Below are 225,911 nucleotides of genomic sequence, written 5' to 3' on the forward strand. Positions count from 1 at the left end.
CTTTGCGCCTGCCTCATGCTCGGTCAGGATGCCGATGATCTGCTCGTCCGTGAATCTCGTTCGCTTCATTGTCCGTCCTCAGGTTGGGTCGGACTCTAATCGACGGTGGAGGAAAAATCCCATGGCAGGTCAATGGTCGGAATGGCGTTGCAGGTTGATCAGCAGCCAGTTCGAGGCCTTGTGCGCCGCATTCCACGAATGGCGCGGTTTGACATGTTCGTATTTGCCGTCGCCCAGATGTTTGCGGGTCAGGCCGTAATGTTCGATATAATTGACCAGTTCCAGCTGCCAAATCGCGACCCCGGCCTGCACCAGGAACAGACCCAGACCCAGCCAGCCGCCCAGCAGCGCCGCAAGCGACAGCATCGCGGCTTGAAGCGCCCAGTAGCGCCAGAACGGGTTGCTGCGGTCAGTCCAGGGCTTGCCCTTACGGGCCAGCATCGCCTTTTCCGCGCCGAAGGCCGAGCGCCAGCATTGGCGCAGGACACGCGGATAAAAGCGGTGAAACCCTTCATTGTAGCGCGCCGTCACCGGATCACGCGGCGTGCCGATATAGCGGTGATGCACCAACAGATGCTCTGATCGGAAATGCGAATAAAGCACCATGGCCAGCAACAGATCGCCCAGCCAACGTTCCCACCGGGCCTTTTGATGCATCAGCTCGTGGCTGTAATTGATGCCGACCGTGCCGGTCATCACGCCGACCCCGAAAAACAACGCAACCTTCTCGCCGCCCGACAGGTGGTCTGTGCTTGTAGCGTACCAGATCAGCGCAAACAGCGAAGTGAACTGCAACGGCACCCAGATCAGTGTGACGAGGCGATACCAGAACAGGTCAGCGTCGGAAGTATCCGGATCGGCGTTCTGGGTGTTCAACCCAAAGGCCACATCCAGCGCAGAAAACAGAAACCAAGACGACACGGGCGGCAGGATCAGCCACCAGCCGCCTTGCGTTGCGCCCAGCCAGACCATCGGGATCAGCGCCAGCGAAAGCCAGAACGGCAGCGCGCGGCCGATCCTTGCCACCTCGGATGCTGGGAGTGTTGTCTGATCGGTCATGCCATGCCCCTTGTCGCGCCAAGTCTAGCGTCTGGGTGCGGCCCGGCAAAGGCCCGGATCAGGCATCTTTCGCAAGGTCAAACGCCTTGCGCATGACCGTCGGCAGGTCCGTGGGCCTGAAGTCGGGCGATTCAACAAATGTGCCGCGTAAGGGTGCCCGATCCATCGGCACAAGCGCCGTCTTGACCGTTAGGCGAAGGTGAAAATGCGTGAAAGTGTGGCGCGCCTCGGCTGGCACCTCACGCCATTCGGCGCGAATCGGCGGGTCCTCTTGCGGGGTCTCGCCCCAATCCGAACCGGGCCAGCCCAGCATTCCGCCCAGCAGCCCCTTGTCCGGCCGCCGTTCCAGCAGCCACGCGCCATCGACGCGGCGGGCAAGGTAAGCGATGCCCAGCCGGGTCGGCTTGCGCTTTTTGGGCAGCTTTTTGGGCAGTTCCGCTGCGGTGCCTGCCTCCCACGCGGCGCAGGCCGTTCGCCAGGGGCAAATCCCGCAGGCAGGTTTGCGCGGGGTACAGATCGTGGCCCCCAGATCCATCACCGCCTGCGCATAATCGCCGGGCCGGTCCTGCGGTGTCAGTGCCGTGGCCATCTGGGTCAGGATCGGTTTGGCCGTCGGCAGCGGCGTGTGTTCATCGTGCAGCCGCGCCATCACGCGCTCGACATTCCCGTCCACCACGGTTTCGGGCAGGTCAAATGCAATCGCGGAGACGGCCGCCGCCGTGTATGGTCCGATGCCAGGAAGGGACAGCAGCCCTTCGCGGGTATCGGGAAACACGCCTGCGTGATCTTCCGCGACGGCGCGCGCGCATTTCAGCAGGTTTCGCGCGCGCGCGTAATAGCCAAGCCCCGCCCAAGCGGCCATGACAGCTGCATCCTCGGCAGCCGCCAGATCGGTGACCGTGGGCCAGCGCGAGGTAAACGCCTCATAGTAGGATTTTACAGCCGCGACAGTGGTTTGTTGCAACATCACCTCGGACAGCCAGATGCGGTAGGGGTCGGGGCGAATGCCTGCACGCCGATCAGCCGGGCTGATGCGCCAAGGCATCCGCCGCGCGTTGCGGTCGTACCAATCAAGCAGGTCTTGCACCGGGGCGGGATCACGCAAACTTTAGCCTCCTTCAGGGCAGCGGAACAGATCGGGGCTGGTATGCGCCGCACGGCCCACTACAATAGCGACGAGGCAAGGGATTCAAGGCATGAGCCAACGCAACACCAGCACTTACGGATTCGCGCGCACATCGTCCTTGTTGCGCAGCCGGATCAGCAAGGCCAGCGAAAGCCGCGGTTTTGCGCAATCGCGTGTGCTGACCCATTGGGCCGAGATCGCCGGCGAAGACGTCGCGGCGATGTCCCGTCCGGTCGAGATCAGCTATGGCCGTAGCGGCATGGGGGCCACCTTGACGCTGTTGACCACCGGTGCCCAGGCACCGATGCTGGAAATGCAGAAGGAAACCATTCGGGGACGGGTCAACGCGGTCTACGGCTTCAATGCGATCGCGCGAATCCGGATCACGCAAACGGCGGCCACCGGCTTTGCCGACGGTCAGGTGCAATTCACCCATGCAGCCAGAGCCACCCCAAAGGTGCCCGATCCGACCATCACCCGCGCCGCCGCAGAGACTGCGGACGGTGTTGCTGACGAGGGGCTGCGCGCCGCTCTCGAACGGCTAGGACAGAATGTTCTGTCCCGGCCCAAACGCTAAAACACCAAACTGGAGGTCACGTATGACCCGCATTCTTTCCACCGCAGCCGCTGCGCTGTTTCTTGCAACCGCCGGGCTTGTCGCCGTTCTGCCCGCAACGACACGCGCGCAGACAGCGGCCGAAGACCCCCAGATCGAGATTGTCGAAATGGTGCAGGGTGCCGAGGACGCGCCGGTGACCGTGATGGAATACGCGTCTTTCACCTGCCCGCATTGCGCCAACTTTCACGAGGGGCCGTATAAGCAGCTTAAGGCGGATTATATTGATACCGGCAAGGTCAAGTTCGTCTTCCGCGAGGTCTATTTCGACAAATACGGCGTCTGGGCGTCGATGATCGCGCGTTGCGCGGGGCCAGAGAAATTCTTCGGCATCACCGAACTGATGTTCAAGGGCCAGAGCGAATGGGCCCGTGCGGGCGGCGATGGGGCCATTGCCGGAGAGCTGCGCAAGATTGGATTGCTGGCTGGCATTGAAAATGATGCACTTGACGCCTGCCTGAACGATGCAGGCAAGTTGCGTGCGCTGGTCGCATGGTATCAGGAAAACGCAACCGCCGATGATGTAAGCTCGACGCCCACGCTGTTCATCAATGGTGAAAAGCACCCCAATATGAACTACGCAGAGCTGTCGGCCCTGCTGGACAAAGCACTGTCGGAATGAACGTTTCGGCCCCAAACGGGCCGCTGGCCGGTCTGAAGGTCATCGAACTCGCCCGTATTCTGGCCGGCCCCTGGGCCGGTCAGACGCTTGCGGATCTGGGTGCCGACGTCACCAAGGTCGAGGCTGCGGCTGGCGATGACACGCGCGCCTGGGGCCCGCCCTTTATCGACCGCGAAGGCGAGCGGACGGCGGCCTATTTCCATGCCTGCAACCGCGGCAAATCCTCTGTCGTGATTGATATTGCAAGCGCCGATGGTCAGGCGGAACTGCGCGCTTTGGTCAAGGATGCCGACATCCTGATCGAGAATTTCAAGGTCGGCGGGCTGGCGAAATACGGGCTGGATTATGCCAGTCTGGTAAAGGTCAATCCCGGCCTTATCTATTGTTCGATCACCGGTTTCGGCCAGGACGGCCCCTATGCGCATCGGGCGGGCTACGACTATATCATTCAGGGCATGTCCGGGCTGATGTCGATCACCGGCGACCCCGATGGGCAGCCGCAGCGCGCAGGCGTAGCGATCACCGATCTGTTCACCGGGCTGTATTCGGTCACCGGTATTCTGGCGGCGCTGCACCAGCGCGGCCAGACCGGCAAGGGCCAGCATATCGACATGGCGCTGCTGGATTGCGCCGTCGCTGCCACCGCGAATCAGGCGATGAACTATCTGGCGACGGGTACGCCGCCGGGGCGTATCGGCAATCTTCATCCCAATCTGACGCCCTATCAGGTGTTTGACTGCTCGGATGGCCATATCATCATCGCGACCGGCAATGACGCGCAATACCGCAGGCTTTGTGCGGCCTTGGGGCTGGAGGCATTGGCCGAAGACCCCGCCTACCTGACCAACGCGGACCGCGTGCAAAACCGCGAGGAACTGACCCGGCACCTGACCGAAGCGACGCGCCGTTTCGACAAGCTGTCCCTGCTGGCGGCCTGCGAAGCACAGGGCATACCGGCCGGCCCGATCAACGACATGGCCGAGGTCATGGCCGACCCCCAGATCCAGTCCCGAGGCATGCAGATCGCACCCGAGGGCATCCCCGGCATCCGCTCGCCCTTCCGCTTCTCGGATGCCGATCTGGCACTGGATCGGGCGTCGCCAAAGCTGGGCAAGCCCTGAAGGGCGGACTGCCTGTTTTACGTAAGCCGTCCCCTTCGTCAGGAAAGGGCAAGGGACCGTCACAAGCGTGGGATCATAGTCGCGGCCACGACGATGCAGGACGCGTTACCGCCGGAAATCCGGGCAAAGTCAGCGACTAAAGATGCGTCTGCGCGAATTGCCGGTCCGGAGTTTCCAGATGCGGCGTCGCGTTGAACTGGGTCAGCGCAAGGCCGGTGGATAGCGGCTGCCACGCATGCAGCGACGTGTTCTTGATGGCCAGACAGGCATGCGAAAACGCCGCCATATCCAGCCGCATTGTCACCCGCATCGCCATGCCGATCAGTCCGCCCGAGGTCACGACAATGGCCCGGCCGTCTCCTGCGGAGATCTCGTGCAGCGCTTCACCGACGCGGTTTTCGAAATTGTCAAAGCTCTCCGGCGCGCCCTTCAGCATGCCATCTTTCCACGCCCCGAAAAGCTGTGGCAGGTGGTCGATGAACCCTTCGCGGTCCTCTGGCACCGTTTGACCGTGCTGTTCGGCAAATAACTGCGCCATGGTGAAATATTCCAGCTCGTTCAGGCGCGGATCGCGGACCGTTTCCGCGACACAATCAGGGTCGATGCCCTTGTTGGTCTCGACATGCCGCGTCAGCGTCCCGGTATAGCTGCGCGCAAATCGCTCGCCCGTTCCACGCAGATGCGCTCCCAGCCACCGGGCCTGCTGCCAGCCAAGATCGCTTAGCCGATCATAGTTGCGTTCGTCGCGGGCGGCGGTGTTGGCCTGACCGTGCCGGATCAGAATGACATGCGACATGTGAGTGCTCCGTTTCCTTGGGCTGACGCAATAGGGGAGCGTCGCGCGGAAGGGAAGGGTGGCAAAGGATTCCAGTTTCCATTTGCGTCCCTGCGGTCCGCCGGTGTTATGTCACACTCAGCAATCCGACATGTCGGCTGTGGGTTGCGCTGTCAGTCCGGTGTCGGAACGCGTCCATAAGGAAAGTGCCATGAAACAGGATGTAACGCTTCTGGATGGCTCTATCGGGCAAGAGCTGGTCATCCGTTCGGCAGAGCCGCCAACACCATTATGGTCGACCTCTGTCATGGTCGAGCATCCGCAGCTTCTGCGAGAATTGCACGATGCGTATTTTAATGCCGGTGCCACGGTAGCGACCACCAATAGCTACCCGGTCGTGGCCGACCGTCTGCGCGCGGCGGGGATTGAGGATCAGTTGGACGCCCTGCTGCATCTTGCGGCGGGGGCGGCTGTTTCGGCGCGCGATGCGCATGGGGCAGGGCGCGTGGCGGGTGCCCTGGGGCCGCTGGCCGCGTCCTACCGTCCGGATCTGTGCCCGCCTGCGTCAGAGGCAGCGAAGGCATACCGCCCCACCGTCGCGGGACTTGCGCCTTTCGTGGATCTGTTCATCGCCGAGACCATGTCCTCGGTCGATCAGGCCGATGGCGCGCTGCGCGCGATTGCCCGCAGCGGCAAGCCCGCTTGGCTTGCGCTGAGCGTGATGGATGAGGACGGCACCCGCCTGCGCTCTGGCGAGCAATTGGAAGAGGTGGCACCGATTGTCGCCCGTCACGCCCCGCAGGCCGTGTTGATCAACTGCACACGGCCTGAATCCGTGGCCCCCGCGCTGGAGATCCTGCGCAGGTTCGGCACGCCGTTCGGTGCCTTTGCCAACGGGTTTGTGCGGATCACGGAGGCGTTCCTGCAAGACCGTCCGACAGTGGACGTGCTTCAGGACCGCGTGGATCTGACTCCCGCCGCCTATGCCGATTTTGCCATGGGCTGGGTCGATCAGGGCGCCAGTATTGTCGGCGGCTGTTGCGAGGTTGGCCCTGCCCATATCGCAGAGCTGGCCATGCGGCTGCGTACCGCAGGTCACCGCATCGTTTGACTGAAAAATTATAATGCCCCATGCATTTTTGATACGCTGACGCATTGGGGGCAGGACACAGGTTGTGAGGACGCAGGCGAACAGCGGCGTTATGCCGTGGGCTGTTGATGGTGCCGCTGGACGCTGCGCAACATGCGCAGTAAGCACGCTGTCATGGCCAGCGATTACACCCCCCCGACCGATCCGCTAAATATCCTGCATGAAGACCACCAGATCGTAGTGGCCGACAAGCCAGCGGGCCTGCTGTCTGTGCCGGGCAAGGGCGAACATCTTGCCGACTGCCTGCTCACCCGGTTGCAAGAGGCCTTTCCCCAGACGCTGTTGGTGCATCGGCTGGATCGTGACACCTCGGGGGTCATGGTATTTGCGCTGACCCCGCATGCGCAACGCCATCTTGGGCTGCAATTCGAGAAGCGTCAGACGAAAAAGACCTATCTTGCCCGCGTCGCCGGGCGGCTGGAGCCGAAAACCGGTACGGTCGACCTGCCCATTGGCGTTGACTGGCCAAACCGTCCGCGCCAGATGATCGACCATGAAAACGGGCGCAATGCGCTGACCGATTGGCGTGTGATACGGGCGGATGATAGCGAAAGCCGCGTCCACCTGATGCCCAAGACCGGGCGGAGTCACCAGTTGCGGGTGCATATGCTGTCACTCGGCCACGCGATTCTCGGCGATCCGCTTTATGCCGCTGACAGCGTTGCAGAGCATCCCCGGATGATGCTGCATTCTGAAGAATTGCGCCTGCGTCATCCCGAGGGCGGCATCGGCATGAAATTCCGCAGCCCGGCACCATTTTAGGGACAGCCGTAGCGCGTTTCCGCTGTTGAAATGCCCTCAGGACGTCGCCGAGCCGGAGTGGGGCATAGCCCCACCCCGGCACGCCAGTCGACTATTCGGCGGCGTCGTTGGACCAGCCACCGACGGCTTTGACCTCCAGGAAATCCTCGATCCCCCAGACGCCGCCTTCGCGGCCATTGCCGGATTGCTTCATGCCGCCAAAGGGCGCGCCGGCACCCCGGCTCTGACCGTTCATCTCGACCATGCCGGACCGAAGCTGTCGCGCCAGACGGTTGGCGCGTGCGCCATCCTGCGTCTGGACATAGTTGGTCAGCCCGTAAGGCGTATCATTCGCAAGACGAACCGCGTCCTCTTCCGTCTCGAACTTCATCATCGACAGGACCGGCCCGAAGATCTCTTCACGGGCGATGGTCATGTCCGGCGTTACGTCGGCAAAGACCGTGGGGCGCACGAAAAAGCCGCGGTTCATGCCATCGGGCCGCCCCGGCCCACCTGCAACCAGCCGCGCGCCTTCGTCAATGCCCTTCTGGATCAGATCCTGGATCTTGCCGAACTGGGTCTCGTTCACGACAGGCCCGATATGGCGACCCTCTTCCGATGCAGGCCCCACGGTGACTTTGTTGGTAACCTCTGTTGCGGTTTCGACAGCGCGATCATAGGCGGACGCCTCGACCATCATCCGGCTGGGTGCGTTACAGCTTTGCCCGGTATTGTTCATCATGTGCAACACGCCGCGCTTCACGGCGGTTTCATCGGCGTCGGCGAAAATCAGGTTGGCGCCCTTGCCCCCCAGTTCCAGATGCGCGCGCTTGAGCGTATCGGCAGCGGATTTGGAAATCAGCTTGCCCGCACGGGTCGAGCCGGTGAAGCTGACCATGTCCACATCCTCATGCGCCGAAAGCTGAGAGCCCACGCCCGCGCCATCGCCATTCACAAGGTTGAACACGCCTGCCGGGAAACCGGCTGCATCCACCATCTCGGCAAACAGCAGCGCGTTCAGCGGGCTTTCCTCGGACGGCTTCAGCACCATCGTGCATCCCGCAACAGCCGCTGCGATCACCTTCAGCGTGACCTGGTTCATCGGCCAGTTCCACGGGGTGATCAGCGCTGCCACGCCCACCGGTTCATAGATGATACGATCGTTCGGCGATTGGTCGTTGAGCTTGCGGACGAAATCGAATTCCTTCGCGGCCCGGATGAAATTCTGGGTGTGGAAGGTTCCGGCACCGACCTGTTGGCTGCGCGCCATGTCAATTGGTGCGCCCATCTCGACGCTCATGGCCTGTGCCATTTCTTCCGCACGGTCGTTGTAGATCTCCAGCAGCTTCTCGACCAGCGCGATACGCTGCGCGGGGTCGGTTGCCATCCAAGCAGGAAACGCGGCTTTGGCAGCGGCGACAGCGGCATTGGTGTCAGCCTGTCCGCCCAGCGAGATCACCGCGCAGGGTTCTTCGGTCGTGGGGTTGATGACCTGATGATCGCGACCCTCTTTCGGATCCACCCATTCACCGTTGATGTAGAATTGTCTTTTCTCGATCATTGCTTGACCTCCTGAGTTTCCGCGGCACTCTGTCACTGCAAGACATAACCCGCAAGCGACCGGTTTTAACCCGGCTGCGGATAAATATATCATTGTTACAACGTTTCGCCTTCATACTCGCAAAGGAGTTTCCTCATGGGCTTGCGCATCAACGATACAGTACCTGATTTCACAGCAGAAACCGATCACGGAACGATTCAGTTCCATGACTGGATCGGTGACAACTGGGCAATCCTGTTCAGTCATCCCAAGGATTTCACCCCGGTCTGCACGACAGAGTTCGGTGCGGTTGCCCAGCTTTCCGACGAATGGGAAAAGCGCGGCACCAAGGTGATCGGCGTGTCTGTCGATAGCGTCGAAGAGCATAAGGGCTGGAAAAAGGATATCGAGAAGGTCGCGGGTACCAGCGCCGGTTTTCCGATCATCGCCGATGACGGGCTGGAAGTGTCCAAAGCCTTCGACATGCTGCCCGCCGAGGCCTATATGCCCGATGGCCGCACCCCGAATGACAGCGCCACCGTGCGCGCCGTCTTTATCATCGGGCCGGACAAGAAGCTGAAACTGTCGATGACCTACCCGATGAATGTGGGGCGCAACTTTGCTGAAGTGCTGCGCGCACTGGACGGGTTGCAGACGGCGGCCAAGCATACGATCGCGACCCCGGCCAACTGGAATGTCGGCGATGACGTGGTCATCCCCACCAGTTTCGACGAGGCTGCCGCGAAAGAGAAGTTCGGAGAGTTCAAGACCGTCCTTCCCTATCTGCGCATGGCCAAGACACCCGGCTGACCCAAATGTGACCTGATCGGTCCGGAGCGGGCACTGATGTCCGCTCCGGGCTTTTTTTGTGTTGTGATTATGGCATTGCCCTGATTCTATCCTCCGACCCATCAGGCATAGACGGAGGAACGGAATGACACGCGACAGCATGCAGCTTGGCGATGCGACGATCGCACCGGGAACGCGCCAGACGGTGGATCTGCCGGTCAGCGTGTTGTCGGATCACACGCCGGTCAATATGTCAGCGCATGTCATTCACGGCCGAAAGGATGGTCCGGTGATGTTCGTGTCGGCGCTGGTACATGGGGACGAGGTGATCGGTGCCGAGATCGTGCGCCGCCTGTTGCGCGCGGCCCCGGTGCAACGGCTGTCCGGTACGCTGATCGCTGTGCCGATCGTGAACGCATTCGGGTTCATTTCGCAATCGCGCTATCTGCCCGACCGTCGCGACCTGAACCGGTCCTTTCCGGGCCATTCCGAAGGATCGCTGGCCGCGCGATTGGCGCATCTGTTCCTGACGGAAATCGTTCAGCGCTGCGATGTCGGGATAGATCTGCATTCTGCCGCTGTGGGGCGCACCAATCTGCCACAGATCCGCCTGACGCCCGGCAATGACCGGCTGCGCGAATTGGGCGAGGCGTTTGCCGCCCCGGTCACCATGACATCGAAACTGCGAGACGGCTCGCTGCGGCAAGAGGCCGAGGCGCTTGGCGTTGACGTGTTGCTATACGAGGCGGGCGAAGGCCTGCGTTTTGACGAATATGCCGCGCGGGCAGGAGTGTCCGGCATCCTGCGGGTCATGCACAAGCTTGGCATGGTCGGGGCAAAAGGTGTGCCCCGTGCACGACGCCAGCCCGTCTATTGCGAGCGGTCAAGCTGGTCACGGGCACCTATGGGCGGTTTGCTGCGGACTTTGAAAGCCAGTGGAGACTATGTAGAAGAGGGCGCGGTTCTGGGTCTGATCTCTGATCCGTTCGGCGAGGCCGAGACCGAAGTGATCGCCGACGCGCCGGGCATCGTGATCGGCCGAACCAACCTGCCGATTGTCAACGAGGGTGATGCGCTGTTTCACATCGGATTGGCGAAGAAGATCGCCCATGCCGAAGCCGCGTCGCAAGGCATTGCCGAGACGATGGACGCAGCACCGCTGTTTGATGAGGACGAAATCATCTGAGAAACCACCCGTCTGGCGCTATGATTTGCGCCCGGCTGCGGTTCTGTAGATGTGTTTGGCCCCGGCGTGCCTTCCGGGACCAATGGCGCGCCCTTCCCTTGGGTGGAAGATTGCACCGGTATCTTGCTGAGTGTTGGGAGACAACATGGCAGCATTTTCGAACACGAGTTCTGCCCCAACGTTGCGATGATTTGGTTAGCAAAGGGTTAGCAAGCCGCGTCCCTCGACGCAAAAAAGGCCCCGGTTTTTCGACCGGGGCCTTTCGTGTCACTTAAACGGAGCGGCTTCAGCCGTCGGCGTTTTCGCTCTTTTTCTCTTCGGCGACTTCTTCGCCGGTTTCCTGATCGACCATCTTCATCGCCAGACGCACCTTGCCGCGATCGTCAAAGCCCAACAGCTTGACGAACACTTCCTGGCCTTCTTTCAGAACGTCCGAAGGATGGTTCAGGCGACGGTTCTCGATCTGGCTGACATGCACAAGGCCGTCACGCTTGCCGAAGAAGTTCACGAAGGCGCCGAAATCAACGATCTTCACGACCTTGCCCTTGTAGACCTTGCCCTCTTCCGGCTCCGCCACGATCGAATGGATCATGTCATAGGCCTTCTGGATGGCCTCGCCGTTGGGCGATGCGATCTTGATGATGCCGTCGTCGTTGATATCGACCTTGGCACCCGACAGTTCGACTATCTCGCGGATCACCTTACCGCCGGACCCGATCACTTCACGGATCTTGTCGGTGGGGATCTGCATCGTCTCAATACGCGGCGCGTGGACAGAGAATTCCGCAGCACCGGTCAGCGCCTTGGACATCTCGCCCAGAATGTGCATCCGGCCGTCCTTGGCTTGCGCCAGGGCTTTCTGCATGATCTCGGGCGTGATGCCCGCAACCTTGATGTCCATCTGCAGCGACGTGATGCCGTTTTCCGTACCCGCAACCTTGAAGTCCATGTCACCGAGGTGATCTTCGTCGCCAAGGATGTCGGTCAGGATCGCGTAAGAGCCGTCATCCTCAAGGATCAGACCCATCGCAACACCGGCAACAGCCGATTTCAGCGGAACACCCGCATCCATCATCGACAGCGAACCGCCGCAGACCGATGCCATGGAACTGGAGCCGTTGGATTCGGTGATCTCTGACACGATACGGATCGTGTAAGGGAAATCCGTCGCGGCAGGCAGAACCGCCTGAAGCGCGCGCCATGCCAGCTTACCATGACCGATCTCACGGCGGCCCGGTCCGGATACGCGGCCCACTTCGCCCACCGAGTAGGGGGGGAAGTTGTAATGCAGCATGAAGTTGGATTTGTAGGTGCCATGCAGCGCGTCGATCATCTGTTCGTCGTCGCCGGTGCCCAGCGTGGTCACGACCAAGCCCTGAGTTTCACCACGGGTGAACAGGGCAGAGCCATGCGTCCGGGGCAAGAAGCCGGTTTCGCTGACAATCGGGCGGACCGTGTCCAGTGCGCGACCGTCGATGCGCTTGCCTGTCTTGACGACATCGCCGCGCAGAACCGACGCTTCCAGCTTTTTCAGCGCGGAACCGAGGTTCGCATCCTCAAGCTGTTCTTCGGTCAGGGCCGCCTTGATCGCGTCCTTGGCATCGGCAACGGCTGTGGTGCGTTCCTGCTTGTCGGTGATCGCGTAAGCGGCCCGGATCTTGTCCTCGCCCGCCGCCTTGATCGCAGCATAAAGGTCCGAGTAATCGGGTGCCTGGAAGTCGAACGGCTCTTTTGCGGCTTCTTCGGCAAGGCTGACGATCAGGTCGACCACCGGCTGGATCTGCTCATGTGCGAAAGTGACGGCGCCCAGCATTTCCTCTTCGGACAGCTCGTAGGCTTCCGATTCCACCATCATCACCGCGTCTTTGGTGCCGGCAACAATCAGGTCGAGCCGCTGCTCTGGGTTGTTGCGCAGGTTCTGCATGTCCTCGACTTCGGGGTTGAGGATATAATCGCCATCCACATAACCCACGCGGCAGCCGGCAATCGGGCCCATGAAGGGCGCGCCGGAAATGGTCAGCGCAGCAGAGGCCGCGATCATGGCAACCACATCGGGATCGTTGACCAGATCGTGGCTGAGCACGGTGCACATCACCAGAACTTCATGCTTGAAGCCCGGAACGAAAAGCGGACGGATCGGACGGTCGATCAGGCGCGCGGTCAGCGTTTCCTTTTCGGTCGGACGCGCTTCGCGCTTGAAGAAGCCGCCGGGCACTTTACCCGCAGCGTAGTATTTTTCCTGGTAATGCACGGTCAGCGGAAAGAAGTCCTGACCGGGCTTGGGCGCCTTCGCGAAGGTGACGTTGGCCATCACGCTTGTTTCGCCCAAAGTGGCGATGACCGAGCCATCCGCCTGACGGGCAACCTTGCCCGTTTCCAGTGTCAGCGTTTCCTCGCCCCACTGCATTGATTTCGTCGTTACATTAAACATATATCGTTTCCTGTAGGGAGCACTCCCGGCCCTCCGGGTCTCCCGATTGCATAGCGGCCCCATTGCCGCCGACCCCATCATCATCGCATGCGCCAGGGTCAGGGCGTCACGTCTCAGATGCGCGGGCCATACATCAAGCGGGGCTTGATGGGAAGAGTTCATCGAAAGAGAGGCTTCAAAGGACCGTGTGTCAGGCGCAGTGTGACAAGGATCGGGGCGGCATTGCCAACTATACTTGTCCGCTGGCTGGTTTCATGCGGTCGTGATATGAGCGTGTAAAACTCGCAGTCAGAAGGTCCTGTACTCGTTTGATCCAGCGCAAGCTTCTGTCGTGCTTTGCCAAGGCATGTGATTGGTAAACAAAAAAGGAGAGCGATTCCATGTTCACCAACATTCTGGTCGCCGTGGATGGTTCGGAACATTCCCAACGCGCGGTCCGCTATGCAAGTGACATTGCCGAAAAATACAAGGCATCGCTGCACATCGTGCATGCGCCCCAGATTGAGATCAAGACCCTGTCTCTCGGCAGCGGGTCGCTGGGGGTCTTGCCAACGCATGAGCGTATTGAAGCGCTTGGCAAGCCAGTTATGGAAAAGGCGCAGGCTTGGGCCAAAGACGCCGGGCACGAAGCGGACGCGACCAGTATCCTGACGGGTGACACGACCGAGTCCATCCTCGGTTACGCCGAGCAGAACGGCGTGGACCTGATCGTCTCGGGAAGCCGTGGTCTAGGAAACCTCCGCGGCCTTCTACAGGGCAGTATCTCGCAGAAGCTAACTGCGCATTCGTCCTGTCCCGTTCTGACGGTCAGATAAATGATCTTGTGCAGATTTCGGAACGGCGGTCGAATGAGGTTTCGGTCGCCATTTTGATGTCACGCGTGACTTTCGGAGGTCGTTCTCAGGCAAACGCCCGCGCGGCGGCGGGCGTTTCCAATAGCAAATCCAGATTACGTCCGCTCGGCGAGGTGCCGACGAGGGCGTGGCTTAGCGGCGGATGCCCAGACGCTTGATAAGATCCTGATAGCGAGCCTCGTCGTTGGCCTTGAGGTAGTCCAGCAACTTGCGGCGCTGAGCAACCATCATCAGAAGGCCACGACGCGAGTGGTTATCCTTCTTGTGGGTCTTGAAGTGCTCGGTCAGCGTAGTGATACGCGAGGTCAGAATGGCAACCTGTACTTCGGGCGAACCGGTATCGCCTTCCTTGGTCGCGTATTCTTTCATCAGGCGTGTTTTTTCTTCAGCAGTGATCGACATCGGGGTCTCCTTTAGGGTTTGTGTGAATGGCGCGAGCCGGGATGTCGTCCAGCAAGGCCCGTGGAGCAGTTTCGCCCAGACAGATGCCGGGGCGAATGCGCGCGTATAGGGCAGATCGAAAAGGATGGAAAGAGAAAACGCGTGGCTTTTCCAGTACCGTGACAGGCGGCTGGTCTAAGGGCCGAACAAGCTGTTGGCGCTTGCCTCTGACATAAGGACGACTTGATTGACCGAAGGGGCGTCGTCACTGTTCATCCGGGCCACGACCACGCCGTTGACGGTCAGATTGACCTGCGAGGCATCCTTTTCATCCGGTTCGATCTGTATGTCTGGATCGACATCCGCCGCGTCGTCACCGTAAAGCACGACCAGCATGTCCTCGGCCGGGTCAAAATCCATCAGTTGGGCAGCGTCCTGACCGGTTTCTATCTGAGAGAAGTAGAAGCTGTCCGCGCCTTCGCCGCCGCTTGCGATGTCATCAGCCCCAGCGCGTATATGATCGTCGCCATCCCCGCCGTTCAGATAATCACGCTGGTCGTCCCGTCCGTCGAGCGTATCGTCGCCCCATCCGCCAAACAGGGTATCTTCGCCTTCGCCGCCGGTGATTCGATCGTCGTCATGTCGTCCGTGCAGCGCGTCGTTGCCGCTGCCGCCGTCAAGCGTATCATTGCCAAGGCCGCCATTTACCGAATCGGCACCCTGTTCGCCGAATATGATGTCGGCACCGTCATTTCCGTAAAGATCGTCCGCCCCGGTGCCGCCATGCAGCACGTCGTTCTCGTCGCCGCCATAAAGCGTATCGTCGCCGTCACCGCCGTTCAGCGTATCATCGCCGCCTTCCCCGCGTATCTGATCCTCGCCATCGGTGCCGTCTATCATGTGGTGCCCAGCGAAACCGTTCATCATTCGGTCTGCGTCATTGCCATCGATAACGTTGGCGTCGGCGGAACCTTCGTTGGCATAAGCTGCGGGTTCCGTGCGAATGAACTGATCGAGGGTTGAAGTACCATCAGTCGAAGGTTCGATAGCGTCCGTGCCGTCCTTGTTGACAACGACTGAAAGCGCATCCGCGCCGTCGGGTCTGGTAGCCTCTTCCTCATCATCTTTGCCTTCAGGAGGTTCCTGGTCGGTCAAACCGTCATCCGAAACCAGAACGACGGAACCAAGCACCATCATCCCCATCAAACCCGCCAACATAAGCATGACACACCCCGTAAATACCCGCTGACATGATTTCGCTGAGTGTCGAAGATTTCAACGCCCACTCTATAAGCAGGTAAATAGCGCGTTTAGGTATTGGTCATCTGCCAGATTTGCGGGTGAACCGTTTGGGGGGTGTGAGGTGGTTCGTCCATGTCGGGGACACTTCGAGGCCCGTTGGAGAAACGCGACATGCGCGCGCGTTTCATTGGTGGTCATGGTGGAGGGCGTGGATGGGACTGGCCGGATTTCTTTGAGATCGGCTTGTCAGGCCTCGGGAAATGGAAAGCGCTCGGTCGCGCTGCTGATATAAAGAGGATGGCCAGCTGACCCGTCCTTGTTCAGTTTCAAACAGTTGAGCGGCTTTCCGGTTTTTTTGAGCGCGTCCAGCGTCTTCCCGACGATTGGCACGAAGCGCTTATGTAGTTTTCCGTAGGCCAGCAGAACTTCCTCGGCATCCTCCACTTCCCGAAGAATGGCCGCAAGATTTTCTTGGCTGCACGCCAGTTCAGGGTCGTGTGGAACGTTCTTGGGCTCGGTGGCGCGCCAGTCCAACATGTTGGTCTTCACATATCGGGTGAAGCCCCACCGTCTGGCGAAGCCAACCTCCCTGTCACAGGTCGGGTCCGAAACCTCGGCCGTGGCGACAGAGGGATTTTGGCCGACGAACATGATGGTCCGCGGCTTTGTGCCCTCTGGCGTCCAGTCGCGGGTCAAGACCTGTCGGTACCGACCACATGGAGAGTAGGTCGCGCCACCGATCACACCGTCCGGAAGATTGATTCGAACCTTGCCGCCGGGATCGTGCAGCATGTGCGCCTCGTCGCCGAGATGCTTTTTCTTCAATTTTGTCATTCTTTCCTCCGATGAAGGAAACAGTCAGTAGCACAGGGGTTTCGTTTCATGTCCATGAAATTCATGGAAGAAACCACATTTTGGTGCGTGAAATGCTTCGCCCTTCGCCGGCGGGGGGGCTATCACAAAAACAAGTTGGCCGTCATCGGCACTCCACGTCCGCGAGAGGGCACGCCGTCAGAATAAAGCGCCACTGACCGGCCGCCCGCAATATCGTGTTCACGGCGCAACATGGGTCAAGACCTGACCTGCCGGGCTGATAAACACAAGCCGGAACGCGGTGTGATGCTCAGCGGACAAAAACGCGGCTCGGGTGCAGCTCGCCTGATTTGTAGCGGCCCACGGCAACGGCTTCACCGTCCATCGCCGCCCAGCATTCGTCGCCATATTCCACGCCGCTGGCCAACACCAAAGCCGGGTTGCCGTTGCGCAGACGCGCGGCGGATTCGGCGGGGCAGGTCACACAGGGCAGATCAACCAGACCCACCTCTAATGGGCGCAAATGCGCGTCAAGCGCGGGATCTTGCGCCAGTTTTTCGACCTCGTCCATTGTCAGCGCGCCGTCCAGATCAAAGGGGCCTGACCACAGCCTGCGCAGGCTGACGACATGGCCGTGGCATCCAAGGGCCGCCCCCAGATCGCGCGCGATCGAACGCACATAACCGCCCTTGCCGCAGGTCATTTCAAGCACCGCAGTATCGGCATCCGGACGGTCGGTCAGGAGCAGTTCCTCGACCCAAAGCGGACGGGCCTCGATCTCCATCTCTTCGCCGTCGCGGGCGCGCTTGTAAGCGCGTTCACCGTCGATCTTGACGGCGGAGAATTGCGGCGGCACCTGCATGATATCGCCGACAAAACCGCTCAACGCGTCCTTGATGTCGTCGTCCGTGGGGCGGGCATCGCTTTGCGCGATCACTTCGCCCTCGGCGTCATCGGTGTTGGTGGATTGGCCCAGCCGGACAGTGAACTCATAGGCCTTGAGCGCGTCGGTGATATACGGCACCGTTTTGGTTGCCTCGCCAAGCGCCACTGCCAGCAGCCCGGTTGCTTCGGGGTCCAGCGTGCCGGCATGTCCGGCTTTCTTGGCCTGCATCGCCCAGCGAACCTTGTTGACCACGGCGGTCGAGGTCAGCCCGGCGGGTTTGTCGATCACCAGCCAGCCGGAAATATCGCGTCCCTTGCGTTTGCGTGCCATAGGATCCTCAAGCTGTGTGGACAGGAAACGCGGGCCTAGCGGATGCCCGCTGCGGCGTCAATTCCGTTCAACCACGCCGATGATGGGCCCCAACCGCCAGCCAAAATCGCTGCGGTTCAGTTGCCGTGAATACATCCGCGAAATGTTGCCATCCAGAAACAGCGCGTTGGGCACATCCAGCACATCCCGGAACAGCAGGCCGAATTCGTGAAAGGTCACGGCGTTGTTGGAGATTGCAAACACGACGCGCTTGCCGTCAGGCCCGGTGCCGACACCGTTGCGGATATAGCGCGAGGTGCTGTCGGGCAGAAAGCGCGGGTGCAACTCGCCGTCGATCACCAGCATCGGGCCGGATTGCGTGGCAAATCGACACTCCGGGGCGCTGTCCACATAGTCCAGCGTTTCGAACACGTCGGCACGACCGTCGCGGATGCAGAACACGCCGTTGGGCAGAAGGCCAAAATTGCCGGGGCCTGCATTGGGAACCACGCGCATCTGTTCTTGCCCGTTTTCGACATAATGGCCGACGGGCGAACGGTCGTCATGGTACATGCCACCATTCATTGCAAAGCCAAGCGTCGCGCCCTCTTTGGCCAAAGCGTCGGAGATGGCGGAGAAATGCCCGTAGAGCGACCCATCGTCTGCATTGAGAAACAAACGGATCTCATCATTCGACACGTCCGCCTCGCAGATCGTATAGTCATTGCCTTCGTGAGACAGGTCGCGACAATCAAGGGCCAGTGCCGGACCGGCGATCAGCCAGGTAAACAGTGCTGCAAGGATTCCGCGCTTAGTCTTCGACATCGCGACGCACGTCGTCCTGCGAGAACAGCCTGCGCGTGTCATCCATCCGGTCGAATGTCTCGTCCAGACGGAACCGAAGCTCTGGCGCGTATTTCAACGTCAACTTCTTGGAAACGGCGCGTCGCAGCTCGCCCTGATTGCGTTTCAGCAGGTCCAGCACCACGTCCTGCCCCTTGCCGCCAAGCGGCAGCACATACGCCGTGGCCACCTTCAGATCCGGCGAGGTGCGCACCTCGCCCACCGTGATTGACATGCGATTGAGGTCGGGATCGTGGATATCGCCACGGGCCAGCACATCCGACAGGGTGCGCCGGATCAACTCGCCGACGCGAAGTTGCCTTTGGGATGGGCCAGCGCCCTCGGAGAAACGGTTCTTTGCCATGACTGGCCACATAGGCCTTTCGAGGGGCTTTGCCAAGCGGTCGCAGCTTCGATATGCAGGCGCAAAGCGAAGGAGAGCTGATGATGACGGACCTGCCGGGAATTGTGGTGACAGGGGCCTCTGGCCGCATGGGGCAGATGCTGATCCGGATGATCGGCGACAGCGACAAGATGCAGTTGACGGGCGCGTTGGAGCGACCCGGCCATGACTGGGTCGGTCGTGACGTGGGCGAAGCGATGGGCAGTGCGGCGGTCGGCGTGCTGGTCGAGGATGATCCGCTGGAGGCGTTTGCCCGCGCACAGGCGGTGGTGGATTTCACCTCGCCCGCCGCGACGGTGGAATTTGCGGGACTCGCCGCGCAGGCCCGTGCGGTGCATGTGATCGGCACAACCGGCTTGGCCCCCGAGGATCTGGAAGCGATCAAACACGCCGCCCACCACGCGGTGATCGTGCGGGCCGGCAATATGAGCCTTGGCGTCAATCTTCTGGTGCAGTTGACGAAACGGGTCGCCGCCGCGCTGGACGAAGAGTTCGACATCGAAGTGGTGGAGGCGCATCACAACCGCAAGGTCGATGCCCCTTCCGGCACGGCCCTGATGCTGGGCGAGGCCGCGGCCGAGGGCCGAGGCGTGTCGCTGAAGGATGTCTCTGATCGGGGTCGAGACGGCATTACCGGCGCGCGCAAGAAAGGCGATATCGGGTTTTCGGCGATCCGGGGCGGGGATGTGGTGGGCGAACATGACGTGATCTTTGCCGGGCCGGGTGAACGGCTGGTGTTGCGTCATCTCGCGTCAGACCGGTCCCTTTTTGCCCGTGGCGCGCTGCGTGCGGCGCTGTGGGGACAGGACAAGACGCCTGGTGAATATGACATGATCGATGTGCTGGGCCTGAACGACTGACGGTTGGGCGCGATGTGTTTGTGTCGCCGCGGTCCTGATGCGCGCTGCGTGTCGGGCGACGATGCGCGTATGAGCCTGTGGGCCAAGTCAAAGGAACGATGCGGTTGAGCCGTTAAGATCCATTTCACCAACGGGCCAAGGGTCGTCTGGCCGGCTGGCTTCATTATCGCCGCGATAAGGCGCACTCAGAAATCGACCGCCAGACCCTTGTTCTCCCAGTCGCCGTAGCGCACGGGTTCAGGCCCGTCTCTGCCGCCAAGTTCCTTGGGACGTGAGTTGCCGCTTGCTTCCGCCGCCTTGCGACGTTCCTCTGCCTCTGCCAATGCGCGCAGCGCGGCAGGGGGCAGGTCGGTCTGTTGGGACTCGGTCATTGCATATGTTCCCTTGTGGTCTGCCCCCTGATATACGCCCGCTTCGTCCGGGAGCAACCCCGGCCCTTGCCCGGAGAAAAGCCATGACCCAGCCCCCAAAACCGATGAGCGCGCGTCGTATGGCCTTGCGTCTGATCGAACAGGTGTTGGAGCACCGCAACCTTTTATCCGAAGCGACCCAAGGGCCAGCTTGGCAGGCAATGACCCCGCAGGACCGCGCTACCGCGCAGCGACTGGCGCTAGAAGTGTTGCGCGGGCTCGAACGTGCCGACCGCCTGTTGAAGCCGCATTTGCGCAAGGCACCGCCGGTTTTCGTGCAAAACGTCCTGCGGCTTGCCGTGGTGGAACTGTGCATGGGCGGCGCTGCGCATGGGGTGGTCAACGAAGCGGTGACGCTGGTGGGAGGCAATCCCAAAACGCGGCACATGAAAGGGCTGGTCAACGCGGTGCTGCGCAAACTGGTCGACAAGGCACCGGAAGAATGGGCCATTCTGCGTGTGCCGCGCCTGCCGAAATGGCTGCGCGGGCCACTGGTGGCGGCCTGGGGGGGCGAGGCGGTGCTGGCCATGGAGGCGGCGCATTTCGCGGGGGCCCCGCTGGATCTGACTGCAAAAGGCGACCCGCAGGTACTGGCCCAGGCGACCGGTGCCACTGTCCTGCCCACCGGATCGGTCAGGTTGGCGTCAGGCGGGCAGGTCTCGGCCTTGCCGGGCTATGATGCAGGCGATTTCTGGGTGCAGGATGCCGCAGCTGCCTTGCCCGCGCGCTTGCTGAGCGCGCAGCCGGGCGAGGCGGTTCTGGACATGTGCGCGGCACCGGGCGGCAAGACCATGCAACTGGCCGCGACCGGGGCGTCCGTGACGGCGTTGGATGCGTCGGAAACGCGGATGGGCCGGGTGCGCCAGAACCTTGCGCGCACGGGCTTGGACGCCACGATCGTTGTCGGGGACGGGCTGGAACACGCGGGCCGCTACGATGCCATCCTGCTGGACGCGCCTTGTTCTGCGACCGGCACCATTCGGCGCCACCCCGACCTGCCATATGCCCGCGAAGGCGACGATATTGGTGCGTTGATCGCGCTGCAATCGGCGCTGCTGGACCATGCCATCGGACTACTGAAGCCCAATGGACGGCTGGTTTTCTGCACATGTTCGCTGATTCCCGATGAGGGCGAATGCCAGATCGAAGAGGCGCTTTCCCGCCATTCCGGTCTGAAAACCATCAAACCGGAATTGTCCGGTATCGACCCCGATTGGATAACAGAAGAAGGAGGGCTGCGGCTGCGGCCCGATTATTGGTCCGAACAGGGCGGTATGGACGGGTTCTACATGGCGCTTCTGACACGCGTCTGAATCGCGCAAATTTGCCCTGCATTCCAAGGTGACTTCGCGTCGGTTCACGGCTAGACTTCGCCCGGAAAGCGGCACGGTAGAGGCCGCCACGAAATTGAGCGCAGGGCGATCAATGGCCGACCCCGAAAGCTGGTCAGCGCGGCGGACGCGTTGGATGAACCGATTGCACGCGCGTCTGAGCGCGCGCGCCGCAGCAGCCACGGCATTTTCCCAAAAACCAGAGCCTCGGACCATCGGAAGCTATGCCAAGGGACGTCAGTTGATCGCGGGGAACCTGCAATTCGGTGGTCATCTGCTAGAGGCCAAGGGCGCAATGCTCTGGGATCTCGACCCGCCCGATGCCGCCTTCGAGGAAGAGATCCACGGCTTCGTCTGGCTGGATGATCTGGCGGCGGTGGGCGATCCGGCAGCACGAGAGCTTGCGCAGCGTTGGCTTTGGGGCTGGATTGTGCGCTTCGGGCGCGGAAAAGGGCCGGGCTGGGTGCCGGAGCTGACGGGCCGAAGGTTGATTCGCTGGACCCATCACGCGCTGTTCCTGCTACGCGGGGCCGAGGGCCTACAATCGCAACAGTTTTACCAAAGCCTAGCGCATCAAAGCAACTTTCTGGGCCGCCGCTGGCAGGCCGCGCCCTCCGGCGTGGCGCGGTTCGAGGCGCTGACCGGGCTGCTTTATGCCGGTCTGGCGCTGGACGGCATGGGGCGCTACGTGCTGCCGGCCCGATCTGCGCTTGGAACCGAATGCCGCAGTCAGGTTGATGCGCAGGGCGGGATTCCGACCCGCAACCCTGAAGAGTTGCTAGAAGTCTTCACCTTGCTGACCTGGGCAAGTGCTGCATTGGATGAGTGTGGCAAGGTGCCCGAAGCGCCGCATCTGGATGCGATTGATCGCATTGCGCCGACGCTGCGCACCTTGCGCCACGCAGATGGCGGGCTTGCGCGGTTTCATGGCGGTGGGCGCGGCCTTGACGGGCGGCTGGATCAGGCGCTGGCGATGTCGGGTGCCAAAAACCGGCACGCGGACGGGCTGGCGATGGGCTATGCACGACTGTCAGCCGGACGCACCAGCGTGATTGTTGATGCCGCAGCGCCACCTTCGGGGACCGCTTCGCTCAAGGCGCATGCATCCACCCTCGCGTTCGAGCTGACCTCGGGACGCCGTCCGCTGATCGTCAATTGCGGGTCTGGTGCAGTCTTTGGCGAGGATTGGCGGCGGGCCGGACGCGCCACCCCGTCGCATAGCACGCTGACGCTGGACGGCTATTCCAGCGCGCGGTTGGGCAAGGCGGGAAAGATCGGCGCGGCGCGGCTTGAGGCGTTGGCGGACATCCCGCGCGACGTGCCGATCCAGATCACGCACGCCCCCGATGGCATCCGGTTCGAGGGCGGGCATGACGGCTATCGCCGGACCCACGGGCTGACCCATGCCCGCACGCTGGAGCTGACCTTTGATGGAAGCGGACTTGTCGGCGAAGACCTGTTGATCGCCTTGGACGAGACAGACGAACGGCAATTTGACAGGCGATTGAGTGCGGCGAAGACCATAGGCATCCCGTTCAAGCTGCGCTTCCACCTGCATCCCGAGGTCGACAGCGCCGTTGATCTGGGGGGATCTGCCGTGTCGCTGGCGTTGCGATCGGGCGAAGTCTGGGTGTTTCGGCATGAAGGAAGCGCGGAATTGGCGCTTGAGGCGTCGGTTTATCTGGAAAAAGGTCGCCTGAGGCCCCGCGCGACGAAACAGATCGTTTTAACTGGCCGAAGCATGGGGTATGCGACGCGCATCCGATGGTCGCTGGCCAAACCGCAGGACACCAAAGTCGCGATTCGCGATCTTGCCCGCGACGACATCGAGGTATCGACCTGAAGCTGACCTGGGACCGCTGACATATGACCGAACACGCCACCACCCTTGCCCCCGATACTGCCCCTGTGCAACGCGCATTGATCTCCGTTTCCGACAAGACCGGCCTTGTGGATCTGGCCCGTGCGTTGGCGACACGCGGCGTGGAACTGCTATCCACCGGCGGCAGCGCCAAGGCGATCCGCGATGCCGGGATCGCGGTGCGCGACGTGGCCGAGGTGACGGGCTTCCCCGAGATGATGGATGGCCGGGTCAAGACGTTGCACCCGATGGTGCATGGTGGCCTTCTGGCGCTACGCGACAACGCGGATCATGTGTCCGCGATGGATGAACACGGCATCGGCGCGATCGATCTGCTGGTGGTGAACCTCTATCCGTTCGAGGAAACCGTCGCCAAGGGTGCCGATTATGACACCTGCATCGAGAATATCGACATTGGCGGCCCTGCAATGATCCGTGCAGCGGCGAAGAATCACGGTTTTGTCACCACGGTCGTGGATGTCGAGGATTACGACGCGCTTCTGGCCGAACTCGATGCCAATGACGGCCAGACCACCTATGCGTTCCGCCAGAAGATGGCCCAGATCGCCTATGCCCGCACGGGTGCCTATGACGCGGCCGTGTCCACCTGGATGGCCGATGCGCTGGGCGAGGCAGCACCGCGCCGCAGGGTCTTTGCCGGAACGCTCGCGCAGACGCTGCGCTACGGCGAAAACCCGCACCAGTCGGCAGCGTTCTACAAGGATGGCGCGAACCGGCCCGGTGTGTCCACGGCCACGCAACATCAGGGCAAGGAACTGTCCTATAACAACATCAACGACACCGATGCGGCGTTCGAGCTGGTGTCAGAGTTTCTGCCGGGTGATGGTCCAGCTTGCGCGATCATCAAACATGCCAACCCTTGCGGCGTGGCGCGCGGCGAGACACTGAAAGACGCGTATCAGCGCGCCTTCGATTGTGACCGCACATCGGCTTTTGGTGGGATCATCGCGCTCAACGGCGTTTTGGATGGTGACACGGCCGAGGTGATTTCAGAGATCTTTACCGAAGTGGTGATCGCCCCCGGTGCCGATCAGGCCGCGCGCGACATTTTTGCCAAGAAGAAGAACCTGCGTCTGTTGACCACCGACGGGCTGTCGAACCCGGCGCTTGGCGGCCTGACATACCGGCAGGTCTCCGGTGGGATGCTGGTACAGGATCGCGACAACGGTGCGATTGCGCTGGATGACCTGAAAGTGGTGACACAAAAGGCCCCGACAGATGCCCAGCTTGCCGACCTTCTGTTCGCTTGGAAAGTCGCCAAACACGTCAAATCCAACGCCATTGTCTATGTCAAGGACGGCGCGACGGTCGGCGTCGGTGCAGGCCAGATGAGCCGCGTTGACAGTACGCGCATCGCGGCGCGTAAATCGCTGGATATGGCCGAGGTTTTGGGGCTGTCCGCGCCGCTGACGCAAGGCTCTGTCGTGGCGTCGGACGCGTTTTTCCCCTTCCCCGACGGTCTGCTGACCGCGGCAGAGGCGGGTGCCGTGGCGGTCATTCAGCCCGGCGGGTCGATGCGCGATGACGACGTGATCAAAGCTGCGGATGAGGCGGGCCTCGCGATGGTGTTCACCGGCATGCGGCATTTCCGACATTGACGGGGTGCCGCGCATATCTGGCCAAACGAAAGGCGATGGCATGAAACTGGTGTTCTGGGCGGGGTTCTGGACATTCCTGCTGGATCAGGCAACCAAGTGGCTGGTCGTGCATGTGCTGAACCTGCGTACGCTGGGCGAGATCGACGTGCTTCCGCCGTTGCTCAATTTTCGCATGGCGTGGAATCGGGGCGTCAACTTTGGCCTCTTTCAGGGCGACAGCGATGCAGGCCGGTGGCTTTTGATCGGCGTGGCCGTGGCGATCGTCCTGTTCGTGCTGGTCTGGATCTGGCGCGACCCGCCGGCAAAATGGGGCAAAATCGCGGCCGGCATGCTGATCGGCGGCGCGCTTGGCAATGTCGTCGACAGGGTGCTGTATGGTGCCGTTGCGGATTTCCTGAACATGAGCTGTTGCGGGATCGAAAATCCGTTTGCCTTCAACGTGGCGGATGTCGCGATCTTTGCGGGGGCTTTGGGGCTGGTGCTGTTTCCGGGAACACGCAAGCCCTCGGGCAAGTCTGGAAACAACACAGGCAACACAAGACGAAAAAACGCCCCGTGACCTTGGGCAAGCAATCGGATATGGCTGGCATAATGACGATCAGGAGGGTGGCGATGACAGGGCCGCGCATTTGGGTGATGCTGGGAACGATGGCGGCGCTGACCGCCTGTGGCGGCTATGAACGTGACATAACCCTGCACGATCTGCGGACCAATCGGGGCACGCCCGAGGAATTCGCGATCGAGCCGAAAAAGCCTTTGCTCGCGCCTGAAAGCGTTGCGGCGCTGCCCACCCCTACACCCGGCGGTGCAAATCGTACCGATCAGACACCCAAACAGGATGCGGTGGCGGCACTGGGCGGCAACCCGTCGCGCCTGACCCCGACCGCAGGCGTACCCGCCGGTGACGGTGCGCTGGTCAACCATGCCAGCCGGTTGGGCCGCGATGGGAATGTCCGCGCCGACCTTGCGACCGAGGATCTGGAATTCCGAAAGCGCAAATCGCTGTTTTCCTGGAGGCTCTTCAAGGAAGACGAATATGACCGCGCCTATCGTCGCGAGTCTTTGGATCCCTACGGCACGCTGAACGCGTCTCGTCGGGCGGGCGCACGCACACCCACGGCCCCGCCAGCGGGCCGCTGAGGCAAATCCCGCCTGTCACAATGACGTGGCCCGGCTTGAAACCGGGCGCGATATGCGTAGCTTCCAGTCAAACCGATGGAGGAATTGCATGCGCATTGCCGTTATGGGGGCCGCCCTGGCCCTGATGCTGGCCACGGGGCTTGCCCAGGCTGACACCGTGCCGACGCCGCAGGACGATGTGACCACGTTCGCGCTGGACAACGGCATGGAGGTTGTGGTGATCGAAGATCACCGCGCGCCGGTCGTCGTCAACATGGTGTGGTACAAGGCCGGATCAGCGGATGAACCCGAGGGGGCCTCGGGTGTGGCGCATTTTCTTGAACATCTGCTGTTCAAAGGCACCGACACGCTGGACCCCGGTGAGTTTTCGCGCACCGTCGCGCGCAATGGCGGGTCCGACAACGCCTTCACCAGCTATGACTACACCGCGTATTTTCAACGCGTTGCCGCCGACCGGCTGGATCTGATGATGCAGATGGAGGCTGACCGGATGGTCAATCTTCGGCTCGACGAAAAGGACATCCTGACCGAGCGTGAAGTGATTATCGAAGAACGCAACCAGCGGACCGAGAATGATCCCGGCGCACTGTTTGGCGAACAACGCAATGCCGCGCTTTACATGAACCATCGCTACGGTGTGCCGATCATCGGCTGGCGGCACGAGATGGTGACGCTCGATCTTGATGATGCGCTAAGCTATTACCGGAAAAACTATGCGCCCAACAATGCCATTCTGGTGGTGGCCGGAGATGTGAAGCCCGAAGATGTGCGCAGCATGGCTGAGCAGCATTTCGGCGTTCTGCCTCCCAATCCCGAACTGACGGATCGCGCCCGGCCCGACGAGCCGCCGCAAAGGGCAGAGCGGCGTCTGACCTACCGGGATGCCCGCGTTGCCCAGCCCTATGTCAGCCGAGTATATCTGGCACCGTCGCGTAATCATGACGATCAGAAAACCGCCGCAGCACTGGTGCTGCTGTCGGAAATCCTTGGCGGCGGACAGACGTCGAAACTGGTGCGCGCGTTGACCTTTGACAGCCAGACCGCCGTCTGGGCGGGTGCGTTCTACGATGCGACGCGTCTTGACGAAAGCAGCTTCGGCATTGCTGTCGTGCCCAGCGAGGGCGTCTCGCTGCAAGAGGCAGAAGACGCGATGGATCGCGTGATCGCGGAGTTCCTGGCCGAAGGCGTCGACGCGGCTCAGCTTGACCGCATCAAGATGCAGTTGCGTTCGCAGGCGATCTATTCGCGTGACAATGTCGAACGTCTGGCCAACCGCTACGGACAAGCCTTGGCAACCGGTCTGACGGTCGAGGATGTGCAGGCCTGGCCGGACATTCTGCAAGCCGTCACCGGGGAAGAGATCGTTGCGGCAGCCCGTGACGTGTTTGACCGTAATCAGGCCGTTACCGGCTGGCTGACCACACACGAGGAGGTCACGCAATGAAGTTTGTAGCAACCCTGCTGACATCGCTTTTGCTGGCCTTTCCGGCATGGGCAGAGATCGATATTCAGGAAATCGCCACCCCCGGCGGATTTGACGCCTGGCTGGTCGAGGAACAGGACATTCCGTTTGTTGCGCTGGAATTGCGCTTCAAAGGTGGCGCATCGCTGGACCGCGACGGCAAGCGCGGCGCGACCAATCTGATGATGGCACTGCTGGAGGAAGGTGCGGGCGACATGGACGCGCGCGCCTTTGCTGAACGCACCGAAGAGCTTGCCGCGCGGTTCAGCTATAACGCCTATGACGACGCGGTGTCGGTTTCGGCCAAGTTCCTGACCGAGAACCGTGACGAGGCCGTGGCCCTGCTGCGCGAAACGCTGGTCAACCCGCGGTTTGACGACGATGCCATCGAACGCGTGCGCGCGCAGGTCGAATCGAGCATCCGGTCCGACCTGAAGGATCCCAACAGCATTGTCAGCGCCGCCTTTGACGCAGCGGCGTTTGGCGATCATCCATATGGCTCATCGGCTGACGGCACGCTGGACAGCGTGGCCGGCCTGACGCGTGACGATCTGACGGCGGCCCACAAGGGGGTGATACGCCGCGATAACGTCTTTATCGGCGCGGCAGGCGACATCTCGGCCGAAGAGTTGTCAACGCTGATCGACGATCTGCTGGGCGATCTGCCGGAGACAGGTTGGGACATGCCCGCCCCGGCGGATTACGCGCTTGAGGGCGGTATCAATGTCGTGCCGTTCGAGACGCCTCAATCGGTCGCTCTGTTCGGCCACGAAGGCATCGAACGCGACGACCCGGATTTTTTCGCCGCCTATGTGATGAACGTGATCCTGGGCGGGGGTGGCTTTGAGAGCCGCCTGATGGACGAGGTGCGCGAGAAACGCGGCCTGACCTACGGCGTCTATTCCTACCTCGTGCCCAAGGATTACGCCGCGCTGTATCTGGGCCGCGTTGCCAGCGCCAACAACCGTATCGCCGAGGCTATTTCGGTGATCCGCGACGAATGGTCAAAGCTGGCTGCGGACGGTGCCACTCAGGAAGAGCTGGATCAGGCCAAGACCTATCTGACCGGTGCCTATCCCCTGCGCTTTGACGGCAACGGCCCGATCGCGGATATTCTGGTTGGCATGCAGATGGACGGACTGCCCACGGAATATGTGGTCAATCGCAACGCAAAGGTCGAGGCCGTGACGCTGGAGGACGTGCAACGCGTCGCCAAACGCCTGCTGCGCCCCGAGGATCTGCACTTCACCGTCGTGGGTCAGCCCGAAGGTCTGGACCTGCCGGGGCAGTAGCAAAAGCATCGAGACGCCGGACAATCGTCAAATCTTGGCAACAAAAAAGGCGCGTCGGAAACCCGGCGCGCCTTTTCGTTTTCAGCTCTGCTTGCGGCTCAGATCAATTCAGCAAGCCCGCGTGGCGCAGACCGTAATCGACCAGTTCCTTGGTGCCGTCTGTCAGTGGCACCAGCGGCGAGCGGACATCGTCGCTGCACAGGCCGAGACGCGACATGGCGTATTTCACACCGCAGACGCCGGGTTCGGTGAAGATGGCGCTATGCAGCGGCATCAGGCGGTCCTGGATGGTCAGCGCTTTGGCATAGTCGCCGGCCAGGGTTGCCTCTTGCAGTTCGGCGCAAAGACGTGGTGCCACATTGCCGGTGACGGTAATGCAACCAACGCCGCCCTGAGCATTGAACCCGTGCGCGGTTCCGTCCTCGCCCGAGATCTGGATGAAGTCCGTTCCGCAGGTGATCCGCTGGGCGCAGACCCGCGCCAGATCGCCAGTGGCGTCTTTCACCCCGACAATGCGCGGCAGCTTTGCCAGCAGACCCATCGTTACCGGGCTCATGTCCACGGCGGACCGGCCGGGGATGTTGTAGATGATGATCGGCAGCTCGCAGGCGTCATGCAGCGCGGTGAAATGCGCGATCAGCCCTTCTTGGGTCGGTCTGTTATAATAGGGCGTCACCACAAGCGCCGCGTTGGCACCAACCGATTCGGCATGCTGCATGAAACGCAGCGATTCGGACGTGTTGTTCGATCCGGCCCCGGCGATCACCGGAATGCGCCCGGCAGAGGCTTCGACCACGGCTTCGACCACGGCCATATGTTCGGCATGGCTCAGCGTCGGGCTTTCGCCTGTCGTGCCCACGGGAACAAGCCCGTGGCTGCCCTCATCCACATGCCAATCCACAAGTTTCTTGAGCGTCACCATATCCACTGCGCCGTCCTTGAACGGCGTGACCAGGGCAGGCATAGACCCCTTGAACATGACACGCTCCTTTTTCTGTTTCACTGTCGTCATCATTGACGGGTTCGGGATGGCGTTCTGCCGGGAATGTGAGTTGCAGGTCCGGCGAGCCACGCTATCCTGTTGCAGGTCTATCTATTTTCGGCAGGGAAATTGCAAGATCATGTGGCGCATTCTCCTGACAGTCGTGGCTTGTATGTGTGTGTCCTTGCCAGCCTTGGCGCAAACGCCGGGCGCTGCGCGGCCTTTGCAAGGGGCGCTGGACGCGATGCGCGCTGGCAACTGGGCGCAGGCGCGCATCACCGCGCGGGGCGAGGGTCAGCAGGCCGTGGATGTCATCAACTGGATGAATCTGCGGGCTGGCAATGGCAGCGCCTCCGAAGTGCAGGACTTCCTGAAACGCAACGCCGATTGGCCGGGCCTGCCCTATCTACGCATGAAAAGCGAAGAGGCGATGGCCGACGCGAGCGATGCCGAGGTGCTGGCTTTCTTCGCCGATGATCTGCCGCAAACCGGCTCTGGCGCGCTTACTCTGGCGCGCGCGCTTGAAGCGAACGCAGAGCAGGGGGCCGCAGAGGCGGATATCGTCATGGCGTGGCGCACGCTGGCGCTGTCGCAAAGCGAGCATTTGACCTTTCTGGCGCAGTATGGCGACATCCTGAAACCGCACCACGTCGCCCGCATGGATATGGCCCTGTGGAAAGGTTGGGACGGAACGGCAAAAATGATGCGCGGCCTGGTCAGCGAGGATCGCCGCGCGCTCGCAGATGCGCGCATGGCGCTTTATGCGCTGGGGCCGGCCGTCGATACGCTGATTGAGCGCGTGCCGCAGGCGTTGCAGAATGATCCGGGTCTTGCACATGCGCGGTTTGACTGGCGGGCCCGCAAGGGGCGTGACGATGCCGCGATAGAGTTGCTGTTGCAACGCTCTGTCAGTGCCGCCTCGCTGGGCGAGCCTTGGGCCTGGGCGAATCGCCGTCGCCTTCTGGCACGCGGATTGATGCGCAAGGGGGACTGGGAAACGGCTTACGAGGTGGCCTCCAGCCATCATCTGACCGAGGGCAGCGCTTATGCAGAGCTTGAGTGGATTGCGGGCTACACCGCGTTGAAACGCGAACGGCCAAGCGTGGCCGTGCAGCATTTCCAACATTTGCAATCGGGTGTCGATACGCCGATCTCGCTGGGGCGCGCAGGCTATTGGCTGGGCCGTGCCTTCGAGGCGGCCGGCGACGCCGCCGCCGCGCAAAGCGCCTATGCCGAGGGCGCGAAGTATCAGACCAGCTTTTACGGATTGCTTGCGGCGGAACGCGGTAACGTGCCGTTCAATGCCGCCCTGACTGGCGGCGATCTGCCGGAATGGCGGGGGGCGGAATTCACCCAAAGCTCTGTGTTCAAGGCAGCGGTGTTGCTGCTCGCGGCAGGCGAGGATGATCTGGGCGAGCGTTTCCTGACCCATCTTGCCGAAACCCAACCGCCCGAGGCTATCGCGCAGATGGGCGCAATGATGGAAGAGCTGAACCGCCCTCATATTCAGGTCATGCTGGGCAAACGCGCCGCGCAATACGGGATCGAGGTTCCGCGCCCCTATTACGCGCTGCACGATCTGGTGAAGGGCGACTATCCTGTGCCGAAAGAGATTGTGCTGGCTATTGCGCGTCGGGAAAGCGAGTTCGATCCCAAGGTGGTCAGCGGCGCTGGCGCGCGCGGGTTGATGCAGGTGATGCCCGCTACGGCGCAGGCCGTAGCCTCGCGGCTCGGGATTGCGCATCAGACGGAAATGCTGACCCGGAACTGGAAACACAACGCCACGCTCGGGGCGGAATATCTTGCATGGATGTCGCGCCGGTTTGACGCCAACCCGGTGATGATGGCGGCAAGCTACAACGCGGGGCCGGGGCGTCCGACGCGCTGGATGGCCGAATATGGCGATCCGCGCAAAGGCGATATCGACGTGATCGATTGGATCGAGATGATCCCTTTCGACGAGACCCGCAACTACGTGATGCGCGTCACCGAAAGCTTGCCGGCCTACCGCGCGCGCTTGGGCAAGGACCCGCATCCGGTGCCGTTCAGCAAGGAACTTGTCGGCTCAACCCTTCCGGCGCGCCCGCCAGAGGGTGAATAGCCCCGCCGCCACGATGATCGCCGCGCCGATGGCCACGTTGGGACGGATGGTCTCGGCAAAAAGAACCACGCCGATTGTTGAGGCAAAGACCAGTTGCAGATAGGCGAAGGGCTGGACCGCGCTGGCCTCTGCGACCTCGTAGGTCTTGATCAGCAACCAGTGGCCGGCCACGCCTGTCAGACACAAAGCACCCATCCAGATCCAGTCTGGTCCGGTCATCGGCTCCCAGAACCAAATGCCTGCGAGCGTCATGGCAAACGCCCCTGTCGTGCCGGTCCAGAAAAAGCTGGTCGCCGCCGTATCCGCCCGCGCCACATAGCGCGTCAGCAACCCGTAAAGCGCGAACATCGACGCCGCAGCCAGCGGGATCAGCGCGAGGGGAGAGAAGACCCCAAAGCCCGGTTCGAGAATGATCATCACCCCGACAAAGCCGATGCCGATCGCCGTCCAGCGCCGCCAGCCAACGGATTCGCCCAATACCGGCCCGGACAGCGCCGCCACCAGCAGTGGATAGCAGGCAAAAACCGCATGGCTTTCGACAAGGCCAAGATAGGTGAAGGCCGCGACCATGACGCAGATCTCTGCGGCCAGCAGGAACCCGCGAAATCCCTGCACCAGCGGTTGCGTCGTCGCGGCAGCTGCGCGCAGCCCGCCTGCCTGACGGGCGGCAATGGTCATCACGAAAGCCGCGAAGAACCAGTAGCGGATCATCACCACCATGATGACGTTATATTCGCTCGCCAGATGCTGAGAGATCCCGTCCTGCACCGCGAAGACAAGCGTGGTGGCGACCATGAACCAGATGCCAAGGGATGTGTCGTTGCGGGTCATGGGGCTTTCCGTGCGGTGGTCATATGTCTCTTGCGGCCGTATCCCGGCACGCGCGTCGTCACAAGCCCCGCCGCGTTCAGCGCCCGCCGCACGGCCCCCGCCGCCGAATAGGTCGCCGCCGTTCCGCCCGGTTTGGTATGCGCGGCAACCTCTGCTAACAGGGCAGGCTCCCATAGTTGCGGATTCTTCGCGGGTGAGAACCCATCCAGAAACCATGCATCTGCCAGACCGTCATGGGTGGGCAGGGTTTCGCGGGCATCGCCCTCGACCATGCGAAAGGCCAGATCAGGCAGATCAATCGCGCGTGCATTCGCCTGCCAGAACGGTGCCAGTTCGGCCGCAATGCCTTTCAGTTCCGGGAAACCTGCCTGTGCGCGGGTCATGTCGGCACCGCTTAACGGGAAGGCCTCGAATGTGGTGAAATGCAGCCTGCCTTGGATTTTGGTCTGCCGCCAGAGCGCCAGCGCCGCCAAAAGGTTCAACCCGGTGCCAAAGCCAAGCTCCATGATGTGGAACCCGTCCCGAAAGCGTTCCGGCAGGCGGTTGCCGGCCAGAAAGACATGCCGGGTCTCGGCCAGCCCGTCCTCCAGCGAGTAATAGGGGTCGTCAAACCGCAAGGACACGGGAATGTCGCCTGCGCGCCAGTCCAGAATGTCGCGTTGCGTGATCTTCGGGTCGTCGCTCTGGCTCTGCATGGGTTCCTGCCCTAAGACATCGCTATAGCGACACCAATCAGAAGGGGTGTGAATTGACAATGGTCGATGTCACCGTGCGCGGTGCGGGGATCTTCGGATTGGCCTGCGCCTGGGTCTGCGCGAAACGCGGTGCGCGGGTTCGCGTGGTAGATCCGCATGGCGTAGGTGCCGGGGCCAGTGGTGGCATTGTTGGCGCGTTGGCACCGCATGTGCCGGAAAACTGGAACGACAAGAAGGCGTTTCAGTTCGAGAGCCTGCGCATGTCGGGGCCGTTCTGGGCCGATGTCGCGGAAGTCGGCGGTGGCGATCCCGGCTATGCGCGCACCGGCCGCTTACAACCCGTCGTGGACGCGGCGGCGCTGGTTCTGGCGCGGGCACGGGCGGCGGGGGCTGCGGATCTGTGGCAGGGCTTTGCCGATTGGTCTGTCGAGCGCTCTGCGGATGACTGGGCACCGGCCTCGGCCAGTGGCTGGGTGATCCGCGATACGCTGAGCGCGCGTCTGCATCCGCGCCGTGCCTGCGATGCCTTGGCCCGTGCCCTGACCGCGAAGGGGGCGGATATAGTCAGGGACGCCGCCGATGAGGGTGTGGTCCTGTGGGCCACCGGCTGGCAGGGGCTGGAGGCCATGTCAGAGGCGTTGGGCCGCAGGGTGGGCAATGGTGTCAAAGGGCAGGCGCTGCTGTTGCGATATGATGCGCGGGACGCGCCGCAACTGTTCGCGGACGGGCTGCATATCGTGCCGCATGCCGATGGCACGGTGGCCGTGGGGTCGACGTCAGAGCGCGAATTCGCCGATCCGACGTCAGTGGATGTGCAGTGCGATGCCTTGCTGGAGCGGGCACGAGAGGCGCTGCCAATGCTGAAGGATGCCGAGGTCCTGGAACGCTGGGCGGGGGTGCGGCCGCGGGCGCGGTCCCGTGCGCCGATGCTGGGACGGCATCCGCTGGCAAAAGGTGCCTACATCGCAAATGGCGGTTTCAAGATCGGCTTTGGCATGACGCCCAAGGTGGCGGAAGTGATGGCCGATTTGATGCTGGAGGAGCGCGACGGCATTCCAGAAGGATTTCGGGTCAAGGCGTCCGTAAAGGATTAGTGGGCCCATGCGTGTAAAAGGGGACGGGAGCGAGGGGCCAGCCCCTCGCTCCCCGGAGTGTTTTTGCCAATGAGAACCGGCATGGGTCAGGTTTGCGCGGCGGCGATGCGGCTGATGCCTTCGGGGATGAGGTCCGCCTGGATGGAGGAATAGCCCAAGCGGCAAAAATTCGTGGGGGCATCCGCGCCGACAAAGAAGGGCTGGCCGGGTTCGATCAGGACGTCGCGGAGGCGCAGCGTTTCAGCGAGTTGCGCGGTATCAAGGCCATCGGCGAGTTTGACCCAGACGCTTGAGCCGCCATGTGTGCTTTGTCCTGCGACGGTCAGGCCGTGTCGGGTGAGTTCGGTTTCCATCACCTGACGTCTTGTATGGAGCGCCTTGGCGGTGCGCTTGATCAGGGCGTCGTAATGGCCAAGTCGCAGGAAATAGGCGGCGGTGCGCTGCATGTGTCCCGGCGGATGGCGCAGCACCGAGGCGCGCAGGGCACGCGCCTCGCGGATGAACTCGGCAGATCCGACGAGATAGCCCAGGCGCAGCCCCGGAAACAGCGATTTGGAGAAGCTGCCTGCGTAGATCACCCGCCCGTCGGTATCGAGCGATTTCAGCGCGGGGCTGGGCGGTGCGAGGTAGGCGGTTTCGAATTCGTAATCGTCCTCGACGATCAGTGCATCAAGGTCACGGGCACGGGCAAGAAGCGCGCGGCGTCGGTCCAGCGGCATGGTGACGGAGGTCGGGCAATGGTGGCTGGGCGTGGTAAAGATCACATCCGCACCCTGTGGGATCGCGTCCGGGGGCAGGCCTTTCGTGTCGACGGGAACGGGTGCCAAGCGGCAGCGCGACAGGGTCAGGATATCGCGCAGGGCAGGATAGCAGGGGGTCTCTATCGCCGCGGTCCGGCGCGGGTTCAACAGCACCTGCGTGGTCAGCCAAAGGGCGTTCTGCGCGCCCATCGTCACAAGGATTTCGTCCGGTTTGGCGATGATGCCGCGCCGGGGCAGGGTGTGGCGGGCGATGAATTCGATCAGCTCGGGGTCGTCCTGATCGTAGTAATCCGTGGTCAGCGCCTGGAAATTTGGCACCCCAAGCGCCTGAATGGCGCAGAGGCGCCAGTTGGCGTGGTCGAATAGCGTGGGATCGGCCTGCCCGTAGATGAACGGGTAACGGTAGCGGGCCCAATCCGACGGTCTGCGCGGCGTCACCCCGCCTGAAAACCGCTGCCCGATGGCGCGCGACCAGTCGACAGTTTCATGCCGTTTCTGCGGCGCGGAAAACGCGGGCGGCTCTGGTGCGCTGTCGGAGACGTAATAACCCGACCGGCCGCGCGAGGTGAGATAGTCGTTGGCCTGAAGTTCCGTGTAGGAGAGCGTCACGGTGATGCGGCTGACGCCCAGATGACGGGCAAGCGCGCGGGTCGAGGGCAGGCGTTCGCCGCGCTGAAACCGACCCGACAGGATGCCCTCGGCCACCATCTGCTGGATCTGCGCCTGCAAGGTGCCTTGTGCGTCAGGCGTAAGGAAAAAGGTTTCAACGGGGATGGCCATGGGCGTCAGGATAGGCTGGCGCTATGGCGGTTGCAATCTGGACTTATCGCAATGGATTGGTCGCGCCTGCGGCCGGGTGGGCGGCCGCAGCCAGAGGTTTCAGCCGAAAACCTTGGTCAGCGCGTTGTCCACAGCATCGGTGATCTGGTCGATATCATCGGGCGTGGCGATCAACGCAGGCGAGAAGCACAACACGTTGTTGAACCCCGGCACCGAACGGTTCATCGCCCCGATGATGACGCCTTGGGCATTGCAGGCTGCGACCACCGCGCCGACCTGTTTTTCGGTCACCGGTTCCTTGCTGCTGCGATCCGCGACCAGCTCGGCCCCAAGAAACAGCCCCTTGCCGCGGACATCGCCAATCACCCGGTGCTTTTCCATCAGCGCCTGAAGGTTGCCCAGCATCCGGTCCCCCATGGCCACGGTGTTGTCGAGCAGGTTCTCGTCCTCGATGATGCGCATGTTTTCCAGTGCGGCGGCCGGGCCGGCGGTGCAGCCACCGAAGGTCGAGATGTCGCGGAAATAGTTCAGCGGATCGTCAACGTCATCCTTGAACATCTCGAACACGCGTTCGGTGGTCACGCAGCACCCGATTGCGGCATAGCCCGAGGCGACGCCCTTGGCCATGGTCACGAAGTCCGGCTCGATCCCGTAATGCTGGTAGCCGAACCATGTGCCGGTGCGCCCGAGGCCGCAGACGACCTCGTCGATATGCAGTAGGATGTCATATTTGCGGCAGATCTCCTGCACCTTTTGCCAGTAACCTTCGGGCGGGACGATCACGCCGCCGCCGGCAGTCACCGGTTCAAGGCAAAGCCCGCCGACCGTGTCGGGGCCTTCGCGCAGGATCACCTCTTCGATCGCCTCGGCGGCGCGCTCTCCGTAGTTTTCGACATCCCATTGCGCGCGGTATTCCAGACAATGCGGGACGCGGATGAAATCAGGGGCAAGTGGCCCGTAATGTTCGACGCGCTGATCCTGGCCGCCCGCCGACATCGTGCCGATGGTGCCGCCGTGATAATCGCGGTCGCGATACAGGATCTTGGTCTTCTTGCCGCCATAGCGCTTATGCGCGATCTGGCGGATCATCTTGAAGGCCTTCTCATTCGCCTCGGAGCCAGAGTTGGCGTAGTAGATCCGGCTCATTCCCGGCATCTTCTCCATCAGCTTTTCGGCGAAGATCGCACTTGGTATGGATCCTGCGGCACCGGAGAAAAAGTTGAGCTTGATCAACTGGTCACGCACAGCGTTGGCGATGCTCTCGCGGCCATACCCTACGTTTACGGTCCAGACCCCGCCGGACACCGCGTCGAGATGTTCCTTGCCGTGCTGGTCCCAGACCCGCATGCCCTTGCCCTCGACAATGATCCGCGGATCCGTTGTCTCGAAGCCTTTGTGCTGAATCAGATGATGCCAGACATGCGCCTTGTCGGCAGCCACGACATGGCTGAGATCATTGTCTTTATACGTTCCGTCCATAGCGATTTTCATCCTTTCCTGACCGCGCGCGGTCAGGGCGCTGAGGTCAGACTGAAGCATCATGTTCTGAGTATATCAAATGCCTCAAAACACATCAGCGCTAGGTCCAGAATAAGCATGTATATAATGCCAGAGGGCGTGGGTGCTGGGTGAAATGAATGTATCCACGGCATTTTGCACGGCTTCAGGTTGCGACAGCCGAAATTGGGCCAAGTTTCAGACCACCAGATTGCCGAAAAGTGCCGCCGTATTTTCGGACATCTGCCAAGAGGTCGTCGTCGCGACAGGACTGCTGATGCAGAAAAAGGGGCGGTGATGAGGATCAAGGTTGCCTCCGGAGGTCTGCTGACTGATATTGCGCCGACGAGGATTATTCCTATCGGTGTGATTGGATTTTGGATTGGCATTTTGATGCGCAAGGCGGAACGTATCCTCGTGCCGTAGAGAGGAAAGGGCTGAGCCAGTGGATCAAAACATAGAGAGCTTTCTGACCGACCTGTTCGAGGCGGCTGTAGATGCCGCCGATCCGATGCGGGCACTTGGCCGGGCTTTGCCAGAGCGGCCATCGGGCAAGACTGTGGTGATCGGCGCTGGCAAGGGGGCCGCGCAACTCGCGCAGGCGTTTGAGCAGCTTTGGGAGGGGCCGCTGGAAGGCGTTGTCGTTACGCGTTACGGGTATAGTGCGCCTTGCAAGTATATCCGCGTCATGGAGGCCGCGCATCCTGTTCCCGACGAGGCAGGGCTGGCGGCGACCAAAGCCCTTTTCGATGCGGTCGAGGGGTTGGGGCCAGACGATCTGGTGGTTGCGCTGGTGTGCGGCGGCGGGTCGTCCTTGTTGCCCTGTCCGGCAGAGGGGCTGACCTTCGAAGACGAGATTGCGCTGAACGAATGTTTGCTCGCCTCCGGCGCGCCGATCGGTGTGATGAACATGATCCGCAAGCAGATCAGCGGCATCAAGGGCGGGCGGTTGGCTTTGGCCGCGCATCCCGCTCGGGTGGTGACGCTGGTCGTGTCGGATGTGCCGGGGGACGATCCGGCGCAGGTGGCCTCTGGCCCCACCGTCCCGGACCGCACCACGCGAGAGGCCGCAAAGGCCGCGGCGCGCACCTACGGGATTGAGCTGCCACCGAAAATCGCGGCCTTTCTGGACGGGGGTACGAACCTGCCGCCATTGCCGGACGATCCCGGATTTGATGGCAATGATGTGCGCGTGGTCGCGTCGGCGGCGCTGTCACTGGAGGCCGCTGAGAAGGCGGCCCGCGCAGCCGGCGTCGAGGCGGTGATCCTGTCCGACGCCATCGAAGGCGAAGCGCGCGAGATTGCCCGGATGCATGCCGCGATGGCGCGGGAATGCGTGGCCAAGGCCCGGCCCTTTCCGCCCCCTGTCGTGCTGCTGTCGGGCGGTGAGACGACCGTGACCCTGCGCGCCAAGGGACGTGGCGGGCGCAACACCGAATTCCTGCTGTCCTTTGCGCTGTGCATTGACGGGCAGACCGGCATATCGGCGCTGGCAGCGGATACCGATGGCATTGACGGGTCAGAGGACAATGCAGGTGCCTTTGCCGATGGCGATACGGCGGCGTCCATTCGCAAGGCAGGTGCCGATCCGGCAGAGATGCTGTCGAAAAATGACGCATGGGGGGCGTTCGACGCGGCAGGCACGCTTTTCGTGCCCGGCCCGACAGGCACCAATGTCAATGATTTCCGCGCAATCCTGATCGGCGCGCTGCCTTAGCGCATCAGCCCCTTCCGATCACGACAGCACCGGCGCGGCGAACCCTATTGCGGGTTCGCCTCAGAGGACATTCCGTCCAGCCATGCCAGCAGGTTCTGTGTCACGCCAGAAAGCCAGACACGCAAGGCGTCGATCTGGCCGACATAGGCATTCACGGCGTCGCTCAGGCCCGGCACGGCGTCCTTGATCTGCGGTGCCATCACATAAATCCCGATCAGGACGACCATCAGCAGCAGCATGGAGAAGAAGCCGCGTGCAAAGCCCGATCCGCCGTCTTTCAGCGTGCCTTGCGGGGTTTCCAGCGCGTGGGCGTCGGACCCCGCGCGCAGGGTAGAGTTGATCTCTTCAATATCCGGCAGCGCGGCGTTGCGCGTTCCGGCAGCGCCAACACCGGCAGCCGTGGTTCCGGCGGCGATTTCCACACCGGCATCCTGATTGCGAATCCGCGCCATGCGTTCACGCGCGATGCGTGCCCGCCTGCTGGCGGCATCATCATGCTGGGCAGCTTCAAGCCCCAGTTCCTGCTGGCTTTCCAGACCTTCGGCAGAGCGGACGCGCGCTTCGCGTTCGGCTTCTTCGCGCAGCAGATCCGCGACACCCGGATCAAGACTGCGGCGGGGCGGTTGCGGCGGCGCGGCCTTGTCGACCTCTTCGGCCTCATCCTCGAACTCATCGGCCCATGTGTCCGGGCTTAGCGTTGCCGGGTCTACGGCCTCTGGCGTACCAGCCGCGTCACCTGATGGGGCGTCCGTCTCCACCTCGGCGTCAGCCGGTTTCGGCGCGGGCTGCGCTTCGTCAGACAGGACCGGGTCATCCGATGAATCGGCCTGAAACCATGTGTGTCCGCAGTCCGAGCATTGCACATCGCGCCCGCTCTCCGGGATCACCTCGGCCGGTACTTCGTATTGCGCGCCGCAATTTGGGCATATAAGCCGCATCGTCCCCCCAGTCTTGCCTGCTCGTTCCTTTACGGACCCTTGAACTTGCATCATAAGGCCGCCAATGCCCTTGGAAAAGGCCGAATTGGCCGCGAGACGCATTGAAACCGTTTCGATGCTCGGGCACAACAAGGCGTTTCGGGGCGAGCCGTGAAAGAGAGTATATTTTGATCGAGCTGGAGAACGTGGCCTACAGCTATGGTGGGGGCGAGTTGTTTTCGGATATCTCGCTGAAGCTGTCGCATGGATCGTTCCATTTCCTGACGGGGCCGTCGGGCGCGGGCAAGACCACCTTTCTGAAACTGTGCTACGGCGCACTGGTCCCGACCGCGGGGCGTGTCGGCCTGTTCGGTGCTGATCTGCATGACATGAGCCGCGATGACGTCGCCCATTGTCGCCGCCGTATCGGCGTTGTCCATCAGGATTGCCAGTTTCTGGATCATTTGCCTGTGGCGGAAAACGTTGCCCTGCCACTGACCGTGTCCGGGCAGGACAAGCCGACCGAACTGGTCAACCTCAAGGAATTGATGTCCTGGGTCGGTATCACCTCGCGTGCGGGTGCCTTGCCGCCGGAACTGTCGGGCGGCGAGCGTCAGCGCGTGGCGCTGGCGCGGGCGCTGATCATGTCGCCGGATGTGATTCTGGCGGACGAGCCCACGGGCAATGTCGATTGGGAAATGTCCCAGCGGTTGATGCGTCTGCTGATAGAGCTGAATCGCATGGGCAAGACGGTGGTGATCGCCACCCATGACCTTGGCCTGATCCGCGCCACAAAAGCGCATGTCCAAAGCCGGGTTCTGCGGATCAGCGACCGGCGGATGCATTTGGCGGGGGCGGATCTGTGAAGCAATATCTTTCCGTGCTGAAGCGGGTTTTCACCCGCGACGCCGCCGCCGACCGGGTGGTTCCGCCCACCGGGATCACCGCAAGGCTGACACTGTTCTCCGCCGGGGCGATGGCGTTTCTCGCGGTGTTTGCGCTGGCACTGTCACTGGCCGCTGGCCGGTTGGCGGATCGGTGGGGCGAAGACCTTGCGCGCTCGTCCACCATCCGCATTTCCGCCCCGGCAGATCAATTGCCCGCCCAGACCGCCGCCGCGTTGCGCGTGCTGGAGGAAACGCCGGGCATTGCCAGTGTCCGCGCGCTTGATGCCGAGGAACAGCGCGCCCTGCTGGAGCCTTGGTTCGGCCCCGATCTGCCGGTCGAGACGCTGCCCATCCCGCAACTGATCGAGGTGGTAGAGGCCGATGTCGGCCTTGATGCCGAAGGATTGCGCCTGCGCCTGTCGGCAGAGGTGCCCGGTGCCGTGCTGGACGATCACACAAGGTGGCGGCGTCCGATGATCGCGGCGGCGTCGCGGCTGCGGTTGATGGGCTGGGTCTGCATTCTTCTGCTGGTCGGCGCCGTGGCGGCGATGATCACGCTGGCCGCGAATGCGGCGCTGGCGGCGAATGCGCGCGTGATTTCGGTTCTGCGGCTGGTCGGCGCGACGGATGACTATATCGCTGATGCCTTCGTGCGGCGCTTTACCCTGCGCGCCTTATTGGGCGCGGGCCTTGGCACGCTAGCAGGTCTGCTGGCGATTATGGCACTGCCGGGTGTGGGAGAGACCGGTGGCATCCTGACCGGGCTGGGCTTTCAGGGCTGGCATTGGATCCTGCCGCTTCTTGTGCCGCCGCTTGCCGCCGCTGTGGCGTTTCTGGCCACTCAGATCGCCGCCCGCCGCGTCCTGACGGAGCTTGCCTGACATGTCCTACGCAATCCAATGGCTGCGCTCCTTGTTTTTCGTGGTGCAGATGTATCTGATGATGGCGGTGCTGGCGGTGTTCTTCACCCCTTGGGCCATTTTCGACCGCAGCGGGGCCTATGCGGGTGTACGGACCTATTGCCGCTGGGTGCGCTGGACAGCTGGCTGGATGTGCGGCTTGCGCAGCGAAGTGCGCGGCATCGTGCCTACAGACGAGGTGCTGGTCGCCTCGAAACATCAAAGCTTCTTCGACATCATCATCATCGTCAGCGTGCTACCGAAGCCCAAGTTCATCATGAAAGCGTCGTTGCGCCGCGCACCGATCCTTGGCTGGTATGCCAAGCGCATCGGCTGCATCGCCGTTGATCGTGGCAAGCGTGCCGAGGCGATGCGCCAGATGATCCGCGACGTGACCCGTGGCGACGCCCCCGCTGGCCAGCTTATCATCTATCCGCAAGGAACGCGTGTCGCGCCGGACGCCACCAAGCCCTATAAGATCGGCACCGCCGTCCTGTACCGCGAAACCGGGCAGGATTGCGTGCCCGCCGCAACCAATGTCGGCGTGTTCTGGCCGCGCACCGGTATTTACCGCAAACCAGGTCTGGCCGTGGTCGAGTTTCTGGAGCCGATACGCGCAGGATTGAACAATAGCAGCTTCATGGCGCAGCTTGAAGATGTGGTTGAAAGCCGATCGATCGCGCTGATGGCGGAGGCTGGGTTTGACGCGCGTCCTGTTGAAAAAAGAGCCGACTGAGACGCTCTAAGCCAGGTTGGGGGCTGCATCGTTGCGCAAGCGCGCGCCGATTGAGGATACTCGTGCCGCGTTTGGGGCACGGGGTTGCGTGACCGGCAATGCCTCTGAAATTTGCCGGGACGCAGGAAATGACGCCCCGGCGAAAGATCACATATGGATCGCACCGTCACCGCAGGCGAGCGCGGCCTCGCGCACGGCTTCGGAGAAGGTCGGGTGGGCGTGACAGGTCATCGCCAGATCCTCGGCGCTGGCACCGAACTCCATCGCGACGCAGACCTCATGGATCAGATCGCCGGCCGCCGGGCCGATGATATGCGCGCCAAGGATACGGTCCGTTTCCTTGTCGGCGATCAGCTTGACGAAACCGTCAGCCGCGAACATCGCCTTCGCCCGACCATTGCCCATGAAAGAGAATTTTCCGACCTTGTAGGCACGGCCGCTTTCCTTGACCTGTTCTTCGGTCTGGCCAACGGTGGCGACCTCGGGGTGGGTGTAGACCACGCCGGGGATCACACCATAGTTCACATGGCCATGCTTGCCCGCGATGGTTTCCGCAGCCGCCATGCCCTCATCCTCGGCCTTATGCGCCAGCATCGGGCCTGCGATGGCATCGCCGATGGCGTAGATGCCCTTGACGTTGGTCTGCCAGTGATCGTCGGTCTTGATCTGACCACGATCCGTCATTTCGACGCCGAGAGCGTCCAGTCCAAGGCCGTCCGTGTAAGGCTTGCGTCCGGTTGCCACGAGGACGACATCGGCGTCCAGAACCTCTTCGCTGTCGTCTTTCTTCAGCTTGTAGGTGACCTTGGCCTTGGTCTTGGTCGTCTCGACGCCCTGCACGGCGGCACCAAGGATGAAATTCAGCCCCTGCTTGGCAAGGATCTTCTGGAATTGCTTCTGCACCTCGCGGTCCATGCCGGGGGTGATCGCATCCAGATATTCGACAACCGTCACCTCGGTGCCGAGACGCGCATAGACCGAGCCCATCTCCAGCCCGATGACACCCGCGCCGATCACGACCATCTTCTTGGGGATTTTTGCCAGTTCGAGCGCGCCGGTGGAGGTCACGACGATTTTTTCGTCCACCTCGACACCCGGCAGGCTGCTGGCCTCGGAGCCGGTGGCGATGATGATGTTCTTGGCGTCATGGACCTCATCGCCGACCTTGACCTTGCCCGCCTCGGGGATGGAGCCCCACCCCTTCAGCCAGTCGACCTTGTTCTTCTTGAACAGGAATTCGATGCCTTTGGTATTCTGGCCGATCACTTCGTCCTTGTAGGAAATCATCTGCTTCCAGTCGACGGAGGGGGATTTTCCCTTCAGGCCCATCTTGGCAAAATTATGCTCTGCCTCATGCAACTGATGTGTGGCGTGCAAGAGCGCCTTGGACGGGATGCAGCCGACGTTCAGGCAGGTGCCGCCCAGGGTTTCACGCCCTTCGACGCAGGCGGTTTTCAGGCCCAGCTGTGCCGCGCGGATCGCCGCGACATAGCCACCGGGACCGGAGCCGATGATGATGACATCATAATTCGCCATGGGAATTTCCTTTCTTATGAGGGGGGAAGGGGGCGCTGCCCCCCATCGCCTTGCGGCGCCTCCCCCCGGAGTATTTTCGCCAAGAAGAAGGGTGGGGCCGGGTGTTGTGTTCGGCGGGGTGGCGGTATTGTTTCATAGCAGGGTCAATACAAGCATGAGGGTTGTGGCCACAAAACCGATGAACCAGATCAGCGAACGCCAAGGGGACCACCCGAACAGATAGGCGGGGATATAGAGAAGGCGGGCGCAGAGGTAGGTCAGCGCGCAGAGGGCGGTGAGCTTGCCACCCTTGTCGGCATAGGTGACGACCAGGCAGGCGATGGAGAAGAGGATCAGCCCTTCGAAATGGTTGTTCATCGCCCGCTGCGCGCGGCCCGCGAAGCCGGTGAGTTGGCGTGGCTCGTCGCGCGGCGAGGCCGCGTATTTGCGGCCGACCTGCTTTTGGGCGCTGATCGAGTAGATCAGGAAGTGCACGACCTGAAGCAGGGCGGCGAGGGTGAGGGCGGTGAGTTCTGGGGTCATCCCGATGCCTTTCTAGCGGCCCCATGGGGCGCTTTGAATTAACGACCTGCGTTGCGGCGTGGCGCTTACGGAAGTTCGATGCCTCTTGATCCTTGCTGGAGCCGCACGGAGCCCTGCGAACCGGAGTGGGGCGGGATTTAATCCCGCCCCACCGATTACAAATCCATCAACAACCGCCGCGGATCCTCCAGCGCTTCCTTGACGCGCACAAGGAAGGTCACGGCGCCTTTGCCGTCAACGATGCGGTGATCGTAGCTGAGCGCCAGATACATCATCGGGCGGATCTTGATCTCGCCATTGACGACCATCGGGCGGTCCTGGATCTTGTGCATGCCGAGGATACCCGATTGCGGCGGGTTCAGGATCGGCGAGGACATGAGCGAGCCGTAGACACCGCCGTTGGAGATTGTGAACGTGCCGCCCTGCATCTCTGCCATGGACAGCTTGCCGTCACGGGCGCGCTTGCCCTTTTCGCCGATGGCCTTCTCGATCTCGGCAAAGGACATCTGGTCGGCATCCCGGATCACCGGGACCACCAGACCCTGCGGGGTGCCGGCCGCAATGCCCATATGCACGAAGTTCTTGTAGACGATGTCGGTGCCATCAATCTCTGCGTTGACTTCGGGAACCTCTTTTAGCGCGTGACAGCAGGCCTTGGTGAAGAAAGACATGAAGCCCAACTTGACGCCGTGCTTTTTCTCGAACAACTCCTTGTATTCCTTCCGCAACGCCATGGTTTCGGTCATGTCCACCTCGTTATAGGTGGTCAGGATGGCGGCGGCGTTCTGCGCGTCCTTGAGGCGGCGGGCAATGGTCTGGCGCAGGCGCGTCATCTTCACGCGTTCTTCGCGCGACGCATCGTCGGCGGAAACGGGGGCACGCGGGGCGGGCGCGGTCGCCGCAGGCGCCGGGGCCGATGCCGCAGCAGCCACAGCCTTTGCCACGTCCTCCTTCATCACCCGGCCGTCCCGGCCAGAGCCGCTGACCTGGTCGCGGCCGATGCCCGCTTCGGCCATGGCCTTCTTGGCAGAGGGCGCGTCCTCGACATCCTTGCCACCTTTGCTGGCAGCTTCCTCTTTTGCGGGGGCTTCTTCAGAGGATGCCGCCGCGCCTGCGCTGTCGCCGATCACGGCCAGCTTGGCAGAGGCATCGACGGTGGTGCCTTCTGGTGCCACGATTTCCGACAACACACCGGCGGCTGGAGAAGGCACCTCGACGGAGACCTTGTCTGTTTCCAACTCGCAGAGCATTTCGTCCTGCGCGACACTGTCTCCGACCTTCTTGAACCAGGTCGAAACCGTCGCCTCGGACACAGACTCGCCCAGCGTGGGAACCATGACGTCAACAGACTTGCCGCCGCTTTTGGGGGCCTCGGCGGCCTTTTCCGCTTTTTCGGAAGGGCGTTCCTCAGGGGTCTCGGGGCCAGCTTCACCAGCCTCGGCGATATTGGCCAATAGCGCGTCAACGCCAACGGTCTCGCCCTCTTGTGCGACAATATCGGCCAGCTTGCCAGCAACGGGCGAGGGCACTTCGACGGTCACCTTGTCGGTTTCCAGCTCGCACAGCATTTCATCAACGGTCACTGTGTCGCCGGGTTTCTTGAACCAGGTTGCGACGGTGGCCTCTGTCACGGATTCGCCCAAGGTAGGGACGCGTACTTCGGTCGTCATCGGTTATTTCCCTTCAATGGTCAGCGCCTGATCGACGAGCGCTTCTTGTTGTGCTTTGTGCTGGCTTGCCAGACCTGTCGCGGGCGAGGCCGTGGCCGAACGGCCTGCATAGACCGGGCGCAGATGCTTGGCCTTGATCCGGCCCAGCACCCATTCGATATTGGGTTCGATGAAGTTCCAGCCGCCCTGGTTCTTGGGCTCTTCCTGGCACCAGACCATCTCGGCCCCCTTGAAGCGTTCAAGCTCCTTCACAAGGCTGATCGCCGGGAAGGGATAGAACTGTTCGATCCGCAACAAGTAGATGTCGTCGATGCCGCGGGCGTCGCGCTCTTCCAGAAGGTCGAAGTACACCTTGCCGGAACACATCACCACGCGCTTGATCTTGTCGTCGGCCACCAGTTGGGTGTCCGAATTGCCCTTCTCGGCATCGTCCCACAGCACCCGGTGAAAGCTCGACCCGGTGATGAAATCTTCTCTGGTCGAGACTGCCAACTTGTGGCGCAGCAGCGATTTGGGCGTCATCAGGATCAGCGGCTTGCGGAAACTGCGATGCAACTGGCGGCGCAGGATGTGGAAATAGTTGGCCGGTGTCGTGCAGTTGGCCACGATCCAGTTGTCCTGTCCGCACATCGTCAGAAACCGTTCCAGCCGGGCGGAAGAGTGTTCCGGCCCCTGACCTTCATAGCCATGCGGCAACAGGCAAACGAGGCCCGACATGCGCAGCCATTTGGATTCGCCTGAACTGATGAACTGGTCGAACATGATCTGCGCGCCATTGGCAAAATCGCCGAACTGTGCCTCCCACAGGGTCAGCGCGTTGGGTTCGGACAATGAATAACCGTATTCGAAACCCAGCACCGCATATTCCGACAACATCGAATCGATGGCGTCGAAATGTGCCTGCCCTTCGCGGACATGGTTCAGCGGATAGTAACGCTCTTCGGTTTCCTGGTTCACCAGCCCGGAATGGCGCTGGCTGAACGTGCCGCGCGTGCTGTCCTGACCCGACAGGCGCACCGGGTAGCCCTCGGTCAGCAACGAGCCAAAGGCCAGCGCCTCGCCGGTTGCCCAGTCGAACCCTTTGCCGGTCTTGAACATCTCGGCCTTGGAGTCCAGCAAGCGTCCCACGGTCTTGTGCAGCGGAAACCCCTCGGGCGCGGAGGTCAGAGCCTTGCCGACGTCGTCAAAGGTCTCTTCCTTGATCGCCGTTTTCCCGCGCTGGTATTTGCCCTCTTTATGCTTGTCGAGATGCGACCAGCGACCGTCCAGCCAGTCGGCCTTGTTGGGTCGGTATTCCTTGCCTGCCTCGAACTCTTCGTTCAGCTTGGCCTGGAAGGCGGCCTTCATATCCTCGATTTCGCCCTCGGGGATCAGTCCATCCTTGACCAGCCGTTCCGTATACAGGCTGAGCGTGGTCTTGTGGCCTTTGATCTTCTTGTACATCAAGGGGTTGGTAAACATCGGCTCGTCGCCTTCGTTATGTCCGAAGCGGCGATAACAGATGATGTCAAGCACCACATCCTTGTGGAATTTCTGGCGGAACTCCGTGGCCACCTTGGCGGCGTGAACCACGGCCTCCGGGTCGTCGCCGTTGACGTGGAAGATCGGTGCCTCGACCACCAGCGCGTTGTCGGTGGGGTAGGGGCTGGAGCGGCTGAAATGCGGCGCGGTGGTGAAGCCGATCTGGTTGTTCACCACGATATGCATCGTGCCGCCGGTGCGGTGTCCGCGCAGGCCTGACAGAGCGAAACATTCCGCCACCACGCCTTGCCCGGCAAAGGCCGCATCGCCGTGCAGCAACACCGGCAGAACCGTTTTGCGGTCAGTGTCTTTCAACTGATCCTGCTTGGCGCGGGCCTTGCCCAGAACGACCGGGTTCACCGCCTCCAGATGGCTGGGGTTGGCGGTCAGCGACAGGTGTACATTGTTGCCGTCAAATTCGCGGTCGGAACTGGCGCCGAGGTGATATTTCACGTCGCCCGACCCGTCGACATCCTCGGGCTTGAAGCTGCCGCCCTGGAATTCGTTGAAGATTGCACGGTAGGGCTTGCCCATCACGTTCGCCAGAACCGACAGACGCCCGCGGTGAGGCATCCCGATAACGATGTCCTGTACCCCAAGCGCACCGCCGCGCTTGATGATCTGCTCCATCGCCGGGATCAGAGACTCGCCGCCGTCCAGACCGAAGCGCTTGGTTCCCATGTATTTGACATGCAGGAATTTCTCAAACCCCTCGGCCTCGACCATCTTGTTCAGGATCGCCCTGCGGCCTTCACGCGTGAACTCGGTCTCCTTGCCGAAGCCCTCGATGCGTTCCTTCAGCCAGGCGGATTGTTCGGGATCGGAAATATGCATGTATTGCAGCGCGAAAGTGCCGCAATAGGTGCGTTTCACGATCTCCAGAATCTGCCGGAGCGACGCGATCTGAAGTCCCAGCACGTTGTCGATAAAGATCGGGCGGTCCATGTCCGCCTCGGTGAAGCCATAGGTCTTTGCATCAAGCTCGGGATGCGGGGTCTCGTCCCGGATGTCCAGAGGATCAAGGTCGGCGGCCAGATGTCCGCGAATCCGATAGGCGCGAATGATCATCAGTGCGCGAATGCTGTCGAGCACAGCGCGCTTGATCGCATCATCCGAAACCGCAACGCCGGTCTCTTCGGCCTTGGCTTTGATCTTGTCGCCCGCGCCTTTCAGCTCGGTCGTTTCGGGCCATTCGCCGGTCAGTGCCGATGTCAGGTCGTCGCCAGGTAGTGGCGGCCAGTCAGCACGCGCCCAGGACGGACCGGCCGCATCGGCCTTGATGCTCAGGTCATCGTCCCCCAACTGTCGGAAGAACGCCTGCCATGCCTCGTCGACCGCGGAGGGATCGTTGGCATAGCGGGCATACATCTGTTCGAGGTATTCCGCATTGTGTCCCTGCATGAAGCTGGAAGCGTGGAAAAGGTCGTTCGGGCTTTGGTCGGTCACTGGAGGTCCTCCAACCTTGTTATTGAAAGCAGCCAGAAAGAGGATCGCCTGCGATCCGCTGTCTAGCGGCTTTGGCTTTTGGCGGTCACGCGCCCCGGGCTTGACCCGGGGCCTCGTGGTTGTCTTGGTGCCCATGAAGGGCGAGGTCCCGGGTCAAGCCCGGGACCGGTATCCCTACCCCTTGCTGATCGCTTCCAGCACGGCTTCGCCCAGCGTGGCGGGGCTGTCGGCGACGACGATACCAGCGGCTTTCATCGCTTCGATCTTGTCCTCGGCACCACCCTTGCCACCGGCGACAATAGCACCTGCGTGGCCCATGCGGCGGCCCGGAGGTGCTGTGCGGCCGGCAATGAAGCCAGCGGTTGGCTTCCAGCGGCCTTTCTTGCGTTCATCGGCGAGGAACTGCGCGGCATCCTCTTCGGCCGACCCGCCGATTTCACCGATCATGATGATCGACTGGGTTTCGTCATCCGCCAGGAACATTTCCAGCACGTCGATATGCTCTGTCCCCTTAATGGGGTCGCCGCCGATACCCACGGCGGTGGACTGGCCCAGACCCGCATCGGCGGTCTGTTTGACGGCCTCATAGGTCAGCGTGCCAGAGCGTGACACAACCCCGACGCTGCCGCGTTTGTGGATGTGGCCCGGCATGATGCCGATCTTGCAGGCATCGGGTGTGATGACACCGGGGCAGTTCGGCCCGATCAAGCGGCTTTTGGACCCTTCCAGCGCGCGTTTGACACGCATCATGTCCAGTACCGGGATGCCTTCGGTGATGCAGACGATCAGCTCCATCTCGGCGTCGATCGCCTCGAGGATCGAGTCCGCAGCGAAGGGCGGCGGCACATAGATGACGGACGCGTTCGCCTCTGTCACCTGCCTGGCCTCATGGACCGAGTTGAACACCGGCAGGTCCAGATGCGTCTGCCCCCCTTTGCCGGGGGTCACGCCGCCGACCATCTTGGTGCCATAGGCAATTGCCTGTTCAGTGTGGAATGTGCCCTGCGAGCCGGTGAGGCCCTGACAGATTACCTTGGTATTTTCGTCTACGAGGACTGCCATGTTTTTGGCTCCTATCCTTGAAATTCTGCATTGGCGGTATGCCAACAAGTGAAGCAAAAGGCGGCTAGTGTAGCGGCACGCAAAACCCATACCTGAATTTCAAGCGCATAAGGGTGCTGCTGAATTTTCTCCTGGCTACCCCAGCCAAAACGGTCAGCAATTTCACGTCGCCATTGCAACAAGCTGCTTTCATGGCTTGTTCTTTTCTTGGTTTCGGCTCCAAGCAGGAGCAAAACCAAGAAGATGAACAGCGCGAAACCTACAGCCGCGAGTGCGACGTAATTGACCATCTTATCCCTTCACCGCCTTCACGATCTTCTCGGCACCGTCGCTCAGGTTATCAGCGGCGATGACGTTCAGGCCGGAGCTGTTGATGATTTCCTTGCCCTTTTCGACATTGGTGCCTTCAAGGCGCACAACCAGCGGCACCTGAAGGCCCACTTCTTTCACGGCTGCCACGACGCCCTCTGCGATGACGTCGCAGCGCATGATGCCGCCGAAGATGTTCACCAGAATGCCTTTGACCTGCGGGTCAGAGGTGATGATCTTGAACGCCTCGGTCACCTTTTCCTTCGTGGCACCGCCACCAACGTCCAGGAAGTTGGCAGGCTCGGCACCGTACAGCTTGATGATGTCCATCGTCGCCATCGCCAGACCTGCACCGTTGACCATGCAGCCGATCTCGCCATCCAGCGCGATATAGTTGAGATCATATTTCGAGGCTTCGAGTTCCTTGGAATCTTCCTCGGTCGTGTCGCGCAGTTCGGCAATATCGGCGTGGCGGTAAACCGCGTTGCCGTCAAAGCTGACCTTGGCGTCCAGAACCTTCAGATCGCCGCTATCGGTGACGATCAGCGGGTTGATCTCCAGCATCTCCATGTCTTTTTCGATGAACGCCTTGTACAGCAGCCCCATCAGGCCGACACATTGCTTGACCTGCTTGCCGGACAGACCCAGCGCAAATGCGATGCGGCGTCCGTGAAACGCCTGATAGCCGGCGGCCGGATCAACGCTGAAGGACAGGATCTTTTCGGGGGTCGAGGCTGCGACCTCTTCGATGTCCATGCCGCCCTCGGTCGAGCAGACAAAGGACACGCGGCTGGTCTGGCGATCCACCAGAAGCGCCAGGTAAAGTTCCGTCTCGATGCCGGAACCGTCTTCGATATAGATGCGGTTGACCTGCTTGCCCGCCGGGCCGGTCTGATGCGTGACCAGCGTGCGGCCCAGCATACGCTTGGCCTCGTCGGCGGCCTCTTCGACCGACTTGGTCAGGCGGACACCGCCCTTTTCACCGGCGTCAGCCTCTTTGAAAGAGCCCTTGCCGCGGCCGCCCGCGTGGATCTGCGCCTTGACCACCCAAAGTGGGCCGTCCATTTCGCCGGCCGCCGATTTCGCTTCCTCGGCGCGCAGTACAACGCGGCCGTCCGAAACCGGAGCCCCGTAGCTGCGCAAAAGCGCCTTCGCCTGATATTCGTGGATGTTCATTGATAAACTGTCCCGTCTTGCTGCGATTACCCTGTTAGTGGCACAAGCTTTCACAGCTATTAAGTGCTTTTTGCTGGAAAGTGAGCATTTGCTACTGATTTGACGCGTTTGTGATCACAGTCTCGAATGGTGTGATCACAAAGCGTCGATCAAGGCTAATATGGTAGCGAGAACACCAGATCAGAATCATCCGCATGGCCTCCGTCATTTGTTGAATGCCGCTTCCCGTCAGGATTTGATGCGATCTCAGCGTGGCGCAGCAACTGTGCGGTGTCAAATGCTGCAACACGCGGATCAAAACGTTGGCCGACAGCATTTATTTGCGGCAGCGGAACAACGCCATGATCGCAAATCAACCGGCACCATACGACGTCCGGCGATAGGCATTCGCAGCCTGCGATGCCGGTTCTGATGATCTGTCTGTTGCTGTTTGCGTGCCAAAACGCATTGCTCTGCCAAACCTTTGTCAACGTCACAGAGTCGCATGGAATCTCGTAGGGTTTTCAACCAGCCAAACGCTTTGACGACCCGCACGCGATGCGGCCCGCAGCATGGCGGGATTTGTTGGTTCTCATGTCAGGATATGGGGATTCTGGCGCGGCATATCGCAGCCAAATGGTGCGAACCTGCCAGAAACTGAACCGTCGGCGAAGCATGTTCGCCGACGGTCTATTCAAATCGGCTCAGGCGAGCGAGGGGTCGATTTCCTTGCAGGCTTTGACAAGCCCCTTCACCGCGTTGACGGAGTTGTCGAACATTGCCTGTTCGTCCTTCGTCAGCTTGATGTCGATGATTTTCTCGATCCCGTCCGCACCAATCACGGTTGGCACGCCGACGTAGAACCCGTTCAGGCCAAATTCGCCGTCACAATAGGCCGCACAGGGCAGGACGCGCTTCTGGTCTTTCAGATAGGCTTCGGCCATTTCGATGGCGCTGGTGGCCGGCGCGTAGAAGGCCGAACCGGTCTTCAGCAGGCCGACGATCTCGGCACCGCCATCGCGGGTGCGCTGGATGATCGCGTCCAGCTTTTCCTGCGTGGTCCAGCCCATGCTGACCAGATCGGGCAGCGGAATGCCTGCAACGGTGGAATAGCGCGCAAGCGGCACCATCGTATCGCCGTGGCCACCCAGCACAAAGGCCGACACGTCGCGCATCGACACACCGAATTCGAGGCTGAGGAAATGGCGGAAGCGTGCCGAATCCAGAACGCCAGCCATGCCGACGACCTTGTTATGCGGCATGCCCGAAAATTCGCGCAGCGCCCAGACCATCGCATCCAGCGGATTGGTGATGCAGATCACGAACGCGTCGGGTGCATTGGCGGCGATGCCTTCACCGACGGATTTCATCACTTTGAGGTTGATGCCCAGCAGGTCGTCGCGGCTCATGCCGGGTTTGCGCGCGACACCGGCGGTGACGATGCAGACGTCTGCGCCGGCGATGTCCTCGTAGGACTGCGTGCCCGACATTGCCGCGTCAAAACCCTCGGAAGGGCCGGATTCGGCGATGTCGAGCGCTTTGCCCTCGGGCGTGCCTTCGGCGATGTCGAACATAACGACGTCGCCCAGTTCCTTGAGTGCAGCGAGGTGAGCAAGCGTGCCACCGATCTGTCCCGCGCCGATCAGCGCGATCTTGGGTCTGGCCATGGAAGGTCTCTCCGGTCCGTTGAAATTCTGCCGCTTGGCCTAGAACTTTCGGACCGGGCTGGCAAGAGTGCGGCAATGGCGCATGATTTAGCTGAAATGCCGTGTTCGCGTGAATGACGCCAATTAAGCCAATCACAATTGAGAGTTATGCCCACAAGACGGACGGCATTCAGCCCATGATTAATCTGCTGGCTGCCTTGTTTCGACCGATACGAACCGCTCAAACATGCCTCCAAACTGCTGAGTTATGCCTTATCGATGCGTACACGATGCTGCGTAACCCCGATTTTTCTGCGACGCGGCGAAAATAGCCTTGCACTTATCGGCAAAAAATGCCCCATTCTGCGCAACATTCTTTCGCCAGGAGACTCAGATGGACATGCGTGCCCGCCCCTACCGTTCGGTACTCTATATCCCCGGTTCAAAGGGCCGGGCGCTGGACAAGGCTCGCAGCTTACCGGTCGACGCGATCATCATGGATCTCGAAGACGCCGTATCCGTCGATGAGAAACCCAATGCCCGGGCCACTCTGGCGGCAGCGCTTGCCGAAGGCGGTTATGGCGCTCGCATGCGGATCGTCCGGATCAACGGTCTGGACACAGAATGGGGCGAGGACGATGCGCGCGCCGCCAATGAGATGGAGTGCGACGCGGTTCTGCTGCCCAAGGTCGAAACCACCGAACAGCTCGACGCGCTGGCCGCCCTGACTGACAAGCCGCTTTGGGCGATGATGGAAACGCCCAAAGGCATGCTGAACGCCGCTGCAATCGCCGCCCATCCGAAACTTGCGGGCATGGTGCTGGGCACCAATGATCTGGCGAAGGAACTACAAAGCCGCTTCCGTCCCGACCGTTTGCCGATGGCCACCTCGCTTGGCCTGTGCCTGCTGGCGGCCAAGGCTCATGGCGCGATCATCGTCGATGGCGTCTATAATGCCTTCAAGGACGAGGACGGGTTGCGCGCCGAATGCAAACAGGGCCGCGACATGGGCTTTGACGGCAAGACGCTGATTCATCCGGCACAGATAGACATCGCCAATGCCGCGTTTGCCCCGACGGACGCGGAAACAGACCTCGCCCGCCGCCAGATTGCCGCCTTTGAAGAGGCGCATGCCGAAGGGCAGGGGGTGGCCGTGGTGGATGGCCGGATCGTCGAGAACCTGCACATCGTCACCGCCCGCGAAATCCTTGCGAAAGCGGATGCAATCGGCGCGCTGAACGGCTAGCAATAGGCCAACGCAGCTGACGAAAGGGCTACGCATGGCACTTCTTATTCTTGGCGTCCTGCTTTGGGCCGCCGCGCATTTCTTCAAACGCGCCGCACCCGATCTGCGCGCCAGCCTTGGTGACAAGGGCAAGGGGATGGTTGCCCTTGCTCTCGCCCTGTCGGTTGTTCTGATGGTGGTGGGGTATCGCATGGCCGATGGCGCGGTCTTCTGGGGCCGTCACCCGGCCACGGTGGGCATCAACAACCTGCTGGTGCTGGTCGCCATCTTCATGCTGAGTCCCGCGCCCAAAAAGGGCAAACTCCTCGCCGGGATGCGCCACCCGATGCTGACCGGCTTTGCCCTTTGGGCGGCGGCGCATCTGCTGGTCAATGGCGACGTGCCGTCCTTCATCCTGTTCGGCGGTCTGCTGGTCTGGGCCTTGGCCGAGATGATCGTCATCAACCGGGCAGAGCCCGCATGGACCCCGCGCACCCCCGGCCCGATCTCGAAGGACCTCATCTTCCTTGGGGCCAGCATCGTGCTGCTGGGGGTGATCGGCTACATTCACGGCCTTCTGGGCTACCCCGTATTTGGATAACGCCATGAAACTCTATCGCTTTCTGACCGCTGACGACACGTCCGCCTTTTGCCACAAGGTCACCGCCGCCCTGAACAAGGGCTGGGCGCTGCACGGCGATCCCACCTACGCCTTCGACGCGGCCAACGGCGTCATGCGCTGCGGACAGGCCGTGGTGAAGGACGCGGACGGCACCTACAGCCCCGACACCAAGCTGGGAGAGCATTGATGGTCAAGACCAATCCAGGATGGTTTTTCGAGGATTACACGCTGGGGCAGGTGATCAATCATGCGGTGCCGCGCACTGTCGGTCCGGGCGAACGCGCGCTGTACCATGCGCTGTATCCGGCGCGCCACGCGCTGTATTCCTCGGATCAATTCGCGCGCGCCAGCGGCCTGCCGCAAAGCCCGTTGGACGATCTGGCGGCTTTTCATGTGGTGTTCGGCAAGACCGTACCGGACGTGTCGCTGAACGCGGTGGCCAATCTTGGCTATGCCGAGGGCCGTTGGCTGAAGCCGGTTTATCCCGGCGATACCCTCCGCTCCACCTCCGAAGTGATCGGACTGAAGCAGAACTCCAACGGCAAGACCGGGGTGGTCTGGGTCCGCACCCGCGGGCTGAACCAGAATGACGAAGCGGTCATTTCCTTCGTCCGCTGGGTCATGGTGCGAAAGCGCGACGTGGATGCGCCCGCACCCGAAACCCTCGTGCCGGATCTCAAACCGGCGCTTGACGCCGCCGATCTGACAATTCCGGACGGGCTGGATTTCAGCGACTATGATCTGACCCTGGCAGGCGAACCGCACCGGATGGCCGATTACGAGATTGGCGAACAGATCGACCATGTCGATGGCGTGACGATAGAAGAGGCCGAACACATGATGGCCACGCGCCTGTGGCAGAACACCGCCAAGGTGCATTTCGATGCCACCAATCGCGAGGACGGCAAGCGGTTGATCTATGGCGGGCATATTATCTCGATGGCCCGCACGCTCAGCTTCAACGGGCTGGCTAATGCGCAGATGATCGCCGGGCTGAACGGCGGGGCGCATGCCAATCCCTGTTTTGCAGGCGATACCGTCCGAGCCTGGTCCGAGGTGCTGGACAAGGCACAAACCGTGGCTCCGGGTGTTGGGGCGATCCGTTTGCGACTGGTCGCAACGCGCGGCGGTGCGCCTTTCGTGTTGAAGGGTGAGGACGGAAAATACCTGCCGCATGTCCTGCTTGATCTCGATTATTGGGCGCTGATGCCGGTCTGAGACAAGCGAACCGTGCAGGTGCAGAATCATCCGGGGCGCGTAGCGTATCGGACCGCCCCTGTTAGCGCCAAAACTGTGATCACACCCGTCGATAGTGTGATCACAAAGTCTTCACAATCCGCCTGATGCGCCAAAAAACCGCGTCTCGCATGGCGCTTGACGGGTGACACTGGCGCAAAAAAAGGTATCAACGGTGCAAGGGAACCGAAAGGACTTGCACCATGGCCGAGTTTAAACAGGGTGATCGCCCACTTTCGCCATTCATGTTCGGGGCGTATTATCGCCCGCAAATGACATCGATGTCCTCGATCATGGTCCGTATCACAGGGATCGCGTCGCTGGGCACCGCGTTTCTGCTGGTACTTTGGCTGCTGACAGCGGCCACATCCGAAACGGCCTTTGCCAAAGTGGACTGGTTTTTGACCAGCTTCATCGGCGATGTGATCCTGCTGCTGGCAACATGGGCCATCTGGTATCATGTGCTGGGCCGCCTGCGTCATGTGATCTGGGATCTGGGCTACGGCCTTGAGATCGGCATCGCCGAGAAAATGGGCATGGCCATGTTCATCGGTGCCACTGTCCTTACGCTTCTGACCGCCATCATCGTCTAAGGAGACATCGCATGCGCTATATCACCGATCGCAAACGCGCGCAGGGCCTTGGCTCCGGACGCAGCGGCACGCATCATCACTGGCACATGCTGGTCAGCTCCATTTGTCTGGTCATCCTTGTGCCGCTTTTCGTGTTTACCTTCGGATCGGGTCTGAGCCGTGACTACGCAGATGTGCTGGCATTCTTCTCGCGCCCCTTTCCCGCAATCGTCACCGGGTTGATGTTGATCGTCGGCATTAATCACTTCATGAACGAGACCCGCGAAGCGATCGAGGATTACATGCACGGCGTCGCAGAGCGGTTGGCAACGGTTGCCGTCTCCGCCTTCGGCTACACATTGATTGCGGCAGGGCTGTTCGCCCTCGTGAAACTCGCCCTGTAACCGCGCCCCCAAGGACAAGAAAAAATGACAGCAGCATACGAATACGAGACGCATGAATATGACGTCGTGGTCGTGGGGGCGGGCGGTGCTGGCCTTCGCGCGACGCTTGGCATGGCCGAACAGGGGTTGCGCACCGCCTGTGTGACCAAGGTTTTCCCGACCCGCTCGCACACGGTTGCGGCACAGGGCGGCATCGCCGCGTCGCTGTCGAACATGGGGCCGGACCACTGGCAATGGCACATGTATGACACCGTCAAGGGGTCGGACTGGCTGGGCGATACGGATGCGATGGAATACCTCGCCCGCGAAGCCCCCAAGGCCGTGTACGAGCTTGAACATTACGGCGTGCCCTTCAGCCGCACCGAAGAGGGCAAGATCTACCAGCGCCCCTTTGGCGGCCACACCACCGAATTTGGCGAAGGCCCCGCCGTGCAGCGCACCTGCGCCGCCGCCGACCGGACCGGCCACGCCATCCTGCACACGCTCTATGGTCAGTCGCTGAAAAACAACGCTGAATTCTACATCGAGTATTTCGCGATTGACCTTATCATGTCCGAGGACGGGCAGTGTCAGGGTGTGGTCTGCTGGAAGCTTGATGACGGCACCATGCATGTCTTCAACGCCAAGATGGTCGTGCTGGCCACCGGCGGTTATGGCCGTGCCTATTTCTCTGCAACCTCTGCGCATACCTGCACCGGCGACGGCGGCGGCATGGTGGCGCGCGCGGGCCTGCCGCTTCAGGATATGGAGTTCGTGCAGTTCCACCCCACCGGTATCTACGGGTCTGGCTGTCTGATCACCGAAGGCGCGCGCGGCGAGGGCGGCTACCTGACCAACTCCGAAGGCGAACGGTTCATGGAGCGGTATGCGCCACAGTATAAAGACCTCGCCCCGCGCGACTATGTCTCACGCTCCATGACGATGGAGATCCGCGAAGGGCGCGGCGTCGGCAAGGACAGCGATCACATCCACCTCAACCTGTCGCACCTTCCCAAGGAAGCGCTGGCCGAGCGCCTGCCGGGGATTTCGGAAAGCGCGCGTATTTTTGCGGGCGTCGATGTCACCAAGGAACCGATCCCGGTTATTCCGACGGTGCATTACAACATGGGCGGCATTCCCACCAACTATTGGGGTGAGGTGCTGAACCCCACCGCCGAGGACGCAAACGCCGTCGTGCCGGGCCTGATGGCCGTGGGCGAGGCGGGCTGCGCCTCTGTGCATGGTGCCAACCGTCTGGGCTCGAACTCGCTGATCGACCTCGTGGTCTTTGGCCGCGCCGCCGCCATCCGCGCGGGCAAGGTGGTGGACCACGAGTCCGCCAATCCGGTGCTGAACAAAGCCACGATTGACAAGGCGTTTGACCGCTTTGACGGGCTGCGCAACGCGGATGGCGGCACACCCACGGCAGAGCTGCGGCTGGGGATGCAGAAAACCATGCAGGCCGATGCCGCCGTGTTCCGTACCGCCAAGACCATGGCCGAGGGCGTCGAGAAGATGACCGCCATCGCCGCAAAGCTGGACGATCTGAAAGTCACCGACCGCAGCCTTGTGTGGAACTCCGACCTGATGGAGACGCTGGAACTGACCAACCTGATGCCCAACGCGCTGGCCACCATCGTCGGCGCCGAGGCGCGCAAGGAATCCCGCGGTGCCCATGCGCATGAAGATTTCAGCAAGCGTGATGACGAAAACTGGCGCGTGCACACGATCAGCCGGGTGGATGGCAACAAGGTCGACCTCAGCCACCGCCCCGTTGTGACCGACCCGCTGACCACCGAGGACGAAGGGGGCATCGCACTTAAGCGGATCGCGCCCAAGGCCCGGACGTTCTGATGCGCTTGGCCGGTCTCCTTGGCATGGCCGTTGCGCTTTCCGGCTGCGCCGTCGCGAATGACGTGGCGGATCAGCTTGCTCGGGACCGGGCGAAATCGGTCGTCAACTCTGTCGTCGCGCGCAACCTTCCGGGCGTCGATGCCGCGCCGGTGACGGACTGTGTCATTGATGCGGCCTCGGCGTCTGAAATCATCTCCATCGCGGGCGATTCCGTCACCGGTGTCACCGAAACCACCGCCTCCAAGGTGCTGGACATCGCGCAACGCCCGCAAGCGGTCGAATGCATCGCCTCGGTCGCCATAAGCGGCCTGCTGCGATGAGTTGCGGGTTGACCGGGGCACAGACATATTCCGCGCGGGCGCTGATCGCCCGCCGCTTCATCCACGAACGGCCCACCGGGGCCCTTGTTCATTGCACGGGGTAGAGACATGGTACAACTGACACTTCCCAAGAACAGCCGCATCAAGACGGGCAAGACATGGCCCAAACCTTCCGGTGCCGCCAATGCCCGCAAGGTGCAGATCTACCGCTGGAGCCCGGAAGACGGCGACAATCCCCGGCTGGACACCTATTTCGTCGATCTCGACGATTGCGGGCCAATGGTTCTGGACGTGCTGATCAAGATCAAGAACGAGATTGACCCCACGCTGACCTTCCGCCGGTCCTGCCGCGAAGGCATCTGTGGCTCCTGCGCGATGAATATCGACGGGATCAACACCTTGGCCTGCATCTACGGGCTGGACGAGATCAAGGGCGACATCAAGATCTACCCGCTGCCGCATATGGAAGTGGTCAAGGATCTGATCCCAGACCTCACGCATTTCTATGCCCAGCATGCCAGCATCATGCCCTGGCTGGAAACCAAGACCAACCGGCCCCAGAAAGAATGGCGCCAGTCGATCGACGACCGCAAGAAGCTGGACGGTCTGTATGAATGCGTCATGTGCGCGTCCTGCTCGACGGCCTGCCCGTCCTACTGGTGGAACTCCGATCGCTACCTTGGTCCGGCAGCGTTGCTGCACGCCTACCGCTGGATCATCGACAGCCGCGACGAGGCCACGGGCGAGCGTCTGGACGAGTTGGAAGACCCGTTCAAGCTGTATCGCTGCCACACCATCATGAACTGCACCAAGACCTGCCCCAAGGGTCTGAACCCTGCAAAGGCGATTGCCGAAATCAAGAAAATGATGGTCGAACGCGCCGTTTGACCCGAAAGCGACAGCCCGCCGCAACGCGGGCTGTGGCGCTGACGGATTGAGGCAGCCTGCCTTGCGTGGGGCACGCGGTTTCCCTTGTGCCTGGGCGCCGCAAAGACGCGCTATGCGCTTAAAGTCCGAAATTTTATCAGAAAACGGGGGCCGCCTTGCAGCCAAGGCATGGCGGGGCTGTCTTTTTGGCCGATGCGCTTCGATAGCCGAATGCGCATATACCATGGCATGGGAGAGAATGAGTAAGGCATAGAGGCACACATGTCACAAACAGCAAACACCCCGACACGCAGCGCACAAGACGCGCTAAAGCACCTTGAGCAATCGCTGGCCTATTATTCCCCTGAACCGCAGACCGAGACCCAGCCTGCGGCACGGGCCCAACCAAAGCCTGCCCATGACGCTTTCGCGGCACGACTGGCGTCATGGTTTTCGGACTACAAGGCTGCCTGACCCGTTGCCTTGATCCGGCGCGCCGCCTAAGTCCTGTACCAGGAGGTCAGGTTGTGGCGGGCGCATACAAAACACACGGAAGGCGACGACAGGCATGGTGATCGTACTCGGCCTGATCGTCGCATTCATCCTCGTGGCGCTGTTTTCCAATCGCGCGACACGGGGCTGCCGGTGGCGGGAATATCCCGGAGAGGACCACAGCGTCTGGCGCTGCGCATTCTGCGGAGAGCAGACCACCGGCGCGCGTGGCAAACCGCCGAAAATCTGTTTGCGCCCGCGTGGCTGAGCAGCGCTTGCCGGATGTGGCCGATGTCGGAGCGAGGGGCCAGCCCCTCGCGCTCCCCGGAGTATTTTTGCCAAGAAGAAGTTGGAACGGGACGGCGCGATAGTGTGCGGGGTCTGTCTGTTATAGATTGCCTGGCAAGGATGGTGAGTCTTGTTCCGGAGGCCGAAATGTCGAAAATACCTGAAGATGCCGCAGAGCGCCGCGCCATTGCGCCGGTCATCTGCTATCCGGTCGAGACGCTGCCTGCGCCCGATCTGGGGCTGTACCGCGCGGCGCGGGCCGGGGCACGCAAAGTGGCCGAGTGGCGCGTGCCGCCAAGAGAGGCATCGGATTTCAGCGTTCCCGCCGGGCAGTTCTTTCGGATCAGCAGTATCGAGGGGCCGCAGGTTGGTGATCTGAACCTGTGGAACGCGGATGATATGACCGAGCGGTTTTATTCCGGCAAGACGCGGGCGCTGCATGGGACCCATCTGACCGAAGGCCATCGGCTGTGGTCGTCTTTTCCGGCACTGCGCCCGATGGCGACCGTGGTGACGGACAGTCTGGCCTGGTACGGTGTGGATGCGTTTGGGGGTCGGGTGCATGATGTGATTGGCACGCGCTGCGATCCTTATACCGGCAATCTTTTATCGGGGACGCAGTATCATCACTGCTGCCATTCCAATCTGACGCGCGCCGTGGCGGATGCGCGCGGTATGACATTGGAGGATGCCGAGACGCACGTTCACGATGTGCTCAACGTGTTCATGTGCACCGGCTTCACGCGCGACACCGGACAGTATTTCATGAAAGCCAGCCCGGTGCGGCCCGGCGATCATCTGGAATTCTTCGCCGAGATCGATCTTCTGGGCGCGCTTAGCGCCTGTCCCGGCGGTGATTGCGGCGATAAGCATTCCAGCGACGCTGCCGCCTGCCACCCGCTTCTGGTCGAGGTCTTTGCGCCGGAAGACGGGGCATTGCAGGGCTGGGTGCCGCCCGCGCGCAACGGATATGATCGCAGTCACGGGCGGTAGATTGAGGAGCTGTCAGGCGAAGGCGGATTCCAGCGCGATTTCGACCATATCGCCAAAGGACTTCTCGCGATCTTCCGAGGGTAGTGCCTCGCCGGTCAGAAGGTGATCGCTGACCGTCAGCACGGCCAATGCGCGCACCCCGTGGCGGGCGGCAACATTGTAAAGTTCCGCCGCTTCCATTTCGACACCCAGAATACCGTGGCGGGTCATCTGTTCATTCAGATCGGGGCGTTCGTCATAGAAGATATCGGCCGAATATATCCCGCCGACATGGGTCGTGACGCCCCTCGCTTCGGCCGCCGCAACAGCCGCGCGTAGCAATGACCAATCCGCACAGGGCGCGAAATTCAATTCGCGAAAGATCCCGCGCGACGGTGTTGATACGGAGCTTGCAGTCATGGCCACGATAACATCGCGGATGCCGACGCTATCCTGCATTCCCCCGCAGGAACCGATACGGATCAGCGTTTTTGCATTGTAATCGCGGATCAGCTCATTGGCATAGATCGACAGCGAGGGCATTCCCATACCGGAGCCGTGAATCGTCACGTCATTGCCGCGCCATGTGCCGGTAAAGCCCAGCATCCCGCGAACTTCATTGACCAGTCGCGGAGAGTCCAGAAATGTCTCGGCTGCCCATTTTGCCCGGTATGGATCGCCCGGCATAAGGACAGTTTCCGCAATGTCACCAGGTTTGGCACCGATATGGATTGTCATCTGTCTTGGGTCCTTGACGGGTCAGAGTGCGAGGTCTTCCAGAGGCTTGCCCGCATCCAGATGAACGACAACCCAATTCGGCTTGCGCCCGCGTCCAGTCCATGTCTGGCTTGGATCTTCGGGGTTCACGAATTTCGGGGCACCTTTTGTTTTCTTGCTGCTTGCAGTGGAGGAATTCAGTTCGCTCAGTGAAAACCCGAATTCCTTGGCCGCGTCTTCAGCCGCTTTCAGCGCTTCGGCTCTGCGGCGGGCTTCCAGCGTATCGAGGGCTTTATCGACATTCTTTCTCAAGGCTGTCAGTTCTTGGCGGGACAGTGCAGACAAATCAATAGACATTCTTCTCTCCGTCTTTTTTGAGGTGAATAAAAAGATTGATTTAGCAGAACACAAGAGCACATTTTGTGTCACCTCCCATCTACAACTATGAGTCTAGCCCGAAAAAAAATGAACGACACATCCAAAAGGAGATGTCGGCCAAAGAAATCACAATTATAGGCTGATTTTCGCCGGTACGCCTATTCGGCGGCAACAGTTTCAGGATCTACCAAGGTCACGATATCCTGCATGATCGTATTCAATTCGAAATCTTTTGGCGTATAGACACGGGTCACGCCCATTTCCAAAAGACGGCGGGCATCATCGCTGGGAATGATGCCGCCGACAATAACCGGAATATGGCCAAGGCCTGCGTCGCGCATGCGCGCGATCAGATCCTCGACCAGCGGGATATGGCTGCCCGACAGGATAGACAGGCCCACGACATGCGCGCCGTCCTGTGCCGCCTCGACAATCTGTTCCGGCGTCAGGCGGATACCCTCATAGTCGATTTCCATGCCGCAATCGCGCGCCCGGAAGGCGATCTGTTCGGCACCGTTGGAATGCCCGTCCAGCCCCGGCTTGCCGACGAGAAAGCGCAGCCGCTTGCCCAGCCGGTCGCTGACCGCATCCACCGCGGCGCGCAGATCGTCCAGCCCTTCGATGCGGTTGCTGACCGACCGCGACACGCCGGTTGGTCCGCGATATTCGCCATGCACGGCGCGCATCTGTTGCGCCCATTCGCCGGTGGTGACGCCTGCCTTGGCGGCGGCGATTGACGGTTCCATGATGTTGCGGCCCTCGCGCGCGGCGCTGCGCAGATCGGCCAGCGCCTTTTCCACCGCTCCGGCATCCCGTTCGGCACGCCATTCGGTCAGCCGGTCAATCTGTTCCTGCTCAACCGCCGGATCGACAACCATGATGCCGCCGTCCTCGTCCATCAGCGGGCTGGGCTCGGTTTGTGTCCAGCGGTTCACACCCACAACGACGGTTTCATTCCGTTCGATCCGGTTCACACGTTCGGCGTTTGATTCAACCAGACGCGATTTCATATAGTCGATGGCCCCGATCGCGCCGCCCATACTGTCGATATTGGCCAGCTCTGCCCGCGCGCCCTCTTTCAGTGCCTCGACTTTGCGTTCAACTGCCGGGTTGCCCTCGAACAGATCGTCATATTCCAGAAGGTCGGTTTCATAGGCCATGATCTGCTGCATCCGCATCGACCACTGCTGATCCCAGGGGCGGGGCAGGCCAAGCGCCTCGTTCCAGGCGGGCAATTGCACGGCGCGGGCGCGCGCGTCTTTGGACAGGGTGACGGCCAGCATCTCTATCAGGATACGGTAGACGTTGTTTTCCGGCTGCTGCTCGGTCAGGCCAAGCGAGTTCACCTGCACGCCATAGCGGAAGCGGCGGAATTTCGGGTTCTCCACGCCATATCGCTCGCGCAGGATCTCGTCCCACAGATCGACAAAGGCACGCATTTTGCACATCTCGGTCACGAAGCGAATGCCGGCATTCACGAAAAACGAAATCCGCCCGCAAAGTGCCGGGAAATCCGCCGCCGGAACCCGTGTTTTCAACTCATCCAATACCGCAACGGCCGTGGCCAGGGCGAAAGACAATTCCTGTTCCGGCGTCGCGCCCGCCTCTTGCAGGTGGTAGGAACACACGTTCATCGGGTTCCATTTCGGCACATGCCGGTAGCAGTATTCCGCGACATCGCCGATCATCTTCAGCGAGGGTTTCGGCGGACATATATATGTGCCGCGTGACAGGTATTCCTTGATCAGATCGTTCTGCACGGTGCCTTGCAGCTTCGACACATCCGCGCCCTGCTGTTCGGCCACCGCGATATACAGCGCGAGCAGCCAGGGTGCCGTCGCGTTGATCGTCATCGAGGTGTTCATCTGGTCCAGCGGGATCTGGTCGAACAGCGCGGCCATATCGCCCAGATGACTGACCGGCACGCCAACCTTGCCAACCTCGCCGCGCGCCAGCACATGATCGCTGTCATAGCCTGTCTGCGTCGGCAGATCGAAGGCCACCGAAAGGCCGGTCTGTCCGCGTGACAGGTTCGCGCGATACAGCTCGTTCGACGCCTTGGCAGTGGAGTGGCCGGCATAGGTGCGGATCAGCCAGGGTTTGTCCTTCGGGCGATCGGTCGATGTGTCGGTCATGGTCAGTCCTCGCGTTTCGGGCGTCGCACACTCTGCGCGTAACATTATTTCGTCAGAGTGTGGATATGCGAAACTTTATGGCAATGTCAATTCGCCGCGCCGCGGCATCAGCCAAATTATGGGCTTTTGTACATTTTGCAGGTACAAAAAGCACAAATGGCCCCAAACGCAGGCGCAATCTACGGACTTGCCCAATGACGTTGGGGCTGCGATTTTGCCCGTATGACGCGCATTGTCGAGCTGCCGCTATGGCTTTTTCTGCTGATCCTTCTGTTTGCCGCCGTCACCGCGGCGAGCCATTTGTTGTTTCCCTCTGTGCGCTGGTTCCTGAGGCGGCGGATGGAACGTGTCGTTGCCAAATTAAATCAAAGGCTTGCGCGTCCGATTGAGCCGTTCAAACTGCTGCGCCGCACAGATGCGATAAAACGACTGGTCTATGATCCCGAAGTCACCAAGGCGATAGTGGAGCACGCCCGCGACACGGGCGAGAGAGAGGATGTCTCCTTTCAGAGGGCAACCCGTTATGCGCATGAAATCGTTCCGTCTTTTTCGGCATTTGCCTATTTCAGTATCGGGATTCGGGCCGCGCGATGGCTTTCCAACGCCATTTACAATGTCCGGATCGGACAGTTCGACGAGGCCACGTTCCGCAGTATTGACCGGGAGTCGACGTTGATTTTCGTCATCAATCACCGCTCAAACATGGATTATGTGCTTGTCACCTATCTTGCCGCGCAGCAATCGGCGCTCAGTTACGCGGTCGGAGAATGGGCACGGATCTGGCCTTTATCCTGGCTTATCAAGAGCATGGGAGCCTATTTCATACGTCGCCGGTCGCGCAACGCGCTTTATCGCAAGGTCATGGCCCGCTATGTTCAGATGGCGACACAAGCAGGCGTCGCGCAGGCGATCTTTCCCGAAGGTGGCCTAAGCCTGACCGGCGCGCCAGCTCAGCCGAAATTGGGTCTTCTTCGTTATATATCAGAGGCTTATGATCCGGAGGGTCGCGATATCGTCTTTGTCCCGGTGGCATTGAACTATGACCGTGTGCTTGAAGACACGATCCTGGTTGCGGCCAATCGGTCCGGCGAACGCCGGTTCCGCGCGAAGCTGTGGGAGATTGGCGGCTTCCTTCTGCGGCAGGTCTGGCGCAAGCTGCGCGGCCGGCTGAAACCTTTCGGGAATGCCGTGGTGAATTTTGGCAAACCATTGTCCATGCGCGATTATCTGGCGCAGGTCAGCGCCCCGAGTACGGACGATCTGGCCGATATATTGACGGGCCGTATCGCCGGCGCCGTCCCGATCCTTCCCATTCCCGCGATCTCGACATGCCTTCTTGCGCATCCACACAGCCGAGAGGAGCTGATCGTTGCGATTTCCACCATGTTGAAGACAGAGCCGCAGGCCGACATTGGTCTATCCTCAGAAAACCTGCACGAAGAGGTGGATCTGGCACTTGAACAATTGCTCGGTCGCAACCTGATCACTCTTCAGGGAACCCAATTCACTCCAACCCCCGACCGCATCGACATCCTGCGGTACTACGCCAACTCCATCGCGCATCTACTGGCTGCTGACGCTGCGGCTGCACAGTAGTTTCTGCATTCGCTCGGTCATAAAGTTCCAAAATATACGCTAATGTTGTTGCATAATTTCGCGAAGGTCGATATTTCCGAAGAAACGCCGCGATTCTGCATTGCGGCACAGATATCAGCAGCGAAGGAGGCTCACATGGCTCTGGATAAACAAAGCGGCATTGCGGCCTACGATGCCCCGGAAAAAGACCTTTATGAGCTCGGGGAAATGCCCCCGATGGGCTATGTGCCAAAGCAGATGTACGCGTGGAATATCCGTCGCGAACGCCATGGTGAGCCCGACGTGTCGTTCAAGCAGGAAGTTGTGGACACATGGCAGATCGACAGCCAGGAAGTTCTGGTGCTGGTGATGGCCGCGGGCGTCAACTATAATGGCGTCTGGGCCGGTCTTGGCCAGCCGATCAGCCCCTTCGACGTTCACAAGCAGGATTATCATATCGCGGGTTCCGACGCGTCCGGCATCGTCTGGGCGGTGGGCGACAAGGTGAACACCTGGAAGGTCGGCGACGAGGTCGTGATCCATTGCAATCAGGACGACGGCGACGACGAGGAATGCAACGGCGGCGACCCGATGTTCTCGCCCACCCAGCGGATCTGGGGCTATGAGACAGGCGATGGCTCTTTCGCGCAGTTCACCCGCGTGCAGGCGCAGCAGTTGATGCCGCGCCCCAAGCACCTGACCTGGGAAGAAAGCGCCTGCTACACGCTGACTCTGGCAACCGCATACCGGATGCTGTTCGGTCACCATCCGCACGAGCTGAAACCCGGTCAGAACGTGCTGGTCTGGGGCGCGTCCGGCGGTCTTGGATCCTACGCTATTCAATTGGCGAATACGGCGGGCGCCAACGCGATCGGCGTGATCTCGGACGAAAGCAAGCGGCAATTCGTGATGGATCAAGGTGCCAAGGGCGTCATCAACCGCAAGGACTTCAATTGCTGGGGTCAGTTGCCGACGGTGAACAGCCCCGAGTATAATGAATGGCTGAAAGAGGCCCGTAAGTTCGGCAAGGCAATCTGGGAGATCACCGGCAAAGGCGTCAGCGTCGATATGGTGTTTGAACATCCGGGCGAAGCGACCTTCCCGGTCTCGACCCTTGTGGTCAAGAAGGGTGGCATTGTTGTGATCTGCGCCGGAACGTCGGGTTTCAACTGCACATTTGACGTCCGCTATATGTGGATGCACCAGAAGCGTTTGCAGGGTTCGCATTTCGCCAACCTCAAGCAGGCCGCGTCAGCGAACCGACTGATGATCGACCGCCGCCTTGATCCGTGCATGTCCGAAGTGTTCCCGTGGGATGAGATCCCCGGCGCGCATATGAAGATGCTGCGCAACGAGCACAAGCCCGGCAACATGGCCGTTCTGGTGCAGGCACCCCGCACCGGTTTGCGGACCTTCGAGGAAGCGCTTGAAGCCAAAGGCTGAACAATCGGCCTTCGCCCAGCCAACAATCGCCCGCGAATCGGCTGTCGCCGTCGCGGGCGATTCGCGTTTTTGGGGGCCGGTGCTTGTCGTTCAGAGGGTTAGAATTTGCCGTCTCGCCATTTTTGGGGAGTTGGAATTCGCGAATTTATTAACGTCAATTGCTCGTGGTATAGTTGTATTAACCATTCATTAACTGGCGTGAAAGAGAGTCAACCATGAACCACGACTGGATACTCGACGTACTCACGGATCTGACAACCTTCGCTCAGTCAAACGGACTGGACGGACTGGCCCAACAACTGGACAATACCCAGAAGTTTGCGTTGGCAGAACTGGCGTCACGCGCGAAAGGGAAACCGATTGGGCTATGCGGCAATGACGCAGCGGCTGGACACCATCCTGCACGGATTGGAGCAAGCCGATCAGCATGACGCGCTACAGCGCGCGATCGAGGCATTATGCGCCTTCTACGGCGTCGACCACATGGTCTATCACTGGGTCAGCAGCAGCGGCGAACAATACGGTTGTGGAACCTACGAAGACGTTTGGGTAGAACGCTATATCGAAAAGAAATACCTGCGTGTTGATCCTGTAATTTCTGGTTGTTATCAAAGGTTTCACCCTGTCGACTGGAAGCGGCTGGACTGGTCAAGCAAGGCGGCGAGGGCGTTCCAGAAAGACGCGATCGAACATGGGGTGGGGAATCAGGGTTTCTCGATTCCCATCCGGGGTCCGAACGGTCAGTTTGCCCTCTTCAGCCTCAGCCACAATTGTACCGATGATGAATGGGATGCATTCACCGAAACCAACCGTCGCGACCTGATCCTGGTCGCCCATTACTTCAACAAGAAAGCCCTGGATCTGGAGCCCGGGCGCAGCCCTGAACCATCCCAGCCCCTGTCTCCCAGAGAGATTGATGCGATGACCCTTCTGGCGGTGGGTTACAGCCGCGCCCAGGTGGCAGAGACGCTGACGATTTCGGAACACACATTGCGAGTTTATATCGAAAGCGCGCGCTTCAAACTGGGCGCTTTGAACACCACTCATGCTGTCGCACGCGCCCTTGCAAGGGGCATTATCGTGGTCTGAAAGGTTAACGTGCGGATCAGGGCGAAAAGCGCGTGTTAACGATTTGCGGACAAGGCTGATCCTGCTCAGACAGGAGAAGCTGCAATGATCCGTTACATCTATGCCAACGATCTGAACACGGAACCGAAGCTGCGCGACAGCATGTTCCGCGACCGTGCCGACCAGTTCAAGGCACGTTTGGGGTGGGAGGTCGCCGTCGACGCCAAGGGCTACGAACGCGACGAATATGACGACCTGAACCCGCTTTATGTGATCTGGCAGAAACCCTGCGGTTCGCATGGGGGTTCGATGCGGCTGTTGCCGACGACCGGGCGCACCATGGTCAACGACCATTTCAAGGACATCACCGATGGCGTGCATATCGAAAGCCCGCTGATCTGGGAATGCACACGGTTCTGTCTGGCGCGCGACACAGCCCCCGGTACGGCTGCGGCGTTGATGCTGGCTGGCGGCGAGGTGATGAACGGCTTTGGTCTGCGCCACTATGTTGGTGTGTTCGACGCGCGCATGGTGCGCATCTACCGTCTGATCGGCGCACAGCCGGATGTTCTTGGCACAACGGGCGAAGGTCGCGATGCGATCAGCGTCGGCCTATGGGAGTTCACGCCGGAATCGCAGGCGCGCGTCGCTGCGCGCGCAGGTTTGTCGCCTAGCGTTTCGCGTCAGTGGTTCGAAGCGGCGTTTGGTGCTGCTGTTCCGATCGCGCAACACTGCGCAGCTTGACTCTGGTGCCTGTCCGGCGAGGGCTGTAGGGTCCGCCGCATGACCGTTCCAGCCCTGCAATTTTCCGACGATCAGGCAGAAGCCTATGACCGAGTGGCGGATATCCTCCGCGCCTCGGGGATCGACCTGACCGATGGCCTTGTGCTGCCCGCCCGTGACGCGGGCGACCGGTTGATGGCGCTTATGGGCAAGGCCGGATCGGGCAAGACCCTGTTGCTGGCAGAACTTTACAAGGCGCTGGAGGCCGCGGGGGTCGAGATTGTCTCGGGCGATTACGAAAGCCGCCGTCGCAAGGATCGCCGGACGCTGGCCATTCTGGCACCCACCAACAAGGCGGCGAGCGTGTTGCGGATGCGCGGTGTGCCCGCGACCACGATTCACCGCATCCTGTATACGCCGGTTTACGACCCGGAATACGAACGCATCGCCGAATGGCTGATGGGCAATGGGGAACGCCCCGACATCGAAGCGCTGACCGACGCGGCGCTGGATCGGGCTGCGACATCCTTTGCCGGTCACAAATCGGTACCTGCCGCGCTCGCGGCGGCGGGGCTGCGCGGATCGGATTTCATTACCGGCTGGAAACGGCGCGAAGAGCCGCTGGATGTCGGGTTTGTCGACGAATCCTCGATGCTGGACGACCGTCAGTTCGACGATCTGAAAGAGATTTTCCCCACCCTCGTGCTTTTCGGCGATCCGGCACAGCTTGCCCCGGTCAACCAGTCCGGAACGATGGTCTTTGACAAGCTGAAAACCACCCAGAAAATGGAGCTTCACCGCATTCACCGGCAGGACGCCGGCAACCCAATCCTTGATCTGGCCCATGCTCTGTCCGACCCGGCGTTGGAGTTTCAAGATTTCGAACGCATGATCCAGGAAAAGGCCGCGCAGGATGACCGCGTGGTCTGGGGTCAGCGGGTAGAGGTTGATCTGATGGCGCGCAGTCCGGTGCTGGTTTGGCGCAATGCCACCCGTATTCGCCTGATAAGCGCCTTTCGTGCCGTTCACGGTGCCCCGGATACCGAGCTTCTGGAGGGCGAACCGCTGATCTGCGATGGGATCGAACTTCCGCTCAAACATCGCAAAAAACGGCTGGATCTGGAAGCGCGCGGCCTGATCAAAGGCGCGCAAGTGGTCTATCTCGGCCCCGGTCGCAAGCCGGGGTTTTCCCGTTTGCATGTGATGGGTGCCGAAGACCCGCAGGTCAGTGCGGCCTCCATCGTCAAGATCGAGAAGCCGGATGAAGAAGAGCCGTTCATCCCCTTTGCCGCCCGGATGGGTGCCACCTTTCTGCATGGCGCTGCCGTTACGATCCACAAGGCGCAGGGGTCGCAATGGGAAACCGTGCAGGTCTTTGCGCCCGACCTGTTCGTCGCCGCCCGCATGGGCCGGGTCGAGGCGGGCCAGCCGCTTTGGAAACGTCTGGCCTATGTCGCCATCACCCGCGCGCAGGAGCGGCTGATCTGGGTCGTTCGCAACCGGCTGTCGCGCCCGACCGGGCCTTTGAATGTCGCGGATCTGAAGGCCCCGGTCGTGCCGCTTGAATTGCAAATCGAGACGGCCCCCGGAACGGAGGTCGACGGCGCAAGTTAAAGGTTGGCAATCACCCTGCCAGTCCGCATGTTGTCTTTATCATAGCAAGACAGGCAAGGGAGGGTCGGAAATGCTAGGCCAAATGATGACGCGTCCGCTATCGATCATCGAGATTCTGCGATACGGTGCCGAGTGTCATCCGGGGGGAGGGATCGTTTCGGTCCGTACCGAAGGGGACGTTCACCGCGAAACCTATGCCGAAGCCTACGCGCGTGCTGCACACCTGGCGCATGGGCTGGCAAAGCTGGGCGTGCAGGAAGGCGACCGTATAGCCACGCTGGCCTGGAACGGATATCGTCATTTCGAGCTTTACTACGCTGTTTCGGGGATGGGCGGCGTTTGCCACACCATCAATCCCCGACTGTCGGCCGAACAGATGAGCTATATCATCAACCATGCTGAAGACAGCGTGCTTTGCGTAGATCTGACCTTCCTTCCGATCATCGAGGCGCTGCGCCCGACCCTGCCCGATGGGTTGAAGCTGGTGGTGCTGACCGACCGCGCGCATATGCCGGAAAGTGACCTCGACTTGCTGTGCTATGAGGAATTGCTGGAGGGTCAGCCCACAACATACGACTGGCCGGACCTTCCTGAGGATACCGCCGCGTCGCTTTGCTATACATCGGGAACCACCGGCAACCCGAAAGGCGCGCTGTTTTCACATCGCTCCACGGTTCTACATGCGCTGACCGTGTCCATCGCCCTGAAGGACGGGTTGAAGGAAGGCGCGCGCATCCTGCCTGTGGTGCCGATGTTCCATGTCAACGCCTGGGGGCTGCCCTATTCCGCGCCATTGGTCGGCGCGTCGCTGATCATGCCGGGAGCGAAACTGGATGGCGCGTCGCTTTATGATCTGATGGACACTGAAGGCGTGACCGCGGCCTGGGGCGTGCCGACAATCTGGCAAGGCCTGTTGGCGGAGATCAAGAAACGCTGCAGCAACCCGAAGGGTTTCCGTCAGGTCGTGGTGGGTGGCTCTGCCGCGCCAGCCAGCATGATCGAGGCATTCGAGAAAAGCGGTGCCGAAGTGTGCCACGCCTGGGGAATGACGGAAATGAGCCCGGTTGGCACGCAAGGCCTGTTGTCCGCGCCGATGAAGGATCTGCCCTGGGACGAACAGATGCGCCTGAAGGCCAAGCAGGGGCGGCGTCTCTTTGGTGTGGATCTCAAGATTGTTGATGATGACGGCAATGCGCTGCCGCATGACGGAACGGCTTCGGGAGAGTTGTATGTGCGCGGCAACACGGTCGTGTCGGGCTATTTCCGCAATGAAAAGGCAAGCGCTGCGGCGATCGACGCGGATGGCTGGTTCGGCACGGGCGATGTCGCCGCGATTGACGAGCTTGGCTTTGTATCGGTGCAGGACCGGGCCAAGGATCTTATAAAATCGGGTGGCGAATGGATCAGTTCTATTGATCTGGAAAACATCGTCATGGGCAGCCCGAAGGTGGCAAGCTGCGCGGTGATCGCCGTGCCGCATCCGAAATGGGGAGAGCGTCCATTGCTTGTGGTCGTGCCAGAGGAAGGCGAGGCACCGGAACTGGCAGAGCTGCACGACCTGTTGATGAAACATGTCGCGAAATGGCAGTTGCCCGATGACATGGTCATTGTCGACGACCTGCCGCTGACGGCGACGGGCAAAGTGTCCAAACTGGCATTGAGGGACCGCTTTGACGACTATAAGCTGCCCGATGCAGACTAGGATCTCTTTGGCGCAGTTGCGCGCTATGGACGGGAAAGACATCGGCTGCTCTGACTGGCAGTTGCTGGATCAGGACCGCATCAGCGCCTTTGCCGATGCCACCGGCGACCATGCCGACATCCACGTTCGACCCGACAGCGCGGCTGCGCAAGAGCTTGGCAGTACCATCGCGCATGGCTTTCTGACGCTGTCGCTTTTGCCGTCAATGATCTACGCATTCCTGCCGGGGGTCGAAGGCTACACCGGCCTCAACTCCGGTCTGGACCGTGTGCGTTTCATCAGCCCGGTGCCGGTCGGGTCGCGCGTGCGGGGCCGTTTTACGCTGGATCGGCTGAAAGAGGCGCCGACCGGGGGGCTGGCGCTGCGGCTGTCCGCCACGGTCGAGATCGAAGGCCAGACCCGGCCCGCACTGGTGGCCATCTGGCTCAACCGTTTCATTCAAAGCAAGAGCGCCTGACCACGGTGCCAAAGGAGACAGTACATGGATCTCGGAGTTTCAGACAAGGTCCGTCCGCTGATCGCGCAGGTCCGCGCGATGGTCGAGACGGATATCGCGCCGCTTGATGCAGAGTTTCACGCCGAGGTCGGCAAGCATCCCTCGGGCGACCGGTTCAGGCATACCGACCGCCAGTTGGAAATCCTGAACGGATTGAAGGCACTGGCGCGGGAACGCGGCTTGTGGAACTTCTGGCTGACCGACAGTGATCACGGCTATGGCCTCAGCACCGTTGAATACGCCTATCTGGCCGAGGAAATGGGCAAGGTGTCCATCGCCGCCGAGGTATTCAACTGCAACGCGCCTGACACGGGCAATATGGAAGTGCTGGAACGCTATGGCACGCAGGCCCATAAAGACCGCTGGTTGGGGCGGCTGCTGGAGGGCGAAATCCGGTCGGCCTATGTGATGACCGAACCCGGCACCGCCTCGTCCGATGCCGCGCAACTGTCATTCGCAGCGCGGCGCGACGGCGACGACTGGGTGCTGAACGGCGAAAAATGGTGGATCAGCGGCGCAGGTGATCCGCGTTGCGGCCTGTATATCGTCATGGCCTGTTCGGACCCGGACGCCGCCAAGCACCAGCGCCACACGATGTTCGTGCTGGATCCCGACACGTCCGGTATCGAGGTGCTGCGCCCGATGCAGGTTTTCGGGCAGGATGACGCGCCGCATGGGCATATGCATCTGCGGTTCACCGATGTTCGGATCGGCGCGGATGCTGTCGTGCTGGGCGAGGGGCGCGGGTTTGAGGTGGCGCAGGGGCGTCTGGGGCCGGGGCGTATCCACCATTGCATGCGCGCCATCGGACAGGCGGAAAAGGCGCTGGAAATGATGTGCACGCGCGGGCTGGAGCGAGAAGCCTTTGGCAAGCCGCTGGTCGAACTGGGCGCGAATTACGACATCATCGCGGATGCCCGGATGGAGATAGAGATGGCGCGATTGTTGTGCCTGAAAGCCGCGTGGATGATGGACACGGCGGGCGTCCGCGCCGCGCAGCCGTGGATCTCGCAGATCAAGGTCGTGGCGCCGCTGATGGCCGGGCGGGTGATTGACGAGGCGATGCAGATGCATGGTGCGGCCGGGATCAGTCAGGATTTCGATCTGGCCCATATGTGGACGCATGTGCGGACCCTGCGTTTTGCCGACGGGCCGGATGCCGTCCACCGCCGACAGGTGGCGCGCGCGGAACTGCGTAAATACGCGGAGCAGTAGGGATGGATAAGGACGAACGCGATGCCGTTGCGCAGTGGATGGCGAAGAACGTAAACGGCTTTCGCGGGCCTCTGACGACGCAGAAATTCGATGTCGGACAATCCAACCCGACCTATCTGCTGCGTGCGGAATCCGGTGCTTATGTGCTGCGCCGCAAGCCGCCCGGCGTGTTGTTGAAATCCGCCCATGCCGTCGACCGGGAATTTCGGGTTCAGCGCGCTCTGTCGGGCAGTGACGTGCCTGTGCCGCGCATGTTGGCGCTTTGCGAGGATGAAAGCGTCCTTGGGGCGATGTTCTATGTGATGGAGCATGTCGAAGGCCGCAGTTTCCTTGATCCGACCCTGCCCGATATGTCGCCCACGCAACGCCGCGCAGTGATCAAAGAGATGAACCGGGTTCTGGCCGCGATCCATTCGGTCGATATTGTGGCGGCTGGATTGGCCGATTACGGTCCCGAAGGCAGCTATTATGCGCGCCAGCTTGGACGTTGGACTAAACAGTATCGCGCGTCGGAAACCGGGCCGCTGCCGGATATGGACCGGCTCATTTCATGGCTGGAGACGCATCTGCCGCCCGATGATGGCCAGCGCACGTTGGTGCATGGCGACTACCGGATCGACAATCTGCTGTTTGCGAAGGACGGCTCTGACATCCGCGCCGTGCTGGATTGGGAACTGTCGACCATCGGCCATCCGTTCGCCGATCTGGCCGGGGTTCTCATGCAGTGGCAACTGCCGCCGGGTCCAGAGGGGCGTGGGCTGGCAGGGGTGGATCGCGAAGCGCTCGGCCTGCCAACGGACGCCGAATTTGTCGCCGACTATTGTCAGCGCCGTGGGATCGACCGGATCGACAACCTTGGCTTTTACGTCGCTTTTGCGTTTTTCCGCATGGCCGCGATCCTGCAAGGCGTGAAGAAGCGCGCGCTTGACGGCAATGCCTCAAACCCTGACAAAGCGCTGAAACTGGGCGGGTTTGTCCCGCGCTTTGCCGAATTGGGCCTGGAGGTCGCCGCGACATGAGCACAGATGATCCGCTTCTGGGCGAGGCCACCTACGCGTTTTCGCGCTACATCGGGCTGGAACTTGTGGGCTGGTCCAAGGATTACGCACGGATGAGCCTGCCGGTCGAGGCATTTTTGCGCAACCGTCATGGCGCGATACATGGGGGCGTGCATGCCAGTATGCTGGACACGGTGATGGGCTATGCCGGGTGCTGGACCGGAGACGCGGATCAGCCGCAGATGTGCCTGACGCTCTCGCTCAATGTGCAATATCTGTCGCGCCCGCTTGGCACCGTGCTGTTTGCCGAAGGCCGCAGAACCGGCGGCGGCAAGGGCACATTCTTCGCAGAAGCCGAGATCAAGGACGACACTGGTGAGTTGATCGCCAAAGGCACAGGCGTTTTCCGCTATCGCAAGCGCTAGGGGTTCTTACCAAAGTCTCGATCGTTTCGGCGTCAAAGCGGGCGGGCAGACGCTATGGCAGCAAGGTTTCCAGTGCCTTGCGAGCGGCATCGGGCAGGGGACTTGGCCGATTGTCCGCGCTGGTATGAACCTGGGTAAAGAAGCCCTCGGCGCAGGCTATGGTTTCATCGTTGCGAAACAACCCGACCTCATACCGGAAAGAGCTGTTGCCGATATGCGCCAGTCGCAGCCCGCAATGAATAAGGTCCGGAAACGCAGCCTCGAAATGATAGCGGCAGCCGTTTTCGACCACGACGAAGCGATAGGCATCCGGTCCCACAATCGGCAAGCCGTTGGCATTTTGCCACTGGCTGAGGGCGGTGTCGAAAAGCGCATAGTAAATTGCGTTGTTCAGATGGCCGTAGGCATCATTGTCATGCCAGCGCGTCGGCAGTTCGACGAAAGCGCGATATTCCGCGCGTTTGCCGGGGGCGATCCGTGCCATCAGCCATTCCTCAACATGCGAAACGCGGTTGAGGCACCCCAACCGGCAAGGATTGCGATGGTCAGCGATAACAACCCGTAAGCCATCGGATTGCTGCGTGACAGGCTGAACAGCCAGCGTTCAAGGCCAACTTTCTGCACGTCGATCACCGTGTCGAACTGGTTGATCACGCGGCCCTCGCGGGTCAGGAAAATACGGGCCTCATAGGCACCTTCGGTCAGATTGGCGGGCATCTTGATCGAAGTCCGAAACAGTGTTTGCTGATCGACGGCGACTGTATTTTCCAACAGTTGATACAGTCCGTTTTCTTTACGGATGCGAATGATCGCGTCTGAAAATGCCTGCGCATTCATCACCGACATCGGCGCGCCCACTGACCGGATCGCCCGGGGAATCGAGACCCGGTATCGCAAATCCTCGGTCTGGGTGATGGCTTCGCGCCAGGGCGCGCTGGTGGCCACGGCGTAAAAGCTGGGGGCGGCATCAACGACCACCGACTCCGTATTTACCCAGATCCCGAACCGCCGTTCCTTGCGGCGGACGGTCTCTTCCCTGGAAGGGCCGGCCAAGGATACGATGACCTGAAGCGGCGGACCTTCGGGAATTTTTGTTTCGCGTTTGATCGCGCCGAAGATCAGGATCTCGGATCCGTTGAAATCGGCGGTGATCGACACACGGTCATGGCTGAGCCCCAGCACGACTTCTTCTTCGGCCCACGCGGGCAAGGCCATCAGGACAAGCAGGAACAGCCAGCGCATCATGCCCCCCCGATTCCGGCGATGGAGAACAGCTCATTGGGTTGCAGCACCAGTTCAAGCCCGAGTTTGGCGCAGACCAGCATGACCAGAAGGGCCAGCAGGATGCGCAACTGTTCGGCCTTCATCCGCAATCCGATAACCGTGCCGATCTGTGCGCCCACGACCCCGCCCAGAAGCAGCAGGACCGCCAGCGGCATATCGACGGTCTGGTTGGTGACGGCATGCAGCATGGTGGTGAAGGCGGTGACAAAGATGATCTGGAACAGTGACGTGCCGATCACCACCTTGGTGGGCATTCCCAGCAGGTAGATCATCGCCGGGACCATGATGAACCCGCCACCGACACCCATCACCGCAGCCAATACCCCGACCGCCAGCCCGACGAGGATCGGCGGGATCACCGAGATATACAGGCCCGAGGTCCGAAACCGCATTTTCAGCGGCAGGCCGTGAATCCAGTTGTGCTTGTGCCGCTTTGCCTTGCGGCCCTTGCGGGTGTTGCGAATGGCATTCAGGCTTTCGACAAACATCAGCGTGCCGATGATGCCCAGAAAGACAACGTAGCACAGCCGCACCAGCAGATCGACCTGGCCAAGGCTGCGCAGGTAATTGAACAGCATCACGCCAAGCGCCGCGCCCACAAGCCCGCCAATCAGCAGCACCACGCCCATTTGCAAATCAACGGTCTTGCGCCGGAGATGTGCCAGAAGCCCGGAAAAGGACGAGGCGACGATCTGGTTCGCCCCCGTGGCAACGGCCACTGCCGGCGAAATTCCCATGAAAAACAGCAGCGGGGTTATCAGGAACCCGCCGCCAACCCCGAACATCCCCGAAAGCACGCCGACAAGTGTCCCCGCCCCGAGAAGCAGGAACAAATTGACCGACACCTCGGCGATGGGGAGGAAAATCTGCATGGGATGACTTTGCGGCAGGGCAACAGGCGATGCAACATGCGAGCGCGCCTTAACAGCGTATCAAACCGCCCCGCGGGATATGTCGCGGGGCGGATCTGTTCAGCGTTCTTTCACATAGGGCTCGCCACCCGCGCGTGGCGGGATCGCCTTGCCGACAAAGCCTGCAAGGATCACCACCGTCAGGATATAGGGCAGCGCGTCCATGAACTGCACGGGGATCACCAGCCCGCCGACCTCGATACTCTGGTATCGCAGGGCGACGGCTTGCAGAAGTCCGAACAGCAGGCAGGAATACAGCGCGTACCACGGCCGCCATTTCGCAAAAATCAGCGCCGCCAAGGCGATAAAGCCACGTCCGGCCGTCATGTCCTTGACAAAGCCCGCCTGCAAGCCCGTCGCCAGATAGGCACCCGCGATGCCGCAGAGTACCCCGCAAATCGCGACCGCCGCAAAACGCAGCCCCACAACCGACACGCCTGCCGTATCCACCGCTGCCGGGTTCTCGCCCACCGCGCGCAACCGCAGCCCAAACCGGGTGCGAAACAGGATCCACCAGGTCAGCGGGACTGTCAGAAATCCGACATAGACAAGGATTGAATGCCCCGAAATCAGCTCATAGTAGATCGGCCCGATCACCGGGAGGTCGCGCAGTGCCTCGGCGAAGGGCAAGGTGATGCCGTCAAACCGGCCTCCGGCGATCAAGGACGGCGTGCGCCCGCCTTGGCTGAACCAATCCTCGGCAATCAGGACGGTCATGCCCGCGGCAAGAAAGTTGATCGCCACGCCCGAAATCAGCTGATTGCCCCGGAAGGTAATCGAGGCCAGCCCGTGAATGCCCGACAGCACCAGCGACGCGCCGATGCCCGCCGATAGACCCAGCCAGACCGATCCGGTCAGCGAAGCGACGGCGGCAGAGAAAAAGGCCGCAGCCAGCATCTTGCCTTCAAGCCCGATGTCGAAAATGCCCGCGCGTTCGGAAAACAGCCCCGCCAGACAAGCCAGCAGCAACGGTGTCGCCAGCCGGACGGTCGAGTCGAGCACCTGAAGGACGGTCATCAGATCCATCAGCTTTTCCTCCGGCGCAAGGACAGGAATATCCGCTCAAGCGGCATGCGCACCATATTGTCCAGCGCGCCGGTGAACAGGATCACGAGCGCCTGAATGACAACGATCAGTTCGCGCGGGATGGTGGTCCAAAGTGCCAGTTCCGCCCCGCCCTGATAAAGAAACCCGAACAGGATCGCGGCCAGAAAGACACCAAGCGGGTGGTTGCGTCCCATCAGCGCCACGGCGATCCCGATAAAGCCCGCACCCTCGATGGAGTTCAGGATCAGACGTTCGGCCTCGCCCTGGGTGGTGTTGACAGACATAAGCCCCGCCAGTCCGCCAGAGATCAGCATCGCGATGACAACGGTACGCACCGGGCTGATTCCGGCATAGCGCGCAGCAGGTTCGGAATGGCCCAGGGCGCGGATCTCATAGCCAAGTCGCGTGCGCCAGATCAGCAGCCAGACCAGCACGCAGGCAATCACCGCCAGAAAGAAGGTCACATTTGCAGGCGCGCCGCGAAACATTGGCGCGGCTGCGGTCGAAAACATGTCCTGAAAGGTCGGCAGATGCGTGGCGTCGGGGAATTTTGCGGTGGCCGGGTCCATCGCGCCCACGGGCCGCAGCACGTTGACCAGCACATAGTTCAGCAGGGCGGCGGCGATGAAGTTGAACATGATCGTGGTGATCACGATATGGCTGCCGCGCTTGGCCTGAAGATAGGCCGGGATCAGCGCCCATGCGGCACCGAACAGGGATGCGCCCACGGCCGATCCCAGCAGTGCCAGTGACCAATGCGGCCACGGGATATAAAGACAGACCAGCGCCACACCCAGCCCGCCGATCATCGCCTGACCTTCGCCACCGATGTTGAACATCCGTGCGTGAAAGGCGACGGCGACGGCCAGCCCGGTGAAGATGAAATTCGTGGCGTAATAGAGCGTATAGCCCCAGCCCGCCGACCGCATCAACGCGCCCTCGACCATCAGTTTGAACGCGGCCACGGGGCTTTCGCCGATGCCGATGATCACAAGCGCCGACAGGAACGCCGCCAGCAACAGCGAAATCAGGGGCACAAGGATCGCATCGGCCCAGCCTGGCATCCTATCCATGCGCGCCACCATTCAGCCCGGCATCAAATGTCTTGCGTTCAGCCATTTTTTCTGGCCTCCCGAGCCTCTTTCGCGTGTAACTTTTCGTCCACCGCCTCGATCAGAGATTTGCTTGGATCGACGGGTTCTGCGCTTGCGGCATCGGAGATCGTCCAGCCCTGCATCGCCTCTGTATCGGCACCGCCCAAACCGGCCATAAGACAGCCCAAGCCGACCTGATTGGCGGTTTCTGCGGGGCCGTAGCCCATGATCTCGCCGTCGAACATCACAACGATGCGGTCCGACAAGGACAGGATTTCGTCCAGCTCGACTGAGACCAGAAGCACGGCCTTGCCCTGATCGCGCAGTGCCACGATCTGCTGGTGGATAAACTCGATCGCGCCAATGTCCACACCGCGCGTTGGCTGCCCGACCAGCAGCAGATCCGGGTCACGCTCGATCTCTCGGGCCACGACGATCTTTTGCTGGTTCCCGCCCGAGAAATTCTTGGCGGTCAGATGCGCGTTGGGGGGGCGGACATCGAATTTCTCGATCTTTCGCTCCGTATCCTCGATCATCGCGCGGTGGTTCATCAGCAGGCCGGATTGGTATTTCGGATCGCGGTGATAGCCGAAGGCCGCGTTTTCCCAGGCAAAGTAGTTCATGATAAGGCCTTCGCGCTGGCGGTCCTCTGGCACATGGGCGATACCCCGTGCACGGCGCGACTGGCCGTCGGATTGGCTGCCTGTCAGATCAAGCGGCTGGCCGTTCAGGGTGATCTGGCCCGTCCCGTCAGCATAGCCGCCCAGCACTTCGAGCAACTCTGACTGACCATTGCCCGACACGCCGGCAATGCCGACGATCTCTCCGGCATGGACGTCAAGGTCGACGCCTTTCAGCCGGACAATGCCCTTGTCGTCTTTCACGCGCAGGTCGCGGACCTCCAGCACGTTCTTGCCGGGTGTGGCGGCTGTCTTGTCGACCCGCAGCAGCACCTTGCGGCCGACCATCAGCTCTGCCAGTTCGGCGGGATCGGTCTCGGCGGTTTTGACCGTGGCCGTCATCTCGCCGCGTCGCATGACGCTGACCGTGTCGGTGATCTCCATGATCTCGCGCAGTTTATGGGTGATCAGGATGATCGTCTTGCCCTCGCGGCGCAGGTTGTCGAGGATACGAAACAGGTGGTCGGCCTCGGCCGGGGTCAGCACGCCCGTGGGCTCGTCCAGAATGAGAATATCGGCCTGACGGTACAGGGATTTGAGGATTTCGACCCGCTGTTGATGCCCGACGCTCAGGTTCTGGATCAGCGCGTCCGGATCGACGTTCAACTCATATTCTGCGGCCAGTTGTTTCAGCACGCCGCGCGCTTTGGCAAGGCTGGGACGCAGCAAGGGGCCGTCCTCGGCACCCAGGATGACATTCTCAAGAACGCTGAAATTCTCGACCAGTTTGAAATGCTGGAAGACCATGCCGATGCCCGCCGAAATAGCGGCCTGGCTATCGGGGATCTCGGTCTTGCGACCGTGGATGAATACCTCGCCCGCATCGGCCTTGTAAAAGCCGTAGAGGATCGACATCAGCGTGGATTTGCCAGCGCCGTTTTCGCCGATGATGCCGTGGATGGTGCCCGGCATCACGCGGATCGCAATATCCTTGTTGGCCTGCACCGGACCAAAGGCTTTGGAGATGCCTTTAAGCTCGATCGCCGGCGCGGTGGAAGCGGCCTGATCCGGCCGCCCCCCTGTTGTCACGTCCACCACCGGGCTTACTCGACCGGGCAGGCGTTGTCCGACATGTAGTCGTGAACCATCAACTCGCCCGAGCCGATCTTGGCTGCGGCGTCGTCCACGGCAGCCTGCATATCGGCGCTGACCAGATCTGCGTTGAATTCATCCATCGCATATCCGACACCTTCATTGCCGACGCCCATGACGTAAATGCCGGTTTCGATGTCTGTGCCCGCTTCCATCGCGTCATAGACCGCGTTGTCGACACGTTTTGTCATGGATGTCAGGATCTTGCCGGGATGCATGTAATTCTGGTTGCTGTCGACGCCGATGGACAGGATGCCTTCGTCCGCCGCTGTCTGAAGCACACCAACGCCGGTGCCGCCTGCGGCCGCATAGATCACATCCGCGCCCTGGCTGATCTGCGATTTGGTCAGTTCGGACCCTTTGACCGGGTCGTTCCACGCCGCAGGGGTGGTGCCGGTCATGTTCTGGATAACCGTTGCCTCTGGCTTCACGGCTTTTACACCCTGCACATAGCCGCAGGCGAATTTGCGGATCAGCGGAATGTCCATGCCGCCGATAAAGCCGACAGTGTCCGATTCCGATGCCATCGCGGCCATCATGCCGACAAGGTAGCTGCCTTCATGTTCGTTGAACACGACAGAGCGCACGTTGGGCGCATCCACAACCATGTCGATGATCGCGAATTTGGTGTCGGGGTAGTCGGGCGCAACCTCGCCCAGCACGTTGCCAAAGGCAAAGCCGGTCATGATGATCGGATCATTGCCATTTTCGGCAAAGCGGCGCAGGGCTTGTTCACGCTGCGCTTCGGACTGAAGCTCGATTTCGCGGAAGGTTCCGCCGGTTTCGTCTGCCCAGCGTTTCGCGCCGCTAAAGGCTGCTTCGTTGAAGGATTTGTCGAATTTCCCGCCAAGGTCGAAGATCAGCGCGGGCTCTGCCGCGGCGGCACCGGCGCTGAGGGACAGCACGGCGGCTGTGGCAAGGAATTTGTGCATAAGGGTCATGGATCGCTCCCAGGTGTTGGTCATGCGGGGGCCACGCATGGCCGCACCGTCAATTCTCGGATCGTGTCCGATCAGCCGCAATTAAGGATGGGCAGGCCGACAGGGTCAACTCATTTTTCGCTTAGATGCCGTCACGTTGGCACCGTAGGTGAATTAACCCAAGGTAAGCGCCTTCGACATAACCAACGCATCGATGGCGGGGCCGTCCGCTTGGCGGTAATACCCGCCGCGCTTGCCGATCCCCTTGTAGCCAAGCGCAGCGTAGAAGGCGCGGGCCGGGGCGTTTGTTTCCGCCACTTCCAGAAAGCAGGTGACCGCACCGCGCGTGCGGGCTGTCGTCTCGAACCGGTTCATCAGTGTGCGGGCGATACCGTGGCGCTGGTAGTCGGGGTTCACTGCAAGCGCCAACAGTTCAGCCTCGTCCAGCACGACGCGACCAAGGGCAAAACCCTGCGGATCGGAGATGCAAAGCGCATGCGCCGAGGCAATCATCTCGGCCAGGGCCAGCGCCGACCAGGGCGGCATATGTTGGTAGGCGCGGGCCTGAAGGGCGGCCATGTCGTCCGGCGACATCACCGCGATGGTCATGGCAGAATGACCGGCGGCGCATCGCGCGGCGGTGCGGCATCGGCGCTGCGGACATAAAGCGGCGCGGGCGGCTGCGGCAATGTGCCGGGCGCTGCCAGGCTGTCCTGTGCGACGCGGGTCAAGGTTTCGGGCAGTGTGGTGATGGTCGCAACAGTGGCGGGCAAAGCAGCACCGGCAAACGCATTGGCAATCTGTGTGGCCTGCGCGCCGATCACCTGACAACCCGAAGGAAGCAGCAGATCGGCTGGCGGCTTGTGCGGCTCGATCTGGCGGGGTGGTTCTGAGGCGCGCCCGCCTGTGAAGAGTTGAACATAGACCGACCCGCGCGGGGCGGGCAGGGAAACAAGCTGGTGCTCTGCCGGTTCGGCCTCGGCCGCGAGCAGTTCGAATGCCGAAATGCCAACTGCCGGGATGCCTAGCGCCAGCGCAAGGCCGCGTGCGGCAGAGACGGAAATGCGGATGCCGGTGAAATTGCCGGGCCCAGTGCCAACCCCGAGGGCATCGAGGTCGCACCATCCCAAACCTTCTGCGGTCAGCATGTCCTCCAGCAGCGGCATCAGCCGTTCGGCCTGTCCCCGGGTCATGTCTTCGGTTCGGCTGAGCAGGATATTGTCGCCGTGTCGCAACGCGGCCGCGCAATGCGCGACCGACGTGTCAAAGCCGAGGATCAGCGGGACGTTCATGATGTGCGTGCCGTTGGCGGTCAGACCGCGACGGGGCGCACTTCTGTGACTTCGGGGATATAATGGCGCAGCAGGTTCTCGATCCCCATCTTCAGCGTCAGCGTGGACGACGGGCAACCCGCGCAGGCACCTTGCATATGCAGGTAGACAACGCCTCGATCAAAGCCGTGGAAAGTGATGTCGCCACCATCCTGGGCCACGGCAGGCCGTACACGGCTGTCCAGCAACTCTTTGATCTGACCGACGATTTCGGAATCTTCGCCGCTGTGTTCGGCATGGCCGGAGGACGCCTGCACATCACCGGCCATCACCGGCTGACCGGATTGGAAATGTTCCATGATCGCACCCAGCAGGGCTGGTTTCACATGGTCCCATTCGGTGTCGTCACCCTTTGTCACGGTGATAAAATCGGTGCCGAAGAACACGCCTGTGACGCCGTTCACCGCAAAGATCCGCTGTGCCAGAGGCGAGGCAGAGGCACCATCCGCGTTCGGAAAATCAGCTGTTCCGACCTCAAGCACTGTCTGGCCGGGCAGAAATTTCAACGTTGCGGGGTTCGGGGTGGATTCGGTCTGAATGAACATGGGACATGCACCTTTTTATGGCTTGTCTTGGATATGCGCCCGGCATCGCCCGGAGTCAAGGTTTGGAACGATTCTAAACCTGTTTCTGCGTTTCTGAACGGAGTTGGACTGGGCGGGCGGTGGAGCGAGGGGCCAGCCCCTCGCGCTCCCCGGAGTATTTTTGCCAAGAAGAAGGGGAGGGTTGATCAGGTGATCGCTTCGAGCCGTTCCTTGGACAAATCGCCCGGCACGATGGTGATTGGAATCGGCAGGGTGCCGGAGTTTCGGGTCAGTTGTGTGACGAGCGGACCGGGGCCTTTGTTTCCGCTGCCGGCCCCTAGCACCAGGACGCCGATTTCAGGATCTTCGCTGATCTGCGCCATGATTTCGGTGACTGGCTCGCCTTCGCGAATCACCAGTTCCGGGTCGACATTCTGCTTGTCGCGCATCCATTTCGCAAAAACCTCGAAATGCGCCTCGATGCGTTCGCGAGCCTCCTCACGCATGATGTCGCCGACGCCGATCCAGTGATTGAATTCATCCGGCGGGATCACCGACAGCACCGCGACGCCGCCGCCGGAATTGGAGGCGCGCATCGCGGCGAAACGCAGGGCATTCAGGCATTCGCGACTGTCATCAAGGACGACGAGGAACTTGCGCATTTGTGGACTCCTGTGGTGCCGATCATGGCGGTTTCTGGAGGCATGTGCAATTCTTCGATTGCGGTGTTTTAGGCGCTGGGTGGCGATCTGTTGCAGGGTTGTGGTGGTCTATTCCTGGTTCAAGGCGGCCCAGTCCCAATACAATTCGCGGACACGTCGGGTGACGGGACCGACCTGATATTGACGCGCGTCGAAGGCGGTGACCGGCGTGATCTTGTTCATGTTGCCGGACAGGAAGACCTCGTCGGCGTCGTTGAAATCATCGAAGCTCAGCACACATTCATGCACCTTCATGCCATCGGCGCGCATATTGGCAAGGTGGCGGGCGCGCGTGATTCCCGCAAGGAAGGTGCCATTGGCAACGGGAGTGAAAACCTCGCCGTCGCGGGTCATGAAAACGTTGGATGTGGCGGTTTCGGCGACATTGCCGATCGCGTCTGCGACCAGAGCGTTGTTGAAGCCCTTGGCGCGGGCTTCGGCCAGCATGCGCGCATTGTTGGGGTAGAGGCAGCCGGCCTTGGCGTCGACCACCGCATCTTCCAGCACCGGGCGTCGAAATCGCGTGCGGGTCAGGGTGACAGAGGCTGTTTCTGGAGCCATGGGGATGGCTTCAAGGCAGATCGCAAAGCCGGTCTTGTCCGGTGTGGGGACAATGGCGGTGGCGTCGCCGTCGATGCCCCAATACATCGGGCGGATATAGACGGCTTGATCCAGCGTGTAGGCGGCGAGCCCGTCGGCGATGATTTCGAGCATCGCATCGGTGGTCACGGTGGGTTGCAGCATCATCGCCTTGGCCGAGCGGTTCACACGGGCACAATGGGCGCGCAGATCGGGGGTGCGGCCGTTCACCATCCGGGCACCGTCGAATACGCCCGAGCCAAGCCATGCACCGTGATCGGCGGCACGCATGATCATGATGTCGCCGTCATGCCACTGCCCGTTGAAATAGGTGCGGATATCCGTGCCGGTTGCCATTTTGAATGCCCTTTGCTGTCTTGACCAGAACGTATGGCGTGCGTCGGCAGAGGTCCAGAGCGGATGCTCTTCGATCAGGCAGCGATCAAAGAGCATCCGGAGACAGGCAGCGGCGCGAGGGGGTGCGACCGCAGGTTGGGACATGCGCAAACTGTCACGGCGATGTGACGTTGGTATGACAGGCGAACAAGTGTGGCGGATGGGTCGAGGCCCCGGCTCGGGGGCCGGGGCGGGGTGCGTTTACCGCAATGTTTGGCGCTGGACGGACGACAGTGCCGCAGGAGAGGCTGCGGGGCGCGTTAGCTACCGACCAGACCGACGATCTCGTAGGTCTGCTTGATGACAGGCGTTGCGATTTCCCGGGCGCGGGCGGCGCCCCGGCCAAGAATGGCGTCAATTTCGTCGGTGTGCTGCATCAGGTGTGCCATCTCCGTCGAGATCGGGGCCAGACGATCTACCGCGAGTTCGGATAGCTTCGGTTTGAAGGCCGAGAATTGTTGCCCGCCAAACTCGTGCAGCACGGCGTCCACCGTCGAATCTGACAGGGCTGCGTAAATGTTGACGAGGTTGCGCGCCTCTGGCCGCCCGTCCAGCCCCTTCGCGTCTGAGGGGAGCGCGTCGGGATCGGTCTTGGCCTTGCGGATCTTCGCCGCGATCGTGTCGGCATCGTCGGTCATGTTGATCCGGCTGGCATCGGACGGATCAGATTTCGACATTTTTTTGGACCCGTCCCGCAGAGACATGACGCGGGTCGCGGCACCCTCGATCACCGGTTCCGGCATCGGGAAGAAATCGGTGCCGTAGTCGTGGTTGAACTTGGCGGCAATGTCGCGGGTCAGCTCGACATGCTGTTTCTGGTCCTCGCCCACCGGCACATGCGTCGCGTGGTAGATCAGGATGTCGGCAGCCATCAGCGCGGGGTAGGCATACAGGCCAAGGCTGGCCTTCTCGGCATTCTTGCCGGCCTTGTCCTTGAACTGGGTCATGCGGTTCATCCAGCCAAGTCGTGCGACGCAATTGAAGATCCAGGCCAGTTGGGCATGCTCGGGCACCTGGCTTTGGTTGAACAGGATGGATTTTTCCGGATCAATGCCGCTGGCGATAAAGCCTGCGGCCAGTTCGCGCGTGGCATTGCGCAGATCCGCAGGGTCTTGCCAGACGGTGATCGCGTGCAGGTCCACCATGCAGTAGATCGATTGAACACCACGCTCCTGCGCATCGGCAAAGCGCTTTAGCGCGCCAAGGTAATTGCCTAGGTGCAATTGCCCGGAAGGCTGGATGCCCGAAAACACACGCGGCGTGAAACCCGCATTGGCGGCGGGAGGAGTTTGGACCCCCTCGGTCATGGCAATTCTCCGTCTGGATTAATTTGTCCGGCTGGCTTACCCACGGGGCCAAGTCCCGTCAAGCAAAGGTCAAAGCGATGGCACATCCCGACGATACCAGCCCCCTGAACCCGTTGCCGCCTGTCGTGGCGGCGCTGGCCTTGGTCATCATCGGCATCGAGGTGGTTTTTTCGCTGGGTGCGCGCGGGCTGATCGGCGGCGCGGATGCAGTGGGGTGGCGGCTGGCCGCGATGCAGCGTTTCGCCTTCTCGGGCGAGGTGGTGGATTGGATGATCGGCACCGGGCAATATCCGGTGCAGCATCTGATCCGCTTTGTGACCTATCCGTTTGTGCATGCCTCCTTCACACATGGATTGTTCGCGGCCGTCATGCTGCTGGCGCTTGGCAAAATGGTGGGCGAGGTGATCGGCAGCGTTCGGACTTTGGTGATTTTCGTGGTGTCAGGGATTGGTGGCGCGCTGTGCTATGCGCTGTTCCTGAATGCAGGCACACCGCTGATCGGGGCGTTTCCACCGGTCTACGGCATGATCGGGGCCTTCACCTATCTGCTTTGGCTGCGGCTGGGCATGATGGGGGCAAGCCAGATCCGCGCCTTCAACCTGATCGGCGTGTTGCTTGGCATCCAGTTGATCTTTGGCCTGCTGTTCGGCGCAAGCAACGATTGGGTGGCGGATCTGGGCGGCTTTGTCACCGGTTTCGTGCTGATCGTGTTTCTGGTGCCGGGAGGCTGGGCACGCATCCTGAGCAAATTGCGCCAGCAGGACTGACCGACCTGAAAACTGACCGGGCCTAGAACATGTCGTCCGGGAACAGCGGCATCAGACGTGCGAAGCGCTTGTTGCGTTCATAAGGATAGGGCAGCAGGAAGCCGCGCCGGTCCTCGGGGGAAATATTGGCATTTTTTTCGGCATAGCTGCGCCAGTCTGCGGCGCGAGTCGTGTCGAGCCCGTGGCCATCGCCCAACCACTTATTGGCCAGCCGCTCCCGCGTGTGGCGCACGGCCTGCGGATCGCGGAACAGCACCGAGGCTTCGGTGTCCCAGCGCAGTGAGCGCCCGTTTAGGTTTGCCGAACCGACCATGCCCACCGCGTCGTCAATCAGTAACACCTTGGAATGCACATAGATCGGCCCGGCCCCGTTGATGCGCCCATCCGCGCCCTTGGGGGCTGTTTCCGTTTTGGCGGGAGACAACATCATCAGCCGGTCGCCAAACGCCTTGCGCAACTGATCCAGTGCCGAGATTTGCAGCGATTGGGCATGGCGGGCGTTCCAGCTTCTATCGCCGTCAAACAGGATGCGGTCCGGCTCTGTCGGCATGACAATGATCAATTGCAGGTCGTCACGGGCGGTCCCGGCAGATGCCAGTGCCTTGGCGATCGGGGCATGGCGGAAAAATTGCGTCTCGATATAAACGTAATCGCGCGCATCCTCGAAAAGCTGAACCAGCGTTTCTTCGTGTTCGGTCACATTGGGCAACGGACCCAGCACTGTCGGCCCCTGACAGGGCCGCGACAGGGTGCGCACCAGCCGGATATTGTCGCTGGAGGCCGGTTCCTTGGCCTCTTCGGGGGCTTCTTCGCCCAGAAGAACCGGCGCGCCGCAGGCCAGCGCCTCGTTCCAGGTGTCGGTAAAGTGCGCGCGCAGGATGGTGCAGAACGGTCCTGTGATGCGCATGCTGACGTCGTGCCAAGTCTCATCGGACGGAAGATCGTGCGATTTGTCATCCCACCGGCGTTCATTGACGTCCAGCCCGCCGATCACCGCGCGGGCGCTGTCGGCGACCGCGAATTTCTGGTGGATCGTGACAGGCCGCAAATGCGGTGTGGCGGCCAGGATTGCCTGCTCCACCGGGGTGAGGTCCTCGGCCGGGCGCTCGCGCCATTCGCGCAGCTTGGCAGCGATGCCGCGCCGCATCAAAAGGTGCCAAAGCTTGCCTGCCATCTGGCCATGTGGGGCACAGGTCAGATGCACATCGCCTTTCAGGCGCTTTTCCAGCAACCGGGCGGCCTGCCATGCCTGTTCATGCAGATCGTCGGTGAATATCGGGTCGAAATCCGACAGCACGATGCGCAGAGCGACCCCGTTGCTCGCTAGATGTTCGAGAATATCGCCCCAAGTGTTCAGGCCCAGCTTTTTGGCCTCGGGGCTGCGGGTGCGGGTTTCGGGATCGAAGATCCGAAACGACATGACATATTCCTGCTCTGCGGACAGGGCCAACCGCTCCAGCGCCGGAAATCCTTCGGCGGCGGTGATCAGCGGTGTGATTTCTGCCATGATGTCTCCTTATCTGCGGCGCCGCAGCGCGAGTTTGAATTCCGAAAGACGGAACGCACCAAGTGCCTGTCCGGTTGCAAAATAGCTGACGATGCCCACACAAATCAGCGCGATCAGGGCGATGTAGCGCAGGCCAGGCATGCCCAGAAACGGCCCGATGACCAGCATTGCTGCCCAAAGTATGACACCCATGACGACAGCGGCCAGACAAATCCGCCAGATCCGGCGGCGGAAACGCGCGTCGAACCGGGCGACATCGCCCATGCGCCGCCCGCCGCGCGCCAGCAGGAAGACGATGACCCAGCCCGCAACCGTCGTGGCAATCGCCGGAGCGATCCAACCGATGACTTGTGCAAGGCCGATTGCCAGCACTGCGTTCACGGCCATTGCCCAGACCGCGTAGCGAAAGGGCGAACGCGTATCTTCGCGTGCGAAGAACAGCGGTTGCAGCAGCTTTTGCAATACGAAAGCCGGCAGGCCCAGCCCGTAGATCGCCACGGCAATCGCCATGGCGGCGGCGTCGTCTGCACTTGTGGCTCCGCGTTGAAACAGCACCGAGACCAGCGGCAGGGGGATCACCACCAGTGCCACCGAGGCCGGGATGGTCAGCGCCATGCTGATCTCACCAGCGCGCGAGAACGCCTCGCGCGCGCCGGTGTCATCTTCGGCTTTCAGGCGGCGGGACAGGTCCGGCAGCAGCACGATACCCACCGCGATACCGACCACGCCCAACGGCAGTTGATACAGACGGTCAGCGGCATAAAGCCAGCCCACGGCCTTTTCGAAATGGCTTGCGACCTGCTGCCCGACCAGAAGGTTGATCTGCATCACACCACTGGCAAGCGCGGCGGGCACGGCTACCACGATGAGGCGCCGCATATCGGGTGTGAAACGGGGGCGGGCGACACGCAGGCGCACGCCCGCGCGCTCGGCCGCGATCCAGACCAGCACCAGTTGCGCCACACCGGCCAGCGGCACTGTCCAGATCAGCGCCATGACCACATCGCCGCCCATAAACGCGGCCCATCCCATTGCGGCGATAACGAAGATATTCAGCAAGACGGGCGCCGCAGCGGCGGCCGCAAAATGCCCGGTGGCGTTCAACGCGCCGGAAAACAGCGCCGCCAGCGAGATGAACAGGATATAGGGAAACACCACACGCCCGAAGCCAACGGTCAGATCGAACCGCGCGCTGCCCTCGAACCCGCCCGCCGTGGCCCAGACCAGCGCGGGCATGAAGATCATCGCCAGTGCGGTCAGCGCCAGCAGCACCAGAGCAAGGCCGTTCATCGCGTCGCGGGCAAAGCCCAACGGATCCTCGCCAGCCTCGTATTTTTTCGAAAACATCGGCACGAAAGCCGCGTTGAAGGCACCTTCGGCGAAAAAGCGGCGGAACATGTTGGGCAGGCGGAAGGCGGCGACGAAGGCGTCCATTACCGGGCCGGGGCCGATCAGGCCAAGGATCAGCACCTCGCGCACCACGCCCAGAATGCGGCTCATCAAGGTCCAGAAGCCAACGGTCAGGACACCGGACATCAGGCGGATGGGTTTCATGACATCAGGCGGATGGGTTTCATGTTTGCGGTGCCTTTTTGCGTCCGGTCAGCTTGGCGGTGGCTTATATCATCGGCAAGAGCGGCGGAAGAGGGCGCGGCGGGACCGGTTCAGGATCGCGCCCGCGCCGATCCGGCAGCAATGGCCTCGCGCAGCTTTTTCTCCAAGGATTTCTGCTTGGAAGTGGACCGAAATTTCAGCCCGAACATATCCTTGACGTAAAAACTGTCCACCACCTGTTCGCCATAGGTCGCGATCACTGCCGAGGCGATATAGATATTCTGGTTCGCCAGCGTGCGCGTCAGGTCATACAGAAGGCCCGGACGGTCGCGGGTGTCCACCTCGATGATGGTGTAGATTTCCGAGCCATCATTGTCGAAGGTGATCGAGGTCGGCACCCGGAAAGCACGTTCGCGCTTTTTCATCTTGTCACGGTCTTTGATCGCGTCCTGCGGCACCACTTCGCCCAGCAACGTTTGGTGAATGGTCTTGAGCAGACGGGGCAGGCGCGCTTCCTCGAAAGGATGGCCATCGGCATCCTGTATCCAGAACACCGCCGTGGCATAGCCATCCTTCGACGTGTAGGTGCGTGCGTCCACGACATTGGCACCAACCAGCGCCAGAGCGCCGGCAAGGCGGCTGAAAATGCCGGGATGATCGACCAGCGCGAAACAGACGCGGGTGGCGTCGCGGTCAATATCGGGATGCAGGTCGATGCGGATCTCGTCGTCGTCGATGTCTTTCAGAAGCTTCGCAAAAATCACATGGGCGGTGAGGTGCAGACCTTGCCAATAGGGCGGATAATGCCGAGTGGTTTCGATGCGCAAATCCTTGCTGTTCCAATCATGGAGCGCGTCGCGCAGCGCCTTCTTGGCCTCGACCCCGCGATTTTCGCGGTTGAGGATCTCCAGCCCATCCTCCAGCGCCCGGCGGGTCTGCCGGTAGAGCGCGCGCAACAATGCGGCTTTCCAGTTGTTCCAGGTGTTCGGACCGACCCCGCGAATGTCGCAGACGGTCAGCACGCAAAGCAGATCCAGCCGCTCGCGTGTCTGAACGGCCTTGGCAAAATCGCGCACGGTGCGCGGATCGGCGATGTCGCGTTTCTGCGCCATGTCCGACATCAGCAGATGATAGCGCACCAGCCATTCAACCGTGGCGCATTCGGCCTTTTTCAACCCCAGCCGTGGCGCGACCTTGCGGGCGATCTTGGCACCCAGAACGGCGTGATCCTCGTCCCGGCCCTTGCCGATGTCATGCAGCAGCAGCGCCACATACAGCACTTTGCGGTTGATGCCCTCCTTCAGGATCGAGGATGCCACCGGCAGTTCCTCAATCAGGTTTTCATGCTCGATCTCGGACAGGTTCCAGATGCACTGGATCGTGTGTTCGTCCACCGTGTAATGGTGGTACATGTTGAACTGCATCATCGCGACGATCGTTTCGAATTCCGGGATGAACGCTCCAAGAAAACCCAGCTCGTTCATCCGGCGCAACGCGCGGTCGGGATTGCCGTGTTTAAGCAGCAGATCAAGAAAGATGCGGCGCGCTTCCTTGTCGTTGCGCATCTCGTCGTCGATCAGATGCAGGTTGGCCGCGACGAGCCGCATCGCATCCGGATGGATCAACAGACCTGTGCGCAGCGCTTCTTCGAACAGCCGCAGCATGTTCAGCTTGTCGGACAGAAACGCCGCGTCATCGACCAGCGCCAGCCGGTTGTTCACGACGGTATAGGCTTTCTTGACGCGCGGCGGGCGGTTGAAGATCCGCATCAGCAGCGGTGCGCTTTTGGTGTGGTCCGCCTCCAGCGATGTCAGGAAGATCCGCGTCATGTCGCCAACAGTGGTGGCGTGGCGAAAATAGGTTTGCATGAACCATTCCACAGCGCGTCGCCCGCCCTTGTCGGTATAGCCCATCGCCTCGGCCACCTCGACCTGCATGTCGAAGGTCAGTTGCTCCATCGGGCGACCTGCAATCAGATGCAGGTGACAGCGCACCCCCCACAGGAAGCGTTCGGCGACGATGAAACTATGGTATTCCTCGGGGCGGAATACGCCCTTGCCGATCAGTTCTTCGGTGGTGTCGACCCGGTGGACGTATTTGGCGATCCAATACAGCGACTGGATGTCCCGCAGCCCGCCCTTGCCCTCTTTGACGTTGGGTTCGACCATGTAACGCTGGCCGCCCTGCTTTTCGTGCCGCGCGTCACGTTCGGCAAGTTTGGCTTCGACGAACTCGCGGGCGGTGCCTTTGAACAGCTCGTCCCAAAGACGCGCGTCCAACTCGTCCGCGAGGGCCGCGTTGCCACACAGAAAACGGTGTTCCAGCATGGCGGTGCGGATGGTGAAATCTTCGGCCCCCAGACGCAGGCAATCCTCGACCGTGCGGCTGGAATGCCCCACCTTCATGCGCAGGTCCCACAGGATGTACAGCATCGCCTCGATGACGCTTTCGGCCCAAGGGGTGATCTTGTAGGGCGTCAGAAACAGCAGATCGACATCGGAATGCGGTGCCATCTCTCCGCGACCGTAGCCGCCAACTGCCATGACGGCGATCCGTTCGCCTTCGGTCGGGTTGGGGTTGGGGTAAAGCCGTTCTGTCGCGACCGTCCAGATTTCACGGATCAGGCAATCGGTCAGCCAAGTGTAAGAGCGGGTGGTGGGACGTCCCTTGAACGGATCGGCCCGAAACGCCTCGGCGATCACGGCACGACCGCGCTTTTGGGTCTCGGCCAGAACCTTGACCAGGGCGGGACGCGCCGGTTGGCCAGCCTCGACCCCGTCCAGAGCTGCGCTCAGCTCAGCGCGCAGCATATCCGGATCACAGATCTCGGATGCCGGACAAATCAGGTTTGCCGGCATCCCGTTGTTTGTCTGGGTTATCTGTTCAGAATCCGGCGCCGCCGAAGCTTCTTGGGGCAGGGTCAAGGATCACCACCTGGTTGTTGCGCACCGTCGCGACGGCGAGCCCGCGTTCGTTGGTGCCATCCGCTTTCAGGCGGAATACACCGGACGTCCCCTGGAAGCCAGCCGATTGCGTCAGCGCACCACGGGTCAGGGCATTGCTTTTGCCACGCGATGCAAGCGCGCCGATGGCCGCGATGCCATCATAGGCCAGACCCCCCAACTGGTGCGGGGCAGATCCGAACGCGCCGGCGTAGCGACCTTCGAATGCCGCCACCGTCTGTTGATTGGGCAATGCGAACCAGCCGCCCTGCGCCCCGCGCAGTTGCAGCGTTTGCGCGGGCACATCCCAGCGCGAAAGACCCAGATACTGGGTGCTGGCTGTCGCGACTCCGGCCTCGGGCAGCAATTGCAGCAGAAGCGGCAGGGCACCAGCGGGCGTCGAGGTCAGGAAGACCGAATCGGCGCCTGTCGAATTGACTGTTCCCGCAATACGCGGCGCGGCGGCGGCCACGGCTTGTTGCGAGAAAGGAAAGCTCTCGACCGCAGCAACATTCACCCCGTTGCGAGACGCGGCCCTTTGGATGGCATTGCGCCCGAATGTGCCTTCGGTATTGTCAGGATGCACGATGACGACACTGCGTTTGCCTTGCCGCGCTGCAAACCCCATCAACCGGTTCGCATTGTCGTCGAAAGTTGGACCCAGGATGAACAGGTTGCCCCCGGCGATCGAGCTGTTGTTGGAGAAGGCCAGCACGTTGATGCCTTCATCCGCCACCGCGTTGCTTGCGGCCACGGCATTGTCGGCAAAAAGCGGTCCGAGGATGATTTTCGCACCCTCGTCGGCGGCGCGTTGCGCAAGTGCTGCGCTTTGTGCCTGATCGCCTGCCGTGTCATAGACCCGCAGGTCAATCCGAACGCCGTTCAGGTCCGCGATGGCGAGTCGCGCCGCGTTTTCCAGGCTGCGCCCCACTGCGCCCGCGCTGGAATGGCTTTTGGGGACCAGCAGCGCGACCGGGATCGGTGCCTTGGGATCGATTTTCTGACCGCCACCGCCCGACATGGAAACGCCACCTTCGGGAAGGCAGCCGGCAAGCGCGATGACAGATGCCAGTGCGGCAATTTTTGCCAGCGCCTTGCGGATAGGGGTGAAAACGGCAAACATGAAATGGTGACTCCCTCGATGATGCGGGTTTCCGATCCGGGCCCGCGTTTGTACATAACAGATCATAAACGTCCCGAAGAGAGGGTCCAGCGATGAATCCCGGTGAGCAGAAATTGGCGGGTGGCCTTTACTTCGTCGCCACGCCGATCGGCAATGCGCGCGACATCACCCTGCGCGCTCTTGACGTGCTGGCAACAGCCGATGTGCTGGCCGCAGAAGACACCCGCAGCCTGCGCAAATTGATGGAGATTCACGGCGTCAGCCTGGGGGAGCGGCCTTTGCTGGCCTATCACGACCACAACGGCGGCAAGATGCGGCCACGAATCATGGCGGAAATAGCGGCAGGAAAATCCGTGGCCTACGCGTCCGAGGCAGGAACACCACTGATTTCAGATCCGGGTTTCGATCTGTCGCGGGCAGCGGCCGAGGAAGGCTTGCCGGTGCATTCCCTGCCCGGCGCGTCGGCGGTTCTGGCGGCGCTGACGATGGCCGGGTTGCCCACAGACCGGTTCCTGTTTGCAGGATTTTTGCCCAATGCGCGGGGGCAGCGGAAATCCGCACTCAAGGCCCTGGCGGGGGTGCAGGCGACGCTGGTATTCTACGAATCGCCCAAGCGCACCGCCGCGATGCTGGCCGACGCGGCAGAGATGCTGGGTGCCGACCGTCCCGCCGCGATGTGCCGAGAATTGACCAAGCGGTTCGAGGAATGCAGGCGCGGCACGCTTGCGGAACTGGCCGCCAACATCGCCGCCGGTCCGATCAAGGGCGAGGTCGTGGTCGTGATCGGACGTGGCGAGATCAAGGCCGTTAGCGAATCGGTAATGACCGAGATGCTAGAAGACGCGCTGAAGCGGATGTCGGTGCGCGATGCTGCGGATATCGTCGCCGAGGGCACGGGCGCCCCCCGGCGGCAAGTCTACCAGATGGCGCTGAAGCTGGGGCAGGGTGATGAACCGGAGGATGACGGGTGAGGTTTCATACCTTGCCGGAGAAGCCGCAGAAAAATCGGTCGCGCGCGACTATGAACGGCGCGGCTACCGCGTTGCCCGGGCTCGCTGGCGCGCCGCTGGTGGCGAAATTGACCTGATCCTTGAGCGTGACGGGATGGTCGTTTTCGTCGAGGTCAAGAAAAGCCGCAGTTTCACGCGCGCGGCCATGCGGATCAGCGCGGCGCAGCAGCAGCGCATCTTTGATGCTGCCGAAACATATCTTGCCTCCTGCCCGAACGGCGCGATGACCGACTGTCGTGTGGACGCGGCATTGGTGGATGCCTTTGGCCGGATAGAGGTGATCGAGAATGCCTTCGGCCCCTGACGTCAATCGCACGACCATTGCCTAACCCCGCGCCTTGCGGCATGTAGTTCCCAAATCCGCAAGCGAAGGGGCAAGCATGAAGATCGCGTTTCAGATGGATCCCATCGAGCAGGTCAATATCGAGGCAGACAGCACCTTCCGGCTTGCCGAAGAGGCTCAGGCGCGCGGGCACGAGCTGTTTTACTACCTGCCCGACCAGTTGGCCTATCAGGAGGGGCGCATCACCGCCCGCGGGCAATCGCTGCAAGTTCAGCGCAAACAGGGTGCCCATGCCACGCTGGGCGAGATGCAGGAAGTCGATCTGTCGGATTTCGATGTCGTCTGGCTGCGGCAAGACCCGCCGTTCGACATGCATTACATCACGCTGACGCACCTGCTGGACCGGATTCATCCCGGCACGCTGGTGGTCAATGATCCGTTCTGGGTGCGCAACTATCCCGAAAAACTGCTCGTGCTGGATTTTCCGGACCTGACGCCGCCAACGACGGTTGCCCGCGACCTTGCCACGATCAAGGCGTTCAAGGCCAAGCACGGCGACGTCATCCTCAAGCCGCTTTACGGCAATGGGGGCGCGGGCGTGTTCCGGCTGGATGCCAATGACCGCAATCTGTCGTCGTTGCACGAGCTGTTCACCGGGTTCAGCCGTGAGCCTCTGATTGTGCAGAAATTTCTGCCCGATGTGTCCAAGGGCGACAAGCGCGTGATCCTTGTGGATGGCGAACCCGTCGGTGCGATCAACCGCGTACCTGCCAAAGGCGAGACCCGTTCCAATATGCATGTCGGCGGGCGGCCTGAAAAAGTGTCCCTGACAGAGCGTGATCTGGAAATCTGCGCGCGGATCGGGCCGACCCTGCGTGAAAAAGGGCAGATCTTTGTCGGCATAGACGTGATCGGCGAGTGGCTGACCGAGATCAACGTGACCTCGCCCACTGGCATTCAGGAGCTTGAGAGGTTCGATGGCGTCAATATCGCGGCCAAGATCTGGGAGGCCATCGAGGCGCGCCGCGCATGAGCCTGCGCAGTGCCCTGCTCAATCACTGGCTGCGTTTGACTGAAAAACGGCATCTTGCCCGCGCGAAAACACCAGAGGCCCTGCGCGTCAGCTTTGAGCGTAAGGCGCGACTCTTCTTCCGTGCGCCAAAGGGCAGCGCCTTCCAGCGCGGCTCTGTTGCCGAGGTGCCGGTGCTGTGGGTTTCGGCGCCGGAGGCGGATGACGATCTACTGATCCTTTACTTCCACGGCGGCGGCTATGTCTTCGGTTCGCCGCGCACGCATCGCGCGATGCTGGCCTGGATCTCGTCAATGTGCAGCGCCTGGACCTGTTTGCCCGAGTATCGGTTGGCACCGGAACACGCGTTCCCCGCCCCGGTCGAGGATGCGGTCGCCATCTATACCGACCTGCTTGGCGGCGGCACGCTGCCGGACCGTATCATCCTTGGGGGTGACAGTGCCGGCGGTGGTTTGGCGCTGGCGCTTCTGGCCGAGATTTGCCGTCAGGATCTGCCACGGCCAGCGGGATGCTTTGCCTTTTCACCGCTGACCGATCTGCGCTACGCTGGCGCGTCTGTTCGCGAAAATGCCGATAGCGATGTCGTCCTGCCCGCCGAGCGTGTGGACGAAATGGCCGACATGTATCTGCAAGGCGCTGATCCGGACGATCCGCGCGCCTCGCCGCTGCATGGCGACTTCACGGGGGCTTGTCCGGTCTGGCTGACCGCAAGCGATACCGAGATTCTGCTGGATGATACCCGGCGCATGGCCGAGGTCTTGCGCGCACAGGGCGTGGAGGTGGAGATGTTGATCGAGCGCGACCTGCCGCATGTCTGGCCCCTGTTTCGCGGGTTGATCCCCGAAGCGGATGCCACGTTGCGGACGCTGGCCAAATGGATCACGCGTCTCGCGCGACCGTCAGCCGGTAACTGATCGCCTCGGCGACATGCGGGCGGCGCACATCGGTTGAGCCGTCCAGATCGGCGATCGTGCGGGCCACGCGCATCACCCGGTGATAGCCACGCGCGGACAGCCCCATGCGGTCGGCGGCGCGGCCCAGCAGCTCTTTACCTTCCGCATCGGGGCGGGCGATGTCTTCCAGAACCTCGCCTGAAGCGTCGGCATTGGTGCGCATGCCGTCATGGCCGTCGAACCGCGACGATTGCACGTCGCGCGCCATAGAAACCCGCGCCGCAACCTCGGCAGAGCTGTCGCCGGACGGTGGCAGGTCCAGATCGGTGAAGCCAACGGGCGGTACTTCGATCCGCAGGTCGAACCTGTCCATCAGCGGGCCGGAAATGCGGCCCATGTAATCCTCGCCGCAGGATGGCGCGCGCGCACAGGACCGGTCCGGTTCGCTGAGATAGCCGCAGCGACAGGGATTGGCCGCCGCAATCAGCATGAACCGGCAGGGATAGCGGAAATGGGCGTTGGCGCGCGAAATCATCACCTCGCCCGATTCGATGGGCTGGCGCAGCGTTTCCAGCACGTTGCGCGGAAATTCCGGGAACTCGTCCATGAACAGCACGCCGTTATGCGCCAGGCTGATCTCGCCGGGTTTGGCGCTGCGACCGCCGCCGACAATCGCCGCCATAGAGGCGGTGTGATGGGGTTCCCGAAACGGTCGGTGCCGCGAAATCCCGCCTTCGTCCAGCAACCCGGCCAGCGAGTGGATCATCGACGTCTCCAACGCCTCGGCCGCGCTGAGCGGCGGCAGAATGCCGGGCAGGCGGCTGGCCAGCATCGATTTTCCGGAACCGGGCGAGCCGACGAACATCAGATGGTGACGCCCTGCGGCGGCGATTTCCAGCGCCCGTTTTGCACGTTCCTGTCCGCGCACGTCCCGTAGGTCCCGACCCGAAGGTGCGGGCTGGACTTCGCCGGGTTCGGATGGCGGCAAGGGCGACTGCCCGGTGAAATGCCGCACCACGTCTGACAGCGAGTTGGCACCAATGACCTGACAACTGCCAACCCAGGCGGCCTCTGCCCCCGAGGCGCGCGGGCACAAAAGCGCGCGGTCATCCTCTGCGGCGGCCATCGCAGCGGGAAGGGCACCCAGCACCGGCACCAGCGTGCCGTCCAGCGACAATTCCCCCAGCGACACGATCCCGGCCACGGCATCATGCGGGATGATCTCCAGCGCGGCCAGCAGCCCCAAAGCGATCGGCAAATCGAAATGCGAGCCTTCCTTTGGCAGGTCGGCGGGCGACAGGTTGATGGTGATGCGCTTGGAGGGCAGGGCAATTGCCATCGACGCCAGCGCCGTGCGCACCCGGTCGCGCGCCTCTGACACGGCCTTGTCGGGCAGACCAACGATGGAAAACGCGGGCAGGCCCGGTGTCACCGCGCATTGCACCTCGACGGTGCGCGCCTCCACCCCTTCGAAGGCGACTGTGTAGGCGTGTGAGACCATTCTGTCCTGTTCCGGCAAGATTTGGTTAACGCTATGCCGGGGCGGGTTTCAGAATGGTTAACGGCGGGCAGCCATGTCAGAATACGATGCACTTTTGGCTGGTGTCCTGCGTTGAATAGCTGTTTTACGGCTGGCTGGCGCGGCGTTCTGGTCGATAATCGTGCCGCTACCCCGCGCTACGGCTGGGTCGGATGGGGCCACCAAAAGGTGCGCAGTGTCATCATCGGTCCGGATAAAACTCTTCTGGCACGGTTAGTTTTTCCTCAACGAGGGAACCGTACGCAACTTTCTTGCGTTTGTCTCTCTGAGATGGTGCCTCGCGCACCCAGTCTATGAACAGTGATCTGTTTTCGATGTGAAGCCGTATCAATATTATTATTCGGTTGATCCAGAAACCCATCACTGGGGAGCGCATGATGGCACTAGACGCATTCAACGACCGCACCTTGACCCGCCGCGCCATGAAGGCAGAGCTGCTGGACGCAGAGACAGAGCTGGCTTTGGCCTATGCTTGGCGCGACAACAGGGACGAGCGTGCCTTACACCGTTTGATCACCGCCTATATGCGCTTGGCGATTTCGATGGCATCGAAGTTCAAACGCTATGGCGCGCCGATGAACGACCTGATCCAAGAGGCCGGGCTGGGCTTGATGAAAGCTGCTGACAAATTCGACCCGGATCGCGGTGTGCGGTTTTCGACCTACGCGGTCTGGTGGATCAAGGCGAGCATTCAGGATTATGTGATGCGCAACTGGTCGATGGTGCGCACCGGATCCACGTCCAGCCAGAAATCGCTGTTTTTCAACATGCGCCGGGTGCAGGCACGACTGGAGCGGGAAGCGGCCGCCGAGGGGCGCAAATTGCCGCGCCATGAACTGCGTCAGATGATCTCGACCGAGGTCGGCGTGCCGTTGCATGATGTGGAGATGATGGAAGGCCGCCTGTCGGGGTCGGATTTTTCGCTGAATGCAACGCAGTCTGTCGATGAGGATGGCCGCGAATGGATTGATGCGCTGGAGGATGACGGCGCACAGGCGGCCGAGATCGTCGAGAACTCGTTAGATAACGCGCAGCTGCGTGAATGGCTGATGCATGCGCTGGAGAACCTCAACGAGCGCGAACGCTTTATCGTGCGCGAACGAAAGATGCGCGACAGCCCGCGAACGCTTGAAAGCCTTGGGACAGAGATGGGGCTGTCAAAAGAACGTGTTCGCCAGCTTGAGGCTGCGGCGTTTCTGAAAATGCGCAAGAACCTCGAATCGCAATCTGAGGAAGTGTTTGAATTTCTTGGATGACGTGCGGGTTGTCTTCTTCGGCTTGGCTTGTCTCGGGCCTTGCAGGTGCGGAAAGCTATGATGTGGCATTTTTGATGAGGCGCAGGGCGACGTAGTTTGACCGAGCGCGGTAACGCCTGCGTTGCGTGCAGCAAATTGCAGAGCATTGACAGCACCGATTGAGTTTCCCTGCGCGGCTGCGTAACACTGTTGCGCAATCAGGCGAGGGGACGACATGCTGGCGGGAAAACGCATTCTGCTTATCATCGGGGGTGGTATAGCGGCCTTCAAGATACCCGCACTTATTCGGCTTTTGCGGCAGCAGGGGGCTGCGGTCACGCCGGTGATGACCACAGCGTCGGAGCAATTCGTGACACCGTTGACCGTCTCGGCACTGGCCGGAGAGAAGGTTTACGGGGATCTGTTCGATCTCACCGACGAGGCCGAGATGGGCCATATCCAGCTATCGCGCGTGGCGGATCTGGTGCTTGTGGCACCTGCAACGGCGGACCTTATGGCGAAGATGGCGCAGGGGTTAGCAGGGGATCTGGCCTCGACCCTGCTGCTGGCGACCGATACCCCGGTGATGATTGCGCCCGCGATGAATGTGCGGATGTGGCTGCACCCCGCGACGCAGCGCAATCTGGCGCTGCTGAAGGGCGACGGTGTGCAGGTGGTCGGCCCGGATGAAGGCGACATGGCCTGCGGTGAATTCGGTCCCGGTCGGATGGCCGAACCGGAAGAGATTGCCGCCGCTTGCGCCGCTGCCTTGACGGTCGGGCCTTTGAGAGGGCGTCGGGTGCTGGTCACTTCAGGGCCGACGCATGAGCCGATTGATCCGGTGCGTTACATTGCCAACAGGTCATCCGGTGCGCAGGGCACGGCGATTGCCCGTGCGCTTGTCGGTCTGGGGGCAGAAGTTATCTTTGTCACCGGTCCCGCAGAGGTGCCGCCGCCGGAAGGCGTGACGCTGGTGCAGGTCGAAACCGCACGTCAGATGCGCGATGCGGTTCAGGCGGCTCTGCCGGTTGATGCAGGGGTATTTGCCGCCGCTGTGGCCGATTGGCGGATGGCAACGCAGAGCGCCTCGAAGATCAAAAAAGGCGCGTCCGGGTTGCCGGTGCTGGAATTTGCCGAGAACCCCGACATTCTGGCCGAGGTGTCCCAGATGACCGAGGGGCGTCCGGGTCTGGTTGTAGGCTTCGCCGCCGAGACGGATGACGTGGTGACCCATGCCACTGCCAAGCGGATCCGCAAGGGATGTGACTGGATTCTGGCCAATGATGTCAGTCCGGAGGCCGGGATCATGGGCGGCAGTGAAAACGCAGTTGTGTTGATCTCGGAGACCGGGGCGGAGCCGTGGCCCCGCATGGGCAAGGCCGAAGTGGCACAGCGTTTGGCGGCGCGCATCACGGAGGCTTTGGGTGCAGGGTGAGACGGCAGGAGTTGAGTATTTGAGCCAAGAAGAAGCGCAAAGCGGTGTGGCTCTACGGATCAGTTGGGTTGAGGGAGCGGACAGGGCGCTTGGATTGCCACGCTATGAGACTGACGGCGCGGCCGGGGCGGACCTGCGCGCGAATCTGCCGGGACGGAGCGCGATTGAAGTGCAGGCGGGCGCCCGGGTTCTGGTGGCCACCGGGCTTCGGCTGGCGGTGCCGGACGGGTATGAGGTGCAAATCCGGCCTCGGTCCGGGTTGGCGCTGAAGCACGGGATCACGCTGCCCAACAGTCCCGGCACGATTGACAGTGATTATCGCGGACCGCTCGGGGTGATCGTGATGAATGCGGGTGCCAAGCCTTTTGTGATCGAGCATGGGATGCGGATCGCGCAGATGGTGGTGGCACCGGTGGTGCGGGCTGTTTTTGAAGAGGTCGCGACGCTGGAAGATACGTCGCGCGGCGCGGGCGGCTTCGGCTCTACCGGAGTCGCTTGATGTTGCCGGTACTGCTGATCGCAGGTGTTCTTTGGGGGATCGGTGCCGCGATGGGCGCGCCATATCGCTTGCGCTGGGGAATGATCGGGCTGCTTTATCTCGCCGTGATTCTGGCGCATTTTGTGCTGCCCGCAGGCAACCCGGTTCGGATGGCAACCGGAGAGGACGCCTCGGGCTGGTTGATCCTGGCGGGTTTCATCGTGATCGTGATGATCTATCGTTGGGCGCTGGGCCTGCTGCGGGCGCGGGCGCGCGACGAAGCGCCAACCAGCGCGACCGAACGAGCCGGGGCGTTTACCGAGACCGAACTTGAACGCTATGCGAGGCACATCGTCCTGCGGGAGCTTGGCGGGCCGGGGCAGCGCAAGCTGAAAGATGCGCGTGTGCTGGTGATCGGAGCAGGCGGATTGGGCGCGCCTGTGTTGCAATATCTGGCGGCGGCGGGTGTCGGCAGCATTGGCGTCATTGACGATGATGTCGTCGAGAATGCCAATCTGCAACGGCAGGTCATTCACCGCGACAAGGATATTGGCAGGGCCAAGGTGTTTTCGGCGCAAGAGGCAATGCAGACGCAAAACCCTGCCGTACAGGTCCGCCCCTACAATCGCCGATTGGACGACGACATCGCCGGGGCGTTGATCGCCGATCACGATGTGATCCTTGACGGCACCGACAATGCCGAAACGCGCTATCTGGTGAACCGCGCCTGTGTGGCGGCGGGAAAGCCGCTGGTCTCCGGCGCGCTGAGCCAGTGGGAGGGGCAGTTGAGTGTCTTTCATCCAGCCTCTGACGCGCCCTGCTATCAATGCATCTTTCCGAAGGCCGCAGCACCGGGGCTGGCACCGTCCTGCGCCGAGGCGGGCGTTCTGGGGCCGTTGCCGGGTGTCGTGGGCGCGATGATGGCGGTGGAGGCGGTGAAGCTGATCACCGGGGCCGGCAAGGCGTTGACCGGCGAGATGCTGATATACGACGCGCTGTGGGGAGAAACGCGCAAGATCGCGTTGAAGCGTCGCGCCGATTGTCCGGTCTGCGGGCAGGGGTGATCGGTCAATCAGCTCTGGAAGACAGGTGCCGCAGCACATAGCTTGACGCTCAAAGGAGACCCTGATGACAAACCCGCTTTTGCAGGACTGGACCACGCCATTTGGTCTGCCACCCTTCGATCAGATTGACGACGAGGATTTCGCGCCCGCGCTGGATGTCGCGTTGGCCCGCCATATGGACGAAATTCATGCGATTGCCGATAGCGCCGACGCGCCGACATTCGCCAACACGATCGAGGCTCTGGAAGGCGCGGGGAAGGAGTTGGACAAGGTCCTGTCGCCTTTCTTTGCGCTTGCCGGTGCGGACAGCACGCCGCGCCGTCGGGAATTGCAGCGCGAATTTACACCCAAACTGTCCGCGCATAGTTCGGCGATCTATGCAAACCGGGCGCTGTTTGATCGGATCCGCCAGTTATGGAACGCACGCGAGACGCTTAGCCTTTCTGCCGAAGAAGCCCGCGTGCTGATGCTGACCCATCGCGGCTTTGTCCGTGCGGGTGCCGCGCTGGAGGGCGATGAGGCAGACCGCATGAAGGCGATCAAGGCGCGGCTTGCCGATCTTGGCACCAGTTTTACGCAAAATCTGCTGGCGGATGAGGCCGGTTGGTCGATGACATTGGCCGAGGATGATCTTGAAGGCTTGCCTGTTTTTGTGCGCGCGACGGCGCGGGCAGCGGGTGAGGAACAAGGTGCGGATGGCCCGGTGATCACGCTCAGCCGGTCGCTGATCGTGCCTTTCTTGCAATTCTCGCCACGCAGGGAACTGCGCGAGAAGGCCTGGCAGGCCTGGGTTTCGCGTGGTGCCAATGGCGGCGAGACCGACAACCGGGAGATTGCCGCCGAAGTGCTTGCCCTGCGCGAAGAGCGCGCCAAGCTGTTGGGCTATGACAGTTTCGCTGCCTATAAGCTGGAGACAGAGATGGCGGGCAGCCCGGACCGGGTGCACGACCTGCTGATGGCCGTGTGGGAGCCTGCCCGCGCGCGGGCCGAGGCTGACGCGCAGGTGCTGTCGGACATGATGCATGCGGACGGTACGAATGGCGATCTGGAACCGTGGGATTGGCGGTACTATTCCGAGAAACGCCGCCGGGTCGAGCATGATCTGGATGAGGCGGCGCTGAAACCCTATCTGCAACTCGACCGGATGATCGAAGCAGCCTTTGACTGCGCGAACCGCCTGTTCGGGCTGGAGTTTCGCGCGCTAGAGGTGCCGCTTTACCACCCGGATTGCCGGGCGTGGGACGTCACGCGGAATGGCAAACACATGGCCGTGTTCATCGGGGATTACTTTGCGCGGGCGTCAAAGCGGTCCGGCGCGTGGTGCTCGGCCATGCGGATGCAGGCCAAACGGCCCGAGACGCGCAGCCCGATTGTGATCAACGTGTGCAACTTTGCCAAATCCGATCCGGCGCTGCTGTCCTATGACGATGCGCGCACCTTGTTTCACGAATTTGGCCATGCGTTGCACCAGATCCTGTCGGATGTGGAATTCGGCTCTGTCGCGGGCACATCCGTGGCGCGCGATTTTGTCGAACTGCCCAGCCAGCTTTACGAACACTGGCTGGAGGTGCCGGAGGTGCTGGAACGCTTTGCCACCCATGTCGAGACGGGCGAACCGATGCCGCGCGACATGCTGGACAAGGTGCTTGGCGCTGCCACTTATGACATGGGTTTTCAAACCGTCGAATATGTCGCCTCGGCGATGGTCGATCTGGATTTCCACGCCGGTTCCGCCCCTGCCGATCCGATGCAGGCGCAGGCAGAGACGTTGGAGCGGCTGGGGCTGCCCCACGCCATCGCGATGCGCCACGCCACACCGCATTTCGCGCATGTCTTTGCGGGGGACGGCTATTCCAGCGGTTACTACAGCTATATGTGGTCCGAGGTCATGGATGCCGATGCCTTTGCCGCCTTTGAAGAGGCGGGCGGAGCGTTTGACGCGGACACGGCGCAGCGGCTGGAAAAGCATATCCTGTCCGCTGGTGGGTCGGCCGAGGCAGAGGACCTGTACAAGGCGTTTCGCGGCAGGATGCCGGGGGTCGAGGCGCTTCTCAAGGGGCGCGGCCTCGCTGCCTGATCTTGTGCATTGCATGAAGGGGATTTCTCGGCGGCGTGCTCTGGACAAGGCGGGCCGCGCGGGCATGATCGCGCAATGAACCGTGAAAGCGATCTATATCCGCCAGTCAAGGCGCTGCTGGAACGTCAGGGCTATGCGGTCAAGGGCGAGGTCGGCGCCGCCGATCTGGTGGCGCGCCGCGGCGACGATCCGCCGGTGATCGTGGAGTTGAAGCTGCGCTTTGCGCTGACGCTGTTCCATCAGGCAGTGCGACGGCTTTCGATAACAGAGGCAGTGTATATCGCCGTGCCCAGGCCCACCGGCAAGACCGCGCGACGGATGCTGAAGGACAACTTGTCGCTCTGCCGAAGGCTGGGCTTGGGGCTGATGACGGTGCGGGGGGATGGCCGGGTCGAGGTGCATTGCGATCCCGGTCGTTTCGCGCCGCGCCGTAACCGCAAGGCGCAAACCCGGTTGCTGCGTGAATTCGACAGGCTGGAAGGCGATCCCAATGAGGGGGGTGCCACGCGGCACGGCATTGTCACCGGCTACCGGCAGGACGCGCTGCGCTGTGCCGGCTATCTGGCGCAGGCCGGTGCCAGTCGCGGTCGCGATGTGGTGCGTGCCACCAATGTGGCAACCGCCACGCGGATCATGCGTGAAAACCACTATGGCTGGTTCGAGAAGATCAGCACCGGCGTCTATGCCCTGACCGATCAGGGGCGCGAGGGGCTGGTCCACTGGGCCTATAGTTGGGACTAGAAAGGGCGCGGACTTAGTCCTTGGGTGATGCGGTTCCGATCTTGCGTTCCTTCTGGCGCGCGCGAAACCGTTCCCGGCTAAGCGTGAAAAGACCCGAGGCGACGATGATGGCGCAGCCGATCAGGGTCCAACGGTCCGGCAAATCGCCAAACGCGAAATATCCGTAAAGCGTCGCCCAGATGATCAGTGAATATTGCAGCGGGGCGACAACAACGGCTTGGGCCATCTCAAGCGCGCGGATGATCAGCAATTCGCCAATGGCTGCGGCAATCGCAATTGCGATCAGATAGGCTATCACCCGTGGATCGGTCGGTGTGATCCAGACAAACGGCATGGCCAGCGAAATCAGCACGGTCGCCGAGATCGAGGTGTAGGCGACGGTCGTGGCAATGCCGTCTTCCCCGGACAACAACCGCGACAGAATTTGCCGGGTGGCGAAGCACAAAGCGGCAAGGACGATGAAAAAGATTGCCGGGTCAAACACGCCAAAGCCTGGACGGATCACGATCAGCATCCCTAGAAAGCCGGTTGCCACAGCCAACCAGCGACGCATGCCGACGGGCTCTTTCAATACCAGTGCCCCTGCGACGGTTACAACAAACGGGGCGATGAAGGTCACGGCGGTCGCGTCCGCAAGCGGCACTTTGCTGACGCCGAAGATGAACAGGGTTGCAGAGACGGCCGCGAGTGTGCCGCGCGAAATCTGTATGCCGGGATGCGCCGTCCGCAGAATTTTAGGGCCTTTGATGCATAGCAGGACCAGTACGCCCAGAAACAACCCGATCAGGCGGAACCAGACAATCTGGCCCGGATGCAACGATTCCGTCAGCAGCTTTGCCAGCAGATCGGTGCCGGCAAAGGCAAAAAATCCCAAAGCCATGAGGATGGTGCCACGCGTATTGTCGGACGGCGCAGGATTGCGCTGCGCCCGCAGGGGGGCAGAGGGATGAATTGCCATATCGGAGCCTTGTGCGAATCTTCCCGGCAAGCGGGGCGTGGCCATCCAATCACGAAACCGCGCGCATTGCACGGCACCCCCGCGGATTTGAGGCAGGGGCCTTCTGGCGAAGATCGTTTCTGCAAGAAATCTGGAACCCGACCGTTGACACGGCCCTGCGACATGCCTACCTAAGCGTCGTTAGCACTCGACCGATGCGAGTGATAACGATCCTGCCGGATGCCACCGGAGGGTCTGAGGAAACTTAAGAGCCAGGGAGCTTCTTACAATGGCATTCAAACCGCTTCATGACCGTGTGCTGGTCCGCCGTGTAGAAAGCGACGAAAAAACCAAGGGTGGCCTGATCATTCCAGACAGTGCCAAGGAAAAGCCCGCTGAAGGTATCGTCGTTTCTTGTGGCGAAGGCGCACGCAAGGATTCAGGCGAACTGATCGACATGGCCGTATCGGCCGGCGACAAGATCCTGTTCGGCAAATGGTCCGGCACCGAGGTCACCGTAGATGGCGAAGAACTTCTTATCATGAAGGAAAGCGACATTCTCGGGATCATCGAGGACGACGCAGCCGCCAAGGCCGCCTGATCCATCGCGATCAACCCCATATCCAGAAATTTACGGAAACCTGAGGAGTAATCCCGAATGTCCGCTAAAGACGTCAAATTCGATACAGACGCCCGCAATCGCATGCTTAAAGGCGTCAACATCCTGGCCGATGCGGTCAAGGTGACGCTCGGCCCCAAGGGCCGCAACGTTGTGATCGACAAATCCTTCGGCGCACCGCGCATCACGAAGGACGGTGTCACTGTCGCCAAGGAAATCGAACTGGAAGACAAGTTCGAAAACATGGGCGCGCAGATGGTCAAGGAAGTGGCCAGCCGCACCAATGACGAGGCCGGCGACGGCACAACAACCGCGACGGTTCTGGCTCAGGCCATCGTCAAGGAAGGTCTGAAATCGGTTGCCGCTGGCATGAACCCGATGGACCTGAAGCGCGGCATCGATCTGGCAACCTCCAAGGTTGTTGAAGGGATCAAAGCAGCGTCCCGTCCGGTCAACGACAGCGCCGAAGTCGCGCAGGTCGGCACCATCTCTGCCAACGGCGAAGCTGAAATCGGTCGTCAGATCGCAGACGCGATGCAGAAAGTCGGCAACGAGGGTGTCATCACCGTCGAAGAAAACAAAGGTCTGGAAACAGAGACCGATGTTGTCGAAGGTATGCAGTTCGACCGTGGCTACCTCAGCCCCTACTTCGTCACCAACTCCGACAAGATGATTGCAGATCTCGAAGACTGCATGATCCTGCTGCACGAGAAGAAACTGTCGTCGCTTCAGCCGATGGTTCCGCTGCTCGAGCAGGTGATCCAGTCGCAGAAGCCGCTGCTGATCATTGCAGAAGACGTCGAAGGCGAAGCGCTGGCGACCCTCGTGGTCAACAAGCTGCGCGGCGGCCTGAAGATTGCTGCTGTCAAGGCACCTGGCTTCGGTGATCGTCGCAAGGCCATGCTGCAGGACATCGCGATCCTGACAGGCGGTCAGGTGATCTCGGAAGATCTGGGCATGAAGCTGGAATCCGTGACCATGGACATGCTTGGCACCGCCAAGAAGGTCACGATCACCAAGGATGAGACCACCATCGTTGACGGTGCAGGCGAGAAGGCCGAGATCGAGGCACGCGTTGCCCAGGTCCGCAACCAGATCGAAGAAACCACCAGCGATTACGACCGTGAGAAGCTGCAGGAACGTGTTGCGAAGCTCGCAGGCGGTGTTGCTGTCATCCGCGTCGGTGGCATGACCGAAGTCGAAGTCAAAGAGCGTAAGGACCGTGTCGACGACGCGCTGAACGCAACCCGCGCTGCCGTTCAAGAAGGCATCGTGGTTGGCGGTGGCGTCAGCCTGATCCAGGCGGCCAAGGCGCTTGCAGGCCTGACCGGTGAAAATGCCGACCAGAACGCCGGCATCACCATCGTGCGCCGCGCGCTGGAAGCACCGCTGCGCCAGATCGCGCAGAACGCCGGTGTCGACGGATCCGTCGTGGCTGGCAAGGTCCGCGAATCCGATGACCTGAAGTTCGGCTACAACGCGCAGACCGACGAATATGGCGACATGTTCAAGTTCGGCGTGATCGACCCGGCCAAAGTGGTCCGCACCGCGCTTGAGGACGCTGCCTCGATCGCCGGTCTGCTGATCACCACCGAGGCGATGGTTGCCGACAAGCCTTCGAAAGAAGGCGCAGGTGCCGGTGGCGGCATGCCCGACATGGGCGGCATGGGCGGCATGATGTAATCTGCCCCTTTGGCAAACTGATTGGGGGTCGCCTTCGGGCGGCCCCCTTTTCGTTTCTGCAAACCGCATCAAATCTTTGATTGACCAAGCGTCAACTTTATCCTTTTCGCGGTGCGTTATTTCATCTTATGGTTGTTGTGATTTGGTTGATTGCAATCAAATTTCGAACTATCAGGAGAGAAAATGTTGAAATCACTGGCAATTATTGCCGCCGCAGCCGGAATGATGTTGACCAGCGCGCCGGGAGCGGCGCTCGCAGGTCCGGACCCCTATATGGGGGATATCGTCATGGTCGGAGAAAACTACTGCCCGCGCGGCTGGGCCGAAACCAACGGTCAACTCATGCCCATCTCTCAGTATTCAGCGCTGTTTTCGTTGTTGGGCACGACCTACGGCGGCGATGGACGCACCACATTCGCCTTGCCGAACCTGCAATCGCGGGTCGTGGTCGGTATGGGGCAGGGCGCAGGACTAGCCAACATCCGTCAAGGTCAGATGGGCGGGGTCGAGACAGTGACGATCACGCAGGCACAACTGCCGAACCACACCCATGTGGCGACCAGCACGGCCTCGACGGTGCTGAATGCGACCAATGAAGGCGCGACCGAACAAAGCCCCGAGGGCGCAATCCTTGCCGAGGGCAGCGGGGCCAATTACGATAGCGGTGCCGCAGTCGATGCCACTTTGCGCAGCGATGCGGCGACCACAACCGTCAGCACGACGATCGGCGCAACCGGCGGAAGCCAACCCATGACCGTGGTGCAGCCCTATGTCGGGATGAAGTTCTGCATCGCCATCACGGGTGCGTATCCCAGCCGCTCGTGACGCTGAAGGAAACATGCAAATCGAAACGATGGGGCGCCCGGTGCGCCCCTTCCGACAGGAGAAACCTCTGGTGATCCGACGTCCGGGATTTTTGCGCGAAATGCGCGGCACGGAACTGTCTCAGGTGGACCGTTTGCTGCAAAACGCGTTCGGGCGTCGCGAAGAGGCCGATCTGGTCAAGAAGCTGCGCAGTGACCGGGTGCTGGCAGGGGAGCAGGTGTTGCCGTTTGAGGACGGCATTGCGGGCTACGCCGCCCTGTCTGAAATGCGCAGCCCGGAGGGCTGGCTTTGCCTTGCCCCGGTTGCCATCGCGCCGGATTTTCAAGGCTTCGGCCATGGCCGTCGTATGGTGGGGATTCTGGCGGAATGGGCGCGCAGGTCGGGCGTATTCCTTGTGGTTCTGGGCGAACCGGAGTTTTACCGTCGCTGCGGGTTTTCGTCAGAACGCGCCGCAGGTCTGAGCGCACCCTATCCCGCGTCACACCTGTTGTTGGCCGGGCCGGGCGAAGACGCGCCGAAGGAAACGCTGAAATATCCCCACGCTTTCGGCTGAGCAATCAGTAGGCCAGCGGCTCGATCGGATCATACAGCGGCAGCGAGGGCGGCCCGAATGCCACTTGCGCAAGGCTGTCGGGTTTGTGTCGCAGGTCGGCCAGTTCGGTCTGCGTGACCCACAGACGCCGGTTCACCACGCCTTCGGGATCTGTCCAGGCACCGTGACGGTCGCCGGCGATAATCCGGCAGTGAAAGAACAGCTCTACCTGATGAAAGCCGCGCGCTTCATCGTGATATTCGTTGAGCAGGCAGACCGGACCGACATCGACCGTAAGGCCGCATTCCTCCCATACTTCGCGCGCAAGATTTTCCGGCAAGGACTGATGCATTTCCGCGCCGCCACCGGGGGCGCACCACAGGTCACTGTCTTTCCATGCGTTGACGATCAACAGGCGCGCATCTTCGACAATGACGGCGCGCAGGGCAAGACGTGGCGGCATAAGGTGGCTCCGTGTGCGATTGCCCCTGTTGTAGGGCCGCCGGGCGGACTATCTCAAGACGCATGCGGTGGATTTTCCTCATTCTCTTTCTGCTTCCCGGCGCGGCGCTGGCCGATTGCGTGGTGTTGTTGCACGGGCTGGCGCGGACGCAGGCAAGCCTGACACCAATGGCATGGAGCCTTGAGGCCGCAGGCTACCGCACCGTCAATCCCGGCTACGATTCCACGCATGAGCCGCTGGAGCCGCTGATGCGGGAAACCCTGCCCGCCGCAGTTGCGCAATGCGGCGAGGACCGCGTGCATTTCGTCACCCATTCGATGGGGGGTATCCTGCTGCGCCTTTGGCTGGCCGAGGGCAACCGGCCGGAAAACATGGGCCGCGTCGTGATGCTTGGCCCGCCAAACGCGGGCAGTGAACTGGTGGACCATCTGCGCAGTCTGGCGGCTTTTGGATGGGTCAATGGCCCGGCGGGCGACCAGCTTGCCAGCGATGGGCCGGTGCCGGATTTGCCCCCGGTGGATGCCGATCTTGGAGTGATTGCTGGCAATCGCTCGCTGAATCCCATCTTCTCGCTGATGATCGACGGCGCGGATGACGGCAAGGTTTCGGTCGAGTCCACCCGTGTCGCGGGCATGGACGATTTCATCGTGCTGCCCGTCACCCACACGTTCATGATGCAAAGTCCGCTGGTGATTGCGCAGGTTCTGGAATATCTGGGCACCGGCCATTTCAGGCCGGATATGGGATGGGCAGAAGTGCTGGATCGCAGCGGCCTGACCTGTGCCGTGAAGGGCTGTCTGGAGGATGACGATGACCCGACCGACTTTGGGCCCAGCCCTTGACCTGACGCTGACAGGCGCGCGTGTCCTTCGCCCCGGTGGGTTCGATGGCGGCGCGCTTTCTGTGTCGGGCGGGGTGATTGCCGACGCGCCCGCAGGCCGGCAGGTGGATCTGACGGGTTGTCTGGTGCTGCCGGGGCTGATTGACGTGCATGGTGACGGGTTCGAACGGCACATGGCGCCGCGCCGTGGTGCGCTGCGCGAGGCTGAAAACGGTGTGATTGCCACGGCGGCAGAGCTGGCGGTCAACGGCATCACCACCGGCGTGATGGCGCAGTTCTTCAGCTGGGAAGGCGGGCTGCGCAGTCCCGAATTCGCCGCATCGGTCTTTGGGGCCGTGGGGGCTGTGCGCGACAGCCTGCCGGTGGATCTGCAACTGCAATTGCGGTTGGAGACACATATGATGGACGACTTCCCGCAGGTGCTGGACATGGTCGCGGCACATGACATTTCCTACGTTGTGCTGAACGACCACCTGCCGCACAAACGCCTGTCAGAGGGACGCAAACCCCCGCGCCTGACCGGACAGGCGCTGAAATCCGGCCGCTCGCCCGAAAAGCTGCTGGCCTTGATGCAGGGGCTGCATGCCCGATCCTCCGAGGTGCCAGAGGCCGTGGCGGCGCTCTGCCAGAGATTGACCGCGCGCGGGGTCCGGCTGGGCAGCCATGACGACCACACGGCAGAGGTGCGTGCGGATTGGCGGGCCATGGGGGTGCATGTGTCCGAATTTCCCGAGACATTCGAGGCCGCCTCTGCCGCGCGGCAAGGTGGTGATGCGGTGGTTCTGGGGGCGCCGAACGTGGTGCGCGGGGCCAGCCATGCGGGCAACGCCTCGGCCACGGAACTGGTGCGCGAGGGGCTGTGCGATGCGCTGGCCTCGGATTACCACTACCCGGCGATGCGGCAGGCGGTCTGGCGGCTGGTCGAACAGGACATCCTGACATTGCAGGACGCATGGGCGCTGGTGTCCAGCGGTCCTGCACGGGTGCTGGGCCTGACCGATCGCGGTGTGCTTGAACAGGGAAAGCGCGCCGATCTGCTGGTGCTGGACGCGGACACAAGGCGTGTGGGGGCCGTGATCAGCGGCGGACATATCGCCTATCTGACCGGACGGATCGCGGCGCGTTTTCTGGGCTGAGCCGTGGGCGGGCCGCGGTGATTGGTCCGGCGATGCTGCCGGATGTAACGAACAGTAGGTGGCGCTCAAGCGTGCGGCGTCCGGATCAACCCTTCTGAATACGGTTTACATGGCCCATCTTGCGGCCGGGTTTGACCTCGGCCTTGCCGTAGAGGTGCAGCGCACAACCGGGTTCTGCGGCAAGATCCGGCACGCGGTCCATATCGTCGCCGATCAGATTTTCCATCACCACATCCGTGTGTCGCTGCCCGTCGCCAAGCGGCCAGCCTGCGACCGCGCGGATGTGCTGCTCGAACTGATCGATGGCACAGCCATTCTGCGTCCAATGGCCGGAATTGTGCACACGCGGCGCGATTTCGTTCACGATCAACCCCTTGGGGGTCACGAACAGTTCCACGCCCATGACACCGACATAGTTCAGCGCATTCAGAATCCGCGCGGCCAGCAGAACAGCATCCGAGCGTTGCGCAGAGCTTAGCCGCGCAGGCACGGTGGTGGTGCGCAGGATGCCGTCCTTATGTACATTCTCGCCCGGATCGAAGGCCGCAACGGAGCCGTCCAGCCCGCGCGCGGCAATCACGGACACTTCGTGGCTGAAATCCACAAACCCTTCGAGGATCGCAGGCGACCCGGCCATATCGGACAATGCCTGCGCGGCCTCTTGCGGTGCCGAGATGCGCGCCTGCCCCTTGCCATCGTAGCCGAAACGACGGGTTTTCAGGATCGCGGACATGCCGATTTGTGTCAGCGCGGTGTCCAGATCTTCGGCAGTATCAACCGCCTTGTAAGGCGCGGTCGTCAATCCCAGATCGTTGAGGAACTCTTTCTCTGTCAGGCGGTCCTGACTGACGCGCAACGCCTCGCGGCCCGGAAAGACGGGGGTGATGGCCTCCAGCACGTCCAGCGCTTGTGTCGGGATGTTCTCGAACTCGTAGGTGATGACATCGACACTGTTCGCAAAGGCGGTCAGGGCGGCGGCATCTTCATAGGGCGCGGTCGTCACGGCATGGGCAACGTCGCCCGCTGGCGGATTGGCACCCGGCTCGAAGATATGGGTGCGCAGGCCCAGCCGAGCCGCTGCGACTGACAGCATCCGGCCAAGCTGGCCACCGCCCAGAATGCCGATGGTCGATCCTGTGGGAAGCGGGTTTGTCATCGTCGGAAACCTCCGGGCTGTGGTCTGGGCCTGTGTTCTTTCGCGGGTTACAGAAGGCCGTGCAGGACCGCAAGCAGCGTCAGTCGTCAGTCGTCAGTCGGCGTCTCAGGGATCGACGCGGACAGGGCGATGCGCCACGCGTCCAGCCGCTCTGCCAACGCTGCGTCCTGAAGCGCCAGAATGCCCGCCGCCATCAGCCCGGCATTGGCCGCACCCGCCGCGCCAATGGCCATAGTGGCCACCGGAAAGCCGCGCGGCATCTGGAGAATGGAATACAGGCTATCGACGCCGGACAATGCGCGGGTCTGCACCGGCACGCCGATGACCGGCACACGGGTTTTGGAGGCCATCATGCCAGGCAAATGCGCAGCTCCACCGGCCCCTGCGATGATGACCTGAAGGCCGCGATCCACGGCTGTCTTGCCATAATCCCACAGGCGGTCCGGCGTGCGATGGGCAGAGACGATGCGCTTTTCATAGGGGACATCAAGCGTGTCCAGCATATCCGCAGCTTCCTTCATCGTGGACCAGTCAGACTGGCTGCCCATGATGATACCCACCCGGATCAAAGTGTCGTCGCCCATGCCGCCCTCCGCCAAATCAGAGCGCGCACTATAGCTGGATCGCATCTGGTGGCAACGATTGTCAGGCGATGATGTCGGGCAGCAACCGATCCTCGATCCGGGCGATCAGATCCTTCAGCCGAAGCTTCTTTTTCTTCAGCCTTTGCAAGGTGATCTGATCCGCCGTGCCGCTTGTGGACAGCGCGCGGATTGCTTCGTCAAGATCGCGATGCTCGCGGCGAAAAACCTCCAGCTCCACACGCAGCACATCGTCATTCTTCATGGAGAGATCGGTGGGCGCGTTCATGGGATCATACCTGATAGATTGTTCGCTCTTAGGATACTGCCTTGCATTGCGTTTGGCAAAGGTCTTGCAAGCCTGCAAAGGGCAACCCATATTTGTGTTGCGGGGGTGCCTACAAGGGCCGCCGCGGCACTGTCGCTTGAGTGATAAGGACACGGCATGACGAAACTGACACTAGGCTCATACCCTCATATGTTGGGGTTCGAGCAGCTGGAGCGTGCGTTGGAGCGCACCGCGAAATCCGGCAACGAAGGCTATCCGCCCTACAATATCGAACAAACGTCAGAATGCTCTTACAGAATCACCTTGGCCGTGGCCGGGTTTTCCGAGGGCGATCTGGCCATTACAGTCGAGGACCGACAACTCGTGATCCGTGGCAAGCAGGGCGATGATGATGAAGATCGCATCTTTTTGCACCGTGGCATCGCAGCGCGACAATTTCAACGGTCCTTCGTCTTGGCCGAAGGGGTCGAAGTGGGCGACGCAATCATGGAAAACGGGCTTCTTCATGTCGATCTGGAACGATCGCGACCCGAGGCCGTTGTCCAGACAATTCAGATCAGGAAAGGCTGACGTCATGCATACTGAAATCGAGCTCCCCAAGAAAAATGATGATCGCATCGTATATGTGCGTCCGGTCGATGTCTCTGAATTGCCCGAAGAGGTTCAGAATCAAGCGGTTGGGATAAAGCAGCTTTACGCCGTCCACAGCGCCGATGGCGAACGGCTGGCTTTGGTCAAGGATCGCGACATGGCGTTTATCCTTGCGCGACAGAACGATCTGGCACCGGTGACGGTGCATTGATCTAGCACGCAACAGGTGATGAACCAACGGCGGCGCAACCGCGGGTGACCGGGGTTGCGCCGCTGGTGGTGGACACAGTGAACCGTTGATGAAATGCGGCAAAAAGGGCCAGTCTTCATTCGGAAGATTGGCCCATCGCTATTAAGAACGTCGCGCAGAAGAAGTGAACATAAGAGTCATTCTTCAAAACCGAAACGTCATTGGAAAGTCTCTCAAATCCGTTTCATTCGCGCCCAACGGGGACTGCAATTTTCTCTGTGCGCGTAAAATGGTCTTCAAAACAATCGCGGCAGAAGAATGAATCGCAAAACCTACGAGCGTCACAGCTCCAGCGGCTGCGATGGGTATTCAGAGAACTAAAAAGGCAACTTCGGAAAACAAAAGAAGCCTGCTACGCCCCGGTGTCGTCGTGGATCGCGCGTTTCCAATCTGTATTCCGCTTCCACCACCTTACCTTGGGTGGCAATCGCTTAGCCGTTCAAGCGAGACACGATTGCTTTATGGATCATGGGGCCGGACGCATCTGCACCCGGCCCCATGATCTTTTCATCAAAGCGCGATCTCAGCCCGCAATCAGGCCCATTGATTCCAGCTTCAGGATCACCTGATGCGCGCAGTTGTCGACATCGACGTTTTCCGTCTCGACGACAAGCTCGGCATTCTGAGGGACGTCATAAGGATCAGAGATCCCGGTGAATTCCTTGATTTTGCCTTCGCGGGCCAGCTTGTACAGACCCTTACGGTCACGACGTTCGCATTCTTCGATCGAGGTCGCCACATGCACCTCGATAAAGGCACCAAAGGCTTCGACGTCTTCGCGCACGGCGCGGCGGGTCGCGGCATAGGGCGCGATCGGCGCACAGATGGCGATACCACCGTTCTTGGTGATCTCGGACGCGACATAGCCGATGCGGCGGATGTTCAGATCGCGATGCTCTTTCGAGAAACCCAGTTCGGATGACAGGTTCTTGCGAACAATGTCACCGTCCAGAAGTGTCACGGGACGACCGCCCATTTCCATCAGCTTGACCATCAGCGCGTTGGCGATGGTCGATTTGCCTGAGCCGGAGAAACCGGTGAAGAACACCGTAAAGCCCTGCTTGGCCCGCGGCGGCTTGGTCCGGCGCAGTTCCTTGACGACCTCGGGGAAGGAGAACCATTCGGGAATTTCCAGCCCTTCGGACAGACGGCGGCGCAATTCGGTGCCCGAGATGTTCAGGATCGTGACCTTGTCCTTGTCCTCGATCTCGTCCATCGGTTCGTATTGCGCGCGTTCCTGCACCCAGACCATATGTTTGAAATCGACCATCTCGACGCCAATGTCGGCCTGATGCTTGCGGAACAGTTCCTGCGCATCGTAGGGCCCGTAGAAATCCTCGCCCTGAGAATTCTTGCCGGGGCCGGCATGGTCTCGGCCCACGATGAAGTGGGTGCAGCCGTGATTGGCGCGGATCAGCCCGTGCCAGACGGCCTCGCGCGGGCCGCCCATGCGCATGGCCAGGGGCAGCAGCGACATGGTGGTGGTCGATGCGGGATACTTGTCCAGAACAGCCTCATAGCAGCGCACGCGGGTAAAATGGTCGACATCGCCGGGTTTGGTCATGCCGACCGAGGGATGAATCAACAGGTTGGCCTGCGCTTCTTTCGCGGCGCGGAAGGTCAGTTCCTGATGGGCGCGGTGCAGCGGGTTGCGGGTCTGGAAGGCGACAATCTTGCGCCAGCCCAGTTTGCGGAAATGGGCGCGCAACTCGTTGGGTGTGTCGCGGCGGCCGCGGAAATCATAGTGGACCGGCTGCTGGATGCCGGTGACAGGGCCACCCAGATAGACCTTGCCGGCGGTATTGTGCAGGTAGTTCACAGCGGGATGCGCGGTGTCATCGGCACCGAAGACCTTCTCGGCCTCACGCGATTTGTCGGGGGTCCAGCGGTCGGTCACGGTCATGGTGCCCAGGATCACGCCTTCCTGATCGCGCAGGGCAATATCCTGCCCCAGTTCAAGCGTTTCGGCAAATTTCTCGGACACGTCGAGCGTGATCGGCATCGGCCACAACGCGCCGCTGGAGAGACGCATGTTTTCAACGACACCGTCGTAATCTTCCTCGGTCAGGAAGCCCTTGAGAGGGTTGAAGCCACCGTTCATCAGCAGTTCCAGGTCACAGATCTGGCGCGGCGACAGGTCATGCGACGTCAATTCGGCAGCTTCGTTTTTCAGCTTCTGAGCGCTGTCATAGGAAACGTAAAGCTCCGGGATCGGTGCCAGATTCGACATGGTCATCTCTCTTATTCTCGTTTGAAACAATTCGCACAGGCGGGATCCGGAGGCCCCATCATCTTCGCGCGCCTTTAGACCCGTGATGCCCTTTGTATCAAGGGGTTCTCATGGGTTTTTAGCCCGTGGTGCGGAAATGCCGCGTTGCGTTTGGCGCATGGCTTGGTGCCGGTGGCCCGCCGACAGGACGGGCTTGGCAAAGAAAAACCTTTCATTCAGGCTTCTTGCGGCACCGGTTCGACATCCGCTTCGGTCTCGGCGAGGAACTTCTCGGCATCCAGCGCGGCCATGCAGCCCATTCCGGCGCTGGTGACGGCCTGCCGGTATTTGTGATCGGTCAGGTCGCCTGCGGCGAACACTCCGGGGACACTGGTTTCGGTCGTTCCGGGTTTGACGCTGACATAGCCACCATTGTGCATTTCCAGCGCATCCTTGACCAACTCGTTGGCGGGCGCGTGGCCGATGGCGACAAACACGCCCTTGGCGGGAATTTCGGTGATCTCGCCGGTTTTGACATGCTTGACCTTGATGGCCTCGACGCCCAGCGGGGTGTCCGTGCCGGTCACTTCTTCCAGCTGATGATCCCAAAGCGGGACAATCTTGGGGTTTTTCATCAACCGGTCGATCAGGATCTTTTCGGCGCGCAACTCGTCCCGGCGGTGGACCAGCGTCACCTTGGAGGCGAAATTGGTCAGGAACAGCGCCTCTTCGACGGCGGTGTTGCCGCCGCCGATGACCACAATTTCCTGTCCGCGATAGAAGAAGCCGTCGCAGGTGGCACAGGCCGAGACGCCAAAGCCTTTGAACTTCTCTTCGGACGGCAGGCCCAGCCACTTCGCCCGCGCGCCGGTGGCAAGGATCACGGCGTCGGCGATATAGGTGTTGCCGCTGTCGCCCTTGGCCACGAAGGGCCGGTTTGAAAGATCAAGGCTGGTGATGATGTCGCCGACAATCTCGCAGCCCATCGCCTTGGCGTGTGCTTCCATGCGGACCATGAGGTCCGGGCCCTGCACCTCGGTGTCACCGGGCCAGTTTTCCACTTCGGTGGTGGTGGTCAACTGGCCGCCCGGTTCGATTCCCTGCACCAGAACCGGGTTCAGCATGGCGCGCGCGGCATAGACGCCCGCCGTATAGCCTGCCGGGCCGGAGCCGATGATGAGTACCTTGATATGGCGCGTGTCGGACATCGCGAAGCTTCCTTCGTGCAGATTTTGAGGGCTTGTCGGCCCGGTGTCGTGCTTGCATATAGAGATGAGAGGTCAGGACGGAAACCCTTGCGCCGTTCTGACGCCTGTAGAACTGCCCAAAATGCTGATCAGTTAATAATGTTGCGCAGTTGTGAAATATTATTGCGCGCGTGGCGTTGCTGATATAACAATCCGGTAGCTTTGGGAGAGCATGAAGGATGCGCGCTGTGCGGCTTGATCCAATTGATCGCAAAATCTTGTCAGAATTGCAGGCCGACGGTCGGATGACCAATGTCGAGCTGGCAAAGCGCGTCGGAATTTCCGCGCCACCTTGCCTGCGGCGTGTTCGTACGCTGGAAGAGCAAGGATTTATCCGTGGCTATCATGCCGATGTCGATCCGCGTGAACTGGGCTTCGAGGTTCAGGTTTTCGCCATGGTGGGGCTGCAAAGTCAGGCCGAGGCCGATCTGCGCGCCTTTGAGGACCGTTGCCGCGCCTGGCCGCTGGTCCGCGAATGTCACATGCTGAACGGCGAGGTGGATTTCATCCTCAAATGCGTGGCACCGGATCTGAGCACATTTCAGACTTTTCTCACGGATCAGCTTCTGACCGCCACGAATGTCGGGTCCGTCAAGACATCATTGGTGATCCGCGGCGCAAAGGATGAACCCGGCGTGCCTTTCGAAGTTCTGGAAGACAGGCTGAGTCGCAGCGCCTGAGCCGCGACAAGGGGGGTGCTGTGCGCGGCGGGCAAAAACGCCGCAATCCACATCACAGCCGGATGGTTGAAATCAGCCGCCCATAATCCGCTTCCTTGGCATGTGTCGCCCGCCGGTAGGAATAGAATCGATCCGCGTCCGAATAGGTGCAATGCCGCGTCCATTCGGCATTCACGCCAGCGGCGCGCAACCGGTGCAGGCCAAAGCCGGTCAGATCAAAATGCAGCCGGTCCCCGTCGCCATTGGCAAAGAAGCGCGCGTTTTGCGGATCCTCGTCGAGGAAATTGTCAAAAAACTCCGCGCCCACCTCATAAGCTCTCTGGCTGATCGAGGGGCCGATGACGGCATGGATCTGCGCGCGGCGTGCGCCCAAGCCTTCCATCGCATCGACTGTTGCTTCCAGAACCCCGTCCAGCGCACCGCGCCAACCGGCATGGGCCGCGCCGATCACGCGGGCCTCGTGGTCGGCGAACAGCACGGGCTGGCAGTCCGCCGTCAGAACCGCAAGCGCGATGCCGGGAGTGGCTGTCACCAGCGCATCGGCCTGGGGGCGCGGATCGGTTTGGGGTGCGTCCACATGGACCACATCCGCCGAATGCACCTGATGCACAGACGCAAGGTGATCAGGGCTGACCTCCATCGCGGCTGCGACACGGGCGCGGTTGATCGCCACGATTTCGGACTGGTCGGACGATCCCGGACCGCAGTTCAGCCCGAAAAACACGCCGGACGAGGCCCCGCCACGGCGGGTAAAGAACCCGTGTCGAAGGGGGGCCAAACTATCGGCAGTGATGATTTCCAGTGTCATGCGTCCAGTCCCGGCGGCGGTGGAGCGGTCTGCGGGAAGAGCCCCAGCAGTTTGAACAGCGTCCCCATTTCCGAGGGGTGCGTCAACCGGCGATGTGCGGCGATATGCGACTCGCGTACCGTACCGCTTAGCGCCTCGGCCAATTGCTGCGCACGGGCGGTGATTCCCAGCCGTTCAAGAAACACGCCCTGCGTGGTCAGCCTTGCGTGGGCAGAGGGCGTGGCGCGAGCCAATGCCTCGAAATCCACATGCGCGGTCAGGTCAGCCTCGCCCGGCGCGGCCAGCGGATCAACCGGGCTGTGCGCTTGTAGCGCCTGAAGCGTGTCGCCAAGACTGCGCCAGTCGCCATAATCCGCGATCAGTGCCGCACCACCGTGATCGGCGATGCGTTGGCCGATGGTCTGGATGATCGTGGCGGCAGCCGGGCAATGCTCTACCAGATCGCCATCTTTCGTGTCGTCCAGCCGGTGCGTCAGCGCGCTGACGGGGGCAGGCGGGGCAAGGCCGAATTGCAGCCCGTCATCGGACAGCCCGACCCGGCGTTCGCACCATGCAGCGCCATTGCGGACATATTGCCGGATGGGCAGGGCGTCGAAGAACTCGTTTGCCACCAGCCAGAGCGGCGCGTCGGGCAGGTCCGCCGCGTGGTCCAGCCATGCCGGCGCATGGCCTGCCAGCGCCTCTGCCTGACGGGCGCGCAGCGGTGCGGACGCCTCGACAAGGTAGATCCCGGCGGCATCGTGAAATCCCGGCACGCGGGCCGTGGCGCGCAGGATGTCGGCCATCATCGTCCCGCGGCCCGGCCCAAGTTCGGCCAGCGTGAAAGACGCAGGCGCGCCCTGATCCAGCCAGCTTTGCGCAAGGCAGAGGCCGATAAGCTCGCCGAACATCTGGCTGATCTCGGGGGCCGTGGTGAAATCGCCCTTCGCACCCAGCGGGTCGCGCGTGGCGTAATAGCCGTGGACGGGGTGCAGCAGGCTTTCGGCCATGAAATCCGCAACCGGGATTGGCCCTTCGGCGGCGATCCGCGTGCGCAATATCCGCAACAGCGGGGTCACTTCGATACCATGCGCCGCTGCGTCCAGCCGATCAACGTCAACCCGATCAGGATCATCGGCAGTGACAGAAGCTGCCCCATCGTCAGCCCATAGCCGTCGATTTCGACCGCCAGCCCCAGCGGATTGCCAAGTGCGACGAACTGCGCGTCGGGCTGCCGGAAGAACTCGATAAAGAACCGTGCGCAGCCATAGCCTGTCAGAAAATAGCCGGTCAGCCGGCCGGGGACTTTGAAAGCGCCGCGCCGCCAGGCCTGCCAGAGCAGGAAACCGCCCAGCAGCAACCCCTCCAGCGCGGCCTCGTACAATTGTGACGGGTGCCGCGCGCAGAGTTGATCCAATGCCTGCCCGCAATCCTGTGCCGCAGCGCCGGGGAAGATCACCGCCCAGGGCGCATCGCTGGGACGGCCCCACAGCTCGGCATTCACGAAATTCGCGAGACGCCCGAAAAGCAGCCCCGGCGGCGTTGCCAATGCCATGATGTCAGCCACGGACAGCACCGGCGCGCCGACCCGACGCGCGAACAGCAGACCAGCCAGCGCCACCCCCAGCATCCCGCCATGAAAGGACATCCCGCCCTGCCAGACCATCAGGATCTCTGCCGGGTTCGAAAGGTAATAGGCAGGCTGATAGAACAGCACGAATCCCAGCCGACCGCCGAGGATAATGCCAAGGATGACCCATGTGACCAGATCTTCCAGCTGTTTGGGCGACATCGGCGGCGTGTCGTCCCGCCAAAGCCCGGTGTTTCGCAAGGCGCGGGCGGCCAGCCACCACCCAACAAGGATGCCTGCGATATAGGCCAGCGCATACCAGCGCAGCGCAAAATCGATCCCGAATGCGGTGATCGAAAAAACCTCGGGCGAGAGGGGCGGGAAGGGGATGCCAGCGTTCATGTGCGTCTCTGTGCCTCTGTCCTTCGGGGGAAGTCAACCTTGTGATATTCGCCCTCGACGCCCATATAGGCAACAGACCAAAAGCCGGAGTGACACATGCAGACCCGCAACAAAGTATTCGACGACATCTCGCAGTTGATGACCAACGCGATGGGCGTGGCCCAGGGCGCGCGGCAAGAGGCCGAGACCGCGATGAAGTCCATGATGGATCGCTGGCTCGCGGATCGCGATTTTGTCACGCGCGAAGAGTTTGATGCCGTGCGCGCGATGGCGCAAAAGGCCCGCGAAGAGAATGAGGCATTGTCCGCGCGGATCGCGGCACTGGAAGCTGCGTCCAAAAACGACTGATCGCAGGTCGGGCGGCGCGTCAGGCTGTCCTGACGCTGTAACCCGGCGGAGTCAGCAGTTTGCGGAAAAGCGTTTCCACATGGGCCTCTGCGCCTGCGCGGGCTTCTGTCTTGCGGGGCATCAGCACCTCTACCTGGGCTTCGAAATCCGCGTAGTGCTGCGTGACCGCCCATATTGAAAAGATCAGATGCCCCGGATCGACCGGGGCCAGTTTGCCGTGGTGCACCCAGGTTGCAATCAAGGCGCATTTCTCGTCAAACAGTGTTTTCAGCCCTGAGGCCAGATGCGGCCCCATCCGGGGTGCGCCCTGAATGATCTCATTGGCGAACAGACGGCTTTCTCGCGGATAGGCATGGCTCATCGCCAGCTTGCGCGAAATATACCGCATCAGTTCGTCCAGTGGCTCACCCTCCGGATCCATTTCTTGCAGCGGGGCCAGCCATTCGGCCATCAGCGTGTTCAGCAAATCGACATGGATCGCTTCCTTGCCATCGAAATAATAAAGGATGTTGGGCTTTGACAGCCCGGCCTCTGTCGCGATCTGATCCAGTGTCGCGCCACGATACCCGTGCTGCGAGAACACATTCAGCGCTGCGTCCAGAATACGCTTTCGGTTCCGTTTCTGGATACGGCTGCGTTTGGGTGTTTCGGGCGGGGGCTTGCCGTCATCCATGAGGTTTTTCACCTGCTGATTAGTTGGGCAGTCTTTGTCCCGCGTTGATGGTTCCGTGCGGGTGGTGGAAGTCAATCCTTGACACAATTCGGTGCCCTTGCAATCGTGCCTTTACCAATTGGTAAAAAACATGCGGCGCTGTGGCAAGCCTTAAGGCAGGGTCTTTTGGTCATAGGTGGCGCAACCAGGTCGGCGGGCAGCCCGGCCGACAGATAAGGTAGGATGACGGATATGGCAGCACCCGGCGAAAACCTTCGGATCAATGGCGACCGGCTTTGGGACAGCTTGATGGAAATGGCAAAGATTGGTCCCGGTGTGGCAGGCGGCAACAACCGCCAGACGCTGACGGACGCCGATGCCGAAGGCCGCGCGCTGTTTCAGTCATGGTGCGAAGCGGCTGGCATGGAAATGGGGCTTGATACGATGGGCAATATGTTTGCGCGCCGTGAGGGCACCGACCCGGAGGCGCTGCCGGTTTATGTCGGTTCGCATCTGGATACGCAGCCTACGGGTGGCAAATACGACGGCGTGCTGGGCGTGCTGGGCGGGCTGGAAATTATCCGCTCGCTCAACGACATGAACATCAAGACCAAGCACCCGATCGTTGTCACCAACTGGACCAACGAGGAAGGCACGCGGTTTGCCCCCGCCATGCTGTCCTCGGGTGTGTTCGCAGGCGTTCACGAGCAGGATTGGGCCTACAACCGCGAAGATGCCGAGGGCAAGAGCTTTGGCGATGAGTTGGAACGTATCGGCTGGAAAGGCGAAGAAGAGGTCGGCGCGCGCAAGATGCATGCGATGTTCGAATTGCATATCGAACAGGGGCCCATTCTGGAGGCCGAGGGCAAGGACATCGGTGTTGTGACACACGGGCAGGGCTTGTCCTGGACGCAAGTGACGGTGACCGGCAAGGACAGCCATACCGGCTCTACCCCGATGCCGATGCGCAGGAATGCAGGCCTTGGCATGGCGCGTATCCTGGAACTGGTGGATCAGATTGCCTGGTCGCACAAGCCGGATGCAGTTGGCGCAGCGGGTCACATCGACGTCTATCCCAACTCGCGCAACGTGATCCCCGGCAAGACGGTCTTCACCGTCGATTTCCGCTCGCCCAACCTGAGCGTGATCGAGGATATGGAAAAGCGCCTGCGCGTTGAGGGAGCGAAGATTTGCGAGGAAATGGGTCTGGAAGTCTCATTCGAAAAGGTCGGTGGCTTTGATCCTGTCGAGTTCGACAAGGACTGTGTGACGGCCGTGCGCAACGCCGCCGAACGCTTGGGCTATTCCCACCGCGACCTGATCTCTGGCGCAGGCCACGATGCTTGCTGGATCAACCAGGTCGCGCCCACGGCGATGGTGATGTGTCCCTGCGTGGACGGCTTAAGCCACAACGAGGCCGAGGAGATCAGCAAGGATTGGGCCACCGCCGGTGCGGACGTCCTGTTTCACGCCGTGGTCGAAACGGCGGGGATCGTGGAGTGAGCTTTAGTGTCATCCGACCTGTCCCGGGCTTGACCCGGGACCTTTTGGCCAGCGTGGAACAAGGTCCCGGGTCAAGCCCGGGACGGGGTTCACTCAATCGTAACGCTATTCGCGACATCTTACGGCATGGCGCATTTTGTCTACATCATGGCCTCTCGGCCTTGCGGAGCCATGTACACAGGAAGGGCAACGGATCTTCGTACCCGAGTGGAGGCGCATCGCGCTGGGTTGTCTGTTCATACCGCAAAATACAACATCCGACGCTTGGTCTGGTTCGAAGAACACGACTGTTTCGAGGCGTCACTCAGGCGCGAGCGAGCGATCAAACGGTGGCGTCGCGACTGGAAAATTGCGCTGATAACGCAAAGCAATCCGAATTGGCACGAATTAACACCCCAAATCCCAGATTGAGCCGACGCAAGGTCCCGGCTCAGGGCCGGGACGGGTTGGCACAGGGAGGCAAGATATGACCAGAGTCATCAAGAACGGCACCGTCTGCACGGCGGATCGCACTTGGAAAGCGGATGTCCTGATCGAGGGCGAGGTGATCAAGCAGATCGGTGAAGACCTAAAAGGCGACGAATATATCGACGCCGAGGGCGCTTATGTCATCCCCGGCGGTATCGACCCGCATACCCATCTGGAAATGCCCTTCATGGGCACCACGGCGGCAGAGACCTTTGAGTCCGGCACCTGGGCGGCGGCCACCGGCGGCACGACGATGCTGGTGGATTTCTGTCTGCCCGGTGCGGATGGGTCGATCAAGAACGCCATCAACGAATGGCACCGCAAATCCGCCCCGCAGATATGTTCCGACATCGGCTATCATATGGCGATCACCGGCTGGAACGAGACCATCTTCAACGAGATGAAGGACGCCGTTGATATGGGCGTCAACTCTTTCAAGCATTTCATGGCCTATAAGGGCGCGTTGATGATCGAGGATGACGAGATGTTCGCGTCCTTCAAGCGCTGCGCCGAACTGGGTGCGTTGCCGATGGTGCATGCCGAAAACGGCGATCTGGTCGCCGAGATGCAGCAGAAATATTTCGACCAGGGGATCACCGGCCCCGAGGGACACGCCTATTCCCGCCCGCCGGAATTTGAAGGCGAGGCTGCCAATCGCGCGATCACCATCGCAGATGCGGCGGGTGTGCCTCTGTATATCGTGCATGTCTCTTGCGAGCAGGCGCATGAGGCCATCCGGCGCGCGCGTCAAAAGGGAATGCGGGTCTACGGCGAGCCGCTGATCCAGTTCTTGACACTCGACGAATCCGAATATTTCAACAAGGATTGGGACCACGCCGCCCGCCGCGTGATGTCGCCGCCGTTTCGGTCCAAAGACCATCAGAATTCGCTATGGGCCGGGCTTCAATCCGGGTCCTTGCAAGTGGTCGCGACGGATCATGCGGCCTTCAACACCGAACAAAAGCGCGCTGGACGTGATGATTTCCGCATAATCCCCAACGGGTCGAACGGGGTCGAGGAACGTCTGGCCGTTCTTTGGACTGAAGGAGTCGAAACCGGTCGTCTGACGCCGAACGAGTTTGTCGCGGCGACCTCGACCAATGTGGCGAAGATCCTCAACATCTACCCCAAGAAGGGGGCGATTGTTGAAGGTGCGGATGCGGATATCGTGGTGTGGGATCCGAAAATCTCCAAGACGATCTCGCCCGCGAACCACCATTCGGTGCTGGATTACAATGTCTTCGAGGGCTTCAATGTGTCCGGGCAAAGCCGCTACACGCTGTCACGCGGAGAGGTGATCTGGGCCTGGGGCCAGAACAGCCAGCCGCAACCCGGCCGCGGCAAGTTCGTGCCCCGCCCTGCCTTTCCCTCGGCGCATGAGGCGCTGTCCAAGTGGAAAGAGCTGAATGCACCGAAGATGATACAGCGCGACCCGCTGAACATACCGGCGGGGATCTAATAGGTGCCAAATGGAAAGCCAGGGGATCGGCTGATGTCCGATCCGCTTAGCCAAAATACGACGACCCCCGGCGCGGTAATTTCTGCGCGGGACTTGTCGCTGACGTTCCAGACAAATGACGGTCCGGTGCATGCGCTGAAAGACGTCAGTCTTGAAATCGACAAAGGAGAGTTTGTCAGTTTCATCGGGCCTTCAGGCTGCGGCAAGACGACCTTTCTGCGCTGCATGGCGGATCTGGAGCATCCGACGGGCGGCACGATCACCGTCAACGGGGTCTCGGCCCAAGAGGCCCGCAAGGCGCGGGCTTATGGCTATGTGTTTCAGGCGGCAGGGCTGTATCCGTGGCGCACGATTGGCGGCAATATCCGCCTGCCACTGGAAATCATGGGGTATTCCAAGGCGGATCAGACCGAACGGGTGGCCCGAGTGTTGGAACTGGTGGAACTTGACGGGTTCGAGAAGAAATTCCCGTGGCAGCTTTCGGGGGGGATGCAGCAGCGGGCGTCGATCGCGCGCGCGCTGGCATTTGACGCGGATATTCTTCTGATGGATGAACCTTTCGGGGCGCTGGACGAGATTGTCCGCGACCATCTGAACGAACAGCTTCTGGCGTTATGGAGAAGAACGGAAAAGACCATCGCTTTTGTCACGCATTCGATCCCCGAGGCGGTGTATCTGTCCACCAAAATCGTGGTGATGAGCCCGCGCCCCGGACGGATCAGCGACGTGATCGACAGCCCTTTGCCCAAGGAGCGCCCGCTGGAAATCCGCGATACGCCCGAATTCATCGAGATCGCGCATCGGGTGCGCGATGGGTTGCGCGCGGGGCATGGTTATGACGACTGAGGCCTGCGTTGCGCGTCGTGCTGCCCGCAAGACCGCACTGATGTCCGTCCGTCCGAAAGCCGAAACATCGACCGACGATGCCTGTGGCGAAGCCGACAGTTTAGAACGGGGTCCGATGCTGCGTGCCAGTATTGCGCGCTTGCGGACGGAGTGGCGGCGATGAGGCGTTTTGGTCCGGTGCTGGTGGTCGTGCTGACGATCTTTGCCATCTGGTATGTCGGCAGTTTTTTGATGAACCGCACATGGGTGATGGATCAGGCCGCGCGGGCCGGGACTGAACCGGGCTTCACGGAAGTGTTGCGCGATACGATGAATCAGGATCGTGCCAAACTGCCCGCGCCGCACCAAGTTGCGGCAGAGCTGTATGACGGGGTGGTCAACAAGAAGGTCACCTCGAAACGCAGTCTGGTTTATCACGGGTTCATCACGTTTCAGGCGACGATGGCAGGTTTTGCGCTGGGGATCATTGCCGGCGTCGCGCTGGCGGTTGCCATCGTGCTGAGCCGTTTTGCGGACCTGACGCTGATGCCATGGGCGATCATCAGCCAGACCATCCCGGTGGTGGCACTCGCGCCGATGATCGTGGTGCTGGCCAATGCCGCCGGTGCGGGAAGCCTGATGGTGCCAAAGGCGATCATCGCGGGGTATCTTGGCTTCTTTCCCATACTTGTCAGCATGGTTGCGGGCTTGCGCAGCCCTGACGGAATGCAACTGGATTTGCTGCGCACCTATGGCGCATCCCCGGGCCAGGTGTTCTGGAAATTACGCCTGCCCGCATCCTTGCCCTATTTCTTCGCCTCGCTGAAAATCGCAGTGGCGGCCAGCCTCGTCGGTGCCATCGTAGGCGAACTGCCAACGGGCGCGATCTCTGGCTTGGGCGCGCGGATGCTGATCGGATCGCAATTCGGCAATCCGATGATCATGTGGTCGGCACTCTTTGCCGCGGCAATCCTGGCAGCCTTGCTGATATGGATCGTCTCTGGGATCGAGAAAATTGCGGTGCGGACGATGGGCGGAGGGCAGACATGACCGGGCAGCCATCCTTGTTTTTGCGGATCGGGTTGCCGCTTGGGTTCGGGATCGCCGTACTTGTCTTGTGGGAGCTGTTTGTTGTCGGATTCAACATCCCCCGCGCGATCCTGCCCGCACCGTCGGAGATTTGGGCCGCCATCCAACGCTCAACTGCGATCCTCTGGGTCGATTGGGTGCAGACCGTACTGAAGGGGGCGCTGACGGGTCTGTCGATCGGCGCTGCCGCAGGTTTCGCAGCCGCGCTCGCCATCGACCGCGTGGATTTCCTGCGTCGCGGCCTGTTGCCGGTAGCCAATTTCGTGGCGGCCCTACCGATCGTCGGGGTCGCGCCGATCATGGTGATGTGGTTCGGCTTTGACTGGCAGTCCAAGGCTGCGGTTGTGGTGGTCATGGTGTTCTTCCCGATCCTAGTGAACACGCTGGCAGGGCTGGCGGCAACCGGCAGGATGCAGCGCGATCTGATGCGCACCTATTCGGCGAGCCATGCACAGACCCTGACCAAATTGCGCCTGCCCGCAGCCATGCCGTTTGTCTTCAATGGCCTGAAAATCTCGGCCACCCTTGCGCTGATCGGTGCTATCGTGGCGGAGTATTTCGGCTCGCCCACCAAAGGCATGGGGTTCCGCATCTCGACAGAGGTCGGACGGTTGGGGATTGATATGGTCTGGGCCGAAATCGCCGTTTCTGCGCTGACAGGAACGGTTCTCTACGGGTTCGTCGTACTGATCGAGCGTTGGGTGACCTTTTGGCACCCCTCGCAACGGCGGGGCCGATAACAATGAAACGCGATCAACAACACGGAGTTTAAAGAATGACGATGAACAAGATTGCCGGACTGGCCGTTGCCGCAGGGCTGATCGCTTCGGGCGCGCAGGCGGCCGATGATCTGACGCTGCAACTGAAATGGGTCACACAGGCCCAGTTCGGGGGCTATTATGTGGCGCTGGAAAAAGGCTTTTACGAGGACGAGGATCTGAACGTCACGATCAAGCCGGGCGGCCCGGATATCGCGCCCACACAGGTGATCGCAGGCGGTGGCGCCGATGTGGTCGTCGAATGGATGCCCGCCGCGCTGGCCGCGCGTGAAAAGGGGTTGCCGCTGGTCAATATCGCGCAGCCTTTCAAGTCGTCGGGCATGATGCTGACCTGCCTCAAGGAAAGTGGCATCGAAGGCCCCGAGGATTTCCCCGGCAACACGCTGGGTGTCTGGTTCTTCGGCAATGAATACCCGTTCCTGTCCTGGATGAGCCAGCTTGGCATCCCGACAGAGGGCGGTGAGGACGGTGTCGAAGTTCTGAAACAGGGCTTCAACGTCGATCCGCTGTTGCAGAAACAGGCGGTGTGCATCTCGACCATGACCTATAACGAATACGGTCAGGTTCTGGATGCGGGAATCGCCGAAGAAGACCTTGTGACGTTCAAATATGAGGATCAGGGCGTCGCGACGCTTGAAGACGGGTTGTATGTTCTGGAGGACACGCTGTCGGACGAAGCGACCGTTGATAAGCTCGCCCGGTTTGTGCGCGCTTCGATGAAGGGCTGGAAATACGCCGAAGAGAACCCGGATGAAGCCGCAGAGATCGTGCTGGAATATGACGAGACGGGCGCGCAGACCGAAGCGCATCAAAAGCGGATGATGCGCGAGATTGGCAAGCTGACCTCAGGCTCGAACGGTGCGTTGGACGAGGCGGATTATCAACGGACCGTCGACTCGTTGCTGTCGGGCGGATCCGATCCGGTGATCACCAAGCAGCCCGAAGGTGCCTGGACTCACGCCGTCACCGACAAGGCGCTGAATTAACGCCGGAGCCTATCGCAACCTGATACAGAATTGGGGCGGTCCGAGGGGCCGCCCCGACGCGTTCTGAAACGTTTTGGGGTTTGCGGCTGGATTTCAATCTTTCCAGCCACAGTTTGATTAAGGGTGTGATGTAACATCGCTATGACGAGCTGTTTTGGAAGCCGCCGGATCATGCTCGGCCACGCAACTGGTGCGTGGAAATCGCATGAAACATCCCGTCGGCGTCTTCGCCCGCAAGGGTCAGCGCGTCCAGCGCGAAGGGCGTGGGCAGGATCGGTGTCAGATGATCGGCAAGCGTCGCCTCAAGCATCCGCGCCTGAGCGACCGGCAGCTTGCTGCTCAGCGTGAGGTGGAGCCGGAATTGGTCCATCACATAGGGATAGCCCCAGCGTTGTAACATTTGCTTCTGCCGGTCGGATAAAGGGCGTGACCCGTAGCGATCAAGGTCGGCCTGACTCAATGGCGCGCGGAAAACATCAAGCGCCTCTACCGTCCGCGCCGCAAGATTCGCAATCGCGGTGGTCTCTCCCGCAGGTGTCAGTGCCACAAGACGGCCCAGACGAGTGACCTTCAGAGAGTCGGCAAACGCGGGGGGCAGGCGCACGGACAGTGTTTCCAGTGCCGCTGCAAGTGTGGTCGCGCTTTGTTCATCAGCCAGCCGGAAGGGTGGCTTGATCGTTGCGTGAAACCCATAGCGGCGCGGTGTTTCGGTCAGGCTATGTGCAGGCGCATGCAGCCCGTTTACCACCGGGGCGGTGCAGGCCATGCCGGTCAACATGTCCCAGCCCAACCACGCCGCGCCGAACCGTGCCAGCGCGCTTTCCTGAGGTGTGTAATAGATCGCGTAACGGCGATAGGTCATGCGGTCTCCGCGATACGCGCGCCGGGCCTGACCCGGCGCCTTTTGGCATTACAGCGTTTTGGCGATCAGCGGCCCAGCGGGAAAACGAACGTCTTCCAGCTTGGCAAAGCGGGCGATGCGGGCCAGTTCCGCTTCCAGCCGTGCGTGGCGGGCGTCAGTCCAGCGCACACCGCGTTCGGGCCAGACTGCGGTAACGTTCAGAACCCCCGCCGACCGGTCAGCTTTCATGTCGATCCGCCCCACCAGCCGGTCGCCTTCCAGCAACGGAAAGACGTAATAGCCATAAATGCGTTTGGGTGCCGGGGTAAAGACCTCGATCCGGTAGTGAAACCCAAACAGGCGCTCTGCCCGGGCGCGGTCGCGCAGCGCCGGATCGAACGGGCTGAGCACACGCATCCGGGCAGGCGGGCGGGGCGCGTCTTGCGCAGCGTCCAGAATACCGGGGCGGGCGATCGAGCGGCGCAGGCTGCCATCCGCGCCTTCCACCTCCACCTCTTGCAAGGCCCCCGATGCCAGACCGCGCGCCACCCAATCCTTTGCCTCCGCGGCCGTCGCCTTGGCCCAGAAGGCAGCGATTTCGCCGGACGTGGCAAAACCAAGCCGGTTCAGCGCCGCGTTGCAGGCCCAGTCAAGTGTCTCGGCCTCCGAGGGGTGGCGGGCATGCTGGTCGGCTGGAATGACGTTTTGTGCCAGATCGTAGAGTTTGCGGAACCCTTCGCGCCGCGTCACGGCAAGCACGCCGGACCGCCACAGGAATTCCAACGCGGTCTTGGACGGGTGCCAATCCCACCAACCGCCAGAGGACCGCTGCTCGGTTTCGCCGACATCAGAGGAACTGACCGGCCCGTGCGCGCGGATATGGTCCAGCACAGGCTGCATCTTGGACATCAGCAGGTCGCGCCGACCTTTGCGCCAGCGCGCGGGCAGGGCCGCAGCATCGCGGGCGCAGCGCAGATGCCAGTAGGGGTAGAATTCTGTCGGGATTACCGCCGCGTCATGCGTCCAATGTTCGAATATCGCGCGGTCGCGGTCCAGCAATGGCGCAAGATTGGCGGGGCGGTAGGATTGTCGCCGCGCATGCAGGATCATGTGATGCGCGCGTGCGACGGTGTTGATGCTGTCGATCTGGACAAATCCTAGCCGCTTGATCAACGCCACCAGATCTGCCCCTTTCGCGGGTCCGGTGGGCGGCTCCGCCAGCGCATGCCGGTCAAGGAACAGCCGCCGTGCCGCGCGGTTCTTCAGGACCGGCGGCTGCGTCACTTCCGTTTGAGCGTGTCGCCAAACGCGATCGTCGGGGTCAGTTCCACATGGCATTCGTATTCCGCCGCGTCCCCATCCGCCACGCGTGTGGCGATGATCTGGGCCGCCGTCTTGCCGACATCCAGACGGCAGGCATCCATTGTCGCCAATTGCTTTGGCAATCCATCCAGAAGATCGACCCCGTTAAAGCCGGCCAGTCCGATCTCTCCGGGGATATCGACGCCCTTCTCAAGCAGATAAAGCAAGCCACCCGCACCAATCATGTCGTTGGAATAATACAGGAAATCCAGATCCGGTGTGCGTTCAAGCATGGCGTGGGTCATCTCGCGTCCCTTCACCAGCGCAGATCCGCCTGAATAGAACTCCTGATCCGCGACCTCGACACCGCCCTTTGCCAGCGCCTCCGTGAACCCTTCAAAGCGTTTGCGGGCGCGGTGATCCAGCGGCATTTTGGTGCCCATGAAGCCGATCCGCTTGTAGCCTGCTTTCAGGATCGCCTTTGCCATCTCGCGGCCTGCGCGGCGATGCGAAATGCCGACCATGCAATCGACGGGCGTGCCGTCCACATCCATGATCTCGACCACCGGAATGCCGGCCGCCTGCATCATCGCACGCGAGGAATCCGTATGTTCCAGCCCGGCGATGATCACGCCCGAGGGCCGCCATGACAGCATTTCATACAGGACACGCTCTTCCTTTTCAGGGGTATAGTCGGTAACGCCCACGACCGCTTGCAGATCCGTGCCTTCCAGCACCTGGTTGATGCCGGTCAGAACCTCGGGGAATACCATGTTCGACAGTGACGGAATGATGACCGCGACCAGATTGACCCTTTGGCTCGCCAGCGCGCCCGCGATCTTGTTGGGGACGTAGCCGAGGCTCCGCGCGGCCTCCAACACCTTTTCGCGGGTTGCATCCGACACGTCGCCGCGGTTTCGCAACACGCGGCTGACGGTCATTTCGGACACGCCCGACGCCTCGGACACGTCGCGCAGGGTCAAGGGGCGGGAGTCATCGTTTGCCAAAGTGGGTAATCCTGTGATGGTTCAGTCGATGCTACGCAATCGCCCGAGCCTGTTCAAGCCAGCAAAGCCGCGCAGTCGGTGCGTCGGGGGTTCCACATGACCGCCCAAACGCCACCGCGGCGAGCGGTGTTCTACGGCGGGACTTTTGGGACTTGTCGGTCAAGGCGAACAATCGTAGAAAAAGGTCAGATGTGTCTGCGTAGCTCAGCTGGATAGAGCACAGGATTCCTAATTTTCAATTGGGCGTTGCGATGGGAAACCGCGCAACGGATCTGCTCAAAGTCGGGGAAAGCTACGATGCGCTCGCATCTTGCCAATCCCGAGCCAAGCCCCGCAAGGGGAAGGTGTAGAGACTGGATGGGCAGCGCCTACGGACCGATGGTCTAGGGTGAAGGGACAGTCCAGACCACGAACGCCCGCAAGGGCGGCGGTGAAAGCCGAAGTGGTATGAATCCTGGGGCCGTGGGTTCGAATCCCGCCGCGGACACCACTTTTTACCTTAAGATGTTGAGTTTCAGGGGGGTGCCTTTTGGGGCAACGCTCAGCCTCCAGACACCCCCCATCTCGGGGCGGACCATTGGCCCGCCCCTGACGAATCGCTATGCGAGCCCCAGCGCCTGTCGCCGTCCAGAAGCCCAGCGGGTCACCAGATGGTCGACCATCAGCCCCATGAAGGCCACCGCAAAGCCCAGCACCAGTCCCTTGCCGACATCGGTGGAGGAAAGTGCCCGCTGCATCTCCTGACCGAGGTCCTGGGTGCCGATGAAGGCCGCGATGATCACCATGAACAGCGAGAACATCACCGACTGGTTGACCCCGACCATGATCGTCGGCAGGGCCATCGGCAGGCGCACATTCCACAAGGTCTGGCGTTGTGTCGCCCCGGACATGTTAGCCGCCTCGATCAGCGCTTCCGGCACGCCGCGCAGCCCCTCGATCGTGTAGCGCACCAGCGGCACCGCAGCGAACAGGAACACGGCACTGACCACGGCAACGTCATTGACCCCAAAGAGCATCACCACCGGAATCAGGTAGATAAAGCTCGGAAAGGTCTGCAACGTGTCGCAGATCAGCAGCACCTTGACGGCGCGTTTTTCATTGCGTGCGCCCCAGATCCCCATCGGAAAGCCAACGAGCAGCGCCAGCAGCACAGAAAAGCTCACCATATAGACGGTGATCATCGCGCGATCCCACCAGCCTGACATTGCGATCAGCCCGAAGAAGCCAAGGCAGACCAGCGCCGAGCGCAGCCCACCGATGGCCCAGCCGATTGCCGCCAGCAACGCCAGCACGGCGCTGAACGGCAGGTACAGATAGGCGTCACGCATCGGGATCAGGATCCAGGTGATTAGGAACCAGCGCAGCCATTGGGTGACCGGATCGATCAGCACGATGAACCAGTCCACCACCGCATCGATCGGTTTGGCCATGCTCAGCGCCTGACTGCGCTTGACCTGGTCGAGCATTGGAAACACCTGCGCCAGCGCGAAGGCAACGGCGACCAGCACCGCCCAGATCACCAGAAACTTGTTACGCACAACCCAGGATGTGCCCTTCTCGAAATGCTCGGGCTGCCTCACCGCCCACGCCTTGGTGCAGCGGTCGAGCATGACTGCGAGCAGCACGATGGTAATGCCGATCTCGACCGAGCGACCGATCTTCAGCGCCTGTAGCAACTGTAGCAGTTTCTGGCCGAGGCCCGGCATGCCGATGAAACTGGCCAGAACCACCATGGCGAGACATTGCATGATCACCTGGTTGACGCCCACGAGAATGTCGGTGCGTGCCGTCGGGATCTGTACCGAATGCAGCAATTGCCAGCGCGTCGCGCCGCACATATGCCCGCTTTCCACCACTTCGGGTGAAACCTTCTTGAGGCCCAGCAAGGTCATCCTGATCATCGGCGGCACTGAGAAGATGATCGTCACGATCGCCCCCGCCTTTGGGCCGACTCCGATGAACACCACGACCGGGATCATATAGGCGAAATGCGGCAATGATTGTGCGATGTTGAGGATCGGGTTGAGGATCTTCTCGAAACGCGGTGATTTCCACCCGAGTACCCCGATCATCAGACCAAAGAGGATCGAAAACGGTGCCGCTACGACAATGACTGACAGCGTTTCCATCGACCAGGTCCACTGGCCCATCACCACGATCCAAACAAATGTTCCCGCCGAAAGCAGAGCCAGACGCCAGCCCTGCAACGCATAACCCACAACCCCGGCGGTCACAGCGATGACACTCCAGGGAATCGGGCCCAGATATGGCCAGCGGTTGCGCCCATAGAGCAGGTTGGCGGTGACATCTAGCAACCACTCGACCCCTTCGGCGAAGGCGCGGGTGACATGCATCAATCCCAGATCATCGCGCAGGAAGTTGAACAGCGCGTTGATCCAGTCGGCAAAGGGCCAGACCAGCCATTCCGGCGGCCGGACCAGCCCGGCGGGGAGCAAGGTCTTGGTCAGCACCAGCAGCACGGCAAACCCCAGCAGCCCCTGGGCGACGCGGGTTTTTGACAGCGCGGGCAAGCGCGCCTGCGGATTGTTGGTAAGCGCGGTGGTCATGCGGGTGCTCCGAAGAGCACGTCGAGCGCTTCCTGTCTTGCCATCGCGCCGATCACCTTGCCGTTCTTGTCGGAAACCGGCATCAGGTCGCGCGTGTCATTGACCAGCAGGCGACCCATTTCCTGAATGGTCGTATGTCCGGCAATCGGCTCCCCGGTCGGGGCGATGCCGTTGATCGGGCGGGCCAGACCGCGGGCATGGACCACGCGGGCCTTATTGATATCTTCGGTGAACTTGCGGACATATTCGGTTGCTGGTTCCAGCACGATCTTGTCGGGCGTGTCGCATTGCTCAACCGCGCCGTCCTTCATAATCGCGATCCGGTCGGCAAGGCGCAGCGCCTCGTCGAAATCATGGGTGATGAAAACGATGGTCTTGCCGAGCATTTCCTGCAGGCGCAGAAATTCATCCTGCATCTCCCGGCGGATTAGGGGGTCGAGTGCCGAGAACGGCTCATCCAGGAACCAGATATCGGGTTCGATGGCGAGGCTCCGGGCAATGCCGACGCGCTGCTGCTGGCCACCGGACAATTCGCGTGGGAAATATTCCTCGCGGCCTCCAAGCCCGACCAGTTCGATCACTTCGAGCGCCCGGGCACGGCGGGTGTGGCGGTCCTGGCCGCGCATCTCCAGCGGGAAAGCGACGTTATCAAGCACGTTGCGATGCGGCAGCAGGCCGAAGCTCTGGAATACCATGCCCATCTTGTTGCGGCGCAGATCGATCAGTTCTTTTTCGTCGAGAGCGCCAATATCCTGCCCTTCGACCTTGACGGTGCCGCCAGTGATGTCGAGCAACCGCGACAGGCAGCGCACGAAGGTTGATTTGCCAGAGCCCGAAAGCCCCATGATCACCAGCATCTCGCCTCGATTTATATCAACTGAGACATCGCGCACGGCGGCGATATAACCGGCCTGGCGAATTTCATCGAAAGTCGGATTGCCGGTCATGCCCGCCAGATAGTTTTCCGCTTTCTCTCCAAACAGCTTCCAGACATTGTTGCAAGAAATGACGGTTTCCGGTGTGGTCATGAAATTTTTCCCCTTGATGCGATGAACCCGCCCGGCGCATTTGCCGGGCAGGGAACGATGACAGGTCGGCGCGACTCAGGCGCCTCCGGCCACCCAGGGCTTCCAGACATCTTCGTTGGATTCGAGCCATGCCGCAGCCGCTTCTTCGGGTTCCATTTCGTCAATATCGACAAGCTTGGCCATTTCCGCGATCTGCGGGTTGGTAAAGCTGACCTCAGTCAGGGTTTTGTAGGCGGCAGGCCATTTCTCTTCCATTCCCTCCCAGGCGGCCTTCTTGAGGTAACCGTTGGCCGGGTTGCCGCAATCATAGGTCGCGTCAGGGTTCGGACCGACCGACGGATCAGTGTCACAGCCTTCTTCCCATTTCGGAAATTCGACGAATTCACCCGGATAAAGTGCTTCAACGAAGTTGGGCGTCCAGTTGAAGATCACCACGGGGCGCTTGGTCTTTTCGGCTGCGGCCACTTCGGCCCAGAGCGCCGATGCGGAGCCCGCGTTTACCACGGTGAAATCCATATCCAGCGCCTCGACGCGCTCTGCGTCATGCTTGAGCCAGTCCACCGGCCCCCCAAGGAAACGGCCGTTATCGCCGGTTTCGGGCGTGACGAATTCTGCTTTGCAGGCGTTCAGGGCTTCCCAATCGGGCAGGCCCGGGCAGGCATCTTTGGTCCAGCTAGGATACCACCAATCCTCACGGGTGATTGCGTCATGGTCCCCGGCATCGACGATCCCGCCCTTCTCCTGCGCGGCTCGGAACGAATTACCGAAGGCACCTTCCCAAACTTCGAGCTCAAGCGTCACGTCACCCAGGCGCACGGATTCATAGACTGCCTGACTGTCGGTGGACACATATTCGACATTTGTGCCCATCGATTCGAAGATCTGCCCAACCACATGGCTCATCACGATCTGGCTCGACCAATTATGGGTCGGAATGACAATGGGGTCGGAGGAATCTTCGGCAAAAGCAGTTGTGGCGCTGAGGCTTAGTCCCGCGGCAAGCGTGAAAAGTTTGAATTGCGTTTTCATCTAATTCTCCCTGATGGTTTCCCGGTGCCACTGGTGGGCACTACGGTGTTCCGCGGACGGGTCTGACCTTCCGCAACAGCAGATTATTCAGGATATGTGAACAGGTAAGCCTGTTGTGATGAACAGGATGGTAGAGAATGTTAAAATTTGTTAACAGTCTTGCGGGAGGGCAGCGGCATTGCGCAAATATCAGATCCTGATCGTCGAGGATGAACCGGTCACCCGGACCACCCTCGCCAGCTATTTGCAGGCGCAGGGCTATACTGTTTTCGAAGCAGCAAGTGCCCCGGAGGCCGAGGATCTGCTTCCGTCCGAAGAGATAGATCTGCTGATCGTGGACATCAACCTCGAAGGTAAGGACGGGCTGGAGATTACCCGCGAGCAGCGGGCGCGATCGGATTTGGGGATTATCCTGCTGACCGGACGCAGTGATGACGTGGACCGGATTGTCGGGCTTGAGCTTGGCGCTGATGATTACGTCTGCAAGCCGTTCAACCGGCGCGAATTGCTTGCCCGAATCAAGAACCTGCTGCGCCGCACCTCTGATATCCGCCGGTTGTCTCGCCGCGTCGTGCGCTTTGGCGATTTCACATTCGACAGCGCCAGCCGCCGCCTGCAGGATGGCGACGGCGAGACAGTACCGCTGACCCGCGCCGAGTTCGAGCTGCTCAACACGCTGATCGGGCGCGCCCGCGAAGTGCTGAGCCGTGACATGTTGATGGGCAGCGTCACCCATCGCCAGTTTGGCACCAATCCGCGCACCGTTGACGTGCTGATCCGCCGCCTCCGCGCCAAGATCGAGGAAGACCCGGCCGCGCCGCGATTCATAACCACAGTGCATGGCGAGGGGTATGTTTTTACTGCGCCACTGGAGTAAGCTCGCGCATTTCCGTCAGCGCCTGCTCCATCGCCTCCTGTGCCGCAGTCAGTTCGCGGGTCAGTCTTTTTAGATGGCGGATCACAAGCGCGCCTTCGCCGTGTTCTGCCGCCCGTTCGACTTTTTGCAGGGTCTCGATCATCTCGGTCAGGGCGAAATTTCCCGCCGCGCCCTTGATCCGATGCGCAAGCTTGCACACTCTGTGCCAATCCTGCGAGGCACAGGCGGCGTGCAGGTCGCGCTGCTCGCGCCCGAGTTGCTCAAGAAACAAATCGGCGATTTCCAGCGTGCGTGCCGTGCCGAAATCCGCGGCATTCTCTGCCAGCGCGCGGCGAAGATCGTCGGCGATCGCACCGGAACCTTCCATGTGCTGTGGCAGAAAAACCTTGCGCTTGTGGCCCGCCGTCACCGCGTCGAGCGCTTGGGCCAGCCGATCCGGTGAGATCGGTTTGGCCACGAAGCAATCCATCCCGGCATCGAGATGAACCGAGGTCTGCTCCTCCTGTACATGCGCCGAAATGCCGATCACGGGCAGGGTCGCCAGTCGCTGATCGGTTGACTGGCGCAGCTTGCGGGTCGCCGCGGTGCCGCTGATCCCCGGCAGGTTCACATCCATCAGCACCACGTCGAAATCCTCCGCCCCGAGCACCGACAGCGCCTCTTCCGCCGAGCCGACGCAGCGGCAGGAATGGCCCAATCTTTCCAGATACCCGCGCGCCACCATCCGGTTGATCTCGTTATCCTCCACCACCAGTATGCGCAAAGCCCGTACCGGGGTCGGAAAGCTTAACGAATCCTCGGCGTGCGGCAGATCAGCCGCATCGCCCGGCTCAAGCGCCACGCTTAGCGTAAAAACCGAGCCGCGGCCCTTGCTACTCTCGACGCTGAGCGTGCCGCCCATCACATCGGTAAAGCGCTTGCAGATCGCCAACCCCAGCCCGGTGCCGCCGAATTGCCGTGCGATGCTGCGGTCTTCCTGTTCAAATGCTTCGAAAATGCGCTGCTGTGCCGGTGCCGAAATCCCGACGCCGGAATCGCTGACCTCGAAGGTCACACCAAGCTGAGCGTCTTCCTCGCTTCCCAGCCGGACCCGCAATACTACCTCGCCCTGGGCGGTGAACTTCACTGCATTGGATACCAGATTGAACAGGATCTGCCGCAGCTTCCCGGCATCGCCTTTCAGTGCCGGGGGCACTTCTGACGGCAGGTCGAGCAGCAGTTCGACGCCGCGTTCGCGCGCCGTGGGCCGCATCAGCGTCACGATATCCTCGACCAGTTCGCGCAGAGAAAAGGTGGTGGATTCCAATGTCGGCACGCCGCTTTCGATCTTGGTGTAATCAAGAATGCCGTTGAGGATCCGCAGCAGGCTCTGGCTTGAGGTGATCGCAGCATGCAGACGTCTTGTCTGTGTCCGGCTCAACCCCTCGCCAAACATGGTGCGCAACATGCCCAGCACGCCGTTCATCGGCGTGCGTATCTCATGGCTCATCATCGCCAGAAATTCCGATTTCGCCCGGTCCGCGCTCTCGGCCTTGCGCCTTGCTGCATCATGCGCCTCCACCTCTTCGCGCAACTGCTCGGTCTGCTGGGTGACCAGAACTTGTAGGTTATTGCGATGTTCGAGCAATTCGCGTGCGTTACGATCACGCTCTGCTTCAAGCTCGCGATTGTCGATGGCCTGCTGGCGAAACACCTCCACCGCCTCTTCCATCCGCGCGATCTCATCGCTTTTCAGGGGCACGACACGGCGTTCAAGGTCACCGCTGACCAAAGCGGCCATCGCGCCCGACAGCCGGTCGAGGCGGCGGGTGATATTGCCGCGAATGAAGAACCAGAGCACCGCCAGCGACACTGCCAGCGCGATACTTGCTGCAATGCCGTTGCGCAGTTGGGTGCGGCGCAATTGCGCTGTTGCGGCCACGCCGGTGGCGATCGCCTGTTCCTGCGCGATGCTTGCCACTCTGCCGGCCTCTTTGCCCAGCTGGATCGCGGCGGATTGCAGCTCGGTCTGCTGGGCTGCAATCTCGTCATGGATGCGCAGGATGTCTGCGGACAATGCAAAAATATCGCGCTCGCCCTCTACCAGCGGCAACAATACCTGCAAATGGGCGGCCGCCTGTTCGGACCGCCCCGGATCGCGGATCGAGGTGACCCGCCGCGCCACCACCTCGATGCGGTTGTTGAGCATCTCGCGGATCTCCAGCAATTGCGCCAGCGCGCCGGCTTCGGCGATCCGGTTCACCAGCAGCCCGATCTCGGCGGTGCGCGAGCGCAGCTCGAACATCAGGCCCAATTGAAACAGGTCAACCTCGATCAGCTTGTCGAGCGTATCGGCGCGGCTGATATCCTCGGTGCTGTAATCATAGAGGCTGGTGATCACCGCGGTGGTGCCCATCTCGGCATTGGCGACCAGCGTATCGGCCATGTCGAGCAGGTCGGTGGCCGCTTGCAACGCCGCGCGCAGCCGGTCGCGGCGGATCTCGGTCAGGGTGATGCGCCGCTCGACCAGATCGTTAAGCCGGAAGATCCGCGCTTCGACATTGGCCACCGCGCCGCGCAGCACCATGGTATTCCCGATCTCCTCACTGCCATCGCGCTCCAACCGACCGCTCAGGGCCGCCACCTGCTCGGCCAGAAACTGCGCGCGCCTTTCGCGCCCGACCTGCGAGGTTTCCTTGGCGAGTTCCGGCGCGGCGGCGATTACCCGACCGCTTTCCTCGGTGATGCCGCGCACATGGGCGATCGCCGGGATCGTTTCATTCACGATGCGCGACTGACTATGGGCGATGTCGCGCAGTTCAATCAGGCCGAACACACCAGCAAGCGTCGGCAACCCGGCGATCACAAGGAACGCCAGGATCAACCGCCCGCCCAATCCCAATCTTTCGAACATGCGCCAGCTTACGCAGCAAAGTCGCGCTTGCGCAAACTTGAAACGCAGTCGCGCCCGGTGTCTAATGCCCGGACTTCACAGGAATGGACCCCCATGCGAAATCTCGCCGCACTGATCTGGCTGGCCCTGAGCGCACCGGCCTTGGCGCAAAGCTGGGATCTCGACGTGCCGCGTCTCTCCGCCGAGGGTAAGCAGACGGTTGATACCATTGCCTATCAGCCGCTCGAAGGCGCTGCGCTGCGCTGGCGGATCTGCGTCTCATATCCGCATATGAAGGACGCCTATTGGCTTAGCGTCAATTACGGCATGGTCGAGGAAGCGCGCCGTCTGGGGGTTTCCTTCCGACTGGTCGAGGCGGGCGGCTATCCCAATCTCGCGCGGCAGATCGAGCAGGTCGAAAGCTGCGTCGCCTCCGGTGCCGATGCGCTGATCATCGGGACAGTGTCGTTTCACGGACTCTCGACAACCATCCGCCAGATCGCCGGGCAGATCCCGGTTATCGCGGCGGTCAATGACATCGCCGAAGGCGGTATCAGCGCCCGTTCGGCCGTGTCTTGGGAGGAAATGGGTGCCGCCGCCGGGCGGATCATCGCAGAGCGCCACCCGGAGGGCAGCGCGCCGGTGCGGTTGGCCTGGTTTCCCGGCCCCGAAGGAGCTGGCTGGGTGCGCTTTGTTCAGAACGGCTTTCACAAGGCCTTGCGCGGCAGTTCGGCGGAAGTCGTTGTCAGCAAATTCGGCGATACCGGTCGTGAGATCCAGGTGCGACTGGTCGAAGAGGCGCTCGATGATTTCCCCGATCTCGATTACATTGTCGGAAGCGCCCCGACCGCCGAAGCGGCGGTGTCGTTGCTGCGCGCGCGAGGGCTTGATGAGCAGATTCTGATCGTTTCCGATTACATGAGCCATGCGGTCTATCGCGGCATCAGACGCGGCAGAATTCTCGCGGCACCGACTGATTTTCCAATCCTGCAAGGGCGGCTGGCCATCGAAATGGCGGTGCGTGCCATCGAAGGCAAGCTTGAGATCACCAAGGCCGGACCGAAGATCCAAGTCATCACCGGGGACAATGTCGATGCGATTTCACTTTCCGAAACCCTGGCTCCGGCGGCCTTCGTGCCGGTCTTTGAGACCCATTAGTGGTTTGCAAAAAATCAGCGCGTGCTGGAACACGGATCGTGCCAACAGTGCGTTTCTGGTGACACATGATGACGCAAACGCCGACAGTCGAAATTGTGACAAAAGCGATCCCTTCAAGTATTTTCAGATGTCAGCCGGATCCTTGGTATTGGTGACGGCCTGCATCCGGCGCGTTGGTGTCGATGAAATGGATCGGGCCCGCGACCCCCGGACCGCCAGGGAATTAAACGATTTCTGAAATATTGACTATAATACAATATGTTACGATCCTCAGGGCGGGCAATACATAGCTCTCCGCTCTTGGTAGCGCGTTCGAATATCAGGCCACCGCCGTCCTGAACAGGTCGCCGGGTTTCGCCGACTTGTTCAACCACGCGCGAAGTTTGTTCAGTGCCGCCAACTGGCCGCCACCGATAGGGCCAATATTCAGCATCGTGCGGTAGGACGCGGACACCGTTTTTTACTGTATTTTTTCTATATGGGGTGGCGCGGACGATGCTCCGAATGACGCCCCGAATTAGCGGCGAACTCTCGCTCAGAGTGTGTTGTTGGGCATCATGCATCGAAAGGTGGTTGATCCGGAGGCATGGAATTGGCACGATCCTTACCGAGACGTTTGGGTTTCGAATGATTTCCGCAGCATGAAAGGGACACCATGAGACAGCTCTTTTCCGGGGCCTTATGCCTCGCATTCGCCAGTGCTTCTGCGCTTCACGCGCAGGAAGACGCGATTTTTTCGGGTGCTGACCGCGTTCATCCGGTTTATGCGGAAAATGGCATGGTCGCGGCGCAGGAAGGTGTTGCCGCCCGCGTCGGGCTCGACATTCTCAAAGCCGGCGGCAACGCCATCGACGCGGGCGTTGCGGTGGCTTTTGCACTGGCAGTGACCCTGCCGCGTGCGGGCAATATCGGCGGGGGGGGCTTCATGCTTGTGCATGACGCGGAATCTGGCGAGACCAAAGCGATTGATTACCGCGAAATGGCCCCTGCCTCGGCCGAGCGGGACATGTATCTTGACGAAGAAGGCAATGCCGATTCCGAATTGTCACGCTTCACCGGCCTTGCCACGGGCGTACCGGGCACTGTCGCGGGTATGCAGATGGCGCTGGACCAATACGGCACCATGACGCTGGCCGAGGTTATCCAGCCCGCGATTGACCTTGCGCGCGACGGGATTGCCGTAACGCCGGGCCTTGCCGACAGCCTCAAAGGACTAGAAGCACGGCTGAAGAAATGGCCCTCGTCCGAAACGATCTTCTTCAAAGAGGGTGGCGGGTTTTACGAACCGGGCGAAACTCTGACACAGACCGATCTGGCCAACACGCTTCAGAAGATCGCCGATGAAGGCATTGACGGCTTCTACAAAGGCGAGACGGCGGAAAAGATTGCCGCGGCCGTGCAGGATTCCGGCGGGCGGATCACGGTCGAGGATATGGCCAATTACAAGCCCGTCCTGCGTGACCCGGTCAGCGGCACCTATCGCGGCTACGAGATCGTCTCGATGCCGCCGCCCAGTTCTGGCGGGGCGCATATCGTGCAGATCCTCAACATCCTGGAAGAATACCCCATCGGCTTTCTGGGCCATAACTCCGCCGACACGATCCACCTGATGGCCGAAGCGATGAAGCGCGCCTATGCGGACCGCTCGGAGTATCTGGGGGACAGCGATTTTGTCGATGTGCCGCTGGCAGAGATCACGTCCAAGGATTATGCCGCCGACATTCGCAAGCAGATCAGCCTGCATGCCGCAACACCCTCCAGCACGATCAAGCCGGGCGATCTTGCGCCCTATGAAAGCAACGAGACCACGCATTTCTCGATCGTGGACAAGGATGGCAACGCCGTCGCCAACACCTACACGATCAACTTTTCCTACGGGTCGGGCATGGTCGCTGACGGCACCGGCGTGCTGCTGAACAATGAAATGGACGACTTTGCCGCCAAACCGGGCGTGCCCAACGCCTACGGGTTGATCGGCGGGGATGCCAATGCTGTCGAAGGTGGCAAGCGGCCGCTGTCGTCGATGTCGCCGACGCTGGTGATGAAGGATGGCAAGGTCTTCATGGTGACCGGTTCGCCGGGTGGGTCGCGGATCATCACGACCACGCTGCAAGTCATCATGAACGTGATTGACCACGGCATGAACATCGCCGAGGCCAGCTTTGCATCCCGCATCCACCACCAGTGGTTGCCCGATGAAATCCGCATCGAGGATGGGATCAGCGTCGATACGATTGGCCTTTTGGAACAGCGCGGACACAAGGTCAGCGAACAGTCCGTGATGGGCTCGACCCAGTCGATCCTTGTGGACGAAGCAAGCGGCTACCTGTTCGGTGCCTCGGACCCCCGCCGCGTCGATGCGGCAACACTGGGCCACTGACGGGGCCACTGAACCTGAACGAACCCGCCCCGGTCAGCACGCGCTGGCCGGGGCTTTCTTTTGCGCGGGCTTCATCCGATGATGGTTGCACAGCGTATACGGGACGCGCTGTGCAATTGCATGGTGCCTCCGCGCAGCTCGCCAGTGCCGAAGGTCGATGAACTCTTGATCCTGCAAGGATTTACCGACTTGACGGCAGGTGAAATTCCAGCGGCCGCCCGGATTGGCCGGAGCATTGCATTCCGGATTTTCCCGTGCCGCCGCAGCAAAAGCGGACAGCGGCCAAGGCATTGCGGGATACTATATATTTCATGGGTACCTCCTCGGTTGGGTCGCAATGCACTCCCCCGGTGCTGCGTATATCTCCCGTCAGGTTTCGGGCGAGAGCCGCTTTCTTTTGGGTTGGGAATGTATGAACCTGGGTGCTGTCATAGACAGGTCAACCGCGCCAAGGATTGAGAAGCGCAAGCCGTCGGAACCTTTGCAACGGCGTCGCTTTCCGACAGGCCTCTGCAAAATGGGGCAGGGCATGCTATTGCGTTTACGCGCGGCGCATTTCTCTGCAATACATCCCCCAAGCCCGAACGCATTGTGGCGTTGCACCTTTAACGGGGTCCTGAAATCGACGACGTGTTGGCAGGAATGATCATGCGAACTATCCGTTTTCTTGTCCATCTTTCGGCCTATGCCGAAGAAATGGTCGAATTGTGATGTCGCAGCGTAGAAAGGTCTCTCTCAAGGTCCGCCTGGCGGGCGGGGCAATGCTTCTGACGGTGGGGACGCTTTTTACCGCGGGGGCGATGTTCATCGGGATGACCCGCGTTTCGGATCGGTTGGAAACCGCGCTGGCCGCAGAGGCGCGGATTGCGCGCTATTCCACGCTCTCTACCCAGATTTCCACCTTTCTCGTGATTTCGACCGAAGCGGTGCAAGCCGGACTTGATGCCGGGGCGCGGGGAGAACGGCTTGAGCCGGTTGTCAGGAACATCAATACCACTTTTGGGCAGTTGCGCCGGGATCTGGAACAGGCCGTCGCGCAGGTCGAGGCATTGGGGCTGGACGCGCAATCCCGCTATGCCACGCAATCGTTGGGTCTGGCGCGGATGGAGGCTTTGATCGGCAATACTGTCAGCGGATTGCAGGCAGGTCCTGACAATGCAGAAACGCTGAGGGCACGGATCAATGGGTTCGCATCCGGGTTTGATCCGCTGCTCAATCAGGCGGTGAATGCCGAAATCCTGTTCAGAAACGAAATCCTGACGGGGATCGAGAGATTGCGGCAGTCGCTTGGACGGCTGGCAATCGTGATTGCCGTTCTGTCCGTCCTGACCGCACTGGCCTTTTATTTCGGGTTGGTTCGGCCTCAATTCGGGCGACTTGACCGGCTGCGCGATGCGGCCCGGCAGATCGGGTCAGAGAATTACGCCGTCGCACTGCCCGAAACCCGGCAGGATGAGATCGGGCTGCTCTACTCCGAGACCAACCGGATGGCACAGGCGCTAAGTCTGCGCGAGGACAACATACGCAAAGACCGTGCGGCGTTGAATAAGATCATCGAACAGCGCACGACGGAGCTGCGCACCGCCAATGCGGCGCTGGAGAAAACCGATGAAAACCGCCGCCGCTTTTTCGCCGATATAAGCCATGAGCTGCGCACGCCGCTGACGGTGATCCTGATGGAGGCGCAGATCGGCCAAAGGCAGGGGTCCGGGGCGGATTCTGCCTTCGCCACGATCGAAGAGCGCGCGGCGCGTCTGAACCGGCGGATTGATGATTTGCTGCGGGTGGCGCGTTCGGAAAATGGTGAACTGGCGCTGGATCCGCAGCCTGTTGATCTGGCCGAGATCTTGACCGATGTGGCCGAAGAGGTTGCCCATGAATGCGCAAATGCGGGCATGGTGCTGGAGATGGCACCTTGCCCCGCGCTTCCGGTTGTGGCGGATGCCAACTGGATGCGGCAGGTGGTGGTGGGGCTGGTGCGCAACGCCGTGCGACATGCGCGGGACGGTGAGATCGTGCGTTTGGTGCCCATAGACGAGCCGCAATCGGTCGGAATTGCCGTGGTGGATCATGGTCCCGGCGTGCCCCCCTCCGACATCGCGGGACTGTTTGAGCGGTTCAGGCGCGGGCGCAGCCCGGAAGGGCAGGGGTTTGGGATCGGGCTGGCGCTGGCGCGTTGGGTGGTCGAAGCACAGGGGGGCACGATCCGGATGCAAAGCCCGCTGCCGTCCGACGATGCGGGCGGGCACGGAACGAAAGTATCCGTTAGACTGCCGCGCAAGGATCCGTAAACTGCCGCTATGACAACACGCCTTCTGATCGTCGATGATGACCCCGGAATCACCGCAGCCCTTGCGCGCGGTCTGGCCCTGCATGGTTATATCGCGGATACCGAGAACCGCGCCGACAGGGCGTTGGAACGGCTGATGGCGGATCAGTACGATGGTGCGATTTTCGATGTCATGCTGGGGGAAGAGAATGGCATCGACGTTGTCCGCTCTGCGCGTGCCGGAGGTATCGTGGTGCCGATCATCATGCTGTCGGCCCTGTCGGATGTGGATCATCGCGCCGCCGGCCTGGAGGCCGGCGCAGATGACTATATCGTCAAGCCGTTTTCCTTCGACGAGCTGGTGGCCCGGCTGCGTGTGCAGGAGAAACGCGCGATGGTCAGTCGCCCGGCACCCGCTGTCATGACGGAAAGGACGCGTAGCTTGCGCAGCGCGCAGGGCGAAACCTTCTTGACAGAGCGGGAGTTTTCGCTGCTGCGCATTCTGGCGGACAACGCCGGATCACCGGTGTCGCGCGGGCAGATCTTTGACATGTTATGGGCGACCGACGGGTCCGGCACGGAAAATGTCGTCGATGTTTATATCGGCTATCTGCGAAAAAAGATCGCCGGGCAGGATTTCGGATTTGAGATCCGGACGCAGCGCAATCGTGGTTTTTGCCTTGAAGGGCTGACCCCGGTTGTGGGCTGACCTGTTCTTAGGAAATAAGAATTCGCTTTCTGTCCGTGGTTTGACAGTATCAGACGCAGAAACGGCGCGGTCTTCTGCCTGTTTCAAACTCCTCCCGCCGGGATGAATGGCGGTCCGCTCAATCTCTCTCTCCAAGTGCATGGTTTGGCGGGCCGCACCCGACAGGGTGCCGGGGCTGAGTGTCTCAGGGCACGCACGGGGCGCGGCGAACGGCTTGCGACCGTGCGCTCTACGCTGGATGGCGGGGCGCTTGACGTGAGGGTGCCAGATATGGGCGGGTCACGTCGCGCAACCGAATGTCCAAAGCCTCAACCTCGGCCCGGATCGCACCGTCGCCGGCCAGCGTCAGAATGACGTTGCCAGAGGGCGCATCGGTGGCCTCGAATGTCAGCGCAAGCAGGGACAGCACCGTATCGCGATCTTTCGGGTCGATGCCTTGGGTGCCGACGCGGTGAACGTTTTCGATCATCAAAACCGATTGCACACGTTCGGGCGACCGTGCTGTCTGGCCGGCGGACTGAAGGTCCTCCCAACGGAAACGATTGACCAGCAGCGCCAGCCGTCCCGTGCCGCGATCCCAACGCATTTCGGTGATCGGGAAAACCGCGTCTTGCGCCAGTGACGACAAGACTGTCAGATCCTCCACATCCAAAGCCCCGAGGTTCAGCGGGCGATCGCCGCCATCTTCGAATTTTGCATCATCGGTCATTTGAGTTGTACCCGTTCTATCTTGGCACCAACGCCCGAGAATTTGCGGACGACCTGTTCGTATCCGCGATCCAGATGGTAAACTCGGCTGACAATGGTTTCGCCTTCGGCCGCCAGCCCGGCAAGGATCAGGGAAACGCTGGCGCGCAGGTCGGTCGCCATCACTGGCGCGCCCTTCAGCCGGTCGACGCCGTGCACCGTGGCAAGGCCGCCCTGAACGTCGATTTCCGCACCCATGCGCACCAGTTCCGGCGCGTGCATGAAGCGGTTCTCGAAGATTTTCTCTTCCAGGACCGAGGTGCCATCTGCGGTGCAGAGCAGCGCCATCATCTGTGCCTGAAGGTCAGTTGGAAAGCCTGGAAATACCTCTGTCACGACATCGACGGCCCGAATGCGGCCATTCTTGCGCGACACTTTCAGCCCCGCTTCGTTTTCCTCGACCGAAATCCCGCATTGATCCAGCTTTTCGCAAAAAGCCTGTACCAGCTCGATCCGGCCGCCAAGACATTCGACCGTCCCGCCTGCGATCGCGGGAGCCAGCATATAGGTGCCCAGTTCAATCCGGTCGGTGACGACCTGATGTGTCGCACCGCCCAACCGGTCAACGCCTTGGATGGTGATCGTCGAGGTACCCTCACCGTCGATCTGCGCACCCATCTTGCGCAGGCAGCGCACCAGATCAACAATCTCGGGCTCGCGCGCCGCGTTCTTCAGCACGGTGGTGCCTTTGGCCAGCGTCGCCGCCATCACCGTGTTCTCGGTGGCACCTACGGAGGCAAAACGCAGCTCGTGCGTGGCACCTTTCAGCCCGCCCGGAGCCTGCGCATGCAGGTAGCCGTCTTTCAGCTCAATCTCTGCGCCCAATGCCTCCAGTGCATCGATATGCAGATCCATCGGGCGCGCGCCGATGGCGCATCCACCGGGCAGGGAGACGATCGCATGCCCCAACCTTGCCAGCATCGGCCCCAGCACGAGGTTGGATGCGCGCATCTTTCGAACGATGTCGTAATGCGCGGTGTGATTGTTCAGGTTATGGCTGGACATTGCCAACACCTTGCCACCCTGAAGGCTGGATACCTCTGCCCCAAGCGAGCTCAGAAGCTCCGTCATGGTCTTGATGTCCGACAGGCGCGGCGCGTTGGTCAGCGTCAGCGGCTCTTCCGACAAGAGCGTCGCGGGCATAAGTGTGAGGCACGCGTTCTTGGCCCCGGCTATCGGGATCTGCCCATCGAGTTCGCCGCCACCAGTCACTATGATCGAATCCATATGCCTCAGTCTTTCTTTTTCCCGGCCTGCTCGTTGGCCTGTGTGTCATCCACCGCAGTGGCTCGGGCGCGCGCTTGCGCCTTGCGCCGGGCCAGATTGGCCTTCAACGCCGCTTTCAGTCGATCATCCCGGTTCGCCGGTTTTGCACTGTCCGATTTCCGCTTCATCGGCCCTCCTTAACCCACTCGGCAAAAAGCGTCCAGATTGCGCTTGCACGCGATCTGAATTGCGTCTAGAGAGCCGCCCACACCGTCGGTTTCCTACGGTTCATTTGCCCTGTATGCGCACGGGTCGCTGCTGCATATCGGTCGGACGAACAGCAGGCGCTGATCGTGATAGAGGAATCCCAGAACCCTCTTGCCTCGTGCCAACGTCAGAGGTTACTAACTGGAAACGAGATGCTGTGGTAGCTCAGTGGCAGAGCACACCCTTGGTAAGGGTGAGGTCGAGAGTTCAATCCTCTCTCACAGCACCATTTCTCCATTTAGACCTGTCGAATCCCCTAACACCTTGAAGGGAAAAGGCAGATTTTATAGTTCTATACCCTTGATTCCGGCGGTACTTCGGCGGCTCTTCGCAGTCCCGCGTCTCGCAGCGATAGTAGGCGTATCGCTTGCGGCAGCCTGTAGTCCAAGCCGCCGTCATGGCGTTGCCGCAGGAACCGCATGCGACGAACCCGCGTAGCGGGAAATCCTCGTGATAATCCGCCCGCGCTGCCGGGGCGCTTTTCCTTCCTTCCAGATTTTCTTGAATGCGCTGGAACGTCTAGTAGCTGATAAGACCTTCGTGCTTTCCTTCCCTAACAGCGACCTTCCATTTGAGAGCCTCGAGATATCCGGCGTAAACAACCTTCTTGAGCCGCCGCGTGACCGTCATGGGGCGCAATGAGCCGTCCTTGCGATCTTTAGGGAAATGCGGATTGCGTTTGAAAAAGCGCGGCACTTCGACTTGGCTGGCGAAACACCCGCTAGCATAACCTTCCAGAGCTTCGCGAACCACGGCGGCTATCGGCTCGTTAGGCACAAGCACCTTGCCGCCACCTTTGGCGGAAACGTGTTTGTATCCGGTAGGTGCGCGGAACACCCAATAGCCGCTTTCAACGCGGGATTTCAGTAAGTAGTTTGATTTGGCGATCCCGGGAGGACTCGAACCCCCAACATCCTGATTAGAAGTCAGGTGCTCTATCCAGTTGAGCTACGGGACCGTGGCTCTTTGATAACGGTTCGGAAAACGGTTCTCAAACCAGTGACATTTCCCTAACCGTCTGTATTTTCATCTCCTTCTGGCTCCAGACCTCCGGCTTAGAAGGTCCTCGCTCTATCCAGTTGAGCTACGGAGCCGCTGAAAACAGGCTGTAAAACAGTCCGCGATATTCTACTACTTGCTAATCAACGTCACTTCAAAGCAAAATTTGGGCTTGACCAACGGATTAGAAGGTCCTTGATCTATCCAGTTGAATTACATGGACGAACGCTGCCAGATTCTATCCAAATTCCGACCGATGACACCCTGATGGTCAGAGACTTGGTGCCGCCATGGCATGCGCCCCACCTGGAAGAAACCTTTTGGTTTTATGGGCTTATGCGCACATGGTGGGCGGTTATTGGCGCTCTATGCAGCTGAGATATTGGACGTGTTGCACATCATGTGATCGGCGGGGCTGTCTCAAACCGGATGAAACGGGATTTTATCATCCGGGTGTGGAATATGGCCATTACACTCAAAGCACCGCTAAGGGGCTTTATTCATTATACAAATCAGGGCAGCCAACATAGGTTCTGACCGGGCCTGGATGTTGTCGGGCCTGGGGTTTCTTGTTCGTGAGTGCGTGATGCTCGGACAGTCGGATGCCTGGCTGCGCGTCCGGTCGATATATATTGCTGCAAATCATACCGCACCACAAAAACGCGCATAACTTTCGGCTGTTGCGGGGGATATTTGATGATGATCCCCCGAGGATACCTGATTAAAACCATTTGAAAACCCTTGAAACCTTTCGGTTCCCGGCAGACATAGGGGCAGTAATAACAGGAGACCGCCAATGCCCGCGCCCAACCCCTCTGCGATGGAATTTCTATTGAGCCGGCGGTCGCGTCCCGCCAAGACCCTGACAGGCCCTGCACCCGACACGCAGGCTTTGGAAAAAATCCTGACCGCAGCGGCGCGGACGCCCGATCATGGCAAGCTGGAACCGTGGCGGTTCATCGTCCTTCAGGGGGCGGCGTTGCAACGCCTGGCCAGCGCGGCCGAACGGCGGGGCAAGAGCCTGGGCCTGGATGAAAGCAAGATTGACAAGGGGCGGTCGCAATTTGCCGACAGCCCGCTTTGTGTCGCGGTCGTTCAGGTGGAACGCAAAGCCGAGAAGGTGCCGTTGCTGGAGCAGACCTATTCTGCCGGAGCAGTGTGCCTTGCGCTTTTGAATGCGGCTCTGGCGACCGGATGGGGGGCAAACTGGCTGTCTGGCTGGGTCGCGCATGACCGAAAATTCATGGAAGAGGCGCTTGGTCTGACATCGCATGAGCGTATCGCCGGATACATTCATATCGGGACAGAAACGGCGGCCCCGCCTGAGCGTCCGCGCCCGGTGCTGGACGACATCACGAGCTGGGTTACAGAATGATCCTGTCGTCGTTTCTGGCGGCTGTCGGCCAAATCGGAGATATGCGGTTTCGCAAAGTTCTGGTGCTGGGGGTCGGGCTGACCATCGCATTGCTGATAGGGGCCACGGCCGGTTTCTTGTGGCTGCTCGACGCGATCATCCCCGAAGGCGTGACGTTGTTCGGCCGAGAGATCACCGCATTGGATGATTTCGCCAGTTGGGCCGCTATTGGCCTGATGATGGTTCTGTCGGTTTTTCTGATGGTGCCGGTTGCGTCGGCCATTACCTCGATGTTTCTCGACGATGTGGCGCAGGCGGTGGAGGACAAGCACTATCCAGACCTGCCGCCTGCCTCCCCAGTGCCTTTCGGGGACGCCCTGCGCGACACGGTCAACTTTCTCGGGGTACTGATCCTCGCAAATATTGTTGCGCTTGTTCTGGGGCTGATCTTTCTGCCCGCGTGGCCGTTTATCTTCTGGGGCGTGAACGGGTTTCTGTTGGGCCGGGAATACTTCACGCTTGCGGCGATGCGGCGGGTGGGCAGGGCCGAGGCGAAACGTCTGCGCAGGCGCCACATGGCCACGATCTGGCTGGCCGGCGTGTTGATGGCTGTGCCGCTATCGGTGCCGTTGGTGAACCTGTTGATCCCGATTTTGGGAGCTGCCACCTTTACCCATCTGTTTCATGAGCTTCAGTCTCGGGTGCCATCCGGTTGAACATGTCCAGATCACGCACGGTGATCCACCCTGACAGGATGACGCCAGCGATAATGGCCCACAAGACCGCGGAGATCCCCGTGGTGATCAAGGCCTTCTTTTTCAGCCCGTGATGCTCTGGCGCGCTGGCATGTGTGCCGGGCACGATCTTGTTCACATCGCCCTGTGTTTGAAGGCGAAGCGGAATGATGATCAGGAAGCACAGAAACCAGATCACCGCGAAAAGAACGACAGCAGAAACAATGGACATTTGACGATGCTCCCAGCAGTCAGACCTGTTCCAATTCGACCAGACAGCCGTTGAAATCCTTGGGGTGCAGGAACAGCACCGGCTTTCCATGCGCGCCGATCTTGGGCTCGCCGGAACCCAGAACGCGGGCACCTGTGGCCTTCAGATGGTCACGCGCGGCCAGAATGTCATCGACCTCATAGCAGATATGATGGATGCCGCCTGCGGGGTTCTTTTCAAGAAAGCCGTTGACCGGGCTTTCGTCCCCCAAAGGGTAAAGCAGTTCGATCTTGGTGTTGGGCAGTTCGATGAACACCACGGTTACGCCGTGATCGGGTTCGTCCTGGGGGGCACCAACCGATGCACCCAGTGCCGACCGATACTGAGCGCAGGCAGCCTCCAGATCCGGGACGGCAATGGCGACGTGATTCAGGCGACCGATCATCGGGAAATCTCCGTGGTTGTTTTGCCGCTTATGCATGGGGCGGGTGGTTGCGCGCAAGCAGGCTGCGTCCATTAACCGCTCATTAGGGCTGTTCAGGGCAGAGTGCGGAGGTCCGAATAGGAGGTTGCCATGGATGAACTGGACAAGATTGACCTGAGCCGACTGCCCACTGCCACGCGGCCCCTGCTTGGCCTGACCGTGCTGGTGGTCGAAGACAGCCGTTATGCGTGTGAGGCGATGCGCCTGATGTGTCTGCGCAGCGGGGCGCGTTTGCGCCGTGCAGATTGTCTGAAATCCGCGCGGCGACACCTTCAGGTTTACCGTCCCTCGGTGGCCATCGTGGATATGGGGCTGCCGGACGGGTCCGGGGCCGATCTGATCGCGGAAATGGCGGGGGCGATGCCGCGTGTCGATGTCATCCTTGCCATCAGCGGTGATGATTTCGCCGAGACGGTGGCAATCGCGGCCGGTGCCGACGGTTTCCTGGCCAAGCCCCTTAGCGGTGTGTCACTGTTTCAGTCCGCAGTACTGGCTCACCTTCCAGCCGAGCGCAGGCCGGCGGGTCTGCGAACGGTTTCTGACGAGATCATCGTCCCGGATCCGGTCGCCTATCGCGACGATATGGCCCATGCCGCAGACGTGCTGAGCGATGCCTGTGACGATCGCAGCATCGCCTATGTCGTGCAGTTCCTGTCCGGGGTCGCGCGCAGTGCCGGGGATTCCACGCTTCTGGATGCAGCCGATGCTTTGGCGATGTCACGCGAGAAGGGGCAACCGGTGCAGTCGCTGGCGGCATCGCTTGCAGGTTTGGTACAGGAAAGGTTGAGCGAAAGGGTGGCGATCTGATCAGAGCGCCAACGCGGGATCATCCGCGAAACGCACAGGTTTCGTCAGATCGCTAAGCCGTGTTTTCTGCTGCCCGTCGGCCGCAAAGTTGTCAGGGTCCAGCCAGCTGTCAAAGGCGGTTTGCAACGCGGGCCACTCCTTGTCGATCATGGCAAACCACGCGGTATCACGGTTGTGGCCCTTGACCACAGTGGCCTGTCTGAACACGCCCTCATAGCTGAAACCCAGCCGCTGCGCCGCGCGGCGCGACCCCATATTCAGCGCGTCACACTTCCATTCAAAGCGCCGATACCCGGCCTCGAACGCGTGGCGCATCATCAAGTAGATCGCTTCAGTTGCGGCACGGGTGCCTTGCAGCGCAGGCGCAAGGTTGATGTGTCCGACTTCGATAGAGCCTGCTTGCGGGGTAATCCGCAGATAGGCGGCGACACCTCCCCGGCGACCCGTGTCATTGTCGTGGATCGCATAGAAGGCCGGATCGTCCAGCCCTTCGACACTTCGCAACCATTCGGCATATTGTTCCAGGGACGAAAATGGCCCGTATGGCAGATAGTCCCAGACCGCATCATTCCCGTGATAGGCATCAAATAACGCGGCTGCGTGGCGGCCCGCGCGCAGCGGCTCCAGCAGGCAATACCGTCCATTCATCGGCGCGGCCGCAGGGCGCGGGGGCGGCGACCAGCCTTCGACGGTCTCGCGGTGCCTGTACGGATTGCTCATCCAAGGCCCTTTGCGATGAAATGTGACATCAGGAACATTCTGCATTTCTGGCGCAGAACCGTGCGACTTTCCATGACAAAATAGCCCCAGCCTGGTTGACTGCACATGGTTGGGTGACTTGGGAATTGGCGTTGGTACGGTACGGATGGGACGGGGTCATAGCACCAGATGCGGGTTGCTTCCCATTTCAAGCCCCGGAAATATGATGCTTTCCAGATCACTGACCGACGTCCCGAACAGTTCGCGCATCAGCCATCCGGCATGCGCGCGCACGTCGCGGGTGGGCATCAGGTCCCGCCGCTTGTAAAGTGCGCTTTCCTCCAGTCCTGGCCAATCGGTCACCACCCGGCCGCCACGAATCGCGCCGCCGGCCATGATCATGGCGCCGGCGGTACCGTGATCCGTGCCGTTGGATCCGTTGAGGCGGACCGTCCGTCCGAACTCTGTCATCGCGACAATGGCCGTTTTGTCCCAGACCGGCCCCAGTCCTGACTTCAACTCCAGAATCACTTGTGCCAACCGGCCCAATGCTTTGTTCAGTCCCTTGTATTGCTGAGCATGCGTGTCCCACCCGTTCAAAGAAAAAGACGCGATGCGGGTGGCACCGCGCAGCTGTTGCGCTGCAAATTCGGCAATCTTGGTTTCCGTCCCGCCACGCGTCGCCGCCAGCATGTTCTGCTGCATCTCGGCGAGTATCTCGCTTTCGCTGGCAAGGCTGCGCACCGGGTCACCATCCGACCCGGCAAGACCGTAAGCCTCTTTCAGGGCCGCGGAAAACAGAGGATCCTCGGCCATAACCATTTCCGCCAGCAACATGGCCTGCGGGCTGAGTTGCAGATCACTGTCGGGCGACCAGTTGGAAACAGGGGCCGAACCGGACAGAACCGCCATATTGTCGCGCCCGATGGCAAAGGCCGAGCGCGTGGTGAGACCCGGCATCGTCGTCATCATCCGGTTCAGCCAACCGTCCCGCGCCAACCCCTGTGCCAGATCGGGTGTTCCGGCCTCCAGCAGGTCCTGCCCGTCGAAATGGCTGCGCTTGTCGCGATACGGCGTCGAGACCGCGTGAACGAAGCCCAATTGTTCGGCATGCCACAAAGGCATCAATGGGCGGAGCGCGGGATGAATGGCAAAGAACCCATCCAGATCGACCGGTCCGGTGTCCGAGACCATGGGGTGATGTCCGCGCAAGGCGCGATAGGCCGGATCGCCATAGGGGCGTACGACGCCGATACCGTCCATGCCGCCGCGCAGGATGATCACCACCAGTCGGTTGTCACCGGGGGCGGCTGCAAAGGTCATCGGCGTCAACAGCGGGCTGGCCGCGGCCGAACATCCAAGGGCTGCCGAACGTGTCAGAAAGGCGCGGCGGGTAAGGGGGCGTTGCGACATCGGATTGCCTTTATTGGCGTTGAAATGCGGGGGAGGCGAGGATCAGGCCGATGCCATCCGCGCGGCTTTCGGCAGCCTTGGCGGCAAAGGCGGTGGCCGCGCTGCTGCGCGTCCCAAGCGCCGTGCGGACAAAGTCGCGCGGGTCGGGCAGGTCCGGGCGCAGCACTTGCGGCACGGCCACGGCCCATTGCAGGCGTGCGGCAATGCCTTGCGGCGTCACCCATTGCCTGTCTTCCTCTGGCCATCCATCGGGGCCTTCGGGACGCTCCCATATCTGGCCCATCAGCCCCATCGGCTGGATGATGTTAAGCTGAAGCGCGCGTTCGTCGAACCCCGCGATCAGCTCCGGCGCAACGGCGAGCGCACGGCAGGCGGAGCTGACGAAATCAATCGGTTGCTTGATGTTGCCTGCCGGGACCCAGGCGTCGGGGTGATTGAGCAGGGTTTCATACACCTGCATCAGATCTCCACGGCTGTCATCGTAGCGCCGCGTCATCGCAACGACCAGCGCCTCTGTCGGAGTGTCGGATACGAAATGCACGGCAAGCTTCCAACACAGGTGCCGGGCTGTCGCGGGGTGGCGGGCAAGATCGCGCAGCGCAGCATGGACATCGCGCAGCCGCGCCGGATCGCCGCCATATTCCTTGCCAAGCACTGTCTCCGCGCCAGGTTCGGCGAAATGCTTGTTGAACTTGAACCCGGCGCGGATCTGAAAGGTCAGCCCGGTAAAAAGCTCTGCCAGTTGGCGCACATCTTGTTGTGTATATGGCCCGTCAACGCCAAGCGTGTGCAGTTCCAATACCTCGCGGGCAAGGTTTTCGTTCAGCCCGGTGTTCTTTTTCCGCCGCGTGGCCACGGCGCTGTTCGGCCCCACAGAGTTTTGCTGGTCAAGGTAATGCAAGAACAACGGATGCTTCACTGCAGCGATCAAAAGCTCTTCAAACCGGCCGGTCAGATGCGGGCGGATGGCATCCTCGATATAGGGAGAGGTGGCGCGACGCAGCACGCCGGTCTTGCCTCGTGCCGTAAAGTGATCGCCCCAGAAATGCGCCAACCTTTCGCGCAATCCGTCTTCGGTCCAGGTGCGCCGCATCAATGTTTGCCCAAACCAACCGGCCGCGTCGATTCGCGCGGTTTGATTCAGGCGTCGGATCGCCTTTGTTGCCGCACGGGACGCGGGCGATCCGCGATCCTTGCGACGGATTGCGGACTGGCGCGCGCGCTCCAGCATCCGGCCCTGAAAGGTCTCGAACGATTCGATGGGAAAGCGGGCGGCCATGTCATCGGGGCCGGAAAGCGCGGCGAGTATTGCTTTGGTTGATTTTGCAGGGGCCAGCACAGGCGATAGCCCGCAGCCAAAGCGAATCTCTGCCAGATCTGGGTCGAAGGACAAGACGGAACCTGCATCATGTTGTTGCTGAGCCTGGCGTGAATATAGCACCGCCAAAACGACATTACATCTGTCCTGATCGCCGTGTCGGCGTTCCGCCGCCGAAGCCTTGCGGGAACGAATTTCGGGTGGGGGGCGTTTGCCTGCCATACCGAATTCGGAGGACAAGACATGCCATCTATCTACGACGCCATCCGAGAAGATCACAACCTGCATCGCGACCTTCTTGACCGGATTGCAGACACGTCAGGTGCAAGCGAGGAACGCAAGTCCGCCTGGGACGCATTCTACCGCGAGATCAAATCCCATTCGGCAGCTGAGGAAGAAACGTTTTATTCCAAATTGATGCAGCAAACCTGGGGGCAGGATGCGGCGCGCCATTCGGTGCATGAGCATGCACAGATGGACGAAATGCTGGAAGAGCTGCGCGAGATGGATTTCTCATCGACCGGTTGGCTGACGCGGTTCAAGACGCTGAAACACGATTACGAACATCACATGGAAGAGGAAGAACAGGACGTTTTCAAACGGGCCAGGCAAGTGATCGGAGAAGAAGAAAATGACGCTTACGGCGAACGGTTCCTCAAGCGAAAATCGCAAGAGGCCGAACTGATCCCTGAAAAACGTGCAGACGCGCTCGAAGATTGATCGGAGCTATTGGTCGACAAGAGCGTATCCCGCCCCGGACTGGATCCGGGGCCTCTTGTTCGATTGGGCAAGCTTGACGGCGAGGCCCCGGGTCAAGCCCGGGGCACGCTCCAGATGAACGAAGCCATCGCCACTTTGGCGGTAGTATGGCCTGACAACACTGCCGTTGTCCATCTGTGCTGATTTCAGGTGTCTTGTGGGATCACGCGCAGCGACAGTTCCATCAACTGGTCTGACGTCGGTTCCGACGGGGCGTTCATCATCAGGTCTTCGGCACGCTGGTTCATCGGGAACATGATGACCTCGCGGATATTGGCCTCGTCCGCCAACAGCATCACGATCCGGTCGATACCGGCCGCGCAGCCGCCATGGGGCGGCGCGCCAAAGCGGAACGCATTGACCATGCCGCCAAAGCGTTTTTCAACCTCATCCTTGCCGTAGCCCGCGATTTCGAACGCCTTGAACATGATCTCGGGGCGGTGGTTCCGAATGGCACCCGACACCAGCTCATAGCCGTTGCAGGCCAGGTCATACTGATAGCCCAGAACATCCAGCGGGTCGCCGTCCAGCGCCTCCATCCCGCCCTGCGGCATCGAAAACGGGTTGTGTTCGAAGTCGATCTTGCCGGTTTCCTCGTCCTTTTCGTAGATCGGGAAATCCACGATCCATGCAAAGGCAAACCGGTCCTTGTCGGTCAGGCCGAGTTCCTCGCCGATGACATTGCGCGCACGTCCCGCGACGGTTTCGAACGCCTTGGGCTTGCCGCCCAGGAAGAAGGCCGCGTCGCCAATGCCAAGGCCCAACTGCTGACGGATCGCTTCGGTCCGTTCGGGGCCGATGTTCTTGGCCAGAGGGCCTGCTGCTTCCATGCCGCCTTCGATCTCGCCGGATTTCAGCTTGGCTTGCGCTTCCTTGACCGTGATACCTTGTTCCTGTGCAACGGCATCAGCCGTCTTTTCACGCCAGAAGATATAACCCATTCCGGGCAGACCTTCTTTTTGAGCGAAGGCGTTCATCCGGTCACAGAATTTACGGCTGCCGCCGGTGGGCGCAGGGATGGCGCGGATCTGGGTGCCGTCCTGTTCCAAAAGCTTGGCGAAGATTGCAAAGCCGGAGCCAGCGAAATGTTCCGACACCACCTGCATCTTGATCGGGTTGCGCAGGTCCGGCTTGTCCGACCCGTACCAAAGCGCCGCGTCACGATAGCTGATGTGGGGCCAGTCTGCGGCCGCGTCGACCTTGCGGCCACCGCCGAATTCCTCGAACACGCCGGCGATCACGGGGCTTATCGTATCAAACACGTCTTGCTGGCTGACAAAGGACATTTCCATGTCCAACTGATAGAAATCAGTGGGCGAGCGGTCTGCGCGCGGGTCTTCGTCGCGGAAACAGGGCGCGATCTGGAAATACTTGTCAAAGCCCGAGACCATGATCAGCTGTTTGAACTGCTGTGGTGCTTGGGGCAGCGCGTAGAACTTGCCCGGATGCAGACGCGACGGCACCAGAAAGTCGCGCGCACCCTCGGGGCTGGAGGCGGTGATGATCGGCGTCTGGTACTCGCGGAACTTCCGGTCCCACATCTGCTGGCGCAAGCTGCGCACCACGTCCGAACGAAGGGTCATGTTGCGCTGCATCGCCTCGCGCCGCAGGTCGAGGTAGCGATAGCGCAGGCGGGTTTCCTCGGGGTATTCCTGATCGCCGAACACGATCAACGGCAATTCCTCGGCTGCGCCCAGAACCTCGACCTCGCGGACAAAGACCTCGATCTCGCCAGTGGGCAGCTTCGGGTTGATCAGGCCTTCGTCGCGGGCCTTTACGTCGCCGTCGATGCGGATGCACCATTCGCTGCGCACTTTCTCGACCTCGGCAAAGGCCGGGCTGTCGGGATCGCAGATCAGTTGGGTGATGCCGTAATGGTCGCGCAGGTCGATGAACAGCACGCCGCCGTGGTCGCGGATGCGATGAACCCAGCCCGAGAGCCGAACTGTCCGGCCCACATGGTCCTTGTTCAGCCCTTCGCAGGTGTGGCTGCGGTATGCGTGCATGTCATTGCCTCTTCGAATGGATGGTTTGCGCGTCGGTACACCCGCGATAGGGCGGGAAGTCAAGCCAAACGCCCCGCGATTTTGCGCGAAATCGCCCGCATCCGCTGTGTTTGGGCGCTGAAATGTAATTCTACCCATCTGCGGCACCTTGTTGGCGCGCAAGATGCAAGCCAGCGGGCGGAGACAAAGGCCGTGCAGGATTTGACTTGTGGGGCCGCGCCTGTGTACTGAGACGCGGCCCGAGCCTGCGCGTCGGGCTATTGTGATTTGTCTGTTTGCGGTCCCCACACCATACGGAAAAGCGCGTCGTTTGGGGCTTGAACGTCAAGTTGCGATCTCTATAACCCACGACAATTTGCGCCTTGGGGTGCGACTCCCCGCACCCTGAGCCCCGCCAACGCTGAAAGAGGTCTGACCATGCCAAAACGCACCGATATTTCATCAATAATGATTATCGGCGCCGGCCCCATCGTGATTGGTCAGGCGTGTGAGTTCGACTATTCCGGCGCACAGGCCTGCAAGGCGCTTCGGGAAGAAGGCTACCGGGTGATCCTGGTAAACTCCAACCCCGCCACAATCATGACAGACCCAGGCCTGGCCGATGCAACCTATATCGAGCCGATCACGCCAGAGACCGTCGCCAAGATCATCGAAAAAGAACGGCCCGACGCGCTCTTGCCGACGATGGGTGGCCAGACCGGCCTGAACACCTCGCTCAAGCTGGAAGAAATGGGGGTTCTGGCGAAATACGGGGTCGAGATGATCGGCGCCAAGCGCGAGGCCATCGAGATGGCCGAAGACCGCAAACTGTTCCGCGAGGCGATGGACCGGATCGGGCTGGAAAACCCCAAAGCCACCATCATCACCGCGCCCAAAGGCGCGAAGGATAAGGTGGATCTGAACGCCGGGGTGCAACTGGCGCTTGATGCGCTTGAAGAGATCGGACTGCCGGCGATCATCCGGCCCGCTTATACGCTGGGCGGCACCGGCGGTGGCGTGGCCTATAATCGCGAGGATTACATCCATTATTGCCGCACCGGTATGGATGCCTCGCCGGTAAACCAGATCCTTGTGGACGAGTCGCTGCTGGGTTGGAAAGAGTTCGAGATGGAGGTTGTCCGCGACAAGGCGGATAATGCGATCATCGTCTGTGCCATCGAAAACGTCGATCCGATGGGCGTGCATACCGGCGACAGCATCACCGTGGCACCGGCGCTGACGCTGACTGACAAGGAATACCAGATCATGCGCAACGGCTCTATTGCCGTGCTGCGCGAGATCGGGGTCGAGACTGGCGGGTCGAACGTGCAATGGGCGATCAACCCCGAAGACGGCCGCATGGTGGTGATCGAGATGAACCCGCGCGTGTCGCGGTCCTCGGCACTGGCATCCAAGGCGACAGGGTTCCCGATTGCCAAGATCGCCGCGAAACTGGCCGTGGGCTTTACGCTGGACGAGCTGGACAATGACATCACCAAGGTCACGCCCGCCAGCTTCGAGCCGACCATTGACTATGTCGTCACCAAGATCCCCAAGTTCGCGTTCGAAAAGTTTCCGGGCAGCGAACCGCATCTGACCACCGCGATGAAATCGGTGGGCGAGGCGATGGCCATCGGCCGCACCATCCACGAGTCGCTGCAAAAGGCGCTGGCGTCGATGGAATCCGGGCTGACCGGCTTTGACGAGGTAGACATCGAAGGCGCGCCCGAAAAATCCGCTGTCATCAAGGCAATCGGCAAGCAGACACCCGACCGGATGCGCACTATTGCTCAGGCGATGCGTCACGGGCTGAGCGACGATGAAATCCACGGCGTCACCATGTTCGATCCGTGGTTCCTGGCCCGCATCCGCGAGATCGTCGAGGCCGAGGACGTCGTGCGTGAAACCGGCTTGCCGACCGATGAGGAAGGCATGCGGGACCTCAAGATGATGGGCTTTACGGACGCGCGTCTGGCCAAGCTGACAGGATTTTCCGAAAAGGACGTGCGCAATCGGCGCCACGCGCTTGGCGTCACCGCCGTGTTCAAACGCATTGATACCTGTGCCGCCGAATTCGAGGCGCAGACGCCTTATATGTACTCCACCTACGAGGCCCCCATGATGGGCGAGGTAGAATGCGAGGCCCGCCCATCCGATCGCAAGAAGGTTGTCATTCTTGGCGGCGGTCCCAACCGGATCGGGCAGGGGATCGAGTTTGATTATTGCTGCTGTCACGCCTGTTTTGCGCTGACTGATCAGGGTTACGAGACCATCATGGTCAACTGCAACCCGGAAACCGTCTCGACCGACTATGACACATCTGACCGACTGTATTTTGAACCGCTGACCTTCGAGCATGTGATGGAGATCATGCGCGTGGAGCAGCAGAACGGCACGCTGCATGGCGTGATCGTGCAATTCGGCGGGCAGACCCCGCTGAAGTTGGCAAACGCGCTGGAGGCAGAGGGCATTCCGATCCTCGGCACCACACCGGACGCCATCGACCTTGCCGAAGACCGCGAGCGTTTTCAGGCGCTGGTCAATCAGTTGGGCCTGAAACAACCGCGCAACGGCATCGCCTCGACCGACGCGCAGGCACTGGCAATCGCCGACGATATCGGCTTCCCGCTGGTGATCCGTCCGTCCTATGTGCTGGGCGGCCGCGCGATGGAGATCGTGCGCGATATGGCGCATCTGGAACGCTACATCAAAGAAGCCGTGGTCGTGTCGGGTGACAGTCCCGTGTTGCTGGACAGCTACCTGTCCGGTGCCGTGGAATGCGATGTGGACGCGATTTCCGACGGCAAACAGGTGCATGTCGCGGGTATCATGCAGCATATCGAAGAGGCCGGAGTGCATTCTGGCGACAGTGCATGTTCGCTGCCGCCCTATTCGCTGTCCGACGAGATCATCGCGGAACTGAAGGTCCAGACAGAAGCGCTGGCGCTTGCGCTGAACGTCGTGGGGCTGATGAACGTGCAATTTGCCGTCAAGGACGGCGACATCTACCTGATCGAGGTGAACCCCCGCGCCAGCCGCACCGTACCGTTTGTTGCCAAGGCGACGGACTCGGCCATCGCCTCCATCGCCGCGCGGGTCATGGCCGGCGAACCGCTGTCCAACTTCCCGATGCGGGCACCATATCCAGCGGATGCAGGGTATGATGACGTGCTGCCACTGGGCGACCCGATGACACTGGCCGATCCGAACATGCCGTGGTTCAGCGTGAAAGAGGCGGTGCTGCCCTTCGCGCGCTTCCCCGGTGTGGACACGATTCTGGGGCCGGAAATGCGTTCTACAGGCGAGGTCATGGGCTGGGACCGGTCCTTCCCGCGGGCCTTCCTCAAGGCGCAGATGGGGGCGGGCGTGATTTTGCCGGACGAAGGCAACGTGTTCTTTTCGATCAAGGATAATGACAAGACGCCGGAACTGGTTGAAACCGCGCAGGTGCTTGTGGATCTGGGTATGAAGATCATTGCGACGCGCGGCACAGCGGCCTTCCTTGAGCAGCACGGCATCGACTGTCAGGTGGTCAACAAGGTTTACGAGGGCCGGCCCAACATCGTCGATATGATGAAGGACGAACAGATCGCGCTGGTGATGAACACGACCGAAGGCGCGATGGCCGTCGAAGATAGTCGCGAAATCCGGTCCGTCGCGCTTTATGATAAGATCCCCTATTACACGACTGCGGCGGGGGCGCATGCCACGGCGCTGGCGATGAAGGAACGCGGCGAGGCTGACCTTGTGGTAAAACCCCTGCAAGGCTGACGCCCGCACCTGACTTTCCAGAATGGCCGGGGGCGCTTGTGCCCGGCCATTTGCATTATCTCGTGCGTTTGATTTCTCACGCCCGGATCACGAGTTCGCGAGATCCGGAAATTATCTGAGTTTTCCTGAAACTCTGCCCAAGCCCGCTCGTGACTTCGTGCAGAGATCATCAACAGGAGGACTCACCATGGCCCATTTGGCCTCAAGCTACACATCCTTTGAAACCTTTCTGAAGGGCGCGGATGCGTTCTGGTCGGTCGATCTGGCCGCGCTGAATTCCTCTGGCGTGACCGGCAATGCCGTATTGGCAATGGCCACCGAAGACGATGGCACTCGCTATCTGAATGTGTCCATCGCCGCTGAAGGGCTGGCCCCGTCGGTAACCCACCTCCAGCATATCCACGGACTGTTTGACGAAAATGGAAACCCGATCGATTCCACCACTCCCGGTCTTACAGAAGATGCCGATCTGGACGGCATGGTTGAGGTTCTCGAAGGTCTGACAAAATATGGTGACATCCTGTTGCCCCTGGTTTCACCCGAAGGTGGCGCATCGCCGATGGCAGATGTGAACGGGGAGTTGTCGTTCCTTCAGTCCTATAATCTGGAAGACGATTCCAACTTCTTCAGCCCGGTAACTTCGAACGATTACACCTCTGACGACATCATGCCTCTGTCCCTGCGCGAGATTGTTCTGCACGGGGTTGAAGTGCCTACGGGTATCGGCTCCGGCACGGGTGGCGAAGTTGATGGCAACCAGAATGGCCTTGTCACACTGCTACCTGCTGCGGCGGGCGAGATCGAACAGATCGATCTGACCCAAGCGCTTGATATCCTCGAAGACCAGCGGGCCGATGCCAGCGACATCTTCATCTTTGGTGCCGGTGCTGACGTGTTCGACGCGGGAGCAGGGGATGACGTGCTGCGCGGTGGTGACGGGAATGATACGCTTTCCGGCGGCACCGATGACGACTTCATTGACGGTGGCGCGGGTGATGACGTGCTCGACGGCGGGGCAGGTACGGATCATCTGATTGGCGGCACGGGCAATGACCGTCTGACCGGCGGCGGCGGCAGTGACCGTCTTGTTGGTTTGGACGGCAACGACATCCTGACAGGAAACGATTTCGGTGACCAGCTGCTGGGCGGCAATGGTGATGACTTCCTCAACGGTGGTTTCGGATTTGACCGTCTGAACGGCGGCGACGGTGCCGACAGCTTCTTCCATGCCGGAACGAAAAAGCACGCGACAGATTGGGTGGCTGATTACGATGCCTCTGAAGGCGACCTTCTGGTCTATCGCAAGGGCGCGCAAGCCAGCGACTTCGCCGTTAACTTCGGAAACACGCCGGGGGCGGGTGACGGCGATGTCGACGAAGCGTTCGTCGTTCACCAACCTTCAGGCATGATCCTGTGGTCATTGGTCGATGGCGGCGCACAGGACGAGATCAACTTGCAGATCGGCGGCGAAGTCTACGACCTTCTAGGCTGACCGTTTGCGCGGGAAACAATTCTCAAAAACAGCGAGAGGGCACCGGGTCAGGTGCCCTTTTTCCTGCGATCAGCGATCGACCTAAATTTGCGTCAGCTCGTCGGATCAAGGAACGGCGAAAAAGGGTGGGGATTATCCAACCCGACATCTGACCGGGCAGGATGCTAGAAGTTGATCGTGACGTCGGGCAGTTTCAGCGCCTTCAGCAGATCGCGCAGTTCCTGACGCGCAGCGATATTGGAAATGTTAAGCTGCTTGACCCCGATATCCTTGAGGTCCAGCAGGGTCAGCCCGCGTGGAAACAGCTCGCGGAATACCACCCGTTCGTTAAAACCAGGGGAGACGCGAAACCCGATCCGTTTCGACAGCCGGTCCAGCGCTTGTTCCATTTTCTGCTTGTTGACCATGTTTTGTGAACCTAGGCGATTGCGCAGCACCACCCAGTCGATCGGCTTCAGCCCAGCCTGAGCGCGCAACTGCCGCGCATTCCACACCATTTCAGAATAGACCGACGGACCCTTGATTGTGGTTCCGTTGGCATCCGTCTGAGCCAACAAATCAAAATCCACGAAACTGTCATTCAAGGGCGTGACCAGTGTATCGGCCAGCGAATGGGCAACCTGGCTAAGCCGGGTGTGCGAGCCGGGACAGTCGATCAGGATGAAGTCGCTTTTGCTTTCCAGTTCGGCAATGGCGGCGGACAGGCGGTGGTCATAGATGTTTTCGCCTTCCGGAATGTTCGCCGGATCAATATCCGGAAGTTGCATGAAATTCGGCGTCGGAAGGTCCAGACCTTCATGGGCAAGAAATTCACGCCGATTCAACGTGTAGCGCCCGAATGTCTGCTGGCGCAGATCAAGATCCAGCGCGCCGACCGTATGGCCCATCCTGACAAGGGCCGTCGCCACATGCATCGACACGGTAGACTTGCCCGCGCCGCCCTTTTCATTCCCGACTACGATAATATGCGCCACTGACCGACCCTTGTCTTTGAACCCACATGTTTGGCTGTGGTGCCTTTGCGAACACTCTATCTTGCGTGATTTCCCAAGAAAAGGGCGCAAGACGTTGTTATCCAGCGAATGTCACGCCGCAGCCACCGGACCGCAATGGCCGAGGAACCCGCGAGTACTCTATGGATTTGAGTATGCCTACGGAAAAATGAAAATCACGCGACAAGAGGTTGGACATGAACGCGGACAATATCATCCGTCATGTCAGCTAAAGGCGTTTGTTTGAGTACTTTGCTCGACTAAACTGAAGGCTTATCTACGTTGGCGCTCGCCCCTTGTTTAGCTTCATATTTTCGCCAAATATGCATGTGCCCTTTTTGACGCGCGTCGGCGAGCCATAGCTTCTTTCGTGCGTCAGGTAGTTCTAACGAACGATATTTTCCGCCTGAGAACTTTGGCCAATCAATGGCTAAGCCGAGTTTAACCATTTCTGCCGATAGATCGCGACCATCAAGCAAGTGGCATTTTGCTACGGTACGGCCGTAGTCGTCTTGATCTGTGATCTCCGCGCGCACTGTCTTGCCCTTGCACAAGGAGACCAAAGCCCATTTCGCTTTCTTGCCATAAGGATGGTTCATTTCGGGGGCATCGACACCGAACAACCGTATCTGGGTCTTTTTGATGACCACGGTATCGCCATCAACGACGTAAGCGGCACCCTCCAGAATCTCGTTTTCGGTTACTGGATGTGCACTGTCCGTATCGAAAGGTTGAGGAAGTCTTTCAGCGGTATTGATCACCTCCGTGCGATCGTCGCTTATTTCTTCTTCGGGGCTCCGCCTTTTGGCAAAGAAAAAAAGCTGCAGCGCCTGCGAGTAGCGATAACAAAATTGCATATATCAAATTGGCCAACCCTTCATTGTTCTGGTCGCGGCACCGTTTCGCCGAGATACAATGCACAAGTTAACAAAATCTGCAAACGTCGCGGATCAACCTTCCGGTGCAGCACCAAACAAAAAACGCCGCCCCAGATGGAGCGGCGTTCTGCAAATTCGATTGAACGAAGGCTTCAGAAGCCAAGGCCCTCGTATTTCTTCTTGAACTTGGTGACACGGCCACCGGTGTCCATCAGACGCGATGTGCCACCGTTCCAGGCAGGGTGCACCGAAGGGTCGATGTCCAGTGAAAGCTGGTCGCCTTCCTTGCCCCAGGTGGAGCGCATTTGTACGACGGTACCATCGGTCATCTTGACGTTGATCTCGTGGTATTCGGGGTGAATGTCTTTTTTCATCTCGCCGATCCTTACGCCTGAGCGCCCGCTTTGGGCTTGTAGTTTGCGACTTCCGCAATCCGGGCCGACTTGCCGCGACGGGTGCGCAGATAGTACAGCTTTGCACGGCGCACACGGCCGCGACGCACCACGGTGATGCTGTCGATATTGGTCGAGAACAGCGGGAACACACGTTCCACGCCTTCGCCAAAGGAAATCTTGCGGACGGTGAACGATCCGGCAATGCCGTGGCCGTTCTTGCGGCTGATGCAAACGCCTTCGTAGTTCTGAACCCGTGTGCGGGTCCCTTCCGTCACTTTATAGCCGACACGGATCGTGTCTCCGGCTTTGAAATCGGGAACGTCTTTCCCGAGGGAAGCGATCTGTTCCGCCTCCAGTTGAGCGATGAGGTCCATTGACCTACTCCTATGTTGCCTGCGGTTGTTCCGCAAAGTTCTGTCGCGTCCTCAGAGCTCTTGGTCTTCTTCCGGGTCCCTGTTGTGCGCCGCACACCAAGCCCGCCAGAGGTCAGGTCGTCGTTCCTTGGTCAGCCTTTCGGCCATGTCCCGCTGCCAGTCCGCAATCTTCGCGTGATGGCCTGACAGAAGAATGTCAGGTATGTCGCGACCGTTCCAGACAGTTGGACGTGTGTACTGGGGATGTTCCAGAAGGCCATGGGAGAAGGACTCCTCTTCCGTGGACGCCTGATTCCCAAGCACGCGGGGTATAAGCCGGACCGTGGCGTCAATCAAGGCCTGAGCGGCAATCTCTCCGCCGGTCATGACAAAGTCGCCCAATGAGACCTCGGTGATGCCGTAATGGTCGATGACACGTTGATCGAGCCCCTCAAAACGGCCGCAGATCAGTGTCACGCCGTCTGTCCGGCTAAGGCTGCGGGCCATTGATTGATCGAACGGGCGTCCGCGTGGCGAAAGATAGATCAGCGGGGCATTGCCGCGGGTCCTGGATTGCGCATGCTCGATCGCGGCACCCATGACATCGGCGCGCAGGACCATGCCCGCACCGCCGCCCGATGGCGTGTCATCGACATTGCGGTGCTTGCCCTCGCCAAAGCGACGCAGGTCGATTGCGTCAAGCTGCCACAACCCTTCTTTCAGCGCCTTGCCGGTCAAAGACCCGCCGAGAACACCGGGGAACAGTTCCGGGAAGAGGGTGATGACTTGCGCCACCCATGCGCCCCGAAGCTCTGGCGTGTGGGTGATCAGCTCTTGCGGCTTGAGCGAGGCGCGGATGGTCTTGCGTCCGTGGGATTTTGGTTGGTCAGTCATAAGCCGCTGCATAGGGGCTTTGTGCGGGCTTGGGAATGCCTATTGCGTCGGTAAAGGGACGCGTCGGTGCATCGCGGAACAGCGGCGCTGGTGTCTAAAATCCGCACATGGTTCGGCACTGCACAGTTTCTGTCGATCTGGCCTTGCACAAGGCTGGAGGGCCATGGCTTGGCGGATGTCAGAACAGGCCGTCAGGCGGGTCGGCAACGATGCGGCCAGAGGCGATATCCACCGTCGGCACGCTGGCCATCGTGAAGGGCAGGAGCACGGTTTCGCTCTGCCCCGAGGCCTGAATTTCCAGAAGATCTGCGGCACCGTGGTTCAGCACCGCTTTCACGCGGCCAAGCTCTGTCCCGCCGGTGTCATGCACCGTCAGGCCGATGAGGTCGGCATGGTAATATTCGTCATCGGGAAGGGACGGCAGGCGGTCGCGTGGCGCGAACAGCCTGGTGCCGCGCAGGGCGTCGGCCTGTTCCTTGGTGAGGATGCCAGACATCTGCGCGGCAAAGCCGTTCTTGACGGGGCGGGTCAGGGTGATGTCAAAGCTCTGCTTGCCGTCTTCCGTGCAGAGCGGCGCGTAGTCGGCAATGTCCTCAGGGTCAGCGGTGAAGCTTTTCAGGCGCACCTCGCCCTTGACACCAAAGGCACCCGCGATGGCCCCGACACAGATCAGATCGCTCATTTGATTGCCCCGACGCAATGGCCTTGTCGCATTTGCCCGGCCCCTTGCGTGCATTGTTCTGCCGCGTTGTTACGTTCGAACATCACGCCCGCAGCAAAGGCGAGAAGCGTGAAGATGGCAAGACGCAATAAGCGGAACATTTGGAAACCCGATAGGCTGGGGATGGGATCGGCGCTTTTTCAGCATGGCTGAAAATCGCCCCGCCCACCATCCCCGGCGGCACCCGCTTATTCTGCGGAGGCTTCTTCTTCGGCTGGTGCTGCAGCGGCTTCGGCTGCGGCGCTTGCCTTGGCGGTTTTTTCCTCGGCACGGTCCTGGGCTTTCTTGCCCGGAACAGCTTTCTTGGGGTTGCTGCGCTCTTTCTTGTCCAGAACGCCAGCGGCCTCGAGCATGCGCGACACGCGGTCGGTGACCTGCGCGCCTTCGCCCAGCCAATGCTTGACACGGTCAATGTCCATCTTGACGCGCTCTTCGCTGTCTTTGGCCAGCAGGGGGTTATAGGTGCCCAGCTTCTCAATGAAGCGGCCGTCGCGCGGCATGCGGGTGTCGGTCACGACGATGCGGTAGAAGGGGCGCTTTTTGGAACCGCCACGGGCGAGACGAATTTTGGTAGCCATTGAGTTTCTCCTTTGAATGGCAGGGGGCGGCGGGGTGGTCCCGCCTTACGATTTGTGTTGTTCGTGGTGTTTGATGACTTCCTGAATCACGAAATTCAGGAATTTGGCGGCGAATTCCGGGTCGAGATCGGCCTGCGTCGCCAAGTCTTGCAACCGCTCGATCTGCTGCGATTCGCGGGCAGGGTCAGAGGGCGGAAGGTCGTGCTCTGCCTTCAGCACACCCACGGCTTGGGTGTGCTTGAAGCGTTCAGCCAGAGTGAACACGAGGATCGCGTCCAGCCGGTCGATGCTTTCGCGATGCGATTTCAGCAATTCGGCGGCGCGGGTCACGCTATCGGTCATGTGCGGGCCTCGGACATGGGGTGGAGATCGCGATCCGTCAATTGCAAACCTCCATGGGCTTGAGCAGCGGATCAATGTCGTTCTGGATTTCCAGCACCGGGGTCATGCCAGCACCTCTGCCGGTCCGGGATGACGATAAAGCATCTCGTCGCCCATATGGATGTTCTTGTAGCTGCGCTCAAAGCCGGCACCCAGACGTTCGGCCAGTGCCACGGAACGCGCATTGCCGGGCACGATGTTGGAGGTCAGCGTCTTCAGCCCCAGATCCTCGTAAGCATATTGCCGGGTGCGGGTTGCAGCCTCATAGGCGATGCCGCGGCCCTCGAACCCTTCGAACACCACCCAGCCGATTTCTGGCTCTGGCCAACCTTCGGGATTCCAGATGCCGCAGATGCCTGCGGGCTGGCCGGTCTCACGGATTTCGATGGTGAAATAGCCATACCCGTGAATATGCCAATGTCCGACATTCAGGGCAAACCAGCGCCATGCGTCACCGCGGTTGGGCGACGCGCCAAAGCCGGCGGCGCGGTCCTGGTCCAGAAGAAAGGCGATCATCGGTTCGATGTCACGTTCTTCCGGGCCGCGCAGAATCAGGTTTTTCGTGTCCAGCACGGGGGCTTGAGTCAGGTTCATACGCGCACTCCCGCCTCCGCAAGGCAGAGCAGGACGTCGAGATATGACGCGCGTGTATGAAAGGTGAGTCTGGGCATTACACTACTTCTTCTTGCCGAAACCGCTGAGACCGGGTGGCAGCCCGCCGCCGCCCAATCCGGGAAACTTGCCGCCTGCGCCCAACTGCTTGGCCGCTGTTTCAAGCGCCTTGGGGTCCATGCCTTGCGCCATCTGCTCTGGCGTTGGGCCGCCTTTGCCCATCATGCCTTTCATCGCCTGCTTCAGCATGCCGCCTTTGCCCATCTTGCCCATCTTCTTCATCATGTCCGCCATCTGGCGATGCATCTTCAGAAGCTTGTTGAGGTCGGACACTTCCATGCCCGCGCCGCGCGCGATGCGCTTCTTGCGGCTGGCCTGAAGCAGCGCGGGGTTGGCGCGTTCCTTCTTGGTCATAGACTGGATCAGCGCGACCTGACGCGTCAGCATCTTGTCGTCGATCCCTGCGCCGTCCATCTGTTTGGACATCTTCGCGGCACCGGGCATCATCGACATCATGCCTTCCATGCCGCCCATCTTCATCATCTGCTCAAGCTGGCTCTTCAGGTCGTTCATGTTGAACTGACCCTTGGTGAAGCGACGCATCATGCGCTCGGCCTGTTCGACCTCCAGCGTTTCCTGAGCCTTCTCGACCAGCGCAACAATGTCGCCCATGCCAAGAATACGGCCCGAGATCCGTTCCGGTTCGAACGTCTCCAGCGCGTCCATCTTTTCGCCCAAGCCCACAAAGCGGATGGGCTTGCCAGTGACGGCGCGCATCGAAAGCGCCGCACCGCCACGGCCGTCACCATCCATCCGGGTAAGGACAACGCCCGTCACGCCGATCTTGTCGTCAAATTCAGTGGCGACGTTGACCGCGTCCTGACCGGTAAGGCCATCGACCACCAGCAGTGTCTCGCGCGGGTTGGCGACATCGCGGACGGCGGCGGCCTGTGCGATCAGTTCCTCGTCAATGTGCAGACGTCCAGCGGTGTCCAGCATATAGACGTCGTATCCGCCAAGGCTGGCTTGCGTCTTGGCTCGCTTGGCGATCTGGACAGGATCCTCGCCCTTCACGATCGGCAGGGTGTCCACACCGATCTGCACACCGAGGATTTGCAGCTGCTCCATCGCGGCCGGACGGTTGACGTCAAGCGAAGCCATGAGCACGCGCTTGCCGTCCCGTTCCTTCAGCCGCTTGGCCAGTTTCGCGGTTGTCGTGGTCTTACCCGAGCCTTGGAGACCGACCATCAGGATCGGCGCGGGCGGGTTGTCGATCTTCAGCTTGCCGGGATCTTCGTCGCCGGTCAGCACATGGACCAGCTCGTCATGCACGATCTTGACGACCTGTTGGCCGGGTGTGACCGATTTGGTCACGGCCTGACCGGTCGCCTTGTCCTGCACCGCCTTGACGAAATCGCGCGCGACGGGCAGCGAAACGTCCGCCTCCAGCAGGGCGACACGCACTTCACGCAGGGCGGTCTTGACATCGTCCTCGGACAGGGCACCCTGTTTGGTAAGCCGGTCGAAAACGCCGGAGAGACGCTCGGATAGATTTTCAAACATTCCCGCGGCTCCTTCGCCCGTTTCGATATGATCCTACAGGTAAGCAGGACTGGCCCAAATGCAATTGTCCCCCGTGGGCGAAACTCGCTGACGGGGGGCGATCCCTGACCACTCAGGGACCGGAAGTATGACAGACTTCCGGATGTATGCCGCGCGGATAGGCTAAAAGGGCGTAAGGAGTCAAGTCCGCACGGTCATATCCGGCACAGGGAGGATGCGATGCGGGACGGTGTAATCTTTGTAGCGACGGGGCAGGGCTATCTCGAACTGGCAATGCAGGCGGCAGAAAGTCTGCGCGCCACCAATCCGGGTTTGCCGGTGGATCTGTTTACAGATCTGCCGGATGCACCGGGGCTGGACCTTTTCGACGAAGTGCATGCCACGCAGGATTCGCACACGCGCGCCAAGCTGGATTGCTTTGCCCGCGCGCGATTCGAACGGGTGTTGTATCTGGATTGTGACGTTCTGGTGCTGGCACCCCTGGGGGATCTGTTTGGGTTGGCGGATCGGTTTGCGCTGTCGCTGGCGCATGACATGCGCCGCTGTTCGCCGTTGATACGACAGGGCCACGCTGTCATGACACCCTATGCATTTCCGCAACTGAATTCCGGCGTCATGCTGTATCGAAATGACACAGTGATGGCGGCATTCTTTGGCGAGTGGAAACAGCGATATGTCGAGGCCGGCATCGCGCGCGATCAGGTGACATTGAAGGATCTGTTGTGGGAAAGCGACCTGCGTTTCTATGTCCTGCCGCCGGAATTCAACCTGCGCCGCGTGACCGAGTTGGACGCTTGGGAGCCATTGGATGCCATCCCGACAATCCTGCATTCGCATCGATTGTTGCAGCATTTGCGCGGGCAGGGCGCGCGCGTCACCACGTTTGAGGTCCTGCGAGAGTTGGAACGCGAGGCGCTGGAAGCGGAATGGGCATCGTTGGGGGACGAGGGACCGTGGCCGCGGTGAAATGGCCGTGTTCGCTAACGAACAGTCTGCTGCACGCTGCGACTGTTTAGTTCTGCGCCACCTCGAAGCAGCCTGATGGTGCCGTGGTAGAGGCCCCTTGGCCAGGTGCTTCCGCTGCGTTTGCGACCGGTGGCCCGGAAAAACTGTGCCTGCGGTTTGTCCAGCGTCACCGATTGGCGAATGATCCGCCCTTCAGGGCCGGTCAGGGACATCTCGATCATGTCGCCCTGCTGCCCGCCATAGGCCAGACCAAAGACGACCATCGCCGGCGACGCGGTACTTAGCATCTGTCCTGCTTTGCCCGCTTTGATGTCGGAATAGTCGGGCACGGCCTCTGCCAGGCCGACATCAATGATGCCACCCGCGAAGGGAGGAAACTGATCTTGCCAAAGGGCGGGGGCGTCGGCACCATCACAGCCTTCGACACCGTTTGGTTCGAACGGATCGACAACGGTGCCGTCGCGCCGAAGGGTGAGATGAAGATGCGGAAACTGGGTGCGGCCACTCAGACCTATTGCGCCCAGTTGTTGCCCGGCGGCTACGATCTGCCCTTGTTGCACGGTGATAGAGCCACGGCGCATATGGCAATACTGCGTCTGCCAACCATCCGAGTGGTCGATCACCACGCCATTGCCACAGTCCCGACCGTCGATGGCTGTTATGTCCGAATTGGCAAATATCCGGTCCGCCATGCCGTCGCGCGTTGCCCGGACAGTGCCATCCGCAGCCGCCAGAACAGCCACGCCCTTCTGCATGTCCGCGATAGTCGCCAGCGCGAAATCTGTGCCCTGATGGCCGTCATAGCTTAGCGCGCCACAGTGAAAATCCAGCACTTCCGGCCCCGGTGCCCGGTCCATGTAATGCTGTATGTGGCATGTGTCACCCAGCGTGCAATCGACCGGGGTCTGTAACGAAAACTCCCCCGCCGCAGATGTCGCGGCGAGGGAGATTGCAATCGCGGCCAGATGCCGGAACATTACTCTGCGGTCAGCAAAGGCGGCTTGTCGCCCGACAGACGCTTGCTTTCCGGGCCGCTCATTTCAAGATGCAGCTTGCCATCTTTCAACCCGACCTTGACCAATCCGCCCTTCGTCAGTTTGCCAAACAGCAGCTCTTCGGCCAGTGGCTTCTTGATGTGTTCCTGGATCACACGGCCCAGCGGGCGCGCGCCCATCTTGTCATCATAGCCCTTATCGGCCAGCCAGGCGGCAGCGGGCCGTGTCAGTTCTATGTGGACATTGCGGTCCATCAACTGCGCTTCGAGTTGCAGAACGAACTTCTCGACGACCTGAAGGATCACATCTTTCGGCAGCGGTGCGAAGGAAATGACCGCATCCAGACGGTTGCGGAATTCCGGCGTGAACGTCCGCTCGATCGCGGCGGTGTCTTCGCCCTCGCGGCGGTCACGGCCAAAGCCGATCGCCGCCTTGGCCAGTTCGGTCGCGCCGGCATTCGAGGTCATGATCAGGATCACGTTGCGGAAATCCGTCGTGCGCCCGTTGTGATCCGTCAGCTTGCCGTGATCCATCACCTGCAACAGGATGTTGTAGACATCCGGATGCGCCTTTTCCATCTCGTCGAGCAGCAGCACGCAATGCGGGTTCTGGTCCACCCCATCGGTCAGCATGCCGCCCTGATCGAAGCCGACATAGCCCGGAGGAGCGCCAATCAGTCGGCTGACCGCATGCTTTTCCATATACTCGGACATGTCAAAACGCAGCAGTTCCACACCCAGCGTATCGGCCAGTTGCTTTGCCACTTCGGTTTTGCCAACACCCGTAGGTCCGGCAAACAGGTAGTTGCCGATGGGCTTTTCGGGTTCGCGCAAACCGGCACGGGCCAGTTTGATCGCCGAGGAAAGCGCATCAATCGCCGCATCCTGACCGAAGACCACGCGCTTCAGGCTGGCCTCCAGATCCTTGAGCACTTCGGCATCGTCCTTGGAGACGTTCTTGGGCGGGATGCGGGCGATCTTGGCCACGACCGCCTCGATCTCCTTGGCACCTATCGTCTTGCGGCGCTTCGATTCGGCCACCAGATGTTGCGCGGCACCGGCCTCGTCGATGACGTCGATGGCCTTGTCGGGCAGCTTGCGGTCGTTGATGTAGCGTGCAGACAGCTCCACCGCCGATTTGATCGCGTCAGCGGTATACTTGATGTTGTGGTGGTCCTCGAAATAGGGCTTGAGACCCTTCAGGATCTTCACTGTGTCATCCACCGACGGCTCGCTGACGTCGATTTTCTGGAACCGACGGCTCAGCGCGCGATCCTTCTCGAAATGCTGACGGAACTCCTTGTAAGTGGTGGAGCCCATGCAACGCAGCTTGCCGCCCTGAAGCGCGGGCTTCAGCAGGTTGGAGGCATCCATCGCCCCACCAGAGGTCGCGCCCGCACCGATCACGGTGTGGATCTCGTCGATGAACAGGACCGCGTCGGGATGATCCTCAAGCTCTGTCACGACAGCCTTCAGCCGTTCCTCAAAGTCACCGCGGTAGCGAGTGCCTGCCAGCAGCGCGCCCATGTCGAGCGAGAAGATGGTCGTTTCCGACAGAACCTCGGGCGTGTCGCCCGAGACGATCTTGCGCGCAAGCCCCTCGGCGATGGCGGTTTTGCCAACCCCGGGATCACCGACCAGCAGCGGGTTGTTCTTGCGGCGACGGCAGAGAACCTGAATGCAGCGTTCCACCTCGGAATTGCGACCGATGAGAGGATCCACGTCACCCTTGCGGGATTTTTCGTTCAGATCGACGCAATACTTGGCCAGAGCGGATTCCTTCTGGTCACCGTCAGTGACCGGAGGTGTTTCTTCCTCGATCTCCGTGGCCCCTTGCACGGGGCGCGCTTCGCCGTAAGCAGGATCCTTGGCGACACCATGGGCGATGAAATTCACCGCATCATAGCGCGTCATATCTTGTTGTTGCAGGAAATAGGCGGCGTTGCTTTCGCGTTCGGCAAAGATTGCCACCAGCACGTTCGCACCGGTCACTTCGGTCCGGCCAGAGCTTTGTACATGAATCGCGGCGCGCTGGATCACCCGCTGGAACGCGGCCGTCGGCACAGCTTCGGATCCTTCGATATCGGTCACGAGGTTGGACAGGTCGTCATCGATGTATTCGACAAGCGACGTGCGCAATTCCTCTGTATCGACCGAGCAGGCCTTCATCACCCGCGCGGCTTCCGGTTCGTCAATCAGGGCAAGCAGAAGATGTTCCAACGTGGCAAATTCATGCGCCCGTGAATTTGCCAGCGCCAACGCTGCGTGAATCGCCTGTTCTAGGGTCGTTGAGAATGAAGGCACGGTGTTGGTGCTCCTCTTATCTGGGTCGGTGCCGGTCTTAGCCTGCTCAACCATGGCCTCTTGGTATTAAAGTGTGGTGGATGTTCCCCCACATCTACAAGTTTTTTCTGCATTTTGGCCGGTCACATTTGGGAGTAGTGCTGCAACCTGACGTGAAATGCATCTAGAAGTTGTCCTTGCGCGTCCGTATTTCTGCGAAAACGCTGGCGTCCGAAGCATCCGGCATACCGAGCGCTTCTTTGACTTGCGGAAGGTTCGCGCGCAGGAACGGGTTGGTCTCCAGTTCCTCTGACAGAACGGAGGGCACCGTGGGGCGGCCTTCAGAGCGCGCAGCTGCAACCGCCTCGCACCTTGATTTAAGGCTCGGATTCTCCGGTTCAATACTCAGCGCGAATTTTGCATTGCTCATCGTATATTCGTGACCGGAGTAAATCTTCGTTTCGGACGGCAACGCGGCCAGTTTGGACAGGCTGTCCCACATCATTTCCGGCGTGCCCTCGAAGACCCGACCGCATCCCAGGGCCATCAGGCTGTCGGCGGTAAAGACGGCACCGGCATTGGGAAAATGAAACGCCATATGGCCAAGCGTATGGCCGGGCACTATCATCGGCACGACATACCCTGCATCCGTGCCGCCGTTCATGCCCTCCTCCAGCGCCCTGTCCAGCGGGGGCAACTTTGCCTCTTCAGCTTTGGGGCCCATCACCTTGCATCCGTAGCGCGCGCGCAATTCACTAACGCCGCCGACATGATCGTGATGGTGATGGGTGATCATAATTACATCCAGACCCCAGCCTCGGTCCTCCAGCGCCTTGATGATCGGGGCGGCTTCCGGAGCGTCGATCAGGCAAACGCCATCCGGCCCCTTGACGAGATAGGCATAATTGTCGGACAGGCAAGGCACGGTGATGATCTCAAGAGGCATGGTCTTTCCTTCGGTCTTGGATAAACTGCGGCCAGCTTCGCCGATCAATGAGAGGGCTGCAATGCATCTCGACGTGCAGGACCTGCGCAACTTCTATTATCGCAACGCGCTGGGTCGCGAGGCACAGAAGGTTCTGCGTGGCCAGATGCTTCGGCTCTGGCCCGAGGCGCAGGGGCAGATGGTCGCCGGATTCGGCTTTGCGGTACCGCTGCTGCGCCCCTACCTGGCCAATGCGCGCCGGGTGGTCGCACTGATGCCCGGCCCCCAGGGCGTCATGCCCTGGCCGCCGGGCATGGCCAATGTCAGTGTGCTGTGTGACGAAGAGCTTTGGCCGATCGAGACGGGTCATGTCGACAAACTGGTGGTGATGCACGGGCTGGAGGCGTCGGAACAGCCGACGGCGGTTCTGGACGAGTGTTTTCGGGTGTTGGGGCCGGGCGGCAAGGCGCTGTTCATTGTCCCCAACCGCGCGGGCCTGTGGTCACGCAGCGACGAGACGCCGTTCGGCTATGGGCGTCCCTATACGTCGCGCCAGCTGGAAACGCAGCTGAAAAAGCACAACTTCATGCCGGAACAACAAGTGACCGCCCTTTACCAGCCTCCCTCGCGTCGACGGTTCTGGATGAAAACCGGCCCGATGTGGGAACGGCTGGGGCATTCGGTGTCTGCCCTGATGTCGGGCGGGGTTCTGATGATCGAGGCGTCAAAGCGGGTGCAGGCACCGTCTGGCCCCGGAGAACGTGTGCGGGTGCCGTCGCCGCTGGCCGTGCTCGGCAATGCGGAGGCCAAGCCCAAGCCGATCTGAGAGGCGCGGCGCAATCTGGAAAATCGCTGGCGCAGCGCCCGGAAAAAGGGCAGGCTGCGGATCACATGGGCGCTTTGAGTGCCGCGCGGACGCTTCAGAATCGCACAAACGACGAGGAATTGCGGCAATTTCTTCATCTTTTTGCACGCGCAGAAAGTCGCACTTTGTCTAACTGATTGTAAATGCGTGGTTTTGCAGATTTTGCTATTCACCCCTACTATGTTGCTAGGTGAGGACGCCTCTGCTACATCCGCGCTGATTTAGTCGCCCCGGACCGATCCGGGGCACAACACCCCCGGACGCACTGCCATTTGCGGCAGGGTTTCGGGGCAAAGATATCGGAAGGGTGGACGTGTCTGAATCAGCTTCGATTTCCTCCGGCATCGCCGAACGCTATGCGACAGCAGTGTTCGAGATTGCCAAGGAGAATAACGGGCTTGCCCAATTGGAAAGCAACCTCGATGAGCTTCACGGAGCCCTGAAAGAGAGCGCAGATTTGCGCGCGCTTATCACGTCGCCGATCTACGGTCGTGACGAACAGCGCCAGGCAATCGATGCGATCGCCAAGAAGGCGGGCCTGATGCAGGCCTTGCAAAACGCGCTGAGCCTGATGGCGTCCAAGCGCCGCCTTTTCGTGGTGCCTGCGATGATCGACCAGTTGCGCGCGATGATTGCCGTCGAAAAAGGCGAGGTGACCGCAGACGTTGTCTCGGCCACGGCGTTGACGCCTGCGCAGGCAGAAGAACTTTCCAAGACGCTCAAGGCCCAGGTGGGCAAGGACGTCAAGATTAATGCGACCGTCGATGAAAGCCTCATCGGCGGTCTTGTCGTCAAGGTGGGCTCGAAGATGATCGACACGTCGATCCGCTCCAAGCTCAATTCCCTCCAGAATGCAATGAAAGAGGTCGGATAAATGGGTATCCAAGCAGCCGAGATTTCTGCGATCCTAAAGGAGCAGATAAAGAACTTTGGTCAGGAGGCCGAAGTTGCTGAGGTGGGCCGCGTGCTGTCCGTCGGTGACGGTATCGCGCGAGTCTACGGTCTCGACAACGTCCAGGCGGGCGAGATGGTCGAGTTTCCCGGTGGTATCCAGGGCATGGCGCTGAACCTTGAATCCGACAACGTCGGTGTGGTTATTTTCGGTTCCGACCGGGACATCAAGGAAGGCGACACCGTCAAGCGCACCAACTCCATCGTGGACGTGCCCATCGGTGACGAGCTGCTGGGCCGCGTTGTTGACGGTCTGGGAAATCCGCTGGATGGCAAAGGCCCGATCAATGCGTCCAAGCGCGGCATTGCCGACGTCAAGGCACCCGGCATCATCCCGCGTAAATCGGTGCACGAGCCGATGGCGACGGGCATGAAGTCGATCGACGCGATGATCCCGATCGGCCGCGGCCAGCGCGAGTTGATCATTGGCGACCGTCAGACCGGCAAGACCGCTGTCGCACTTGACGCGATCCTGAACCAGAAGTCCTATAACGAAGCCGCAGGCGACGACGAGGGCAAGAAGCTTTACTGCGTTTATGTTGCCATCGGTCAGAAGCGCTCCACCGTTGCGCAGCTGGTCAAGAAGCTCGAAGAGACCGGCGCGATGGAATACTCCATCGTTGTTGCGGCCACCGCTTCCGATCCCGCGCCGATGCAGTTCCTCGCACCGTATTCCGCGACCGCGATGGCAGAGCATTTCCGCGACAACGGTCGCCACGCGCTGATCGTGTATGATGACCTTTCCAAACAGGCCGTGTCCTATCGCCAGATGTCGCTGCTTCTGCGCCGTCCGCCGGGCCGCGAAGCCTATCCTGGCGACGTTTTCTACCTTCACTCCCGTCTGCTCGAACGCTCGGCCAAACTGGGCGACGATCACGGCAACGGGTCGCTGACGGCGCTGCCGATCATCGAAACTCAGGGTGGCGACGTTTCGGCCTTTATTCCGACCAACGTGATCTCGATCACCGACGGTCAGATCTTCCTTGAAACCGAACTGTTCTACCAGGGCATCCGTCCTGCCGTGAACACCGGTCTGTCGGTTTCGCGGGTCGGGTCCTCGGCCCAGACGAACGCGATGAAATCTGTCGCGGGTCCGGTGAAACTGGAATTGGCGCAGTACCGCGAAATGGCGGCCTTTGCGCAGTTCGGTTCCGACCTTGACGCCGCAACCCAGCAATTGCTGAACCGCGGTGCGCGTCTGACCGAGCTGATGAAGCAGCCGCAGTATTCGCCGCTGACCAACGCGGAAATCGTCTGCGTGATCTTTGCAGGCACCAAAGGCTACCTCGACAAGATTGCCGTCAAGGACGTGGGTCGTTTCGAGCAGGGCCTGTTGCAGCATCTGCGCGGCAAGCATTCTGATCTGCTGGACTTCATCACCAACGAAGATCCCAAGATCAAAGGCGAAGCCGAAGACAAGATCCGCGCCGCACTGGACGAATACGCCGCAGACTTCGCATAAGAAGGAGATAGGCCCATGCCGAATCTCAAGGACCTGAAAAATAGGATCGCGTCGGTCAAATCGACCCGCAAGATCACCAAGGCGATGCAGATGGTTGCCGCGGCGAAACTGCGCCGCGCGCAGGACTCTGCCGAGGCTGCCCGCCCATATGCCGAGCGCTTCAACGAAGTGCTCGGGCAGTTGGCGGCGTCTGTTGCCGGGTCGGATTCCGCGCCGCGCTTGTTGCGCGGAACCGGCAGCGACGATGTTCACCTGCTGGTCGTCCTGACCGCAGAGCGTGGTCTTTGCGGTGGTTTCAACGCCAATATCGCAAAGCTTGCCAAACAGCATGCCACGGAATTGCTGTCCAAGGGCAAGACGGTGAAAATCATCACCGTTGGCAAGAAGGGGCGCGACAGTATGAGGCGCGACTTCGGCAAGCTGTTCATCGAGCATGTCGACATGAGCGACGTCAAGCGTGTGGGCTATGCCGACGCGCAGGGCATTGCCAAGAATGTCCTTTCGCGCTTTGACGAAGGTGAATTTGACGTGGCGACGATCTTCTATTCGGAGTTTGTCAACGTGGTTGCACAGACCCCGACCGCTCAGCAGATCATTCCGGCAAAATTTGACACCGCGGATGACGAAGGCGATGCAGCCGCCACCGTCTACGAATACGAGCCCAGCGAAGAGGCGATCCTTGCCGACTTGCTGCCGCGTGGTGTGGCGACCCAGATCTTTGCAGCTCTGCTTGAAAACGGCGCCAGCGAACAGGGCGCACGGATGTCCGCCATGGATAACGCAACCCGTAACGCAGGCGAGATGATCGACAAGCTGACGATCGAATATAACCGCTCTCGTCAGGCCGTCATCACCAACGAGCTTATCGAAATTATCTCGGGCGCTGAGGCGTTGTAATGCGTGCTCTCGCGTTTGAAAATTGGGCGAGTAAGCACGGTGGTCTGAAGGCGGAGTCAGCAAGATCCTATGTCAGCTATCTCACGTCGGTAGAATGCGATTATACGCTAGACCTCGACACCGAGTGGCAGCAAACACAGTTAAGGGAGGCCCGGATACGGCTCAGCAGTGACCGGACCTTGAACGAAAACACACGGCGCAACCGTATGTCTGCGCTTTCCAAATATGAAGATTTCTGTTCGGTCACGGACTGAAAATAACCGGAGACGAAACATGGCAAACGCAAAAGGCAAAATCACCCAGGTGATCGGCGCCGTTGTCGACGTGCAGTTCGGCGATCATCTGCCGCAGATCCTGAACGCATTGACCACCGACAACAACGGCAAGAAACTGGTTCTGGAAGTTGCACAGCACCTTGGTGAAAACACCGTCCGGACCATCGCGATGGACGCGACCGAAGGTCTGGTGCGCGGTCAGGAAGTGACTGACACCGACGGGCAGATCCAGATGCCTGTTGGCACCGGGACACTGGGCCGCATTCTGAACGTTACCGGTGATCCGGTTGACGAAAAGGGTCCGGTTGAATCCACCGGCACCCGCGCGATTCACGGCGAAGCACCGGCCTTTTCCGAGCAGTCGACCGAGACCGAGATCCTGGTGACAGGCATCAAGGTGATCGACCTGCTGGCCCCCTACACCAAGGGTGGTAAGATTGGTCTGTTCGGCGGTGCCGGCGTGGGCAAGACGGTTCTCATCATGGAACTGATCAACAACATCGCCAAAGTGCACTCTGGCCTGTCGGTTTTCGCCGGCGTGGGCGAGCGGACGCGTGAGGGCAACGACCTGTATCACGAGATGATCGAATCCGGCGTTATCGTGCCCGACAACCTGTCGGAATCGAAGATTTCGCTGGTTTACGGCCAGATGAACGAGCCTCCCGGTGCGCGTATGCGGATCGCCCTGTCGGGTCTGACCCTGGCCGAGCAGTTCCGTGACGAATCCGGTTCGGACGTTCTGTTCTTCGTCGACAACATCTTCCGCTTCACGCAGGCGGGTTCCGAGGTTTCGGCCCTGCTTGGTCGTATTCCTTCCGCTGTGGGCTATCAGCCGACACTGGCAACCGACATGGGCGCCATGCAGGAACGTATCGCATCGACCAAAGCCGGTTCGATTACATCGGTTCAGGCCGTTTACGTTCCCGCGGATGACCTTACCGACCCCGCGCCTGCAACTTCGTTTGCGCACCTCGACGCGACAACCGTTCTGTCGCGTGCGATCTCGGAACTCGGGATCTACCCGGCGGTTGACCCGCTCGATTCGACCTCGCGTCTGCTTGACCCGGCCGTGCTTGGCGAGGAGCATTACAAGGTGGCGACCGACGTTCAGCAGATCCTTCAGCGCTACAAATCGCTGCAAGACATCATCGCGATCCTCGGGATGGACGAGTTGAGCGAAGAGGACAAGCTGACCGTAGCCCGTGCGCGGAAACTTCAGCGCTTCCTGTCGCAGCCGTTCGACGTGGCGAAAGTGTTCACCGGCTCTGACGGTGTTCAGGTTCCGCTGGAAGAAACCATTGCGTCGTTCAAGGCCGTCGTTGCTGGTGAGTACGATCACCTTCCCGAAGGTGCGTTCTACATGGTTGGCGGCATCGACGAGGTGAAGGCCAAGGCAGAGCGCATGGCCGCAGACGCCGCCTAATCGCTAGAGCTTGCGGGGGGCTTGCCCCCCGCGCCTGACAGGAGGCCCAAATGGCTGAAACTATGCAATTCAATCTGGTAAGCCCGGAACGCAGCCTGATGTCGGGCCCCGTGCTATCGGTAGAGATTCCGGGCGCTGAAGGTGACCTGACGGCTCTGCCGAACCATGCACCGACGCTGACCACGCTGCGCCCCGGCATCTTGCGTGTCGAGACTGAAAAGGGTGCCGAAGAATACATCGTGACCGGCGGGTTTGCCGAACTGGGTGAGGGCGTGACCGTCCTGGCCGAGAAAGCGATGCATCGCACTGACGTTGACCAAGCCACATATGAGGCACTGGTTGACGAGGCGCACGAAGCCTATGGCAAGGCCAAGGAAGTGTTCAAGAACGAGCCTGGCCCGGTTGATGACGCGGTGAAACTGCTGCACGACATGGTCGCGATCGGCGGCAAGATCGGACTGTCGACGAAACAACCGTCGCTCTGACCCGCCGCAATAAACCATACAAAACAAGGGGCATCGCGAAAGCGGTGCCCCTTATTCTATGTGGCAATCGTGGCTGGAAGTTGCGGTTCCTGCCCGTGTTTCAGGGAATCGGCCTACAATGATCCCAGCAGTCAGCCCTTTGCCCGCCGCAAACACGCGAGGGCAAAGGGAAATCTTCCAGATCCGATCCTGATCGACCAGAGCGCCGTCTCAGGCGTAGTACATGCCCTCATAGATCGGCGTCAGGGTCTCTGTCTCGAACAGGGACGAAACCGAGGTGCCGTTCCAGATGTTCAGGATCGCCTGGGCAAACATCGGCGCGGTCGGGACGATGCGGATATTGGGTGCATTTTTGACCGGCTCGGGGGCGTGAATCGAATCCGTGACGACGAGGGATTTCATCACCGAATTGGTGATCCGCTCTACCGCCGGACCGGACAGCACGCCGTGGGTGATGTAGGAATGCACTTCGGTTGCGCCGTGCTCCATCAGCACTTCGGCCGCTTTGCACAACGTGCCGGCCGTGTCGCAAATATCATCCACGATGATGCATTTCTTGCCGCTGACATCGCCGATCACAGTCATTTCCGCGATTTCGCCCGGCTTTTCGCGGCGCTTGTCGACGATTGCCAGCGGCGCATTGATCCGCTTGGCCAATTCACGAGCCCGTGCCACACCACCAACATCCGGAGACACCACCATGACGTCGCCCAACTGGTCCTTGAACTGGTGGAGGATATCCAGTGCAAATATCGGGCTGGCATAGAGGTTGTCGACGGGAATGTCGAAGAACCCCTGAATCTGTGCCGCGTGCAGATCCATCGTCAAGACCCGCTCGATCCCGGATTCGACGATCATGTTCGCGACCAGCTTGGCAGAGATCGGCGTGCGGGCCTTGGATCTGCGATCCTGCCGCGCATAGCCAAAATACGGGATCACCGCCGTGATGCGCGCCGCACTCGACCTGCGCAACGCGTCCGACATGATCAACAGTTCCATCAGGTTGTCATTGGCGGGGTTCGATGTCGGCTGGATGATGAACATATCCTCGCCACGGACGTTCTCGTAGACTTCGACAAAGATTTCCTGATCGTTGAACCGTTCGACTCGTGCATCCACGAGGCCGATATTCATGCCACGGTGCATCGACATGCGCCGTGCGATTGAAGTGGCCAGTGGCAGGTTGGCATTGCCGGAAATAAGCTTGGGTTCGATGATCGAGGGCATGTGTCTGGAGGGCTCCGCGCAGATCTGTGACATGAGAATCGAGAGATTGCGCACCGCTTAACACGCGGTTACCGTGCCGCAAAGCTGCTCCGGCGTCAGAGGGACCAAATGGCTCATATCGATTACTTCTTCACCACGCTTTCGCCCTATTCCTATCTTGCAGGCTTGCGTCTGGAAGAGGTGGCGCAAAAACATGGGGCGACCATCACCTACAAACCGTTCGACCTGATCACGGCGTTCGGGCGGACGGGTGGCACGCCGCCGATGCAGCGGCACGTTTCGCGTCAGGAGTGGCGGGTACAGGAGATCGTTCGTCAGGCCAGGAAACTGGGCATGCCGCTGAACATCAAACCTGCGCATTGGCCAACCAATGCCGCGCCTTCCGGCTATGCCATCATCGCGGCGCAGAATGCGGGTGGTGGTGATCTGGGGGCATTGGTGCATTCGTTCCTGCGCGCCTGTTGGGCAGAGGACCGTGACATCGCACAGGATGACGTGATCCGCGACTGTCTGGAAAAAGCCGGGTTCGATCCGTCGCTCGCCGATGCGGGGTTGCTGACCGGGGCGGAAACCTATGCGGCCAACCTCGAAGAGGCGGTGAGCCGTGGTGTGTTTGGCGCACCGTTCTACATCACTGATACCGACCAGCGTTTCTGGGGGCAGGACCGGATTGGTGATCTGGACCTGCATCTGGCGGGGAAGCTTTAGCGTTCAGGCGTTTTCTTCTGACCGACCTTGGGTTCTGTCCCGGCGCGCAGCCGGACGATGTTGGCGCTGTGACGCAGAAACACCAGCCCGGTCAGGATGAGTGCCAGTACAAAGATGCGGAACGGGCCAAGGATCAAGACCCACAGGGCGGTGCTTGCCGCGGCGGTCAAAGCGCCTGCTGAGGATATGCGCGTCGCGGCGAATGCGGCGGCCCATGTCGCACAGCAGGCCAGCCCGACTGGCCAGGCGAGCGCCAGCATCAGGCCGAGGAATGTCGCCACGCCCTTGCCGCCGCGAAAGCCCAGCCATACCGGCCAGCAATGACCGACAAAGGCGGCAAGCCCTGCGATCTGGGCCGCATCTTCACCCGCCAGCAAGCGGGCAATCAGCACCGCAACCGCGCCTTTCGCGCCATCCAGCAGCAATGTCGCAAGCGCCGCGCCCTTGTTGCCGGTGCGCAGCACGTTGGTCGCGCCGATATTGCCAGAGCCGATTTCGCGCAGATTGCCAAGGTTCATGGCGCGGGTGATGACCATGCCAAACGGCACAGACCCCAGAAGATAGCCGATGACCGCCCAAGCCACGAGAATCGCGGATGAATGTTCGATGACTGGCATCACTCTCTCCCGTAGACCTGTTGCCCGCTGACATAGGTTGCCAGAATCCGACCTTGCATCCTTTGACCGTCAAAGGGCGTGTTGCGCGACTTGGATCGCAACGTGTAGCGGTCCATGATGAATGGTGTGTCGGGGTCGAACAGCACCAGATCGGCGGGTGCGCCTTTGCTCAGTCGACCACAGGGCAGCCCCAACCGTTTTGCCGGGTTAAGCGACAGCGCGCGGAACAGTGCGGGCAGGTCAAGGTGACCTGCATGGACAAGGCGCAGCGCGGCAGGCAGCAGCGTTTCCAACCCGACCGCGCCAGAGGCAGCCTCTTCATAAGGCAGGCGTTTGCTTTCTTCGTCCTGAGGGGTGTGCATAGAACTCAGCGTATCAATCAGGCCGGATGCCAGCGCCTCGACCACGGCCAGCCGGTCATCTTCAGACCGCAATGGCGGCTTCAGCTTGAAGAAGGTACGGTAGTCGGCCACGTCCAACTCGTTCAGCGTCAGATGGTGAATCGACGCGCCGGCGGTGATGTCCAACCCATTTTTCCGCGCCCGTTCCAGGGCGGGCAGGGCGCGGGCGGTGGTGATCTGGTCGGCGTGATAGCGCGCCCCGGTCATTTCCAGCAGGGCAATATCACGGTCTATCCCCATGCGCTCGGCCATCGGTGAAACCGCTGGCAACCCGCGCAGTGACGCGAATTTGCCGGATGTCACCGCAGCACCTGCGGATAGTGTTGGTTCCTGCGGGTGGCCCACGACAAGCGCCCCAAGGCTGCGCGCATAGGTCAACGCCCGCGACAGCACCTTGGTGTCGCGCACCACATGGTCACAATCGGAAAACGCCACCGCACCAGCATCCAGCAGGAACCCGATTTCGGTCATTTCGCGGCCCTGACGGCCTTTGGTCAGCGCGGCCATCGGCAGGACGTGGACGGGCGCGGCCTCGTTGGCGCGGCGGCGGATGAATTCCAGCGTCTCGGGCGTGTCGATCGCGGGCAGAGTGTCTGGCCGAGTGATGATCGTGGTCACACCGCCCGCCGCAGCCGCCAATCCGGCAGAGCCAAAGCTCTCCTTGTGGCGTTCGCCCGGTTCGCAAACCTTGACACCCAGATCGACAATGCCGGGAGCCAAGCATTTTCCGCCGCAGTCGAGGGTCTGCGCGGCGCGCGCCTTGGCACCCTCGATTTCGGAAACATCGGTCAGGACGGCGCTGATTTTTGCCCCGTCGAGCAGCACGGCACCAAGGCAGTCTGTCCCGGCTTCCGGATCAATCAGCCGGGCATTGCACAGAAGTGTTGTCATATCCTGCATTCCAACCAAGAATTGGGCCGGTCGGCATCACGATCCGCAGTCATTCGCCAGCTCCTGAAACGCCCAGCACAATGGCGACGAGCACGGCAACCGCCATCAGCACAAGTGTGAGCTTCAAGACCATCGGCAGGGCGGGTTTGACCGGTTCGGCGGCCTCGTCGGCGGTGACCTGACCTACAGCGGATTCGACATGAAGTTGCTCCATCGTCCCGCGCGCGGGTTCCTGGCGAAGCGTCGCGACCCATCTCAGCGGCGCGCGTGGTTCGACCGTCACCGCTGTGCCGGCGAATGCCTTGGAACTGACGATCAGCACGCTGTCGCGGATCGCGTCCAGACGCGCGCGCAGCGGTGCGACCTCGGCCTCGGCGATGCCATAGCCTTCGGTCAGCAACCCGCCAAGACCCACTTCATCAAGGTCGTCCGGATTGACCACATCCATGTAGCTGCGATCCATGCCGGTAAATGGTTCGCCTTCGGACGTGGGGTTGAGCGCCGTGATCGGCCCCCATGTTCCTTCGCTATCATCCAGAAAGGTCTGTCGCTGCCCTTCCTCCGGCAGGTCGATCAGGAATACGCGGACAACCTCTGCCTCATGCGCGGGAATGTCGAAACGGTCACTCATGCCATTACCTCTTGCGGGGTGGCGCGCAGATTGCGGGCCAGTATGTCCATTGCGGCCATGCGCACCGCCACGCCCATTTCGACCTGTTCCTGAATGACCGAACGGTTGATGTCGTCGGCGATGGTGCCGTCAATCTCGACCCCGCGATTCATCGGGCCCGGATGCATGACAATAGCGTCCGGTTTGGCATGGGCCAGTTTTTGGGCGTCCAGCCCGTAGCGGTGGTAATATTCGCGCTCCGACGGGATGAAACCGCCATCCATGCGCTCTTTCTGAAGGCGCAGCATCATCACGACGTCGACGTCTTGCAGGCCTTCGGCCATGTCCTGATAGACCTCTACACCGAACTCCGCGATGCCTGCGGGCATCAGCGTGGGCGGGCCGATCAGTTTTACCCGGTTTTCCATCTTGCCCAGCAGCAGAATGTTTGACCGTGCAACGCGGCTATGGGCAATATCGCCGCAGATGGCCACGCTCAGCCGGTGCAACCGGCCCTTGGCGCGCCGGATGGTCAGCGCGTCCAACAGCGCTTGCGTCGGGTGTTCATGGCGTCCGTCACCCGCATTCAGAACCGCGCAGTTGACCTTTTGCGCCAGCAGATCCACCGCGCCCGAATGCGGATGGCGCACCACCAGAAGGTCGGGATGCATGGCGTTCAGCGTCAGCGCTGTGTCGATCAGCGTTTCGCCCTTCTTGATGGACGACGCCTGCATGGACATGTTCATCACATCTGCGCCAAGCCGCATCCCCGCCAGCTCAAAACTCGCCTGCGTCCGGGTGGAATTTTCGAAGAACATGTTGATCTGGGTCAGACCCGCCAGCGCGTCGTCATGTTTTGCGTGGCCGCGATTAAGGTCGACATACCGCTCTGCCAAGTCGAGGATCATGGTGATCTCATGCGGGGCGAGCGGTTCTATTCCCAGGAGATGCTTGTGTGAAAAGCGCATGGGCGGGCTCCCTGCCGTAACTGTGGCGCTTATAGGAAGTGGGGCACCGGGCGGCAAGGGCTGCATCGAGCCGGTGCCGCACCTTCCCCCCGCGCGAACACGGCAGTAGGGTGAGCGCATGGATTCGGCGATGGATTGGCATAGAGCGCGGGCACTGCTGGAATGGCAGGTCGAACTGGGCGCGACAGACGCGGTGGGCGACACGCCGGTCAACCGCTATGAGGTTGCCGCGACCCCAAAGGCTGAGGTTGCGAAGCCAAACGTTGCCGCAGGCCCCGTGGGCGTTCCCGCGACGCCGCGGGTTGACGCTGTGGCAGAAGCGCGATCTGCCGCAGGCGCTGCCGATAGCCTGGACGCGTTGCGCGCAGCCATGGACGCGTTCCCGCATTGCGAGCTGAAACTGGGCGCGCGCCAGCTGGTGTTTTCAGACGGGGTCCCCGGCGCACGGGTGATGATCGTCGGGGAGTCACCCGGGCGCGATGAAGATTTGCAGGGCAAACCTTTTGTCGGACGGGCCGGACAGTTGCTGGATAGGATGGTGGGCGCGATCGGCTTGGACCGTGGCGCTGCTCAGGTCGCAGACGCGGTTTATATCACCAACGTCATCCCGTGGCGGCCACCGCGTAATCGAGACCCGGAGGCCGAAGAGATTGCGATGATGCTACCGTTTCTGGAGCGGCACATCGCGCTGGCGCAACCCCAGGTTCTGGTCGCGGTGGGCAATATCTCGTGTCAGGCACTGCTGGGACGGCGTGGCATTACCCGCTTGCGGGGGGGCTGGGCCGAGGCATTCGGCAAACCGGTAATGCCGATGTTTCACCCCGCTTACCTGTTGCGCAACCCGGCTGCCAAACGCGAGACATGGGCTGATCTGCTAGAGGTGAATGCTCGGCTGAAGGGGCGGACATGAGTAAGATTGACGAAGACAAACCATTTGTGCCGGTGCGAATCGCCGTGCTGACCGTCAGCGACAGCAGGGCGCTTGCCGACGACAGGTCCGGCGACGCCTTGGTGGCGCGGATTGAAGCGGCCGGGCACGCCTTGGCCTACCGTAAGATCATCCGCGATGAGCGAGACGCGATTGCCGCACAGCTGCGTGAGTGGTGCGCTGATCCGGAGGTGGATGTCGTAATTTCGACCGGTGGTACGGGGTTGACGGGACGCGACGTGACTGTGGAGGCGCATCGCGACGTCTATGAAAAAGAGATCGAGGCGTTCGGGACCGTGTTCACCATCGTCTCGATGAAGAAGATCGGGACGAGTGCCGTGCAAAGCCGCGCCACGGGAGGCGTTGCACAGGGCACCTATCTTTTCGCCCTGCCGGGGAGCCCGGGGGCCTGCAAGGATGCTTGGGACGAGATCCTGGTATTCCAGCTCGATTATCGTCACCGGCCCTGCAACTTTGTCGAGATCATGCCCCGCTTGGATGAACATCTGCGGCGGAAGTAGCTTTAGGCTGCCCCGGATGATCTGGTGAGAACAGCATTTTCCAGTTGAGAGGTGGGGACCGAGGGGCCAGCCCCTCGCGCTCCCCGGAGTATTTGTGCCGATGAGAATGGCCAATGAGCATGTCGTGGCAGAATTACGATAGAAAAACGCCGTGGTCCGGAGACTTTGTGACGGAAATGCCTGGTTGACGCGTAACAGTCTTGTGGCTTGGCATGGTATCCGGGCCGGGTAGACTTGGGCAGTGGTGGCGCAGCCATCCGTTTGGAGTATGTGGCGGCGATGCGATTTCTGAGAAAAAGCCTGACTGGCTTGTTCCTACTGGCTTTGACACTGGGTTTTCTGGTCTATGCAGGTCAGACCGTGCGTGAGGCGGTCGAGGATCGTGTAGGACGCGCGCCGCGCGCGGTTGAGGCGCGGGAGCGGATTTTTGCGGTAAATGTGGTTGTGGCGGAAGAGGAAACGCTTTCGCCTGTTCTGCAATCCTATGGCGAGGTTCAGAGCCGTCGGACTTTGGAAATACGGGCTGCTGCCAGCGGGGCGCTTCACGAACTGGACCCAGCCTTTGTCGAGGGCGGGCGTGTCGAGGCCGGGCAATTGCTGGCGCGGATTGATCCCGCAGATGCGCAGGCGGCGGTCGATCGGGTCAAGAGCGATATTCTGGATGCCGAGGCCGAAGGGCGCGAGGCGGCACGAGCGTTGGTTCTGGCGCGTGACGAGCAGGCCGCTGCCGAAGAGCAGGCAGAACTGCGCAACCGCGCTGCTGCGCGACAACAGGATTTGGTGGAGCGTGGGGTTGGCACGGCCGCGGCAGTGGAAGAGGCCGAGCTAACAGCCTCGTCTGCGCGGCAGGCGGTGTTGGCGCGACGCCAGGCGGTGGCGCAGGCAAAGGCCCGCGTTGATCAGGCAGCTACCACTTTGGCGCGCACCGAGATTGCCCTGGCGGAGGCCGAGCGGCGGCTGGCAGATACCGAAGTGCGGGCCGGGTTCTCAGGGATGTTAAGCGCTGTCAGCGTCGTCGAAGGGCGACTTGTCTCGATCAATGAACAGGTGGCTGAGTTGCTTGATCCTGACTCGTTGGAGGTGGCATTCCGGGTTTCGACGCAGCAATACGCGCGCCTGTTGGACGATGCGGGCCGTTTGCGGGATGCGCCGGTGACAGTGACGCTGGACCTTTTCGGTACAAACCTGACGGCGCAGGGCATGCTGAACCGGGAGGGGGCGTCCGTGGGCGAGGGACAGACCGGCCGGTTGCTATTTGCGCGTCTGGAGGAGGCTGCCGGTTTCAAACCCGGCGATTTTGTCACTGTTGAAATTGTCGAGCCGCCGCTGGAACGCATCGCGCGCCTTCCTGCCTCGGCCCTGAATGCCGGGTCGGAAGTGCTGGTTCTGGATCAGGACGCGCGGTTGACGAGCCTGCCGGTCAGTTTGCTGCGGCGTCAGGGCGACGAGGTGCTGGTGCGGGGCGAAGGGCTGGCTGGACGCAGCGTTGTGGCAGAACGGACACCTTTGCTGGGGGCCGGGATCAAGGTGCGGACGCTACAGCCGGGTGGTGTGACCCCTCCCGCGGAGCCGGAACTTTTGGAATTGACCGAAGATCGCCGGGCGCGGCTGGTGGCCTTTGTCGAGGCCAACAAACGGATGCCTGCCGAAGCCAAGGCGCAGCTTTTGTCGCTGCTTGAAGAGACCAGAGTGCCCGCCGCAACGGTGCAGCGCCTTGAATCGCGGATCGGAGGATAGGGCGTATGCGAGCCATTCCAGACGGTGCCGGTGGTATCCTGTCCTATTTCACCCGCCACCGGACCATGGCGAACCTGCTGTTGGTGTTGCTGATTGCGGCAGGCTTGATGGCATTGCCACGCATGCGGGCGCAGTTCTTCCCGGATGTGGTTCTTGATAGTGTCTCGGTCTCTGTTCGCTGGGACGGGGCCGGCGCGTCCGATGTGGACGGGGCCATCGTGCAGCTTCTGGAACCTGCTCTGATGGCGGTTGAGGGGGTCGAGAGCAGTGACTCCACCTCGCGGGAAGGATCCGCCAGCGTCCGGCTGGAGTTTGAACCCGGTTGGGACATGAGCCGCGCGGCGGACGATGTGCAGTCTGCCGTCGATGCCGTCAGCACGCTGCCCGAGGATGCCGATGATCCCGAAGTGCGTCGCGGAACATGGCGCGACAGGGTCACGGATCTTGTGATCACCGGGCCTGTGGGTGTCGATCAACTGGGACGGTTCGCGGACGAGCTGGTCGCGCACCTGTTCACCCAAGGCGTTACCCGCACGACGATTCGCGGTCTGGCCGCACCCGAAACAGTGATAGAGGTGCCAAGCGCCAACCTGATCGCCCATGACGTGACAATGGCCGAGATTGCCGCCGCAATTGCCGAGGAGGTCGATGCCGACCCCGCAGGCGATGTAGGCGGGGCCAATGCGCGGGTGCGCACCGGGGTGGAAAAGCGCTCTGCCGATCAGATCGCGGACATCATCTTGCGGTCAAATCCCGGCGGGTCGAACCTGACCGTCGGGGATGTGGCGCTGATCCGCGTAGAGGGGATCGACCGACAACGCAGCTATTTCGTGGGTGAAAATCCGGCTCTGTCCGTCCGTGTTGACCGGTCCGACAAGGGGGATGCGATCGGCATCCAGCGCACTGTTGAAGCGGTGGCGCGCGACATGCAGGCGACCCTGCCAGCAGGGGTCAGCATCGACCTGATCCGCACCCGTGCCGAGGCGATCACGGGGCGCTTGAAAATACTGCTCTACAATGGCGCGACGGGCTTGGGGCTGGTGCTGCTTTTGCTGTTTTTGTTCCTGAACGCGCGGACCGCGTTTTGGGTGGCGCTGGGCATTCCCACCTCGATGCTGGCGGCGATTGCGCTGATGTTCCTGTTCGGGATCACCATCAACATGATCTCGCTATTCGCGCTGATTATTACGCTGGGCATCGTGGTGGACGACGCGATTGTCGTGGGCGAACATGCCGACCATCTGTCACGCCAGAACATGACACCGGTTGAGGCGGCTGAAACTGCCGCGCGCCGGATGGCTTTGCCGGTGTTTTCGGCCACGCTGACCACCGTGATTGCCTTTTTCGGGCTGGTGGCGGTGGGCGGGCGCTTTGGCGATCTGATCTCTGACATTCCGTTTACGGTGATTGTTGTGCTGCTGGCGTCACTGGTGGAATGTTTTCTGATCCTGCCCAACCATATGAGCCACGCTCTGGCGCATTCCGCCAAAGAGCATTGGTATGACCTGCCTTCACGGGTGGTAAACCGGGGTTTTCGCTGGGTGCGTGAAAACCTGTTCCGGCAACTGATCGCAGGTGTCGTCAAGGCCCGCTATGTGGTGTTTGCGATGACGATTGCGCTGCTGGCAAGCCAGGTGGCCTTGCTGGTGCGCGGCGATGTGCAATGGCGGTTCTTCAACTCGCCCGAGCAGGCCTCTGTCACCGGAAATTTCGCCATGGCACCGGGGGCGACGCGCGCCGACACGCTGGAAATGATGCGCGAGATGCAACGCGCGACCGAGGCATTGGCCAAAGATTACGAGGAGCGTTACGGTCTTAACCCATTGGATTATGTCATCGCAGAGATTGGTGGGAATGCCGGGCGCGGATTGTCTGGCACCGACACAAAGGATGCCGATCAACTGGGCGGCATTTCCATTGAACTGATCGAGGCTGACTTGCGCCCCTATTCGTCCTTCGCCTTTGTCGGAGAACTTCAGGACGCCGTACAAATGCACCCGCTGGCCGAGACGGTCAGCTTTCGCGGCGGGCGGTCCGGGCCGGGCGGTGATGCATTGGATGTGCAGTTTTCCGGTGCCAGCGCAGAGACGCTGAAACAGGCCTCTGAGGCGCTGAAATCTGCGCTACTGCAATTTCCCGAGGTTTCGGCGGTCGAGGACAATCTGGCCTATGACAAGGAAGAGCTGATCCTGGAGCTGACGGCACAGGGGCAGGCGCTTGGCTTCACCATCGACGCGTTGGGCCGCGTGCTGCGCAACCGTCTGGGCGGGATCGAGGCCGCGACCTATCCGGACGGGCCGCGCAGTGCGGCGATCCGGGTGGAATTGCCGGATGGTGAATTGACGGCGGATTTTCTGGAACGCACCCGGATGCGCACGCCCGCAGGCGAATATGTGCCGCTTGCCGATATTGTCAGTGTGACGCGCAGCACGGGATTTTCCACCGTAAGGCGCGAGAACGGCGTACGGTTGATCTCGGTCACTGGCGATATATCCGAGGATGATCCGGCGCGCGCGGAAGAGATCAGTCTGTTGCTGGAGCAGGACATCCTGCCCAAGATTGCGGCGGAACAGCAGGTTGAATGGCATTTGTCCGGCCTGTCCGAACAGGAAGACCGGTTCCTGAATGATGCGCGGACCGGGCTGATTCTTGTGCTGTTGGGCATCTATGTCGTGCTGGCCTGGGTTTTTGCCAGTTGGACCCGGCCACTGGTGGTCATGGCGATCATACCATTTGGCCTTGTCGGTACGATTTACGGCCATGCGTTATGGGATGTGCCGCTGAGCATGTTCTCGGTCGTGGGTCTGCTGGGGATGACAGGTATCATCATCAACGATTCCATCGTGCTGGTGACGACGATTGACGAATACGCCGAAGATCGTGGCCTAGTGCCCTCGATCATTGACGGCGCGGCGGACAGATTGCGCCCGGTGATGCTGACCACGGCGACGACTGTGCTGGGACTGGCGCCGTTGCTTTATGAACGCTCTGCCGATGCGCAATTTCTGAAACCCACGGTGATCACGTTGGTCTACGGGCTAGGGTTCGGCATGCTGCTGGTGCTTTTGGTCGTGCCCTCGCTGATCGCGATGCAGCATGACGTGTCGCGGCAAATGGCGGCGCTGAAGACCGCGCTGCGCTTTCGCCGCTCTGACGTGCGACTGGGCATAGGCGCGGCGCTGCTGGCGGTGCTTTGTTGGCTGGTGGCGACGCTGGGCTATGTCGTGCTGACCGGCGCGCTGCTGCCCGTGTTTCTTGCCGCGCTGCCGATGCTGGCAGGGGTTGCACCGCTGACGACCGCGCTTGCACTGTTTGTCGCGGGCAGCGCCGCATTGGTGCTGTCGATCTATGTGCTAAGCGTCGTTGTCTGGATACTGTCTCGCCCAGACCGCAGACGGGTTGTTTGACTGGAATTGGCAGCGACTGTGCGGATCAGGGCGCGGGGCAGCCCTGTATGTCCACCGCCCTCTTGCTGCCAAGCACCGTGATCCGGATGCCGTCGCGTTTCAGGGCAAAGGCCTTGCCGTCCACATGCATGATTTCAGTGCGCGCAACCAAAGTACCTGCCTGCCGTTCGGATTGCGCCTCGGCCACCCAGAGATAGGGGTTGGCGGTCTCTACCACTGCAACCTCGGTTCCTCCGGCGCGGGGCATATCGATGCGCGCGGTTATGGTCAGACCATCACGGGACGGTGCAAGTTCGCAACTCACACGGCCCACGCCAGCCTCCGCCGAGGTCAGCGGCACATTCGCCATCGCGGCTGAAATGCGCGGGTCGGGGCGTGCGTTCTTGGCGGACAGATCGGCGCGAAAGCGCAGCTCTTCCGGGATGCAGATGTCCTTGCAGATGCCGATCTGGACGCGGCCATTCAGGGCAATGTCATCGCTTGTCGTGGAAATGCGCAGGGGCAAGATTACCTCTTTGGCGTAGCCGATGGACTGCATCCCCTGCTGATCAAAGACATGCGGCACCGGCCACATGACTTGAACACCGGACACGCCTTGCGAGCCTTGCCAGCCAAAGACGGGCGGAATGCCCGCATCGCCCGGCGCGCGCCAGTAGGTTTTCCACCCCGGCGACATGACCAGCCGAAGGGCGGCGATGTGATCGCCAGAGGCCAATCGCCAACCCGGCAACAGTTCTGCCCGGATCGGCGAGGACGAGCCTGCGGCCTGCAAGGCGGTGCCAAGAAGGCCAAAGCTCAGTACCGCGGCGGTTATCATGTGACGTATCATTCATCCGAGATGGGCCATGCTGCCTGAAATGCCAAGTCACTTTCCGGCGAGGCGCATATGAGCGCAGCCCTTGAACCTGCGGATGCGCGGGGCCATTGTCAGAAGGCACCAACCGGGGAGTGCTGACCGAAATGACCGAAACCACCGACCTTACCGGCAAGCTGTTGATCGCCATGCCGGGCATGGGCGACCCGAGGTTTGACCACTCAGTCGTGTTTCTGTGTGCGCATTCCGATGAGGGCGCGATGGGGTTGATCCTGAACAAGCCGACGCCAGATGTCACAATGGAGGCGCTGCTGGATCAATTGTCGATCGAGACATCGGGCGATCACATGAAACAGCCTGTGCGTTTCGGTGGTCCGGTGGAGCAGGGACGCGGCTTTGTCCTGCATTCGGACGAATACGAATCCGTGGTCTCGACGCTGAAGGTTCCCGGTGGTTTTGCAATGACCGCGACCTTGGATATTCTCGAAGATATCGGCTCCGGGAAGGGGCCAGAGCGTCAATTGATGCTGCTGGGCTATGCCGGATGGGGGCCGGGGCAGCTCGAATCCGAGATTGTCGAGAATGGCTGGCTGACCTGCGATGCCTCCAAGGCATTGGTTTTTGACATACCCGACACGGAAAAATGGGAAGCGGCGCTGGAAACTTTGGGCGTGGCCGCACTGGCATTGTCGCCGGATGCCGGGCGAGCCTAGATAAGCCTCAGCATTGTTGTTTTCTGTCGGCTGTGGGGGGGGCATTGACTGCACCTCAGATGACCTCAGTGATGCGTTGCGCCACGAAAGACCACAGAACGTCGCGTGCAATCGGTCGGGCAAAGCCGATCAGTCGCGTGGCGCAGCGGCGCGGCTCAGCCGATCATTGATTGCCGTGCCCAGCCCGTGCATTGGGATCGGCGAAACGGCGATGGGCCGACCGGACGCATCTAGTGTACGGAGGTGGCTAAAAAGATTGGCCGCAGCCTCTGTCAGATCGCCCGAGGGCGACAGGTTGAGATCGGCCGCCACCTTCCCGAACCCAAGCGTTGCTTCGCCGTCGCGCCAGTCAGTCGCGTTCAGCCGAACGGTTGCGGAAGGCGCATAATGCGACCGAAGCTGTCCGGGGGCAGAGATCGCGTCGGCACCGTCGCGCATGCCCAGCGGATGACCAAGCGCCTGTTCCAGCGCCTCGGCCGGGATGCCGCCCGGACGTAAAAGACTGACAGTATCCGTTGCGTCAACGATGCTCGATTCGACACCCACAGGGCAGGGCCCACCATCAAGGATCGCCGCGACGCGCGGGCCAAGGCTTTGCGCCACATGGTCGGGGGTGGTCGGGCTTATCTGGCCAGAGCGGTTGGCCGAGGGTGCCGCAATCGGGCCGCCAAATTCGCGCAGCAGCTTTTGCGCCAATGGATGCGCAGGGACGCGCACCGCAACGGTGGGCAGCCCGGCAGAGACCAGCGGCGCGATGCCACTGTCCGCGCGCAGTGGCAGGACCAGTGTCAGCGCGCCGGGCCAGAAGGCCGAGGCGAGCAGATCGGCGGTTTGCGTCCAGTGCACATAGGTACGGGCGGCATCCACATCCGGTACATGCACGATCAGCGGATTGAAGCTCGGTCGGCCCTTTGCCTCGTAAATGCGCGCGACGGCGCGATCATTTCGCGCATCGGCCCCAAGCCCGTAGACGGTTTCCGTAGGCAGAGCGACCAGCGCGCCTTGCCGCAACAGCCTTGCTGCCTCGGTGATGCCAGACTGATCGGCGGAAAGACGCGATGGATGGGACATGGTTTGTGACGCCGCGTTTCGGGTTGATGCTGCCGCGCGCTTGCTTAGGCTGCGCAGCAAAGGTTCCCGTGCATACAACTCTGCACGGTTGTTGCCAAGTTTGTCTCATAGCCCGATTATACCGACGCAGAATTCTGGAGGCCCCATGCCCTATCGCGCGCCCTTGTCTGACTATCGTTTCCTTTTTGATCAGGTGTTGGACTTGACGCAGGTCACTGCGACAGAACGATTTGCCGAAGCAACCCCGGACATGATCGAAGCGATCCTGACCGAAGCCGGGCGGATGTGCGAAGAGATTCTCGCGCCGCTTCAACGCAATGGCGATCTGACGCCGGCAAAGCTGGAAAACGGCGTTGTGCGTACTTCGCCGGGGTTTGCGGACGGGTATCGGGCCATTGCAGATGGTGGATGGGTTTCGATGGGGGCCGATCCGGAACATGGCGGCATGGGGTTGCCGATGGCTCTGGTCTCGGCGGTCAATGAAATGATGGGGGCGGCCTGCCTGTCCTTGCAGTTGAACCCGTTGATGACACAGGGCCAGATCGAAGCGTTGGAGCATCACGCCAGCGATGCGATCAAAGAGACCTATCTGCCCAAGCTGATCTCGGGCGAGTGGTGCGGCACGATGAACCTGACTGAGCCACAGGCCGGGTCGGATGTCGGCGCGCTCAGCACCAAGGCGGTGGCCAATGGGGATGGCAGCTATGCCGTCACCGGCCAGAAGATCTATATCAGCTGGGGCGACAATGATTTTACCGGCAATGTCTGCCATCTGGTGCTTGCGCGCCTGCCTGACGCGGCCCCCGGAACCAAGGGGATCAGCCTGTTTCTGGTGCCTAAATACCTGCCGGATGAAGAGGGCAATCCGGGCCGCACCAACGACCTCAAGGTCGTCAGTCTGGAGCACAAGATGGGCCTGCACGGATCGCCCACCGCGGTGATGCAATATGACGGCGCGACAGGCTGGCTGATCGGTGAAGAGAATGACGGCATGCGCGCGATGTTCACGATGATGAACAATGCGCGGCTGGGTGTCGGCATTCAGGGGCTGAGCGTGGCCGAGGGTGCCTATCAGCATGCGCTGGCCTATGCGCAGGAACGCAAGCAGGGCCGGGTGCCGGTCAGCGACGGCACGGGCACCATCATTGATCACGCCGATGTGCGGCGGATGCTGATGACGATGAAGGCGGATATTTTCGCGGTGCGCGCCATCGCGCTGGCCTGTGCTGTCGCCATCGACATGAAGACAGCGACCGGCGATGCCGAATGGGGTGCGCGCGCTGCCCTGCTGACGCCGATCGTCAAGGCGTTCGGCACCGATACGGGCATCGCCGTGGCAGAGATGGGCGTGCAAGTGCATGGCGGTATGGGCTACATCGAGGAAACCGGAGCCGCTCAATACTCCCGCGATGTGCGCGTCACCGCGATCTACGAGGGCACCAATGGCATTCAGGCGATGGACCTTGTCGGGCGCAAGCTGATGGATGGCGGCGAGGCCGCTTTCCGCCTGATGGACGAGATCGAGGCCGTGGCCGAACGCACGCGCGGCACGCTGTCCGATCTTGCCGAACCCGTGTGGGAAGCGGCAGAGACCCTGCGCGAGACCATTGAATGGATGGTGGCGCAGAAGGATATGAACAACCGCTTTGCAGGCTCGGTGCCGTTTCTAAAGGGCTTTGCCCGTGTCTTGGGCGCGCATTTCCATCTTCTGGCCGCGGAGGCCGAAGGCGGCGACGGCCCGCGCAGCGGCCTGGCCCGATTCTATATCAAACGGATGTTGCCGGAATATGCAGGTGCGCTGACGCATGCCCGCGAGGGTGCCGACGGGGTATACGCCCTGGGTATCGAAGAGTTGGTATCATGATGGATGGTGGCACGGAGGTGATCGGTTACCCATGGGCAGACCCACCCTCAGGCGATCAGGCGATCGAGGTGGCACCGGGCGTGTTGTGGATGCGCCTGCCGCTGCCGATGAAACTTGACCACGTCAATGTCTATGCGCTGGACGAGGGCGACAGCTGGACCCTGGTCGATACCGGGTTTTCGTCGAAGAAAACCCGCGCGCTGTGGCAGGGTTTGCTGGATGGCCCGTTGGCGGGCAAGCCCGTTGGACGTGTCATTGTCACGCATCACCACCCGGATCATGTGGGGCTTGCCGGGTGGTTCCAGACCGAACACGGGGCAGAGCTGATTGCGACGCGCACCGCCTGGCTGTTCGCGCGTATGTTGCAACTGGACGAACAGGCGCGCCCCGCCAGTGAAACGCTGGCCTACTATCGCCGGGCAGGCATGGGCGCAAAGGACATTGCGCGCCGGGCCGAGGAACGACCGTTCAACTTCTCGGATGTCGTCTATCCGATGCCGCTGGGGTTTACCCGGATCAAGCAGGGCGACGTGATTCGCGCAGGCGGGCGCGATTGGGACGTACATATCGGCAATGGCCACGCGCCCGAGCATGCAACGCTTTGGAGCCGCGATGACAATCTGGTGATCGCGGGCGATCAGATCCTGCCCTCCATCAGTTCCAACCTCGGGGTCTATGCGACGGAACCCAAGGCCGATCCGGTAGGTGACTGGCTGGAGGCGTGTGAACGCCTGTCGCAGCTCGCGCGTCCCGATCACCTTGTTCTGGGCGGGCATAAGCTGCCTTTCACGGGTCTGCCGACGCGCATGCGACAGTTGATCGACAACCATCACGGTGCGCTGAAGCGCCTTCTGGTGGAGTTGGAAACGCCAAAAGCGGCTACCGATTGCTTCCCGGTCCTGTTCAAACGCCAGATTGGCGACGCGGAATTCGGCCTCGCCATGGTTGAGGCTGTGGCACATTTGAACCATCTTCATCGTCAGGGGCTGGTGACTCAGTCAACACGCAGCGATGGAGCGATGGTATATTGCCGCAGGACAAGCAAACAGAACGAGGGATGATCGAAACCTCGGCGGAATATGCCGAAAACGATGCCCTGCCACGCCGCCACGAAGTGCATACCAATGGCGAGGAAGGATGCTCTGGCGCCGCCGATCTTCCCCAGGCGGTGCAACGCAAACCGTTGAAGCACAAAAGCCAGGCCGAATGGGCCTATGAGCGGCTGGTGCTGTATATCCAAAGCTTCGAGGAGCAGCTGGACAACGAACATGAGGTCGCCATGGGGCTGGCCGGCGGGCAGGTCGGCGTGCTGCGAATCGAGGGCATGGGCTTTTTCGATCCTGACATTCTGACCTTCTATGGCAGCGAGCCGGGGGGCAAACGGACCCAGTTGATCCAGCATGTCAGCCAGTTGAACGTGATGCTACGCGCCGTGCCGAAAGAGCCTGAACAGGCCAATGCGCAACGTATCGGCTTTCGTCTGGTGCAGGAACTGGACAAGGCCTAGGGCGGCTTGTGCGACATGCGCGGCCTTGACGTGGTGACAGATATTTTCAAATGAAGTATGAGGCTGGAAATTGCTTAGCGAAGGGCGGAACTGACATGGCTGAACACAAGCATGGCTCGATGGATATCGGAGCACAGGAAAAGACGTTTGCGGGATTTATCCGCTTCGCCACGAACGCGGTCATCGTGGTCATCGTGATGCTGATTCTGGTGGCTTTGATTAACGGTTAACGATTGGCGCAGCCCCTTGGCGGGTGCGTTGCTAAAGGGGTTTGCGATGCGTTTCTATACGGTGATTCTGGTCGTCATGGCGTCCGTGCTGCTATCGGCTTGCGGCGCGCACCAGGCGGGCAATGCGCCGCCCGAGGTCGTATCGCAGGCGCGGTACGTTCACAGCGGACCACCGGCGCTGACGCTTTTCACCATGGTCAACAATCGTACCGGCGCGGGCGGGCATTCAAGCCTGATGATCAACGGCTCGCAACGGGTAATCTTTGACCCCGCGGGCTCCGTGCGCCATGAAACGGTGCCCGAACGCGATGACGTCCTGTACGGGATCACGCCGGGCGTTGCGGATTTCTACACCCGTGCCCATGCCCGCGCGACGCATCATGTTGTCGTACAGCGGATCGTCGTGTCGCCGGAAGTGGCGGAACGCGCGCTGCAACTCGCAATATCCAACGGATCCGTCGGTCAGGCGCAATGCGCGCTGAGTGTGTCTGCTATCCTGCGGCAGCTGCCGGGCTTTCAGGGCGTGAAATCGACTTGGTTCCCGGTGAAGCTGAGCGAGAGCTTTGGGCAGGTTCCCGGCGTTGTCACCGAACGGTTCTACGAATATGACGACGAGGACAAAAGCGTGGCCTTGCGCGCCTATGATCCGCAAATAGTCGCGGCTCAGAACCAGTAAAGCATGGCGAACAGGACGAGCGCACCGGCACCCATCGATGCAAAGACGTTGCGCGTAAGAATGCCCGCGGCCAGCGCCGCAAGAGCCGCAAGTCCGCGCGGCGCGTCAAGCGTGCCGCCGGTCGCCTCCGGCCAGACGACAAGCGGAGCCACCAAGGCGGGAAAAATCGACACGGCCGTATAGCGCAGGTGGCGCAAGGCCCATTCGGGCAGGGGGCGTCGCCCGACAAGTCCCATGAAGACGAATCGCATCGCATAGCTGCCAAGGCCAAGCCCAGCAATCACCACCCATAATTGCCAACGATCAATCATGGCGTGATCCTTTCGCGTTGCATCAGTTCAACTCGGGCGCCGGTCAGCATCCCGCCCAGCCCCGCCACCAGCAACCCGGTGCCGTAGGGCAACCATGTCAGGCTAAGTGCCAGAACCACGGCGACAAAGGCAGCGGCCATATGGGCGGCGGTCCGCATCATCGGGCCTGCCATGGCAATGAAGGCGATGGGCAGTGCGAAATCCAGCGCATAGGCCTCGGGGATCTGGGTGCCGAGTGCGGCACCGATCAGCGTACTGGCAAACCAGCCGATCATCACCGGTGCGGCAGTTCCGAAGAAATACGCCACCTTCAGCGGCATCGGCATGGAGGGCTGTGCATCGTAGCGCGTGGCAGTTAGCGCATAGACCGGATCGACCAGCATATAGGCGGCGGCCAGACGGGCCTTTAGCGGTGCCCCACCCAGATGCGGGGCAAGGCCCGCCGAATACATCACCAGCCGCAGGTTGACCGCCAGCGCAGAAGCCAGAACCACGATGGTCGGGGCATTATCAAGCATCAGTTGCAGGGCCGTGAACTGTGCCGCACCTGCCACAACGACAAGGCTGAAAGACAGAATCTCCAGCAGGTTCAAGCCGCCCTCGGTTGCCAAGACACCGAACAGCACACCAAAGGGCGCGCTGACCAGAACGAACGGCAGGCCGTCGACAACGCCGCGCCAGAAGGTGGCATTTTCGGTGGGTAGGGTCATGGGGATGTCGTCCGGAATGAACTCTTCCCGGATGTCCTAGTCAAACCGGGGCAGAGTTGCAAATGTGCGGAAGCTCTTGTCAGCGACGCCGCGTCAGTCGAACGTGCCTGCGACACGCCCCAGCAACATGAAGGCGCGTGCGGTGCGGGTGTTGGCAAGCTCCGATATATCGGCATCGCTGGCGTCGGTCTCGAAGCTGGCGAAATTGCGGTCAAACAGCCGCAGGAAATGATGCGCGGCGTCGCGGAAGATCGGATCCTGCTTCATCCGCCCCGCGGCCAGCGCCAGCGAGGACCGGTCACGAATACCGCCCAGCGTCGCAATGGTGCGGCCCCGCTCTCCGGTGGCGAAGCGGCGCCAGATTTCGGTGCGGGCCATGTCAGGAGGCAGATCATCCATATAAATGCCATCCTGCGACAGCAGGGTCAGCACGTCCTGTGCCGCCTGAATCAATTGCGCCGTGGCGCGGTCTTTCAGGGCGCGACGTAGCGCGGCAAAGCCTTCCTCATCCTCGGCCGTGTCGGGGAAATTCAGCGCGCGGATCATGTCGACCTTGGGCAAGGGCGGTGCCAGTGCCTCGGCTGGGGTGCCAAGCGCCAACATGCCCTGTTCGTCGGCCTGCGGTGCAGAAGACGGGGCCGTTGGTGTAGGGCCAGATGTCGCGCGGGGCATTTCGCGCGATGATGTGAACATCGCCAGCGCCGAGTCGGTCTTGCGTTGGGCGGCGGCGATCTCATCCAGCTTTTTGGCGATACTGGCGGAACCAGTGTCTCCCTTGCCTTGGGTTTGCGCCACATGGGCCTGTCGCATGGCGTCGGTCGCAGCCTGTATCCGGCGGCTTTCGTCGCGCATCACGCGCGACGATTTCACGGTTATCGCGGCCACCCAGACCATTGCGACAGGCAGAAACACGGACATCAACGACAGCAATACGCGCAACCCGCCAAAGCTGTCATCGTCTGATGATCCGAACAGAAAAAACGCTCCGGCCACAAGTAACCACAGCGCCGAAAGCGCGATTGCAGCGATCTCTATCCCCGTTATCCCTTTGGCGCGGGGCCGGTCATAGATGCCCAACGGTGTCGGGCGGCTGTCAGGAACGTTGGCCATATCCGTGCCTCTGGCTAGCCTCGTGTCAGATATACGCGACCTTGAGTACTTCGTAGGATTTGTCGCCGCCCGGTGTGCGCACCTCGACGCTGTCGCCTTCTTCCTTGCCGATCAGGGCGCGGGCGATGGGCGACTTGATGTTGAGAAGCCCCTTTTCGATATTCGCCTGATGTTCGCCGACGATCTGCCAGGTCTTTTCCTCGTCAGTGTCCTCGTCCACCAGCGTCACGGTCGCGCCGAATTTGATCGCGCCGGACAGCTTCGTCGGGTCAATCACCTCGGCCAGACCGATAACGCCTTCCAGTTCCTTGATCCGGCCTTCGATAAAGCTCTGTTTTTCGCGGGCGGAATGATATTCGGCATTTTCCGACAGGTCACCATGTTCGCGCGCTTCGGCGATGGCGCGGATAATCGCCGGACGCTCCTCGGATTTGAGCGTCTTCAATTCGGTCTCGAGCGCGGTATGGCCCGCGCGGGTCATAGGTATCTTTTCCATTGGTCTGTTCCGAAGCAGGCACCCTGTCGTCGGTGCCGCATAATTGATGAATGATCGACATTTCAGGCGCTGCAAGACTGACCCGACGCCGTAGCCTATTGCAATAGGATAGAAGAGGTTGACGCGCAATTGGATCAATTCTGGGCATAGGCGGGAAAATACCGACCTTGATTCTGGCAATAACGCAGTGTCGCGATTGACCGGATAGGCCCATCACTATAGCCATTCGCGCAACATTATTGCGGCCGCACGGGCCGGGAAGAGGAGCAACATGGCCGACGAAGCGCGCGAAGCGATGGAATATGATGTGGTAATCGTGGGGGCAGGGCCTGCCGGACTGTCTGCGGCAATCCGCTTGAAACAGTTGGACGCGGACTTGCAGGTCGTGGTGTTGGAAAAAGGCTCTGAGGTTGGGGCGCATATCCTGTCCGGTGCGGTCCTTGATCCTTGCGGTCTTGATGCGCTGATCCCGGACTGGAAGAGCAGGGGCGCGCCGCTTAACGTGCCTGTAAAAGACGATAATTTCTATGTTCTGGGCGAAGCGGGGAAGATAAAGGTACCGAATTTCCCGATGCCGCCGCTGATGAACAACCACGGCAATTACATCGTCTCGATGGGCAATGTCTGCCGTTGGATGGCCGAACAGGCAGAGGAGTTGGGTGTCGAGATTTTCCCCGGCATGGCCTGCTCCGAACTGGTTTATGCCGAGGATGGCAGTGTCAAAGGCGTGGTCGCCGGAGAGTTCGGAAAGAACCCCGACGGCACACCGGGGCCGGGCTATGAGCCGGGGATGGAATTGCACGGAAAATACGTCTTCCTTGGCGAAGGCGTGCGCGGGTCACTGTCGAAAGAGGTGATCGCCAAATACGATCTCTCCGCCGGGAAAGAGCCGCAGAAATTCGGCCTCGGGATGAAGGAAATATGGGAAATTGACCCTGCCAAGCATCGCGAAGGCAGCGTCACCCATACCATGGGCTGGCCACTGGGCAGCAATGCGGGCGGTGGATCCTTCGTCTACCACCTTGATAACAATCAGGTCTATGTCGGCTTTGTGGTGCACCTGAACTACAAGAATCCGCATCTTTACCCGTATATGGAGTTCCAGCGCTTCAAGCATCACCCGATGGTGGCAGAGCTGCTGAAAGGCGGTAAACGCGTGGCTTACGGTGCGCGCGCCATTACCGAAGGCGGCTATCAGTCGATGCCGAAGATGGTCGCGCCGGGGGTGGCATTGCTGGGCTGCTCGGTGGGCATGGTCAACGTGCCGCGCATCAAGGGCAACCACAACGCGATGCTGTCCGGCAAGGCGGCGGCAGAAGCGGCCCATGCGGCGCTTCAGGCCGGGCGGGCGTCGGATGAGTTGAACGATTACGAGGCTGATGTGCGCGATGGTGCGATTGGCCAAGACCTGAAAAAAGTGCGTAACGTCAAACCGATGTGGTCAAAGTGGGGCCTGACGGCGGGTCTGGCGCTTGGCGGTCTGGATATGTGGACCAACACGCTTGGCTTTTCGTTTTTTGGCACCCTTGGCCATGGTAAAACGGATGCCGAGGCGACCGACCCCGAGGACAAGCACAAGCCGATTGACTACCCGAAACCCGACGGCAAGCTGAGTTTCGACCGCCTGACCAATGTCAGCTTTTCCTTCACCAACCATGACGAAAACCAGCCTGCGCATCTGAAGCTGAAGGATCCCGACGTTCCGGTAAAGGTCGGTTTGGCGACCTATGGCGGCCCATCGGCGCGCTATTGTCCGGCGGGTGTATACGAATTTGTGGAAAAGGACGGAAAGCCGGCATTCGTGATCAACTTTCAGAACTGCGTGCACTGCAAAACCTGCGACATCAAGGATCCCGCACAGAACATCACCTGGACAACCCCGCAAGGCGGCGACGGGCCAAACTATCCGAATATGTAAGCCGCTGCTGCGTTGCCGTGGCGCTACGTCGTCGCGACAACGCCCTGCTCACGATGATTCGAGCGCGTTAAACTCGCGATAAGGCTGGGAAAGGACGTTTTTGACGCGCCGCATTGCGTAATGATCGGCTGCGGGCTAGTTTTTCCACAACTGCGACGCATGAACGATGGAGGCCTTGGTGCCCAGAATGACAGCGAGAACGATCGGCGCGGCGATATTGGCTCTAGGCTTGTGTCTTCCCGAGGTGGTCGCGGCAAACGGCCTGTCCGGTTCATATCTGGCCGCAAGGCAGGCCAGCTATATCGGGGACTTCACGGCTGCGGCCAAGTATTACAACCGGACGCTCTATTACGATTCTGCCAATCCGCAATTGTTGGAACGCGCTGTTTTGGCAAATCTATCGCTTGGCAATCTGGAACGTGCCGTTGATCTTGCGGCGCGTCTGGAAAAGGACGGCGAGCGCAGCCAGATCGCCCAGATCGCGTTGATGGCTGGTGAAGCGCACCGCGAGGCCTATCCCGAGATCCTGAAGCGGCTGCGTGAAGATCGCGGCGTAGGGCCGCTGATTGACGGGTTGGCCGACGCATGGTCAGAATTGGGGCGCGGCGACATGAGCGCGGCGCTTGTGGCTTTTGACGACGTATCCGACCAGCGCGGGCTTGAGGGCTTTGCGCTTTATCACAAGGCGCTTGCGCTGGCTTCTGTTGGCGATCACGAAAGCGCCGAGGCGATCTTTGCCAGCAAGCAAACCGGCCCGATACAACAGACGCGCCGCGCGATCGTTGCCCATGTCGAGGTGTTGTCGCAACTCGACCGGAACGACGACGCGCTGCAACTGATCAACGATACCTTTGCCGAGGGCGGCGATCCCGGAATCGAGGCGTTGCGCAGGCGGCTGGAGGCAGGTGAAAACCTGCCCTGGACGGCTGTTTCAGGCGCACGTCAGGGCCTTGCCGAGGTGTTCTATACGCTGGCCGTGGCGCTTTCCAACGAAGCCGAGGACGACTACACCCTGCTGTATTCACGCGTGGCAGAATATCTGCGCCCGGACCACGTTGACGCGATCCTGCTGTCTGCCGATATGCTTGAACGGCTTGAACAGCACGAGCTTGCCGTTGCGACATACAAACGCGTGCCCCGTGACGATCCGGCCTTCCATGCCGCAGAGCTGGGCCGTGCGGACGCTCTGCGCGCCAGTGGCAAGGTCGACGCGGCGGTTGAGGTTCTGGAACGACTTGCCGAAACCCACGGTGATCTGCCGGTGGTTCAGTCGACACTGGGCGACCTGATGCGGCAACTGGAACGCTTTGATGACGCCGTGACAGCCTATGATCGCGCGTTAGCGGCGTTCGATGGGCCCGAGCCCGGCCAATGGTTTCTCTACTATGCCCGCGGGATCAGCCACGAACGGCTTGACGACTGGCCAAAGGCGGAGGCGGATTTCAGGTCTGCGCTGAAACTGAATCCCGAGCAGCCGCAGGTTTTGAACTATCTTGGCTATTCACTGGTCGAAAAGCAGGAAAAGCTGGATGAAGCGTTGAGTATGATTGAGCGCGCAGTCGCGGCACGTCCTGACAGCGGGTACATCGTCGATTCTCTGGGCTGGGTGCTTTACCGGCTTGGGCGCTACGACGAGGCGGTGCCCCATATGGAGCGCGCGGCAGAGTTGATGGCTGTCGATCCGGTGGTGAACGACCATCTGGGAGATGTCTACTGGGCCGTCGGACGCAAGCTTGAGGCGGAATTCATGTGGCACCGCGCGCTGAGTTTCGTGGATTCCGAAGTGGCCTCTGACGAGGTGGATCCGGACCGGATTCGCCGCAAGCTGGACATCGGGTTGGACGCGCTGCTTTCAGAAGAAGGGTTGCCACCTCTGAAGGTCGCCAATGATGGCGGTTGAGGCGTTTGCCCCGGCCAAGATCAACCTTACACTTCATGTGACCGGCAGGCGGCCGGACGGCTATCATCTGCTCGATTCGCTGGTCGTGTTCGGTGATGTCGGTGACAGGCTTCGTCTTACGCCCGAACCCGAGATGGTTCTGGATGTGACGGGCCCGTTTGCCGCAGGCGTCCCGGTGGATCGTCGCAATCTGATCTGGCGCGCGGCTGAGGCTGTCGGCTGGACGGGGCGGATAGAGCTTGAAAAACACCTTCCGCATGGCGCGGGGCTGGGGGGTGGCTCTGCCGATGCCGCAGCCGTATGGCGTAGCCTGTGCGGGGCAGATGCTGCGAAGGTGATCGGGTTGGACACGGCTCTTGCGCTTGGGGCGGATGTGCCTGTGTGCCTGACCTCAATGCCGCAGCGGATGCAAGGTATCGGCGAACGGCTGAGGCCGGTCAGCCCTGTGCCGGTGCTGAACCTCGTGCTGGTTAACCCGGGCGTTCAAGTCGCGACGCCAGAGGTCTTTCGTGCCCTCGCCCAACGCGAAAACCCAGAAATGCCCCATTGTGATGGTTGGACGTGCGAAGCGCAGTTCATCAACTGGTTGACCCGGCAGCGCAATGATCTGGAGCAGCCAGCCTGTGATCTGGCCCCGGCGATCAGAGTCGCGCTTGACGCCTTAAGCGGGTCTCTGCTTGCGCGTATGTCGGGCTCCGGCGCGACATGTTTCGGAATCTACGAAACACCTGCACAGGCGCAATACGCCGCCAGAGGAATCGCGGCCCGACATCCGAATTGGTGGGTTGTGCACACGCAAACCGGAGACGCGGTTCAAGCGAGGCGCGCCACCACATAATCGGCAAGATCAATCAGCATGTCCCGAAGATCGGACCGGGGCAGGGTGCCAAGCGCGTCCTTGGCCTTTGCCGCCCAGGCGTTCGCATCGTCGCGGGTCGCCCTCAGCGTGTCGTGCTTGTTCAGCAACGCAATGGCGTGGTCCAGATCGCCATCCTCTTGCTTACCCTTCTCGATGGTGCGCCGCCAGAATGCCCGTTCTTCGGCATCAGCTGCGGCCACGGCCTTGATCACCGGCAGTGTCAGCTTGCGTTCGCGAAAATCGTCGCCGATGTTTTTTCCGGTAGTGCCGCTATCGCCCTGATAATCCAGAAGATCATCAGCGATCTGGAACGCGATCCCCAAAGCGTCGCCATAGTCAAACAGCGCGCGGACAATCCCATCGGGCTGACCGGCGATGACGCCGCCGACCTCTGTCGCGGCAGAGAACAGCGCGGCTGTCTTGCCGCGGACGATCTTGAGGTAAATATCCTCGCCGGTGCGCAGATCCTGTGCTGCGGACAATTGTAACACCTCGCCTTCCGCAATGGTGGCGGCGGCATTTGCCAGAATGTCGAGTACGCGGATCGACCCGGTTTCGACCATCAACTGAAAGCTGCGCGCAAACAGATAATCGCCGACCAGCACGCTGGATTTGTTGTCCCAAAGCAGGTTCGCTGTCGGCCGCCCACGCCGCTGCGCGCTCTCATCCACCACGTCGTCATGCAGCAGCGTTGCGGTGTGAATAAACTCTACCGTTGCGGCCAGATGCACATGATAGGGACCGTCATAGCCGCACATCCGCGCCGCGGCCAATGTCAGCATCGGACGCAGACGCTTGCCGCCTGCCTCGACCAGATGGGCCGTCACTTCGGGGATGCGCGGCGCATGCTCAGAGGCCATGCGTAGCCGAATCAAATCGTTGACCGCCATCATATCCTCGGCCAATGCGGCAGCGAGGCGGTCATGTGGTTTCACGGTGGCGTCGTCCAAACTCATCACACTCCCGTCACAAGGCTCGACAATCGTGCCACCTTGTCCTTACATCCCCGACATGGAAGAGCTTTTGCGCACCACCGACATCACGATCATCCCGCTGGCCCGCGCGCTCTTGCAGGACGAGGGTATAGACAGCTTTGAATTGGACGTAAACATGAGCGTTCTTGAAGGCAGCATCGGCATTTTGCCGCGGCGATTGATGGTGCGGTCTGCGGATCTGAGGGCGGCCCGACAGTTGATGCTTGATAGTGGCGTTCCGCTTGACCGCTGAGCTGAGCCGCGACGCTTTTTTAGGCGGACGGGTTCACCTGTTCCAGCCGATCGGCGGCTATCGGGCCGGGATAGATCCTGTCCTGTTGGCTGCAAGCGTCGCAGCAACTTCAGGCGATTCGGTGCTGGAACTTGGCTGCGGTGCTGCCCCTGGCTTATGTTGCCTTGGTGTCCGCGTCCCCGGCCTGACGCTGACCGGCGTGGAAATCCAACCATTCTACGCCAATCTCGCGCGCCGCAATCTGGCAGAGAACGGTTTGACGGCAGAGGTGGTCGAGGCCGATCTTTCATCCTTGCCTGCGTCGCTTCTGGCGCGTCAATTTGACCATGTGTTTGCGAACCCGCCTTATTTCAAATCCGGCAAGCGCAGCCAGGCAGAGGATGACGGTCGGGAAATCGCACTCGCTGCGAAGACGCCCCTCTCCGCCTGGGTCAACGTGGCGGCGCGAAGATTGGCCCCGCGCGGTCAGGTGACGTTCATTCAGCGGATGGAAAGACTGCCGGAATTGCTGACTGCGATGCAAGAAAGGCTTGGGTCTGTTCAGGTTCTGCCCCTGGCGCCGCGCGTCGGGCGCGACCCTCGGCTGGTGCTGGTGAGGGCGCGCAAAGGCGGGCGGGCCGATTTCCGGTTGCACGCCCCGGTGATTCTTCACGAAGGGCACACCCATGGACAGGACGGCGAAGATTACGCGGCCCCGATCAGCGACGTGTTAAGGCGCGGAGCCCCGCTGAATTTTCCGGCGTAATGTCAGCTTCACCGGCAAGTTAGTGCTTTGGAAAACAACTGGTGACAATGCAGCGTGACAGACGTGCTGGAATATGCTGGACTGAAGATGTTGTCATATCAATGGAGGACGTGATGAGCTTGAGTTCGCATGTGCAGGAACTGAAGAAGAAACACCAACACCTCTCGGCTGCTGTGGAAGAGGCACAGCGTGCCCCCAGCGTCAGCGATCTTCATATCGCTGAAATGAAGAAACAGAAACTGAAGCTGAAAGAAGAAATCGAGCGACTCAGCGTCTGAAGTCTTTGTTCTGGTAGCTTTTAGGGCCGGAGGCCCGTTTCTGAAAATCATGGCTCAAGCTGAGGTTTGGTCCAAACCATCCAAAAGCCGGTCAGGTTGCATAAAACCAGGCAGAAGACAAAAGAAGTATCGTAATATGAAAGCGCCCCGGCCATACAGGCAGGGGCGCAATGTTGTGACGCGATGTTCGCAGGGTATCAGGCGAAGAATTGGGCGCCGTTTGCACTGATTGTCGAACCGTTGATGAAACCGGCATCCTCAGACGCCAGGAACACCACGCAACGTGCAATCTCTTCAGGCTCGCCCAAGCGACCTGCCGGGATCTGGCCGATGATCGATTCGCGTACCTTTTCAGGCACAGCCATCACCATCTCGGTCGCGATATATCCAGGACAAATCGCATTGGCGGTGATCCCGGCGCGGGCACCTTCTTGAGCAAGGCTTTTGACGATGCCAAGATCGCCGGCCTTTGTCGCGGCATAGTTGACCTGAGCGAACTGACCCTTCTGACCATTGATGGAACTGATCACGATGACGCGGCCGAACTTGCGTTCGCGCATGCCGGGCCAGACCGGATGCACGGTGTTGAACACGCCGGTCAGGTTGGTGTCTATCACCTGTTGCCATTGGTCCTTGGTCATCTTGTGGAAGGGGGCATCGCGGGTAATCCCGGCATTGGCTACGACCACATCAACCGGACCCAGATCCTCTTCGACCTTGGCAATGCCGGCGACGCTGGAATCGTAGTCGGCGACGTTCCACTTGTATGTCTTGATACCGGTTTCTTCGGTAAATTTGGCCGCGGCTTCGTCATTTCCGGCATAGGTTGCTGCGACCGTGTAACCGGCGGCTTGCAGCGCTTTCGAGATCGCCTCACCGATGCCTCGGCTGCCGCCTGTTACGAGTGCTACTCTTGCCATGATATTCTCCAATCTGTCAGGGTCCAGTAACTTTGCTACCGTTTGATTGCATCATGCGCAACAATATTACGTCACGATATCGGCGCTTTGGGGGAATTTCTGTTGGCTTTGGCCTTAAGGGGACTGGAAAAGGGACGCCCTGAGGCGCCCCTTTCCGAACTGCTGAAGTCAGGGACGCTCAACGCAGAGCGCCACACCCATACCGCCGCCAATGCACAATGTCGCGAGGCCTTTCTTGGCATTGCGGCGCTGCATTTCAAATAGGAGGGTGTTGAGGACACGGGCACCGGAGGCACCGATCGGATGACCAATGGCGATTGCGCCGCCATTCACGTTCACGATTGCCGGATCCCAGCCCATCTCCTTGTTCACGGCGCAAGCCTGAGCGGCGAAAGCTTCGTTCGCTTCGACAAGGTCCAGATCTTCCGGTTTCCAACCCGCCTTTTCCAGTGCCTTGCGGCTGGCGTTGATCGGACCTGCGCCCATGATCGACGGGTCAAGTCCCGCAGTGGCGTAGGAGGCGATTCGTGCAAGCGGGGTAATCCCGCGCTTTTCGGCATTCTGTGCGGACATCAGCAGGGCACCGGCGGCCCCGTCATTAAGGCCGGATGCGTTGGCCGCTGTGACGCTGCCATCTTTTGTGAAGGCCGGGCGCAGCTTTTGCATGGCTTCGATCGTCGCGCCGTAACGGATGTATTCGTCCTTATCGACAACAGTTTCGCCTTTGCGGGTCTTGACGGTAAAGGCAATCACCTCGTCATCGAACTTGCCGGCTGTCTGTGCCGCTTCTGCCTTGTTTTGCGACGCGACGGCGAACACGTCCTGTTGTTCACGGCTGATCTGCCATTTTTCTGCAACATTTTCGGCGGTCTGACCCATGTGATAGCCGTTGAATGCATCCCACAGACCGTCGCGGATCATCGTGTCGATATATTTTACATCGCCCATCTTGTGACCGGCTCGCAGATGCGCGGCATGAGGGCTGAGTGTCATGTTCTCCTGACCGCCGGCACAGACGATATCTGCATCGCCTAGCTGGATGTGTTGGGCGGCAAGCGCTACGGCGCGCAGACCGGATCCACAAACTTGGTTGATACTCCAGGCCGAGGATTCAATCGGCAGGCCTGCGTTAACATGTGCCTGACGCGCCGGGTTTTGTCCCTGCGCTGCGGTCAGAACCTGCCCCAGGATCGTTTCGGAGACGTCCGCAGCGTCAATCCCGGCGCGCTCTACCAGCGCTTGCAGAACGGCCGATCCCAAATCGTGGGCGGGGGTATTGGCGAACGCGCCCCCAAAACTGCCGACTGCGGTCCGCGCCGCAGATGCGATTACGACATTGGTCATAGATGTGCTCCACCTTAACTAATTGCGACGGAGGTCCGCACAGTTCCAGCAAAGCGCACAACCCCCACCCTACCGTAACGTAACTATATTATGCATTGGTGGGGGGCAACTACAGTCATGACCCGAAATTGCCTCAGGCTGTGGCGCGTTGTAGCGCGTCTTTTTCCCACGGCGGACAGACAGTCGGAGAGCCGTAGAAATACCCTTGCAGGCAATCGACGCCAAGGCTTTGCAGAAATGCGGCATCCTCTGCCCGCTCAACCCGTTCAGCCACGGTGAACATGTCAAATTGCTGTGCGACAGAGACCATGGCGCGGGTAAGAACCTGATTGTCGGCATCACGCGCAATATCAGTGATGAACTGCCCGTCAATCTTGAGGATGTCGAACTGGAAGTCCTTGAAGTGGCGAAAGGCAGTATAGCCTGCCCCGAAATCGTCAAGCGCGAAAGAAATGCCCCTGTGTTGCAGGTCTTGCATGAACCCGACCACCAGCTCAGGAACCAGCATCGCGGAGTTCTCAGTGATTTCCAGAATGAGACGTTCGCCGACAGTTGGATTGCGTGCCAGCCCGCGTTGCAAGACGCGTAGCCATTTCTTGTATCCGATGGATCGGGCCGACATGTTAATCGACAGCCGCAACGTGGGTTGCGTTTCCAGCGCACGCAGACCCTTTTCCAGGGCGATGCAATCCAGCAGGCGCCCGGTTTCTGTTTCTTCCACGACGTTGATGAAGTCCTTGGCGGGGATCACCCGTCCGGTTTCATCCAGGACGCGAATCAGCCCTTCATAGAATGCCGTGCGCCTCGGATCGCGGGCCTGGACGATTGGCTGAAATGCAAGGAGAACCTGCCGATGGCGTACTGCGGCCTCGACCATCTTAATGGTGTTTGCATCGCGCTGTTCTATCGCAAGCGTCAGCGCATTACGAGGCTGTTCGTTCAGTGCGGCTTTTCTCTGAAGACCCATGTGCCCTCCATTCGGTTGCTTGCAGACTGGACCCCAAGACCTTAAATTACGCTTAAATTTCACGTTTTGTTCTAATTTGAATCATCTGGATGTTCTTTCCTGCAAAACAGCGCCGTTGACAGCGCGCGGTTGCAGCGTATAAGCGCGGCTTCATTGGTGTTGGTGGACCCCGCAAGGGGATTCCTGTCAGTGTCGGATCAAATCCGGCGCAGAGGACAACGCCCTTCATAGCGGCCACTCGGCAGCGCCAAAAGAAGGAGATCAGCCGTGACCAAACGCACGTCTGCCAAATACAAACTCGACCGCCGTATGGGCGAAAATATCTGGGGCCGTCCGAAATCCCCGGTCAACCGTCGCGAATACGGTCCCGGCCAGCACGGTCAGCGCCGCAAGGGCAAGATATCTGACTTCGGCCTTCAGTTGCGCGCCAAGCAGAAGCTGAAAGGCTACTACGGCGACCTGACCGAAAAGCAATTCCGTCGTATTTTCCGTGAAGCAGAGCGCCTGCGTGGCGATACCGGTGAGCTGTTGGTCGGTCTGCTGGAGCGTCGTCTGGACGCCGTCGTCTATCGTGCCAAGTTCGTGCCAACCGTGTTTGCAGCGCGTCAATTCGTGAACCACGGCCACGTCATGGTGAACGGCAAGCGCGTCAACATCCCCTCTTACCGTGTGAAAGAGGGTGACGTTATCGAGGTTCGCGAAAAGTCCAAGCAGTTGGCCGTCATTCTGGAAGCGACCCAGTTGCCAGAGCGCGACGTGCCGGACTACATGGATGTCGACAACTCTAAGTTGACCGCCACATTCGTGCGGACGCCGGGCCTGGGCGATGTGCCTTATCCCGTCGTGATGGAACCCAATCTGGTTATCGAATTCTACGCCCAGAACTAAGGTTCGGGCAGATCCGAAATCATCAAAGGGTCGCGCATTGGCGCGGCCCTTTTTCGTATGCGGTCCTCTAGACTGCCGGGTGCCTACGCTGCCCCGGTCCTTGCCACTGGTCTCTGACGAAAAGCCCCGCTAAAGAGACGCGCAACAGGAGGCTGCACAATGGCAAGGATGAAACCGCAACCCGGAATCATGGATATCGCTCTTTATGTGGGCGGAGCGAGCCATATTGAGGGTGTTTCGGATGTGGTGAAACTGTCGTCGAACGAGAATCCGTTCGGCCCAAGCCCCGCGGCCATCGCTGCGGTAGAGCGGAGTGCGCGCAATCTGCATCGGTATCCGTCCACGGACCATGCGAGCCTGCGAAACGCCATTGCCGACGCACACGGATTGGATGTTGCTCGGATCATCTGCGGTGTCGGCTCGGACGAGATCATCACCTTTCTCTGCCAGGCCTATGCCGGCTCCGGGGACGAGGTCATCCATACGCAGCACGGTTTTGCCATGTACCGCATCAGCGCGCTGGCCGCAGGGGCAACGCCGGTGGAGGTGGCAGAGCGCGACCGCACCGTAGATGTGGATGCCATTCTTGCCGCCTGCACGGATCGCACGCGACTTGTGTTCATCGCCAACCCGGCGAACCCGACCGGCACCTTCATCGCGTTGGACGAGGTGGAGCGGCTGGCCGACGGTCTGCCGGAGCAGTGCCTGCTGGTGCTGGATGGTGCCTATGCAGAGTTCGAACCGGGCTATGACGGTGGCGCCGCTCTGGTCGAAAAACGCGAAAATTTCGTGATGACGCGCACCTTTTCAAAGCTTTACGGGTTGGGTGGTTTGCGCGTCGGATGGGGGTATGCCTGTCAGGATGTGATCGACGTGCTGAACCGGGTGAGGGGGCCGTTTAACCTGTCCTCGACCGCGTTGGAGGCGGCCGAGGCGGCGCTGGGGGATCGCAGCTACACCGAAAAATGCCTGAACGAAAATGCCAGAATGCGCCTCTGGCTGACCGAGGCGTTGCGCGAGCTGGGCGTGGGCGTGGATGACAGCCATGCCAATTTCGTGCTGGCACGGTTCGGTTCTGCGGCAGAGGCGGACGCCTGCGAGGCGCATCTCAAGACCCAGGGCCTGATCGTGCGGCGGGTCGGAGGCTACAAGTTACCAGAGGCGTTGCGGATTACGGTCGGCGATGAAAGCGCTTGCCGGCGGGTTGTGCATGCCATCAGTCAATTCAAGGCGGTCGCCGCATGAGCGTTATCTACGAAAAGATCGCCCTGGTCGGGTTGGGTCTGATTGCGTCGTCGATATTCTGGGCCAGTAAACGTGGCGGTCTTGCGGGTGAGGTCTCGGGCTATGCGCGCAGCGTAGCCACCCGCGACACCGCGCGCCGGATCGGTTTGTGCGACGTGGTCAATGACAGTGTGGTCGAAGCGGTCAAAGAGGCCGATCTGGTTGTGCTATGCGTGCCGGTGGGGGCCATGGGCACAGTCGCGCAAGAAATCGCACCGCATCTGAAACCCGGTTGCACGGTCAGCGATGTCGGTTCCGTCAAGGGGGCGGTGGTTCAGGCGGTTGCCCCGCATCTACCCAAAAATGTGCATTTCGTGCCGGGTCATCCATTGGCGGGCACCGAACATTCCGGCCCCGAATCAGGCTTTGCCACACTTTTCGACAATCGCTGGTGTCTGTTGGTGCCACCCGAAGGCACGGATCCGGACGCGGTGGCGAAACTTCGCCGGTTCTGGGAGGCGCTTGGTGCCAATGTCGAAGAGATGGATCCCGAGCACCATGACCTCGTGCTGGCCGTCACCAGCCACACGCCGCACCTGATCGCCTATACGATGGTCGGCGTGGCCGATGATCTGGGGCGTGTGACAGATTCCGAAGTTATCAAGTATTCTGCCGCTGGTTTCAGGGACTTCACCCGCATCGCGGCGAGCGACCCGACGATGTGGCGCGACGTGTTTCTGAACAACAAACAGGCCACGCTGGAGATCCTCGGACGTTTCACCGAAGAGCTGTTTGCGTTGCAACGCGCGATCCGAACGGGCGACGGGGACGAGCTTTTCGACTATTTCACTCGAACCCGCGCAATTCGCCGTGATATCATCGAGGCCGGGCAGGATACCGATGCCCCCGATTTTGGACGAGCGAAGGCAAAGCATTGATGCGAGTATTGGCGGGTTTGGCACTGATGTTTCTGGCGGGCATGGTCGCGGCAGAAGTACCCGATGGCAAAACCCGCCCGATGGCGCGGCAAGACGTTGCAATGATCGCACCCGAAGAAAACGCCGATCGGTTGGCGCTGCTGCGTCCCGTGGCGCGCCCGATGAAGCCCAGCCCCAACGCATTTGTCGAAACCACCGATCTGCTGGCGTTGGATGCTGACGGGACGATGGTTGTGCTGTCCACCTCTGGCATGCGGCGGTCCCTGCGGCCGATGTTACGTCCACGCGCCATTGTGGAGCGGGTGATGGCCAAACGGCGGGCGCAGAAACGCGGGGCAGTCTGTGGCGATCTGGCGTTGCAGGGTGAGGCGATCGGCTATGTGCCGGGACGGATCAGCGCCTGCGGGATCAAGGATGCGGTGCGGCTGCGGTCGGTCTCTGGGATCGCGCTCAGCCAGCAGGCGGTCATCGACTGCACCACTGCAAAGGCGTTGAAAACCTGGGTGGAACGCGGTGTGAAACCCGCAATCGGGACGCGCGGCGGCGGTGTGGCGCAGCTGCGGGTGGCTGCACATTACGCTTGCCGGACGCGCAACAATCAGCCCGGTGCCAAGGTCAGCGAGCATGGCAAGGGTCGGGCCATCGACATATCGGGGCTTCGGTTGAAGGATGGCACGCAAATCACGGTCCTGCGTGGCTGGGGGTCGAGAAGCTACGGCAATGCCCTGCGAAAGATGCGCATTGCCGCTTGCGGGCCGTTCGGAACAGTGCTTGGGCCGGGGTCCGACGGGTATCACCGCGACCATTTCCATTTTGACACTGCACGGTATCGCAGCGGGGCCTATTGCCGGTAACGTTCTGGTAGAATGGCGCTAACCGACAGCGAAGATCATCATTGGCCCGAGAGACGCGTGGACCGCATTGGTCGGCTTGCGATCCAATGCCGGGGCATTGCATCGCAAGGATCGGAACCGTGCGCTGTCAGCCCCCGGCTAGCTGTCCGTCTCGTCCGCGATCAGCGTCTTGATGATGGCCTTTGCACTGTCAGACGCCCAGTCGGCATCGCCTTGCAGCCGTGCAACTTCCTGACCTTCAGGGTTCATCAGCACGGTGATCGGCAGACCTAGAACCGCCATCTCGCGCGCCACCGCCTGTTTGGGGTCGCGGTGCAAGGGCAGATTGCTCACGCCGATCTCTTTGAAGAACGCTTTCATGGCCGGGGGCGGATTGCGACCGGTGGCAATGGTGACGACCTCGAATGCGTCGCCGCCGAATTCCTCCTGCAAGGCCGACAGCATCGGCATTTCCTTGCGACACGGTGCACACCATGTCGCCCAGAAGTTCACCAGCACCCATTTGCCCTGATAGTCCGCCAGCGTCATCTCGGCACCGTCCACTGTCTGAAACGCATTTGCGCTGACCGGCTTGGCGTCGGTGAAGACCAGTTTTTTCATGTCGCCTTCGCGCAGGGCATCGATGGCGGACAGATCGGACGCGAGCGCAGCATTTGCACCCAGACCAAGGGCTAGATAAAGGAGAGCGAAACGGAACAGGCGCATTTTTCCTCCAAGGGGGCACGACATGGCAGACCAATCCTCGAACCAGATGTGGGGCGGCCGCTTTGCCGCCGGGCCGGACGCGATCATGGAGGCAATCAACGCCTCGATCGGGTTCGACAAGCGGATGGCGGCGCAAGACATTGCCGGGTCAAGGGCCCATGCCGCCATGCTTGGCACCACGGGCATTCTGGATCCTAAAGATGTCGAGGCCATTCGGGAAGGCCTGCTCACGGTGTTGTCAGAGATCGAAGGCGGAACCTTTGTCTTCTCCACCGCGCTGGAAGACATTCACATGAATGTGGAGGCGCGGCTGAAGGAAATCATCGGAGAGCCCGCGGGACGCTTGCACACTGGCCGCTCGCGCAACGACCAGGTGGCGACGGATTTCAAATTGTGGGTGCGCGACCAACTGGACGCGGCAGAGGCCGGGCTACTGGCACTGATGAATGCGCTGGTGGCGCAGGCTGAGGCGGGCGCGGATTGGGTCATGCCGGGCTTTACGCATCTGCAAACCGCACAGCCGGTGACATGGGGGCATCACATGATGGCCTATGTCGAGATGTTTGCGCGCGATCTGTCGCGGGTTCGCGATGCGCGGGCGCGGATGAACGAATCCCCCCTTGGGGCAGCGGCGCTGGCGGGAACCGGCTTTGCCATTGATCGCCACATGACCGCCGAAGCGCTGGGTTTTGACAGGCCAAGCGCCAATTCTCTGGATGCCGTCAGCGACCGCGATTTCGCGCTGGAATTTCTGGGCGCGGCAAGCATTTGCGCCATGCATCTCAGCCGCTTTGCCGAAGAGCTGGTGATCTGGTCCTCGGCGCAGTTCCGGTTCGTGGTGCTGTCGGACCGGTTTTCAACCGGATCGTCGATCATGCCGCAGAAGAAGAATCCGGACGCGGCGGAGCTGATCCGCGCCAAGGTGGGCCGGATATTTGGTGCGCAGACGGCCCTGATGATGGTGATGAAAGGCCTGCCCTTGGCCTATTCCAAGGACATGCAGGAAGACAAGGAACAGGTCTTTGATGCCGCCGATAACTGGATGCTGGCG

The 225,911-nt window shown here is 60.9% G+C and carries 218 protein-coding genes, 2 tRNA genes and 1 pseudogene (1 of these 221 running past the window's edge); 114 read left to right on the top strand and 107 right to left on the bottom strand.

The features are described from left to right. Positions 1–132: 132 nt before the first annotated feature. Both ACN0WV_RS05075 and mutY read right to left on the bottom strand, forming a co-directional pair. A pseudogene (locus ACN0WV_RS05075) lies at positions 133–1,059 on the bottom strand (alkane 1-monooxygenase); the annotation flags it as partial. Positions 1,060–1,117: 58 nt separating this feature from the next. After that, positions 1,118–2,164 carry an A/G-specific adenine glycosylase gene (gene mutY, locus ACN0WV_RS05080; RefSeq protein WP_417604129.1) on the bottom strand — a complete coding sequence of 349 codons (1,047 nt, stop codon included), beginning with the start codon at positions 2,162–2,164 and terminating at the stop codon, positions 1,118–1,120. 91 nt (positions 2,165–2,255) lie between these two features. Between mutY and ACN0WV_RS05085 the strand changes: the two genes are divergently transcribed. Genes ACN0WV_RS05085 through ACN0WV_RS05095 form a run of 3 tightly spaced genes read left to right on the top strand, consistent with a single transcriptional unit; the run spans position 2,256 to position 4,544 of the window. Then, positions 2,256–2,762 (top strand): DUF721 domain-containing protein, encoded by a 507-nt coding sequence (locus tag ACN0WV_RS05085; RefSeq protein ID WP_417604130.1) that lies wholly within the window; start codon positions 2,256–2,258, stop codon positions 2,760–2,762. Between the two features lie 22 nt (positions 2,763–2,784). Next, complete coding sequence (locus tag ACN0WV_RS05090) at positions 2,785–3,423, top strand: DsbA family protein (protein ID WP_417604131.1); 639 nt, start codon at positions 2,785–2,787, stop codon at positions 3,421–3,423. Continuing rightward, the gene (locus tag ACN0WV_RS05095; RefSeq protein ID WP_417604132.1) at positions 3,420–4,544 is read left to right on the top strand and encodes a CaiB/BaiF CoA transferase family protein; all 1,125 of its coding nucleotides are present in this window, start codon (positions 3,420–3,422) and stop codon (positions 4,542–4,544) included. The genes ACN0WV_RS05090 and ACN0WV_RS05095 overlap by 4 nt, the downstream gene beginning before the upstream one ends. 136 nt (positions 4,545–4,680) lie before the next feature. Here the strand turns inward: ACN0WV_RS05095 and ACN0WV_RS05100 are convergent, their stop codons facing one another. After that, positions 4,681–5,340 (bottom strand): histidine phosphatase family protein, encoded by a 660-nt coding sequence (locus ACN0WV_RS05100; protein WP_084351525.1) that lies wholly within the window; start codon positions 5,338–5,340, stop codon positions 4,681–4,683. Between the two features lie 190 nt (positions 5,341–5,530). On the opposite strand from ACN0WV_RS05100, the gene ACN0WV_RS05105 reads away from it, so the two are divergent. Then, complete coding sequence (locus tag ACN0WV_RS05105; RefSeq protein WP_417604133.1) at positions 5,531–6,430, top strand: homocysteine S-methyltransferase family protein; 900 nt, start codon at positions 5,531–5,533, stop codon at positions 6,428–6,430. Between the two features lie 153 nt (positions 6,431–6,583). Next, positions 6,584–7,231: an RluA family pseudouridine synthase gene (locus tag ACN0WV_RS05110; RefSeq protein ID WP_084351530.1), complete on the top strand. Its 648-nt coding sequence runs from the start codon at positions 6,584–6,586 to the stop codon at positions 7,229–7,231. Positions 7,232–7,322: 91 nt separating this feature from the next. Here ACN0WV_RS05110 and ACN0WV_RS05115 read toward each other — a convergent pair whose 3' ends face one another. Beyond that, positions 7,323–8,771, bottom strand: a complete 1,449-nt coding sequence (locus ACN0WV_RS05115) for an aldehyde dehydrogenase family protein (protein ID WP_417604134.1) — start codon at positions 8,769–8,771, stop codon at positions 7,323–7,325. 135 nt (positions 8,772–8,906) lie between these two features. Between ACN0WV_RS05115 and ACN0WV_RS05120 the strand changes: the two genes are divergently transcribed. Both ACN0WV_RS05120 and ACN0WV_RS05125 read left to right on the top strand, forming a co-directional pair. Then, positions 8,907–9,560, top strand: coding sequence for a peroxiredoxin (locus ACN0WV_RS05120; RefSeq protein ID WP_084351536.1), 654 nt, complete (start codon positions 8,907–8,909; stop codon positions 9,558–9,560). A gap of 124 nt (positions 9,561–9,684) precedes the next feature. After that, entirely contained in the window at positions 9,685–10,725 is a 1,041-nt protein-coding gene (locus ACN0WV_RS05125) for a succinylglutamate desuccinylase/aspartoacylase family protein (protein WP_417604135.1), read from the top strand. A 286-nt stretch (positions 10,726–11,011) separates the two neighbouring features. Here ACN0WV_RS05125 and pnp read toward each other — a convergent pair whose 3' ends face one another. Then, positions 11,012–13,156, bottom strand: a complete 2,145-nt coding sequence (pnp, locus tag ACN0WV_RS05130) for a polyribonucleotide nucleotidyltransferase (protein WP_084351541.1) — start codon at positions 13,154–13,156, stop codon at positions 11,012–11,014. 380 nt (positions 13,157–13,536) lie between these two features. On the opposite strand from pnp, the gene ACN0WV_RS05135 reads away from it, so the two are divergent. Further along, positions 13,537–13,971 carry a universal stress protein gene (locus ACN0WV_RS05135; RefSeq protein ID WP_417604136.1) on the top strand — a complete coding sequence of 145 codons (435 nt, stop codon included), beginning with the start codon at positions 13,537–13,539 and terminating at the stop codon, positions 13,969–13,971. A gap of 171 nt (positions 13,972–14,142) precedes the next feature. Here ACN0WV_RS05135 and rpsO read toward each other — a convergent pair whose 3' ends face one another. From rpsO to rbfA, 6 genes are all read right to left on the bottom strand, one after another. Beyond that, entirely contained in the window at positions 14,143–14,412 is a 270-nt protein-coding gene (gene rpsO / locus ACN0WV_RS05140) for a 30S ribosomal protein S15 (protein ID WP_084351546.1), read from the bottom strand. Between the two features lie 174 nt (positions 14,413–14,586). Next, the gene (locus ACN0WV_RS05145; RefSeq protein WP_417604137.1) at positions 14,587–15,615 is read right to left on the bottom strand and encodes a calcium-binding protein; all 1,029 of its coding nucleotides are present in this window, start codon (positions 15,613–15,615) and stop codon (positions 14,587–14,589) included. A 264-nt stretch (positions 15,616–15,879) separates the two neighbouring features. After that, positions 15,880–16,467 (bottom strand): DUF1643 domain-containing protein, encoded by a 588-nt coding sequence (locus ACN0WV_RS05150; protein WP_417604138.1) that lies wholly within the window; start codon positions 16,465–16,467, stop codon positions 15,880–15,882. 289 nt (positions 16,468–16,756) lie between these two features. After that, entirely contained in the window at positions 16,757–17,662 is a 906-nt protein-coding gene (gene truB / locus ACN0WV_RS05155) for a tRNA pseudouridine(55) synthase TruB (protein WP_417604139.1), read from the bottom strand. 57 nt (positions 17,663–17,719) lie between these two features. Then, the gene (locus ACN0WV_RS05160; protein ID WP_417604140.1) at positions 17,720–18,466 is read right to left on the bottom strand and encodes a phosphodiester glycosidase family protein; all 747 of its coding nucleotides are present in this window, start codon (positions 18,464–18,466) and stop codon (positions 17,720–17,722) included. Continuing rightward, positions 18,453–18,848, bottom strand: a complete 396-nt coding sequence (gene rbfA, locus ACN0WV_RS05165; RefSeq protein WP_084352191.1) for a 30S ribosome-binding factor RbfA — start codon at positions 18,846–18,848, stop codon at positions 18,453–18,455. The genes ACN0WV_RS05160 and rbfA overlap by 14 nt, the downstream gene beginning before the upstream one ends. Positions 18,849–18,931: 83 nt before the next feature. Here rbfA and dapB point away from each other — a divergent pair, with 83 nt between their 5' ends. Beyond that, positions 18,932–19,747 (top strand): 4-hydroxy-tetrahydrodipicolinate reductase, encoded by an 816-nt coding sequence (dapB, locus tag ACN0WV_RS05170; RefSeq protein WP_417604401.1) that lies wholly within the window; start codon positions 18,932–18,934, stop codon positions 19,745–19,747. 185 nt (positions 19,748–19,932) lie between these two features. Here the strand turns inward: dapB and ACN0WV_RS05175 are convergent, their stop codons facing one another. Further along, a complete protein-coding gene (locus tag ACN0WV_RS05175; protein ID WP_417604141.1) occupies positions 19,933–20,118 on the bottom strand; it encodes a DUF1674 domain-containing protein in 186 nt (61 codons plus the stop codon). An 83-nt stretch (positions 20,119–20,201) separates the two neighbouring features. Here ACN0WV_RS05175 and ACN0WV_RS05180 point away from each other — a divergent pair, with 83 nt between their 5' ends. The 7 genes from ACN0WV_RS05180 (at position 20,202) to ACN0WV_RS05210 (ending at position 28,862) form a co-directional block, all read left to right on the top strand. Further along, positions 20,202–21,470: an RsmB/NOP family class I SAM-dependent RNA methyltransferase gene (locus ACN0WV_RS05180; RefSeq protein WP_417604142.1), complete on the top strand. Its 1,269-nt coding sequence runs from the start codon at positions 20,202–20,204 to the stop codon at positions 21,468–21,470. A gap of 112 nt (positions 21,471–21,582) precedes the next feature. Next, positions 21,583–23,331 carry a heparinase II/III family protein gene (locus ACN0WV_RS05185; protein WP_417604143.1) on the top strand — a complete coding sequence of 583 codons (1,749 nt, stop codon included), beginning with the start codon at positions 21,583–21,585 and terminating at the stop codon, positions 23,329–23,331. A 23-nt stretch (positions 23,332–23,354) separates the two neighbouring features. Then, positions 23,355–24,968: a bifunctional phosphoribosylaminoimidazolecarboxamide formyltransferase/IMP cyclohydrolase gene (gene purH / locus ACN0WV_RS05190; protein ID WP_417604144.1), complete on the top strand. Its 1,614-nt coding sequence runs from the start codon at positions 23,355–23,357 to the stop codon at positions 24,966–24,968. Positions 24,969–25,008: 40 nt separating this feature from the next. Next, positions 25,009–25,527, top strand: coding sequence for a signal peptidase II (gene lspA, locus ACN0WV_RS05195; RefSeq protein ID WP_417604145.1), 519 nt, complete (start codon positions 25,009–25,011; stop codon positions 25,525–25,527). A 53-nt stretch (positions 25,528–25,580) separates the two neighbouring features. Then, positions 25,581–26,108: a DUF3035 domain-containing protein gene (locus ACN0WV_RS05200; RefSeq protein WP_417604146.1), complete on the top strand. Its 528-nt coding sequence runs from the start codon at positions 25,581–25,583 to the stop codon at positions 26,106–26,108. An 88-nt stretch (positions 26,109–26,196) separates the two neighbouring features. Beyond that, entirely contained in the window at positions 26,197–27,552 is a 1,356-nt protein-coding gene (locus tag ACN0WV_RS05205; protein WP_417604147.1) for a M16 family metallopeptidase, read from the top strand. Then, positions 27,549–28,862, top strand: a complete 1,314-nt coding sequence (locus tag ACN0WV_RS05210; RefSeq protein ID WP_417604148.1) for a M16 family metallopeptidase — start codon at positions 27,549–27,551, stop codon at positions 28,860–28,862. The genes ACN0WV_RS05205 and ACN0WV_RS05210 overlap by 4 nt, the downstream gene beginning before the upstream one ends. Before the next feature lie 103 nt (positions 28,863–28,965). Here ACN0WV_RS05210 and dapA read toward each other — a convergent pair whose 3' ends face one another. Continuing rightward, positions 28,966–29,841, bottom strand: coding sequence for a 4-hydroxy-tetrahydrodipicolinate synthase (gene dapA, locus ACN0WV_RS05215; RefSeq protein WP_084352195.1), 876 nt, complete (start codon positions 29,839–29,841; stop codon positions 28,966–28,968). Between the two features lie 142 nt (positions 29,842–29,983). Between dapA and ACN0WV_RS05220 the strand changes: the two genes are divergently transcribed. Next, a complete protein-coding gene (locus ACN0WV_RS05220) occupies positions 29,984–31,945 on the top strand; it encodes a lytic transglycosylase domain-containing protein (protein ID WP_417604149.1) in 1,962 nt (653 codons plus the stop codon). Here ACN0WV_RS05220 and ACN0WV_RS05225 read toward each other — a convergent pair. Beyond that, positions 31,910–32,776: a DMT family transporter gene (locus tag ACN0WV_RS05225; protein ID WP_417604150.1), complete on the bottom strand. Its 867-nt coding sequence runs from the start codon at positions 32,774–32,776 to the stop codon at positions 31,910–31,912. The two genes, ACN0WV_RS05220 and ACN0WV_RS05225, sit on opposite strands and share 36 nt — an antisense overlap. Continuing rightward, positions 32,773–33,471 carry a tRNA (5-methylaminomethyl-2-thiouridine)(34)-methyltransferase MnmC2 gene (mnmC2, locus tag ACN0WV_RS05230; protein ID WP_417604151.1) on the bottom strand — a complete coding sequence of 233 codons (699 nt, stop codon included), beginning with the start codon at positions 33,469–33,471 and terminating at the stop codon, positions 32,773–32,775. Before mnmC2 ends, ACN0WV_RS05225 begins: the two co-directional genes overlap by 4 nt. Before the next feature lie 59 nt (positions 33,472–33,530). Here mnmC2 and ACN0WV_RS05235 point away from each other — a divergent pair, with 59 nt between their 5' ends. After that, positions 33,531–34,565 (top strand): NAD(P)/FAD-dependent oxidoreductase, encoded by a 1,035-nt coding sequence (locus ACN0WV_RS05235; protein WP_417604403.1) that lies wholly within the window; start codon positions 33,531–33,533, stop codon positions 34,563–34,565. An 86-nt stretch (positions 34,566–34,651) separates the two neighbouring features. Here ACN0WV_RS05235 and pdxR read toward each other — a convergent pair whose 3' ends face one another. After that, positions 34,652–36,106, bottom strand: a complete 1,455-nt coding sequence (gene pdxR / locus ACN0WV_RS05240; protein WP_417604152.1) for a MocR-like pyridoxine biosynthesis transcription factor PdxR — start codon at positions 36,104–36,106, stop codon at positions 34,652–34,654. 99 nt (positions 36,107–36,205) lie between these two features. Continuing rightward, positions 36,206–37,585 (bottom strand): aminotransferase family protein, encoded by a 1,380-nt coding sequence (locus tag ACN0WV_RS05245; protein WP_417604404.1) that lies wholly within the window; start codon positions 37,583–37,585, stop codon positions 36,206–36,208. Between the two features lie 204 nt (positions 37,586–37,789). Between ACN0WV_RS05245 and ACN0WV_RS05250 the strand changes: the two genes are divergently transcribed. Both ACN0WV_RS05250 and ACN0WV_RS05255 read left to right on the top strand, forming a co-directional pair. Next, entirely contained in the window at positions 37,790–38,029 is a 240-nt protein-coding gene (locus ACN0WV_RS05250) for a hypothetical protein (RefSeq protein WP_417604153.1), read from the top strand. Positions 38,030–38,048: 19 nt separating this feature from the next. Further along, positions 38,049–39,320 carry a glycerate kinase type-2 family protein gene (locus tag ACN0WV_RS05255; RefSeq protein ID WP_417604154.1) on the top strand — a complete coding sequence of 424 codons (1,272 nt, stop codon included), beginning with the start codon at positions 38,049–38,051 and terminating at the stop codon, positions 39,318–39,320. 44 nt (positions 39,321–39,364) lie between these two features. Here ACN0WV_RS05255 and ACN0WV_RS05260 read toward each other — a convergent pair whose 3' ends face one another. After that, positions 39,365–40,258: a zinc-ribbon domain-containing protein gene (locus ACN0WV_RS05260; RefSeq protein WP_417604155.1), complete on the bottom strand. Its 894-nt coding sequence runs from the start codon at positions 40,256–40,258 to the stop codon at positions 39,365–39,367. Positions 40,259–40,425: 167 nt separating this feature from the next. On the opposite strand from ACN0WV_RS05260, the gene ACN0WV_RS05265 reads away from it, so the two are divergent. From ACN0WV_RS05265 to ACN0WV_RS05275, 3 genes are read left to right on the top strand one after another with little or no spacing between them, the layout of a single operon-like run. Continuing rightward, a complete protein-coding gene (locus ACN0WV_RS05265) occupies positions 40,426–41,103 on the top strand; it encodes a cell division ATP-binding protein FtsE (RefSeq protein ID WP_417604156.1) in 678 nt (225 codons plus the stop codon). After that, positions 41,100–42,005, top strand: a complete 906-nt coding sequence (locus ACN0WV_RS05270; protein ID WP_417604157.1) for a cell division protein FtsX — start codon at positions 41,100–41,102, stop codon at positions 42,003–42,005. The genes ACN0WV_RS05265 and ACN0WV_RS05270 overlap by 4 nt, the downstream gene beginning before the upstream one ends. A 1-nt stretch (position 42,006) precedes the next feature. Further along, on the top strand, positions 42,007–42,759 hold the full coding sequence (locus ACN0WV_RS05275) for a lysophospholipid acyltransferase family protein (protein WP_417604158.1): 753 nt from the start codon (positions 42,007–42,009) through the stop codon (positions 42,757–42,759). Between the two features lie 147 nt (positions 42,760–42,906). Here the strand turns inward: ACN0WV_RS05275 and lpdA are convergent, their stop codons facing one another. From lpdA to mdh, 9 genes are all read right to left on the bottom strand, one after another. After that, entirely contained in the window at positions 42,907–44,295 is a 1,389-nt protein-coding gene (lpdA, locus tag ACN0WV_RS05280; protein ID WP_417604159.1) for a dihydrolipoyl dehydrogenase, read from the bottom strand. Between the two features lie 132 nt (positions 44,296–44,427). Beyond that, a complete protein-coding gene (locus tag ACN0WV_RS05285) occupies positions 44,428–44,817 on the bottom strand; it encodes an MAPEG family protein (protein ID WP_417604160.1) in 390 nt (129 codons plus the stop codon). A gap of 155 nt (positions 44,818–44,972) precedes the next feature. Then, positions 44,973–46,487, bottom strand: coding sequence for a 2-oxoglutarate dehydrogenase complex dihydrolipoyllysine-residue succinyltransferase (odhB, locus tag ACN0WV_RS05290; RefSeq protein WP_417604161.1), 1,515 nt, complete (start codon positions 46,485–46,487; stop codon positions 44,973–44,975). A gap of 3 nt (positions 46,488–46,490) precedes the next feature. Then, a complete protein-coding gene (locus ACN0WV_RS05295; RefSeq protein ID WP_417604162.1) occupies positions 46,491–49,454 on the bottom strand; it encodes a 2-oxoglutarate dehydrogenase E1 component in 2,964 nt (987 codons plus the stop codon). A gap of 174 nt (positions 49,455–49,628) precedes the next feature. Then, a complete protein-coding gene (gene sucD, locus ACN0WV_RS05300; protein ID WP_084351606.1) occupies positions 49,629–50,516 on the bottom strand; it encodes a succinate--CoA ligase subunit alpha in 888 nt (295 codons plus the stop codon). Between the two features lie 11 nt (positions 50,517–50,527). Further along, a complete protein-coding gene (locus ACN0WV_RS05305) occupies positions 50,528–50,806 on the bottom strand; it encodes a hypothetical protein (RefSeq protein ID WP_417604163.1) in 279 nt (92 codons plus the stop codon). A gap of 1 nt (position 50,807) precedes the next feature. Further along, positions 50,808–52,001: an ADP-forming succinate--CoA ligase subunit beta gene (gene sucC / locus ACN0WV_RS05310; protein ID WP_417604164.1), complete on the bottom strand. Its 1,194-nt coding sequence runs from the start codon at positions 51,999–52,001 to the stop codon at positions 50,808–50,810. 155 nt (positions 52,002–52,156) lie between these two features. Beyond that, positions 52,157–52,471, bottom strand: a complete 315-nt coding sequence (locus tag ACN0WV_RS05315) for a hypothetical protein (RefSeq protein WP_417604165.1) — start codon at positions 52,469–52,471, stop codon at positions 52,157–52,159. A 213-nt stretch (positions 52,472–52,684) separates the two neighbouring features. Next, positions 52,685–53,647, bottom strand: a complete 963-nt coding sequence (gene mdh, locus ACN0WV_RS05320; protein ID WP_084351614.1) for a malate dehydrogenase — start codon at positions 53,645–53,647, stop codon at positions 52,685–52,687. Positions 53,648–54,020: 373 nt separating this feature from the next. Between mdh and ACN0WV_RS05325 the strand changes: the two genes are divergently transcribed. The 12 genes from ACN0WV_RS05325 to ACN0WV_RS05380 all read left to right on the top strand — a co-directional run bounded on the left by ACN0WV_RS05325 (position 54,021) and on the right by ACN0WV_RS05380 (position 62,478). Beyond that, positions 54,021–54,872, top strand: a complete 852-nt coding sequence (locus ACN0WV_RS05325; RefSeq protein ID WP_417604166.1) for an HpcH/HpaI aldolase/citrate lyase family protein — start codon at positions 54,021–54,023, stop codon at positions 54,870–54,872. A gap of 34 nt (positions 54,873–54,906) precedes the next feature. Beyond that, on the top strand, positions 54,907–55,452 hold the full coding sequence (locus ACN0WV_RS05330) for an NnrU family protein (RefSeq protein ID WP_417604167.1): 546 nt from the start codon (positions 54,907–54,909) through the stop codon (positions 55,450–55,452). 4 nt (positions 55,453–55,456) lie between these two features. After that, positions 55,457–55,660 carry a DUF1737 domain-containing protein gene (locus ACN0WV_RS05335; protein ID WP_417604168.1) on the top strand — a complete coding sequence of 68 codons (204 nt, stop codon included), beginning with the start codon at positions 55,457–55,459 and terminating at the stop codon, positions 55,658–55,660. Continuing rightward, complete coding sequence (locus tag ACN0WV_RS05340) at positions 55,660–56,691, top strand: MaoC family dehydratase (protein WP_417604169.1); 1,032 nt, start codon at positions 55,660–55,662, stop codon at positions 56,689–56,691. Before ACN0WV_RS05335 ends, ACN0WV_RS05340 begins: the two co-directional genes overlap by 1 nt. Positions 56,692–56,912: 221 nt before the next feature. Continuing rightward, positions 56,913–57,302: a succinate dehydrogenase, cytochrome b556 subunit gene (gene sdhC / locus ACN0WV_RS05345; protein WP_417604170.1), complete on the top strand. Its 390-nt coding sequence runs from the start codon at positions 56,913–56,915 to the stop codon at positions 57,300–57,302. Positions 57,303–57,313: 11 nt separating this feature from the next. Beyond that, positions 57,314–57,685 carry a succinate dehydrogenase, hydrophobic membrane anchor protein gene (gene sdhD, locus ACN0WV_RS05350; RefSeq protein WP_417604171.1) on the top strand — a complete coding sequence of 124 codons (372 nt, stop codon included), beginning with the start codon at positions 57,314–57,316 and terminating at the stop codon, positions 57,683–57,685. Between the two features lie 24 nt (positions 57,686–57,709). After that, positions 57,710–59,518, top strand: a complete 1,809-nt coding sequence (gene sdhA / locus ACN0WV_RS05355) for a succinate dehydrogenase flavoprotein subunit (protein ID WP_417604172.1) — start codon at positions 57,710–57,712, stop codon at positions 59,516–59,518. Positions 59,519–59,541: 23 nt separating this feature from the next. Continuing rightward, positions 59,542–59,838 carry a succinate dehydrogenase gene (locus ACN0WV_RS05360; RefSeq protein ID WP_417604174.1) on the top strand — a complete coding sequence of 99 codons (297 nt, stop codon included), beginning with the start codon at positions 59,542–59,544 and terminating at the stop codon, positions 59,836–59,838. Between the two features lie 108 nt (positions 59,839–59,946). Beyond that, complete coding sequence (locus tag ACN0WV_RS05365; RefSeq protein WP_084351632.1) at positions 59,947–60,726, top strand: succinate dehydrogenase iron-sulfur subunit; 780 nt, start codon at positions 59,947–59,949, stop codon at positions 60,724–60,726. Between the two features lie 261 nt (positions 60,727–60,987). Continuing rightward, the gene (locus ACN0WV_RS05370; RefSeq protein WP_084351635.1) at positions 60,988–61,179 is read left to right on the top strand and encodes a hypothetical protein; all 192 of its coding nucleotides are present in this window, start codon (positions 60,988–60,990) and stop codon (positions 61,177–61,179) included. Between the two features lie 94 nt (positions 61,180–61,273). Beyond that, complete coding sequence (locus ACN0WV_RS05375) at positions 61,274–61,465, top strand: hypothetical protein (RefSeq protein WP_084351637.1); 192 nt, start codon at positions 61,274–61,276, stop codon at positions 61,463–61,465. A 167-nt stretch (positions 61,466–61,632) separates the two neighbouring features. Then, complete coding sequence (locus tag ACN0WV_RS05380; protein WP_417604176.1) at positions 61,633–62,478, top strand: urea carboxylase-associated family protein; 846 nt, start codon at positions 61,633–61,635, stop codon at positions 62,476–62,478. A gap of 12 nt (positions 62,479–62,490) precedes the next feature. On the opposite strand, the gene deoD is transcribed toward ACN0WV_RS05380, so the two are convergent. The 3 genes from deoD to ACN0WV_RS05395 all read right to left on the bottom strand — a co-directional run bounded on the left by deoD (position 62,491) and on the right by ACN0WV_RS05395 (position 65,687). Beyond that, complete coding sequence (deoD, locus tag ACN0WV_RS05385; RefSeq protein ID WP_417604178.1) at positions 62,491–63,195, bottom strand: purine-nucleoside phosphorylase; 705 nt, start codon at positions 63,193–63,195, stop codon at positions 62,491–62,493. A gap of 21 nt (positions 63,196–63,216) precedes the next feature. Further along, positions 63,217–63,531: an H-NS histone family protein gene (locus tag ACN0WV_RS05390; protein WP_417604180.1), complete on the bottom strand. Its 315-nt coding sequence runs from the start codon at positions 63,529–63,531 to the stop codon at positions 63,217–63,219. A 179-nt stretch (positions 63,532–63,710) separates the two neighbouring features. Continuing rightward, complete coding sequence (locus tag ACN0WV_RS05395) at positions 63,711–65,687, bottom strand: methylmalonyl-CoA mutase family protein (RefSeq protein ID WP_417604181.1); 1,977 nt, start codon at positions 65,685–65,687, stop codon at positions 63,711–63,713. Between the two features lie 222 nt (positions 65,688–65,909). Between ACN0WV_RS05395 and ACN0WV_RS05400 the strand changes: the two genes are divergently transcribed. The 10 genes from ACN0WV_RS05400 (at position 65,910) to ACN0WV_RS05445 (ending at position 76,946) form a co-directional block, all read left to right on the top strand. Then, positions 65,910–67,283, top strand: coding sequence for a 1-acyl-sn-glycerol-3-phosphate acyltransferase (locus ACN0WV_RS05400; RefSeq protein WP_417604183.1), 1,374 nt, complete (start codon positions 65,910–65,912; stop codon positions 67,281–67,283). A gap of 135 nt (positions 67,284–67,418) precedes the next feature. Next, complete coding sequence (ccrA, locus tag ACN0WV_RS05405) at positions 67,419–68,705, top strand: crotonyl-CoA carboxylase/reductase (RefSeq protein ID WP_084352202.1); 1,287 nt, start codon at positions 67,419–67,421, stop codon at positions 68,703–68,705. Positions 68,706–69,080: 375 nt separating this feature from the next. Further along, a complete protein-coding gene (locus ACN0WV_RS05410) occupies positions 69,081–69,794 on the top strand; it encodes a helix-turn-helix transcriptional regulator (RefSeq protein ID WP_084351649.1) in 714 nt (237 codons plus the stop codon). A gap of 84 nt (positions 69,795–69,878) precedes the next feature. Next, entirely contained in the window at positions 69,879–70,517 is a 639-nt protein-coding gene (locus ACN0WV_RS05415) for an acyl-homoserine-lactone synthase (RefSeq protein WP_417604185.1), read from the top strand. A 39-nt stretch (positions 70,518–70,556) separates the two neighbouring features. Then, positions 70,557–72,110, top strand: coding sequence for an ATP-dependent DNA helicase (locus ACN0WV_RS05420; RefSeq protein ID WP_417604186.1), 1,554 nt, complete (start codon positions 70,557–70,559; stop codon positions 72,108–72,110). Between the two features lie 70 nt (positions 72,111–72,180). After that, positions 72,181–73,812, top strand: coding sequence for a long-chain-fatty-acid--CoA ligase (locus ACN0WV_RS05425; protein WP_417604188.1), 1,632 nt, complete (start codon positions 72,181–72,183; stop codon positions 73,810–73,812). Next, complete coding sequence (locus ACN0WV_RS05430) at positions 73,802–74,269, top strand: MaoC family dehydratase (protein ID WP_417604190.1); 468 nt, start codon at positions 73,802–73,804, stop codon at positions 74,267–74,269. Before ACN0WV_RS05425 ends, ACN0WV_RS05430 begins: the two co-directional genes overlap by 11 nt. A gap of 24 nt (positions 74,270–74,293) precedes the next feature. Then, on the top strand, positions 74,294–75,523 hold the full coding sequence (locus ACN0WV_RS05435) for an acyl-CoA dehydrogenase family protein (RefSeq protein ID WP_417604192.1): 1,230 nt from the start codon (positions 74,294–74,296) through the stop codon (positions 75,521–75,523). A 2-nt stretch (positions 75,524–75,525) separates the two neighbouring features. Then, positions 75,526–76,542: a phosphotransferase family protein gene (locus ACN0WV_RS05440; RefSeq protein ID WP_417604194.1), complete on the top strand. Its 1,017-nt coding sequence runs from the start codon at positions 75,526–75,528 to the stop codon at positions 76,540–76,542. Next, a complete protein-coding gene (locus ACN0WV_RS05445) occupies positions 76,539–76,946 on the top strand; it encodes a PaaI family thioesterase (RefSeq protein ID WP_417604196.1) in 408 nt (135 codons plus the stop codon). Before ACN0WV_RS05440 ends, ACN0WV_RS05445 begins: the two co-directional genes overlap by 4 nt. A 52-nt stretch (positions 76,947–76,998) precedes the next feature. Here ACN0WV_RS05445 and ACN0WV_RS05450 read toward each other — a convergent pair whose 3' ends face one another. From ACN0WV_RS05450 to trpS, 13 genes are all read right to left on the bottom strand, one after another. After that, entirely contained in the window at positions 76,999–77,430 is a 432-nt protein-coding gene (locus tag ACN0WV_RS05450) for an acyl-CoA thioesterase (RefSeq protein ID WP_417604198.1), read from the bottom strand. Continuing rightward, positions 77,430–78,191: a TIGR02186 family protein gene (locus ACN0WV_RS05455; protein WP_417604199.1), complete on the bottom strand. Its 762-nt coding sequence runs from the start codon at positions 78,189–78,191 to the stop codon at positions 77,430–77,432. Before ACN0WV_RS05455 ends, ACN0WV_RS05450 begins: the two co-directional genes overlap by 1 nt. Next, positions 78,188–79,102, bottom strand: coding sequence for a sulfite exporter TauE/SafE family protein (locus ACN0WV_RS05460; protein WP_084351666.1), 915 nt, complete (start codon positions 79,100–79,102; stop codon positions 78,188–78,190). The genes ACN0WV_RS05455 and ACN0WV_RS05460 overlap by 4 nt, the downstream gene beginning before the upstream one ends. A gap of 99 nt (positions 79,103–79,201) precedes the next feature. Next, positions 79,202–80,167 carry an ABC transporter permease gene (locus ACN0WV_RS05465; protein ID WP_084351668.1) on the bottom strand — a complete coding sequence of 322 codons (966 nt, stop codon included), beginning with the start codon at positions 80,165–80,167 and terminating at the stop codon, positions 79,202–79,204. Next, positions 80,167–81,261 carry an ABC transporter permease gene (locus ACN0WV_RS05470; RefSeq protein ID WP_084352206.1) on the bottom strand — a complete coding sequence of 365 codons (1,095 nt, stop codon included), beginning with the start codon at positions 81,259–81,261 and terminating at the stop codon, positions 80,167–80,169. The genes ACN0WV_RS05465 and ACN0WV_RS05470 overlap by 1 nt, the downstream gene beginning before the upstream one ends. Positions 81,262–81,299: 38 nt before the next feature. Further along, on the bottom strand, positions 81,300–82,997 hold the full coding sequence (locus ACN0WV_RS05475; protein WP_417604202.1) for an ABC transporter ATP-binding protein: 1,698 nt from the start codon (positions 82,995–82,997) through the stop codon (positions 81,300–81,302). Positions 82,998–83,005: 8 nt separating this feature from the next. Continuing rightward, positions 83,006–83,995 carry a BMP family lipoprotein gene (locus tag ACN0WV_RS05480; protein ID WP_084352209.1) on the bottom strand — a complete coding sequence of 330 codons (990 nt, stop codon included), beginning with the start codon at positions 83,993–83,995 and terminating at the stop codon, positions 83,006–83,008. Positions 83,996–84,148: 153 nt separating this feature from the next. Next, on the bottom strand, positions 84,149–84,583 hold the full coding sequence (gene rimI, locus ACN0WV_RS05485) for a ribosomal protein S18-alanine N-acetyltransferase (RefSeq protein ID WP_417604204.1): 435 nt from the start codon (positions 84,581–84,583) through the stop codon (positions 84,149–84,151). Further along, complete coding sequence (gene tsaB / locus ACN0WV_RS05490; protein ID WP_417604206.1) at positions 84,580–85,266, bottom strand: tRNA (adenosine(37)-N6)-threonylcarbamoyltransferase complex dimerization subunit type 1 TsaB; 687 nt, start codon at positions 85,264–85,266, stop codon at positions 84,580–84,582. Before tsaB ends, rimI begins: the two co-directional genes overlap by 4 nt. 20 nt (positions 85,267–85,286) lie before the next feature. Beyond that, positions 85,287–85,850, bottom strand: coding sequence for a NifU family protein (locus ACN0WV_RS05495; RefSeq protein WP_084351674.1), 564 nt, complete (start codon positions 85,848–85,850; stop codon positions 85,287–85,289). A gap of 185 nt (positions 85,851–86,035) precedes the next feature. Continuing rightward, complete coding sequence (locus ACN0WV_RS05500; RefSeq protein ID WP_084351676.1) at positions 86,036–86,491, bottom strand: universal stress protein; 456 nt, start codon at positions 86,489–86,491, stop codon at positions 86,036–86,038. Between the two features lie 108 nt (positions 86,492–86,599). After that, entirely contained in the window at positions 86,600–87,466 is an 867-nt protein-coding gene (locus ACN0WV_RS05505; protein WP_417604406.1) for a branched-chain amino acid aminotransferase, read from the bottom strand. Between the two features lie 299 nt (positions 87,467–87,765). After that, entirely contained in the window at positions 87,766–88,812 is a 1,047-nt protein-coding gene (gene trpS / locus ACN0WV_RS05510) for a tryptophan--tRNA ligase (protein ID WP_417604207.1), read from the bottom strand. Positions 88,813–88,889: 77 nt separating this feature from the next. Here trpS and ACN0WV_RS05515 point away from each other — a divergent pair, with 77 nt between their 5' ends. Next, complete coding sequence (locus tag ACN0WV_RS05515) at positions 88,890–89,579, top strand: rhomboid family intramembrane serine protease (RefSeq protein ID WP_084351682.1); 690 nt, start codon at positions 88,890–88,892, stop codon at positions 89,577–89,579. A gap of 22 nt (positions 89,580–89,601) precedes the next feature. Here ACN0WV_RS05515 and ACN0WV_RS05520 read toward each other — a convergent pair whose 3' ends face one another. The 4 genes from ACN0WV_RS05520 to ACN0WV_RS05535 form a co-directional block, all read right to left on the bottom strand. Beyond that, complete coding sequence (locus ACN0WV_RS05520; RefSeq protein WP_417604208.1) at positions 89,602–91,086, bottom strand: phospholipase D family protein; 1,485 nt, start codon at positions 91,084–91,086, stop codon at positions 89,602–89,604. 9 nt (positions 91,087–91,095) lie between these two features. Further along, positions 91,096–92,640, bottom strand: a complete 1,545-nt coding sequence (gene murJ, locus ACN0WV_RS05525) for a murein biosynthesis integral membrane protein MurJ (RefSeq protein WP_417604209.1) — start codon at positions 92,638–92,640, stop codon at positions 91,096–91,098. Between the two features lie 110 nt (positions 92,641–92,750). Continuing rightward, a complete protein-coding gene (locus ACN0WV_RS05530; protein ID WP_417604210.1) occupies positions 92,751–95,564 on the bottom strand; it encodes a [protein-PII] uridylyltransferase in 2,814 nt (937 codons plus the stop codon). Beyond that, positions 95,524–96,705 carry a penicillin-binding protein activator gene (locus ACN0WV_RS05535; RefSeq protein ID WP_417604212.1) on the bottom strand — a complete coding sequence of 394 codons (1,182 nt, stop codon included), beginning with the start codon at positions 96,703–96,705 and terminating at the stop codon, positions 95,524–95,526. The genes ACN0WV_RS05530 and ACN0WV_RS05535 overlap by 41 nt, the downstream gene beginning before the upstream one ends. A 92-nt stretch (positions 96,706–96,797) precedes the next feature. Between ACN0WV_RS05535 and rsmI the strand changes: the two genes are divergently transcribed. From rsmI to ACN0WV_RS05555, 4 genes are all read left to right on the top strand, one after another. Next, a complete protein-coding gene (gene rsmI, locus ACN0WV_RS05540; protein WP_417604214.1) occupies positions 96,798–97,676 on the top strand; it encodes a 16S rRNA (cytidine(1402)-2'-O)-methyltransferase in 879 nt (292 codons plus the stop codon). After that, on the top strand, positions 97,666–98,019 hold the full coding sequence (locus ACN0WV_RS05545) for a YraN family protein (protein WP_417604215.1): 354 nt from the start codon (positions 97,666–97,668) through the stop codon (positions 98,017–98,019). The genes rsmI and ACN0WV_RS05545 overlap by 11 nt, the downstream gene beginning before the upstream one ends. Before the next feature lie 76 nt (positions 98,020–98,095). After that, the gene (gshB, locus tag ACN0WV_RS05550; protein WP_417604216.1) at positions 98,096–99,031 is read left to right on the top strand and encodes a glutathione synthase; all 936 of its coding nucleotides are present in this window, start codon (positions 98,096–98,098) and stop codon (positions 99,029–99,031) included. After that, positions 99,028–99,942, top strand: coding sequence for an alpha/beta hydrolase (locus ACN0WV_RS05555; RefSeq protein ID WP_417604218.1), 915 nt, complete (start codon positions 99,028–99,030; stop codon positions 99,940–99,942). Before gshB ends, ACN0WV_RS05555 begins: the two co-directional genes overlap by 4 nt. Here the strand turns inward: ACN0WV_RS05555 and ACN0WV_RS05560 are convergent. Continuing rightward, the gene (locus ACN0WV_RS05560; protein ID WP_417604220.1) at positions 99,908–101,422 is read right to left on the bottom strand and encodes a YifB family Mg chelatase-like AAA ATPase; all 1,515 of its coding nucleotides are present in this window, start codon (positions 101,420–101,422) and stop codon (positions 99,908–99,910) included. The genes ACN0WV_RS05555 and ACN0WV_RS05560 overlap by 35 nt on opposite strands. Before the next feature lie 416 nt (positions 101,423–101,838). On the opposite strand from ACN0WV_RS05560, the gene ACN0WV_RS05565 reads away from it, so the two are divergent. The 6 genes from ACN0WV_RS05565 (at position 101,839) to ACN0WV_RS05590 (ending at position 108,491) form a co-directional block, all read left to right on the top strand. Further along, entirely contained in the window at positions 101,839–102,717 is an 879-nt protein-coding gene (locus ACN0WV_RS05565; RefSeq protein ID WP_084352213.1) for an RNA polymerase factor sigma-32, read from the top strand. A gap of 214 nt (positions 102,718–102,931) precedes the next feature. Next, positions 102,932–104,131, top strand: coding sequence for a bifunctional phosphopantothenoylcysteine decarboxylase/phosphopantothenate--cysteine ligase CoaBC (gene coaBC / locus ACN0WV_RS05570; RefSeq protein ID WP_417604223.1), 1,200 nt, complete (start codon positions 102,932–102,934; stop codon positions 104,129–104,131). Between the two features lie 19 nt (positions 104,132–104,150). Beyond that, entirely contained in the window at positions 104,151–104,630 is a 480-nt protein-coding gene (gene dut / locus ACN0WV_RS05575; RefSeq protein WP_417604224.1) for a dUTP diphosphatase, read from the top strand. Next, positions 104,630–105,673: a HesA/MoeB/ThiF family protein gene (locus tag ACN0WV_RS05580; RefSeq protein ID WP_417604226.1), complete on the top strand. Its 1,044-nt coding sequence runs from the start codon at positions 104,630–104,632 to the stop codon at positions 105,671–105,673. Before dut ends, ACN0WV_RS05580 begins: the two co-directional genes overlap by 1 nt. 64 nt (positions 105,674–105,737) lie before the next feature. After that, entirely contained in the window at positions 105,738–107,750 is a 2,013-nt protein-coding gene (locus ACN0WV_RS05585) for a M3 family metallopeptidase (protein ID WP_417604227.1), read from the top strand. A 75-nt stretch (positions 107,751–107,825) separates the two neighbouring features. Further along, positions 107,826–108,491, top strand: a complete 666-nt coding sequence (locus ACN0WV_RS05590; RefSeq protein WP_417604229.1) for a DUF2161 domain-containing phosphodiesterase — start codon at positions 107,826–107,828, stop codon at positions 108,489–108,491. 13 nt (positions 108,492–108,504) lie between these two features. Here ACN0WV_RS05590 and ACN0WV_RS05595 read toward each other — a convergent pair whose 3' ends face one another. Then, positions 108,505–109,449, bottom strand: coding sequence for a DMT family transporter (locus ACN0WV_RS05595; RefSeq protein ID WP_417604230.1), 945 nt, complete (start codon positions 109,447–109,449; stop codon positions 108,505–108,507). Positions 109,450–109,717: 268 nt separating this feature from the next. On the opposite strand from ACN0WV_RS05595, the gene ACN0WV_RS05600 reads away from it, so the two are divergent. The 4 genes from ACN0WV_RS05600 (at position 109,718) to ACN0WV_RS05615 (ending at position 113,108) form a co-directional block, all read left to right on the top strand. Next, positions 109,718–110,029, top strand: coding sequence for a co-chaperone GroES (locus ACN0WV_RS05600; RefSeq protein WP_084351713.1), 312 nt, complete (start codon positions 109,718–109,720; stop codon positions 110,027–110,029). A 57-nt stretch (positions 110,030–110,086) separates the two neighbouring features. Then, positions 110,087–111,730: a chaperonin GroEL gene (gene groL, locus ACN0WV_RS05605; protein WP_084351715.1), complete on the top strand. Its 1,644-nt coding sequence runs from the start codon at positions 110,087–110,089 to the stop codon at positions 111,728–111,730. A gap of 183 nt (positions 111,731–111,913) precedes the next feature. Then, entirely contained in the window at positions 111,914–112,555 is a 642-nt protein-coding gene (locus ACN0WV_RS05610) for a phage tail protein (RefSeq protein WP_218673192.1), read from the top strand. 13 nt (positions 112,556–112,568) lie between these two features. Next, a complete protein-coding gene (locus tag ACN0WV_RS05615; protein WP_417604234.1) occupies positions 112,569–113,108 on the top strand; it encodes a GNAT family N-acetyltransferase in 540 nt (179 codons plus the stop codon). Positions 113,109–113,112: 4 nt separating this feature from the next. Here the strand turns inward: ACN0WV_RS05615 and ACN0WV_RS05620 are convergent, their stop codons facing one another. Further along, positions 113,113–113,550 (bottom strand): NUDIX domain-containing protein, encoded by a 438-nt coding sequence (locus ACN0WV_RS05620; protein ID WP_417604236.1) that lies wholly within the window; start codon positions 113,548–113,550, stop codon positions 113,113–113,115. Positions 113,551–113,612: 62 nt separating this feature from the next. Between ACN0WV_RS05620 and ACN0WV_RS05625 the strand changes: the two genes are divergently transcribed. Then, on the top strand, positions 113,613–114,392 hold the full coding sequence (locus ACN0WV_RS05625; RefSeq protein WP_084351720.1) for an alpha/beta fold hydrolase: 780 nt from the start codon (positions 113,613–113,615) through the stop codon (positions 114,390–114,392). Then, positions 114,361–115,527 carry an alpha-D-ribose 1-methylphosphonate 5-triphosphate diphosphatase gene (locus ACN0WV_RS05630; protein WP_417604238.1) on the top strand — a complete coding sequence of 389 codons (1,167 nt, stop codon included), beginning with the start codon at positions 114,361–114,363 and terminating at the stop codon, positions 115,525–115,527. Before ACN0WV_RS05625 ends, ACN0WV_RS05630 begins: the two co-directional genes overlap by 32 nt. 85 nt (positions 115,528–115,612) lie before the next feature. Here ACN0WV_RS05630 and ACN0WV_RS05635 read toward each other — a convergent pair whose 3' ends face one another. The 3 genes from ACN0WV_RS05635 to ACN0WV_RS05645 all read right to left on the bottom strand — a co-directional run bounded on the left by ACN0WV_RS05635 (position 115,613) and on the right by ACN0WV_RS05645 (position 117,553). Further along, on the bottom strand, positions 115,613–116,683 hold the full coding sequence (locus ACN0WV_RS05635; RefSeq protein ID WP_417604240.1) for a 5-(carboxyamino)imidazole ribonucleotide synthase: 1,071 nt from the start codon (positions 116,681–116,683) through the stop codon (positions 115,613–115,615). A gap of 86 nt (positions 116,684–116,769) precedes the next feature. Continuing rightward, entirely contained in the window at positions 116,770–117,267 is a 498-nt protein-coding gene (gene purE, locus ACN0WV_RS05640) for a 5-(carboxyamino)imidazole ribonucleotide mutase (protein WP_084352222.1), read from the bottom strand. Positions 117,268–117,328: 61 nt separating this feature from the next. Then, positions 117,329–117,553, bottom strand: coding sequence for a YdcH family protein (locus ACN0WV_RS05645; protein WP_084351726.1), 225 nt, complete (start codon positions 117,551–117,553; stop codon positions 117,329–117,331). 156 nt (positions 117,554–117,709) lie between these two features. Between ACN0WV_RS05645 and ACN0WV_RS05650 the strand changes: the two genes are divergently transcribed. Together ACN0WV_RS05650 and ACN0WV_RS05655 are read left to right on the top strand one after the other, a co-directional pair. Continuing rightward, positions 117,710–118,123: an Hsp20 family protein gene (locus ACN0WV_RS05650; protein WP_084351728.1), complete on the top strand. Its 414-nt coding sequence runs from the start codon at positions 117,710–117,712 to the stop codon at positions 118,121–118,123. A 4-nt stretch (positions 118,124–118,127) separates the two neighbouring features. Further along, positions 118,128–118,355: a DUF1150 family protein gene (locus ACN0WV_RS05655; protein ID WP_084351730.1), complete on the top strand. Its 228-nt coding sequence runs from the start codon at positions 118,128–118,130 to the stop codon at positions 118,353–118,355. A gap of 562 nt (positions 118,356–118,917) precedes the next feature. On the opposite strand, the gene ACN0WV_RS05660 is transcribed toward ACN0WV_RS05655, so the two are convergent. Both ACN0WV_RS05660 and trxB read right to left on the bottom strand, forming a co-directional pair. Beyond that, on the bottom strand, positions 118,918–120,630 hold the full coding sequence (locus tag ACN0WV_RS05660; RefSeq protein ID WP_417604243.1) for a bifunctional sulfate adenylyltransferase/adenylylsulfate kinase: 1,713 nt from the start codon (positions 120,628–120,630) through the stop codon (positions 118,918–118,920). A 209-nt stretch (positions 120,631–120,839) separates the two neighbouring features. Beyond that, positions 120,840–121,811 (bottom strand): thioredoxin-disulfide reductase, encoded by a 972-nt coding sequence (gene trxB, locus ACN0WV_RS05665; protein ID WP_084351734.1) that lies wholly within the window; start codon positions 121,809–121,811, stop codon positions 120,840–120,842. A gap of 218 nt (positions 121,812–122,029) precedes the next feature. Here trxB and ACN0WV_RS05670 point away from each other — a divergent pair, with 218 nt between their 5' ends. Next, on the top strand, positions 122,030–122,530 hold the full coding sequence (locus tag ACN0WV_RS05670; protein WP_084351736.1) for an Lrp/AsnC family transcriptional regulator: 501 nt from the start codon (positions 122,030–122,032) through the stop codon (positions 122,528–122,530). A gap of 52 nt (positions 122,531–122,582) precedes the next feature. On the opposite strand, the gene pgeF is transcribed toward ACN0WV_RS05670, so the two are convergent. The 3 genes from pgeF to lgt are packed head-to-tail and all read right to left on the bottom strand — an operon-like array spanning position 122,583 to position 125,289. After that, a complete protein-coding gene (gene pgeF, locus ACN0WV_RS05675) occupies positions 122,583–123,338 on the bottom strand; it encodes a peptidoglycan editing factor PgeF (RefSeq protein ID WP_084351738.1) in 756 nt (251 codons plus the stop codon). Continuing rightward, complete coding sequence (locus ACN0WV_RS05680) at positions 123,335–124,396, bottom strand: class I SAM-dependent methyltransferase (protein WP_417604246.1); 1,062 nt, start codon at positions 124,394–124,396, stop codon at positions 123,335–123,337. Before ACN0WV_RS05680 ends, pgeF begins: the two co-directional genes overlap by 4 nt. After that, complete coding sequence (gene lgt, locus ACN0WV_RS05685; protein WP_417604247.1) at positions 124,393–125,289, bottom strand: prolipoprotein diacylglyceryl transferase; 897 nt, start codon at positions 125,287–125,289, stop codon at positions 124,393–124,395. The genes ACN0WV_RS05680 and lgt overlap by 4 nt, the downstream gene beginning before the upstream one ends. A 96-nt stretch (positions 125,290–125,385) precedes the next feature. On the opposite strand from lgt, the gene ACN0WV_RS05690 reads away from it, so the two are divergent. Next, entirely contained in the window at positions 125,386–125,637 is a 252-nt protein-coding gene (locus ACN0WV_RS05690; RefSeq protein WP_084351741.1) for an accessory factor UbiK family protein, read from the top strand. 19 nt (positions 125,638–125,656) lie between these two features. Here ACN0WV_RS05690 and ACN0WV_RS05695 read toward each other — a convergent pair whose 3' ends face one another. Continuing rightward, positions 125,657–126,310: a TetR family transcriptional regulator C-terminal domain-containing protein gene (locus ACN0WV_RS05695; RefSeq protein WP_084351743.1), complete on the bottom strand. Its 654-nt coding sequence runs from the start codon at positions 126,308–126,310 to the stop codon at positions 125,657–125,659. 231 nt (positions 126,311–126,541) lie between these two features. Between ACN0WV_RS05695 and ACN0WV_RS05700 the strand changes: the two genes are divergently transcribed. The 7 genes from ACN0WV_RS05700 to ACN0WV_RS05730 all read left to right on the top strand — a co-directional run bounded on the left by ACN0WV_RS05700 (position 126,542) and on the right by ACN0WV_RS05730 (position 133,398). Then, positions 126,542–127,792, top strand: a complete 1,251-nt coding sequence (locus ACN0WV_RS05700) for a Zn-dependent hydrolase (RefSeq protein ID WP_417604249.1) — start codon at positions 126,542–126,544, stop codon at positions 127,790–127,792. A 126-nt stretch (positions 127,793–127,918) separates the two neighbouring features. Further along, positions 127,919–128,203: a GIY-YIG nuclease family protein gene (locus tag ACN0WV_RS05705; RefSeq protein WP_084351745.1), complete on the top strand. Its 285-nt coding sequence runs from the start codon at positions 127,919–127,921 to the stop codon at positions 128,201–128,203. A gap of 55 nt (positions 128,204–128,258) precedes the next feature. Then, positions 128,259–129,719 (top strand): dihydropyrimidinase, encoded by a 1,461-nt coding sequence (gene hydA, locus ACN0WV_RS05710; RefSeq protein WP_417604251.1) that lies wholly within the window; start codon positions 128,259–128,261, stop codon positions 129,717–129,719. Positions 129,720–129,752: 33 nt separating this feature from the next. Continuing rightward, complete coding sequence (locus ACN0WV_RS05715; RefSeq protein ID WP_417604253.1) at positions 129,753–130,565, top strand: ABC transporter ATP-binding protein; 813 nt, start codon at positions 129,753–129,755, stop codon at positions 130,563–130,565. Between the two features lie 159 nt (positions 130,566–130,724). Continuing rightward, positions 130,725–131,594 (top strand): ABC transporter permease, encoded by an 870-nt coding sequence (locus ACN0WV_RS05720; protein ID WP_143514507.1) that lies wholly within the window; start codon positions 130,725–130,727, stop codon positions 131,592–131,594. After that, the gene (locus ACN0WV_RS05725; RefSeq protein WP_417604255.1) at positions 131,591–132,373 is read left to right on the top strand and encodes an ABC transporter permease; all 783 of its coding nucleotides are present in this window, start codon (positions 131,591–131,593) and stop codon (positions 132,371–132,373) included. Before ACN0WV_RS05720 ends, ACN0WV_RS05725 begins: the two co-directional genes overlap by 4 nt. Before the next feature lie 41 nt (positions 132,374–132,414). Continuing rightward, positions 132,415–133,398: an ABC transporter substrate-binding protein gene (locus ACN0WV_RS05730; RefSeq protein WP_084352228.1), complete on the top strand. Its 984-nt coding sequence runs from the start codon at positions 132,415–132,417 to the stop codon at positions 133,396–133,398. 169 nt (positions 133,399–133,567) lie between these two features. Here the strand turns inward: ACN0WV_RS05730 and ACN0WV_RS05735 are convergent, their stop codons facing one another. The 6 genes from ACN0WV_RS05735 to ACN0WV_RS05760 form a co-directional block, all read right to left on the bottom strand. Beyond that, the gene (locus ACN0WV_RS05735; protein WP_417604257.1) at positions 133,568–134,260 is read right to left on the bottom strand and encodes a DUF1045 domain-containing protein; all 693 of its coding nucleotides are present in this window, start codon (positions 134,258–134,260) and stop codon (positions 133,568–133,570) included. Between the two features lie 48 nt (positions 134,261–134,308). Next, positions 134,309–135,523 carry a winged helix-turn-helix domain-containing protein gene (locus ACN0WV_RS05740; RefSeq protein ID WP_417604259.1) on the bottom strand — a complete coding sequence of 405 codons (1,215 nt, stop codon included), beginning with the start codon at positions 135,521–135,523 and terminating at the stop codon, positions 134,309–134,311. Next, complete coding sequence (locus tag ACN0WV_RS05745) at positions 135,520–136,548, bottom strand: LacI family DNA-binding transcriptional regulator (RefSeq protein WP_417604261.1); 1,029 nt, start codon at positions 136,546–136,548, stop codon at positions 135,520–135,522. Before ACN0WV_RS05745 ends, ACN0WV_RS05740 begins: the two co-directional genes overlap by 4 nt. 599 nt (positions 136,549–137,147) lie before the next feature. Continuing rightward, on the bottom strand, positions 137,148–139,115 hold the full coding sequence (locus tag ACN0WV_RS05750; protein WP_417604263.1) for an ABC transporter permease: 1,968 nt from the start codon (positions 139,113–139,115) through the stop codon (positions 137,148–137,150). Next, a complete protein-coding gene (locus ACN0WV_RS05755; RefSeq protein WP_417604265.1) occupies positions 139,112–140,143 on the bottom strand; it encodes a quaternary amine ABC transporter ATP-binding protein in 1,032 nt (343 codons plus the stop codon). The genes ACN0WV_RS05750 and ACN0WV_RS05755 overlap by 4 nt, the downstream gene beginning before the upstream one ends. A gap of 75 nt (positions 140,144–140,218) precedes the next feature. After that, entirely contained in the window at positions 140,219–141,172 is a 954-nt protein-coding gene (locus tag ACN0WV_RS05760; RefSeq protein ID WP_084351761.1) for an ABC transporter substrate-binding protein, read from the bottom strand. A gap of 178 nt (positions 141,173–141,350) precedes the next feature. Here ACN0WV_RS05760 and ACN0WV_RS05765 point away from each other — a divergent pair, with 178 nt between their 5' ends. Next, a complete protein-coding gene (locus ACN0WV_RS05765) occupies positions 141,351–142,049 on the top strand; it encodes a response regulator (RefSeq protein ID WP_084351763.1) in 699 nt (232 codons plus the stop codon). Here ACN0WV_RS05765 and ACN0WV_RS05770 read toward each other — a convergent pair. Then, complete coding sequence (locus tag ACN0WV_RS05770) at positions 142,030–144,942, bottom strand: ATP-binding protein (RefSeq protein ID WP_417604267.1); 2,913 nt, start codon at positions 144,940–144,942, stop codon at positions 142,030–142,032. The two genes, ACN0WV_RS05765 and ACN0WV_RS05770, sit on opposite strands and share 20 nt — an antisense overlap. 93 nt (positions 144,943–145,035) lie before the next feature. Between ACN0WV_RS05770 and torT the strand changes: the two genes are divergently transcribed. The 4 genes from torT to ACN0WV_RS05790 all read left to right on the top strand — a co-directional run bounded on the left by torT (position 145,036) and on the right by ACN0WV_RS05790 (position 151,437). Continuing rightward, on the top strand, positions 145,036–146,079 hold the full coding sequence (gene torT, locus ACN0WV_RS05775; protein ID WP_417604269.1) for a TMAO reductase system periplasmic protein TorT: 1,044 nt from the start codon (positions 145,036–145,038) through the stop codon (positions 146,077–146,079). Positions 146,080–146,734: 655 nt separating this feature from the next. Beyond that, positions 146,735–148,459, top strand: coding sequence for a gamma-glutamyltransferase (gene ggt, locus ACN0WV_RS05780; protein ID WP_417604271.1), 1,725 nt, complete (start codon positions 146,735–146,737; stop codon positions 148,457–148,459). A 710-nt stretch (positions 148,460–149,169) separates the two neighbouring features. Beyond that, positions 149,170–150,750, top strand: coding sequence for a sensor histidine kinase (locus ACN0WV_RS05785; RefSeq protein ID WP_417604273.1), 1,581 nt, complete (start codon positions 149,170–149,172; stop codon positions 150,748–150,750). 9 nt (positions 150,751–150,759) lie between these two features. Continuing rightward, a complete protein-coding gene (locus tag ACN0WV_RS05790) occupies positions 150,760–151,437 on the top strand; it encodes a response regulator transcription factor (RefSeq protein ID WP_417604274.1) in 678 nt (225 codons plus the stop codon). A gap of 229 nt (positions 151,438–151,666) precedes the next feature. Here ACN0WV_RS05790 and ACN0WV_RS05795 read toward each other — a convergent pair whose 3' ends face one another. The 3 genes from ACN0WV_RS05795 to ACN0WV_RS05805 are packed head-to-tail and all read right to left on the bottom strand — an operon-like array spanning position 151,667 to position 153,578. Further along, a complete protein-coding gene (locus tag ACN0WV_RS05795) occupies positions 151,667–152,146 on the bottom strand; it encodes a DUF2948 family protein (RefSeq protein ID WP_417604276.1) in 480 nt (159 codons plus the stop codon). Further along, positions 152,143–153,411 (bottom strand): UDP-N-acetylglucosamine 1-carboxyvinyltransferase, encoded by a 1,269-nt coding sequence (gene murA / locus ACN0WV_RS05800; protein WP_417604278.1) that lies wholly within the window; start codon positions 153,409–153,411, stop codon positions 152,143–152,145. The genes ACN0WV_RS05795 and murA overlap by 4 nt, the downstream gene beginning before the upstream one ends. Positions 153,412–153,416: 5 nt before the next feature. Then, positions 153,417–153,578, bottom strand: a complete 162-nt coding sequence (locus ACN0WV_RS05805; protein ID WP_179141439.1) for a hypothetical protein — start codon at positions 153,576–153,578, stop codon at positions 153,417–153,419. 233 nt (positions 153,579–153,811) lie between these two features. Here ACN0WV_RS05805 and ACN0WV_RS05810 point away from each other — a divergent pair. Next, positions 153,812–153,886: transfer RNA gene (locus ACN0WV_RS05810), tRNA-Thr, on the top strand. Here ACN0WV_RS05810 and ACN0WV_RS05815 read toward each other — a convergent pair. The 3 genes from ACN0WV_RS05815 to ACN0WV_RS05825 form a co-directional block, all read right to left on the bottom strand. After that, positions 153,865–154,164: a recombinase zinc ribbon domain-containing protein gene (locus ACN0WV_RS05815; protein WP_417604408.1), complete on the bottom strand. Its 300-nt coding sequence runs from the start codon at positions 154,162–154,164 to the stop codon at positions 153,865–153,867. The genes ACN0WV_RS05810 and ACN0WV_RS05815 overlap by 22 nt on opposite strands. Before the next feature lie 12 nt (positions 154,165–154,176). Beyond that, positions 154,177–154,494: a hypothetical protein gene (locus ACN0WV_RS05820; protein WP_417604280.1), complete on the bottom strand. Its 318-nt coding sequence runs from the start codon at positions 154,492–154,494 to the stop codon at positions 154,177–154,179. Between the two features lie 44 nt (positions 154,495–154,538). Next, positions 154,539–154,615 (bottom strand) — tRNA-Arg (locus ACN0WV_RS05825). 837 nt (positions 154,616–155,452) lie between these two features. Between ACN0WV_RS05825 and ACN0WV_RS05830 the strand changes: the two genes are divergently transcribed. After that, entirely contained in the window at positions 155,453–156,031 is a 579-nt protein-coding gene (locus ACN0WV_RS05830; RefSeq protein WP_417604281.1) for a nitroreductase family protein, read from the top strand. Then, positions 156,028–156,726 (top strand): EI24 domain-containing protein, encoded by a 699-nt coding sequence (locus tag ACN0WV_RS05835; RefSeq protein ID WP_417604282.1) that lies wholly within the window; start codon positions 156,028–156,030, stop codon positions 156,724–156,726. Before ACN0WV_RS05830 ends, ACN0WV_RS05835 begins: the two co-directional genes overlap by 4 nt. On the opposite strand, the gene ACN0WV_RS05840 is transcribed toward ACN0WV_RS05835, so the two are convergent. After that, a complete protein-coding gene (locus ACN0WV_RS05840; protein ID WP_084351790.1) occupies positions 156,680–156,976 on the bottom strand; it encodes a DUF1467 family protein in 297 nt (98 codons plus the stop codon). The two genes, ACN0WV_RS05835 and ACN0WV_RS05840, sit on opposite strands and share 47 nt — an antisense overlap. A 19-nt stretch (positions 156,977–156,995) precedes the next feature. Continuing rightward, positions 156,996–157,400 carry a methylmalonyl-CoA epimerase gene (gene mce / locus ACN0WV_RS05845; protein WP_417604410.1) on the bottom strand — a complete coding sequence of 135 codons (405 nt, stop codon included), beginning with the start codon at positions 157,398–157,400 and terminating at the stop codon, positions 156,996–156,998. Positions 157,401–157,529: 129 nt separating this feature from the next. Here mce and ACN0WV_RS05850 point away from each other — a divergent pair, with 129 nt between their 5' ends. Beyond that, a complete protein-coding gene (locus ACN0WV_RS05850; protein ID WP_417604284.1) occupies positions 157,530–158,246 on the top strand; it encodes a response regulator in 717 nt (238 codons plus the stop codon). On the opposite strand, the gene ACN0WV_RS05855 is transcribed toward ACN0WV_RS05850, so the two are convergent. The 3 genes from ACN0WV_RS05855 to ACN0WV_RS05865 form a co-directional block, all read right to left on the bottom strand. Then, positions 158,247–158,966, bottom strand: coding sequence for a GNAT family N-acetyltransferase (locus ACN0WV_RS05855; RefSeq protein WP_417604285.1), 720 nt, complete (start codon positions 158,964–158,966; stop codon positions 158,247–158,249). Between the two features lie 156 nt (positions 158,967–159,122). Further along, complete coding sequence (locus ACN0WV_RS05860) at positions 159,123–160,358, bottom strand: DUF1501 domain-containing protein (protein ID WP_417604286.1); 1,236 nt, start codon at positions 160,356–160,358, stop codon at positions 159,123–159,125. A 10-nt stretch (positions 160,359–160,368) separates the two neighbouring features. Next, the gene (locus tag ACN0WV_RS05865; RefSeq protein ID WP_417604288.1) at positions 160,369–161,751 is read right to left on the bottom strand and encodes a DUF1800 domain-containing protein; all 1,383 of its coding nucleotides are present in this window, start codon (positions 161,749–161,751) and stop codon (positions 160,369–160,371) included. A 168-nt stretch (positions 161,752–161,919) separates the two neighbouring features. Here ACN0WV_RS05865 and ACN0WV_RS05870 point away from each other — a divergent pair, with 168 nt between their 5' ends. Continuing rightward, positions 161,920–162,396 carry a hemerythrin domain-containing protein gene (locus ACN0WV_RS05870; RefSeq protein ID WP_417604289.1) on the top strand — a complete coding sequence of 159 codons (477 nt, stop codon included), beginning with the start codon at positions 161,920–161,922 and terminating at the stop codon, positions 162,394–162,396. 185 nt (positions 162,397–162,581) lie between these two features. Here the strand turns inward: ACN0WV_RS05870 and aspS are convergent, their stop codons facing one another. Then, positions 162,582–164,441 (bottom strand): aspartate--tRNA ligase, encoded by a 1,860-nt coding sequence (gene aspS / locus ACN0WV_RS05875; protein WP_417604290.1) that lies wholly within the window; start codon positions 164,439–164,441, stop codon positions 162,582–162,584. A gap of 417 nt (positions 164,442–164,858) precedes the next feature. On the opposite strand from aspS, the gene carB reads away from it, so the two are divergent. After that, positions 164,859–168,191, top strand: a complete 3,333-nt coding sequence (gene carB, locus ACN0WV_RS05880; protein ID WP_084351806.1) for a carbamoyl-phosphate synthase large subunit — start codon at positions 164,859–164,861, stop codon at positions 168,189–168,191. A gap of 187 nt (positions 168,192–168,378) precedes the next feature. After that, positions 168,379–169,683, top strand: a complete 1,305-nt coding sequence (locus tag ACN0WV_RS05885) for a calcium-binding protein (protein WP_417604291.1) — start codon at positions 168,379–168,381, stop codon at positions 169,681–169,683. 164 nt (positions 169,684–169,847) lie between these two features. Here ACN0WV_RS05885 and ACN0WV_RS05890 read toward each other — a convergent pair whose 3' ends face one another. The 10 genes from ACN0WV_RS05890 to ffh all read right to left on the bottom strand — a co-directional run bounded on the left by ACN0WV_RS05890 (position 169,848) and on the right by ffh (position 177,050). Further along, positions 169,848–170,657: a division plane positioning ATPase MipZ gene (locus tag ACN0WV_RS05890; protein WP_417604293.1), complete on the bottom strand. Its 810-nt coding sequence runs from the start codon at positions 170,655–170,657 to the stop codon at positions 169,848–169,850. 278 nt (positions 170,658–170,935) lie between these two features. Beyond that, positions 170,936–171,532: a thermonuclease family protein gene (locus ACN0WV_RS05895; protein ID WP_417604295.1), complete on the bottom strand. Its 597-nt coding sequence runs from the start codon at positions 171,530–171,532 to the stop codon at positions 170,936–170,938. A 173-nt stretch (positions 171,533–171,705) separates the two neighbouring features. Further along, positions 171,706–171,927, bottom strand: coding sequence for a 50S ribosomal protein L31 (gene rpmE / locus ACN0WV_RS05900; RefSeq protein WP_084351814.1), 222 nt, complete (start codon positions 171,925–171,927; stop codon positions 171,706–171,708). An 11-nt stretch (positions 171,928–171,938) separates the two neighbouring features. Continuing rightward, on the bottom strand, positions 171,939–172,322 hold the full coding sequence (gene rplS / locus ACN0WV_RS05905) for a 50S ribosomal protein L19 (protein ID WP_084351817.1): 384 nt from the start codon (positions 172,320–172,322) through the stop codon (positions 171,939–171,941). A 51-nt stretch (positions 172,323–172,373) separates the two neighbouring features. Next, on the bottom strand, positions 172,374–173,195 hold the full coding sequence (gene trmD / locus ACN0WV_RS05910) for a tRNA (guanosine(37)-N1)-methyltransferase TrmD (protein WP_417604297.1): 822 nt from the start codon (positions 173,193–173,195) through the stop codon (positions 172,374–172,376). Between the two features lie 178 nt (positions 173,196–173,373). Further along, positions 173,374–173,877, bottom strand: a complete 504-nt coding sequence (rimM, locus tag ACN0WV_RS05915; RefSeq protein WP_084351818.1) for a ribosome maturation factor RimM — start codon at positions 173,875–173,877, stop codon at positions 173,374–173,376. A gap of 227 nt (positions 173,878–174,104) precedes the next feature. After that, positions 174,105–174,494, bottom strand: a complete 390-nt coding sequence (gene rpsP, locus ACN0WV_RS05920; protein ID WP_084351820.1) for a 30S ribosomal protein S16 — start codon at positions 174,492–174,494, stop codon at positions 174,105–174,107. Positions 174,495–174,539: 45 nt separating this feature from the next. Next, positions 174,540–174,836, bottom strand: a complete 297-nt coding sequence (locus ACN0WV_RS05925) for a chorismate mutase (RefSeq protein ID WP_084351822.1) — start codon at positions 174,834–174,836, stop codon at positions 174,540–174,542. A gap of 102 nt (positions 174,837–174,938) precedes the next feature. Continuing rightward, the gene (locus tag ACN0WV_RS05930; protein ID WP_417604299.1) at positions 174,939–175,469 is read right to left on the bottom strand and encodes a GNAT family N-acetyltransferase; all 531 of its coding nucleotides are present in this window, start codon (positions 175,467–175,469) and stop codon (positions 174,939–174,941) included. Between the two features lie 81 nt (positions 175,470–175,550). After that, entirely contained in the window at positions 175,551–177,050 is a 1,500-nt protein-coding gene (gene ffh, locus ACN0WV_RS05935) for a signal recognition particle protein (protein WP_417604300.1), read from the bottom strand. Between the two features lie 219 nt (positions 177,051–177,269). Between ffh and ACN0WV_RS05940 the strand changes: the two genes are divergently transcribed. Further along, positions 177,270–178,016, top strand: coding sequence for a glycosyltransferase family protein (locus ACN0WV_RS05940; RefSeq protein WP_417604302.1), 747 nt, complete (start codon positions 177,270–177,272; stop codon positions 178,014–178,016). A gap of 14 nt (positions 178,017–178,030) precedes the next feature. Here ACN0WV_RS05940 and ACN0WV_RS05945 read toward each other — a convergent pair whose 3' ends face one another. The 3 genes from ACN0WV_RS05945 to gloB all read right to left on the bottom strand — a co-directional run bounded on the left by ACN0WV_RS05945 (position 178,031) and on the right by gloB (position 182,239). Beyond that, positions 178,031–178,993, bottom strand: a complete 963-nt coding sequence (locus ACN0WV_RS05945; RefSeq protein ID WP_417604304.1) for a M23 family metallopeptidase — start codon at positions 178,991–178,993, stop codon at positions 178,031–178,033. Beyond that, complete coding sequence (gene clpA, locus ACN0WV_RS05950; RefSeq protein ID WP_084352237.1) at positions 178,993–181,314, bottom strand: ATP-dependent Clp protease ATP-binding subunit ClpA; 2,322 nt, start codon at positions 181,312–181,314, stop codon at positions 178,993–178,995. The genes ACN0WV_RS05945 and clpA overlap by 1 nt, the downstream gene beginning before the upstream one ends. Positions 181,315–181,477: 163 nt before the next feature. Beyond that, positions 181,478–182,239, bottom strand: a complete 762-nt coding sequence (gene gloB / locus ACN0WV_RS05955; RefSeq protein WP_417604306.1) for a hydroxyacylglutathione hydrolase — start codon at positions 182,237–182,239, stop codon at positions 181,478–181,480. Between the two features lie 61 nt (positions 182,240–182,300). Here gloB and ACN0WV_RS05960 point away from each other — a divergent pair, with 61 nt between their 5' ends. From ACN0WV_RS05960 to ACN0WV_RS05985, 6 genes are all read left to right on the top strand, one after another. Then, entirely contained in the window at positions 182,301–183,044 is a 744-nt protein-coding gene (locus ACN0WV_RS05960; RefSeq protein ID WP_417604308.1) for a class I SAM-dependent methyltransferase, read from the top strand. Between the two features lie 346 nt (positions 183,045–183,390). Next, positions 183,391–183,957, top strand: coding sequence for a F0F1 ATP synthase subunit delta (locus ACN0WV_RS05965; protein WP_084351837.1), 567 nt, complete (start codon positions 183,391–183,393; stop codon positions 183,955–183,957). Beyond that, positions 183,958–185,496 (top strand): F0F1 ATP synthase subunit alpha, encoded by a 1,539-nt coding sequence (gene atpA, locus ACN0WV_RS05970; protein WP_084351839.1) that lies wholly within the window; start codon positions 183,958–183,960, stop codon positions 185,494–185,496. It abuts the gene before it with no gap. Positions 185,497–185,511: 15 nt separating this feature from the next. Further along, complete coding sequence (locus tag ACN0WV_RS05975; protein WP_084351841.1) at positions 185,512–186,393, top strand: F0F1 ATP synthase subunit gamma; 882 nt, start codon at positions 185,512–185,514, stop codon at positions 186,391–186,393. A 273-nt stretch (positions 186,394–186,666) separates the two neighbouring features. Further along, complete coding sequence (atpD, locus tag ACN0WV_RS05980; RefSeq protein WP_084351844.1) at positions 186,667–188,091, top strand: F0F1 ATP synthase subunit beta; 1,425 nt, start codon at positions 186,667–186,669, stop codon at positions 188,089–188,091. Between the two features lie 50 nt (positions 188,092–188,141). Next, positions 188,142–188,576, top strand: coding sequence for a F0F1 ATP synthase subunit epsilon (locus ACN0WV_RS05985; RefSeq protein WP_084351846.1), 435 nt, complete (start codon positions 188,142–188,144; stop codon positions 188,574–188,576). Positions 188,577–188,786: 210 nt separating this feature from the next. Here ACN0WV_RS05985 and ACN0WV_RS05990 read toward each other — a convergent pair whose 3' ends face one another. Continuing rightward, complete coding sequence (locus tag ACN0WV_RS05990; RefSeq protein WP_417604310.1) at positions 188,787–189,803, bottom strand: ribose-phosphate pyrophosphokinase; 1,017 nt, start codon at positions 189,801–189,803, stop codon at positions 188,787–188,789. Between the two features lie 108 nt (positions 189,804–189,911). On the opposite strand from ACN0WV_RS05990, the gene ACN0WV_RS05995 reads away from it, so the two are divergent. Then, the gene (locus tag ACN0WV_RS05995) at positions 189,912–190,511 is read left to right on the top strand and encodes a 2-hydroxychromene-2-carboxylate isomerase (RefSeq protein WP_417604312.1); all 600 of its coding nucleotides are present in this window, start codon (positions 189,912–189,914) and stop codon (positions 190,509–190,511) included. Here ACN0WV_RS05995 and plsY read toward each other — a convergent pair. The 4 genes from plsY to ACN0WV_RS06015 are packed head-to-tail and all read right to left on the bottom strand — an operon-like array spanning position 190,508 to position 193,998. After that, the gene (gene plsY, locus ACN0WV_RS06000; RefSeq protein ID WP_417604314.1) at positions 190,508–191,128 is read right to left on the bottom strand and encodes a glycerol-3-phosphate 1-O-acyltransferase PlsY; all 621 of its coding nucleotides are present in this window, start codon (positions 191,126–191,128) and stop codon (positions 190,508–190,510) included. The two genes, ACN0WV_RS05995 and plsY, sit on opposite strands and share 4 nt — an antisense overlap. Further along, entirely contained in the window at positions 191,128–192,420 is a 1,293-nt protein-coding gene (gene pyrC, locus ACN0WV_RS06005) for a dihydroorotase (RefSeq protein WP_417604316.1), read from the bottom strand. Before pyrC ends, plsY begins: the two co-directional genes overlap by 1 nt. 49 nt (positions 192,421–192,469) lie before the next feature. Further along, complete coding sequence (locus tag ACN0WV_RS06010; RefSeq protein ID WP_417604318.1) at positions 192,470–193,051, bottom strand: hypothetical protein; 582 nt, start codon at positions 193,049–193,051, stop codon at positions 192,470–192,472. Further along, complete coding sequence (locus ACN0WV_RS06015; RefSeq protein WP_417604320.1) at positions 193,048–193,998, bottom strand: aspartate carbamoyltransferase catalytic subunit; 951 nt, start codon at positions 193,996–193,998, stop codon at positions 193,048–193,050. Before ACN0WV_RS06015 ends, ACN0WV_RS06010 begins: the two co-directional genes overlap by 4 nt. Before the next feature lie 118 nt (positions 193,999–194,116). On the opposite strand from ACN0WV_RS06015, the gene ACN0WV_RS06020 reads away from it, so the two are divergent. From ACN0WV_RS06020 to ACN0WV_RS06035, 4 genes are all read left to right on the top strand, one after another. Further along, positions 194,117–194,908, top strand: coding sequence for a uracil-DNA glycosylase (locus tag ACN0WV_RS06020; RefSeq protein ID WP_417604322.1), 792 nt, complete (start codon positions 194,117–194,119; stop codon positions 194,906–194,908). Further along, entirely contained in the window at positions 194,905–195,447 is a 543-nt protein-coding gene (moaB, locus tag ACN0WV_RS06025) for a molybdenum cofactor biosynthesis protein B (protein WP_417604324.1), read from the top strand. The genes ACN0WV_RS06020 and moaB overlap by 4 nt, the downstream gene beginning before the upstream one ends. A 279-nt stretch (positions 195,448–195,726) precedes the next feature. Further along, entirely contained in the window at positions 195,727–197,184 is a 1,458-nt protein-coding gene (locus ACN0WV_RS06030; RefSeq protein WP_417604326.1) for an efflux RND transporter periplasmic adaptor subunit, read from the top strand. 5 nt (positions 197,185–197,189) lie between these two features. Then, complete coding sequence (locus ACN0WV_RS06035) at positions 197,190–200,591, top strand: efflux RND transporter permease subunit (RefSeq protein ID WP_417604328.1); 3,402 nt, start codon at positions 197,190–197,192, stop codon at positions 200,589–200,591. A gap of 25 nt (positions 200,592–200,616) precedes the next feature. On the opposite strand, the gene ACN0WV_RS06040 is transcribed toward ACN0WV_RS06035, so the two are convergent. After that, complete coding sequence (locus tag ACN0WV_RS06040; protein WP_417604329.1) at positions 200,617–201,408, bottom strand: protein-disulfide reductase DsbD domain-containing protein; 792 nt, start codon at positions 201,406–201,408, stop codon at positions 200,617–200,619. Positions 201,409–201,551: 143 nt separating this feature from the next. Here ACN0WV_RS06040 and ACN0WV_RS06045 point away from each other — a divergent pair, with 143 nt between their 5' ends. Then, positions 201,552–202,118, top strand: a complete 567-nt coding sequence (locus tag ACN0WV_RS06045; protein ID WP_417604331.1) for a YqgE/AlgH family protein — start codon at positions 201,552–201,554, stop codon at positions 202,116–202,118. Between the two features lie 129 nt (positions 202,119–202,247). Here the strand turns inward: ACN0WV_RS06045 and ACN0WV_RS06050 are convergent, their stop codons facing one another. Then, positions 202,248–203,189, bottom strand: coding sequence for an L-threonylcarbamoyladenylate synthase (locus ACN0WV_RS06050; protein WP_417604332.1), 942 nt, complete (start codon positions 203,187–203,189; stop codon positions 202,248–202,250). A 145-nt stretch (positions 203,190–203,334) separates the two neighbouring features. Here ACN0WV_RS06050 and ACN0WV_RS06055 point away from each other — a divergent pair, with 145 nt between their 5' ends. The 5 genes from ACN0WV_RS06055 (at position 203,335) to ACN0WV_RS06075 (ending at position 207,466) form a co-directional block, all read left to right on the top strand. Beyond that, on the top strand, positions 203,335–205,053 hold the full coding sequence (locus ACN0WV_RS06055; RefSeq protein ID WP_417604334.1) for an acyl-CoA dehydrogenase: 1,719 nt from the start codon (positions 203,335–203,337) through the stop codon (positions 205,051–205,053). Continuing rightward, positions 205,053–206,114 carry an MBL fold metallo-hydrolase gene (locus ACN0WV_RS06060; protein WP_143514520.1) on the top strand — a complete coding sequence of 354 codons (1,062 nt, stop codon included), beginning with the start codon at positions 205,053–205,055 and terminating at the stop codon, positions 206,112–206,114. Before ACN0WV_RS06055 ends, ACN0WV_RS06060 begins: the two co-directional genes overlap by 1 nt. Then, positions 206,111–206,560: a DUF6173 family protein gene (locus ACN0WV_RS06065; protein WP_417604336.1), complete on the top strand. Its 450-nt coding sequence runs from the start codon at positions 206,111–206,113 to the stop codon at positions 206,558–206,560. Before ACN0WV_RS06060 ends, ACN0WV_RS06065 begins: the two co-directional genes overlap by 4 nt. 95 nt (positions 206,561–206,655) lie before the next feature. Next, entirely contained in the window at positions 206,656–206,790 is a 135-nt protein-coding gene (locus tag ACN0WV_RS06070; RefSeq protein WP_417604338.1) for an aa3-type cytochrome c oxidase subunit IV, read from the top strand. Between the two features lie 46 nt (positions 206,791–206,836). Then, positions 206,837–207,466, top strand: a complete 630-nt coding sequence (locus ACN0WV_RS06075; protein WP_417604339.1) for a hypothetical protein — start codon at positions 206,837–206,839, stop codon at positions 207,464–207,466. Here the strand turns inward: ACN0WV_RS06075 and ACN0WV_RS06080 are convergent. From ACN0WV_RS06080 to greA, 4 genes are all read right to left on the bottom strand, one after another. Further along, entirely contained in the window at positions 207,454–207,777 is a 324-nt protein-coding gene (locus ACN0WV_RS06080) for an AzlD domain-containing protein (RefSeq protein ID WP_084351882.1), read from the bottom strand. The genes ACN0WV_RS06075 and ACN0WV_RS06080 overlap by 13 nt on opposite strands. Beyond that, entirely contained in the window at positions 207,774–208,487 is a 714-nt protein-coding gene (locus ACN0WV_RS06085; protein ID WP_417604341.1) for an AzlC family ABC transporter permease, read from the bottom strand. The genes ACN0WV_RS06080 and ACN0WV_RS06085 overlap by 4 nt, the downstream gene beginning before the upstream one ends. 93 nt (positions 208,488–208,580) lie before the next feature. Continuing rightward, positions 208,581–209,597 (bottom strand): hypothetical protein, encoded by a 1,017-nt coding sequence (locus ACN0WV_RS06090; RefSeq protein WP_417604343.1) that lies wholly within the window; start codon positions 209,595–209,597, stop codon positions 208,581–208,583. Positions 209,598–209,622: 25 nt separating this feature from the next. Beyond that, positions 209,623–210,093, bottom strand: coding sequence for a transcription elongation factor GreA (gene greA, locus ACN0WV_RS06095; RefSeq protein ID WP_084351888.1), 471 nt, complete (start codon positions 210,091–210,093; stop codon positions 209,623–209,625). A 271-nt stretch (positions 210,094–210,364) separates the two neighbouring features. On the opposite strand from greA, the gene ACN0WV_RS06100 reads away from it, so the two are divergent. From ACN0WV_RS06100 to ACN0WV_RS06110, 3 genes are all read left to right on the top strand, one after another. Then, positions 210,365–212,011 (top strand): electron transfer flavoprotein-ubiquinone oxidoreductase, encoded by a 1,647-nt coding sequence (locus ACN0WV_RS06100; protein WP_417604344.1) that lies wholly within the window; start codon positions 210,365–210,367, stop codon positions 212,009–212,011. 187 nt (positions 212,012–212,198) lie between these two features. Beyond that, on the top strand, positions 212,199–213,911 hold the full coding sequence (locus ACN0WV_RS06105; protein ID WP_084352242.1) for a tetratricopeptide repeat protein: 1,713 nt from the start codon (positions 212,199–212,201) through the stop codon (positions 213,909–213,911). Next, complete coding sequence (locus ACN0WV_RS06110) at positions 213,901–214,749, top strand: 4-(cytidine 5'-diphospho)-2-C-methyl-D-erythritol kinase (RefSeq protein ID WP_417604412.1); 849 nt, start codon at positions 213,901–213,903, stop codon at positions 214,747–214,749. Before ACN0WV_RS06105 ends, ACN0WV_RS06110 begins: the two co-directional genes overlap by 11 nt. On the opposite strand, the gene ACN0WV_RS06115 is transcribed toward ACN0WV_RS06110, so the two are convergent. Beyond that, positions 214,725–215,726, bottom strand: a complete 1,002-nt coding sequence (locus ACN0WV_RS06115; RefSeq protein WP_417604346.1) for a polyprenyl synthetase family protein — start codon at positions 215,724–215,726, stop codon at positions 214,725–214,727. The two genes, ACN0WV_RS06110 and ACN0WV_RS06115, sit on opposite strands and share 25 nt — an antisense overlap. A 55-nt stretch (positions 215,727–215,781) precedes the next feature. On the opposite strand from ACN0WV_RS06115, the gene ACN0WV_RS06120 reads away from it, so the two are divergent. The 3 genes from ACN0WV_RS06120 (at position 215,782) to ACN0WV_RS06130 (ending at position 217,020) form a co-directional block, all read left to right on the top strand. Then, on the top strand, positions 215,782–215,997 hold the full coding sequence (locus ACN0WV_RS06120; RefSeq protein ID WP_084351895.1) for a putative signal transducing protein: 216 nt from the start codon (positions 215,782–215,784) through the stop codon (positions 215,995–215,997). Continuing rightward, the gene (locus tag ACN0WV_RS06125) at positions 215,987–216,742 is read left to right on the top strand and encodes a tRNA1(Val) (adenine(37)-N6)-methyltransferase (RefSeq protein WP_417604348.1); all 756 of its coding nucleotides are present in this window, start codon (positions 215,987–215,989) and stop codon (positions 216,740–216,742) included. Before ACN0WV_RS06120 ends, ACN0WV_RS06125 begins: the two co-directional genes overlap by 11 nt. A 113-nt stretch (positions 216,743–216,855) precedes the next feature. Then, positions 216,856–217,020, top strand: coding sequence for a YdcH family protein (locus tag ACN0WV_RS06130; RefSeq protein WP_084352246.1), 165 nt, complete (start codon positions 216,856–216,858; stop codon positions 217,018–217,020). 197 nt (positions 217,021–217,217) lie between these two features. Here the strand turns inward: ACN0WV_RS06130 and phbB are convergent, their stop codons facing one another. The 3 genes from phbB to ACN0WV_RS06145 all read right to left on the bottom strand — a co-directional run bounded on the left by phbB (position 217,218) and on the right by ACN0WV_RS06145 (position 220,251). Next, entirely contained in the window at positions 217,218–217,940 is a 723-nt protein-coding gene (gene phbB, locus ACN0WV_RS06135; protein WP_084351897.1) for an acetoacetyl-CoA reductase, read from the bottom strand. A gap of 168 nt (positions 217,941–218,108) precedes the next feature. Then, positions 218,109–219,284 (bottom strand): acetyl-CoA C-acetyltransferase, encoded by a 1,176-nt coding sequence (locus tag ACN0WV_RS06140; protein ID WP_417604351.1) that lies wholly within the window; start codon positions 219,282–219,284, stop codon positions 218,109–218,111. A 133-nt stretch (positions 219,285–219,417) separates the two neighbouring features. Continuing rightward, positions 219,418–220,251, bottom strand: coding sequence for an EAL domain-containing protein (locus ACN0WV_RS06145; protein WP_417604352.1), 834 nt, complete (start codon positions 220,249–220,251; stop codon positions 219,418–219,420). Positions 220,252–220,518: 267 nt separating this feature from the next. On the opposite strand from ACN0WV_RS06145, the gene rpsD reads away from it, so the two are divergent. The 4 genes from rpsD to ACN0WV_RS06165 all read left to right on the top strand — a co-directional run bounded on the left by rpsD (position 220,519) and on the right by ACN0WV_RS06165 (position 224,155). After that, on the top strand, positions 220,519–221,139 hold the full coding sequence (rpsD, locus tag ACN0WV_RS06150; RefSeq protein WP_084351903.1) for a 30S ribosomal protein S4: 621 nt from the start codon (positions 220,519–220,521) through the stop codon (positions 221,137–221,139). A gap of 159 nt (positions 221,140–221,298) precedes the next feature. Next, entirely contained in the window at positions 221,299–222,384 is a 1,086-nt protein-coding gene (hisC, locus tag ACN0WV_RS06155; protein WP_417604355.1) for a histidinol-phosphate transaminase, read from the top strand. Next, on the top strand, positions 222,381–223,301 hold the full coding sequence (locus ACN0WV_RS06160; RefSeq protein WP_417604356.1) for a prephenate/arogenate dehydrogenase family protein: 921 nt from the start codon (positions 222,381–222,383) through the stop codon (positions 223,299–223,301). Before hisC ends, ACN0WV_RS06160 begins: the two co-directional genes overlap by 4 nt. Next, complete coding sequence (locus ACN0WV_RS06165; RefSeq protein ID WP_417604358.1) at positions 223,301–224,155, top strand: extensin-like domain-containing protein; 855 nt, start codon at positions 223,301–223,303, stop codon at positions 224,153–224,155. The genes ACN0WV_RS06160 and ACN0WV_RS06165 overlap by 1 nt, the downstream gene beginning before the upstream one ends. 138 nt (positions 224,156–224,293) lie before the next feature. Here the strand turns inward: ACN0WV_RS06165 and ACN0WV_RS06170 are convergent, their stop codons facing one another. Next, on the bottom strand, positions 224,294–224,860 hold the full coding sequence (locus ACN0WV_RS06170; RefSeq protein ID WP_417604360.1) for a TlpA family protein disulfide reductase: 567 nt from the start codon (positions 224,858–224,860) through the stop codon (positions 224,294–224,296). Positions 224,861–224,882: 22 nt separating this feature from the next. Between ACN0WV_RS06170 and argH the strand changes: the two genes are divergently transcribed. Then, positions 224,883–225,911 carry the 5' portion of an argininosuccinate lyase gene (argH, locus tag ACN0WV_RS06175; RefSeq protein WP_417604361.1) on the top strand. The gene runs 363 nt beyond the window's last position, so the window shows 1,029 of its 1,392 coding nt (coding positions 1–1,029); its start codon is at positions 224,883–224,885; its stop codon lies beyond the right edge, outside the window.

The organism is Primorskyibacter flagellatus (assembly GCF_048268605.1).
Lineage (GTDB): Bacteria > Pseudomonadota > Alphaproteobacteria > Rhodobacterales > Rhodobacteraceae > Primorskyibacter > Primorskyibacter flagellatus.

Coding starts and splice junctions, on each gene's coding strand:
- groL (WP_084351715.1), top strand. CDS start 110,087: ATGTCCGCTAAAGACGTCAAATTCGATACAGACGCCCGCAATCGCATG.
- ACN0WV_RS05790 (WP_417604274.1), top strand. CDS start 150,760: ATGACAACACGCCTTCTGATCGTCGATGATGACCCCGGAATCACCGCA.
- ACN0WV_RS05400 (WP_417604183.1), top strand. CDS start 65,910: ATGACGCGCATTGTCGAGCTGCCGCTATGGCTTTTTCTGCTGATCCTT.
- ACN0WV_RS05615 (WP_417604234.1), top strand. CDS start 112,569: ATGCAAATCGAAACGATGGGGCGCCCGGTGCGCCCCTTCCGACAGGAG.
- ACN0WV_RS05365 (WP_084351632.1), top strand. CDS start 59,947: ATGGTACAACTGACACTTCCCAAGAACAGCCGCATCAAGACGGGCAAG.
- ffh (WP_417604300.1), bottom strand. CDS start 177,050: ATGTTTGAAAATCTATCCGAGCGTCTCTCCGGCGTTTTCGACCGGCTT.
- ggt (WP_417604271.1), top strand. CDS start 146,735: ATGAGACAGCTCTTTTCCGGGGCCTTATGCCTCGCATTCGCCAGTGCT.
- gshB (WP_417604216.1), top strand. CDS start 98,096: ATGAAGATCGCGTTTCAGATGGATCCCATCGAGCAGGTCAATATCGAG.
- ACN0WV_RS05420 (WP_417604186.1), top strand. CDS start 70,557: ATGACCGTTCCAGCCCTGCAATTTTCCGACGATCAGGCAGAAGCCTAT.
- odhB (WP_417604161.1), bottom strand. CDS start 46,487: ATGACGACCGAAGTACGCGTCCCTACCTTGGGCGAATCCGTGACAGAG.
- atpA (WP_084351839.1), top strand. CDS start 183,958: ATGGGTATCCAAGCAGCCGAGATTTCTGCGATCCTAAAGGAGCAGATA.
- ACN0WV_RS06035 (WP_417604328.1), top strand. CDS start 197,190: ATGCGAGCCATTCCAGACGGTGCCGGTGGTATCCTGTCCTATTTCACC.
- ACN0WV_RS05960 (WP_417604308.1), top strand. CDS start 182,301: ATGCATCTCGACGTGCAGGACCTGCGCAACTTCTATTATCGCAACGCG.
- ACN0WV_RS05185 (WP_417604143.1), top strand. CDS start 21,583: ATGGCCGACCCCGAAAGCTGGTCAGCGCGGCGGACGCGTTGGATGAAC.
- rpsO (WP_084351546.1), bottom strand. CDS start 14,412: ATGTCGATCACTGCTGAAGAAAAAACACGCCTGATGAAAGAATACGCG.
- ACN0WV_RS05590 (WP_417604229.1), top strand. CDS start 107,826: ATGAACCGTGAAAGCGATCTATATCCGCCAGTCAAGGCGCTGCTGGAA.
- ACN0WV_RS06160 (WP_417604356.1), top strand. CDS start 222,381: ATGAGCGTTATCTACGAAAAGATCGCCCTGGTCGGGTTGGGTCTGATT.
- ACN0WV_RS05700 (WP_417604249.1), top strand. CDS start 126,542: ATGGCAGCACCCGGCGAAAACCTTCGGATCAATGGCGACCGGCTTTGG.
- tsaB (WP_417604206.1), bottom strand. CDS start 85,266: ATGAACGTCCCGCTGATCCTCGGCTTTGACACGTCGGTCGCGCATTGC.
- ACN0WV_RS05715 (WP_417604253.1), top strand. CDS start 129,753: ATGTCCGATCCGCTTAGCCAAAATACGACGACCCCCGGCGCGGTAATT.
- purH (WP_417604144.1), top strand. CDS start 23,355: ATGACCGAACACGCCACCACCCTTGCCCCCGATACTGCCCCTGTGCAA.
- truB (WP_417604139.1), bottom strand. CDS start 17,662: ATGGCACGCAAACGCAAGGGACGCGATATTTCCGGCTGGCTGGTGATC.
- ACN0WV_RS05975 (WP_084351841.1), top strand. CDS start 185,512: ATGCCGAATCTCAAGGACCTGAAAAATAGGATCGCGTCGGTCAAATCG.
- ACN0WV_RS06020 (WP_417604322.1), top strand. CDS start 194,117: ATGGATTCGGCGATGGATTGGCATAGAGCGCGGGCACTGCTGGAATGG.
- ACN0WV_RS06105 (WP_084352242.1), top strand. CDS start 212,199: ATGACAGCGAGAACGATCGGCGCGGCGATATTGGCTCTAGGCTTGTGT.
- dapA (WP_084352195.1), bottom strand. CDS start 29,841: ATGTTCAAGGGGTCTATGCCTGCCCTGGTCACGCCGTTCAAGGACGGC.
- ACN0WV_RS05465 (WP_084351668.1), bottom strand. CDS start 80,167: ATGGATCTGATGACCGTCCTTCAGGTGCTCGACTCGACCGTCCGGCTG.
- sucC (WP_417604164.1), bottom strand. CDS start 52,001: ATGAACATCCACGAATATCAGGCGAAGGCGCTTTTGCGCAGCTACGGG.
- ACN0WV_RS06110 (WP_417604412.1), top strand. CDS start 213,901: ATGGCGGTTGAGGCGTTTGCCCCGGCCAAGATCAACCTTACACTTCAT.
- rpsP (WP_084351820.1), bottom strand. CDS start 174,494: ATGGCTACCAAAATTCGTCTCGCCCGTGGCGGTTCCAAAAAGCGCCCC.
- ACN0WV_RS05625 (WP_084351720.1), top strand. CDS start 113,613: ATGCGGTGGATTTTCCTCATTCTCTTTCTGCTTCCCGGCGCGGCGCTG.
- aspS (WP_417604290.1), bottom strand. CDS start 164,441: ATGCACGCATACCGCAGCCACACCTGCGAAGGGCTGAACAAGGACCAT.
- ACN0WV_RS05835 (WP_417604282.1), top strand. CDS start 156,028: ATGATCCTGTCGTCGTTTCTGGCGGCTGTCGGCCAAATCGGAGATATG.
- ACN0WV_RS05085 (WP_417604130.1), top strand. CDS start 2,256: ATGAGCCAACGCAACACCAGCACTTACGGATTCGCGCGCACATCGTCC.
- ACN0WV_RS05785 (WP_417604273.1), top strand. CDS start 149,170: ATGTCGCAGCGTAGAAAGGTCTCTCTCAAGGTCCGCCTGGCGGGCGGG.
- ACN0WV_RS05410 (WP_084351649.1), top strand. CDS start 69,081: ATGACGCAGCGGCTGGACACCATCCTGCACGGATTGGAGCAAGCCGAT.
- ACN0WV_RS05220 (WP_417604149.1), top strand. CDS start 29,984: ATGTGGCGCATTCTCCTGACAGTCGTGGCTTGTATGTGTGTGTCCTTG.
- gloB (WP_417604306.1), bottom strand. CDS start 182,239: ATGCCTCTTGAGATCATCACCGTGCCTTGCCTGTCCGACAATTATGCC.
- ACN0WV_RS05610 (WP_218673192.1), top strand. CDS start 111,914: ATGTTGAAATCACTGGCAATTATTGCCGCCGCAGCCGGAATGATGTTG.
- ACN0WV_RS05145 (WP_417604137.1), bottom strand. CDS start 15,615: ATGCTTATGTTGGCGGGTTTGATGGGGATGATGGTGCTTGGTTCCGTC.
- ACN0WV_RS06010 (WP_417604318.1), bottom strand. CDS start 193,051: ATGAGTGACCGTTTCGACATTCCCGCGCATGAGGCAGAGGTTGTCCGC.
- ACN0WV_RS06130 (WP_084352246.1), top strand. CDS start 216,856: ATGAGCTTGAGTTCGCATGTGCAGGAACTGAAGAAGAAACACCAACAC.
- ACN0WV_RS05580 (WP_417604226.1), top strand. CDS start 104,630: ATGTTGCCGGTACTGCTGATCGCAGGTGTTCTTTGGGGGATCGGTGCC.
- ACN0WV_RS05205 (WP_417604147.1), top strand. CDS start 26,197: ATGCGCATTGCCGTTATGGGGGCCGCCCTGGCCCTGATGCTGGCCACG.
- ACN0WV_RS06065 (WP_417604336.1), top strand. CDS start 206,111: ATGATCGAAACCTCGGCGGAATATGCCGAAAACGATGCCCTGCCACGC.
- ACN0WV_RS05885 (WP_417604291.1), top strand. CDS start 168,379: ATGGCCCATTTGGCCTCAAGCTACACATCCTTTGAAACCTTTCTGAAG.
- ACN0WV_RS05110 (WP_084351530.1), top strand. CDS start 6,584: ATGGCCAGCGATTACACCCCCCCGACCGATCCGCTAAATATCCTGCAT.
- ACN0WV_RS05370 (WP_084351635.1), top strand. CDS start 60,988: ATGTCACAAACAGCAAACACCCCGACACGCAGCGCACAAGACGCGCTA.
- ACN0WV_RS05120 (WP_084351536.1), top strand. CDS start 8,907: ATGGGCTTGCGCATCAACGATACAGTACCTGATTTCACAGCAGAAACC.
- ACN0WV_RS05760 (WP_084351761.1), bottom strand. CDS start 141,172: ATGAAAACGCAATTCAAACTTTTCACGCTTGCCGCGGGACTAAGCCTC.
- ACN0WV_RS05750 (WP_417604263.1), bottom strand. CDS start 139,115: ATGACCACCGCGCTTACCAACAATCCGCAGGCGCGCTTGCCCGCGCTG.
- ACN0WV_RS05645 (WP_084351726.1), bottom strand. CDS start 117,553: ATGAACGCGCCCACCGATCTCTCCATGAAGAATGACGATGTGCTGCGT.
- ACN0WV_RS05595 (WP_417604230.1), bottom strand. CDS start 109,449: ATGGCAATTCATCCCTCTGCCCCCCTGCGGGCGCAGCGCAATCCTGCG.
- ACN0WV_RS06075 (WP_417604339.1), top strand. CDS start 206,837: ATGCGTTTCTATACGGTGATTCTGGTCGTCATGGCGTCCGTGCTGCTA.
- mnmC2 (WP_417604151.1), bottom strand. CDS start 33,471: ATGCAGAGCCAGAGCGACGACCCGAAGATCACGCAACGCGACATTCTG.
- ccrA (WP_084352202.1), top strand. CDS start 67,419: ATGGCTCTGGATAAACAAAGCGGCATTGCGGCCTACGATGCCCCGGAA.
- ACN0WV_RS06165 (WP_417604358.1), top strand. CDS start 223,301: ATGCGAGTATTGGCGGGTTTGGCACTGATGTTTCTGGCGGGCATGGTC.
- ACN0WV_RS06050 (WP_417604332.1), bottom strand. CDS start 203,189: ATGTCCCATCCATCGCGTCTTTCCGCCGATCAGTCTGGCATCACCGAG.
- ACN0WV_RS05630 (WP_417604238.1), top strand. CDS start 114,361: ATGACCCGACCGACTTTGGGCCCAGCCCTTGACCTGACGCTGACAGGC.
- ACN0WV_RS05660 (WP_417604243.1), bottom strand. CDS start 120,630: ATGACCATGTCGAATCTGGCACCGATCCCGGAGCTTTACGTTTCCTAT.
- ACN0WV_RS05795 (WP_417604276.1), bottom strand. CDS start 152,146: ATGACCGATGATGCAAAATTCGAAGATGGCGGCGATCGCCCGCTGAAC.
- rimI (WP_417604204.1), bottom strand. CDS start 84,583: ATGACCATCGCGGTGATGTCGCCGGACGACATGGCCGCCCTTCAGGCC.
- ACN0WV_RS05725 (WP_417604255.1), top strand. CDS start 131,591: ATGACCGGGCAGCCATCCTTGTTTTTGCGGATCGGGTTGCCGCTTGGG.
- ACN0WV_RS05840 (WP_084351790.1), bottom strand. CDS start 156,976: ATGTCCATTGTTTCTGCTGTCGTTCTTTTCGCGGTGATCTGGTTTCTG.
- ACN0WV_RS06040 (WP_417604329.1), bottom strand. CDS start 201,408: ATGATAACCGCCGCGGTACTGAGCTTTGGCCTTCTTGGCACCGCCTTG.
- moaB (WP_417604324.1), top strand. CDS start 194,905: ATGAGTAAGATTGACGAAGACAAACCATTTGTGCCGGTGCGAATCGCC.
- ACN0WV_RS05655 (WP_084351730.1), top strand. CDS start 118,128: ATGCATACTGAAATCGAGCTCCCCAAGAAAAATGATGATCGCATCGTA.
- ACN0WV_RS05560 (WP_417604220.1), bottom strand. CDS start 101,422: ATGGTCTCACACGCCTACACAGTCGCCTTCGAAGGGGTGGAGGCGCGC.
- ACN0WV_RS05235 (WP_417604403.1), top strand. CDS start 33,531: ATGGTCGATGTCACCGTGCGCGGTGCGGGGATCTTCGGATTGGCCTGC.
- ACN0WV_RS05260 (WP_417604155.1), bottom strand. CDS start 40,258: ATGCGGCTTATATGCCCAAATTGCGGCGCGCAATACGAAGTACCGGCC.
- ACN0WV_RS05335 (WP_417604168.1), top strand. CDS start 55,457: ATGAAACTCTATCGCTTTCTGACCGCTGACGACACGTCCGCCTTTTGC.
- lgt (WP_417604247.1), bottom strand. CDS start 125,289: ATGAACGCTGGCATCCCCTTCCCGCCCCTCTCGCCCGAGGTTTTTTCG.
- ACN0WV_RS05830 (WP_417604281.1), top strand. CDS start 155,453: ATGCCCGCGCCCAACCCCTCTGCGATGGAATTTCTATTGAGCCGGCGG.
- hisC (WP_417604355.1), top strand. CDS start 221,299: ATGGCAAGGATGAAACCGCAACCCGGAATCATGGATATCGCTCTTTAT.
- rimM (WP_084351818.1), bottom strand. CDS start 173,877: ATGAGCGATCTGATCTGTGTCGGGGCCATCGCGGGTGCCTTTGGTGTC.
- ACN0WV_RS05670 (WP_084351736.1), top strand. CDS start 122,030: ATGCGCGCTGTGCGGCTTGATCCAATTGATCGCAAAATCTTGTCAGAA.
- ACN0WV_RS06115 (WP_417604346.1), bottom strand. CDS start 215,726: ATGAGTTTGGACGACGCCACCGTGAAACCACATGACCGCCTCGCTGCC.
- coaBC (WP_417604223.1), top strand. CDS start 102,932: ATGCTGGCGGGAAAACGCATTCTGCTTATCATCGGGGGTGGTATAGCG.
- ACN0WV_RS06100 (WP_417604344.1), top strand. CDS start 210,365: ATGGCCGACGAAGCGCGCGAAGCGATGGAATATGATGTGGTAATCGTG.
- sdhD (WP_417604171.1), top strand. CDS start 57,314: ATGCGCTATATCACCGATCGCAAACGCGCGCAGGGCCTTGGCTCCGGA.
- ACN0WV_RS05160 (WP_417604140.1), bottom strand. CDS start 18,466: ATGTCGAAGACTAAGCGCGGAATCCTTGCAGCACTGTTTACCTGGCTG.
- ACN0WV_RS05930 (WP_417604299.1), bottom strand. CDS start 175,469: ATGAACCTGACTCAAGCCCCCGTGCTGGACACGAAAAACCTGATTCTG.
- ACN0WV_RS05805 (WP_179141439.1), bottom strand. CDS start 153,578: ATGAAGCGGAAATCGGACAGTGCAAAACCGGCGAACCGGGATGATCGA.
- ACN0WV_RS06145 (WP_417604352.1), bottom strand. CDS start 220,251: ATGGGTCTTCAGAGAAAAGCCGCACTGAACGAACAGCCTCGTAATGCG.
- ACN0WV_RS05495 (WP_084351674.1), bottom strand. CDS start 85,850: ATGTTCATTCAGACCGAATCCACCCCGAACCCCGCAACGTTGAAATTT.
- ACN0WV_RS05995 (WP_417604312.1), top strand. CDS start 189,912: ATGGCTCATATCGATTACTTCTTCACCACGCTTTCGCCCTATTCCTAT.
- ACN0WV_RS05450 (WP_417604198.1), bottom strand. CDS start 77,430: ATGGCACGGATCGCCCCCGGCAAACGCGCGGAATATCGCGCTTTCGTC.
- murJ (WP_417604209.1), bottom strand. CDS start 92,640: ATGAAACCCATCCGCCTGATGTCCGGTGTCCTGACCGTTGGCTTCTGG.
- ACN0WV_RS05375 (WP_084351637.1), top strand. CDS start 61,274: ATGGTGATCGTACTCGGCCTGATCGTCGCATTCATCCTCGTGGCGCTG.
- ACN0WV_RS06055 (WP_417604334.1), top strand. CDS start 203,335: ATGCCCTATCGCGCGCCCTTGTCTGACTATCGTTTCCTTTTTGATCAG.
- ACN0WV_RS05585 (WP_417604227.1), top strand. CDS start 105,738: ATGACAAACCCGCTTTTGCAGGACTGGACCACGCCATTTGGTCTGCCA.
- ACN0WV_RS05105 (WP_417604133.1), top strand. CDS start 5,531: ATGAAACAGGATGTAACGCTTCTGGATGGCTCTATCGGGCAAGAGCTG.
- ACN0WV_RS05380 (WP_417604176.1), top strand. CDS start 61,633: ATGTCGAAAATACCTGAAGATGCCGCAGAGCGCCGCGCCATTGCGCCG.
- mdh (WP_084351614.1), bottom strand. CDS start 53,647: ATGGCCAGACCCAAGATCGCGCTGATCGGCGCGGGACAGATCGGTGGC.
- ACN0WV_RS05480 (WP_084352209.1), bottom strand. CDS start 83,995: ATGACCCTTATGCACAAATTCCTTGCCACAGCCGCCGTGCTGTCCCTC.
- ACN0WV_RS05430 (WP_417604190.1), top strand. CDS start 73,802: ATGCAGACTAGGATCTCTTTGGCGCAGTTGCGCGCTATGGACGGGAAA.
- ACN0WV_RS05770 (WP_417604267.1), bottom strand. CDS start 144,942: ATGTTCGAAAGATTGGGATTGGGCGGGCGGTTGATCCTGGCGTTCCTT.
- ACN0WV_RS05850 (WP_417604284.1), top strand. CDS start 157,530: ATGGATGAACTGGACAAGATTGACCTGAGCCGACTGCCCACTGCCACG.
- ACN0WV_RS05565 (WP_084352213.1), top strand. CDS start 101,839: ATGGCACTAGACGCATTCAACGACCGCACCTTGACCCGCCGCGCCATG.
- sdhA (WP_417604172.1), top strand. CDS start 57,710: ATGACAGCAGCATACGAATACGAGACGCATGAATATGACGTCGTGGTC.
- ACN0WV_RS05735 (WP_417604257.1), bottom strand. CDS start 134,260: ATGACCTATCGCCGTTACGCGATCTATTACACACCTCAGGAAAGCGCG.
- ACN0WV_RS05545 (WP_417604215.1), top strand. CDS start 97,666: ATGACGGGTGAGGTTTCATACCTTGCCGGAGAAGCCGCAGAAAAATCG.
- trmD (WP_417604297.1), bottom strand. CDS start 173,195: ATGACTGACCAACCAAAATCCCACGGACGCAAGACCATCCGCGCCTCG.
- ACN0WV_RS05470 (WP_084352206.1), bottom strand. CDS start 81,261: ATGGATAGGATGCCAGGCTGGGCCGATGCGATCCTTGTGCCCCTGATT.
- ACN0WV_RS05275 (WP_417604158.1), top strand. CDS start 42,007: ATGTCCTACGCAATCCAATGGCTGCGCTCCTTGTTTTTCGTGGTGCAG.
- ACN0WV_RS05870 (WP_417604289.1), top strand. CDS start 161,920: ATGCCATCTATCTACGACGCCATCCGAGAAGATCACAACCTGCATCGC.
- lpdA (WP_417604159.1), bottom strand. CDS start 44,295: ATGGCGAATTATGATGTCATCATCATCGGCTCCGGTCCCGGTGGCTAT.
- pgeF (WP_084351738.1), bottom strand. CDS start 123,338: ATGACACTGGAAATCATCACTGCCGATAGTTTGGCCCCCCTTCGACAC.
- ACN0WV_RS06085 (WP_417604341.1), bottom strand. CDS start 208,487: ATGACCCTACCCACCGAAAATGCCACCTTCTGGCGCGGCGTTGTCGAC.
- rpmE (WP_084351814.1), bottom strand. CDS start 171,927: ATGAAAAAAGACATTCACCCCGAATACCACGAGATCAACGTCAAGATG.
- ACN0WV_RS06170 (WP_417604360.1), bottom strand. CDS start 224,860: ATGCGCCTGTTCCGTTTCGCTCTCCTTTATCTAGCCCTTGGTCTGGGT.
- sucD (WP_084351606.1), bottom strand. CDS start 50,516: ATGGCAGTCCTCGTAGACGAAAATACCAAGGTAATCTGTCAGGGCCTC.
- ACN0WV_RS05090 (WP_417604131.1), top strand. CDS start 2,785: ATGACCCGCATTCTTTCCACCGCAGCCGCTGCGCTGTTTCTTGCAACC.
- ACN0WV_RS05505 (WP_417604406.1), bottom strand. CDS start 87,466: ATGGCAACCGGCACGGATATCCGCACCTATTTCAACGGGCAGTGGCAT.
- ACN0WV_RS05985 (WP_084351846.1), top strand. CDS start 188,142: ATGGCTGAAACTATGCAATTCAATCTGGTAAGCCCGGAACGCAGCCTG.
- ACN0WV_RS05600 (WP_084351713.1), top strand. CDS start 109,718: ATGGCATTCAAACCGCTTCATGACCGTGTGCTGGTCCGCCGTGTAGAA.
- pdxR (WP_417604152.1), bottom strand. CDS start 36,106: ATGGCCATCCCCGTTGAAACCTTTTTCCTTACGCCTGACGCACAAGGC.
- deoD (WP_417604178.1), bottom strand. CDS start 63,195: ATGACAATCCATATCGGTGCCAAACCTGGTGACATTGCGGAAACTGTC.
- sdhC (WP_417604170.1), top strand. CDS start 56,913: ATGGCCGAGTTTAAACAGGGTGATCGCCCACTTTCGCCATTCATGTTC.
- purE (WP_084352222.1), bottom strand. CDS start 117,267: ATGGGCGACGACACTTTGATCCGGGTGGGTATCATCATGGGCAGCCAG.
- ACN0WV_RS05945 (WP_417604304.1), bottom strand. CDS start 178,993: ATGTTCCGGCATCTGGCCGCGATTGCAATCTCCCTCGCCGCGACATCT.
- ACN0WV_RS05940 (WP_417604302.1), top strand. CDS start 177,270: ATGCGGGACGGTGTAATCTTTGTAGCGACGGGGCAGGGCTATCTCGAA.
- ACN0WV_RS05175 (WP_417604141.1), bottom strand. CDS start 20,118: ATGACCGAGTCCCAACAGACCGACCTGCCCCCTGCCGCGCTGCGCGCA.
- trxB (WP_084351734.1), bottom strand. CDS start 121,811: ATGTCCGACACGCGCCATATCAAGGTACTCATCATCGGCTCCGGCCCG.
- phbB (WP_084351897.1), bottom strand. CDS start 217,940: ATGGCAAGAGTAGCACTCGTAACAGGCGGCAGCCGAGGCATCGGTGAG.
- carB (WP_084351806.1), top strand. CDS start 164,859: ATGCCAAAACGCACCGATATTTCATCAATAATGATTATCGGCGCCGGC.
- pyrC (WP_417604316.1), bottom strand. CDS start 192,420: ATGACAACACTTCTGTGCAATGCCCGGCTGATTGATCCGGAAGCCGGG.
- ACN0WV_RS05925 (WP_084351822.1), bottom strand. CDS start 174,836: ATGACCGATAGCGTGACCCGCGCCGCCGAATTGCTGAAATCGCATCGC.
- ACN0WV_RS05435 (WP_417604192.1), top strand. CDS start 74,294: ATGGATCTCGGAGTTTCAGACAAGGTCCGTCCGCTGATCGCGCAGGTC.
- ACN0WV_RS05535 (WP_417604212.1), bottom strand. CDS start 96,705: ATGTTTGCCGTTTTCACCCCTATCCGCAAGGCGCTGGCAAAAATTGCC.
- ACN0WV_RS06090 (WP_417604343.1), bottom strand. CDS start 209,597: ATGGCCAACGTTCCTGACAGCCGCCCGACACCGTTGGGCATCTATGAC.
- ACN0WV_RS05100 (WP_084351525.1), bottom strand. CDS start 5,340: ATGTCGCATGTCATTCTGATCCGGCACGGTCAGGCCAACACCGCCGCC.
- atpD (WP_084351844.1), top strand. CDS start 186,667: ATGGCAAACGCAAAAGGCAAAATCACCCAGGTGATCGGCGCCGTTGTC.
- trpS (WP_417604207.1), bottom strand. CDS start 88,812: ATGACCGAGGGGGTCCAAACTCCTCCCGCCGCCAATGCGGGTTTCACG.
- ACN0WV_RS05455 (WP_417604199.1), bottom strand. CDS start 78,191: ATGATGCGCTGGCTGTTCCTGCTTGTCCTGATGGCCTTGCCCGCGTGG.
- ACN0WV_RS05415 (WP_417604185.1), top strand. CDS start 69,879: ATGATCCGTTACATCTATGCCAACGATCTGAACACGGAACCGAAGCTG.
- ACN0WV_RS06030 (WP_417604326.1), top strand. CDS start 195,727: ATGCGATTTCTGAGAAAAAGCCTGACTGGCTTGTTCCTACTGGCTTTG.
- dapB (WP_417604401.1), top strand. CDS start 18,932: ATGACGGACCTGCCGGGAATTGTGGTGACAGGGGCCTCTGGCCGCATG.
- ACN0WV_RS05520 (WP_417604208.1), bottom strand. CDS start 91,086: ATGGCAGAAATCACACCGCTGATCACCGCCGCCGAAGGATTTCCGGCG.
- ACN0WV_RS05515 (WP_084351682.1), top strand. CDS start 88,890: ATGGCACATCCCGACGATACCAGCCCCCTGAACCCGTTGCCGCCTGTC.
- ACN0WV_RS05555 (WP_417604218.1), top strand. CDS start 99,028: ATGAGCCTGCGCAGTGCCCTGCTCAATCACTGGCTGCGTTTGACTGAA.
- ACN0WV_RS05150 (WP_417604138.1), bottom strand. CDS start 16,467: ATGACAAAATTGAAGAAAAAGCATCTCGGCGACGAGGCGCACATGCTG.
- hydA (WP_417604251.1), top strand. CDS start 128,259: ATGACCAGAGTCATCAAGAACGGCACCGTCTGCACGGCGGATCGCACT.
- murA (WP_417604278.1), bottom strand. CDS start 153,411: ATGGATTCGATCATAGTGACTGGTGGCGGCGAACTCGATGGGCAGATC.
- ACN0WV_RS06045 (WP_417604331.1), top strand. CDS start 201,552: ATGACCGAAACCACCGACCTTACCGGCAAGCTGTTGATCGCCATGCCG.
- ACN0WV_RS05855 (WP_417604285.1), bottom strand. CDS start 158,966: ATGAGCAATCCGTACAGGCACCGCGAGACCGTCGAAGGCTGGTCGCCG.
- ACN0WV_RS05695 (WP_084351743.1), bottom strand. CDS start 126,310: ATGGATGACGGCAAGCCCCCGCCCGAAACACCCAAACGCAGCCGTATC.
- ACN0WV_RS05720 (WP_143514507.1), top strand. CDS start 130,725: ATGAGGCGTTTTGGTCCGGTGCTGGTGGTCGTGCTGACGATCTTTGCC.
- ACN0WV_RS05755 (WP_417604265.1), bottom strand. CDS start 140,143: ATGACCACACCGGAAACCGTCATTTCTTGCAACAATGTCTGGAAGCTG.
- ACN0WV_RS05990 (WP_417604310.1), bottom strand. CDS start 189,803: ATGCCCTCGATCATCGAACCCAAGCTTATTTCCGGCAATGCCAACCTG.
- rplS (WP_084351817.1), bottom strand. CDS start 172,322: ATGGACCTCATCGCTCAACTGGAGGCGGAACAGATCGCTTCCCTCGGG.
- ACN0WV_RS05460 (WP_084351666.1), bottom strand. CDS start 79,102: ATGCAGATTTTCCTCCCCATCGCCGAGGTGTCGGTCAATTTGTTCCTG.
- ACN0WV_RS05200 (WP_417604146.1), top strand. CDS start 25,581: ATGACAGGGCCGCGCATTTGGGTGATGCTGGGAACGATGGCGGCGCTG.
- ACN0WV_RS05305 (WP_417604163.1), bottom strand. CDS start 50,806: ATGGTCAATTACGTCGCACTCGCGGCTGTAGGTTTCGCGCTGTTCATC.
- ACN0WV_RS06120 (WP_084351895.1), top strand. CDS start 215,782: ATGGAAGAGCTTTTGCGCACCACCGACATCACGATCATCCCGCTGGCC.
- ACN0WV_RS06015 (WP_417604320.1), bottom strand. CDS start 193,998: ATGCGCTTTTCACACAAGCATCTCCTGGGAATAGAACCGCTCGCCCCG.
- ACN0WV_RS05690 (WP_084351741.1), top strand. CDS start 125,386: ATGCAGACCCGCAACAAAGTATTCGACGACATCTCGCAGTTGATGACC.
- ACN0WV_RS05395 (WP_417604181.1), bottom strand. CDS start 65,687: ATGACCGACACATCGACCGATCGCCCGAAGGACAAACCCTGGCTGATC.
- ACN0WV_RS05245 (WP_417604404.1), bottom strand. CDS start 37,585: ATGGACGGAACGTATAAAGACAATGATCTCAGCCATGTCGTGGCTGCC.
- ACN0WV_RS05180 (WP_417604142.1), top strand. CDS start 20,202: ATGACCCAGCCCCCAAAACCGATGAGCGCGCGTCGTATGGCCTTGCGT.
- plsY (WP_417604314.1), bottom strand. CDS start 191,128: ATGCCAGTCATCGAACATTCATCCGCGATTCTCGTGGCTTGGGCGGTC.
- ACN0WV_RS05445 (WP_417604196.1), top strand. CDS start 76,539: ATGAGCACAGATGATCCGCTTCTGGGCGAGGCCACCTACGCGTTTTCG.
- pnp (WP_084351541.1), bottom strand. CDS start 13,156: ATGTTTAATGTAACGACGAAATCAATGCAGTGGGGCGAGGAAACGCTG.
- lspA (WP_417604145.1), top strand. CDS start 25,009: ATGAAACTGGTGTTCTGGGCGGGGTTCTGGACATTCCTGCTGGATCAG.
- ACN0WV_RS05095 (WP_417604132.1), top strand. CDS start 3,420: ATGAACGTTTCGGCCCCAAACGGGCCGCTGGCCGGTCTGAAGGTCATC.
- mce (WP_417604410.1), bottom strand. CDS start 157,400: ATGATCGGTCGCCTGAATCACGTCGCCATTGCCGTCCCGGATCTGGAG.
- ACN0WV_RS06070 (WP_417604338.1), top strand. CDS start 206,656: ATGGCTGAACACAAGCATGGCTCGATGGATATCGGAGCACAGGAAAAG.
- ACN0WV_RS05895 (WP_417604295.1), bottom strand. CDS start 171,532: ATGCAATTTTGTTATCGCTACTCGCAGGCGCTGCAGCTTTTTTTCTTT.
- rbfA (WP_084352191.1), bottom strand. CDS start 18,848: ATGGCAAAGAACCGTTTCTCCGAGGGCGCTGGCCCATCCCAAAGGCAA.
- ACN0WV_RS05705 (WP_084351745.1), top strand. CDS start 127,919: ATGGCGCATTTTGTCTACATCATGGCCTCTCGGCCTTGCGGAGCCATG.
- ACN0WV_RS05730 (WP_084352228.1), top strand. CDS start 132,415: ATGAACAAGATTGCCGGACTGGCCGTTGCCGCAGGGCTGATCGCTTCG.
- ACN0WV_RS05225 (WP_417604150.1), bottom strand. CDS start 32,776: ATGACCCGCAACGACACATCCCTTGGCATCTGGTTCATGGTCGCCACC.
- ACN0WV_RS05115 (WP_417604134.1), bottom strand. CDS start 8,771: ATGATCGAGAAAAGACAATTCTACATCAACGGTGAATGGGTGGATCCG.
- ACN0WV_RS05390 (WP_417604180.1), bottom strand. CDS start 63,531: ATGTCTATTGATTTGTCTGCACTGTCCCGCCAAGAACTGACAGCCTTG.
- ACN0WV_RS05285 (WP_417604160.1), bottom strand. CDS start 44,817: ATGACCCCAGAACTCACCGCCCTCACCCTCGCCGCCCTGCTTCAGGTC.
- ACN0WV_RS06140 (WP_417604351.1), bottom strand. CDS start 219,284: ATGACCAATGTCGTAATCGCATCTGCGGCGCGGACCGCAGTCGGCAGT.
- greA (WP_084351888.1), bottom strand. CDS start 210,093: ATGGAAAAGATACCTATGACCCGCGCGGGCCATACCGCGCTCGAGACC.
- ACN0WV_RS05360 (WP_417604174.1), top strand. CDS start 59,542: ATGGCCGTTGCGCTTTCCGGCTGCGCCGTCGCGAATGACGTGGCGGAT.
- ACN0WV_RS05425 (WP_417604188.1), top strand. CDS start 72,181: ATGCTAGGCCAAATGATGACGCGTCCGCTATCGATCATCGAGATTCTG.
- ACN0WV_RS05635 (WP_417604240.1), bottom strand. CDS start 116,683: ATGACAAACCCGCTTCCCACAGGATCGACCATCGGCATTCTGGGCGGT.
- ACN0WV_RS05125 (WP_417604135.1), top strand. CDS start 9,685: ATGACACGCGACAGCATGCAGCTTGGCGATGCGACGATCGCACCGGGA.
- ACN0WV_RS05330 (WP_417604167.1), top strand. CDS start 54,907: ATGGCACTTCTTATTCTTGGCGTCCTGCTTTGGGCCGCCGCGCATTTC.
- ACN0WV_RS05620 (WP_417604236.1), bottom strand. CDS start 113,550: ATGCCGCCACGTCTTGCCCTGCGCGCCGTCATTGTCGAAGATGCGCGC.
- rsmI (WP_417604214.1), top strand. CDS start 96,798: ATGAATCCCGGTGAGCAGAAATTGGCGGGTGGCCTTTACTTCGTCGCC.
- ACN0WV_RS05650 (WP_084351728.1), top strand. CDS start 117,710: ATGACGAAACTGACACTAGGCTCATACCCTCATATGTTGGGGTTCGAG.
- ACN0WV_RS05340 (WP_417604169.1), top strand. CDS start 55,660: ATGGTCAAGACCAATCCAGGATGGTTTTTCGAGGATTACACGCTGGGG.
- ACN0WV_RS05500 (WP_084351676.1), bottom strand. CDS start 86,491: ATGCGCAAGTTCCTCGTCGTCCTTGATGACAGTCGCGAATGCCTGAAT.
- ACN0WV_RS05440 (WP_417604194.1), top strand. CDS start 75,526: ATGGATAAGGACGAACGCGATGCCGTTGCGCAGTGGATGGCGAAGAAC.
- ACN0WV_RS06080 (WP_084351882.1), bottom strand. CDS start 207,777: ATGATTGATCGTTGGCAATTATGGGTGGTGATTGCTGGGCTTGGCCTT.
- ACN0WV_RS06060 (WP_143514520.1), top strand. CDS start 205,053: ATGGATGGTGGCACGGAGGTGATCGGTTACCCATGGGCAGACCCACCC.
- ACN0WV_RS05135 (WP_417604136.1), top strand. CDS start 13,537: ATGTTCACCAACATTCTGGTCGCCGTGGATGGTTCGGAACATTCCCAA.
- ACN0WV_RS05325 (WP_417604166.1), top strand. CDS start 54,021: ATGGACATGCGTGCCCGCCCCTACCGTTCGGTACTCTATATCCCCGGT.
- torT (WP_417604269.1), top strand. CDS start 145,036: ATGCGAAATCTCGCCGCACTGATCTGGCTGGCCCTGAGCGCACCGGCC.
- ACN0WV_RS05860 (WP_417604286.1), bottom strand. CDS start 160,358: ATGTCGCAACGCCCCCTTACCCGCCGCGCCTTTCTGACACGTTCGGCA.
- ACN0WV_RS05210 (WP_417604148.1), top strand. CDS start 27,549: ATGAAGTTTGTAGCAACCCTGCTGACATCGCTTTTGCTGGCCTTTCCG.